Source organism: Streptomyces sp. PL-29 (genome assembly GCF_058344425.1).
Genome location: NZ_CP136996.1, coordinates 1525001 through 1750683, shown reverse-complemented (window position 1 = coordinate 1750683; position 225683 = coordinate 1525001). Strand labels below are relative to the sequence as shown.

The 225683-nt window shown below is 72.3% G+C and carries 206 protein-coding genes, 1 tRNA gene, 5 pseudogenes and 1 riboswitch (1 of these 213 cut by a window edge); of the genes and pseudogenes, 122 read left to right on the top strand and 90 right to left on the bottom strand.

Annotated features, from left to right (window positions below):
* Positions 1-27 precede the first annotated feature (27 nt).
* The 4 genes from gltB (at position 28) to R4Z63_RS07975 (ending at position 7408) form a co-directional block, all read left to right on the top strand.
* Positions 28-4578, top strand: a complete 4551-nt coding sequence (gltB, locus tag R4Z63_RS07990) for a glutamate synthase large subunit (protein ID WP_384451234.1) — start codon at positions 28-30, stop codon at positions 4576-4578.
* Complete coding sequence (locus R4Z63_RS07985) at positions 4571-6031, top strand: glutamate synthase subunit beta (protein WP_384451193.1); 1461 nt, start codon at positions 4571-4573, stop codon at positions 6029-6031. Before gltB ends, R4Z63_RS07985 begins: the two co-directional genes overlap by 8 nt.
* A 220-nt stretch (positions 6032-6251) precedes the next feature.
* Positions 6252-7088, top strand: coding sequence for a helix-turn-helix domain-containing protein (locus R4Z63_RS07980; RefSeq protein ID WP_384451196.1), 837 nt, complete (start codon positions 6252-6254; stop codon positions 7086-7088).
* A complete protein-coding gene (locus tag R4Z63_RS07975) occupies positions 7073-7408 on the top strand; it encodes a DUF397 domain-containing protein (RefSeq protein ID WP_384451199.1) in 336 nt (111 codons plus the stop codon). Before R4Z63_RS07980 ends, R4Z63_RS07975 begins: the two co-directional genes overlap by 16 nt.
* Here the strand turns inward: R4Z63_RS07975 and R4Z63_RS07970 are convergent.
* The 3 genes from R4Z63_RS07970 to R4Z63_RS07960 form a co-directional block, all read right to left on the bottom strand.
* Positions 7402-7869 carry an HIT family protein gene (locus R4Z63_RS07970; RefSeq protein WP_037926764.1) on the bottom strand — a complete coding sequence of 156 codons (468 nt, stop codon included), beginning with the start codon at positions 7867-7869 and terminating at the stop codon, positions 7402-7404. The two genes, R4Z63_RS07975 and R4Z63_RS07970, sit on opposite strands and share 7 nt — an antisense overlap.
* A 185-nt stretch (positions 7870-8054) precedes the next feature.
* Positions 8055-8618 (bottom strand): pyridoxamine 5'-phosphate oxidase family protein, encoded by a 564-nt coding sequence (locus R4Z63_RS07965; protein WP_384451203.1) that lies wholly within the window; start codon positions 8616-8618, stop codon positions 8055-8057.
* Between the two features lie 35 nt (positions 8619-8653).
* Entirely contained in the window at positions 8654-9382 is a 729-nt protein-coding gene (locus R4Z63_RS07960; protein ID WP_384451206.1) for a VWA domain-containing protein, read from the bottom strand.
* Between the two features lie 226 nt (positions 9383-9608).
* Between R4Z63_RS07960 and R4Z63_RS07955 the strand changes: the two genes are divergently transcribed.
* Positions 9609-10337: a class I SAM-dependent methyltransferase gene (locus R4Z63_RS07955; RefSeq protein ID WP_037926758.1), complete on the top strand. Its 729-nt coding sequence runs from the start codon at positions 9609-9611 to the stop codon at positions 10335-10337.
* On the opposite strand, the gene R4Z63_RS07950 is transcribed toward R4Z63_RS07955, so the two are convergent.
* Positions 10324-11316, bottom strand: a complete 993-nt coding sequence (locus R4Z63_RS07950; RefSeq protein ID WP_384451209.1) for an acyl-CoA dehydrogenase family protein — start codon at positions 11314-11316, stop codon at positions 10324-10326. The two genes, R4Z63_RS07955 and R4Z63_RS07950, sit on opposite strands and share 14 nt — an antisense overlap.
* Positions 11316-12461, bottom strand: coding sequence for an acyl-CoA dehydrogenase family protein (locus tag R4Z63_RS07945; RefSeq protein ID WP_384451212.1), 1146 nt, complete (start codon positions 12459-12461; stop codon positions 11316-11318). Before R4Z63_RS07945 ends, R4Z63_RS07950 begins: the two co-directional genes overlap by 1 nt.
* An 87-nt stretch (positions 12462-12548) precedes the next feature.
* Here R4Z63_RS07945 and R4Z63_RS07940 point away from each other — a divergent pair, with 87 nt between their 5' ends.
* The 5 genes from R4Z63_RS07940 (at position 12549) to R4Z63_RS07920 (ending at position 17559) form a co-directional block, all read left to right on the top strand.
* Positions 12549-13331 (top strand): SDR family oxidoreductase, encoded by a 783-nt coding sequence (locus R4Z63_RS07940; RefSeq protein WP_384451215.1) that lies wholly within the window; start codon positions 12549-12551, stop codon positions 13329-13331.
* A gap of 252 nt (positions 13332-13583) precedes the next feature.
* Positions 13584-14174, top strand: a complete 591-nt coding sequence (locus tag R4Z63_RS07935) for a TetR/AcrR family transcriptional regulator (RefSeq protein ID WP_037926744.1) — start codon at positions 13584-13586, stop codon at positions 14172-14174.
* A gap of 26 nt (positions 14175-14200) precedes the next feature.
* A complete protein-coding gene (locus R4Z63_RS07930) occupies positions 14201-15358 on the top strand; it encodes an acetyl-CoA C-acetyltransferase (protein WP_384451218.1) in 1158 nt (385 codons plus the stop codon).
* A gap of 216 nt (positions 15359-15574) precedes the next feature.
* Positions 15575-15778 carry a cold-shock protein gene (locus R4Z63_RS07925; RefSeq protein WP_030028954.1) on the top strand — a complete coding sequence of 68 codons (204 nt, stop codon included), beginning with the start codon at positions 15575-15577 and terminating at the stop codon, positions 15776-15778.
* 101 nt (positions 15779-15879) lie between these two features.
* The gene (locus R4Z63_RS07920) at positions 15880-17559 is read left to right on the top strand and encodes a DEAD/DEAH box helicase (protein WP_491522527.1); all 1680 of its coding nucleotides are present in this window, start codon (positions 15880-15882) and stop codon (positions 17557-17559) included.
* Positions 17560-17620: 61 nt separating this feature from the next.
* Here R4Z63_RS07920 and R4Z63_RS07915 read toward each other — a convergent pair whose 3' ends face one another.
* Genes R4Z63_RS07915 through R4Z63_RS07895 form a run of 5 tightly spaced genes read right to left on the bottom strand, consistent with a single transcriptional unit; the run spans position 17621 to position 22020 of the window.
* Complete coding sequence (locus R4Z63_RS07915; RefSeq protein WP_384456140.1) at positions 17621-18547, bottom strand: tyrosine-protein phosphatase; 927 nt, start codon at positions 18545-18547, stop codon at positions 17621-17623.
* A gap of 30 nt (positions 18548-18577) precedes the next feature.
* Positions 18578-19687 (bottom strand): NAD(P)H-dependent flavin oxidoreductase, encoded by a 1110-nt coding sequence (locus R4Z63_RS07910; protein ID WP_384456137.1) that lies wholly within the window; start codon positions 19685-19687, stop codon positions 18578-18580.
* A 4-nt stretch (positions 19688-19691) separates the two neighbouring features.
* A complete protein-coding gene (locus R4Z63_RS07905) occupies positions 19692-20426 on the bottom strand; it encodes a CoA-transferase subunit beta (protein ID WP_037926736.1) in 735 nt (244 codons plus the stop codon).
* Positions 20423-21274, bottom strand: coding sequence for a CoA transferase subunit A (locus R4Z63_RS07900; RefSeq protein WP_037926733.1), 852 nt, complete (start codon positions 21272-21274; stop codon positions 20423-20425). The genes R4Z63_RS07905 and R4Z63_RS07900 overlap by 4 nt, the downstream gene beginning before the upstream one ends.
* On the bottom strand, positions 21271-22020 hold the full coding sequence (locus tag R4Z63_RS07895; protein ID WP_037926730.1) for an enoyl-CoA hydratase family protein: 750 nt from the start codon (positions 22018-22020) through the stop codon (positions 21271-21273). The genes R4Z63_RS07900 and R4Z63_RS07895 overlap by 4 nt, the downstream gene beginning before the upstream one ends.
* Positions 22021-22076: 56 nt before the next feature.
* On the opposite strand from R4Z63_RS07895, the gene R4Z63_RS07890 reads away from it, so the two are divergent.
* Both R4Z63_RS07890 and R4Z63_RS07885 read left to right on the top strand, forming a co-directional pair.
* A complete protein-coding gene (locus R4Z63_RS07890) occupies positions 22077-22841 on the top strand; it encodes an SDR family oxidoreductase (protein ID WP_384456132.1) in 765 nt (254 codons plus the stop codon).
* Position 22842: 1 nt separating this feature from the next.
* Positions 22843-23760: an SDR family oxidoreductase gene (locus tag R4Z63_RS07885; RefSeq protein ID WP_037926724.1), complete on the top strand. Its 918-nt coding sequence runs from the start codon at positions 22843-22845 to the stop codon at positions 23758-23760.
* Between the two features lie 406 nt (positions 23761-24166).
* Here the strand turns inward: R4Z63_RS07885 and R4Z63_RS07880 are convergent, their stop codons facing one another.
* Both R4Z63_RS07880 and R4Z63_RS07875 read right to left on the bottom strand, forming a co-directional pair.
* The gene (locus R4Z63_RS07880) at positions 24167-24844 is read right to left on the bottom strand and encodes an HAD family acid phosphatase (RefSeq protein WP_384456129.1); all 678 of its coding nucleotides are present in this window, start codon (positions 24842-24844) and stop codon (positions 24167-24169) included.
* A gap of 152 nt (positions 24845-24996) precedes the next feature.
* Complete coding sequence (locus tag R4Z63_RS07875; RefSeq protein ID WP_384456126.1) at positions 24997-25893, bottom strand: hypothetical protein; 897 nt, start codon at positions 25891-25893, stop codon at positions 24997-24999.
* A 172-nt stretch (positions 25894-26065) separates the two neighbouring features.
* Between R4Z63_RS07875 and R4Z63_RS07870 the strand changes: the two genes are divergently transcribed.
* The 7 genes from R4Z63_RS07870 (at position 26066) to R4Z63_RS07840 (ending at position 34587) form a co-directional block, all read left to right on the top strand.
* Positions 26066-26818 (top strand): S1 family peptidase, encoded by a 753-nt coding sequence (locus R4Z63_RS07870; protein WP_236647798.1) that lies wholly within the window; start codon positions 26066-26068, stop codon positions 26816-26818.
* 160 nt (positions 26819-26978) lie between these two features.
* On the top strand, positions 26979-27398 hold the full coding sequence (locus R4Z63_RS07865; RefSeq protein WP_384456121.1) for a hypothetical protein: 420 nt from the start codon (positions 26979-26981) through the stop codon (positions 27396-27398).
* Positions 27399-27516: 118 nt separating this feature from the next.
* Positions 27517-27873 (top strand): chorismate mutase, encoded by a 357-nt coding sequence (locus tag R4Z63_RS07860; RefSeq protein ID WP_384456119.1) that lies wholly within the window; start codon positions 27517-27519, stop codon positions 27871-27873.
* A gap of 32 nt (positions 27874-27905) precedes the next feature.
* Positions 27906-30437: an aminopeptidase N gene (pepN, locus tag R4Z63_RS07855; protein WP_172671386.1), complete on the top strand. Its 2532-nt coding sequence runs from the start codon at positions 27906-27908 to the stop codon at positions 30435-30437.
* A gap of 44 nt (positions 30438-30481) precedes the next feature.
* Positions 30482-31356, top strand: a protein-coding gene (locus R4Z63_RS07850) for an IS5 family transposase (protein ID WP_386264951.1) whose coding sequence is annotated in 2 segments (ribosomal slippage) — positions 30482-30875 and positions 30875-31356 — 876 coding nt in all. Because the reading frame shifts where the segments join, the coding sequence is not laid out codon by codon here.
* 448 nt (positions 31357-31804) lie between these two features.
* On the top strand, positions 31805-33181 hold the full coding sequence (locus tag R4Z63_RS07845) for a pyridoxal phosphate-dependent decarboxylase family protein (RefSeq protein ID WP_384453635.1): 1377 nt from the start codon (positions 31805-31807) through the stop codon (positions 33179-33181).
* The gene (locus R4Z63_RS07840) at positions 33178-34587 is read left to right on the top strand and encodes a lysine N(6)-hydroxylase/L-ornithine N(5)-oxygenase family protein (protein WP_037926708.1); all 1410 of its coding nucleotides are present in this window, start codon (positions 33178-33180) and stop codon (positions 34585-34587) included. Before R4Z63_RS07845 ends, R4Z63_RS07840 begins: the two co-directional genes overlap by 4 nt.
* A gap of 252 nt (positions 34588-34839) precedes the next feature.
* Here the strand turns inward: R4Z63_RS07840 and R4Z63_RS07835 are convergent, their stop codons facing one another.
* Positions 34840-36648, bottom strand: coding sequence for a bifunctional metallophosphatase/5'-nucleotidase (locus R4Z63_RS07835; protein WP_384453631.1), 1809 nt, complete (start codon positions 36646-36648; stop codon positions 34840-34842).
* Between the two features lie 127 nt (positions 36649-36775).
* Here R4Z63_RS07835 and R4Z63_RS07830 point away from each other — a divergent pair, with 127 nt between their 5' ends.
* The 3 genes from R4Z63_RS07830 to R4Z63_RS07820 all read left to right on the top strand — a co-directional run bounded on the left by R4Z63_RS07830 (position 36776) and on the right by R4Z63_RS07820 (position 39835).
* Positions 36776-37480, top strand: a complete 705-nt coding sequence (locus tag R4Z63_RS07830) for an SIMPL domain-containing protein (RefSeq protein WP_037926703.1) — start codon at positions 36776-36778, stop codon at positions 37478-37480.
* Positions 37481-37626: 146 nt separating this feature from the next.
* On the top strand, positions 37627-39054 hold the full coding sequence (pyk, locus tag R4Z63_RS07825) for a pyruvate kinase (RefSeq protein WP_037926700.1): 1428 nt from the start codon (positions 37627-37629) through the stop codon (positions 39052-39054).
* Positions 39055-39256: 202 nt separating this feature from the next.
* Positions 39257-39835, top strand: coding sequence for a GNAT family N-acetyltransferase (locus tag R4Z63_RS07820; RefSeq protein ID WP_384453627.1), 579 nt, complete (start codon positions 39257-39259; stop codon positions 39833-39835).
* Between the two features lie 192 nt (positions 39836-40027).
* Here the strand turns inward: R4Z63_RS07820 and R4Z63_RS07815 are convergent.
* Positions 40028-40110, bottom strand: a tRNA-Leu gene (locus R4Z63_RS07815).
* A 92-nt stretch (positions 40111-40202) separates the two neighbouring features.
* On the opposite strand from R4Z63_RS07815, the gene R4Z63_RS07810 reads away from it, so the two are divergent.
* Entirely contained in the window at positions 40203-40859 is a 657-nt protein-coding gene (locus tag R4Z63_RS07810) for an ANTAR domain-containing response regulator (protein WP_037926694.1), read from the top strand.
* Positions 40860-40923: 64 nt separating this feature from the next.
* Here R4Z63_RS07810 and R4Z63_RS07805 read toward each other — a convergent pair whose 3' ends face one another.
* The 8 genes from R4Z63_RS07805 to R4Z63_RS07770 all read right to left on the bottom strand — a co-directional run bounded on the left by R4Z63_RS07805 (position 40924) and on the right by R4Z63_RS07770 (position 50680).
* Complete coding sequence (locus tag R4Z63_RS07805; RefSeq protein ID WP_037926691.1) at positions 40924-41640, bottom strand: ABC transporter ATP-binding protein; 717 nt, start codon at positions 41638-41640, stop codon at positions 40924-40926.
* Complete coding sequence (locus R4Z63_RS07800; protein WP_384453641.1) at positions 41637-42773, bottom strand: ABC transporter ATP-binding protein; 1137 nt, start codon at positions 42771-42773, stop codon at positions 41637-41639. The genes R4Z63_RS07805 and R4Z63_RS07800 overlap by 4 nt, the downstream gene beginning before the upstream one ends.
* A gap of 5 nt (positions 42774-42778) precedes the next feature.
* Positions 42779-44512 (bottom strand): branched-chain amino acid ABC transporter permease, encoded by a 1734-nt coding sequence (locus R4Z63_RS07795; protein ID WP_384453638.1) that lies wholly within the window; start codon positions 44510-44512, stop codon positions 42779-42781.
* A gap of 5 nt (positions 44513-44517) precedes the next feature.
* Positions 44518-45450 (bottom strand): branched-chain amino acid ABC transporter permease, encoded by a 933-nt coding sequence (locus tag R4Z63_RS07790; RefSeq protein WP_037926685.1) that lies wholly within the window; start codon positions 45448-45450, stop codon positions 44518-44520.
* A 108-nt stretch (positions 45451-45558) separates the two neighbouring features.
* On the bottom strand, positions 45559-46791 hold the full coding sequence (locus R4Z63_RS07785) for a branched-chain amino acid ABC transporter substrate-binding protein (RefSeq protein ID WP_037926683.1): 1233 nt from the start codon (positions 46789-46791) through the stop codon (positions 45559-45561).
* A gap of 540 nt (positions 46792-47331) precedes the next feature.
* Complete coding sequence (locus R4Z63_RS07780; RefSeq protein ID WP_384453622.1) at positions 47332-47733, bottom strand: hypothetical protein; 402 nt, start codon at positions 47731-47733, stop codon at positions 47332-47334.
* A gap of 130 nt (positions 47734-47863) precedes the next feature.
* Positions 47864-48355, bottom strand: coding sequence for a PaaI family thioesterase (locus R4Z63_RS07775; protein ID WP_037926677.1), 492 nt, complete (start codon positions 48353-48355; stop codon positions 47864-47866).
* A gap of 54 nt (positions 48356-48409) precedes the next feature.
* Positions 48410-50680, bottom strand: coding sequence for an FdhF/YdeP family oxidoreductase (locus R4Z63_RS07770; protein ID WP_384453618.1), 2271 nt, complete (start codon positions 50678-50680; stop codon positions 48410-48412).
* A 200-nt stretch (positions 50681-50880) separates the two neighbouring features.
* Between R4Z63_RS07770 and polA the strand changes: the two genes are divergently transcribed.
* Positions 50881-53604 (top strand): DNA polymerase I, encoded by a 2724-nt coding sequence (polA, locus tag R4Z63_RS07765; protein ID WP_384453615.1) that lies wholly within the window; start codon positions 50881-50883, stop codon positions 53602-53604.
* Positions 53605-53644: 40 nt separating this feature from the next.
* On the opposite strand, the gene R4Z63_RS07760 is transcribed toward polA, so the two are convergent.
* Together R4Z63_RS07760 and R4Z63_RS07755 are read right to left on the bottom strand one after the other, a co-directional pair.
* Positions 53645-54505 carry a DUF4184 family protein gene (locus R4Z63_RS07760; RefSeq protein ID WP_037926672.1) on the bottom strand — a complete coding sequence of 287 codons (861 nt, stop codon included), beginning with the start codon at positions 54503-54505 and terminating at the stop codon, positions 53645-53647.
* Between the two features lie 368 nt (positions 54506-54873).
* Positions 54874-55233, bottom strand: a complete 360-nt coding sequence (locus R4Z63_RS07755; RefSeq protein ID WP_491522648.1) for a hypothetical protein — start codon at positions 55231-55233, stop codon at positions 54874-54876.
* A 61-nt stretch (positions 55234-55294) separates the two neighbouring features.
* Here R4Z63_RS07755 and R4Z63_RS07750 point away from each other — a divergent pair.
* Positions 55295-55348 (top strand): annotated as a pseudogene (locus R4Z63_RS07750) (hypothetical protein); the annotation flags it as partial.
* 164 nt (positions 55349-55512) lie between these two features.
* Here R4Z63_RS07750 and R4Z63_RS07745 read toward each other — a convergent pair.
* Positions 55513-55809, bottom strand: a complete 297-nt coding sequence (locus R4Z63_RS07745; RefSeq protein WP_491522647.1) for a hypothetical protein — start codon at positions 55807-55809, stop codon at positions 55513-55515.
* Between the two features lie 344 nt (positions 55810-56153).
* Here R4Z63_RS07745 and R4Z63_RS07740 point away from each other — a divergent pair, with 344 nt between their 5' ends.
* Positions 56154-56294 carry an SPW_0924 family protein gene (locus R4Z63_RS07740; RefSeq protein WP_384453607.1) on the top strand — a complete coding sequence of 47 codons (141 nt, stop codon included), beginning with the start codon at positions 56154-56156 and terminating at the stop codon, positions 56292-56294.
* Positions 56295-56308: 14 nt separating this feature from the next.
* Positions 56309-57304, top strand: a complete 996-nt coding sequence (gene pgfA, locus R4Z63_RS07735) for a cell envelope lipid trafficking protein PgfA (RefSeq protein ID WP_384453605.1) — start codon at positions 56309-56311, stop codon at positions 57302-57304.
* Here pgfA and hrpB read toward each other — a convergent pair.
* Together hrpB and R4Z63_RS07725 are read right to left on the bottom strand one after the other, a co-directional pair.
* Positions 57294-59813 carry an ATP-dependent helicase HrpB gene (gene hrpB, locus R4Z63_RS07730; protein ID WP_384453602.1) on the bottom strand — a complete coding sequence of 840 codons (2520 nt, stop codon included), beginning with the start codon at positions 59811-59813 and terminating at the stop codon, positions 57294-57296. The two genes, pgfA and hrpB, sit on opposite strands and share 11 nt — an antisense overlap.
* 4 nt (positions 59814-59817) lie before the next feature.
* On the bottom strand, positions 59818-60666 hold the full coding sequence (locus tag R4Z63_RS07725) for a class I SAM-dependent methyltransferase (RefSeq protein WP_384453599.1): 849 nt from the start codon (positions 60664-60666) through the stop codon (positions 59818-59820).
* Between the two features lie 349 nt (positions 60667-61015).
* On the opposite strand from R4Z63_RS07725, the gene rpsA reads away from it, so the two are divergent.
* The 4 genes from rpsA to R4Z63_RS07705 all read left to right on the top strand — a co-directional run bounded on the left by rpsA (position 61016) and on the right by R4Z63_RS07705 (position 64837).
* Positions 61016-62524 carry a 30S ribosomal protein S1 gene (gene rpsA, locus R4Z63_RS07720; protein ID WP_030666059.1) on the top strand — a complete coding sequence of 503 codons (1509 nt, stop codon included), beginning with the start codon at positions 61016-61018 and terminating at the stop codon, positions 62522-62524.
* A gap of 220 nt (positions 62525-62744) precedes the next feature.
* Positions 62745-63683 (top strand): PAC2 family protein, encoded by a 939-nt coding sequence (locus tag R4Z63_RS07715; protein ID WP_037927521.1) that lies wholly within the window; start codon positions 62745-62747, stop codon positions 63681-63683.
* Between the two features lie 68 nt (positions 63684-63751).
* On the top strand, positions 63752-64375 hold the full coding sequence (coaE, locus tag R4Z63_RS07710) for a dephospho-CoA kinase (RefSeq protein ID WP_037926659.1): 624 nt from the start codon (positions 63752-63754) through the stop codon (positions 64373-64375).
* Between the two features lie 66 nt (positions 64376-64441).
* Entirely contained in the window at positions 64442-64837 is a 396-nt protein-coding gene (locus R4Z63_RS07705) for a tetratricopeptide repeat protein (protein WP_384453594.1), read from the top strand.
* Between the two features lie 87 nt (positions 64838-64924).
* On the opposite strand, the gene R4Z63_RS07700 is transcribed toward R4Z63_RS07705, so the two are convergent.
* On the bottom strand, positions 64925-65542 hold the full coding sequence (locus tag R4Z63_RS07700; protein ID WP_384453591.1) for a hypothetical protein: 618 nt from the start codon (positions 65540-65542) through the stop codon (positions 64925-64927).
* A 134-nt stretch (positions 65543-65676) separates the two neighbouring features.
* Here R4Z63_RS07700 and R4Z63_RS07695 point away from each other — a divergent pair, with 134 nt between their 5' ends.
* The 3 genes from R4Z63_RS07695 (at position 65677) to R4Z63_RS07685 (ending at position 71175) form a co-directional block, all read left to right on the top strand.
* A complete protein-coding gene (locus R4Z63_RS07695) occupies positions 65677-67038 on the top strand; it encodes a helix-turn-helix domain-containing protein (RefSeq protein ID WP_384453589.1) in 1362 nt (453 codons plus the stop codon).
* A gap of 97 nt (positions 67039-67135) precedes the next feature.
* Positions 67136-69976: an SCO1167/SCO6262 family helicase gene (locus R4Z63_RS07690; protein WP_384453586.1), complete on the top strand. Its 2841-nt coding sequence runs from the start codon at positions 67136-67138 to the stop codon at positions 69974-69976.
* Positions 69973-71175, top strand: a complete 1203-nt coding sequence (locus R4Z63_RS07685; protein WP_384453583.1) for an SWIM zinc finger family protein — start codon at positions 69973-69975, stop codon at positions 71173-71175. The genes R4Z63_RS07690 and R4Z63_RS07685 overlap by 4 nt, the downstream gene beginning before the upstream one ends.
* On the opposite strand, the gene R4Z63_RS07680 is transcribed toward R4Z63_RS07685, so the two are convergent.
* Complete coding sequence (locus tag R4Z63_RS07680) at positions 71156-71704, bottom strand: hypothetical protein (RefSeq protein ID WP_384453580.1); 549 nt, start codon at positions 71702-71704, stop codon at positions 71156-71158. The two genes, R4Z63_RS07685 and R4Z63_RS07680, sit on opposite strands and share 20 nt — an antisense overlap.
* Before the next feature lie 126 nt (positions 71705-71830).
* On the opposite strand from R4Z63_RS07680, the gene R4Z63_RS07675 reads away from it, so the two are divergent.
* Positions 71831-72517 carry a chaplin gene (locus R4Z63_RS07675; protein ID WP_037926641.1) on the top strand — a complete coding sequence of 229 codons (687 nt, stop codon included), beginning with the start codon at positions 71831-71833 and terminating at the stop codon, positions 72515-72517.
* On the opposite strand, the gene R4Z63_RS07670 is transcribed toward R4Z63_RS07675, so the two are convergent.
* Entirely contained in the window at positions 72510-73181 is a 672-nt protein-coding gene (locus R4Z63_RS07670) for a DUF2293 domain-containing protein (RefSeq protein WP_037926638.1), read from the bottom strand. The genes R4Z63_RS07675 and R4Z63_RS07670 overlap by 8 nt on opposite strands.
* 200 nt (positions 73182-73381) lie before the next feature.
* On the opposite strand from R4Z63_RS07670, the gene R4Z63_RS07665 reads away from it, so the two are divergent.
* Positions 73382-73729: a cupin domain-containing protein gene (locus R4Z63_RS07665; RefSeq protein ID WP_384453575.1), complete on the top strand. Its 348-nt coding sequence runs from the start codon at positions 73382-73384 to the stop codon at positions 73727-73729.
* A 27-nt stretch (positions 73730-73756) separates the two neighbouring features.
* On the opposite strand, the gene R4Z63_RS07660 is transcribed toward R4Z63_RS07665, so the two are convergent.
* The gene (locus tag R4Z63_RS07660; protein WP_384453572.1) at positions 73757-75211 is read right to left on the bottom strand and encodes a WGR domain-containing protein; all 1455 of its coding nucleotides are present in this window, start codon (positions 75209-75211) and stop codon (positions 73757-73759) included.
* Positions 75212-75304: 93 nt separating this feature from the next.
* Between R4Z63_RS07660 and R4Z63_RS07655 the strand changes: the two genes are divergently transcribed.
* Complete coding sequence (locus R4Z63_RS07655) at positions 75305-75952, top strand: nucleoside/nucleotide kinase family protein (protein ID WP_384453569.1); 648 nt, start codon at positions 75305-75307, stop codon at positions 75950-75952.
* A 118-nt stretch (positions 75953-76070) separates the two neighbouring features.
* Here the strand turns inward: R4Z63_RS07655 and R4Z63_RS07650 are convergent, their stop codons facing one another.
* Together R4Z63_RS07650 and R4Z63_RS07645 are read right to left on the bottom strand one after the other, a co-directional pair.
* Positions 76071-77024 carry a carbohydrate kinase family protein gene (locus tag R4Z63_RS07650; protein WP_491522526.1) on the bottom strand — a complete coding sequence of 318 codons (954 nt, stop codon included), beginning with the start codon at positions 77022-77024 and terminating at the stop codon, positions 76071-76073.
* A gap of 49 nt (positions 77025-77073) precedes the next feature.
* A complete protein-coding gene (locus R4Z63_RS07645) occupies positions 77074-78018 on the bottom strand; it encodes a pseudouridine-5'-phosphate glycosidase (protein ID WP_384454193.1) in 945 nt (314 codons plus the stop codon).
* Positions 78019-78479: 461 nt separating this feature from the next.
* Between R4Z63_RS07645 and R4Z63_RS07640 the strand changes: the two genes are divergently transcribed.
* Positions 78480-78854 (top strand): cupin domain-containing protein, encoded by a 375-nt coding sequence (locus R4Z63_RS07640; RefSeq protein WP_384454190.1) that lies wholly within the window; start codon positions 78480-78482, stop codon positions 78852-78854.
* Here the strand turns inward: R4Z63_RS07640 and R4Z63_RS07635 are convergent.
* The 3 genes from R4Z63_RS07635 to R4Z63_RS07625 all read right to left on the bottom strand — a co-directional run bounded on the left by R4Z63_RS07635 (position 78844) and on the right by R4Z63_RS07625 (position 81832).
* Positions 78844-80139 carry an MFS transporter gene (locus R4Z63_RS07635; protein ID WP_037927493.1) on the bottom strand — a complete coding sequence of 432 codons (1296 nt, stop codon included), beginning with the start codon at positions 80137-80139 and terminating at the stop codon, positions 78844-78846. The genes R4Z63_RS07640 and R4Z63_RS07635 overlap by 11 nt on opposite strands.
* Before the next feature lie 165 nt (positions 80140-80304).
* A complete protein-coding gene (locus R4Z63_RS07630; RefSeq protein WP_037926633.1) occupies positions 80305-80868 on the bottom strand; it encodes a methylated-DNA--[protein]-cysteine S-methyltransferase in 564 nt (187 codons plus the stop codon).
* A gap of 64 nt (positions 80869-80932) precedes the next feature.
* Positions 80933-81832, bottom strand: coding sequence for a glycerophosphodiester phosphodiesterase (locus R4Z63_RS07625; protein ID WP_384454186.1), 900 nt, complete (start codon positions 81830-81832; stop codon positions 80933-80935).
* Between the two features lie 235 nt (positions 81833-82067).
* Between R4Z63_RS07625 and uvrB the strand changes: the two genes are divergently transcribed.
* From uvrB to R4Z63_RS07605, 4 genes are all read left to right on the top strand, one after another.
* On the top strand, positions 82068-84233 hold the full coding sequence (uvrB, locus tag R4Z63_RS07620; protein WP_384454182.1) for an excinuclease ABC subunit UvrB: 2166 nt from the start codon (positions 82068-82070) through the stop codon (positions 84231-84233).
* 88 nt (positions 84234-84321) lie between these two features.
* Positions 84322-84900, top strand: coding sequence for a TerD family protein (locus R4Z63_RS07615; RefSeq protein ID WP_037926627.1), 579 nt, complete (start codon positions 84322-84324; stop codon positions 84898-84900).
* A 55-nt stretch (positions 84901-84955) separates the two neighbouring features.
* The gene (locus R4Z63_RS07610) at positions 84956-86917 is read left to right on the top strand and encodes a TerD family protein (protein WP_384454178.1); all 1962 of its coding nucleotides are present in this window, start codon (positions 84956-84958) and stop codon (positions 86915-86917) included.
* Positions 86918-87156: 239 nt separating this feature from the next.
* Positions 87157-88137 carry a TerC family protein gene (locus R4Z63_RS07605; RefSeq protein WP_037926621.1) on the top strand — a complete coding sequence of 327 codons (981 nt, stop codon included), beginning with the start codon at positions 87157-87159 and terminating at the stop codon, positions 88135-88137.
* Positions 88138-88149: 12 nt separating this feature from the next.
* On the opposite strand, the gene R4Z63_RS07600 is transcribed toward R4Z63_RS07605, so the two are convergent.
* The 3 genes from R4Z63_RS07600 to R4Z63_RS07590 all read right to left on the bottom strand — a co-directional run bounded on the left by R4Z63_RS07600 (position 88150) and on the right by R4Z63_RS07590 (position 91063).
* Positions 88150-89475, bottom strand: coding sequence for an MFS transporter (locus R4Z63_RS07600; protein ID WP_384454209.1), 1326 nt, complete (start codon positions 89473-89475; stop codon positions 88150-88152).
* 218 nt (positions 89476-89693) lie between these two features.
* Complete coding sequence (locus R4Z63_RS07595; protein ID WP_037926619.1) at positions 89694-90350, bottom strand: MBL fold metallo-hydrolase; 657 nt, start codon at positions 90348-90350, stop codon at positions 89694-89696.
* Between the two features lie 23 nt (positions 90351-90373).
* A complete protein-coding gene (locus tag R4Z63_RS07590) occupies positions 90374-91063 on the bottom strand; it encodes a maleylpyruvate isomerase family mycothiol-dependent enzyme (protein ID WP_037926616.1) in 690 nt (229 codons plus the stop codon).
* A gap of 185 nt (positions 91064-91248) precedes the next feature.
* Between R4Z63_RS07590 and uvrA the strand changes: the two genes are divergently transcribed.
* A complete protein-coding gene (gene uvrA / locus R4Z63_RS07585; protein ID WP_384454173.1) occupies positions 91249-94248 on the top strand; it encodes an excinuclease ABC subunit UvrA in 3000 nt (999 codons plus the stop codon).
* 209 nt (positions 94249-94457) lie between these two features.
* Here uvrA and R4Z63_RS07580 read toward each other — a convergent pair.
* Positions 94458-95553, bottom strand: a pseudogene (locus R4Z63_RS07580) (MerR family transcriptional regulator).
* A 402-nt stretch (positions 95554-95955) separates the two neighbouring features.
* On the bottom strand, positions 95956-96834 hold the full coding sequence (locus R4Z63_RS07575; protein WP_384454170.1) for a carbohydrate kinase family protein: 879 nt from the start codon (positions 96832-96834) through the stop codon (positions 95956-95958).
* A 125-nt stretch (positions 96835-96959) separates the two neighbouring features.
* On the opposite strand from R4Z63_RS07575, the gene R4Z63_RS07570 reads away from it, so the two are divergent.
* On the top strand, positions 96960-97391 hold the full coding sequence (locus tag R4Z63_RS07570) for a Rieske (2Fe-2S) protein (RefSeq protein WP_384454167.1): 432 nt from the start codon (positions 96960-96962) through the stop codon (positions 97389-97391).
* A gap of 34 nt (positions 97392-97425) precedes the next feature.
* Here the strand turns inward: R4Z63_RS07570 and R4Z63_RS07565 are convergent, their stop codons facing one another.
* Positions 97426-98364, bottom strand: a complete 939-nt coding sequence (locus R4Z63_RS07565; protein WP_384454164.1) for a hypothetical protein — start codon at positions 98362-98364, stop codon at positions 97426-97428.
* Between the two features lie 227 nt (positions 98365-98591).
* On the opposite strand from R4Z63_RS07565, the gene R4Z63_RS07560 reads away from it, so the two are divergent.
* The 13 genes from R4Z63_RS07560 to pgi all read left to right on the top strand — a co-directional run bounded on the left by R4Z63_RS07560 (position 98592) and on the right by pgi (position 114403).
* On the top strand, positions 98592-99200 hold the full coding sequence (locus R4Z63_RS07560) for a papain-like cysteine protease family protein (RefSeq protein ID WP_037930053.1): 609 nt from the start codon (positions 98592-98594) through the stop codon (positions 99198-99200).
* 5 nt (positions 99201-99205) lie between these two features.
* Positions 99206-99976 (top strand): hypothetical protein, encoded by a 771-nt coding sequence (locus R4Z63_RS07555; RefSeq protein ID WP_384827249.1) that lies wholly within the window; start codon positions 99206-99208, stop codon positions 99974-99976.
* Positions 99977-100195: 219 nt separating this feature from the next.
* Complete coding sequence (uvrC, locus tag R4Z63_RS07550; RefSeq protein ID WP_037930056.1) at positions 100196-102205, top strand: excinuclease ABC subunit UvrC; 2010 nt, start codon at positions 100196-100198, stop codon at positions 102203-102205.
* Positions 102202-103149, top strand: a complete 948-nt coding sequence (gene rapZ, locus R4Z63_RS07545; protein ID WP_384456069.1) for an RNase adapter RapZ — start codon at positions 102202-102204, stop codon at positions 103147-103149. Before uvrC ends, rapZ begins: the two co-directional genes overlap by 4 nt.
* Positions 103146-104201, top strand: coding sequence for a gluconeogenesis factor YvcK family protein (locus tag R4Z63_RS07540; protein WP_037930059.1), 1056 nt, complete (start codon positions 103146-103148; stop codon positions 104199-104201). The genes rapZ and R4Z63_RS07540 overlap by 4 nt, the downstream gene beginning before the upstream one ends.
* On the top strand, positions 104192-105187 hold the full coding sequence (gene whiA / locus R4Z63_RS07535) for a DNA-binding protein WhiA (protein WP_030009075.1): 996 nt from the start codon (positions 104192-104194) through the stop codon (positions 105185-105187). Before R4Z63_RS07540 ends, whiA begins: the two co-directional genes overlap by 10 nt.
* Positions 105188-105336: 149 nt before the next feature.
* Complete coding sequence (locus R4Z63_RS07530; RefSeq protein WP_384456064.1) at positions 105337-108312, top strand: M14 family metallopeptidase; 2976 nt, start codon at positions 105337-105339, stop codon at positions 108310-108312.
* A gap of 232 nt (positions 108313-108544) precedes the next feature.
* Positions 108545-109549, top strand: a complete 1005-nt coding sequence (gene gap, locus R4Z63_RS07525; RefSeq protein ID WP_037930065.1) for a type I glyceraldehyde-3-phosphate dehydrogenase — start codon at positions 108545-108547, stop codon at positions 109547-109549.
* A 127-nt stretch (positions 109550-109676) separates the two neighbouring features.
* Positions 109677-110888 carry a phosphoglycerate kinase gene (locus R4Z63_RS07520; RefSeq protein ID WP_384456061.1) on the top strand — a complete coding sequence of 404 codons (1212 nt, stop codon included), beginning with the start codon at positions 109677-109679 and terminating at the stop codon, positions 110886-110888.
* A 6-nt stretch (positions 110889-110894) separates the two neighbouring features.
* Positions 110895-111671, top strand: a complete 777-nt coding sequence (tpiA, locus tag R4Z63_RS07515; protein WP_037930071.1) for a triose-phosphate isomerase — start codon at positions 110895-110897, stop codon at positions 111669-111671.
* 127 nt (positions 111672-111798) lie between these two features.
* Positions 111799-112029: a preprotein translocase subunit SecG gene (gene secG / locus R4Z63_RS07510; protein ID WP_037930074.1), complete on the top strand. Its 231-nt coding sequence runs from the start codon at positions 111799-111801 to the stop codon at positions 112027-112029.
* Positions 112030-112210: 181 nt separating this feature from the next.
* Positions 112211-112546, top strand: coding sequence for an RNA polymerase-binding protein RbpA (locus R4Z63_RS07505; RefSeq protein ID WP_078557164.1), 336 nt, complete (start codon positions 112211-112213; stop codon positions 112544-112546).
* 150 nt (positions 112547-112696) lie between these two features.
* Positions 112697-114403, top strand: coding sequence for a glucose-6-phosphate isomerase (pgi, locus tag R4Z63_RS07500; protein ID WP_078557177.1), 1707 nt, complete (start codon positions 112697-112699; stop codon positions 114401-114403).
* 68 nt (positions 114404-114471) lie between these two features.
* Here the strand turns inward: pgi and pgl are convergent, their stop codons facing one another.
* The 5 genes from pgl to tkt all read right to left on the bottom strand — a co-directional run bounded on the left by pgl (position 114472) and on the right by tkt (position 121178).
* Positions 114472-115254, bottom strand: coding sequence for a 6-phosphogluconolactonase (pgl, locus tag R4Z63_RS07495; RefSeq protein WP_037930080.1), 783 nt, complete (start codon positions 115252-115254; stop codon positions 114472-114474).
* Between the two features lie 123 nt (positions 115255-115377).
* The gene (gene opcA / locus R4Z63_RS07490; protein WP_384454310.1) at positions 115378-116409 is read right to left on the bottom strand and encodes a glucose-6-phosphate dehydrogenase assembly protein OpcA; all 1032 of its coding nucleotides are present in this window, start codon (positions 116407-116409) and stop codon (positions 115378-115380) included.
* Positions 116406-117932: a glucose-6-phosphate dehydrogenase gene (gene zwf, locus R4Z63_RS07485; RefSeq protein ID WP_037930087.1), complete on the bottom strand. Its 1527-nt coding sequence runs from the start codon at positions 117930-117932 to the stop codon at positions 116406-116408. Before zwf ends, opcA begins: the two co-directional genes overlap by 4 nt.
* Before the next feature lie 5 nt (positions 117933-117937).
* Complete coding sequence (tal, locus tag R4Z63_RS07480) at positions 117938-119056, bottom strand: transaldolase (RefSeq protein WP_037930090.1); 1119 nt, start codon at positions 119054-119056, stop codon at positions 117938-117940.
* 34 nt (positions 119057-119090) lie between these two features.
* Positions 119091-121178: a transketolase gene (gene tkt, locus R4Z63_RS07475; RefSeq protein WP_384454305.1), complete on the bottom strand. Its 2088-nt coding sequence runs from the start codon at positions 121176-121178 to the stop codon at positions 119091-119093.
* Between the two features lie 324 nt (positions 121179-121502).
* On the opposite strand from tkt, the gene R4Z63_RS07470 reads away from it, so the two are divergent.
* The 3 genes from R4Z63_RS07470 (at position 121503) to R4Z63_RS07460 (ending at position 124063) form a co-directional block, all read left to right on the top strand.
* Positions 121503-122450 carry a heme o synthase gene (locus R4Z63_RS07470; RefSeq protein WP_078557166.1) on the top strand — a complete coding sequence of 316 codons (948 nt, stop codon included), beginning with the start codon at positions 121503-121505 and terminating at the stop codon, positions 122448-122450.
* A 24-nt stretch (positions 122451-122474) separates the two neighbouring features.
* Positions 122475-122834, top strand: a complete 360-nt coding sequence (locus R4Z63_RS07465; protein ID WP_236647869.1) for a hypothetical protein — start codon at positions 122475-122477, stop codon at positions 122832-122834.
* Between the two features lie 128 nt (positions 122835-122962).
* The gene (locus R4Z63_RS07460) at positions 122963-124063 is read left to right on the top strand and encodes an amidohydrolase family protein (protein WP_384454301.1); all 1101 of its coding nucleotides are present in this window, start codon (positions 122963-122965) and stop codon (positions 124061-124063) included.
* Between the two features lie 30 nt (positions 124064-124093).
* Here R4Z63_RS07460 and R4Z63_RS07455 read toward each other — a convergent pair whose 3' ends face one another.
* The 4 genes from R4Z63_RS07455 to R4Z63_RS07440 form a co-directional block, all read right to left on the bottom strand.
* Positions 124094-125053: a COX15/CtaA family protein gene (locus R4Z63_RS07455; RefSeq protein WP_052031355.1), complete on the bottom strand. Its 960-nt coding sequence runs from the start codon at positions 125051-125053 to the stop codon at positions 124094-124096.
* Positions 125054-125087: 34 nt separating this feature from the next.
* On the bottom strand, positions 125088-126221 hold the full coding sequence (locus R4Z63_RS07450; RefSeq protein WP_384454298.1) for a hypothetical protein: 1134 nt from the start codon (positions 126219-126221) through the stop codon (positions 125088-125090).
* Between the two features lie 68 nt (positions 126222-126289).
* Positions 126290-127057, bottom strand: a complete 768-nt coding sequence (locus tag R4Z63_RS07445) for an ABC transporter permease (protein ID WP_037930101.1) — start codon at positions 127055-127057, stop codon at positions 126290-126292.
* Positions 127054-127980: an ABC transporter ATP-binding protein gene (locus R4Z63_RS07440; RefSeq protein WP_037930104.1), complete on the bottom strand. Its 927-nt coding sequence runs from the start codon at positions 127978-127980 to the stop codon at positions 127054-127056. The genes R4Z63_RS07445 and R4Z63_RS07440 overlap by 4 nt, the downstream gene beginning before the upstream one ends.
* Positions 127981-128376: 396 nt before the next feature.
* On the opposite strand from R4Z63_RS07440, the gene R4Z63_RS07435 reads away from it, so the two are divergent.
* The 10 genes from R4Z63_RS07435 to R4Z63_RS07390 all read left to right on the top strand — a co-directional run bounded on the left by R4Z63_RS07435 (position 128377) and on the right by R4Z63_RS07390 (position 136054).
* The gene (locus R4Z63_RS07435; protein WP_384454293.1) at positions 128377-129138 is read left to right on the top strand and encodes a helix-turn-helix transcriptional regulator; all 762 of its coding nucleotides are present in this window, start codon (positions 128377-128379) and stop codon (positions 129136-129138) included.
* Positions 129135-130550, top strand: a complete 1416-nt coding sequence (sufB, locus tag R4Z63_RS07430; protein WP_037930110.1) for a Fe-S cluster assembly protein SufB — start codon at positions 129135-129137, stop codon at positions 130548-130550. The genes R4Z63_RS07435 and sufB overlap by 4 nt, the downstream gene beginning before the upstream one ends.
* A gap of 71 nt (positions 130551-130621) precedes the next feature.
* Positions 130622-131833 (top strand): Fe-S cluster assembly protein SufD, encoded by a 1212-nt coding sequence (gene sufD / locus R4Z63_RS07425; RefSeq protein WP_037930113.1) that lies wholly within the window; start codon positions 130622-130624, stop codon positions 131831-131833.
* Positions 131833-132150 carry a bifunctional 3-phenylpropionate/cinnamic acid dioxygenase ferredoxin subunit gene (locus tag R4Z63_RS07420; protein ID WP_030027083.1) on the top strand — a complete coding sequence of 106 codons (318 nt, stop codon included), beginning with the start codon at positions 131833-131835 and terminating at the stop codon, positions 132148-132150. The genes sufD and R4Z63_RS07420 overlap by 1 nt, the downstream gene beginning before the upstream one ends.
* Before the next feature lie 7 nt (positions 132151-132157).
* Positions 132158-132922, top strand: coding sequence for a Fe-S cluster assembly ATPase SufC (gene sufC, locus R4Z63_RS07415; RefSeq protein ID WP_030846240.1), 765 nt, complete (start codon positions 132158-132160; stop codon positions 132920-132922).
* Complete coding sequence (locus R4Z63_RS07410; RefSeq protein WP_030846237.1) at positions 132919-134175, top strand: cysteine desulfurase; 1257 nt, start codon at positions 132919-132921, stop codon at positions 134173-134175. The genes sufC and R4Z63_RS07410 overlap by 4 nt, the downstream gene beginning before the upstream one ends.
* 22 nt (positions 134176-134197) lie before the next feature.
* Entirely contained in the window at positions 134198-134659 is a 462-nt protein-coding gene (sufU, locus tag R4Z63_RS07405; RefSeq protein WP_030846233.1) for a Fe-S cluster assembly sulfur transfer protein SufU, read from the top strand.
* Positions 134656-135000, top strand: a complete 345-nt coding sequence (locus tag R4Z63_RS07400; protein WP_030027092.1) for a metal-sulfur cluster assembly factor — start codon at positions 134656-134658, stop codon at positions 134998-135000. The genes sufU and R4Z63_RS07400 overlap by 4 nt, the downstream gene beginning before the upstream one ends.
* A 188-nt stretch (positions 135001-135188) precedes the next feature.
* Positions 135189-135509 (top strand): DMT family transporter, encoded by a 321-nt coding sequence (locus R4Z63_RS07395; protein ID WP_037930119.1) that lies wholly within the window; start codon positions 135189-135191, stop codon positions 135507-135509.
* On the top strand, positions 135509-136054 hold the full coding sequence (locus tag R4Z63_RS07390) for a TetR/AcrR family transcriptional regulator (RefSeq protein ID WP_384454286.1): 546 nt from the start codon (positions 135509-135511) through the stop codon (positions 136052-136054). The genes R4Z63_RS07395 and R4Z63_RS07390 overlap by 1 nt, the downstream gene beginning before the upstream one ends.
* On the opposite strand, the gene R4Z63_RS07385 is transcribed toward R4Z63_RS07390, so the two are convergent.
* Positions 136051-136944, bottom strand: coding sequence for a winged helix-turn-helix transcriptional regulator (locus R4Z63_RS07385; RefSeq protein ID WP_037930125.1), 894 nt, complete (start codon positions 136942-136944; stop codon positions 136051-136053). The two genes, R4Z63_RS07390 and R4Z63_RS07385, sit on opposite strands and share 4 nt — an antisense overlap.
* A 95-nt stretch (positions 136945-137039) precedes the next feature.
* Between R4Z63_RS07385 and R4Z63_RS07380 the strand changes: the two genes are divergently transcribed.
* Positions 137040-138269 carry an MFS transporter gene (locus R4Z63_RS07380; RefSeq protein WP_384454313.1) on the top strand — a complete coding sequence of 410 codons (1230 nt, stop codon included), beginning with the start codon at positions 137040-137042 and terminating at the stop codon, positions 138267-138269.
* Between the two features lie 9 nt (positions 138270-138278).
* Positions 138279-139259 (top strand): 2,3,4,5-tetrahydropyridine-2,6-dicarboxylate N-succinyltransferase, encoded by a 981-nt coding sequence (dapD, locus tag R4Z63_RS07375; RefSeq protein ID WP_037930129.1) that lies wholly within the window; start codon positions 138279-138281, stop codon positions 139257-139259.
* Between the two features lie 135 nt (positions 139260-139394).
* Here dapD and R4Z63_RS07370 read toward each other — a convergent pair whose 3' ends face one another.
* The 3 genes from R4Z63_RS07370 to R4Z63_RS07360 all read right to left on the bottom strand — a co-directional run bounded on the left by R4Z63_RS07370 (position 139395) and on the right by R4Z63_RS07360 (position 142193).
* The gene (locus R4Z63_RS07370) at positions 139395-139649 is read right to left on the bottom strand and encodes a hypothetical protein (RefSeq protein ID WP_384454282.1); all 255 of its coding nucleotides are present in this window, start codon (positions 139647-139649) and stop codon (positions 139395-139397) included.
* Between the two features lie 151 nt (positions 139650-139800).
* Complete coding sequence (locus R4Z63_RS07365; protein WP_384454279.1) at positions 139801-140286, bottom strand: GNAT family N-acetyltransferase; 486 nt, start codon at positions 140284-140286, stop codon at positions 139801-139803.
* Between the two features lie 65 nt (positions 140287-140351).
* On the bottom strand, positions 140352-142193 hold the full coding sequence (locus R4Z63_RS07360) for a DUF8508 domain-containing protein (RefSeq protein WP_384454276.1): 1842 nt from the start codon (positions 142191-142193) through the stop codon (positions 140352-140354).
* 377 nt (positions 142194-142570) lie between these two features.
* Between R4Z63_RS07360 and R4Z63_RS07355 the strand changes: the two genes are divergently transcribed.
* On the top strand, positions 142571-144064 hold the full coding sequence (locus tag R4Z63_RS07355; RefSeq protein ID WP_384454273.1) for a hypothetical protein: 1494 nt from the start codon (positions 142571-142573) through the stop codon (positions 144062-144064).
* 260 nt (positions 144065-144324) lie between these two features.
* Positions 144325-145764, top strand: a complete 1440-nt coding sequence (locus tag R4Z63_RS07350; protein WP_037930144.1) for an alkaline phosphatase PhoX — start codon at positions 144325-144327, stop codon at positions 145762-145764.
* 25 nt (positions 145765-145789) lie between these two features.
* Here R4Z63_RS07350 and R4Z63_RS07345 read toward each other — a convergent pair whose 3' ends face one another.
* The 3 genes from R4Z63_RS07345 to R4Z63_RS07335 form a co-directional block, all read right to left on the bottom strand.
* Positions 145790-145966, bottom strand: a complete 177-nt coding sequence (locus R4Z63_RS07345) for a hypothetical protein (protein ID WP_172671433.1) — start codon at positions 145964-145966, stop codon at positions 145790-145792.
* A 102-nt stretch (positions 145967-146068) separates the two neighbouring features.
* Positions 146069-147304, bottom strand: a complete 1236-nt coding sequence (locus tag R4Z63_RS07340) for a TerD family protein (RefSeq protein WP_172671434.1) — start codon at positions 147302-147304, stop codon at positions 146069-146071.
* A 116-nt stretch (positions 147305-147420) separates the two neighbouring features.
* Positions 147421-148944, bottom strand: a complete 1524-nt coding sequence (locus R4Z63_RS07335) for an aldehyde dehydrogenase (NADP(+)) (protein WP_037930150.1) — start codon at positions 148942-148944, stop codon at positions 147421-147423.
* A 137-nt stretch (positions 148945-149081) separates the two neighbouring features.
* On the opposite strand from R4Z63_RS07335, the gene R4Z63_RS07330 reads away from it, so the two are divergent.
* The 10 genes from R4Z63_RS07330 to R4Z63_RS07285 all read left to right on the top strand — a co-directional run bounded on the left by R4Z63_RS07330 (position 149082) and on the right by R4Z63_RS07285 (position 159315).
* Positions 149082-149864 (top strand): IclR family transcriptional regulator, encoded by a 783-nt coding sequence (locus R4Z63_RS07330; protein WP_384454431.1) that lies wholly within the window; start codon positions 149082-149084, stop codon positions 149862-149864.
* Between the two features lie 227 nt (positions 149865-150091).
* Positions 150092-150991: a hypothetical protein gene (locus R4Z63_RS07325; RefSeq protein ID WP_384454429.1), complete on the top strand. Its 900-nt coding sequence runs from the start codon at positions 150092-150094 to the stop codon at positions 150989-150991.
* Positions 150991-152283 carry a sensor histidine kinase gene (locus tag R4Z63_RS07320; RefSeq protein ID WP_384454426.1) on the top strand — a complete coding sequence of 431 codons (1293 nt, stop codon included), beginning with the start codon at positions 150991-150993 and terminating at the stop codon, positions 152281-152283. The genes R4Z63_RS07325 and R4Z63_RS07320 overlap by 1 nt, the downstream gene beginning before the upstream one ends.
* 59 nt (positions 152284-152342) lie before the next feature.
* The gene (locus R4Z63_RS07315) at positions 152343-152963 is read left to right on the top strand and encodes a response regulator (RefSeq protein ID WP_236647872.1); all 621 of its coding nucleotides are present in this window, start codon (positions 152343-152345) and stop codon (positions 152961-152963) included.
* 62 nt (positions 152964-153025) lie between these two features.
* The gene (locus tag R4Z63_RS07310; protein ID WP_037930159.1) at positions 153026-154474 is read left to right on the top strand and encodes a peptidoglycan D,D-transpeptidase FtsI family protein; all 1449 of its coding nucleotides are present in this window, start codon (positions 153026-153028) and stop codon (positions 154472-154474) included.
* Between the two features lie 64 nt (positions 154475-154538).
* On the top strand, positions 154539-155015 hold the full coding sequence (locus R4Z63_RS07305; RefSeq protein ID WP_384454423.1) for a GNAT family N-acetyltransferase: 477 nt from the start codon (positions 154539-154541) through the stop codon (positions 155013-155015).
* 131 nt (positions 155016-155146) lie between these two features.
* Positions 155147-155851, top strand: coding sequence for a DsbA family oxidoreductase (locus tag R4Z63_RS07300; protein ID WP_384454420.1), 705 nt, complete (start codon positions 155147-155149; stop codon positions 155849-155851).
* 70 nt (positions 155852-155921) lie between these two features.
* Positions 155922-156983: an aminotransferase class V-fold PLP-dependent enzyme gene (locus R4Z63_RS07295; protein ID WP_384454417.1), complete on the top strand. Its 1062-nt coding sequence runs from the start codon at positions 155922-155924 to the stop codon at positions 156981-156983.
* Between the two features lie 30 nt (positions 156984-157013).
* Complete coding sequence (locus R4Z63_RS07290) at positions 157014-158117, top strand: amidohydrolase family protein (protein WP_384454414.1); 1104 nt, start codon at positions 157014-157016, stop codon at positions 158115-158117.
* A 223-nt stretch (positions 158118-158340) separates the two neighbouring features.
* Positions 158341-159315, top strand: coding sequence for an SCO1860 family LAETG-anchored protein (locus R4Z63_RS07285; RefSeq protein ID WP_384454411.1), 975 nt, complete (start codon positions 158341-158343; stop codon positions 159313-159315).
* A 333-nt stretch (positions 159316-159648) separates the two neighbouring features.
* Here R4Z63_RS07285 and cobC read toward each other — a convergent pair whose 3' ends face one another.
* On the bottom strand, positions 159649-161100 hold the full coding sequence (cobC, locus tag R4Z63_RS07280) for an Rv2231c family histidinol phosphate aminotransferase CobC (protein ID WP_370466707.1): 1452 nt from the start codon (positions 161098-161100) through the stop codon (positions 159649-159651).
* Positions 161101-161198: 98 nt separating this feature from the next.
* On the opposite strand from cobC, the gene R4Z63_RS07275 reads away from it, so the two are divergent.
* Positions 161199-161924, top strand: a complete 726-nt coding sequence (locus tag R4Z63_RS07275) for a ZIP family metal transporter (protein ID WP_384454408.1) — start codon at positions 161199-161201, stop codon at positions 161922-161924.
* 11 nt (positions 161925-161935) lie between these two features.
* Here the strand turns inward: R4Z63_RS07275 and R4Z63_RS07270 are convergent, their stop codons facing one another.
* The 7 genes and pseudogenes from R4Z63_RS07270 to R4Z63_RS07240 all read right to left on the bottom strand — a co-directional run bounded on the left by R4Z63_RS07270 (position 161936) and on the right by R4Z63_RS07240 (position 170608).
* Positions 161936-163387, bottom strand: a complete 1452-nt coding sequence (locus R4Z63_RS07270; protein ID WP_384454406.1) for a cobyrinic acid a,c-diamide synthase CobB — start codon at positions 163385-163387, stop codon at positions 161936-161938.
* A complete protein-coding gene (gene cobO, locus R4Z63_RS07265) occupies positions 163381-163980 on the bottom strand; it encodes a cob(I)yrinic acid a,c-diamide adenosyltransferase (protein ID WP_037930179.1) in 600 nt (199 codons plus the stop codon). The genes R4Z63_RS07270 and cobO overlap by 7 nt, the downstream gene beginning before the upstream one ends.
* A pseudogene (locus R4Z63_RS07260) lies at positions 163980-166118 on the bottom strand (putative cobaltochelatase). The gene cobO and the pseudogene R4Z63_RS07260 overlap by 1 nt, the downstream one beginning before the upstream one ends.
* 178 nt (positions 166119-166296) lie before the next feature.
* Entirely contained in the window at positions 166297-167817 is a 1521-nt protein-coding gene (locus R4Z63_RS07255; RefSeq protein ID WP_037930185.1) for a cobyric acid synthase, read from the bottom strand.
* Positions 167814-168770, bottom strand: a complete 957-nt coding sequence (locus R4Z63_RS07250) for a cobalamin biosynthesis protein (protein ID WP_037930188.1) — start codon at positions 168768-168770, stop codon at positions 167814-167816. The genes R4Z63_RS07255 and R4Z63_RS07250 overlap by 4 nt, the downstream gene beginning before the upstream one ends.
* Positions 168771-168828: 58 nt before the next feature.
* Positions 168829-168914: riboswitch (cobalamin riboswitch) on the bottom strand.
* Positions 168915-169087: 173 nt separating this feature from the next.
* Positions 169088-169309: a hypothetical protein gene (locus R4Z63_RS07245; protein ID WP_037930191.1), complete on the bottom strand. Its 222-nt coding sequence runs from the start codon at positions 169307-169309 to the stop codon at positions 169088-169090.
* Between the two features lie 30 nt (positions 169310-169339).
* Complete coding sequence (locus tag R4Z63_RS07240; protein ID WP_037930194.1) at positions 169340-170608, bottom strand: inorganic phosphate transporter; 1269 nt, start codon at positions 170606-170608, stop codon at positions 169340-169342.
* 309 nt (positions 170609-170917) lie between these two features.
* On the opposite strand from R4Z63_RS07240, the gene R4Z63_RS07235 reads away from it, so the two are divergent.
* The gene (locus R4Z63_RS07235) at positions 170918-172048 is read left to right on the top strand and encodes an alpha/beta hydrolase (protein ID WP_384454397.1); all 1131 of its coding nucleotides are present in this window, start codon (positions 170918-170920) and stop codon (positions 172046-172048) included.
* A 117-nt stretch (positions 172049-172165) separates the two neighbouring features.
* A complete protein-coding gene (locus R4Z63_RS07230; protein WP_370466570.1) occupies positions 172166-173590 on the top strand; it encodes a hypothetical protein in 1425 nt (474 codons plus the stop codon).
* A gap of 66 nt (positions 173591-173656) precedes the next feature.
* Here R4Z63_RS07230 and R4Z63_RS07225 read toward each other — a convergent pair whose 3' ends face one another.
* Positions 173657-174052 carry a VOC family protein gene (locus tag R4Z63_RS07225; RefSeq protein ID WP_037930279.1) on the bottom strand — a complete coding sequence of 132 codons (396 nt, stop codon included), beginning with the start codon at positions 174050-174052 and terminating at the stop codon, positions 173657-173659.
* A gap of 62 nt (positions 174053-174114) precedes the next feature.
* Positions 174115-175005 (bottom strand): KPN_02809 family neutral zinc metallopeptidase, encoded by an 891-nt coding sequence (gene ypfJ / locus R4Z63_RS07220; protein ID WP_384454392.1) that lies wholly within the window; start codon positions 175003-175005, stop codon positions 174115-174117.
* 230 nt (positions 175006-175235) lie between these two features.
* Between ypfJ and R4Z63_RS07215 the strand changes: the two genes are divergently transcribed.
* The 8 genes and pseudogenes from R4Z63_RS07215 (at position 175236) to amaP (ending at position 180675) form a co-directional block, all read left to right on the top strand.
* Positions 175236-176834 (top strand): ABC-F family ATP-binding cassette domain-containing protein, encoded by a 1599-nt coding sequence (locus R4Z63_RS07215; protein ID WP_037930202.1) that lies wholly within the window; start codon positions 175236-175238, stop codon positions 176832-176834.
* Between the two features lie 385 nt (positions 176835-177219).
* The gene (locus R4Z63_RS07210) at positions 177220-177441 is read left to right on the top strand and encodes a helix-turn-helix domain-containing protein (RefSeq protein WP_030010789.1); all 222 of its coding nucleotides are present in this window, start codon (positions 177220-177222) and stop codon (positions 177439-177441) included.
* Positions 177442-177601: 160 nt separating this feature from the next.
* Positions 177602-178381, top strand: coding sequence for an enoyl-CoA hydratase/isomerase family protein (locus tag R4Z63_RS07205; protein ID WP_037930205.1), 780 nt, complete (start codon positions 177602-177604; stop codon positions 178379-178381).
* A 129-nt stretch (positions 178382-178510) separates the two neighbouring features.
* Positions 178511-178938 (top strand): annotated as a pseudogene (locus R4Z63_RS07200) (Asp23/Gls24 family envelope stress response protein).
* A gap of 17 nt (positions 178939-178955) precedes the next feature.
* Positions 178956-179141: a hypothetical protein gene (locus R4Z63_RS07195; protein WP_030662934.1), complete on the top strand. Its 186-nt coding sequence runs from the start codon at positions 178956-178958 to the stop codon at positions 179139-179141.
* A 6-nt stretch (positions 179142-179147) separates the two neighbouring features.
* Positions 179148-179555 (top strand): Asp23/Gls24 family envelope stress response protein, encoded by a 408-nt coding sequence (locus tag R4Z63_RS07190; protein WP_384451726.1) that lies wholly within the window; start codon positions 179148-179150, stop codon positions 179553-179555.
* Positions 179552-180112, top strand: coding sequence for a DUF6286 domain-containing protein (locus tag R4Z63_RS07185; protein WP_052031358.1), 561 nt, complete (start codon positions 179552-179554; stop codon positions 180110-180112). Before R4Z63_RS07190 ends, R4Z63_RS07185 begins: the two co-directional genes overlap by 4 nt.
* Positions 180113-180117: 5 nt before the next feature.
* Positions 180118-180675: an alkaline shock response membrane anchor protein AmaP gene (amaP, locus tag R4Z63_RS07180; protein WP_384451721.1), complete on the top strand. Its 558-nt coding sequence runs from the start codon at positions 180118-180120 to the stop codon at positions 180673-180675.
* A 47-nt stretch (positions 180676-180722) separates the two neighbouring features.
* Here the strand turns inward: amaP and R4Z63_RS07175 are convergent, their stop codons facing one another.
* From R4Z63_RS07175 to R4Z63_RS07155, 5 genes are all read right to left on the bottom strand, one after another.
* Positions 180723-181478, bottom strand: coding sequence for an SDR family oxidoreductase (locus R4Z63_RS07175; RefSeq protein WP_384451718.1), 756 nt, complete (start codon positions 181476-181478; stop codon positions 180723-180725).
* 10 nt (positions 181479-181488) lie between these two features.
* On the bottom strand, positions 181489-182280 hold the full coding sequence (locus R4Z63_RS07170; protein WP_037930289.1) for an SURF1 family cytochrome oxidase biogenesis protein: 792 nt from the start codon (positions 182278-182280) through the stop codon (positions 181489-181491).
* An 80-nt stretch (positions 182281-182360) separates the two neighbouring features.
* The gene (locus R4Z63_RS07165) at positions 182361-182594 is read right to left on the bottom strand and encodes a hypothetical protein (RefSeq protein ID WP_075972011.1); all 234 of its coding nucleotides are present in this window, start codon (positions 182592-182594) and stop codon (positions 182361-182363) included.
* Between the two features lie 110 nt (positions 182595-182704).
* Positions 182705-183682 (bottom strand): DEDDh family exonuclease, encoded by a 978-nt coding sequence (locus tag R4Z63_RS07160; protein WP_384451735.1) that lies wholly within the window; start codon positions 183680-183682, stop codon positions 182705-182707.
* A 122-nt stretch (positions 183683-183804) separates the two neighbouring features.
* A complete protein-coding gene (locus tag R4Z63_RS07155) occupies positions 183805-184449 on the bottom strand; it encodes a TetR/AcrR family transcriptional regulator (protein WP_037930217.1) in 645 nt (214 codons plus the stop codon).
* Positions 184450-184564: 115 nt separating this feature from the next.
* Here R4Z63_RS07155 and R4Z63_RS07150 point away from each other — a divergent pair, with 115 nt between their 5' ends.
* The 7 genes from R4Z63_RS07150 (at position 184565) to R4Z63_RS07120 (ending at position 191761) form a co-directional block, all read left to right on the top strand.
* Positions 184565-185362: an acetoacetate decarboxylase family protein gene (locus tag R4Z63_RS07150; RefSeq protein ID WP_037930219.1), complete on the top strand. Its 798-nt coding sequence runs from the start codon at positions 184565-184567 to the stop codon at positions 185360-185362.
* Position 185363: 1 nt separating this feature from the next.
* Positions 185364-186248, top strand: coding sequence for an SDR family NAD(P)-dependent oxidoreductase (locus R4Z63_RS07145; protein ID WP_384451712.1), 885 nt, complete (start codon positions 185364-185366; stop codon positions 186246-186248).
* Positions 186249-186260: 12 nt separating this feature from the next.
* Positions 186261-187553, top strand: a complete 1293-nt coding sequence (locus tag R4Z63_RS07140) for an amidohydrolase family protein (RefSeq protein WP_384451709.1) — start codon at positions 186261-186263, stop codon at positions 187551-187553.
* Positions 187550-188773 carry an amidohydrolase family protein gene (locus R4Z63_RS07135; RefSeq protein WP_037930224.1) on the top strand — a complete coding sequence of 408 codons (1224 nt, stop codon included), beginning with the start codon at positions 187550-187552 and terminating at the stop codon, positions 188771-188773. The genes R4Z63_RS07140 and R4Z63_RS07135 overlap by 4 nt, the downstream gene beginning before the upstream one ends.
* 203 nt (positions 188774-188976) lie before the next feature.
* Positions 188977-189978 (top strand): sterol desaturase family protein, encoded by a 1002-nt coding sequence (locus R4Z63_RS07130; RefSeq protein ID WP_384451706.1) that lies wholly within the window; start codon positions 188977-188979, stop codon positions 189976-189978.
* The gene (locus tag R4Z63_RS07125; RefSeq protein ID WP_384451703.1) at positions 189975-190661 is read left to right on the top strand and encodes a lysoplasmalogenase; all 687 of its coding nucleotides are present in this window, start codon (positions 189975-189977) and stop codon (positions 190659-190661) included. The genes R4Z63_RS07130 and R4Z63_RS07125 overlap by 4 nt, the downstream gene beginning before the upstream one ends.
* 56 nt (positions 190662-190717) lie before the next feature.
* The gene (locus R4Z63_RS07120; RefSeq protein ID WP_384451701.1) at positions 190718-191761 is read left to right on the top strand and encodes a zinc-dependent alcohol dehydrogenase family protein; all 1044 of its coding nucleotides are present in this window, start codon (positions 190718-190720) and stop codon (positions 191759-191761) included.
* A gap of 117 nt (positions 191762-191878) precedes the next feature.
* On the opposite strand, the gene R4Z63_RS07115 is transcribed toward R4Z63_RS07120, so the two are convergent.
* Positions 191879-193423, bottom strand: a complete 1545-nt coding sequence (locus R4Z63_RS07115) for a S8 family serine peptidase (protein ID WP_037930625.1) — start codon at positions 193421-193423, stop codon at positions 191879-191881.
* A 257-nt stretch (positions 193424-193680) separates the two neighbouring features.
* Between R4Z63_RS07115 and R4Z63_RS07110 the strand changes: the two genes are divergently transcribed.
* The 3 genes from R4Z63_RS07110 to moaA all read left to right on the top strand — a co-directional run bounded on the left by R4Z63_RS07110 (position 193681) and on the right by moaA (position 196838).
* The gene (locus R4Z63_RS07110) at positions 193681-194046 is read left to right on the top strand and encodes a DUF485 domain-containing protein (RefSeq protein WP_037930627.1); all 366 of its coding nucleotides are present in this window, start codon (positions 193681-193683) and stop codon (positions 194044-194046) included.
* Positions 194043-195671, top strand: coding sequence for a monocarboxylic acid transporter (locus R4Z63_RS07105; RefSeq protein ID WP_037930631.1), 1629 nt, complete (start codon positions 194043-194045; stop codon positions 195669-195671). Before R4Z63_RS07110 ends, R4Z63_RS07105 begins: the two co-directional genes overlap by 4 nt.
* A 177-nt stretch (positions 195672-195848) precedes the next feature.
* Positions 195849-196838, top strand: a complete 990-nt coding sequence (gene moaA, locus R4Z63_RS07100; protein WP_037930634.1) for a GTP 3',8-cyclase MoaA — start codon at positions 195849-195851, stop codon at positions 196836-196838.
* Here moaA and R4Z63_RS07095 read toward each other — a convergent pair whose 3' ends face one another.
* Positions 196839-197090, bottom strand: coding sequence for a hypothetical protein (locus R4Z63_RS07095; RefSeq protein ID WP_037930637.1), 252 nt, complete (start codon positions 197088-197090; stop codon positions 196839-196841).
* A 136-nt stretch (positions 197091-197226) separates the two neighbouring features.
* Complete coding sequence (locus tag R4Z63_RS07090) at positions 197227-197505, bottom strand: DUF3099 domain-containing protein (RefSeq protein WP_052031394.1); 279 nt, start codon at positions 197503-197505, stop codon at positions 197227-197229.
* 240 nt (positions 197506-197745) lie between these two features.
* Between R4Z63_RS07090 and R4Z63_RS07085 the strand changes: the two genes are divergently transcribed.
* Positions 197746-198024: a GlsB/YeaQ/YmgE family stress response membrane protein gene (locus R4Z63_RS07085; protein ID WP_384451694.1), complete on the top strand. Its 279-nt coding sequence runs from the start codon at positions 197746-197748 to the stop codon at positions 198022-198024.
* Positions 198025-198114: 90 nt separating this feature from the next.
* Here R4Z63_RS07085 and tyrS read toward each other — a convergent pair whose 3' ends face one another.
* The 3 genes from tyrS to R4Z63_RS07070 form a co-directional block, all read right to left on the bottom strand.
* A complete protein-coding gene (tyrS, locus tag R4Z63_RS07080; protein WP_037930644.1) occupies positions 198115-199383 on the bottom strand; it encodes a tyrosine--tRNA ligase in 1269 nt (422 codons plus the stop codon).
* Positions 199384-199435: 52 nt separating this feature from the next.
* Positions 199436-200827: a metallopeptidase TldD-related protein gene (locus R4Z63_RS07075; RefSeq protein WP_384451691.1), complete on the bottom strand. Its 1392-nt coding sequence runs from the start codon at positions 200825-200827 to the stop codon at positions 199436-199438.
* 88 nt (positions 200828-200915) lie between these two features.
* Complete coding sequence (locus R4Z63_RS07070; protein ID WP_384451688.1) at positions 200916-202478, bottom strand: TldD/PmbA family protein; 1563 nt, start codon at positions 202476-202478, stop codon at positions 200916-200918.
* 145 nt (positions 202479-202623) lie between these two features.
* Between R4Z63_RS07070 and fabG the strand changes: the two genes are divergently transcribed.
* From fabG to R4Z63_RS07055, 3 genes are all read left to right on the top strand, one after another.
* On the top strand, positions 202624-203343 hold the full coding sequence (gene fabG / locus R4Z63_RS07065) for a 3-oxoacyl-[acyl-carrier-protein] reductase (RefSeq protein WP_031148971.1): 720 nt from the start codon (positions 202624-202626) through the stop codon (positions 203341-203343).
* Positions 203344-203348: 5 nt separating this feature from the next.
* The gene (gene fabI / locus R4Z63_RS07060; RefSeq protein WP_037930663.1) at positions 203349-204119 is read left to right on the top strand and encodes an enoyl-ACP reductase FabI; all 771 of its coding nucleotides are present in this window, start codon (positions 203349-203351) and stop codon (positions 204117-204119) included.
* 204 nt (positions 204120-204323) lie between these two features.
* Positions 204324-204755 carry a hypothetical protein gene (locus tag R4Z63_RS07055; protein WP_037930666.1) on the top strand — a complete coding sequence of 144 codons (432 nt, stop codon included), beginning with the start codon at positions 204324-204326 and terminating at the stop codon, positions 204753-204755.
* On the opposite strand, the gene R4Z63_RS07050 is transcribed toward R4Z63_RS07055, so the two are convergent.
* Positions 204736-205467 carry a FadR/GntR family transcriptional regulator gene (locus tag R4Z63_RS07050; protein ID WP_384455270.1) on the bottom strand — a complete coding sequence of 244 codons (732 nt, stop codon included), beginning with the start codon at positions 205465-205467 and terminating at the stop codon, positions 204736-204738. The two genes, R4Z63_RS07055 and R4Z63_RS07050, sit on opposite strands and share 20 nt — an antisense overlap.
* A gap of 107 nt (positions 205468-205574) precedes the next feature.
* Between R4Z63_RS07050 and R4Z63_RS07045 the strand changes: the two genes are divergently transcribed.
* The 4 genes from R4Z63_RS07045 to R4Z63_RS07030 all read left to right on the top strand — a co-directional run bounded on the left by R4Z63_RS07045 (position 205575) and on the right by R4Z63_RS07030 (position 207994).
* Positions 205575-206873 (top strand): CynX/NimT family MFS transporter, encoded by a 1299-nt coding sequence (locus tag R4Z63_RS07045; RefSeq protein WP_037930669.1) that lies wholly within the window; start codon positions 205575-205577, stop codon positions 206871-206873.
* A gap of 5 nt (positions 206874-206878) precedes the next feature.
* Positions 206879-206998 (top strand): SGM_5486 family transporter-associated protein, encoded by a 120-nt coding sequence (locus R4Z63_RS07040; RefSeq protein ID WP_257855467.1) that lies wholly within the window; start codon positions 206879-206881, stop codon positions 206996-206998.
* Positions 206999-207231: 233 nt separating this feature from the next.
* Positions 207232-207390 (top strand): hypothetical protein, encoded by a 159-nt coding sequence (locus R4Z63_RS07035; protein WP_370466577.1) that lies wholly within the window; start codon positions 207232-207234, stop codon positions 207388-207390.
* Positions 207391-207472: 82 nt separating this feature from the next.
* On the top strand, positions 207473-207994 hold the full coding sequence (locus tag R4Z63_RS07030; RefSeq protein WP_037930673.1) for a SixA phosphatase family protein: 522 nt from the start codon (positions 207473-207475) through the stop codon (positions 207992-207994).
* A gap of 92 nt (positions 207995-208086) precedes the next feature.
* Here the strand turns inward: R4Z63_RS07030 and serB are convergent, their stop codons facing one another.
* From serB to R4Z63_RS07015, 3 genes and pseudogenes are all read right to left on the bottom strand, one after another.
* Positions 208087-209286: a phosphoserine phosphatase SerB gene (gene serB / locus R4Z63_RS07025; RefSeq protein WP_037930676.1), complete on the bottom strand. Its 1200-nt coding sequence runs from the start codon at positions 209284-209286 to the stop codon at positions 208087-208089.
* Between the two features lie 80 nt (positions 209287-209366).
* A complete protein-coding gene (locus R4Z63_RS07020; RefSeq protein ID WP_491522525.1) occupies positions 209367-210467 on the bottom strand; it encodes a streptophobe family protein in 1101 nt (366 codons plus the stop codon).
* A 70-nt stretch (positions 210468-210537) separates the two neighbouring features.
* Positions 210538-210849 (bottom strand): annotated as a pseudogene (locus tag R4Z63_RS07015) (streptophobe family protein); the annotation flags it as partial.
* A 312-nt stretch (positions 210850-211161) separates the two neighbouring features.
* On the opposite strand from R4Z63_RS07015, the gene R4Z63_RS07010 reads away from it, so the two are divergent.
* Complete coding sequence (locus R4Z63_RS07010; RefSeq protein ID WP_491522524.1) at positions 211162-213681, top strand: ABC transporter ATP-binding protein/permease; 2520 nt, start codon at positions 211162-211164, stop codon at positions 213679-213681.
* A gap of 101 nt (positions 213682-213782) precedes the next feature.
* Here R4Z63_RS07010 and R4Z63_RS07005 read toward each other — a convergent pair whose 3' ends face one another.
* The 3 genes from R4Z63_RS07005 to R4Z63_RS06995 all read right to left on the bottom strand — a co-directional run bounded on the left by R4Z63_RS07005 (position 213783) and on the right by R4Z63_RS06995 (position 216654).
* On the bottom strand, positions 213783-214484 hold the full coding sequence (locus R4Z63_RS07005; RefSeq protein ID WP_037930688.1) for a transglycosylase SLT domain-containing protein: 702 nt from the start codon (positions 214482-214484) through the stop codon (positions 213783-213785).
* Between the two features lie 296 nt (positions 214485-214780).
* Positions 214781-215935, bottom strand: a complete 1155-nt coding sequence (locus R4Z63_RS07000) for an S-adenosylmethionine:tRNA ribosyltransferase-isomerase (protein WP_384455260.1) — start codon at positions 215933-215935, stop codon at positions 214781-214783.
* Positions 215932-216654 carry an SDR family NAD(P)-dependent oxidoreductase gene (locus R4Z63_RS06995; protein WP_384455257.1) on the bottom strand — a complete coding sequence of 241 codons (723 nt, stop codon included), beginning with the start codon at positions 216652-216654 and terminating at the stop codon, positions 215932-215934. The genes R4Z63_RS07000 and R4Z63_RS06995 overlap by 4 nt, the downstream gene beginning before the upstream one ends.
* A gap of 196 nt (positions 216655-216850) precedes the next feature.
* On the opposite strand from R4Z63_RS06995, the gene R4Z63_RS06990 reads away from it, so the two are divergent.
* The 3 genes from R4Z63_RS06990 (at position 216851) to R4Z63_RS06980 (ending at position 219066) form a co-directional block, all read left to right on the top strand.
* Entirely contained in the window at positions 216851-217999 is a 1149-nt protein-coding gene (locus R4Z63_RS06990; RefSeq protein WP_037930727.1) for a GAF domain-containing sensor histidine kinase, read from the top strand.
* Complete coding sequence (locus R4Z63_RS06985; RefSeq protein ID WP_384455254.1) at positions 217992-218660, top strand: response regulator; 669 nt, start codon at positions 217992-217994, stop codon at positions 218658-218660. The genes R4Z63_RS06990 and R4Z63_RS06985 overlap by 8 nt, the downstream gene beginning before the upstream one ends.
* A gap of 160 nt (positions 218661-218820) precedes the next feature.
* Positions 218821-219066, top strand: a complete 246-nt coding sequence (locus R4Z63_RS06980) for a chaplin (protein WP_037930731.1) — start codon at positions 218821-218823, stop codon at positions 219064-219066.
* Positions 219067-219188: 122 nt separating this feature from the next.
* Here the strand turns inward: R4Z63_RS06980 and R4Z63_RS06975 are convergent, their stop codons facing one another.
* Positions 219189-219971, bottom strand: coding sequence for an Rv1486c family protein (locus R4Z63_RS06975; protein WP_384455251.1), 783 nt, complete (start codon positions 219969-219971; stop codon positions 219189-219191).
* A gap of 133 nt (positions 219972-220104) precedes the next feature.
* Here R4Z63_RS06975 and R4Z63_RS06970 point away from each other — a divergent pair, with 133 nt between their 5' ends.
* The 4 genes from R4Z63_RS06970 (at position 220105) to R4Z63_RS06955 (ending at position 223361) form a co-directional block, all read left to right on the top strand.
* Positions 220105-220899: an ABC transporter ATP-binding protein gene (locus R4Z63_RS06970; RefSeq protein ID WP_037930696.1), complete on the top strand. Its 795-nt coding sequence runs from the start codon at positions 220105-220107 to the stop codon at positions 220897-220899.
* Between the two features lie 93 nt (positions 220900-220992).
* Complete coding sequence (locus R4Z63_RS06965; protein WP_037930736.1) at positions 220993-221421, top strand: NfeD family protein; 429 nt, start codon at positions 220993-220995, stop codon at positions 221419-221421.
* A gap of 84 nt (positions 221422-221505) precedes the next feature.
* Entirely contained in the window at positions 221506-222489 is a 984-nt protein-coding gene (locus tag R4Z63_RS06960) for an SPFH domain-containing protein (RefSeq protein ID WP_037930698.1), read from the top strand.
* 104 nt (positions 222490-222593) lie between these two features.
* Complete coding sequence (locus R4Z63_RS06955) at positions 222594-223361, top strand: sulfite exporter TauE/SafE family protein (RefSeq protein WP_384455247.1); 768 nt, start codon at positions 222594-222596, stop codon at positions 223359-223361.
* 37 nt (positions 223362-223398) lie between these two features.
* On the opposite strand, the gene R4Z63_RS06950 is transcribed toward R4Z63_RS06955, so the two are convergent.
* From R4Z63_RS06950 to R4Z63_RS06940, 3 genes are all read right to left on the bottom strand, one after another.
* Complete coding sequence (locus R4Z63_RS06950) at positions 223399-223902, bottom strand: HNH endonuclease (RefSeq protein ID WP_037930702.1); 504 nt, start codon at positions 223900-223902, stop codon at positions 223399-223401.
* 149 nt (positions 223903-224051) lie between these two features.
* Positions 224052-224588: a YbhB/YbcL family Raf kinase inhibitor-like protein gene (locus R4Z63_RS06945; protein WP_037930705.1), complete on the bottom strand. Its 537-nt coding sequence runs from the start codon at positions 224586-224588 to the stop codon at positions 224052-224054.
* A 110-nt stretch (positions 224589-224698) separates the two neighbouring features.
* Complete coding sequence (locus R4Z63_RS06940; protein ID WP_037930709.1) at positions 224699-225481, bottom strand: sporulation protein; 783 nt, start codon at positions 225479-225481, stop codon at positions 224699-224701.
* A gap of 108 nt (positions 225482-225589) precedes the next feature.
* Between R4Z63_RS06940 and R4Z63_RS06935 the strand changes: the two genes are divergently transcribed.
* On the top strand, positions 225590-225683 hold the 5' portion of the coding sequence (locus tag R4Z63_RS06935) for a DNA-3-methyladenine glycosylase (RefSeq protein ID WP_037930711.1). 548 nt of this gene lie beyond the right edge of the window; the window shows 94 of its 642 coding nt (coding positions 1-94); its start codon is at positions 225590-225592; its stop codon lies off the right edge, out of view.

The window sequence follows — 225683 nt, the reverse complement described above, 5'->3', positions numbered from 1 at the left end:
ACCGGCCTGAACACCGCCTGGTCGCCCATGGACGGTCGCCCCGCCCAGCAGGGCATGTACGACCCGCGCAACGAGAAGGACGCCTGCGGCGTCGGATTCGTGGCGAACCTCACCGGCGAGGCCACCCACACCCTCGTTGAGCAGGCCCTGACCGTTCTGCGGAACCTCGAGCACCGTGGCGCCACCGGCTCCGAGCCGGACTCCGGCGACGGCGCGGGAATCCTGTCCCAGGTGCCGGACGCCTTCCTCCGCGAGGTCGCCGGATTCGAGCTCCCCGAGGCCGGCGCGTACGCCGTCGGCATCGCCTTCCTGCCCGCCGACGGCACCGCACAGGCCGTCGCCGCGGAGCGGGTCGAGGCCATCGCCGCCGAGGAGAACCTCACGGTCCTCGGCTGGCGCGAGGTCCCGGTTACCCCCGACCTGCTCGGCAACGGCGCCCGCGCCACCATGCCGGCCTTCCGCCAGCTCTTCGTCTCCGGGGGCGGGGCGGCCGGCATCGAGCTGGACCGCAAGGCCTTCGTGCTGCGCAAGCGCGCCGAGCGCGAGGCCGGCGTGTACTTCCCGTCGCTCTCCGCCCGGACCATCGTCTACAAGGGCATGCTGACCACCGGCCAGCTGGAGCCCTTCTTCCCGGACCTCTCCGACCGCCGCTTCGCCTCGGCGCTCGCCCTGGTCCACTCCCGGTTCTCCACGAACACCTTCCCATCCTGGCCGCTCGCCCACCCGTACCGCTTCGTCGCGCACAACGGCGAGATCAACACGGTCAAGGGCAACCGGAACTGGATGAAGGCCCGTGAGTCCCAGCTCGCCTCGACCGCCTTCGGTGAGGGCGCGCTCGACCGCATCTTCCCGATCTGCACCCCGGACGCCTCCGACTCGGCCTCCTTCGACGAGGTCCTGGAGCTGCTCCACCTCGGCGGCCGGTCGCTGCCGCACAGCGTGCTGATGATGATCCCGGAGGCGTGGGAGAACCACACCTCCATGGACCCGGCCCGCCGCGCGTTCTACCAGTACCACTCCACGATGATGGAGCCCTGGGACGGCCCCGCCTGCGTCACCTTCACCGACGGCACCCAGGTCGGCGCGGTCCTCGACCGCAACGGCCTGCGCCCCGGACGCTACTGGGTCACCGACGACGGCCTCGTCGTCCTCGGCTCCGAGGTCGGTGTCCTCGACATCGACCCGGCCAAGGTCGTCCGCAAGGGCCGCCTGCAGCCCGGCAAGATGTTCCTCGTCGACACCGCCCGGAAGCGGATCGTCGAGGACGACGAGATCAAGGACGAGCTCGCCTCCGCCGCCCCGTACGCCGAATGGCTGGAGACCGGCGAGATCGAGCTGACCGACCTGCCCGAGCGCGAGCACATCGTGCACACGCACGCCTCGGTCACCCGCCGCCAGCAGACCTTCGGCTACACCGAGGAGGAGCTGCGCGTCATCCTCGCGCCGATGGCCCGTACCGGCGGCGAGCCGCTCGGCTCCATGGGCACGGACTCCCCGATCGCGGCGCTGTCCGAGCGCCCCCGGCTGCTCTTCGACTACTTCACCCAGCTGTTCGCGCAGGTCACCAACCCGCCGCTGGACGCCATCCGCGAAGAACTCGTCACCTCGCTGCTGTCCTCGATCGGCCCGCAGTCCAACCTGCTGGAGCCGACCGCGGCTTCCTGCCGCAGCGTCACCGTGCCCTTCCCGGTGATCGACAACGACGAGCTGGCCAAGCTCATCCACATCAACGCCGACGGCGACATGCCCGGGATGAAGGCCGCCACGCTCTCCGGCCTCTACCGGGTCTCCGGCGGCGGCGAGTCGCTCGCCGCCCGGATCGAGGAGATCCGCGCCGAGGCCGACGCGGCCATCGCGGGCGGCGCCCGCCTGATCGTCCTCTCGGACCGCCACTCGGACGCCGAGCACGCGCCGATCCCGTCGCTGCTGCTCACCGCCGCCGTGCACCACCACCTCATCGCCACCAAGCAGCGCACCCAGGTGGGGCTGCTGGTCGAGGCCGGTGACGTGCGCGAGGTCCACCACGTCGCGCTGCTCATCGGCTACGGCGCCGCCGCGGTCAACCCGTACCTCGCCATGGAGTCCGTCGAGGACCTGCTGCGCGCCGGTACCTTCCTGTCCGGCCTGGAGCCGGAGCAGGCCATCCGGAACCTGATCTACGCGCTCGGCAAGGGCGTCCTGAAGGTCATGTCCAAGATGGGCATCTCCACCGTCGCCTCCTACCGCGGCGCCCAGGTCTTCGAGGCCGTCGGCCTGGACGACGCGTTCGTCGAGACCTACTTCAACGGCACCGCCACCAAGATCGGCGGCGCCGGCCTGGACGTCATCGCCAAGGAGGTGGCCGCCCGCCACGCCAAGGCGTACCCGGTCTCCGGCGTCGCGGCCACGCACCGCGCCCTGGAGATCGGCGGCGAGTACCAGTGGCGCCGCGAGGGCGAGCCGCACCTGTTCGACCCGGAGACGGTCTTCCGCCTCCAGCACGCCACCCGCAACCGCCGGTACGACATCTTCCGGCAGTACACGGACCGTGTGAACGAGCAGTCCGAGCGCCTGATGACGCTGCGCGGCCTCTTCGGCTTCAAGACCGGACTGCCGGGGCGTACCCCGATCTCCCTCGACGAGGTCGAGCCGGTCTCCGAGATCGTCAAGCGCTTCTCCACCGGCGCCATGTCGTACGGCTCCATCTCCAAGGAGGCGCACGAGACCCTCGCCATCGCCATGAACCAGCTGGGCGCCAAGTCCAACACCGGTGAGGGCGGCGAGGACCCCGAGCGCCTGTACGACCCGGCGCGCCGCTCCTCCATCAAGCAGGTCGCCTCCGGCCGCTTCGGCGTGACGAGCGAGTACCTGGTCAACGCGGACGACATCCAGATCAAGATGGCGCAGGGTGCCAAGCCCGGCGAGGGCGGCCAGCTGCCCGGCCACAAGGTCTACCCGTGGGTCGCCAAGACCCGGCACTCCACCCCGGGCGTCGGCCTGATCTCCCCGCCGCCGCACCACGACATCTACTCCATCGAGGACCTGGCCCAGCTGATCCACGACCTCAAGAACGCCAACCCGGCCGCCCGCATCCACGTGAAGCTGGTCTCCGAGGTCGGCGTCGGCACGGTCGCGGCGGGCGTCTCCAAGGCCCACGCGGACGTCGTCCTGATCTCCGGCCACGACGGCGGAACGGGCGCTTCCCCGCTCACCTCGCTCAAGCACGCGGGCGGTCCCTGGGAGCTGGGTCTCGCCGAGACCCAGCAGACCCTGCTGCTCAACGGCCTGCGCGACCGCATCGTCGTCCAGACCGACGGCCAGCTCAAGACCGGCCGCGACGTGGTCATCGCCGCCCTGCTCGGCGCCGAGGAGTTCGGTTTCGCGACCGCGCCGCTCGTCGTCTCCGGCTGCGTCATGATGCGCGTCTGCCACCTGGACACCTGCCCGGTCGGCATCGCCACCCAGAACCCGGTCCTGCGCGACCGGTTCTCCGGCAAGCCCGAATTCGTCGTCAACTTCTTCGAGTTCATCGCGGAGGAGGTGCGCGAGCTGCTCGCCGAGCTGGGCTTCCGCACGATCGAGGAGGCCGTCGGCCACGCCGAGCTGCTGGACACCACCAAGGCCGTCTCGCACTGGAAGGCGCAGGGTCTCGACCTGGAGCCGCTCTTCTACGTGCCCGAGCTGCCCGAGGGCGCGGTCCGCCACGCCCTGATCGAGCAGGACCACGGTCTGGAGAAGGCCCTCGACAACGAGCTGATCGAGCTCGCGGCCGACGCGCTGAACGCCGAGACCGCCGAGGCGGCCCAGCCGGTCCGCGCCCAGGTCGCCATCCGGAACATCAACCGGACCGTCGGTACGATGCTCGGCCACCACGTCACCAAGCGGTTCGGCGGCGCGGGCCTGCCCGACAACACGATCGACCTGACCTTCACGGGCAGCGCCGGCCAGTCCTTCGGCGCCTTCGTCCCGAAGGGCGTCACCCTCCGCCTGGAGGGCGACGCCAACGACTACGTCGGCAAGGGCCTGTCCGGCGGCCGGATCGTGGTCCGCCCGGACCGCGGTGCCGACCACCTCGCCGAGTACTCCACCATCGCCGGCAACACCATCGGCTACGGAGCCACCGGCGGCGAGATGTTCCTGCGCGGCCGCACCGGCGAGCGCTTCTGCGTCCGCAACTCCGGTGCCCTGGTCGTCTCGGAGGGCGTGGGCGACCACGGCTGCGAGTACATGACCGGCGGCACGGCAGTCGTCCTGGGCGAGACGGGCCGCAACTTCGCGGCCGGCATGTCGGGCGGCGTCGCGTACGTCGTCGACCTCGACCCGCACAACGTCAACGTCGGCAACGCGGGCGCGGTCGAGGCCCTGTCCGACACCGACAAGCAGTGGCTGCACGATGTGGTGCGCCGCCACGAGGAGGAGACCGGCTCGACCGTGGCCGCGAAGCTCCTGGCTGACTGGTCCGCCGCGGCGGACCGCTTCAGCAAGATCATCCCGACCACGTACAAGGCAGTGCTCGCCGCCAAGGACGCCGCTGAGCTCGCCGGACTCTCGGAAACCGAGACCACGGAGAAGATGATGGAGGCGGCGACCCATGGCTGACCCGAAGGGCTTCCTCACCACCACGCGCGAGACCGCCTGCTCCCGTCCCGTCGCCGACCGGCTGAAGGACTGGAACGAGGTCTACGTCCCGGGCTCGCTGCTGCCGATCATCAGCAAGCAGGCCGGCCGCTGCATGGACTGCGGCATCCCGTTCTGCCACAACGGCTGCCCGCTCGGGAACCTGATCCCCGAGTGGAACGACTACGCCTACCGCGATGACTGGGCGGCGGCGTCGGAGCGGCTGCACGCGACGAACAACTTCCCGGAGTTCACCGGCCGCCTGTGCCCGGCCCCGTGCGAGTCGGCGTGCGTCCTCGGCATCAACCAGCCCGCCGTCACCATCAAGAACGTCGAAGTCTCGATCATCGACAAGGCGTGGGACAACGGAGACGTCACCCCGCAGGCCCCGGAGCGCCTGTCCGGCAAGACCGTTGCCGTGATCGGCTCCGGACCGGCCGGCCTGGCCGCCGCCCAGCAGCTGACCCGGGCCGGCCACACCGTGGTCGTCTACGAGCGTGCGGACCGCATCGGCGGCCTGCTCCGCTACGGCATCCCCGAGTTCAAGATGGAGAAGGTGCACATCAACCGCCGCATCGAGCAGATGCGCGCGGAGGGCACCAAGTTCCGCACCGGCATCGAGGTCGGCCGGGACATCACGGCGACCGACCTGCGCAAGCGGTTCGACGCGGTGGTCGTCGCCGCCGGCGCCACCGTCTCGCGCGACCTGCCGGTCCCGGGCCGCGACCTGGGGGGCATCCACTTCGCGATGGAGTACCTGCCGCTCGCGAACAAGGTCCAGGAGGGCGACTTCCTGGCCCCGCCCATCACGGCCGAGGGCAAGCACGTGGTCGTCATCGGCGGCGGCGACACCGGCGCGGACTGCGTGGGCACCGCCCACCGCCAGGGCGCGGCCTCGGTCACCCAGCTGGAGATCATGCCGAAGCCGGGCGAGGAGCGGAACGCCAACCAGCCGTGGCCGACCTTCCCGATGCTCTACAAGGTCACCTCGGCCCACGAGGAGGGCGGCGAGCGGGTCTACTCCGTCTCCACCACCCACTTCGAGGGCGACGAGGACGGCAACGTCCAGGCCCTGCACCTGGTCGAGGTCGAGTTCGTCGACGGCAAGCTCGTCCAGAAGCCCGGCACCGAGCGCGTCCTCCCCGCGCAGCTGGTGACCCTGGCGATGGGCTTCACGGGCACCGACCAGGCGAACGGCCTGGTCCAGCAGTTCGGTGTGGAGCTGGACGCCCGCGGCAACATCGACCGCGACGCCTCGTACGCGACCAACGTCGACGGCGTCTTCGTCGCCGGCGACGCGGGCCGCGGCCAGTCCCTCATCGTCTGGGCCATCGCGGAGGGCCGCTCGGCCGCCCGTGGCGTGGACCGCTACCTGACCGGCAGCAGCACCCTCCCGTACCCGGTCAAGCCGACGGACCGCTCGCTGACCGTGTAGGCACCGGCAAGCACCCCCGCCTCGCGAAGGGCGGGACCCCTCATACGGTCCGTACAACGGCGTACGGAACACCCGACGCAGCGCCCGCCACGTCCCCGACCAGGGGTGGCGGGCGCTGCGGCGTCGGGTGGTCGTATCCATGCGTTCCGCTGAACCGCCGGGGAGGCGAGGACTACGCTTTTCACGGAGCGAGGGCACTGCGGGAGCGGGGAGTTGGCTCATGGCCAAGCCGAATGACGAGGACGGGGCACAGACGCCGGAGGAGTTCGCCCGTGAGGAACTGCGGGGCAAGCGGGAGGCCGCGGGCTTGACCCAGGAGGGGCTGGGCGAGCGGATCTTCGCCACGGGGGCCTACGTCGGAATGATGGAGAGCGGGCGGCGCCGACTGCGCCCGGAGATCGCCAAGCTCATCGACAGAGAGCTGAACACAGGGGACTACTTCTTCCGCCTGGCCCGGGCCTTCAAGTCCAAGCACATCGAGTACTTCGCCGGCGTGGCCGAGCTGGAAGGGCTGGCGACGGCCACCTACGAGTACGCCTGCATGCTGGTTCCCGGACTGCTCCAGACGGACGACTACGCGCGGGCGGTCATCCGGGCAGCCAGCCCGACCGCGCTGTCAGAGCGCGTTGAAGCCCTGGTCGCGGCGCGCACCGAACGTGCTCGACTCCTCGTCGATCCGGAGACGCCCGAGATGTGGGTGGTTCTGCACGAGTCGGTGCTCCGGACGACCGTCGGAGGGCCTGCTGTGATGGCCGCACAGTTGCGGCACATCGCTTCGTACGTCCGGGCGCACCGGATCACCGCGCAGGTGGTGCCGTTCTCGGCCGGCGCCCATGGCGCCCTGAACTCGATGGTGCGCATCATCCAGTTCCCGGACGCGCCCGATGTCGCCTATACGGAGGGACCCCATGCGGGGCAACTGCTCGACTATCCGGCCCTGGTTCAGCGCTACTGGAGGTCATACGATCTTGCCAGGGCTGCTGCGTTGTCACCGGAGGTGTCCCTGACCCTGATCGAGTCGGTGGCGGAGGAGTACGCGACATGCGCGCAGACGTGAACGGCCTGTCCTGGCGCAAGTCCTCGTACAGCAACGGCGAAGGAGGCGACTGCGTCGAGGTGTCAGACGGCCTTCCCGGCCCGATCCGCGTCCGTGACAGCAAGCTGGCCGAGACCGGCCCGGTTCTCGCGTTCCCCGCCGCCTCATGGGCGTTGTTCGTCGCGGCCGTGCGGCTCCCGGTTCCTCTCCCGTTTCGCAGTGCAGGAGCGGGCGCGCGCTCCGTTCCGCCGGGCGGTGCGGAGCGGGGACCCGGCCGGGGCGGCCCGGTGCCGGTCGGGATTCCGGCAGGCGCCGGCGCGGAGGCACCGGTCGCCTACTGAGCGTCCGGGTATCCGTTCAGCCGGTCACGGAGGGAGAGGGCCATCCGGTCGGCCTGCCCGGTCGTCACCCGCTCGTGCTCCGGTCGCCGGAGCAGCTCGAAAACACCCGGCCCGCGATGCTCGGGCGGCAGATCCGCCGTGCGCGGAACGATGTGGAAGTGAACGTGCGCGAAGCCTTCGGCCTCGGCGAACTGGACGACGTAGGTCTTGGCGCAACCGGTCACGCTCCGCAGCGCCCGGGAGAGTCTGACCTGCCACACCCCCAGGGACGATGCCTCGGCGGCGGTGAGGTCGTGAACCGTGAGGACGTGGCGCCGCGGCAGCAGCACCAGCCAGCCGGGCAATGCGGTGTTGAAGGCGTGCGCCACCCGCCATTGCCGGTCGTGTGCCACGCACTCGCGTGGTGGAAGGTCGTCGAACACGGCCTCCTGGCTGCACGCGTAGCAGTGGGGAGTCGTCATGGACCGAGAGCCTACGCCCCGGGGGCGGTGCTCGTCCGGTCCGGCCGGCAGGTCCGGGGCCGCGCGGACCGGGAAGCGGACCCCTTCGGCTGCTTCACCACCTCCGGCCTCCGCACGGATCGCCCACCGGCCCGCCCGACCGCTACTGGTTCTGCGCCCGGCCGCTGCGCCGCCGCTCCGCCGGCCTACGCACCGGGGGCCGCGCCGCTCCGGGGCAGGCCCCCGCCTCCCGGCTCGTCCTCCGGCGCCGGGTCCTCGCGCGGTGGTTCGTCATCGGTTCCCCGGCGCTGGGTGCGCAGGCTGTGGTCCGGCAGCCAGGTCCGCACCACCAGGTCGTCGCCCTCGATGCCGATGTGGACGACCTCCGTGAGATCGGCGTAGAAGAGGTGGAAGGGGTGCGGGGTCTCCGTCTCCTCCGCGTACCGGTGGAGTTCGGGCGGGTCCACGAGCTCCACCGCGCGCCCGGAGATCCGTACGTCCCCGTCCGGCATGGTCTCGCCCTCGCCCGGATTGGTGTGCAGGGCGAAGCGCGGGTCGCGCTGGAGGTCTCTGGCCTTCATCGAGCCGGCCATCATCCCCAGCCACAGCTCGCCGCCCCGGATGTCGACGTTCAGGCCGGTCACCCGCGGGGAGCCGTCCTTGCGCAGGGTGGCCAGGACGTGGTGCGGGTACTGCGCGAAGCGGGCCTGGACGGCCGCCGCGAAGTCCGGTTCCGCCTTCTCGAAGACTGCCCAACTGGTATGCGTCATACGTCCATCAAAGCGCGGGCACCCGCGCACCCCGGTCAGGCGCGCACGATGCCCGCACCGCGTGCCGCCGCCAGCCAGGCCGGGAACTCCCCGACGAGGCGGTCGTACAGTTCGCCGTCCGGCACGGCGCGCGGGTCCGGGCCCGCGTGGAAGTAGCCGGCGTTGTCCACGGGCCGTCGGGCGGGCACGGGCAGCTCGTCCAGCCGGCGCAGGAAGTCGAACTGGGTGCTGCGGGTGTTGCCGAAGCCGACGAACTGCCAGAAGAGCGGCAGCCGGGCCGCCTTGCACAGGTACTTCTCGGCCAGGGGCTTGTTGATCGGCCCGCCGTCGGTCTGGAAGACGACGAGGGCGGGGGCCGTCGCACCGGAGTCGAGGTAGTGGTCGATCACCGCGTCCATCGCCGCGTGATAGGCCGTCTTGCCCATGTGGCCCAGGCGGGAGGCTATCTCGGTGACCCGGCCCTCGTGCCCGGCCAGGGAGATCTCCTCGACCGCGTCGACCTCGGTGGAGAAGAAGACCACCGGCACGCGGCCGTCGTCGTCCAGGTGCGCGGACAGCCCCAGCACGCGGTCGGCGAGGGCCTGCACGCTGCCGTCCTGGTAGTAGGGGCGCATCGACCCGGAGTAGTCCAGGACCAGGTAGACGGCGGCGCGTCCGCCCTCCAGGCCGTACTTGCGCAGGGACACCCCGGCCGTCTTGTAGAGCTTCACGAGGGCCGGAGCCGACTCCTCGACCTTGCGGAGGCTGATGGCGCTGCTCGTCATGGGGTGAGGGTATGCCGAACGCTCCGCGGCCGTGACTGCTCCGGCGGTCGACGCCGGTCGCCCCGTGCGGCCTCCGCTGATCCGACCCGTCCTCGTATGCGACGGCGCGGAGAGCGTCGGGTGCGGTCCTGCGCAACGGCCCGCGTCTGACAGGGGAGTCCGGTGCGATCCGGCCCTGACACCTCGATCCTGTTGCCCGGCCCATGTGATCGAAAACAATGGACGCATGACGACACGTGCCCGTTCCTTCGACGCCGCTGCCGCTTCCTACGCCGCCCACCGCCCCGGCTACCCGCCGGCCCTCTTCGACGCCGTCGAGGAGCTCGCCGGGCGCCCGCTCGCCGGGGCGCGCGTGGCCGACGTGGGCGCGGGCACCGGGATCGCCACCGCCGTGCTGCACGAGCGGGGCGCCGACGTCCTCGCAGTGGAGCCCGGGGACGGGATGGCCGCGCAGCTGCGCCGGGCGCATCCCGGGATCCCGGTCGTACGCGGGGACGGGGACCGGCTTCCGCTGGCCACCGCCGCGTTCGACCTCCTGACCTACGCCCAGGCCTGGCACTGGACCGACCCGGCCCGCTCCGTCCCCGAGGCCCGCCGCGTCCTGCGCCCCGGCGGCGCGCTCGCCCTCTGGTGGAACGACCCGGACCTCACCGTGCCCTGGATCGCCGAGCAGGAGGCCCGGCTGGCGGCGTTCTTCGGGGCGGCCGGCGGGCAGGGCTTCCGTACCCTGCCCCGCGGCTTCGGCGGGTTCACCTCCCGCACCGTGCGCTGGTCCCGGCGCATCCCGCTGGACGCACACCTCGCCAACCTGGCCAGCCACTCCGCCTTCCTGATGCTGGGCGAGGCCGGCACCCGCGACTACTTCGCGGCGGAACGGGAGCTGCTGGCCCCGCTCTTCCCCGACGGCACGGTCGAAGAGAACTACGTGGTCGGACTCCACGTCAGCCGGGTGTGACCGACCGCAGCACCTCCGCCCGGCACGCCGACGGCGTGCCCCAGGCGTCCCGCAGCGGGCGTGCCTTGCGCAGCCACAGCGACAGGTCCAGCTCCTCGGTGTAGCCGACCGCGCCGTGGAGCTGGAGGGCTGTCATGGCCGCCCGGTACGCCGCCTCTCCGCACCGCAGCTTCGCCGCCGCCACGTCGCCGGGGGCGAGCGACAGCGCCGCCGCCCACAGCAGCGGGCGGGCGAACTCCAGGGCCAGGAGGGTGTCGGCCAGCCGGTGCTTGACCGCCTGGAAGGAGCCGACCGGCACCCCGAACTGCGTGCGCTGCCGGACGTATCCGACCGTCCGCTCCAGCAGTGCCTCGCCCACGCCCAGGCACTGGGCCGCCGTCAGCAGCCGGGCCCAGCGCCCGGCCGCCCCGGCCGCGCGCGCCACAGCCGGCCCCGCGGCCAGGAGTGCGCCCCCGGCCGCCGTGGGGCGCGACAGCCGCCGCGCCGGGTCCGTCGACCGCAGGACTTCCCCCGGCGCGGGGGCGGCCAGCCGCAGCTCGCCGGCCGCCGACACGGTGAAGCAGTACGTGGCCGCGTCCGCGTCCAGGGCGTACGGCCCGCCGTCCGGCAGCGTCAGGGTGGCCCAGGCCTCACCCGCGACCAGGCCGGGCAGGAACCGCTCGGCGAGCTTTTCGTCCCCCAGTTCCGACAGCAGCACCGACGCGGCGGCGCTCTCCACCACCGGCCCCGGCATCCCGGCCCGGCCCAGCTCCACGAAGCCCAGCGACAGCTCCGCCGGGAGCAGGCCGGCCCCCTCGTAGGCCTCGGGGGCGGCCAGCGCGAACAGGCCCGTCGCCGCGAGCCGGGAGCGCAGCGCCAGCCCGGGCGCGTACGCGCCGTCCGCCCAGGCCCGTACCGCCGCCGGAACCCGGGCCGAGCCCAGCAGGGAGCGCAGGGTGCGGGCGAAGTCCGACTGCTCGTCGGTCGGCAGGAAGCGCATCAGCGGCGGCCCTTCGGCAGGCCGAGCAGCCGCTCGGCGATGATGTCGCGCTGGATCTCGTTGGTCCCGGCGTAGATCGGCCCGGCCAGCGAGAAGACCCACGGCTCGGCCCACTCCCCGTCCGCGAGCTCGGCGTCCGCACCCAGCAGGTCCAGTGCCGTCTCGTGCAGGGCGATGTCGTACTCCGACCAGAACACCTTGTTCAGGCTGGACTCGGCGCCGACGGCCCCGCCCGCGGCGAATCGGGAGGCGCCGGCCCAGGTGAACAGCTCGTAGGCGCGCGCCCCGACCACCGCGTCGGCCACCCGGTCGCGCAGCGCCGTGTCGGCCGGGTCCCCCTGCGCGCGCCACAGCGCGGCCAGCCGGTCCGCCGCCGCGAGGAACCGGCCGGGGGAGCGCAGGGTCAGCCCGCGTTCGCTGCCGGTGGTGGACATCGCGATCCGCCAGCCCTGCCCGGGCTCCCCGATCACGTCCTCGTCCGGGACGAAGACCTCGTCCAGGAAGAGTTCCGCGAAGGCCGGCTTGCCGTCGAGACGGCCGATCGGCCGCACCGTGACCCCCGGCGCCCGCAGGTCGAACATCAGGTACGTCAGCCCCTGGTGCGGTTTCGGGGTGTCCGGGTCGGTGCGGAAGATGCCGAAGGCCCGGTCCGCGAAGGCCGCCCGCGAGGACCAGGTTTTCTGCCCGGACAGCAGCCAGCCGCCCTCGGTGCGGACCGCACGCGACGTCAGCGAGGCCAGGTCGGAGCCCGACTCCGGCTCCGACCAGGCCTGCGCCCAGACCACCTCGCCGCTCGCCATCGGCGGCAGTACGCGGGCCCGCTGTTCGGCCGTCGCATGGTCGAAGAGCGTCGGCGCGAGGAGGCTGATGCCGTTCTGCGAGACCCGGCCCGGCGCGCCGACCGCCCAGTACTCCTCCTCGAAGACCAACCACTTCACCAGGTCGACGCCCCGGCCGCCGTACTTCTCGGGCCAGGACACCACCGCCCAGCGGTCCGCGTGCAGCCGGGCCTCCCACTCCCGGTGCGCGGCGAAGCCCTCCCGGGTCTCCAGCGAGGGCAGGGGGGAGGCGGGTACGTGGTCGGCCAGCCAGGCGCGTGCTTCGGCCCGGAAGGCCTCCACTCCGGCCGTCTGGGTCAGGTCCATCGGGTGCCCGCCTCCTCGAACGCCACACTTCCCTAACAAGTGTTTGGTAGGTTAACGTACGGCCATGAGCAGCGTCGAGGAGTTCGTATGAACGAGCCCCGGTACACCGCCGGCCACCACTTGCTGCACGGCCGCACCGCCGTCATCACCGCCGCCGCGGGTGCCGGCATCGGCGGGGCCACCGCCCGCCGCTTCCTGGAGGAGGGCGCCCGCATCGTCATCGGAGACGCCCACGTCCGCCGGCTCAAGGAGACCGAGGACGCGCTCACGGCCGAGTTCGGTGCCGGCCGCATCACCTCCCTGCCCTGCGACGTCACCGACGAGGACCAGGTCCGAGCCCTGTTCGCCCACGCCGAACAGGCTCACGGCCGCCTCGACATCGTCGTCAACAACGCCGGGCTCGGCGGCACCGCGGCCCTCGCCGACATGACCGACGAGCAGTGGAACCGCGTCCTCGACGTCACCCTGAACGGCACCTTCCGCTGCACCCGGGCCGCCCTGCGCTCCTTCAGGGCCACCGGCACGGGCGGAGTCGTCGTCAACAACGCCTCCGTCGTCGGCTGGCGCGCCCAGACGGGCCAGGCCCACTACGCCGCGGCCAAGGCCGGGGTCATGGCGCTCACCCGCTGCGCGGCCCTGGAGGCCGCGGAGTTCGGCGTACGCGTCAACGCGGTCGCCCCGAGCCTGGCCATGCACCCGCACCTGGTGAAGGTCACCAGCGGGGAACTCCTGGCCGAACTCACCGCCCGCGAGGCCTTCGGCCGCCACGCCGAGCCCTGGGAGGTCGCCAACGTCATCGTGTTCCTGGCCAGCGGCTACGCGTCGTACATGACGGGCGAGACCGTCTCCGTCAGCAGTCAGCGCGCCTAGGCCGGGTCCGATGGATCGGGGCGAACCGGCTCGCGGCCTCCGCCGCCGCGGGCCGCGGCACGGACGGGGGAGCCCCCGCGGGGGATCGGCGACCGGGGGCGGCGCGGCGCGACCCGGCGCCGGACGCCGCGAGCCCGCCCGGATCCACCGGACACGACCTGGCCCGACAATGGACGCGTGCCAACGAACCAGCCGGAAGCCACGCCCCGAGCCACGCCGCGAGCCAGGCCGGCGGCCAGGAAGAAGCAGCAGGTGACGCCCTCGCCCGAGCGGCGCCGCGAACTCCTCGACACCGCCGCCGAGGTCTTCGCCGCACAGGGCTACGACGCCACCACCGTCCGCAAGATCGCCGACGCCGCCGGGATGCTCGCCGGCAGCCTCTACTACCACTTCGATTCCAAGGAATCGATGCTCGACGAGATCCTCTCCGCCTTCCTGACCGAGCTGTGGGACGGGTACGACGCCGTCCTCGCCGCCGGACTCGGCCCCAGGGAGACCATCGAGGCCCTCGTCACCGAGTCCTTCCGCGAGATCGACCGGCACCGCGCCGCCGTCGCGATCTACCAGAAGGAAGCCCGCACCCTCTCCGCCCAGCCCCGGTTCCACTACCTGTCCGACTCACAGCAGAAGTTCGAGAAGGCCTGGCTGGGGACGCTGGAACGAGGAGTCGCCGCCCAGGTCTTCCGGGCCGACCTCGACATCCGCCTCACCTACCGCTTCGTGCGCGACACGGTGTGGGTGGCGGCGTCCTGGTACCGGCCGGGCGGACAGCACAGCCCCGAAGAGATCGCCCGCCAGTACCTGTCGATGGTCCTGGACGGGATCGCCCTGCGCCCCACCTGACCGGTCCGACCGTCTGAGGAGTCCCGATGCCCGAGGCCTACATAGTCGACGCCGTACGCACCCCCGTCGGGCGGCGCGGCGGGGGCCTGTCCGCCGTCCACCCGGCCGACCTCGGCGCGCACGTCCTCAGGGAGCTCGTCGGACGGTCCGGGGTGGACCCGGCCGCCGTGGAGGACGTGGTCTTCGGCTGCCTCGACACGGTCGGCCCGCAGGCCGGAGACATCGCACGCACCGCGTGGCTCGCCGCCGGCCTGCCCGAGGAGGTGCCCGGGGTCACCGTCGACCGCCAGTGCGGCTCCTCCCAGCAGGCGGTGCACTTCGCCGCTCAGGGCGTGCTCTCCGGCACCCAGGACCTCGTGGTCGCCGGCGGCACCCAGAACATGTCGATGATCCCGATCGCCTTCGCCTCCCGGCAGGCCGCCGAACCCCTCGGCCTCACGGAAGGCCCCTACGCCGGCTCGGAAGGCTGGCGCGCCCGGTACGGCGACGCCCCGGTCAACCAGTTCCACGGCGCGCAGCTGATCGCGCGGAAGTGGGGCATCTCGCGCTCCGACATGGAGGAGTACGCGCTCCGCTCCCACCGGCGGGCCGTGCGGGCCGTCGACGAGGGGCGCTTCGACCGCGAGATCGCACCCTACCGGGACGTGGCCGCGGACGAGGGGCCGCGCAGGGACACCACCCTGGAGAAGATGGCCGCCCTCAAGCCCGTCGTCGAGGGCGGGACCATCACCGCCGCGGTCTCCTCCCAGGTCTCCGACGGCGCCGCCGCCCTGCTGATCGCCTCCGGGCGGGCGCTGCACGAACACGGCCTGCGGCCGCGTGCCCGCATCCACCACCTCTCGGTGCGCGGCGAGGACCCCGTCCGCATGCTCTCCGCGCCCATCCCGGCGACGGCGTACGCGCTGAAGAAGACCGGCATGTCGCTGGCCGACATCGACCTGGTCGAGATCAACGAGGCGTTCGCCCCGGTGGTGCTGGCCTGGCTGAAGGAGACCGGGGCCGACCCGGAGCGCGTCAACGTCAACGGGGGTGCCATCGCCCTGGGCCACCCGCTGGGCGCGACCGGGGTCAGGCTGATGACCACCCTCCTGCACGAACTGGAGCGCACCGGCGGCCGGTTCGGCCTCCAGACCATGTGCGAGGGCGGCGGCCAGGCCAACGTGACGATCATCGAACGGCTGTAGCCGGCCGGCGGTCCACCGCCCCCGCCGACAGCGCGGGGGCACAGGTCACACCGGCCGGTCCGCACACCGGGGCGTACATGTGCTAAATTAAGCGGCGTTGCAGTTGTGGTACCCATGAACTCTATGTGCGCCTGACGGGAATGTTCCTCAGGCGCTTTTATTGTTTTTCCCGGAATCTCCGGATGGGGCCCTTGCCGCCTATTCAGGAGATTCAAAATGGCACTTGGCACCGTGAAGTGGTTCAACTCGGAAAAGGGCTTCGGCTTCATCGAGCAGGACGGCGGCGGCCCGGACGTCTTCGCCCACTACTCGAACATCGCCACCCAGGGCTTCCGTGAGCTCACCGAGGGCCAGCGCGTGTCCTTCGACGTGACGCAGGGCCAGAAGGGCCCCCAGGCGGAGAACATCATCCCCGCCTAATTCCTTCAGCATGCCGGGGTCCGCACCGCGAGGTGCGGGCCCCGGCTTGTCTGCTGTCTCGACCTGTGTTTCACCTGCCGGTTTCAGGAGGGCTTTCTCGCATGACCAGCTCCAGCTCCGCACGTCCCAGCCGCCGCCCCGCCCGGGGACGAGGAGCGGCCCAGGGGCGTCCGAAGGCTGGTGCGGGACGGCAGAAGTCCGCCCCGCCCGCACCCCGGCCCCAGGAATTCACCATGCCCGAGCCGACCGTCCCGGCACTGCCGCCGGTCGCCGCGTTCGAGGACATGGACATGCCCGAGGCGCTGCTGAAGACCCTCGCGGCCCAGGGCGTCACCGAGCCGTTCCCCATCCAGGCGGCGACCCTCCCGAACTCCCTCGCCGGCCGTGACCTACTCGGCCGCGGTCGCACCGGCTCCGGCAAGACCCTCGCCTTCGGCCTGGCGCTGCTGGCCCGTACCGCCGGCCGCCGCGCGGAGCCGAGGGCGCCGCTCGCGATGGTCCTCGTACCGACCCGCGAGCTCGCGCAGCAGGTGACCGACTCCCTGGCTCCGTACGCCACGGCCGTCAACCTGCGCATCGCCACCGTCGTCGGCGGCATGTCGATCAACCGGCAGGCGGGCGCCCTGCGCCGCGGCGCCGAGGTGCTCGTCGCCACCCCCGGCCGCCTGAAGGACCTCATCGACCGCGGCGACGCGGACCTGTCGCAGGTGTCGATCACGGTCCTCGACGAGGCCGACCAGATGACCGACATGGGCTTCATGCCGCAGGTCACCGCGCTGCTCAAGCAGGTCCGGCCCGAGGGCCAGACCATGCTCTTCTCGGCGACCCTCGACAAGAACATCGACAAGCTGGTCAAGATGTTCCTGAGCGACCCGGTCGGCCACTCCGTCGACCCCTCGGCCGGTGCGGTCACCACCATGGAGCACCACGTCCTGTACGTCATGGACGAGACCGACAAGAAGGCCGTGGCGACGCGCATAGCCGCTCGCGACGGCCGGGTGATCATGTTCGTGGACACCAAGCGCGGCGTGGACCGCATGGTCAAGAAGCTCCTGGCGGACGGTGTGCGCGCCTCCGGCCTGCACGGCGGCCGCTCGCAGCCGCAGCGCAACCGCACCCTGGACTGGTTCAAGACGGGCGAGGTCACCGCGCTGATCGCCACCAACGTGGCGGCCCGCGGCATCCACATCGACGACCTCGACCTGGTCGTCAACGTGGACCCGCCCACCGACCACAAGGACTACCTGCACCGCGGCGGCCGCACCGCGCGCGCCGGCGAGTCCGGCAGCGTGGTCACCCTGGTGCTGCCCGACCAGAAGCGGGACATGACCCGGCTCATGTCGGACGCCGGGATCACCCCGCGCACCGCGCAGATCAAGTCCTCCGACGAGGAGCTGGCCCGGCTGACCGGCGCCAAGGAGCCCTCGGGCATCCCGGTGGTGCTGGAGGTACCGCAGCAGCCCGCGCCGAAGGCGCGCAGCGGCTCCGGCTCCGGTTCCGGCTCGCGCCGCCGCTCGGGCGGCCCCCGCACCGGCACCGCTACCGGCGGCGCCCCGGCGGCCGCGGGCCGGGGCCGCCGCTCCGGCGGCGGGTCCGGGCAGGCCCCGGCCGCGTCCGGCTCGGGCCAGGGCCGTCGCGGCGGCCAGGGCGGCTCGGCCGGCGGCTCCGGCGAGCGCGGCCGACGCGGCGCGGCCGGCTCCGGCGCCGGAGCCGGAGCCGCGGCGGCCTCCGCGCGCAGCCGGGTCGGCACCGGCGGCCAGGGCCGCCGCCGCACCGGCTGATCCCCTCCCCGCTCCCTGCACCGACGGGCAGTGCTCCGCGCACTGCCCGTCGGCGCGTCCGCTACCGGACCAGCCTGCTCTGCAGCTGCGCCAGCGTCCGCAGGTCCAGGCCGAGGCCCTGCGTCAGGTAGCCGTAGAAGCTGCCGTAGTCGGCCTCCATCTGCGCCGTCGCCGAGTCCAGGTAGTCCTGGCGGACCTCCTGGAGCGGGATCAGCAGATCCGGGTTCTGCATGAGGCCCGACTGCTTGAGGCCCGCCCGCACTGATGCGTCGTAGGCGGCGCGGAAGGTGTTCGAGGCCAGGTAGTCGCGCTCGGCGGTGTCCTCGGGGACGGCGAGGGCGCGCAGCAGCACGTAACTCATCCAGCCCGTCCGGTCCTTGCCGGACGTGCAGTGGTACAGGACCGGGCCCTGCCGGCCGTCCGCGAGCTCCCGCAGCGTTGCGGCGAACTGCGCCCGGTTCCCGGCGTCCGTCACGAACGTGCGGTAGATGGCGCGCATGTAGGCCTCGGCGCGGCCGCCGCCGAGCATCTGCTCCTGGGTGACCGGGTCCCCGCTGCCGATGGCCCCGACGAGCGTCCCGTAGAGACCGAGGTCGCTGACCGGGCGGGCGGTGGCGGAGAGTCCGGCGGGCAGCCGGTCGGCGCCGTCGTACTGGACCTCCATGGGGATCCGGAAGTCGATGACCTTCGTGAGGCCGAGACCGGAGACGGTGGTGACGTCGGCGTCGGTCAGCTTGCCCAGTGCGTCGGAGCGGTAGACGAGCCCGTGGCGGACCTGGCCGCCGGTCCAGGTGCGGTGGCCGCCGAGGTCGCGGACGTTGACGGCGCCCTGGAGGGTGATCCGGGAGTACGTCTCGGCCCGCTGGTGGTGCCGGGCACCGGACGCGGCTGCGGGCGCCGCCGCCGCATACGCGGCGGACGGCAGGGCGGCGAGGGTGAGGGCGGCGACGGCTGCTGCGGCCGCTCTGCGGATTCTGACACGGCTCATGAAGGCGACTCCTGTGACGCAGAAGGGGGATCACCCTGGTGGTGGCAGGGCGTCGAGCGGGTGCGGTTCGTGCGGTTCGTGCGGTTCGTGCGGGCCGTGCAGACGGTCCAGCACGGAATGGGCCTCGGCCATGAGGCGCGTGACGAGCTCCGCACAGGACGGGAGATCGTCGATCACCCCCGCGACCTGGCCCGATGCCATGACCCCGAGGTCCGTTCGGCCCTCGACCATGGACGCCTTGAGGAGCATCGGAGTGTTCGCGGCGAGCAGCACCTGGCTCCAGGACAGGTCCTTGCCGTGCTTCATCGCCAGGCCGTCGCGGACCATCTGCGGCCAGCTCAGACCGGACTGCTCCCGCAGGGCCGCCGCGTGCCGGACCGCCCGCACCAGCGCCCGGGCACGGCCCGCCCGTTCCAGGGAGTCGACCAGCTCCGTGCGGAGCATGCGGTGCGGGAGCCCGTCGACGGCCCGGGTCACGGTGACGTCCCTGACGGTCGCCTTCAGGTACTCGGCCTTCACCGCGTCCGGGACGGTCGAGTCCGAGGTCAGCAGGAACCGCGTGCCCATCGCGATGCCCGCCGCCCCGTAGGCCAGGGCGGCGACCAGACCGCGGCCGTCGGCAAAGCCGCCCGCCGCGACCACCGGGATGTCCACGGCGTCCACGACCTGCGGCAGCAGCACCGTCGTGGCTACGTCCCCGGTGTGCCCGCCGCCCTCGCCGCCCTGCACGATCACCGCGTCGGCGCCCCAGGCGGCCACCTTCTCGGCATGCCTCCGGGCCCCGATCGAGGGGATGACGACCACCCCGGCGTCCTTCAGCCGCCCGATCAGCTCCTTGGAGGGCGCGAGCGCGAACGAGGCGACCTGCACCCCCTCGTCGACGATCAGCCGGACGCGCTCGGGTGCGTCCCCGGCGTCCGCGCGCAGGTTGACGCCGAAGGGGGTTCCCTCCGGTAGGCGGGACCTGACCTCGCGGATCGCCGACCGCAACTGCTCCGTGGTCATCGTGGCCGAGGCGAGGATGCCCAGGGCGCCGGCGCCCGCCGCGGCCGACACCAGCCGGGGGCCCGCAACCCAGCCCATGCCCGTCTGCACGATGGGGTGCTCCACCCCGACCAGCTTCGTGAACGCCGTTTCCACCGGATCAGCCCCGCACTTCCCGGTCGCGCAGACCCTTCGGATCGATCACCTCGCGGATCAGCCGCAGCTCGTCCCCGGCCGGCTCCCGGGTGTACGGGACCTCCTCGGGCAGTGCCAGCTCGAAGCCGGTCGCGGCCCGGACCTGCTCGACGGTGACCCCGGGGTGCAGGGAGGCCAGCCGCATCGTGCGGCCGGGGCCGGTGAAGTCGAAGACGCCCAGGTCGCTGACCACCCGGGGCAGCCGGTGGAACCGGGTCACCCCGGCCTCGACGGCCCGGTCGTGGCCGACCCCGCTGACCATGTCGACGCGCTCGACGAAAACCCGAGTGGAGTGCTTGGGGATCCAGTAACTCACCGGATTGTTCAGGGTGTTCACGGGTGCGCCGCGTACCCCGAGCAGCTGGCGGGACGGCCGCTCCCAGTCGCCGATGCAGGAGATGTTCTGGTTGCCGAACCGGTCGATCTGGCTCGCGCCCATCATCACGTGCCGCCGGCCGCCGGTGACCAGGGTCAGGTGGCGCCGGTACGGGAGCCAGCCCTCGGGCGTGCCGTCGAGCCCGACGAGCATGGCCTCGCCGTCCGTCAGCAGCAGGTCGGGGGAGAAGGTCCGCTTCGCCAGCCGGGCCCCGAAGGAGGGGATCAAGCCCATCGGGCTGGCGAGCACCTCGCCGTCACCCCGCCAGGCCTCGGCACACGCGATCACGCAGTACTCGGCGCGGGTGACGGTCGTCGTGGTCACTGCTGCTCCTCGTGCCAGGTCCGGACGGCCGACCGGTAGTCGTGCTCGGTCGCCCCGGACAGGAAGCGGGCCGAGAACTCGGTCCAGGGGGTGCTTGCGTAGAGCTTCTGGAAGGCCTCGTCGCGTCCGTAGTCGGGGGCGCAGGAGGTGAAGTGCGCACCGTTGGGGGCCTCGACCACCCCGGTGACGGAGTGCCGGCTGACGAGGAGGGACTGTGCCGGCCCGGCCTTGGCGAGCTCGGCGGTCTCCACGAGCTGCTCGCAGGAGACGTAGGCGGCTTCGGCGGCCTCGCAGAACAGGTCGTCGAAGTACGGATCCGGGCCCAGGTACTGTGCGTTGCCGAGGCGGTCGGCCCGGTTGAGGTGGACCAGGGCGGCGTCCATGCGCAGGGCGGGGACGGCGACGAGCTCCTCGCCGTCGGCGTAGGGCGAGGTCACCGTGCGCAGTTCCGGGTTGACCCGCATCACGTCGGAGCCGAGCCCCGCGCGGACCGGCAGGAAGGGCAGCCGGTTGGCCGCGGCGTGCAGGCCCCACATGAACATGGCCTCGTCGTACTCGGTGAGCACGAAGGCGGCCCGCTCGCGGGCGGCCCGGAAATGCGGCTCCAGGGCGATGGAGTCGAGGGTGGCGAAGGGGGCGACGAGCCGGCGGATCCGGCCCGCGGCCGCCAGCAGGCCGACGTCGGGGCCACCGTAGGCGACCACGGTCAGATCGGTGATCTCGGACCGGAGCAGAGCTCTGACCAGGGCCATGGGCTTGCGCCGGGACCCCCAGCCGCCGATCCCGAGGGTCATTCCGCTGCGCAGCTGCCCGACCACCTCTTCGACGGTCATGGACTTGTCGCTCATGCGCGCTCTTCCTTCCCGAAGGTGTCGCGGACCCGGTCGGCCACCCCGCTGAGGTTGGCCTCGAAGGTGAAGCCCTGTTCGAAGCGGTAGCTGCGGCGCACGTCCACGGGGTCGATGCCGTTGATGGCCGCCTTCGCCAGCCGGATCAGGCAGCCGTCCTTCCTCGCGATCTCGGCGGCCAGTTCCAGGGCGGCGCCGCGCAGCGCCCCGGGCGGGACCACCTTCCAGACCGAGCCGTGGGCGCGCAGTTCCTCGGCGGTGGCGGTGCGCGAGGTGTAGTAGAGGGCGCGCATCAGGTGCTGGGGGACCAGCCGGGCCAGGTGGGTGGCGGCGCCGAGCGCGCCCCGGTCGAGCTCGGGCAGACCGAAGACGGCGTCGTCGGAGGCGATGATCGCGTCGGCGTTGCCGACCAGGCCGATCCCGCCCCCCAGGCAGAAGCCGTGCACGGCCGCGACGACCGGCACCTCGCACTCGTAGACGGCGGCGAACGCCTCGTAGCAGCCGCGGTTGGCGCCGATCAGGGCCGCGTGGCCGGTGGCGCGCTGCAACTCCTTGATGTCGACGCCCGCGTTGAAGCCGCGGCCTTCGGCGGCGAGGACCACGCAGCGGACCTTGGGGTCGCGCCCCGCCGCCCGCAGGGCGTCGGCCAGGTCGTACCAGCCCCGTACGGGCAGTGCGTTGACGGGTGGGAAGTCGACCGTGACCAGTGCGACGCCCTTGTCCGGTCCGGAGGTGGAGACACCCATGAGAGGATCAGCTACCTTTCCACCAAACATTTGTTAGGCAGGGAAGGTAGCAGCCCATGGAGCTCGACGGGAGGGTTGTCGTCGTCACCGGCGGCACCAGGGGCGTCGGCGCCGGCATCGCCCGGTCGTTCCTCGCGGCCGGCGCGCAGGTGGTCGTCTGCGCCCGGCGTCCCCCCGGTGAACCGGTGGCGGCGGACGGCCGCGCGGCGTCCTTCGCCGCGCTCGACCTGCGCGACCCGGCCGCCGTACGGGACTTCTTCGCCACGGTCGCCCGCCGCTACGGGCGCCTGGACTGCCTGGTCAACAACGCGGGTGGGACCCCCTACCGGCTCCTCGGGGAGGGCGACGCCGAGCGCCACGCACGGGTCGTCGAGCTCAACCTCCTCGCCCCCATGACGGCCTCGCTGGCGGCACGCCCCTGGCTCGGGCGGGCCCGGGGCTCGGTGGTGATGATCGGCAGCGTCAGCGGGAGCCGCCCCTCACCGGGCACGGCGGCGTACGGGGCGGCCAAGGCGGGCCTGGAGAACCTCGCCCGGTCCATGGCCGTCGAGTGGGCGCCCGAGATACGGGTGAACTGCCTGGTCCTCGGCATGGTGCGGACCGAACGCGCGCACCTGCACTACGGGGACGAGGCCGGGATCGAAGCCGTCGGCGCGACCGTCCCGCTGGGGCGGCTCGCCGAACCGGCCGACGTGGGCGACGCGGCGGTCTTCCTCGCCTCCGACCGGGCGCGGTACGTGAGCGGAGCGAGCCTGCTGGTGCACGGCGGCGGGGAGCGCCCGGCGTTCCTGGATGCGGCAACTGTCAACAAGGAGAGCTGAGATGGCGGGACTGTGCGAGGGCCGGGTCGTGATCGTGACGGGTGCGGGACGGGGGCTGGGTCGGGCCCATGCGCTGGCCTTCGCCGCGGAAGGGGCGAAAGTCGTCGTCAACGACCTCGGCGTGGGGCTGGACGGGCTGCCCGGGCCGCACAGCCCGGCGGCCCAAGTGGTCCGCGAGATCGAGGAGCTCGGCGGCGAAGCCGTCGCGCACGGCGGGGACATCGCGACGCGGCAGGGCGCGGACTCCCTCGTGGAGGCAGCCCTCGACGCCTTCGGGAGCCTGGACACGCTCGTCAACAACGCCGGTTTCCTGCGGGACCGGATGCTGGTGAACCTGGACGAGGACGACTGGGATGCGGTCGTACGGGTCCACCTGAAGGGCCACTTCCTGCCGTTGCGGGCCGCCGCCGGGTGGTGGCGGGCGGAGGCGAAAGCCGGCCGCCCGGTGGCGGCCCGGGTGGTCAACACCTCCTCCGGGGCCGGGCTGCTGGGCTCCGTCGGCCAGGGCAATTACAGCGCCGCCAAGGCGGGCGTCCTCGGCCTGACCCTGGTCGCCGCCGCCGAGATGGGCCGGTACGGGATCCAGGTCAACGCGATCGCCCCGGCCGCCCGGACGCGCATGACCCAGCGGACCTTCGCACAGACCATGGCCGCCCCCGAGGACGGCGGCTTCGACGCGATGGCCCCCGAGAACGTGTCACCGCTCGTGGTCTGGCTGGGCGCGGACGCATCGGCCGGGGTGACCGGTCGGGTCTTCGAGACCGAGGGCGGACGGATCACGGTCATGGAGGGCTGGCGGCCGGGCCCCGCTGCCGACCGCGGAGCCCGGCGCACCCCCGCGGAGGCGGGCGAGACCGCCCTGAAGCTCCTCGCGCAGGCCCGGCCCCCGCTCCCGGCGTACGGCTCCGGCCGAGGGTAGGGCCTGCCCGCCCCGCCCGCCCCGCCCGCCCGGCGGCCGGCGCTACCGCGCGGACACCGCCCTGCCCATGTCCGCGGACGGCTTCTCCAGGCCCCGCATCTCCAGGGCCGAGTCCATTTCCGCCTGGAGGGGAGGCTCGGTCGCCTCGCCTCGCCTGCGGCGCGGGCGGCCTGGCGGGGGCCCGCCTGCGGAGGCCGGGAACGGAAGCGGGCCCGGCCCCCTGGCGAGGGGTCGGGCCCGAGTCTTCGTTGGTGCGTTGAGGTATGACTACCCGCTGGGCCCACCGGCTGAACCGCCGTCGGGCCATCATGTTGTGCGCGGGGGCCGCGCGGGGGCCGCACGGGGGTCCGCGCGCGGATCGGGCGCGCGGACCGCGTGCGGGGAACCGGGCGGTTCCGTCCGCGCGTCAGGAGAGCTTGCCGCCGTAGTCCGGCAGCTTGACGGTGCGCTCGGCGTGGCCGCCGACGAGGTCGGTGGGGCTGTTGCCGATGTTGGCGATGATCGTGTAGCCGCGCGCCTCGATCTCCGCGCGCTTGGCCGTCTTGTAGGTGCTGACCTCCTCGAAGAGGTCGGGCAGGTCGCGGACGTAGAGCCCCGACACGGGGTAGCCGACGGCCTTGAGGTTGTACTCGGTGAGGGAGTGGATGATGCCGGGGCGGGCCGTGACGAAGAAGACGGCCACGCCGCGCGCGTGGGCGTACTGGGTGAGTGCGCGGACCTTGGTGATCGCCGGCGTCGGGAAGGTCCAGAACCAGTGGAAGTCCGTCTCCAGCGAGGTGTTGTCGATGTCGAGGACGAGGGCCGGCTTTTCCCCGGCGGGCGCGTTCGCGATGCGCTGCTCGATGCCCGGCCGGGCCGCGTCGACGATGGCGGCCACCTCCCGCTGCCAGGCGGTGTAGTCGATGCCGAGGAGCACCGCGTTCCCGCCCGGCGCGGAGGCGTTCACCGATGCGGAGACGGGTGCGGGTGCGGCGGCGGGGGCCGCCTCGGCCGCCGTGGCCGGAACGAGCGTCAGGACGGCGGCCGCCGCGGCGAGGCCGGCGGCGGCGGTACGGGGCGTTCGAATGCGGCGGGACAGGGGCATGTGGGGTGCTCCTCGGTCACGAATTGACATGGACGTGACCAGAGTTGGCGAGAACCGCATCCGTGTCTACTGGCCGGTAGGAAACTTTTCGCGACCGATCGGTGAATGATCAAGCCAGGTCCGCCCGGACCGGCCCCCGGGGGTCGTCGGGACTACGTGTCGCACTCCAGCACCGTGCGGCACAGGCCGCACCGCGCCCGCAGCCGCCCGCGCACCGGCACTCGCACCCGCTGGGCGCACACCGGGCACGGGAAGCTGACGCGCAGTCCGGGGCCGGACCCCTCGCGCTCGAAGCGGTACGCCGACCCGCCGGCCGGGGCGCTCCCCGTGCGCCGTGCCATCGCGTACCGCCGCCGCGCCAGCGGGCCCGCGGCGGCGAGCGGTGCCCGGCGGTGGTCCCGGGCCGCCAGCGCGCTCCCGCGCACGTAGGCCTCGTACGCCTGGGGGCTGGTGAACCACGGGGACGGGTCTTCGCCCAGCAGCGCTGCGCGCTTGGCGAGCACGTAGCCGAACTCCTCCGGCGTCAGGTAGCCGAACCGCTGGTGGGTGAGCGCGTCCTCGCGGTAGGCGTCCAGGAGCAGCCAGCCCGCCCCCAGGTAGGCGGCGGCGGTGTCGGTGAGGATCTCGTTCTCCGCCGGATCGGGGAAGGCGAGTGCCAGCCGGTGCAGCAGCACGTGGGCGACCTCGTGCGACAGGGCGGCCGCCAGGTCCCGCCGGTGAGTGCGGAAGCGGTCGTTGACCTCGATGAAGTACTCCGGGCCCGCGGTCAGTTCCACGGTGGCCGCATCCTCCATCGGTCGGAAGGCGATCACCGTGCGGGCGTCGGGCAGCCGCAGCGCGCGCACCATCGCCGAGGCGATCCGCTGTGCCCCCAGGTGCAGGTCCTCGGAGGCGTCGAAGGCCGCGTCGGCGGGGGAGAAGCTGGTGGCGTAGGCGCGGATCCCGTCGGCCGACAGGTGCCGGTAGAGCGCGGTGATCGAAGCGCGCACGGTCGCCAGGTGCGGAAAACCGTGCTCGATGATCCCGCCCGGACCGCCGTTCTTCTCCATCGGGCCCTCCTTTACCGCAATCCCTGCCGCCCCGGGGGCGGTTGGCCGAAACTACGTTCTTGTTGGCCGCCGCTTTTCTGATGTGTCATGGACTCGTCATTCCCCGATGACACGCACGGCCCAACCCCCCACGAAAGGCAGTGTGTTGACTGTGTCCAGCCTTGTGCGATTCATGAAGCGCACCCTCGCCGTCGGGGCCGTGGCCCTCGCGGCCGTCAGCCTCCAGCCCGGCACCGCCAGCGCCGGCCCGGTACCCGTCGTGGGCGGCACCCGAGCCGCCCAGGGCGAGTTCCCCTTCATGGTGCGCCTCTCCATGGGCTGCGGCGGCGCCCTCTACACCCAGCAGATCGTCCTCACCGCCGCCCACTGCGTGAGCGGTTCCGGCAACAACACCTCCATCACCGCCACCGCCGGAGTCGTCGACCTCAAGAGCTCCAGCGCCATCAAGGTCAAGTCCACCAAGGTCCTGCGCGCCCCCGGCTACAACGGAACCGGCAAGGACTGGGCCCTGATCAAGCTCGCCAAGCCGGTCAACCTGCCCACCCTCAAGATCGCCGAGACCAAGGCCTACGACAACGGCACCTTCACCGTCGCCGGCTGGGGCGCCACCCGCGAGGGCGGCGGCCAGCAGCGCTACCTCATGAAGGCAACCGTGCCCTTCGTCTCCGACGCCGCCTGCAGCGCCGCCTACCGGGACCTCGTCCCCGGTGAGGAGATCTGCGCCGGCTACCTCGGCCAGGGCGGCGTCGACACCTGCCAGGGCGACTCCGGCGGCCCCATGTTCCGCCGCGACGACGCCGGAGCCTGGATCCAGGTCGGCATCGTCAGCTGGGGCATAGGCTGCGCCCGTCCCGACTACCCGGGCGTCTACACCGAGGTCTCCACCTTCGCCGCCCAGATCAAGAGCGCCGCGGCGACCCTGTAGCCCCCACGGGCCCCGCATCGCCCCGTCCTTCCGGCCCGGTGCGAACCGGTCGGGAGGACGGGGCGCACCCCCTTCCGGGCGGCGCACACCGGCCGTCGCGGTCGTCGCGGTCGTCGCGGACGACCGGCGGACGGCCGCAGCCGTCGGCCGGACCGCCCGCGTGAGCCGAGCCGGCCGGACACCGGAGCCCGCGCCGCCGACGACGGGAGGGCCGCCCTGGCGGCGGTCGCAGCATCGGCCCGGCGCCCCGCTGTCCGGCGCCCCGCTGTCCGGCGCCCCGCTGTCCGGCGCCCCGCTGTCCGGCGCCCCGCTGTCCGGCGACCGCGGGCCGGAGCGGGACGGCCGCCGCGTCACCCGGTGCCGCCCGTCCGGCAGCGGCCGGCCACGCATCGTCATCGTCGCCGCCTCCGCCCTCCACGCGTACGTCACGCGGCGCTCCACCGCGGAGCGCCCGGTCTCGCCCTCGAAGACGCGCGCCGGGCCGTCGCGGTTGAAGCCGTTCGGGCAGCAGCTGCCGGAGACCGTCCCGCCGCACCCGCCAGCACCCTGCGGCCACCGCGCGGGCCGTCCCGAGCCTTGAGCCGTCACCGCCGTCCGGCGCCTGCGGCCCGGCCCCTGCCCGACGCCGCCCCGGCCGCCGTCTCACAGGCCGACTACCCCCGCGACCTGCGGCCCCGCGCCACGTATTCTCGGGGACCATGAACACCAGCGACCTCGACAACGGCACGGGCGACCGCCGCGGCGGCACCGCCGACGGCATCGACGAGAGCGTCACCGCCGAACTCGCCCGCCTGCGGGACAGCATCGACAACATCGACGCGGCCGTGGTCCACATGCTCGCCGAACGCTTCAAGTGCACCCAGCAGGTCGGCCACCTCAAGGCCCGCCACCAGCTGCCCCCCGCCGACCCCGGCCGCGAGGCCAGCCAGATCGCCCGGCTCCGCCAGCTCGCCGAGAACGCCAAGCTCGACCCCGCCTTCGCCGAGAAACTCCTCAACTTCATCATCGCCGAGGTCATCCGCCACCACGAGACGATCGCCGCCGGCGAGGAATAGCCACTCGGGGTCCGGCCGCCCCCTGGGGCAGCATGGGCCCCATGTCCGCACTCACGCGCAACGAAGCGCAGCTCCGAGCCCAGCTCCTCGACGTCCACCACTACGCCGTCGCCCTCGACCTCACCGGCGGCGACGAGACCTTCGACTCCACCACCATCATCCGATTCACCGCCCGCACCGCCGGCGACACCTTCGTGGAGCTGAAACCGGACGCGCTGCTCTCGGCGGCCCTCGACGGCGAACCCCTCGACCCCGCCGCCCTCGACGACAACCGGCTGCCGCTCACCGGCCTCACCGAGGGCCCCCACGAGCTGCACCTCGACACCCGCATGCGCTACTCCCGCACCGGCGAGGGCCTGCACCGCTTCACCGACCCCGCCGACGGACAGACGTACGTCTACAGCCAGATGTTCCTCGACGACGTCCAGAGGGTCTTCCCGGCCTTCGACCAGCCCGACCTCAAGGCGGTCTTCGAGTTCACCGTCACCGCTCCCGCAGGTTGGACCGTCCTCGCCAACGGCATCACCACCCGCCTCGCCGACCGTCCCGCCACCGGCGAGCGGCCCGCGGCCGGCGTCTGGCAGTCCGCGCCCACACCCGTCATCTCCACCTACCTCGCCGCCGTCGCCGCCGGCCCTTGGCACAGCGTGACCACCCAGCACGCCGGACTGCCGTTCGGCATCCACTGCCGGCAGTCGCTCGCACCGCACATGGACGCCGACGCCGACGAGATCCTCTCCATCACGAAGGACTGCTTCGACCGCTACCAGGCCAAGTTCACCGAGCCCTACCCCTTCGACTCCTACGACCAGGCCTTCGTCCCCGAGTTCAACGCCGGCGCCATGGAGAACCCCGGACTCGTCACCTTCCGCGACGAGTTCATCTACCGCTCCGCCGTCACCGACACCGAACGCCAGTCCCGGGCCATGGTCATCGCCCACGAGATGGCCCACATGTGGTTCGGCGACCTCGTCACCCTGGCCTGGTTCGACGACATCTGGCTCAACGAGTCCTTCGCCGAGTACATGGGCTACCAGACCCTCACCGAAGCCACCCGCTTCACCGACACCTGGACCGACTTCGGCGTCACGCGCAAGCCCTGGGGCTACGACGCCGACCAGCGCCCTTCCACCCACCCCGTCGCCCCCGCCCCCGACGACGTCCCCGACACCGCCTCCGCCCTCCTCAACTTCGACGGCATCTCCTACGCCAAGGGCGCCTCCGCCTTGCGCCAGCTCGTCGCCTGGCTCGGTGAGAAGGACTTCCTGGCCGGCATCAACACCCACTTCGCCCGCCACAAGTTCGCCAACGCCTCCCTCGCCGACTTCATCGACTCCCTCGCCGCCCACACCGAACGCGACGTACGCGCCTGGGCCGACGCCTGGCTGCGCACCACCGGCATCGACACCCTCACCCCGCGCATCGAGGACCCCGAAGGCACCAACGGCTGGACCCTCACGGTGGACCGCGACGGCAGCCGCCCCCACCACATCGCCGTCGGTGTCTACGACCGCGACCCCGCCGACGGCCGCATCCTCGAACTGCGCGAACTGCTCGACCTCGACGTCCCTTCCGACGAGATCATCTCGGCCGGGGGCACCCGCCCCGCACTGCTCCTCCTCAACGACGCCGACCTCACCTACACCAAGGTCCGCCTCGACGAGACCTCCCTCGAAACGGTTCTGCGCGGCCTTTCCGGCATCCCCGAGGCCCTCACCCGCGCCGTGGTCTGGAACTGCCTGCGGGACATGGTCCGCGACGGCGAACTCGCCCCGCAGGACTTCCTGGCCGCGGCGGGCGCGCACCTGCCCGAGGAGCACGACCTCGCCATCGTCCAGGGCGTCCTCGCCTTCGCCCGTACCCAGATCGCCGACCGCTACGTCGCCCCCGAGGACCGGCGCGAGGCGCTGGCCACCCTCAGCACCATCGCCCGTGACCTGCTCCGCCGCACCGAGGACGGCTCCGAACCCGGCATGCGGCTCACCGCCGTACGCACCCTCGTGGACAGTGCCGCCCAGCCCGACACCATCGCCGCCTGGCTCGCCGACGACACGGTGCCCGGAGGCCCCGCCCTCGACCCCGAACTGCGCTGGCGCATCCTCACCCGGCTCGCCGTCCTCGGCGCCGTCGGCGAGAGCGAGATCGACGCCGCCGTCGCCGCCGACCCCAGCGCCACCGGCGAGGAAGGCGCCGCCCGCTGCCGCGCCGCCCTGCCCACCGCCGAGGCCAAGCAAGCCGCCTGGGACCGCCTCTTCCATGACGACAGCCTCTCCAACTACCTCTTCAGCGCCACCGCCCAGGGCTTCTGGCAGCCCGAACAGGCCGACCTCGTCGCGCAGTACGTGCCCCGCTACTACTCAGAGGCCGTCGCCCTCGGCGCCCGCCGCGGGCCCGCCATCGGCGAGGCCGCGGGCCGCTACGCCTTCCCGGCGCACGCCGTCGACGAGGCCAACCTCGCGGCCGGCCAGGACTGCCTCGCCGACCCCGACGTGATCCCCCTCCTGCGCCGCAAGCTCGTGGACCAGCTGGACGACCTGTCCCGCGCCCTCCGCGTCCGCCGCTAGGGTCTGTTGCGAAAGTGGATCTTGTTCGTTCATGATCACGTCTTGTGGGACGTGGAGATCTGACGAATGGCCAGTGGGCCCGGCTTGAGCCGTTGCTGCCGCAGGGCATCAAGCCGGGCCGGCCGCAGGTGTGGACGCGGCGGCAGCTGATAGACGGCATACGGTGGCGGACCCGCACCGGCGCCCCGTGGCGTGACGTGCCCGAGCGCTATGGCCCCTGGGATCGGGTCTACGACCTGTTCCGACGCTGGCAGCGGGACGGAACCTGGGCCGCGATCCTGACCCGGCTCCAGGCCGAGGCGGACGCGAAGGGCCTGATCACCTGGGAGGTCAACGTCGACTCCACCGTCTGCCGGGCCCACCAGCACGCCGCCGGGGCGGCGAAAAGGGGGATCTCCAAAAGGAGCCGCCCGGTGGTGTCTTCGTCGAGCCGGCCGACCACGGCCTCGGGCGGTCCCGGGGCGGCCTGACCAGTAAGATCCACCTCGCCGTCGAGCAAGGGCAGAAGCCCCTGTCTGTGGTGATCACGGCCGGGCAGCGGGGCGACTCTCCGCAGTTCGAGCCGGTCCTGGAAGCGATCCGGGTGCCCCGGCTCGGGCTCGGCAGGCCGCGCAAGCGGCCGGACCGAGTGCGGGCCGACAAGGCCTACGACTCCCACGCCAACCGCTCCTACCTGCGCAGACGCGGGATCAAGGCCACCATTCCAGTGCCCGCGGACCGCGTCCGCAACCGACAACAGCGCGGCTCACTCGGTGGGCGGCCGCCGAAGTTCGACAAGGACGACTACAAGCAGCGGCATGCGGTCGAGTGCGGGATCAACCGCCTCAAGCGACACCGTGCCGTCGCCACCAGGTACGACAAACTCGCCGTCCGCTACGAAGCGACCGTGCTGGTCGCAGCCATCAACGAATGGCTGTGACCAGCACTTTCACAACAGGCCCTAGGCCTGCGGGCCGCCCGGCAGAACGGGGGCGGGTCCGCACGACCCGCCCCCCCGCTCCCGACCCCGGCGGGGTCGCGCGTCCGGGGACGGGAGCGGGTGGGGTGCGGTCCGGGACGTAGAACGTGATGGGTTGGCGCAGCAGGAGCCCGTACCGGCAACTCGGCCCGGGGCGCCCTACACCCTGCAGTCCCGGACAGCACCCCACCGCCCCCAGCACCCCACCCTCCAGCACCACCCCCCCCGGCATCGGCCAAGCCGCCGGCAGGGCCCCGCCTGATTCGGACAAACCCCGGCGGTTACCCCATTCGGGTCTGATCGTTGTACCGGTCGGGTGCCCCTGCCGCACCCAGGCCAGCCCCCGGAGGTTCCGTTGACAGCGCCGCACGGCACCCGGCATTCCGGCCGGCCGGAAGACCCCGTTCCGGTGCCGTACGGCACCGCGCTCGCCGGCGGAGCCGCCGGCCCCCAGGCCCTGCGCCCCCTCCTCGACACCGTCCTCGACGCCCTCCGCAGCGGAGCGGCCGACCGCCGAGGCCCGCTCCCCGCCGGCGGCCCCGACGCCGTCACCGTCCACGTCCGCACCACGCTGGGTGCCGTACTGCCCGCCCACGGCACCGGCGACCACGAAGCCCTCCGCACCCTCGTCCACGCCCTCGCCGCCGGTGCGGCGGATCCCGCCCACCCGCTCTGCGCCGCCCACCTGCACTGTCCGCCGCTGGCCGTCGCCACCGCCGCGGACCTCGCCGCGAGCGCCCTCAACCCCTCCCTCGACTCCTGGGACCAGGCCCCCGCGGCCTCCGCGATCGAAGCCCTCCTCACCCGCACCCTCGCCGCCGAGTTCTACGACACCCCCCACCCCGACGCCCTCGTCACCACCGGCGGCACCGAGGCCAACCAACTCGCCCTGCTCCTCGCCCGCGAACGCCACGGCCCCCGCCTCACCGTCCTGCACGGCGCCAACGCCCACCACTCCGTCCCCCGCGCCGCCTGGCTGCTCGGCCTGCCCCCGGCCACCGAAATCCCCACGCCCTCCGGCGTCCTCGACCCGGCTCGCCTCGCCGACGCCCTCGCCGACGCCCCCGCACCCACCCTCGTCACCGCCACCGCCGGCACCACCGCCGCAGGCCTCATCGACCCGCTCCCCGCCATCGCCGACCTCTGCGAACACCACGGCGCCGACCTCCACATCGACGCCGCATACGGAGGTCTCCTCGCCCTCAGCCCCCGCCACCGCGACCGGCTCACCGGCCTCGGTCGCGCCCACTCGCTCACCGTCGACCTGCACAAACTCGGCTGGCAACCCGTCGCCGCGGGACTCCTGGCCGTCCCCGACACCGCGCTGCTGGCCCCCCTGGCCCACCAGGCCGACTACCTCAACGCCACCGACGACACCGAAGCGGGCCTCCCCGACCTCCTCGGCCGCTCCCTGCGCACCACCCGACGCCCCGACGCCATCAAGATCGCCGCCACCCTGCGCTCACTCGGCCGCGACGGCCTCGCCCGCCTCATCGACCGTACCTGCGACCTCGCACACGACCTCGCGCAGCGGCTCGACGCCCACCCCGGCTTCGAACTCCATGCCCCGCCCACCATCAGCACCGTCCTGTTCCGGCCCACCCACGCCACCGACGGCGAGCTCGCCACCCTGCGCCGCGCCCTCCTCCACCAAGGCCGCGCCGTCCTCGGCCGCACCCACGCCGACGGCCGCCTGTGGCTCAAAGCCACCCTGCTCAACCCGCACACCACGGCGGGAGACCTGGACACCCTCATCGCCCTCCTGGAAGGCAGCACCCACCGATGACCGCCCAGCTCGATGCACCCCACGACCTCGTCGGAATCGGCATCGGACCGTCCAACCTGTCCCTCGCCGCCCTCGCCCACGGCCTCACCCGACAGGGAGTGGGCGAACTCGCCACCGCCTTCTACGAGCAGCGCCGCGACTTCCGCTGGCACCCCGGGCTCCTCATCGACGGCACCACCCTCCAAGTTCCCTTCCTCGCCGACCTCGTCACCCTGGCCGATCCCACCAGCCCCTGGAGCTTCCTCAGCTACCTCCGGCACCGGGAACGGCTCTACCCCTTCTACTTCGCCGAGCAGTTCCACATCCACCGCGCCGAGTACGACGCCTACTGCCGCTGGGTCGCCGGCCGCGTCCCCGGCCTCCACTTCGGCCACCAGGTCGACGCCGTCCGCTGGAACCCCGAACGCGACGTCTTCGAAGTCGACTTCACCCAGCTCGGCCCCGCCGGCGAAGCCGAAGCCCTCGGCCGCACCCACACCCGAAACCTCGTCCTCGGCATCGGCACCGCCCCTCACGTCCCCGACCCCCTGCGCCCCCTCGTCGACGCCCCCACCGTCCCGGTCGTCCACTCCGCCGACTACCTCGACAACCGCCGCCGCATCCTCGGCGCCGAACACGTCACCGTCATCGGATCGGGCCAGTCCGGCGCCGAGGTCTTCCTCGACCTGCTCCGCGCCCGCCCCATCGGCCGCGAACGCCTGACCTGGCTCGCCCGCACCCCCTCCTTCGCCCCCATGGAGTACTCGAAACTCGGCCTCGAACACTTCACCCCCGACTACACCCGCTACTTCCACTCCCTCCCCGAACCGGTACGCGACCACCTCGTCCCCGCCCAGTGGCAGCTCCACAAGGGCATCGACACCGCCACCATCGCCGCCATCCACGAGGAGCTCTACCGGCGCACCCTCCACGGCGGCTGGCCCGACGTGGTCCTCACCCCCGCCGTCACCGTCCGTACCGCCGGGCGCGTCGCCACCACCAAGGTCGAACTCCATCTCGAACACACCGAACAGGGCGCCCGCTCCCGCCTCACCACCGACGCCGTCGTCCTCGCCACCGGCTACCGCGAACGCCCCCTCACCCGGCTCCTCGCGGGCCTCGACCCCTACCTGCGCAAGGACTCCTCCGGCCGCCCCCGCATCGACGACCGCTACCGGATGGTCCTCGACCCCTCTGTCACCGGCAGCATCTTCGTCCAGAACGGCGAACGCCACACCCACGGCGTCGGCGCCCCCGACCTCGGCCTCGCGGCCTGGCGCAGCGCGGCCATCCTCAACACCTTGACCGGCAAGGAGCCCTACCCCCAGCCCCCGCGCACCGCGTTCACCACCTTCGGCCTCGAACAGCGCGAACACACCCGCCCCCGCCCCGCGGGCGAACTCCTCCCGCTCGTCGACCACCCGTAGGGGGCGTCCGCCGGTCCGCCGGATCCGCGGATCCGCGGATCCGCCGGGCCCGGGCCCCGAACGGCCGGTCCGGGAACGCGCGGGGCCGGTGACCGCCGCCGCGGACACCGGCCCGTTCCGCACGCCCGCCGCGTCACGGGACCGTCCGAGCACGCCCGGCACGAGGACGGCCCTCCGCCCTGGGATCGCACCCACGCACCGGACACCGCGGGGCCCGCCCTCCGGGCGGACGGGCCACCGTCGCGCCACCCCCTAGAACACCGGCACGCCCGCCCGGGTCAGCCGCCAGTCCACCGAAACGAACTGCGCCGGGTCGATCGTCCCCTTCGCCTTCACCCACTGGATGATCGTGTTGCGGATCTCGTCCGAGTTCGACCACAGCTGCTTGGCCTGCGGCACGTGCGGGAAGTTGCCGCCGCCCGAAGCCCGGTAGTTGTTGACCGCCAGCACGAACTGCGCCGCCGGATCCACCGCCTTCCCCTGGAAGGACAGCCCCGAGATCCGCGAGCCCGCCGGCTGCGCGATGTCGATGTCGTACGCCAGGCCGTACACGGCGTCGTAGTTGTAGTCCGGAATGCCCTCGGCGTTCGTCAGCTTCGCCGGATCCACCGCCTCACCCGGCGCCGTCCGCACGAAGTACCGTGCCGAGTACTCCAGGTAGTCCTTCAGCTGCGCACCCGTCAGCAGCCGCGCCTCCATCGTGTTCTCGAACGGGTACAGGCCGGCCGCGTCCCTGATGGTCACCTGCCCGGCCGGGATGGCCGCCGTCCGCGAGAAGCACGATGCCTGCGACAGCACCGGCAGCGCCGCCCACTGCGAACCCGCCAGGGCCGACGTCACCGTCTCCGCCTGCACGTGGTTGATCAGGTCGATGATCGCCACGTCCTTGACCGGTCCCTCCGCCGACGACATGGCCTGGGTCGAGGTGCCGATCACCTGGTTCACGTACGCCACGACCTTGCGGTGCTCGTCCGACAGCAGCCGCGTGATCTTCGTGTCCTCGGTGACCGTGTTCGAGTTCAGCACCTTCGCCGCGACCTTCACCACCGACCAGCGGCCCTTCTCCCACACCAGCTCGAAGTCGAACAGCGTCAGCCGCTGGCCCCACTTCAACGGCTCCGACAGCACCACGTCCTTGCCGGTGGCCTCGTTCTTCACCCGGTACTCGGGGATCTCCGTGTGGGCGTGCCCCACCAGGATCGCGTCGATCCCCGGAACCTGCTGCGCCACGAGTGCCGCCGCGTTCTCGACGTACGGCAGCTGGTCACCATACGACGAGGTACCGCTCGACCCCGAGTGCGCCGACACGATCACCACGTCCGCCCCCATCGAGCGCAGCCGCGGCACGTACTTCGCCGCCTGCTCCTCCAGCCCGGGGAACGTCATCTTGCCCTGTACGTTCGCCTTGTCCCACAACGCGATGCCCGGGTTCGTCAGCCCCAGCACGGCCACCTTCACGTCCCGCCCGTGAGGAGTGCGCAGCCGGTGCATGCTGTACGGCGCGAAGGCCGGCTTCAGCGTCTTCGCGTCGAGCGCGTTCGCCCCCAGCAGCGGGAAGTCGCACTGCTCCTCGAACCTGCGCAACACCGGAATGCCGTAGTTGAACTCGTGGTTCCCCAGCGCCGCCGCGTCGTAGCCGATCGCGTTCATCGCCTGCGCCATCGGGTGCACCGGACCGCGCCGCGCCGTGATCGGATCGACCTTCGCGTAGTAGTACGACAGCTGTGTGCCCTGGATTGTGTCACCCGCGTCGATGAGCAGCGTGTTGCACCGCCCCTTCTCCGCCCGCACCTCGTTCACCAGGGTCGAGATCTTCGCCAGGCCGACGTCGTTGTGCGCCTTGTCGTCGAACTCCCTGTCGGTGAAGTAGTCCCAATTGAAGACGTTCCCGTGCAGGTCGGTGGTCCCCATCACGGTGAACGCGTACGTCCGCGGCCCCGGCCTCCTCGCGTCCGGCTGCGCGGCGGCGGCAGCGGCCGGGGTGCTCGTGGCCCCCGCCAGGGCCGCGGCCGCCCCCGTCGCGGCCGTGGTCCCTATGAAAGTCCTGCGGTCGAACGCCATGTCATCTCCCTTATGAGGCCTGGACAACGCGCGTAGATTCTGGCCCACCGGAAACAGGCCGCGACACCCCCGTCAGGTTTCGATCCGGTGACCACACCCGAACGGGCGACAGTGCGAGAGTGAATCCATGACCCAGGACGCATCGCACCAGCCCTACGGCACCCCCGAAGTACCCCGCGTCGCCGTCCGCGGCGAGGCCCGCCTCGAAGTCGACCCCGAGATCGCCCGCATCGGCATCACCGTCAGCGCCCGCGGCACCGACCGCCGCACCGCCCTGGAAGACCTGACCCGGCGCAACGGCGCCGTCCTCGACCTCGTCAAGAGCTACGGCGACAGCGTCGAGAAGCTCGAAACCGGCGCCCTCTCCATCACCCCCGAACTCACCCGTCACGGCCGCGCCGAACGCGTTCGCGCTTACCACGGGCGCGTCCACATCACCGCCGAGATCGGGGACTTCGCCGACCTCGGCGAACTCACCACCCGCCTCGCCGACCTGGAGCTCACTCAGGTCGACGGCCCCTGGTGGGCCCTGCGCCCCACCTCACCGGCCCACGGCGAAGCCCGCCGCCAGGCCGTGCTCGAAGCCGTCCAGCGCGCCCGGGAGTACGCCGAAGCCCTCGGCGCCCGCCTCGCCGCCCTCGTCGAACTCGCCGACCTCGGAGCCGAGAACGCAGCCCCCTTCGCACAGGCTCCGGGAGGTGCCGGTATGCGCACCATGGCCTTCAGCACCACCGAGGACTCCGGTCCTCCGCCGCTCGACCTCGAACCCCAGCGTCAGACCGTCTACGCCCAGGTGAACGCCCGCTTCACCATGACCCCGCCGCACCTCTGAGACACGCGCCGAAAGGGCCCCGGGGGGTGCTCATCGGAGCACCCCCTCGCACATTCAACAGTTGTCAACAACCTTTCGCTTAAAGGTTGTTGAGAGGACACCTGGAAGCGATGACCTACCCGTTGGTAGGGGAATAGGCTCGCCTTATGCGCCGAGCGAAAATCGTATGTACCCTGGGCCCCGCCACCGACTCGTACGACCAGATCAAAGCACTGGTCGAAGCCGGAATGGACATCGCCCGACTCAACCTCAGCCACGGCACCTACGCCGAGCACGAGGAGCGCTACCAGCGCGTGCGCAAGGCCTCCGACGAGACCGGCCGGAGCGTCGGCATCCTCGCCGACCTTCAAGGCCCGAAGATCCGCCTCGGCCGCTTCCGCGAAGGACCCGTACTCCTTGAACGCGGCGACGCGTTCACCATCACCGTCGAAGACCGCGAAGGCGACCGCCACACCTGCGGCACCACCTACCAGGGGCTCGCCGCGGACGTCACCACCGGCGAGCGCATCCTCGTCGACGACGGCCGCGTCACCCTCGAAGTCACCGCCGTCGAAGGCCCCCACGTCCACACGCGCGTCATCGAGGGGGGCATGGTCTCCGACCACAAGGGCCTCAACCTCCCCGGCGTCGCCGTCTCCGTCCCCGCCCTCTCCGACAAGGACATCGAAGACCTCCGCTGGGCCCTGCGCACCGGTGCCGACGTCATCGCCCTCTCCTTCGTCCGCAGCGGCCGCGACATCGACGACGTCCACCGCGTCATGGACGAGGAGGGCCGCCGCCTTCCCGTGATCGCCAAGATCGAAAAGCCCCAGGCGGTCGACAGCATCGACGACATCGTGGCCGCCTTCGACGGCATCATGGTCGCCCGCGGCGACCTCGGTGTCGAAATGCCCCTGGAGCAGGTCCCGATCGTCCAGAAGCGCGCCATCAAACTCGCCAAGCGCAACGCCAAGCCCGTCATCGTCGCGACCCAGATGCTCGACTCGATGATCGACAACTCTCGGCCCACCCGTGCCGAGGCCTCCGACGTCGCCAACGCCGTCATCGACGGCACCGACGCCGTCATGCTCTCCGGGGAGACAAGCGTCGGCAAATACCCCGTCGAGACCGTCCGCACCATGTCCCGCATCGTCGCGGCCGCCGAGGAGGACATCCTCACCAAGGGCCTCCCTCCCCTCACCGAACGCAACAAGCCGCGAACCCAGGGCGGAGCAGTCGCCCGCGCGGCCGCCGAAATGGGCGACTTCCTCGACGCAAAGTTCCTCGTCGCCTTCACCCAGAGCGGCGACACCGTCCGACGGCTCTCCCGCTACCGCTCACCCATCCCCCTCCTCGCCTTCACTCCCGACCCGGCCACCCGCTCCCAACTGAACCTCACCTGGGGCGTCGAAACCTTCCTCGGCCCCCACGTCGGCTCCACCGACGCCATGGTCGCGCAGGTCGAAGAGGAACTCCTGCGCATCGGCCGCTGCGTCACCGGCGACGTCGTCGTCATCACCGCCGGCTCGCCCCCCGGCGTCAGCGGCTCCACCAACCTCGTCCGCGTCCACCGCATCGGCGACGCCGTCCGCTGACCACCCACCGCTCGACACCCGTTACCGCGCGGCACACCCGCACCGCGCCGGACACCCCGGTGCGGTGCGGACCGCCACCCCGACCGCGGGGCCGCTCGGTACCAACGCCCGTCGCGACACAGGCCGTTCGTCCCCGGCCTGTGACCTGCAAACGGACGAAAAGGGCTGGCGACAGGTCCCGCGGCCGAGTAGGAAAGGCGCCATGCGCACCTCCCTACGCACCTTCGTCCGCACCACGCTCGACCTCGGCGACGCCGTACTCCACCCATGGGGCCGCGAGCCCGCGGGACCGGATCTCCTGGACGACCTCGTCGCCGCTGCGGCGGACCCCGCGATCGCCCTCTGGAACCCCCTCCCCACAGCCGACCACCAGGCCGCCCGCACCTGGCTCGAAGCCCGCGAGGACGGCTGGGACCGCGGCGCGGGCGCCGCCTTCGCCGCCCTGGACGCCACCGAAGGAGCCCTGCTCGGCGCCATAGGCCTCCGCTGGGTCGACCGGGCCGACGGCCTCGCCAGCATCGGCTACTGGCTCCTGCCGGACGCTCGCGGCCGCGGCCTCGCCGCCCGGGCCACCCGGGCCGTCACCACCTGGGGCTTCTACACCGCCGACGCCCGCCGGGTCGAGCTCGCCCACGCTGCCGGCAACGACGCCTCCTGCCGCGTGGCCCAGCGCTGCGGCTACCTCCCCGAAGGGGTCCTGCGCGAGTCCCACCTCTTCGGTGATGGCCGCCACCACGACGAACACCTCCACGCCCGCCTCGCCGGCGACCCCGAACCGTGATCAACCGGCTGTCCGCCGCCCCGTCCGCCCCCGGCCACCGCCCCGGAGCGGCGCTCACGTACCGGGCCGCCCCGGAGGCCGCGCCCGCGACCCGCACGGCCTTCCGGCCGGAACGGTGCGTGCACAGGGGTGGCTGTGAGCAACAAAAAGCGGACGTTCACACGAAAGGTGAACGTCCGCTTTTCGGACATGTACCGGGTGCGGGATTCGAACCCGCACGTCCTTTCGGACAGATGTGTTTGAGACATCAGCGTCTGCCATTCCGCCAACCCGGCTAGGTCGCTGGTCGGAGTGTACCGGGTGACCATCGTGCCTTGCAGCTAGGTAGGCTCATCCAAGCAGCAGAGCCAGGCAAAGAGGAGCCCCCGTGACCGCCGAGCACGAGTCGACGCCCACGCCCGACGCCGACCAGTCGCACGTTCCGCCGCTGACGACCCGGGTCGTCATCGCGGAGGACGAGGCGCTCATCCGTCTCGACCTCAAAGAAATGCTCGAAGAAGAGGGCTACTCCGTCGTCGGCGAGGCCGGCGACGGGCAGACGGCCGTCGAGCTCGCCCGCGAGCACCGGCCCGACCTGGTCATCCTCGACGTGAAGATGCCCGTCCTGGACGGTATCTCCGCGGCGGAGAAGATCGCGCAGGAGTCCATCGCCCCCGTCCTGATGCTGACGGCGTTCTCGCAGCGGGACCTCGTCGAGCGGGCCCGGGACGCCGGTGCCATGGCGTACCTCGTGAAGCCGTTCAGCAAGAGCGACGTGGTGCCGGCCATCGAGATGGCCGTGTCCCGGTTCGCCGAGCTGCGTGCGCTGGAGAAGGAGGTCGCGGACCTCTCCCAGCGGCTGGAGACCCGCAAGCTGGTCGACCGTGCGAAGAGCATCCTGCAGACGCAGTACGGGCTGACCGAGCCCGCTGCCTTCCGCTGGATCCAGAAGTCCTCCATGGACCGCCGGATGTCGATGCAGCAGGTCGCCGAGGTCGTCATCGAGGACGCCGAGGCGAAGAAGAAGGAGAGCGGCGGGAAGTAGCCCGCCCCGCCCGGACATGCGTGAGGCCCGCCTCCCCCGAGGGAGGCGGGCCTCACACGTCCGGTCAGTCCTCGCCGAGGTAGGCCTTGCGGACGTCCTCGTTGTGAAGGAGGTCCTGGCCGGTGCCGGAGAGGACGATCTTGCCGATCTCCATGACGTGCGCCTGGTCGGCGAGGGAGAGCGCCGCCTGGGCGTTCTGCTCGACGAGCAGGATCGTCATGCCCGAGGCCTTGAGCTCGGAGATGGTCGACATGATCTTCTGCATCATCAGCGGAGAGAGGCCCATGGAGGGCTCGTCCAGCATGAGGAGCTTCGGCTGGCACATGAGCGCACGGCCCATGGCGAGCATCTGCTGCTCACCGCCCGAGAGGGTGCCGGCGGCCTGCTTGCGGCGCTCTCCCAGGATGGGGAAGAGGTCGTAGGCGCGCTGGATGTCCTTCTCGATGCCGTCCTTGTCATTGCGCAGGAAGGCGCCGAGCTGGAGGTTCTCCTCGATCGTCAGACGCGGGAAGATGTGGCGGCCCTCGGGGGAGTGCGCCAGCTTCAGGGCGACGATCTTGTGGGCGGGGACACCGACGAGGGGCTGGCCGTCGAAGGTGACGCTGCCCGCGGTGGGCTTCAGGAGCCCGGAGAGGGTGCGCAGGGTGGTCGTCTTGCCGGCGCCGTTGGTGCCGACGAGGCAGACGATCTCGCCCTCGTTGACCTCGAAGGAGATTCCCTTGACGGCTTCGATCTTGCCGTAGGCGACCTTGAGGTCCTCGACCTTGAGCAGTGCGGTCACTTGGCCTCTCCTTCCGTGGTGCTGGTGGTGCTGGTGGTGCTGTCCGCGCCCGCGTCCGGGGCGGCGGGGGCTCCTCCGGTGTCCGAGTCGGCCGCAGGGGCCTCGTCGTCCGCGGCGTCCGCCTCGGCGTCGGCGTCGGCCGCGACCCGGGTCTCCGGCTCGGTGTCGGCCTCAGGCTCGGCCTCAGTCGTGGCCTCCGGCTCGGCGTCAGCCTCGGGTTCGGCGTCAGCCTCGGCCTCGGGCTGCTCGGCCGCCGCTTCGGCTGCGGCCTCCGAGGCGGCTCCCGCGTGGGACTCCGCAGCCTCGACCTCGGCGATCTCGGCCGCTCCCGGCTCGCCCTCGAAGGGGGTGCCGAGGTAGGCCGCGATGACGCGCTCGTCGCCCTGGACCTCGGAGGCGGTGCCTTCGATGAGCTTCTCGCCCTGGACGAGACAGGCGACGCGGTCGCACAGGTTGAAGATGAAGCGCATGTCGTGCTCGATCACGAGTACGGCGATGCCCATGTCCCGGATCGCGAAGATGAGCTCCTCGGCGGTGCGGGTCTCCTGCGGGTTCATGCCGGCGGTGGGCTCGTCCAGCAGGATGAGGCCGGGGTCGCTGGCGAGGGCCCGGGCGATCTCCAGCTTGCGCTGCTCGCCGTAGGGGAGGTTCTTCGCGAGGTGGTCGGCCTTGTGCTCCAGGCCGATGAACTCGAGGAGTTCCATGGCGCGTGCCTCGCTGGCGGCTTCGGCCTTCTTGAAGCCGGGGCCGCGCAGCAGGGCGGACCAGAGGCCTTCCTTCGTGCGGGTGTGGCGTCCGACGAGGACGTTCTCCATCACCGTCATGTTGTGGAAGAGCCGGATGTTCTGGAAGGTGCGGGCGATGCCGGCCTCGGTGACCCGGTGGGGCTTGGGCGGGAGGACCTTGCCCTTGTAGCTGACCGAGCCCTCGGTGGGCACGTACAGACCGGTGAGGCAGTTGAAGAAGGTGGTCTTGCCGGCGCCGTTGGGGCCGATGAGTCCGACGATCTCGCCCGCGTTGACCTGGAGGTCGACGCCCTTGACGGCGGTGAGGCCGCCGAAGCGCATGGTGACGCCCTTGGCTTCGAGAACCGTGGTCTTCGTCTTGGTGGTGGTGTCCGTGGTGGTCGTCATGGCGTTCACGCCCCCGCCTTGGCGGTGGCCAGGTCCTGGGGGGCCTGGTCAGCGGTGTCTTCGTGGAACTCGAGCTGCGCACGCTTGTTGGCGATGAGGCCTTCGGGGCGGAAGCGCATGAGCAGGATGAGGGCGATGCCGAAGGCGAGGAGCTGGTAGTCCTGGAGGAAGGCCAGCTTCGCCGGGATCAGGAAGAGGAGTGCGGCGCCGAGGATGGGGCCGCGGATGGTGCCCATGCCGCCGAGGATGACGGCGGCGAGGAGGAACGCGGAGTTCGGCGGGACGGGCCCGGCGAAGACGTAGTTCTCGGGGACGACCGTGGTGTTGACGTGCGCCTGGACGGTGCCGGCGAGGCCCGCGAGGGTGGCGCCGAGGGCGAAGGCGATGAGCTTGACCTTGAAGCCGTTGATGCCCATGGCTTCGGCGGCGGTCTCGTCCTCGCGGATGGCGACCCAGGCGCGGCCGATGCGGCTGTTGCCGGCGCGGGCGAAGACCACGACGACCAGGGCCATCACCAGCAGCATCAGGAAGTAGTAGTTGGCGTAGGCGCCGAGTTCGATGCCGGCGACGGTGTGGGACTCGCCGAAGTTCCACCCGAAGAGTTCCAGGTGGGGGACGTTCGGGATGCCGTTGGGACCGTTGGTGATGTCCGGGCCGGAGGTGCCGTCGAGGTTGCCCATGGCGATGCGGAAGATCTCTCCGAAGCCGAGGGTGACGATGGCGAGGTAGTCGCCGCGCAGGCGGAGGGTCGGCGCACCGATGACCACGCCGAACACGAGCGAGACGAGGGCGCCCACGATGACCGCCGCCCAGAAGGGGAGGTGGATGCCGAAGGCGGACGCGGTGCTGCCGGAGACCAGGGCCGCGGCGTAGGCGCCGACACCGAGGAAGGCGACGTATCCGAGGTCGAGGAGGCCGGCGAGGCCGACGACGATGTTGAGGCCGAGGGCGACGGTCGCGAAGATCAGGATGTTGACCGCGATCAGCGTGTAGGTGTCGCCGCTCTGCTGGATGAACGGGAAGGCGATGGCCGCGGCCGCGGTGCCGAGGAGGGTGACCTGGCGGTTCTTCGCGGTGAGGACCGAGAACCGGGCGAGGAGGCCCGACTTGTTCAGGGCGAGGGCCGCGAGGCCGACCGTGATCAGGTAGGCGACGAAGAGCTGCGGTTCCTTGTCATCGGTGTCGATGCCGAAGGTGATGACGAAGAGGCCGAGGGCGAAGACACCGGTGATGACGAGGATCTCGGCCCAGGAGGGGAGCTCCTTGCCGGGGGCGGCCTTGCGGCTGTCGTCGGGGAGCTTGTGCGCGGCGAGGGCCGGGACGAGCGAGCCGACGAGGGCGACGTAGGCGCCGGGTTCGAGGTTGATCACGCCGCCGAGGACGACGGTGATGGCGAGGACCGTGAACCAGGTGGCGGCCAGGTTGCCGAGAGCCAGGAACCAGATGGCCTTGCGGGAGCCGGCGGGGGTGAGCCAGGCGAAGCCCTTGACGCCGAGCGCGGAGAGCGCGTGGACGAGGGTGAGGGCCGCACCGGCGAGGGTGACGTACTGGAGGCCGGCGGGGCTGCCGTAGAAGGTGAGGTCGCCGGGGAATTCGTCGGTCCAGGTCCAGGCGAGGAAGGCGCTGAGGATGGTGAGGAGGCTGCCGCCGACGATCGCGTAGAGGAGCGCGGCCGGTGCGGGTGCCGCCTTCGCGGCCTGCGTCGGTGCCTGCGTCTGCGGGGTGGTGTTGGTGGTCATGGTTCTCACGCCCGATCCGTGACGCGCTGGCCGAGCAGGCCCTGGGGCCGCACGAGCAGGACGACGATGAGGAGTACGAAGGCCCAGACGTTGGACCAGGCTCCGCCGCCGAGCTGCTGCATGCCGGGGATCTCTTCGATGTAGGCGATCGAGAGGGCTTCGGCGAGTCCGAGGACGACACCGCCGACCATGGCTCCGTAGATGTTGCCGATGCCGCCGAGGACGGCCGCGGTGAAGGCCTTCAGACCGAGGATGAAGCCCATCTCGAAGTTGATCTGGCCCTTGTCGAGGCCGTAGGCGACGGCGGCGACGGCGGCGAACGCGGCACCGATGGCGAAGGCCATGACGATGATGCGGTCGGTGTTGATGCCCATCAGCTTCGCGGTGTCCGGGTCCTGCGCGGTGGCCTGCATGGCGCGGCCGCTGCGGCTCTTGCGGACGAAGACGCCGAGGGCGAGCATGCACAGCGGGGCGAGGATGAGGACGAAGAGGTCCGCACGCTGGATCGCGAGGCTGTCGGAGATCTTGAAGGACGGGCCGCTGAACTCGGGGAAGCTGACAGCCTTCTTGGCGTCCGGGTAGAACTGCCAGACGAGCTGCTGGAGCGCGATCGAGAGGCCGATTGCGGTGATGAGGGGTGCGAGCCGGGGGGCGCCGCGCAAGGGGCGGTAGGCGAAGCGCTCGGCTGCGCAGGCCACGGCGACGGAGCAGAGGGCGCCGCCGACGATCATGACTGGTATCGCGATCAGCAGGGTGGTGCCGGTCGGGAGGATGGTGTAGGCGGTGAGCGCGCCGAAGCCACCGATCATGAAGATCTCGCCGTGGGCGAAGTTGATGAGCTGGACGATGCCGTAGACCATGGTGTACCCGATGGCGATGAGGCCATAGAGAGCACCGAGGGCCAGGCCGTTGGCCAGCTGTTGCGGCAGTTCGTGCACCGCAGGGCCTCCGATGAGCGTGTCGGATATGACTCCGCGCGAGGGCACTGTTTGCGCCCTCGCGCGGCGTTGGTTCAGGTGTTGCGGGTCATGCCTGGTGCTGCGGGCTTACTGGTTGAAGGTGTCGCTCTTGACGTCGATCCACTTGCCGCCCTCGACCTTGTAGACCGTGAGCTGCTTGTTGGTGGTGTCGCCGTACTCGTCGAAGGCGACCTTGCCGGTCACGCCCTCGAAGGAGACCTTGCCGAGAGCCTCGACGACCTTGGCGCGGGCGTCGTCGGGGAGCTTGCCGCTGTTGGCGGCCACGACGGCCTTGACGGCCTGGATGACGGCCCAGCCGGCGTCGTAGGAGTAGCCACCGTAGGCGGCGTACGGGTCCTTGTAGCCCTCGGCCTTGTAGTCCTCGATGAACTTCTTGGCGGTGTCCAGCTTCTCGACCGGGTAGCCGATGGAGGTGGAGAGGTCGCCTTCGTTCGGCTCGCCGGAGGCGCTGATGAACGCCGGGTCCTGGATGCCGTCGCCGCCCATGAGCGGGACGTTGGCGCCGGTCTTCTTGATCTGGTCGGCGAGCAGGCCGCCCTCGGGGTACTGGCCGCCGAAGTAGACGGAGTCGGCGCCGGAGGACTTGACCTTGTCGGCGGTGGAGGAGAAGTCGGTCTCCTTCACGGTGACGTGGTCGGTGCCGACGACCTCGCCGCCGAGCTTCTTGAACTCGTCGGAGAAGATGGCGGCCAGACCGGCGCCGTAGGTCTGCTTGTCGTCGACGACGAAGACCTTCTTCTTGCCGGCGTCCTTGAAGAGGTACTGGGCGGCGAACTTGCCCTGGACCACGTCGGTGGCGGCGGTGCGGAAGTAGGTGTCGAAGGGGCGCTTGAACTCGCCCTTGCCCCAGTTGTCGCCCTGGCTGAGCGCGGGGTTGGTGTTGGCCGGGGAGACCTGCGCCAGCTTGGCGGAGGCGAAGACGCCCTGCATCTGCTGTGCGACGCCGGAGTTCAGGGGGCCGACGACGCCGAGGACCTCCTTGTTGCCGACGAGCTTGGTGGCGTTGGCCTGGCCGGAGGCCGGGACGGCCTGGTCGTCGAGGGCCTCGACCTTGAACTCGATGCCCGGGACCTCGTTGTTCTTGTTGGCCGTCTTGGCCGCGAGGTCGACGGAGTTCTTGATGCCCTGACCGAGAGCGGAGAGGGATCCGGTGAGCGGGGCGTCGACGCCGATGACGACGACGGTCTTCTTGCCGCCGCTGTTGTCCTTGGAGCCTCCGTCGCGCGATCCGCAAGCGGTGAGGGTCAGTGCTCCCGTGGTGATCACGGTGGTGAGGATGAGCAAAGAACGGTGTCGCACGATTCTTCCTTTCCCTGGCGCAGCCCTCTGTCGAGGTGCCGTTGGGTCGCCGGGCCGCACTGGAGAGGTCCACGGCCGTGCTGATTCGCGCCCTGCGGCGCGGTGACTGGCCGTGACTCTAGGGCCGAGGTGGCGAGCACCGGGAGGCGGGAAAGGAGGATGTGACGCTCTTGTTATGCCAAGGCCAAGAATGTGTGGCGGGAGTTTCAACAAACCGGACATTTAGGTGCCCCTGAGATCGTCCGCATCGTGAGAAATCGCAGTTCTTCTAAGGGGCTTGAGGGCTTCATGCTCCTGTCTTTGATCAAATTGAGCCGAATGTGGCTGCGCGTACCCGGGAGAATCCTCCGGGTGGTCATTCCCAGGGGAAAAGGCGGATTCGAGCCGTCCTGGGCATTACGTAGAGTGACGATCTCCGTGTTGCGCGGAAGCCGTGAATGATCTTGGCTTGTCGGCGGAAAGGCCTCTCACCTGCGATTCATTCGGGAGAGGGGATCTGCCCGGAAGGCGGACAGCATGCACGGAATGCGGTGACGGCGGTCACATCGGGGGGCGCCAGTTCTCCGAACTCTCCGTCGCGCCGCCCTGGGCGGCGCAGCGCCGTGCGACGAACCGGTCGATCAGCTCAAGTGCCTTGTCCTGTCCGGCAGTTCGCTCCTCCGCGCGCCCGGCGGCCACTGCGTCCTCGTGGATCGCGTACTGGGCGTTGGACAGCCCCTTCTGCTCCCAGTCGAGGCCGGACCACTGCGTGCCCAGCAGGGTTTCCTTCGCCCAGTAGGACACCAGGCTCGTGCACACCTGTACGGGGGAGGCGGGAGTGGGGGCGGAGCGGCTCACGGAGCCCGCCGCGGAGGGTGGTGCGGAGGATGAGCATCCGGCCAGGGCGAGCGCCGCGAGCAGGGTGTGGGCGGCGTACCGGGCCGTGCGTGGCATGGTCCCCATGGGGGGACGGTAGGCGGTGACCGCCGGTGAGACAACGGATGTCACCGCGAAGCGTGCGGATTGGCGGATTCCGGGCGGTTGCGGAGCCGGGGTGCCCACCCCGGCTCCGCTGCTCGGGGGCGCGGCCGGATCAGGCCTGTGCGTGGGCCTCGGCGCCGCCGGCGACCTGGTCGACCTCGCGCAGCAGGCAGGTCAGGCGGGCGGTGCAGATCCGCTTGTCCTGCTCGTCGGTGATGACGATCTCGAAGGTGGTGGTGGACCGGCCGCGGTGGACCGGGGTGGCAACGCCGGTCACGATGCCGCTGCGGGCGCCCCGGTGGTGGGTGCAGTTGAGGTCCACGCCGACGGCGATCTTGCTGATGCCGCCGTGCATCATGGCGCCGATCGAGCCGAGGGTCTCGGCCAGCACGGCGGAGGCCCCGCCGTGCAGCAGTCCGTAGGGCTGGGTGTTGCCCTTGACGGGCATGGTGCCGACGACGCGGTCGGCCGAGGCCTCCAGGATGCGGAGGTCCATGCGCTCACCGAGGTCTCCGGCCGAGAACAGCGCGGGCAGGTCGACCCCCAGGGCCGCGTACTCGTCGAGGACCTCCTGCGGGAACTTCACTGCGTGCTGCTCGCCCATGGCCAGGCTCCGTTCGTCAACGCTCGTTAACCATCAATTCCTGAGGTCGTTCTATCAGGCCGGTTCGAAGCGCACGACGACGGACTTGCTGGCCGGGGTATTGCTGGTGTCCGCGGTCGAGTCGAGCGGGACCAGCACGTTCGTCTCGGGGTAGTACGCCGCGGCGCAGCCCCGGGCGGTCGGGTAGTGCACGACGCGGAAGCCGGGCGCGCGCCGTTCCACGCCGTCCTGCCACTCGCTCACCAGGTCGGTGTACGAGCCGTCGGCCAGGCCCAGCTCCGCCGCGTCGGCGGGGTTGACCATGACGACGCGGCGGCCGCCGGTGATGCCGCGGTAGCGGTCGTCGAGGCCGTAGATGGTGGTGTTGTACTGGTCGTGGCTGCGCAGGGTCTGCAGCAGTAGCCGGCCCGGCGGGACCCGCGGGTACTCGACGGGCGCCGCGGTGAAGTTCGCCCTGCCCGTCCTGGTGGGGAAGCGACGCTCGTCGCGCGGGGCGTGCGGGAGGCGGAAGCCCTCGGGCCGGGCGGCGCGGGCGTTGAAGTCCTCGAAGCCGGGCACCACGCGGGCGATCCGGTCGCGGATGGCGCCGTAGTCGCGCTCGAACTCCTCCCACGGGGTGGCGGAGGCGGAGCCGAGGACGGCGCGGGCCATCCGGGCCACGATGGCCGGCTCGGAGAGCAGCTGCGGGGAGGCGGGGGCCAGGTTGCCGCGCGAGGCGTGGACCATGCCCATGGAGTCCTCCACGGTGACGAACTGCCTGCCGGAGGCCTGGACGTCCTTGTCGGTGCGGCCGAGGGTGGGCAGGATCAGCGCGCGCCGGCCGGTGACCGCATGGGAGCGGTTGAGCTTGGTGGAGACATGGACGGTCAGGGCGGTGCGGCGGATCGCGGCCTCGGTGACCTCGGTGTCGGGGGTGGCGCCGACGAAGTTGCCGCCCATGGCGAAGAGGACCTTGGCGGTGCCGTCGCGCATCGCCCGGATGGAGCGGACCACGTCGTAGCCGTGGCCGCGCGGCGAGGTGATGCCGAATTCCTTGTCGAGGGCGTCGAGGAAGACGGGTGCGGGCCGCTCGAAGACGCCCATGGTGCGGTCGCCCTGGACGTTGGAGTGGCCGCGGACGGGGCAGACGCCGGCGCCGGGGCGGCCGATGTCGCCGCGCAGCAGGAGGAGGTTGACGACCTCGCGGATGGTGGCGACGGCGTGCTTGTGCTGGGTGAGGCCCATCGCCCAGCAGACGATCGTGCGCTTCGAGGCCAGGACCATGGCCAGCGCGCGCTCGATCTGGGGCCGGGTCAGGCCGGTGGCCGCGAGGGTCTCGTCCCAGTCCGCTTCCTTCGCGGCGGCCACGAGGTCCTCGTAGCCGTGGGTGTGCTCGCGGATGAACGCCTCGTCGGTCGCCCCCTCGGTCTCGATGACGAGCTTGTTCAGGAGGCGGAAGAGGGCCTGGTCACCGCCGATGCGGATCTGCAGGAAGAGATCGTTGAGGGCCGTGCCCCTGAGCATGCCGAGGGGGGTCTGCGGGTTCTTGAACCGCTCCAGACCGGCCTCGGGCAGCGGGTTCACCGAGATGATCTTCGCGCCGGCGGCCTTGGCCCGTTCCAGTGCGGAGAGCATGCGCGGGTGGTTGGTGCCCGGGTTCTGCCCGGCGACGATGATCAGCTCGGCCTGGTGGAGGTCTTCGAGGGTGACGCTTCCCTTGCCGATCCCGATGGTCTCGGTCAGCGCCGAGCCCGAGGACTCGTGGCACATGTTGGAGCAGTCGGGCAGGTTGTTGGTGCCGAACTCGCGGGCGAAGAGCTGGAAGAGGAACGCGGCCTCGTTGCTGGTGCGGCCCGAGGTGTAGAAGAGGGCCTCGTCGGGGGAGCCGAGCGCGGTCAGCTCCTCGGCGATGACCTCGAAGGCGCGCTCCCAGCTGATCGCCTCGTAGCGGTCGCCGCCCTCGGGCAGGTACATCGGCTGGGTGATGCGGCCCTGCTGGCCCAGCCAGTAGCCGGAACGGCCGGCCAGGTCGCTCAGGGGGTGCGCGGCGAAGAAGGCGGGGGTGACCCGGCGCAGGGTGGCCTCCTCCGCGACGGCCTTGGCGCCGTTCTCGCAGAACTCGGCCGTGTGCCGCTTGTCGCCCTCGGGCCAGGCGCAGCCGGGGCAGTCGAAGCCGTCCTTCTGGTTGACCTTGAGGAGGGTGCGGGCGGTGCGGGCCAGGCCCATCTGCTGCTGCGCGATCCGCAGGGTGTGGCCGATCGCCGGAAGGCCGGCCGCCGCGTGCTTGGGCGGTGTGACCTGCGGTGCGTCCTGTACCGGATCACCTGTGGGCGGCTTGGTCGCCATCGCGCTCCCCTTCGAGCGTTCGTACGGGCGCAGCACGGGTGGCCGCGTGCTTCGATCCTTGCACGACCCACGGGTATCGGGGGAGGGCGGTCCGGTGTTCGCGGCGCCCGGGCCGGTGCGCCGGGGGCGTCCGCCGGGGCCGGTGCGCCCGGGGGGACGACGGGCCGGAATTGTCGGTGGGGGCGCCTAGGATCGGGGACGTGGCAGATTCAGCATCGAAGAAGACGGACCAGACGACCGCAGCGGACCGCCCCCGCCTGATGCTCATGGACGGGCACTCCCTGGCGTACCGGGCGTTCTTCGCGCTGCCCGCGGAGAACTTCACGACCGCGACGGGGCAGCCGACCAACGCCATCTACGGCTTCGCGTCGATGCTGGCGAACACGCTGCGCGACGAGGCGCCCACGCACTTCGCGGTGGCCTTCGACGTGTCCCGCAAGACGTGGCGCTCGACGGAGTTCCCCGAGTACAAGGCGAACCGCTCCAAGACACCGGACGAGTTCAAGGGCCAGGTCGAGCTGATCGGCGAGCTCCTCGACGCGATGAAGGTGCCGCGGTTCGCCGTCGAAGGCTTCGAGGCCGACGACGTCATCGCGACCCTGGCGACGCAGGCGGAGGCCCTCGGCTTCGAGGTGCTGATCGTCACCGGCGACCGGGACTCCTTCCAGCTCGTGTCCGAGCACACGACCGTGCTCTACCCGACCAAGGGCGTCTCGGAGCTGACCCGCTTCACGCCGGAGAAGGTCGAGGAGAAGTACGGGCTGACCCCGCAGCAGTACCCGGACTTCGCGGCGCTGCGCGGCGACCCGTCCGACAACCTCCCCGGCATCCCGGGCGTCGGCGAGAAGACCGCCGCCAAGTGGATCACCCAGTTCGGGTCGTTCGCGGAGCTCGTGGAGCGCGCCGAGGAGGTCAAGGGCAAGGCCGGGCAGAACTTCCGCGACCACCTGGAGGCCGTCAAGCTCAACCGGGTCCTGACCGAGATGGTCAAGGACGTGGAGCTGCCCAGCGGCGCCACCGACCTGGTCCGCCTGCCGTACGACCGGTCCGCGGTCACCGGTGTCCTGGACGTGCTGGAGATCCGCAACCCGTCGCTGCGCGAGCGGCTGCTGGCCGTGGACCCGGGCGCCGCCGAGCAGGAGGCCGCCCCGGCGCCCGCGGCCGGCGTCGAGCTCGACGCCTCCGTGCTGGGCACGGGCGAGCTCACGCCGTGGCTGGAGGCCCACGCGGGCGGGCCGCTGGGCCTCGCGACCGTCGACAGCTGGGCCCTGGGCCAGGGCAGCGTCGCCGAGATCGCGCTGGCCGCCGCCGGGGGACCCGCCGCCTGGTTCACACCGGCCGAGCTCGACGAGGCCGACGAGCGGGCCTTCGCGGCCTGGGCCGCCGACGCGGCCCGCCCCAAGGTCGTGCACAACGCCAAGGGTCTGATGCGGGTCTTCCCCGAGCACGGCTGGCGCCTCGCCGGCGTCACCATGGACACCGCGCTCGCCGCCTACCTGGTCAAGCCGGGCCGGCGCTCCTTCGCCCTGGACGCCCTGTCCACGGAGTACCTGCACCGCGAGCTGGCCCCCGCCGCGGCGGACGGGCAGCTGGCCTTCGGCGCCGACGAGACGGCCGAGGCCGAAGCGCTGATGGCACAGGCCCGCGCGGTCCTGGACCTCGGCGACGCCTTCTCCGGCAAGCTCACCGAGGTGGGCGCGGCGGAGCTGCTGCACGACATGGAGCTGCCGACCTCCGAGCTGCTCGCCCGGATGGAACGCGCCGGCATCGCCGCCGACCGCGACCACCTGGAGGCCATGGAGCAGCAGTTCGCGGGAGCCGTGCAGCAGGCGGTCAAGGAGGCGCACGCGGCGGTCGGCCACGAGTTCAACCTCGGCTCGCCCAAGCAGCTCCAGGAGGTCTTCTTCGGTGAGCTGGACCTGCCGAAGACGAAGAAGACCAAGACCGGCTACACCACGGACGCCGACGCACTGGCCTGGCTGGCCTCGCAGACCGACCACGAACTGCCGGTGATCATGCTCCGCCACCGGGAGCAGGCCAAGCTGCGCGTCACCGTCGAGGGCCTGGTCAAGACCATCGCCGCCGACGGCCGGGTGCACACCAGCTTCAGCCAGACCGTCGCCGCCACCGGCCGCCTGTCCTCCACCGACCCGAACCTGCAGAACGTGCCGGTGCGCACCGACGAGGGACGCGCCATCCGCCGCGGCTTCGTCGTCGGCGCGGGCTTCGAGTCGCTGATGACGGCCGACTACAGCCAGATCGAGCTGCGCGTGATGGCCCACCTCTCCGAGGACGAGGGCCTGATCGAGGCCTTCGCCTCCGGGGAGGACCTGCACACCACCGTCGCCTCCCAGGTCTTCGGCGTGGAGCGCGACCAGGTCGACGCCGAGATGCGCCGCAAGATCAAGGCCATGTCCTACGGCCTGGCCTACGGGCTCTCCGCCTTCGGCCTCTCCCAGCAGCTGGGCATCGAGCCCGCCGAGGCGCGCGGCCTGATGGAGACCTTCTTCGAGCGCTTCGGCGGGGTCCGGGACTACCTCCAGCGCGTCGTGGAAGAGGCACGGGCCACCGGGTACACGGCGACCGTCTTCGGCCGCCGCCGGTACCTGCCCGACCTCAACAGCGACAACCGTCAGCGCCGCGAGGCCGCCGAGCGGATGGCGCTCAACGCCCCCATCCAGGGCACCGCCGCCGACATCGTCAAGGTCGCGATGCTGCGCGTGGACAGGGCGATCACCGAAGCCGGCCTGCGTTCGCGCATGCTGCTCCAGGTCCACGACGAAATCGTGCTGGAGATCGCCCCCGGCGAGCGCGAGCAGGTGGAGGAGCTGGTGCGCCGCGAGATGGGCGCCGCCGTCGAGCTGCGCGCCCCGCTGGACGTGTCGGTGGGCGTCGGCGCCGACTGGGAGTCCGCCGCGCACTGATCCCTATGACGGCCCGCGCGCAGCGCCCGTCCCCGTCCGCTCAGCCGGCGGGGACGGGCGTTCGCGTCTCCTCGGTCGTGCCCCGCCGGTCGCGGTCGCGGCGCTGCCGCAGGCGTACGAGGATCCCGTAGACCAGCAGGGACACGCACAGGCCGCCACCCGCCCCGAAGCAGACGGTCGGCACGATGTCGAGGGGCGTACGGATCCGGTCGAAGAAGGTGAAGAAGCGGACCACGCGGAAGGCCACCCCGACCGCGACGCCCGCCCCGATCAGCGCCAGCGCGCCCCAGCGCTCCGCGCGGCCGAGGACCGGCACGGACGCGGGCGGCGGGGTGGCCGGCAGCCTGCGCAGCGCGGTCGCCGTGAACCACAGCAGCGCACTGGCCGCGATCGCCGATGTGCCGTACTGCAGGAAGGTGTAGGGCGGGAAACCGAAGGCGACGGGCTCGCCCAGCCAGGGCAGTGCGTTCGTCCCCCACCGGCCCGGGTGCGTGAAGCTGTCCCACAGCACGTGCGTGAGCGAACCGGTGACCGCCGACACGTAGAACCAGGCGGCCAGCGCGGGCAGTCGGCGGCGCGCACGCCATTCCTCACCCCGCAGGAAGGCGTGCACCCTGCCCTGCCGACGGCCCGGCAGGAGCGCCACGAGCGGCTCGCGCAGCAGCAGCCAGCATCCCGTGAGGAGCGCGGTGAGGACCGCGTCCAGCGTGAACACCCCGAGCAGCGAGTGCGTGAAGCTCCCGTACGCCATGAAGCCCTCGACGACCGCGTCGGAGAAGTAGAAGGCGTCCGGCGCGAAGGAGCCGAGGACCATCGCGGAGGCGACGAGGGGCCCCCGTGCACGCCCCGTCCGGCGGACGGCCGGAAGGACGGCGGCCGCATGGCTGAGAGTGAACGGCATGGCACCTCTTCGGGACGTTGCTGTGGTCGTTCCACACTTCGGGCCAATGCTCCCGAAGGGTGCCGACATTATGCGTGAGCTGCCGGAGGACGTGGGGATCCGGTGAAATCCGGCCCGTGGTGCGTGCCGGTTGCAGGGAGTTGACGTAGGGTCACGCGGACGTCGAGGGGGAGGGGTCCGGCCATGTCGTCCCGGATATTCGGCCGCAGGCCGCGCAAGGGAGCTGCGGCGGCGCTGGTCTGTGCGCTGACCGTTGCCGCGCTGACCGCCTCGAAGGGGCCCGCGGGCTCCGGTCCGCACGCGCCGCCGGCCGCCGGCGGGAGGACGGACGGGTCGCTCCCGGCCGGTGCGAGCGGCAGCGACTCGACCTACTTCACCGAACTGCCGCCGCTGGTCAGCCCGCAGCCGCCCGAGGTGCTGCTCCCGGAGGGGCTGCCGCAGGAAGCGGGCGCGGACCCGGCGGCGCGGCCCGAACCACCCTCCGCGCCGGTCGTGACCGGGCCGCCGGAAGGGGCGCGGGGGATACCGGCGAGCGTGCTCGTGGCGTACCAGCGGGCCGAGAGGACGGTCGGGCGGAGCGACCCCGGCTGCGGACTGCGCTGGCAACTCCTCGCGGCCATCGGGAAGGTGGAGTCCGGGCAGGCGCGCGGAGGCCGGGTGGACGCGGCCGGGACCACGCTGCGGCCGATCCTCGGACCGGTGCTCGACGGCAACGGCTTTGCGAACATCCCCGACACCGACGGCGGCGTCCACGACGGCGACGCGCGGTACGACCGGGCGGTCGGGCCGATGCAGTTCATCCCCTCGACGTGGGCGGTCTGGGGCCAGGACGCCGACGGCGACGGGCGCCGCAACCCGAACAACGTGCACGACGCGGCCCTCGCGGCGGCCCGCTACCTGTGCGCGGGCGACCGTGACCTGAGGGTGGGGGCCGACCTGGACCGGGCGGTGCTCTCCTACAACCACTCCACGCAGTACCTGCGGACGGTCCGGTCCTGGTTCACGTACTACCTCAACGGCACCCACGAGGTCCCGGACAGCGGAGGTACGGCCACGCCCGCGAAGCCCGCCCCGCCCGCGAAGCCGGACCCGAAGCCCACCCCGACCCCCGAGCCGACCCCGACGACCGACCCGGGCCCCACGCCCGCACCGACGCCGACGCCGACGCCGAGCCCGACGCCCACGCCGACGCCGACCCCCACGCCGACGCCGACCGTGCCCCCCACGCCGACCCCGACGCCGACCCCGACGCCGAGCCCGACCGTGCCCCCGACGCCGACCCCCACGCCGACGCCGACCCCCACGCCGACCGTGCCCCCCCACGCCGACCCCGACGCCGACGCCGACCCCCCACGCCGAGTCCGACCGTGCCCCCGTCCCACCGGCCCACCCCGGCCGCGACGGGCACCCGGACCCCCGCGCCCGCCGTCACGCCGGAGCCCGCCCGGACCCCCGCGTCGACGGAAACCCGGGCCCGGTAGCGGCGCCCCGCGGCTCGCCGTCGACGGTCGCCGCCCGCCACCTCGCGGGCGCGCGGTCCGGCGTGTCCGCCCGCCGCGGTGGACCGTCGACCTGACGGTTCTCATCTCGCCCCCGCGTTGCTACGGTGCCCCATCTCTGACACCTCATCAGATTCCGGAGTCCCGGCATGCGCGCACTCGTCGCCGCCGCCATCGGCCTCGCGGCCGCGCTGGCCCTCGTCCTCGCCGTCACGGCCTTCGGGGTGCCCGAAGGCGAGACCTCGCCCAAGCCGCTGCTCACCACCGCGCCCCCCGCGCCCGGAAAGTAGAGGAGGGCCCGGCCGTGCGACGCCGAGCGAGCCTTGTCCTGCTGGCCCTGGCCGTGTTCTGCGCAGCGCTCGCGCCGCTGCTGCGCTGGTACGCGTACCCGCGACTGGCGAAGATCCCGCCGAACCAGTACCAGGAGATGGTCCTGGAGGCGAGGGACGCCACCCTCCTCGACTACGCCGGCGGCATGCAGCCCAAGAAGGTCGACAAGGTCACGATCGTGCAGACCCTCAAGGGCAACGTGGAGGCCTCCAGGGAGATCGAGGCCGACACGGGCAAGGACGTCGTCGTCTGGGACACGCTGTCCCACATCATCGGCCCGGACGGAAACATGGTCTCCCAGATCCCCGAGCGCTACATCTTCGACGCGCACACCCAGGACCCGGTGCACGCCACCGGGGAGATGGTCGACGGCGATCCGGTCAGGCGCCAGGGCATCGAGTTCAAGTGGCCCTTCTTCACCGAACCGCGCGACTACCTCTATTTCGACGCCCAGACCCGCACCTCCTCGCCGATCCACTACGTCGGACCGCGCCGCTTCAAGGGCATGGACGTCTACTACTTCGAGCAGACCATCCCCTGGACCAAGGTGGCCATGCCGAAGAAGATGCCGATCGAGGGCATCGACCCGGCGACGATCGAGGCGGCCACCGGTACCACCCTCTGGTACACCGCCACGGTGCGCTTCTGGGTCGACCCGGTGACCGGGGCGCCCGTCAACGCCGAACAGGACATCCAGCAGGAGATGCGCGGCGGCATCGCCTCGGGCGGACCCGACGGCAGGCTCACCGCCTTCGCCGGGCACGTCACCCTGCGCGAGGACTACTCCGACCACACGGTCGACCTGGTCAAGGCGAACCGGGCGAAGGTCCTCGCCCTGCACACCTACGCCCCGGTCGGCCTGGCCGCCGGAGGCCTCGCCCTGCTCGGGCTGGCCCTGCTGCTGGAGGCCCGCGGCCGCCGCGTGCGGGACGCGCGCGCCCCGCAGGACGCGGACGGGGTCAGCGCCTGAGCCGGGCGTTGGTGTGGCGGGTGGGCTCAGCCGTGGCCGGGTCCTCCGGCCAGGGATGTTTGGGGTAGCGGCCGCGCAGCTCCGCACGGACGGCGCGGTAGCCGCCCTGCCAGAAGGAGGCCAGGTCGGAGGTGACGGCTGCCGGGCGCCCGGCCGGCGACAGCAGGTGGACGAGTACGGGCACCCCCGCCACCCGGGGAGTCTCCGCCAGCCCGAACAGCTCCTGGAGCTTCACCGCCAGTACGGGCTGCTCGGGCGCGTAGTCGACGCGGATCCGGGATCCGCTGGGCACCTCGATCCGCTCGGGCGCCAGTTCGTCCAGCCGGACCGCCTCGCCGGTGGCCCATGGCAGCAGCCGGTTCAGGGCCTGCCCGGCGTCGATCCGGGCCAGGTCCGCGCGCCGCCTGGCCCGGGACAGCTCGGGCTCCAGCCAGTCGTCGGCCCGCTCCAGCAGCGCGGCGGCGCCGGCCACGTCGGGCCACGGGGCGCCGAGCGTCCGGTGCAGGAAGCCGAGGCGGTCCCGCAGTGCCCGCGCGTCCTGCGACCAGCGCAGCAGGTCCAGCCCCTCCGTGCGCAGCCCGTCGAGCAGGGCGGCCCGCACGAGCGCCGGGGCGGGGGCGCGCAGGGGCCGCACGGCCAGTTCGATCGCCCCGAGCCGGTGCGCTTCGCGAGCGACCACGTCCCCGCCCTCCCAGCGCACCTCCTCGGCGTCGGTGCGCAGGTGTGCTGCGGCGGCCAGGGCGGTGTCCTCGTCGATGATCGCCGCCAGCCCGATCCGCGCCGAGGCGGAGTGCGCGGGTCGGTCCGCGACGGCGACCGCCAGCCAGGGCGCCTGCCGCAGCGACGACCCGTCGCCGAGCCCGGCCCCGGTCCCGGAGGCCATCAGGAAGGCCCCCTCGCCCCTGGCCTTCGCCACCCGCTCGGGGAACGCGAGGGCGGCGACGAGGCCGGCGGCGGCATCGTCCGGGACGTCGCGCCCGAGCGGGCTGCCGGGCGCGGTCCCGGCGGCGGGGTCCGCGGCACGCTCCAGGCGGCGGGCTTCCGCGCGCCAGCGGGCGGCGTAGGCATCGCCGCCCGCACGGGCCCGACGCAGGGCCGCGGCCAGGTCGTCCCCGTACTCGCGCGGCGGCTCCTCGCTCAGCAGTGCCACCAGCCCCGCCGCCCGGTGGGCGCCGAGCGCGGTGCTGCCGTCCAGCAGCGCCCGTGCCAGCCGCGGGTGCAGCCCGAGCCGGGCCATCCGCTGCCCGCGCGCGCTCGGCCGCCCGGCGGCGTCCACCGCCCCGACGGCCACGAGCACCTCCCGCGCCGCTGCCATCGCCCCGGCCGGCGGCGCGTCCAGCAGCGACAGCCCCGACGCGTCCGGGTCGCCCCAGCAGGCCGCTTGCAGGGCGAACTGCGCCAGGTCGGCGACGCGTATCTCCGGCGCAGGGAACGCCGGCAGCCGGCCGTCCTCCGCCTCCGTCCAGCAGCGGTACACCACGCCCGGCGCCTCACGCCCGGCCCGGCCCGCCCGCTGGCGCCCGGCCGCGCGGGAGGCCCGCACGGTCGCCAGCGCGCCCAGACCGCGGGCATGGTCCACCCGGGGTTCGCGGGCCAGCCCGGAATCGACCACCACGCGCACCCCGGGGACGGTCAGGCTCGACTCCGCCACCGCCGTCGCGAGGATCACCCGGCGGTGGTCCGAGGCCGTCAGCGCCGCGTCCTGCACGGTCGCCGGGGCCCGGCCGTGGACCTGGAGCACCTCGGCGTCCACGCCGCCCAGCAGGCCCGCCACCCGTGCGATCTCACCGACGCCGGGCAGGAAGCACAGCACGTCACCCGAACGCTCCGCCAGTGCCCGGCGCACCACCGAGGCCACGTGCGCCAGCTGCGCCGGGTCCACCCGCATCCCGTGCGGGGGCCGCACCGGCCGGGCCGGGGGAGCCCAGACGGTCTCCACCGGGTACGCCACCCCCGCGGCCTCGACCACCGGCGCGTCCCCGAGCAGCCGGGCCCAGCCGGCGGAGTCGGTCGTCGCGGAAGCCGCCACCAGATGCAACTCCGGCCGCAAGGTCTGCCGTACGTCGAGGAGGAACGCGGCGACCGTGTCCGCGTCCAGGTGCCGCTCGTGGCACTCGTCCAGGACGACCACGTCCACGCCGGCCAGTTCCTGGTCGCGCTGGAGCCGCTGGAGCAGCACTCCGGTGGTCACCACCTCCACGAGCGTGCCGGGGCCGGCCACGCGCTCGCCGCGGACCGTGAAGCCGACCGATTCGCCGGTCCGCTCGCCCAGCAGCCAGGCCATCCGGCGCGCCGCCGCCCGGGCGGCGATCCGCCGCGGCTCGGCCACCACCACCCGGCGCCGCGGCCCGCCGCCCACCAGGCCCGCGAGCACCAGCGGCACCAGCGTCGTCTTGCCCGTGCCCGGCGGCGCGCACAGCACCGCGGTGCCGTGCGCGCCGAGCGCGCGGACGAGTCCGGGCAGGGCCCCCCGTACGGGAAGGGCGTCGAGGGCGGCCTGGCGGATCAAGGCGTCAGGCCCTCTCGCAGACGAAGATCGCGGTGCCAGGGATCAGGTTGCCGCGCAGCGGGGACCAACCGCCCCACTCCTGGCCGTTCCACTCGGGCCACTCGGGCTCGACGAGGTCGAGGAGGCGGAAGCCGCCCGCCACCACGTCGCGGACGCGGTCGCCGACGGTGCGGTGGTGCTCCACATAGACCGCGCGGCCCCGCTCGTCCTGCTCGACGTAGGGGGTCCGGTCGAAGTAGGAGGCGGAGACGGTCAGGCCCTCGGGGCCGGGCTCGTCGGGGAAGGCCCAGCGGACGGGGTGGGTCACCGAGAAGACCCAGCGGCCCCCGGGGCGCAGGACGCGGTGGACCTCCCGCATAACGTTCACCGGGTCGGCGACGAAGGGCACGGCTCCGTAGGCGGAGCAGGCGAGGTCGAAGGAGCCGTCGCGGAAGGGGAGCCGACCGGCGTCGGCCTCGACCAGCGGGATGTCGTCGCCGATGCGCAGCGCGTGCTGGAGCTGGCGGTGGGAGAGGTCGAGGGCCACCGGGCGGGCGCCCTGGGCGGCCAGCCAGCGGGAGCACTGGGCGGCGCCGGCGCCGATCTCCAGTACGTCCTTGTCCTTGAGGGAGGCGGCGGGGCCCAGCAGGGCGGCGTCCGCCTCGTCGAGGCCCTCGGGCCCCCACACGAAGCGGTCGTCGCCGAGGAACGCGCCGTGCTCGCTCTGGTACTCGTCGGCGTTGCGGTCCCACCAGCCGCGGCTCGCGCGGCTGCTCTCCGCTTCCCCGGCGTCACGGCGCGTGGCCTCGGCGTCGTCCGCGGAGGCCGGATCGGCCGCGTACGCGTCTTCGAGGGTGTCGTCCTCTTGGTTCATGGGGCCCGCCGTCGTAGTCTGCGAATGTCTTGGGACGCGGCAGGGAGCGCCATCAGCGCGCGCCCGCCCGTGAATTGTGCCGGTTGTGCGGTGATCCGCCCGGGGTGTGGGCCTTCGCGCATTGACCCTGTCCGGCAGCCCCCGTATGCTACAAGTTGCGCTGCGAGCCTGTGCTCCTCAGACCTAGCAGGCTGCGCTTGCATCTGTTGATGTCCCCTCGGTTTTCGAGGCCTCCCGCCTGTGCGGATCGGGCTTCCGTGGCTGTCCGGCTTCTTCGGCAGATGCCGATAAGGGCTCCCGGCGTAGCAGTACCTACGACTTTCTGTCCGTAACCGGAGCCCTTTCCCACATGACGAGCAGCACCGAGACCACCTCTACCACTCCGCAGGTAGCGGTCAACGACATCGGTAACGAGGAAGCCTTCCTCGCCGCGATCGACGAGACGATCAAGTACTTCAACGACGGCGACATCGTCGACGGCGTCATCGTGAAGGTCGACCGGGACGAGGTCCTGCTCGACATCGGTTACAAGACGGAAGGCGTGATCCCGAGCCGCGAGCTCTCGATCAAGCACGACGTCGACCCGAACGAGGTCGTCAAGGTCGGCGACGAGATCGAGGCCCTGGTTCTCCAGAAGGAGGACAAGGAAGGCCGTCTGATCCTGTCCAAGAAGCGCGCTCAGTACGAGCGTGCCTGGGGCACGATCGAGAAGATCAAGGAAGAGGACGGCATCGTCACCGGTACCGTCATCGAGGTCGTCAAGGGTGGTCTCATCCTCGACATCGGCCTCCGCGGCTTCCTCCCGGCCTCCCTGGTCGAGATGCGCCGTGTCCGCGACCTCCAGCCCTACGTGGGCAAGGAGCTCGAGGCGAAGATCATCGAGCTGGACAAGAACCGCAACAACGTGGTCCTGTCCCGCCGCGCCTGGCTGGAGCAGACCCAGTCCGAGGTTCGCCAGACGTTCCTCACCACCCTGCAGAAGGGCCAGGTCCGCTCCGGCGTCGTGTCCTCGATCGTCAACTTCGGTGCCTTCGTGGACCTGGGTGGCGTCGACGGTCTCGTTCACGTCTCCGAGCTGTCCTGGAAGCACATCGACCACCCGTCCGAGGTTGTCGAGGTCGGCCAGGAAGTCACCGTCGAGGTCCTCGACGTCGACATGGACCGCGAGCGTGTCTCCCTGTCGCTGAAGGCGACGCAGGAGGACCCGTGGCAGCAGTTCGCCCGTACGCACCAGATCGGTCAGGTCGTCCCGGGTAAGGTCACCAAGCTGGTTCCGTTCGGTGCGTTCGTCCGCGTGGACGAGGGCATCGAGGGTCTGGTCCACATCTCCGAGCTGGCCGAGCGCCACGTGGAGATCCCGGAGCAGGTCGTCCAGGTCAACGACGAGATCTTCGTCAAGGTCATCGACATCGACCTGGAGCGTCGCCGGATCTCGCTGTCCCTGAAGCAGGCCAACGAGTCCTTCGGTGCCGACCCGGCGTCGGTCGAGTTCGACCCGACCCTGTACGGCATGGCCGCGTCCTACGACGACCAGGGCAACTACATCTACCCCGAGGGCTTCGACCCCGAGACCAACGACTGGCTCGAGGGCTACGAGAAGCAGCGCGAGGCCTGGGAGACCCAGTACGCCGAGGCGCAGGCTCGCTTCGAGCAGCACCAGGCGCAGGTCATCAAGAGCCGCGAGGCCGACGAGGCCGCTGCCGCCGAGGGCGCTGCCGCCCCGGCCGCCGGTGGCAACGCCGGTGCGGGCATCTCGGGTGGTTCCTACTCCTCGGAGTCGGACGAGACCTCCGGCGCCCTGGCGTCGGACGAGGCCCTGGCCGCGCTCCGCGAGAAGCTGGCCGGCGGCCAGAGCTGATCGCAGCGCGCATCGCACCCCGGTGTGAGCAGAGCTGACCCAGTACGACGGTGAGGCCCGTCCCCTTCGGGGGGCGGGCCTCACCGCGTTCCCGGCGGGATTCCTGCGGTGGCGGTGGCCCGTGTGATCCATTCCGTTCCTGTGAAGGGGCCCGGCCGGGGAATGGCCGCGCAGCCTCGGACGTTCTTGGCAGAGAACGAGACGAGGAGGAGTGGTGGCGGTGCTTGATCCACAGGGCTTGTACGAATGGGATGCCAAGGGTCTGGCGGTGGCCGACCTGGCGGTCGCCCAGGACTCGGCCGGGCTGGTCATGCTGTACCACTTCGAGGGGTACATCGACGCGGGAGAGGCCGGCGAGCAGATCGTCGACCGGCTCCTGGACACCCTGCCCCACCAGGTGGTCGCCCGCTTCGACGCGGACCGGCTCGTGGACTACCGGGCGCGCCGCCCGCTGCTGACCTTCCAGCGCGACCACTGGGCGGAGTTCGAGGAGCCGCGGCTGGAGGTCCGGCTGGTCCAGGACGCCACCGGGGCGCCGTTCCTGCTGCTGTCCGGCCCGGAGCCGGACGTGGAGTGGGAGCGCTTCGCCGTCGCCGTCCGGCAGATCGTCGAGCGTCTCGGGGTCCGTCTCTCGGTCAACTTCCACGGCATCCCGATGGGCGTCCCGCACACCCGGCCCGTCGGCATCACCCCGCACGGGAACCGGACCGACCTCATGCCCGGCCACCGCAGCCCCTTCGACGAGGCCCAGGTGCCCGGCAGTGCCGAATCGCTGGTGGAGTTCCGTCTGTCCCAGGCCGGGCACGATGTCCTCGGCGTCGCCGCACACGTGCCGCACTACGTGGCGCGCTCCCCGTACCCGGACGCCGCGCTGACGGTGCTGGAGGCCATCACGGCGGCGACCGGACTGGTGCTGCCGGCCGTGGCGCACGCCCTGCGGACCGAGGCACACCGTACGCAGACCGAGATCGACCGGCAGATCCGCGAGGGCGACGAGGAGCTGGTCGGCCTGGTGCAGGGGCTGGAGCACCAGTACGACGCCGCCGCCGGGGCCCAGACCCGGGGCAACATGATCGCCGAGCCGGCGGAGCTGCCGTCGGCGGACGAGATCGGCCGCGAGTTCGAGCGGTTCCTGGCGGAGCGCGAGGGCGAGGGCTGAACCCGCCGCCCCCGAGTCCTCCGCCCCGCGGCTCCCGCACGGCTGTACGGGGGCCTAAGCTGCGGGTCATGCTGAAAGTGGGCCTGACGGGCGGAATCGGTGCCGGCAAGAGCGAGGTCTCGCGGCTGCTGGCGGGGTACGGGGCGGTCGTCGTCGACGCCGATCGGATCGCGCGCGAGGTGGTGGAGCCCGGTACGCCCGGGCTCGCGGCGATCGTGGCGGCCTTCGGGCGGGAGGTGCTGACCCCCGAGGGCACGCTGGACCGGCCCGGGCTGGGATCCATCGTGTTCGCGGACGAGGACAAGCTCCGGACGCTCAACGCGATCGTGCACCCGCTGGTCGGCGCCCGGTCCGCCGAACTGGAAGCCGCCGCGGGCCCCGACGCCATCGTCGTCCACGACGTGCCGCTGCTCACCGAGAACGGCCTCGCACCCCTCTACGACCTGGTGGTCGTGGTGGACGCGGCCCCGTCGACGCAGCTGGCCCGGCTGACCGGGCTGCGCGCCATGGCCGAGGAGGAGGCCAGGGCCCGAATGGCCGCGCAGGCCACGCGCGAGGAGCGCCTCGCGGTGGCCACCCTCGTGATCGACAACGACGGGCCGCTGGACGCGCTGGAGCCGCAGGTGCGCAGGGTGTGGAAGGAGCTCACCGAGCGGGCCTCGGGCCGAGCCCCGGGCGCTGGGACTGCTTGACGTGTGCATGGAATAGCGGGCGGGGTGGGGGCGTTGAAGGCTCCGGCAGAGGGAAGGATCCATACCGTGTCCGAGACCGCGCGTCCCACACCGTCCAGCCCGGAAACACACGTCATCGACTTCCGGGCGGCCGAGCAGCTGCTCGCCGCACGCGACCCGCGCGGCGCGGTCAAGCTGCTCGACTCGGTCGTGGCCGCCCACCCGGAGAACACGGCGGCCCGCCTGCTGCGCGCCCGGGCCTTCTTCGCCGCCGCCCAACTGCGCCCGGCCGAGATGGAGTTCGAGCTCGTCCTGGAGCGCGAGCCGGACAACGCCTTCGCCCACTTCGCGCTGGCCCGCACGCACGAGCGAGCGGGGCGGCCCGAGCAGGCGCGCAAGCACTTCCGGCTGGCCGCGGCCCTCGACCCGCAGCCGGAATACCTGGCGGCGGCCCGCTTCGAGGAGCAGGCCGGACCGGCCTGATCCGGCCGAGCTGCCTGATCCGGCCGGTGCCGTGCGCAGGCCGTGGCGCCGCGCGGCCGGTCCGCCCGGTTCCGGATGCCCGCCGGGCTACGGGTTGAGCTTGTTCACAGCCGTGCCGGTCGTCTTCCTGAAGGCGGCGACCGGGGCCTGCGACAGGTCGCCCATCTGGCTCCACTTCACGACGGTCACGGTGGAACCGTCGCGTCCGATCCCATAGAGGTGCACGCCCGGCTCGGACTCCGGGATCGAGGTGTGGACCCCGTAGACGTGCGCGCCCTCCTCGACCGGGAGGGTCCCGTAGTCCTGCCAGGAGGCCGTGCCGCCCGGGGTCGTACGCAGCCAGTCGGCGGCGCAGGCGGCGACCCTGCGCTCCAGCCTGCCGGCGAGCTTGGCGGCCGCGGAGGGGGAGGCGGCGCGCACGGACACCTGGACGGCGCCGGTGTCGTACTCGGTGCCGAACTCCCGGTGCCAGCCGCCCGCCCGCGGCAGCACGCCGTCCAGGCAGAACGGAGCCGTCTCGGGCAGCCCCCTGGTGATCTCGCCGGCGTACCAGGGGGACGTCGGGTGCGGCGGCAGGTCGGTGCCGGCCAGGAAGCCGGGCGCGCCGGGGGCCGCGGCGGAGGTCGGGGCGGTGAGGACGAGGGTGGCGGCCGCCGCGACCAGTGCGGTGGCGAGGGCGGCGGCGGTGTCGGTACGTCGGAACATGTGGGCTCTCCCCGTGAAGGTGTCGGTGTGCCTGTCCAGGCTGTTCCCCGGCCGGGGCGCGGGGCCAGGGTTCGGGGCGAAACCGGGACACTGGAACGCCCGTACGCACTGTCACCTGGGGGAACACCTCATGCATGGAACGGAGCGATGGGACGGGGGACGGGGACACCGTGAGTGAGGCCGAGGACTTCGCGCGGCGGATGCGAGAACTGAAGGACCGCGGCGGGCTGAGTTACGGCGTGCTGGCGCGCAGGCTGCACACCAGTACGTCGACGCTGCACCGCTACTGCAACGGGGCGGCGCTGCCCGCGGAGTTCGCGGTGGTGGACCGCTTCGCGCGGGCCTGCGGGGCTTCGGCGGCGGAGGCGGTGGACCTGCACCGGGCGTGGCTCCTGGCGGACGCGCGGCGGCGCGCCGCGGCCGCGGCACCGGATCCGGAAACTGCACCCGCACCCGCACCCGCACCCGCACCCGCACCCGCACCCGCACCGGTACCCGCACCGGCACCGCATCCGGTGCCGGACGCCCCGCCGGAGCAGGCCGCGCCGGAGGGCCCGGACGTGGTGGTGGAGCCGCCGTTGCGGTCGTCCCGGCACCGGCGCAGGGCGGCCGTGGCCGCCGCCGCGGGGCTGGCGGCCGGTGCGGTGGCCGTGACGCTGCTGGCGCTGACCGGACCCGACACGGGGACACCGCGCACCGCACCCGGGCGGGGCCCGGTAGCCGGTACGGGCGGCCCTTCGGGATCCGCTCCGGCCGCGGCGTCCCCGTCGGAGGCGGGAGCGGCTCCGACGGGGCCGGCCACGGGACCTGCGCCGGGCCCGCCGCCGGGGGACCCGGACGCGACCCCGCCCTCCGCCTCGCCGCCGGGCCCCGGCCGGACGCAGGCGGCCCCCCTCCGGGCGGCGGTGCGCCCGCACGTGTGGGCCGCGGGCTGCGACCACGCCTACCTGGCCGAGCGGGGGCCCGCGGCGGTGCCCCCGCCGCCCGTGGAGGCGGACGCGCCGGCCTGGGCGTCGGCCCAGAGCGCCGTGCACGCCGGGAACCAGACCGTGGAGGTCACGCTGCACGGCACGGGCGGGGGAGCGGTGGTCCTGGACGGCCTGGAGGTTCGGGTGGCGGCCCGCCGCACACCGCCCGCATGGAACGTGTACCAGATGTCCCAGGGCTGCGGCGGCGGTCTCACCCCGGCCGTCTTCGCCGTCAACCTGGACGCGCCCCGCCCGCTGGCCCGGCCCGTCGCCGGTAACGACTCCGGCAAGCGACTGCCGGCCCCGGCGTTCCCGATGCGGGTCTCGGCCGCGGAACCGGCCGTCCTGCGGGTGGAGGCGGCCACCACGGGCTGCGACTGCGACTGGTCCCTGGACCTGAGGTGGTCCTCACCGGCCGGCTCGGGCACCCTGCGCATCGACGACGGCGGCCGTCCGTTGCGCACCAGCGCCGCCACCGGCCGGCCGGTCTACGGATACGCCCTGGAACAGGGGCGCTGGGCGCGCTGAATTCGCAGGTCAGAGGGCTTTGTCGGCGGTCGCGCCTAGACTCGTGGGGAAGGGTCCGGCAGGTCCCGGAGGACATCGAGGGGGAGAGGGGGACGGCATGACGGCGCAGACGCGGCCGATGCCGCAGGAATCCGCGCTGCTGCGCTGTGCAGCCGTCTTCCTGCCCGCCGCCGTCCCCCGGCAAGGGCGGGTCGCCTTCTGGTCGCCGGAGGGCGGCCCGCTGCCCGAGGCGGGCACACCGGACCGGCTCACCGTCGTACGACCGCACGGCAGCGCGGTCCGCAGCAGGACCGTGCCCGCGGTGGCCTTCGGAGTCGACGCCGCCCTGCCGCTGCTCGCGCGGGCCCCCCGCAACCCCGCCGCGCACCCCGCCACCCGGGCCTGGGGCACCGCCGCCACACAGGCCCTCACCCTGGCCGCGCGCGGCCGTCTCCTTCCCGGGCTCACCCCCGAGGGTGTCGACGCGTGGCGTGCCGGCCCGCTCGAAGCCGCCGACCTCGCCCACCTGAGGGCGGTCGCCGCCGCCCTGCCCCACGAGGGATACGCGACGCCGCTCGCCGGACGCCGCCCGCTCCAACTGCCCGAACCGGAAGCGCTGGTACGCGCCTTCCTCGATGCCGTCGCCGACAGCCTGCCCCGCACCCCGGCCGCGGCCGTCGCCGCCGGGCGGCCGTTCGCCGCCCGGGAACCGCAGCGGGTGCCCGGCCTGCGGGAGTGGGCCGCGCAGGTCGCGGCCGGGGCCGATGCCGGGGTCGGGCTCTCGCTCAGGCTGGACCTGTCCTCCTTCCGCGTCTTCGACGCGGCCGAGGGGGAGGAGACCCGCCGTGCCGGCGCCGCCGTCGTCCAGGTGCACAGCCTCGCCGACCCGACGCTGGTCACCGATGCCGGGCAGTTGTGGGCCGGGACGGCCGGCGTCGGCTTCGGACCCCGCGCCCGGATCGACGCCGTGCTCGCGCTGCGCCGGGCCGCGCGGGTCTGGCCGCCGCTGCTGAGGCTGCTGGACCAGGCCGTGCCCGACGCCCTGGCCCTGTCCGACCCGGAGCTGGAGGATCTGCTGGGGGTGGCCGCGGACCGCCTGGCGGCAGCCGGGGTCGTCGTCCACTGGCCGCGGGACCTGGCCCGTACGCTGTCCGCGACCGCCGTCGTACGGTCCACCGCGCCCGGGTCCGCCATCGACGGGACCGCCTTCTTCGACGCGGAACACCTCTTCGCCTTCTCCTGGGAACTGGCCCTGGGCGGTGACCGGCTGACCCCGGGCGAGATGGACGCGCTGGCGCAGGCCCACCGACCCGTCGTCCGGCTGCGGGACCAGTGGGTGCGGGTGGACCCGGAGCTGGTCCGCAAGGCGCGCCGCCGCGAACTGGGCCTGCTGGAACCGGTGGACGCGCTGGCCGCCGTCCTGTCGGGGACGGCCGAGGCCGACGGCGAGCAGGTCGAGGCGGTGCCCGTGGGCGCGCTGGCGGCCCTCCGGGAGCGGCTGACCGGGGAACCGGTCCTGCTCCCGCAGCCCCCTGCCCTCAGGGCCACCCTGCGCGACTACCAGGCACGCGGCCTGGCCTGGCTGGACCTGATGACCTCGCTGGGTCTCGGCGGCTGCCTCGCCGACGACATGGGCCTGGGCAAGACCGTCACCCTCATCGCACTCCATCTGCACCGGGACCGCCGCGAGCCCACGCTCGTGGTCTGCCCGGCCTCCCTCCTGGGCAACTGGCAGCGCGAGATCGGAAAGTTCGCACCCGGCACCCCCGTGCGCCGCTTCCACGGCGGCAGCCGCAGCACCGATGACCTGACGTCCTGCGAGGGCGGGTTCGTGCTCACCACCTACGGCACGATGCGCGCCAGCGCCGTCCAGCTCGCCGGACAGCGCTGGGGCATGGTCGTCGCCGACGAGGCACAGCACGTGAAGAACCCCCACTCGGCGACCGCCAAGGCATTGCGCACCATCCCCGCGCCGGCCCGGGTGGCGCTGACCGGCACCCCGGTGGAGAACAACCTCTCCGAGCTGTGGGCGCTGCTCGACTGGACCACACCGGGACTGCTGGGTCCGCTGACCGCCTTCCGGGCCCGGCACGCCCGCCCGGTGGAGCACCAGCAGGCCGAGGACGGCGGCAACGAGGCCGCGGTCGCCCGACTGTCCGCGCTCGTACGGCCGTTCCTGCTGCGGCGCAGAAAGTCCGACCCCGGTATCGCGCCCGAGCTGCCGCCGAAGACGGAGACCGACCACCCGGTGTCCCTCACCCGGGAGCAGGTCTCCCTCTACCGGGCTGCGGTGGACGAGGCGATGGCCGTGATCGAGTCCAGCGAGGGCATCGAGAGACGCGGCATGATCATGAAGTTGCTGGCCTCGCTCAAACAGATCTGCAACCACCCCGCGCAGTACCTGAAGGAGGAGCGGCCCCGGCTTCCGCACCGTTCCGGCAAGCTCGCCCTGCTGGACGAGCTGCTCGACACGATCGTCGCCGAGGGCGGATCGGTGCTGGTCTTCACGCAGTACGTGACGATGGCCCGGCTTATCGAACGGCACCTGTCGGCCCGCGGGATCGCCTCGCAGCTCCTGCACGGCGGCACCCCGGTCGCGCGCCGGGAGGAGCTCGTCGACCGCTTCCAGGCCGGTGAGGTCCCCGTCTTCCTGCTGTCCCTCAAGGCCGCCGGCACCGGCCTGAACCTCACCCGGGCCGGACACGTCGTCCACTTCGACCGCTGGTGGAACCCGGCCGTCGAGGAACAGGCCACCGACCGCGCCTACCGCATCGGTCAGACCAGGCCCGTACAGGTCCACCGCATCATCGCCGAGGGCACCGTCGAGGACCGCATCGCCGAGATGCTGGAGGCGAAGCGTGCCCTGGCCGACGCCGTCCTCGGCTCGGGCGAGGCGGCGCTCACCGAGCTGACCGACCGCGAGCTCGCCGACCTCGTCTCCCTGCGGAGGCCCACATGATCACCGCGCGGGACGACCGCCGCCGCACCTTCGAGACCGTGCCTGCCGGGGCGGAGGCGGTGAGCTGGTGGGGCCGCGCCTGGGTGTCCGCCCTGGAGGCGGCCTCCGGCGACCCGGCCCGCCTGGCCCGCGGTCGTGCGTACGCCGCCGCCGGGCGGGTCGACGCGGTGACCGTCACACCCGGCCGGATCGTCGCGTACGTCCGGGGTAGCAGACCCCGCCCGTACCGCACCGAGCTGACCCTGCCCGCCTTCGCGGACCCGGAGTGGAGCGGGCTGCTGGAGGAGGTGGCCGCCGACCCGGCGGCACTCGGCTCCCTCCTGGAGCGCGAGGTCCCGCAGACGCTGGCGGGAACCGTGCTGCCCGGGGCGGGCGAGCTCGTCCCGCACTGCTCCTGCCCGGACTTCGGGCGTCCGCCGTGCAAGCACGCCGCCGCCCTCTGCTACCGCGCGGCCCGTCTCCTCGACGCCGACCCCTTCGTCCTGCTGCTCCTGCGCGGCCGCGGCGAGCGGGAGCTCCTGGCGGACCTCACCCGCCGCAACGCCGCCCACGCGGCACGCGAACAGCCCGGTGCGGCAGCGGCCTTCCCCGGTGTCGCGGCCCGGGAGGCATGCGCCCGTGCGGTGCTGCCGCTGCCGATGCCGCTCAGCGCGCCCGCGGCGGTGGGTCTGCCACCCGCCTGCCCGGCCGACCCGGCGGCGCCGGACCCGCTGGCCCTCGACCAGCTCGCCTCCGACGCCGCCGCCCGCGCCCTCGCACTGCTCACCACCGGCGAGGACCCGGTCGCCGGGCTCTCCCTCTGGCAGGACGCCGTACGGCTGGCCTCCGCCGAGCCCACGTCGGGCCTGACCGGTACGGCCCGCACCCTCTACCGGGACCTGGCCCGCGCCACCGGGCGCACCACCACCGACCTCGCGCGGGCCGCGGCGGCCTGGCGCCAGGGCGGCCGCCCCGCCCTGGCCGCGCTCGAAGAGGCCTGGGATCCGCCGGCCGGCCCCTTCGACCGGGCCCGCCCGGCGCTCCTCGCCGCGGCGCAGGGCCCCTTCCGCCCCGAACGCAACCGCCTGACGGCCCGCACCCGCCAGCTGCGGCTCGGCCGAGACGCCCTTTGGTACGCCTACGAGTCCCGTCCGGGCGACGACGACTGGTGGCCCACGGGCCGGCCCTCCGCGGACCCGGTCAGCGCCCTGCTGGGCTGAGGCCCTCCGCCCAGCGGGTCAGCGCGGTGAAGTCGCGGTCCCGCAGGCCGTGGCGCGGGTGGACGCGCAGCAGCAGGGCCGGCGCCGGATGGTGGGCGGCGACCCATTCCCGGTCCCGCGGGGTGATCATGTCGTCGACCCAGGCGAAGGGGCGGCCCGCCGCCCAGTCCCTCAGATGCCGGGTCTTCCAGGAGAGGCCGTCGGGATCCTCGGCGAACAGTTCGGGCCATTCGACGACGGACAGGTCGCCGGGGAGCCCGATGTGTGGGGAGATCAGGGTGTTGGCCTGATGCGTCCAGGCCGTGGCCCAGGCGATCTCGAAGGGCAGGGCCAGCAGCCGGGCGCCGTGGGAGGGGTGGAGGCGGACCCGCGCCCCGCGTCGGGCCCTGCGGGTCTCCGGATCGCGGTAGGAGAGCCAGACGTCCGGCCACATGCGGTGGCTCCGGTACCCGCGCAGTCCGGCGGAGAGGGACCGGAAGGGGTTGAGCGGTCCGTCGACGTCGAGGAGGAGGAGCGGTCGTGCGGTCATGAAGTACCCAGTACCCCGTACACGATTGAGTGAAATGCCTACCGCTTCTATAACCCGTATGGGTTTGGGGGCGTTGTTTCCGGTGCGGGCGAGGCCCCGCAAATCCATCGGAAGGCAGGGAAAGTGATGCGTCACAGTCGTCGAAGTGGTCTGATCGCGGCGGTCGTTGCAGGTGGCGGCCTAGCCGTCGCGGGTGTGGGCGGACTCGCCCACGCCGACGCGGACGCCGATGGCAAGGCCGAGCGATCGCCGGGTCTGCTCTCCGGGAATCTCGTCCAGCTGCCCGTGGACCTGCCGGTGAACGTCTGCGGGAACACCGTGAACGTCGTCGGCGTGCTGAACCCCGCGGCCGGGAACCGCTGCGCCAACGCGTCGGGCGGTGGCGGGGCGGACGCGTCGCAGCAGGGCGGAGGGAACGGCGGGGGCGCGGTGGCAGAGGGGCGCGGAAAGGATTCTCCAGGCGTATTGTCAGGCAATGGCATTCAGTTGCCCGTCAACCTGCCGCTGAACGCCAGCGGCAACTCCGTCAACGTGGTCGGCATCGGCAACCCCGCGCACGGCAACACCTCCGTCAACGTCGAGAAGCCCACCGAAGGCAAGCCGGTCCAGCCGCCCGTCGTTGAGAAGCCGGTCACCCCGGTCACTCCGGTCACCCCCGCCGCACCCGTCGTCCCGGTCACCGAGGCGCAGCCCCCGCGGCCCGGTGAGGCGCTCGCCCACACCGGCGCCGACGGCGCCGGCTACCTGCTGCCCGCGGGCGGGGCCCTGCTCCTTGGCGGTGTCCTCCTCTACCGCCGGTTCCGGCTCAACTAGCGTTCCGCTGCTCGGGTATGGCGCGCCATCCGTCCAGGACGGCGTCGATCCGCGCGGCCAGCCGTGCGCGGGCCGCGAAGCGGGGGACACCCGCCATCAGCAGGGCGTCGTACTCGGTGTCGGTGTGTCGCACCGCCGCCCGCACCGCCACCGAGACCGCGGCTTCGTCCAGGGCCCGGCCCGCCGCGCTGCGGCCCACCCGGCCGCTCCCGCGCACCGAGGCATGGGTGGCGATCGCCACGGCCCGGTCGGCCGGGCAGCCGGGGAACAGCCGCACGATCTCGGCCGCGAAGGCCGCCGTGAACCGCACGTCCTGCGCCGCACGGCGCAGCCGGTCGCGCTCCCGTCGGCGCGCCCGCGCCTCGGAGTCCGCGAGGCATGCGCGTTCCGCGTCGGCCAGGGCGGCGTCCTCGACGAGGAGCCCGAGACGCTCGTACCGGCGGCGCCGCCGGTTGAAGCGCACCACGACGGCGCAGAGCGAACTCGCCTCGCGAGACCGCCGGGTGAGTGCTGCGTCCCCTCGCGGGAGGTAGACGAGATGCCCCAGATCCGCACAGTCCAGGCACCGGGGCACGCCAGCCTCGCGGACCAGGTGCCGGAGCGGACCCCGCCGGCACTCCGCGCAGTGGATCTGCTTCGCAGACTCGAAAACGACCAGGCTCATACGGGTGTGATACCGCCCTGAGCGTCTCGTATCACCTGGTGGGGACGGGAGGTTGAGGTTTGGCCGACTCTTCCGGGATCGGCCTGATCACTCCTACGGTGGTCACGGGACCGACGGCCGAACGGGCCCGGACCACGGAGGAGGAGCACATGGGAGCGCAGCGGACGACGACAGCGAGGCCGCCGGTGACCGGTTTCGGCATGAGCACCGGAAGAGCATGCGTCACGACGGTCCCGGCGGGCCACGAGATCGTCATTCCGCCCGGCGCCTGCACCGGCTGGCACTACCACCGGACCCGGCTCGAAGCAGTCGTCCTCGCGGGCACCCTCACCCGGGTCCTGCACGACCTCAGCGTCGAAGTGCACCGGCCCGGAACCGCCTTCGTGGAACCCGCGGGCATCGGTCACATACACCTGGGCCACAACCTCGGCACCGAGCCCGTCGTACTCCACGTGACCCCCCGGCTGCCCGAGGGGACCGCGTTCTCCATACCCACGCCGGCTCCCTCCGGTGCCACCCCGGAGGTTTGCCGGCAGCACCCCCGCTGACCCGTCGCCCGAGCGGGCCGGCCGAGCTCAGACCAGTCGGCGTATCTCCCCGCGCACCCGGTAGAAGCCGCCCGATGCCGCGTGCAGGCCGTCGACCACGTACCGGGCGCCGACCTCCCTGATGCCCCGCGGGAACTGCACGTTCCAGGACGACTCGAAGCCGCCCGACACCACCTGCACCCGTACCCGGCCGCCCTGCTGGACGCACTCCACGACCACGCCGCCCGCCGGGTCCGAGGCCACCGCGGCCATCGAGACCGTCGCCACCGCCGAGGCCGAAGCGGCCGGGGTGAACACCGGCAGCGCGGCTGCGGACTTGACGTCCACCGGTGCGGGCACCGCCCCCTGCTGGGCCGCCGCGATCGCCTGCTCGCTCGCGTCCACGCAGACCAGCGAGCCGTCCGTGGTGACGAGGTAGAGCCGTCCGTCCAGGTACTGCATCGACAGCGCCGACCCGCCGCCGGTTCCCAGCTTCCACAGCCGGCGCCCGTCCGCGTCGAAGCAGTAGACCGAGGAGGAAGAGTCGCCCGCGAAGACGTGGCGGCCGTCCGGCGAGGTCGCGCACGCGTACACCGCCGCGTCGCACCGGTAAGTGGCCTCCGTGGCCCCGGTGGCCTTCGACAGCCGCTGCACCGTGTTGCGGACCGTACCCGCGTACACCGAGTGCTCCTCCTGCCAGCCGAACAGGACTCCGCCGGGGGTGGCGCTGTGCCACACCTGCCCGGTGCCGTCGGCCGCGTAGGCCGTCACTCCGGCGCTATGCCCGTGGTAGACCGCCCGCTCGTCGGCCCGGACCATCCACGCACCGCTCCCCGAGGACTTCCGTGACCACTGGTGCTCGTCCTCGTGGTCGATGACGGTCAGACCGCCGTTCGCGTCGGACACGTTGAGCACGCCCTCGTGGATGTCCAGCCAGTAGATGTCCACGTCCGCCGCGATGGCGTAGGCACCGAAGGGGACCTTCGACGACAGGTCGTACACCGTGCCGTCGTCACAGCCCGCGTATATCCAGAACTCGTCCGCCACCAGGCACTTCACCCCGTCCGGCAGGGAATAGCGGGCCAGCACCTCACCGCCGTGGCTCAGCGTGTACACGTCTCCGGCCTGGTTGCCGACCCAGCAGCGGTCCTCGTCGACGTGGATCCCGAAGGCCGCGGAACCGGTACGGAAGCGCCACAGCACCGGGGCGACGGCACGCGCCGTCGACGGCGCCGAGGCCACCTGGCGGCGTGTCACCGCCCGGGCGGCGCGCTGACCCTGCACGGCCGGGGCGTATCCCTTGCGGACCTTCTCGCCGATCTTCCTGGCGGCAGCCGCCCGGGCCTTCTCGGCGGTCGGGAACGAGGAGCTCTGCAGCTGGCCGGACGCGCCGATGCGGCCGTAGCGCACCGAGACGGCCGTGCCGTCCACGGTCACCTCGTAGAACTTGTGCGCCCCGCCGCCGTCCTGCGACAGCTCCAGATACGTCGTCTCCCGAGCCATGACAGACCCCTCCCCGAAAGCCGGGCCACCAGCGCCTTGTTCCGCGGTGGTCCCTCGTGGGAAAAGCTAGGACCGACCACTGACAATGGGCCGGTGCAGTGGGAAGCGATCACATGGCAGCGGATGGCCGAGCGACTCGCCGGCCACCTCTGCGAACCCGCCGAAGGCCCCGGGCCGGACGGTCGACAGCGCGTGGGCATCGACGGCGCACCCGCGGCGGACACCGGCACCCTCGCCGGTCTGCTCGCGCAGGAGCTGAAACTGCGCGGGCGCCCGGTACTGGTCGTGCCGACCGGCGGTTTCCTGCGGCCGGCCTCCCTCCGCTTCGAGTTCGGCCGCCGGGACGTGGACGCGTACCTGGACGGCTGGTACGACACGGCCGCGCTCTGGCGGGAGGTGTTCGGACCGACCGATCCCGGGGGGACGGGACGGGTGCTGCCCGACCTGTGGGATCCGGTGACCGACCGGGCTACCCGCAGCCCCTACGTCGAGCTCCCCGCCGGCGGAGTGCTGCTGGTGCACGGGCCGCTGCTGCTGGGGCGGTGGTTCCCCTTCGACCTGAGCGTCCACGTACGCCTGTCGGCCGGGGCGCTCGCGCGGCGGACGGAGGAGTCCGAGCGGTGGACGGGGGAAGCGTTCGCCCGGTACGAGGCCGAGACGGATCCGGCTTCGGCCGCCGATGTGGTGGTCCGGGCCGACGATCCCAGGCATCCCGCCTGGACGGGGATCCGGGAGCGGTGACGCGGGGCTGCGGTGGTGCCGCTGCCGCTGGGCGAGCCCGCTGTCCGCCCCGACCCCCGGGCCCGGCCGGGCCCACGCCTGCGGGGCCGGGGTGCCGGACGCTGTCGGGGTCCCGGCCTCAGCCGTCGGGGCGGCTGCCGGAGCGGCGCCCGAAACGCCGGCGGAGGGAGGGCCGGGATCCGCCCCCGTCCGCGCTCGGGGCTTCCGCCGGGACGGGCTGCGGGCGGCCGCCCGGGCGGGTGATGGCCCGGGCGGCCGCGCGGCAGCCCGCGCGCGCAGCTTCCGGGGGGTCCGAGCCTTCCAGGCGGGCCGCCAGGAAGGCGCCGGTGAAGGCATCGCCGGCGCCCGTGGAGTCCACCACCTCCCCGCCCGGCTCCACGGCCGCCACCTCGGCCGTGATCCGGCCGCGCTCGGCCACCAGAGCCCCCGCCGGGCCCCGGGTCACCACCACCAGCGGCACCCGCCGGCTCAACGCCGTCGCAGCCCGGGCCACCCCGGCCGCCTCCGACAGCCCGGCCAGCAGACGGGCCTCGTGCTCGTTGGGCAGCAGCACCTCCGCGCCCGCCACGGCATCCAGGAAGCGCTGGGGGCCCAGTGCCGCCAGGAACCCGGCCGAGGCCGGGTCCACGCTCACCGGCACTCCGCGGGCCCGCGCCGCCCGCAGCGCGAGCGCGGCCAGCTCCCGGCTGCCGTCGGTGAAGAACAGGTATCCCGACAGGTGGAGGTGGGCCGCCCCGTCCAGCAGGGACGGGGTCCAGTCCGCCGGGCACAGCCGCAGCGAGGCCCCGCTGTCCGTGAGGAACGTCCGCTCGGCGTCCTCGCCGACGAGGGCCACCACCGTCCCGGTCGGCTCCTCCGGATCGATCACCAGCTGCGGCCGCACCCCCGCGTCCACCAGGGCCCGTTCGTGCCACCGTGCCGAGTCGGCGCCCACCCGCGCGAGGAGGCGTACCTCCGCGCTCCCCGTACGGGCCGCCCAACAGGCCGCGTTGGCCCCCGCGCCGCCCGGCAGGGTGCGGATCCGGGCCGCGGTGTCGGTGGCCGGAGCCAGTGGCTCCGGATGTATCGCCACCACATCCGTCACCACGTCCCCCGACCACGAGCAGCGCCCCCGGGGGCGGTCATGCCACGGCCGCCCAGGCCCGGGCGATCCGGGCACCGAGCCGCACGTTCCCGCGTACCGCCGCCAGGTTCGCCTCCAGCGAGGCTCCGCCCGTCGCCCGCACCAGAAACCCCAGCAGGAACGGCGTCACCGCCTGACCTGTGATCCCCTGCTCGCGGCAGGCGGCGAGGGCCTCGGCCAGGACCCGGTCGTGCAGCTCCGGGTCCAGCTGTTCACCGGCCGCCACCGGATTGGCCACCAGCAGCGCCGACTCCGTTCCTCCCAGTGCGTCCTGAGCGGCCATCACCGCCGCGACCTCCTCCGGCCGGTGCACGGTCCAGTCCACCGGCTCACCGGAGTCGGCCAGGTAGAACCCGGGGAACCGGTCCGTACCGAAACCGAGCACCCCCACTCCCAGCGTCTCCAGCCGCTGCAACGTCGCCGGCACGTCCAGGATCGACTTCACGCCCGCGCACACCACCGTGATCCGTGTCCGCGCCAGCAGGGACAGGTCCGCCGACTCGTCCTGTGTCTGAGCCCACTCGCGGTGCACGCCGCCCAGTCCGCCCGTCGCGAAGACCCGCAGTCCCGCCCCGGCCGCGAGGAAGGCCGTCGCGGACACCGTCGTCGCACCGGTCGCGCCCGTCGCCAGCGCGGGCGCCAGATCCCGATGACCGAGCTTGCGCACGCCGTCGCCGGCTGCGATCCGCTCCAGCAAGGTCTTGTCGAGGCCCGCGCGGGCCACCCCGTCCACGACCGCGATCGTCGCCGGAACCGCGCCCTCCGCGCGGACCAGTCCCTCCAGTTCGAGGGCCACCTCCAGGTTGCGGGGGCGGGGCAGGCCGTGGGCGATGATCGTCGACTCCAGGGCCACCACCGGCCTGCCCTGGGCGAGCGCGTCGCGTACCTCTTCCGACAGGACCGGTCCACCGGGCAGGGCCGCGGTTGCTCTGTGCTGTGACATGTCCCCATCCATGGCACGGGATCGGCGCCTCCAAACACACTCCTGCCACACCCGCCCCACGCTGTCCGAGGAGCGCTCCCCGCGGACGCGCGGCCCGACCACGGGCCCGCCGCCCCGCGGGCCCTGCTTTTCCCGGACGCCCCCGCGGCGTCGCGGTCCGCGCGGACGCCCCGCCGCCCCGCCTGTCGACCGCACCGGACGTCCGCCGCCCCGGCCGAAACCCAGCGGTTCCCGAAACCCAGCGGTTCCCGAGGCCCGGCGGACCACCACCTGCCGCCGGTCCGCCCGGGAGGAGGGCCCACGTGCACCGCCCGGAACGCGCCGGCGGGCACCGGCTTCCACCGGTCGTCCGCACCGCCGGGCGCCCCGGCCCCACTGGACAGGGTGACGCGTGGGCCGGTCCGTTCCTGGACGCTGTGGTCGGCGCGCCGGGCGGACGGGCCGCACTAGGCTGGCGCGCCATGAGCAGCAGTGATCACTCCGCCACCCCCGCCCCCGCGTCCTTCGCCGTCACCGTGGCGGACGTCGAGCTGGAGCCCGACGACCTCGACCCGGGCCAGATCGTCTCCGGCGATCCGGTCGTCACGGGCCGGGTCCTGTGGGAGTCCGCCGACGGCACGCAGGTACGCGGGATCTGGCAGATCACCCCCGGCGTGGTCACCGACGTCGAGGCGAACGAAATGTTCGTGGTGGTCGCCGGACGCGCCACCGTCGAGGTCGAGGGCGGCGCGACCCTGGAGCTCGGGCCCGGCTCGGCCTGCGTGCTGCGGGAGGGCGACAGGACCGTCTGGACCGTCCACGAGACGCTCCGCAAGGCTTACCACATCAGCTACTGACGTTCCCGGAATCCGAAGGATGGCGGCGCGCGGTGAACAGGGCGAGTGCCGCCATCGGCAGCAGCAGCGAGGCTCCGACGGCGTTCAGCCAGCCGTAGCCCGCCTGGGACATGATCACGCCGGCGGCGGCTCCGCCCACGCCCGCGGCCGTGTTCATCGTGAGGTCGCTCAGCCCCTGTACGGCGGCCCGCGCGGCCTGCGGCACCGAGTCGGTCAGCAGGGCCGAGCCGGACACCATCCCGGCGGACCAGCCGAGGCCCAGCAGGAAGAGACCGAGGGCGCTCCGTCCGTGGCTGGCGCCCGCCGTCCCCGCGAGCAGCGCGGCGACCGACAGCAGTCCCGCGGCGAGGCCGATCACGGTGAGCCGTCCGAGCCGGTCCGCGAGCCACCCCATGAGCGGGGAGAAGGCGAACATGCCCGCGATGTGACCGCTGATCACCAGCCCGACGAGCTCCAGCCCGGCTCCGTGGTGGCTCAGGTCCATCGGGGTCATGACCATGATCGAGACCATGGTGGTGTGGGACACGGCGACGGTGAGGAGGGCGAGGCGGGCCCGCGGCGAGGACCTCACGGCGGCGAGTCCGGCGCGGAGCGAGCGGCCTTCGCGGGACTGTTCTTCGGGAGAGGCGAGCGCCCGCGCGGTCAGCAGGGGGTCCGGGCGCAGGAGTACGGCGATCAGCGCTCCGGTTAGCAGGAAGACGGCGGCGGCCCACACGAAGGGGCCCGCCGTCTCGGGTATGGAGGTCCCGGCGAAGCTGCGGCTCGCCGGAGCGGACAGGTTGGGGCCGAGCACCGCCCCGAGGGTGGAGGCCCACACGACCACCGAGATGGCCCGGGCCCGGTGGTCCGGGGCGGCGAGGTCCGCGGCGGCGAAGCGGGCCTGGAGGTTGGCGGAGGAGGCGGCGCCGAAGGCGGCCATGCCGAGCAGCAGCAGCGGGAAGCTCTTGATCGTGGCGGCGAGGACGACGAGGCCCGCCCCGGCGGCACCGATCCCGTACGCCAGGACCAGCCCGGGCCGTCGGCCGCGCGCGGTCATCAGGGCGGCGAGCGGCAGGGAGACCAGGGCGGTGCCGATCACCGAGGCGGTCGACGCGAAGCCGGACAGCGCCTCGGTGCCGCTGACCTCGGTGGCCAGGACGGGGGCCAGGGCGATGCTGATGGGTACGCCGAGCCCGCCCAGCACCTGGCCGGCGATGAGCACCCGGGAGGTGCGCTTGCGGAGTCGTGCGAGGTCCGCGAGGGCGAGCGGCGGGGCGGTCCGGTCCGTGCCGGGAGCGGCGGTCACGCCCTGCACCGCCCTCGCGGGTGCGCGGCGCGGGACGCGGGGGACGCGGTGGGGCCGGGTGCGGCGGCAGCAGTAGTCACCGCCGCAGTGTGCCACCCCTTACCGTCCGGCGGAACCGGTCCGTCGTCGTGGTCGGGCCCGCAGGTCACGGGCGTCACACGGGGCTCAGAACAGCGGCTGCGGGAGCACCCCCTCCAGGGCGAGGAGCTGCCGCTTGGTCTCCAGCCCGCCGCCGAAGCCCCCGATGCCGCCGTCGTTCTCCAGCACCCGGTGGCAGGGCACCACCAGGGGCAGCGGGTTCGACCCCATGGCGTTGCCCACGGCCTGGGCGGCGCCGGGCTGTCCGACGCGGGCCGCCAGTTCCCCGTAGCCGACGACCGAGCCGTAGGGCACGGAACGGTCCAGCTCCTGGAGCACCTGGCGGTTGAAGCCGGAGCTGAGCCGCCAGTCCAGCGGAAGGTCGAAGCGCCGCAGCGAGCCGGCGAAGTACGCGGCCACCTGGCGCACCGGCGCGGCCAGCAGCACTTCCTCGCCCGGCGCCGGCCGCCGGGCGTCGGCGCCGAGCCGGGAGACGAGCGGGCCGATCATCCGGTCGAGCCGGTCCGGCCCGGCGTGGAACTCGACCCGGACCAGCCCCTCGGGCGTCGCGGCAAGGAGCAGGGGGCCGATGTCGCTGGCGACGACGGTCCATTCGAGGTGCGGCCCGCGGGGCCGCTCGGTGCTGTCCACGCGTCCACGGTACGGCTCTCCTCCGACGGACCGCCGCCCTCCCCGCCCTCCCCTCCCGCAGCCGTCAGAAGCCGCCGACCGCCTCCCGGACCACGTCCGGGGCATTGGTGATGATCCCGTCGACGCCCATCTCCCGCACCTTCCGCGCGGTCACGGCGTCGTCCACGATCCAGGTGTCCACCTCCATCGCCTTGCCGTGCGCCCCGAGCAGGCCGTGCACCGCCGCGACCCAGTCGGCCGAGATGGTGGTGTGCCACGGGTTGATCCGGTCCGTGAACTCCGCGTACCGCGGCAGGTCCGCCACCGCCGGAGTGCCCAGGAAGGCCGTCACCAGGTCGGGGCGCAGCCCGTGCACCATGCGGATGGAGTCGGCACTGAAGCTCTGCACCACCAGGCGCTTCGAGTGCCGCGCGTCGAGCCAGCCCGCCTCGCCGAGCACCCGCAGGGTCTGCTCCTCGATCCCCGGGTAGAGCTCCGGCTTCTTGATCTCCAGCAGCAGCCGCTGCCGATTGCGCTGCACCCGGTCGAGGTACTGCCGCAGCGTCGGCACGGAGGCGCCCGCGTACTCCTCGCCGAACCAGCTGCCCGCGTCGAGCTGGGCGATCTCGGCCGACGTGAAGTCCTTGACCCGCCAGGGCTTGCGGTCCGGGAAGAGCTGCTCGACGTCCGTGGTGCGGGCCAGGGTGTCGTCGTGGATCACCACCAGTTCGCCGTCCCTGGTGCGCTGCACGTCGTTCTCGACCCAGTCGAAGCCCAGCCGCATCGCCAGGTCGACCGCTTCGAGGGTGTTCTCCGGGGCGTACGCCGAGGCGCCCCGGTGCGCGTACACGACGGGACCGCCCAGTCCCAGCGGTCCGGGGGCGGATCCGGGGCCGGTGGCGGCGGACGACGCCGTCCCGCCCAGCAGGGTGAGGGCGAAGCCCAGGAATGCGGCGGCGGCCGCGGTGGCGGGTCGGACGTACATGTGCGTTCTCCTCGGGTCGTGAGCCCTGTTCCTGCGTCAGACGGGTGCGGAGCGGCAGACGTTGTGGCGATGCACTTCACCGCGATCATGGGGTTGAAGATCACCGAGCCGCCACCGAACTACGACAAACGGACCAGAACGGATGACGCGGACCGCCGGACCGCCGGGCCGCACCGAGCGCGTTGCGGCCGGGCGGGGAGGCGTGCGTGTCAGTGGAGGGTCGTACGGTGGACTCATGCGGCCCGTATCGAAGATCGAACGCACGGTGGCGCCTTTCGAGGTCGTCAGCCCCTACCAGCCCAGCGGCGACCAGCCGGCGGCCATCGCCGAGCTGGAGAAGCGCATCCGTGCAGGTGAGAAGGATGTCGTCCTGCTGGGTGCGACCGGCACCGGCAAGTCGGCGACCACCGCCTGGATGATCGAGAAGCTCCAGCGCCCCACCCTGGTCATGGCGCCGAACAAGACGCTGGCCGCCCAGTTGGCGAACGAGTTCCGCGAGCTGCTGCCGAACAACGCCGTCGAGTACTTCGTCTCGTACTACGACTACTACCAGCCCGAGGCCTACGTACCGCAGTCGGACACGTACATCGAGAAGGACTCCTCGATCAACGAGGAGGTGGAGCGGCTGCGCCACTCCGCCACCAATGCGCTGCTGACCAGGCGGGACGTGATCGTCGTCGCCTCCGTGTCCTGCATCTACGGCCTCGGTACCCCGCAGGAGTACGTCGACCGGATGGTCTCGCTCACGGTGGGCGAGGAGATCGACCGGGACCAGCTGCTGCGCCGCTTCGTCGACATCCAGTACACGCGCAACGACATGGCCTTCACCCGCGGCACCTTCCGAGTGCGCGGCGACACCATCGAGATCTTCCCGGTCTACGAGGAACTGGCCGTCCGCATCGAGATGTTCGGGGACGAGATCGAAGCGTTGTCCACCCTGCACCCGCTGACCGGCGAGGTCATCAGCGAGGACCGCGAGCTCTACGTCTTCCCCGCCAGCCACTACGTCGCCGGCCCGGAGCGCATGGAGAAGGCGATCGCCGGCATCGAGGCCGAGCTGGCCGAGCGCCTCGGAGAGCTGGAGAAGCAGGGCAAGATGCTGGAGGCGCAGCGCCTGCGCATGCGCACGACCTACGACCTGGAGATGATGCGCCAGATCGGCTCCTGCTCCGGCATCGAGAACTACTCGCTGCACATGGACGACCGCGAGCGGGGCTCCGCGCCCAACACCCTCATCGACTACTTCCCGGAGGACTTCCTCCTGGTCATCGACGAGTCGCACGTCACCGTCCCGCAGATCGGCGCCATGTACGAGGGCGACGCCTCCCGCAAGCGGACCCTGGTCGACCACGGCTTCCGGCTGCCGTCCGCGCTGGACAACCGTCCGCTGAAGTGGGAGGAGTTCCAGGAGCGCATCGGCCAGACCGTCTACCTGTCGGCGACCCCCGGCACGTACGAGCTATCGCGCGGCGACGGTTTCGTCGAGCAGATCATCCGTCCCACCGGCCTCATCGACCCCGAGGTCGTGGTCAAGCCCACCGAGGGCCAGATCGACGACCTGGTGCACGAGATCCGCAAGCGGGTGGAGAAGGACGAGCGGGTCCTGGTCACCACCCTCACCAAGAAGATGGCAGAGGACCTCACGGACTACTTCCTGGAGCTCGGCATCCAGGTCCGCTACCTGCACAGCGACGTCGACACGCTGCGCCGCATCGAGCTGCTGCGCGAGCTGCGCGCCGGCGAGTACGACGTCCTGGTCGGCATCAACCTGCTGCGCGAGGGCCTCGACCTGCCCGAGGTGTCCCTGGTGGCGATCCTCGACGCCGACAAGGAGGGCTTCCTGCGCTCGGGCACCTCCCTGATCCAGACCATCGGCCGCGCCGCGCGCAACGTGTCCGGCCAGGTCCACATGTACGCGGACAAGATCACGCCGGGTATGGAGAAGGCGATCGAGGAAACCAACCGGCGCCGCGAGAAGCAGATCGCCTACAACACGGCGAACGGGATCGACCCGCAGCCGCTCCGCAAGAAGATCAACGACATCGTCGCCACCATCGCCCGCGAGGAGCTGGACACCGAGCAGCTCCTCGGTACCGGATACCGGCAGGGCAAGGAGGGCCGGGGCGCCAAGGCGCCGGTTCCGGACCTGGGCGGTCTCGCGGCCCACGCACCGGCGGGCGCCAAGGGTGCCAAGAGTGCGAAACCGGCCAAGGGGGCCAAGGCGGCCGAGGTGCTCACCGACCGGCCGGCCGCCGAACTCGCCTCGCTCATCGAGCAGATGACCGAGCGCATGCGCGCGGCCGCCGCGGAGCTCCAGTTCGAGGTCGCGGCCCGGATCAGGGACGAGGTCGGCGAGCTGAAGAAGGAGCTCCGGCAGATGAAGGAAGCGGGCCTCGCCTGAGTCGGGGGCTGTCAGTAGGGTTGGGTCACAGCCGCAGGAACACGCTGCGCACCAGTCAACTGGGGCGGGCTACGGAGAGGGGACGCGCGTGACGGTCAACATGACCAAGGGTCAGGCCATCAGTCTGCAGAAGACGGACGGAGGGACGCTGACCGCGGTCCGGATGGGCCTGGGCTGGCAGGCTGCGAAGCGCCGCGGGCTGTTCGGCTCGCGGACGCGGGAGATCGACCTTGACGCGTCGGCGGTGCTCTTCGCCGACAAGCAGCCGGTCGACGTGGTCTTCTTCCGCCACCTGCAGAGCGACGACGGCTCCGTGCGCCACACCGGCGACAACCTCGTCGGCGGCGTCGGCCAGGGCGGCGACGACGAGGCGATCCTCGTCGACCTCCAGCGGGTGCCGGTCCACATCGACCAGATCGTCTTCACGGTGAACTCCTTCACCGGTCAGACGTTCCAGGAGGTGCAGAACGCCTTCTGCCGCATCGTCGACGAGACCAACGGCCAGGAACTGGCCCGCTACACCCTCGACGGCGGCGGCGCGTACACGGCGCAGATCATGGCGAAGGTGTCCCGCGCGGGCTCCGGCTGGCAGATGACGGCCCTGGGCACCCCGGCCAACGGCCGCACCTTCCAGGACCTGATGCCGGCGATCCTGCCGCACCTGTAGCAGGACCGGAAGCGGACGGGAAGAAGAGAACACGGCGCGGGGGAGGGGCTGCACGATGACGGCCGAACTGGTCCGGGGGCAGAACCACCCCGTGTCCCGGAGCCGGGTGGAGGTCAGGGTCTCGGCGGGTACGCCCGTCCTCGCCCTGGCCTCGCTCGCCGACGCACAGGGACGGCTCACCGGAACCGGGGCCCTGGCTCACCCGGGCGCCCGGTCCCTGCCCGGCGTGCACGCGCCGGCGGACCTCGCGGACCGGCACGCCTTCGCCGTGGACCTCGACGCCGTCGCGCCGGACGTCCACCGCGTCGGCGTGCTGCTCGTGCTGCCGCCCGGCGGCCCGGTCGGCTTCGGCGCCGTCCCGGCCCCCCACGTGGCCCTGGCGGCATCCGACGGCGGCACCGAGATCGCCGGCTACACCCTGACCGGGCTCGACGCCGAGACCGCGGTGATCGCCTTGGAGCTCTACCGGCGCCAGGGCGCATGGAAGGTCCGAGCCGTCGGCCAGGGCTACGCCGACGGCCTCGGCGCCCTGCTCGCCGACGGCGGACTGCCCGTGCCGGCCGCCCGGGAACTGGCCGCCACGGCGCTGAGCACCGCCGCCCCGGCCAAGGAGACCGACGCGACGCTCGCGACCATGCCCACCCTGGTCGGCGACCTGCGTGCCCCGCAGACCGCGCCGCGGACTCCCGGGCCCGCCCCGGAGCTGCCGGACCCAGTCCCGGACCCGGTTTCCGGGGTCCCGTACGCCGGTACGCCCGGTCCCGCGCCCGCCGGCGACGGCTCCCCGCCCACGATCAGCTACACCCACCCGCGCCGCCGCCGCACCAGCGGTGAGCCGCCCGAGCCGGCTCCGCGGGCCGCCGCCGCGGAGCCGGGGCAGCACCCGCAGCCGGTCGCCGGCGATGCCGCCGGGTGGTCCCTGGACGAACGGCTCTACAACCAGGTCTGGGGCATGTTCGAGGACCTGGCGCGCACGGTGGCCGCCTACCGCAGCGCCGTGGAGTTCGCCGACTCCCGCAGGGACCGCGAGCTCGACGACGCCCTCGCCGACCCGCGCCACCGCATCGGCGGCTCCGGCGACGCGGCCCGCGACGCCGCACGGGCCCGCCGCGAGGAACTGATCGCCCGGGCCCAGGCCGTCCTCGACCGCGACCTCGCCCAGCTCATCGCCGAGTCCGAGGTCGTCGAGCCCGCCCTGCCGGCCCCGTACGCCCGATGGGACAATCCCGTCTGGCACGGCCACCGCGTGCCGGAGGAGGCCCCCCTCGCCGTGCGCCTGGGCGACCTGCACCTGCCCGAGCGGCCCGGCCTGCGCATCCCCATGCTGGTACGGGTCCCGCTGGAGCGCGGGCTGTGGATCGACAACGGCCGTACCGGTTCCGAGGCGGCGATGGCCATGGACACCGACCGGCTGCGCCGCGCCGCTATGGACATGGCCGTCGCCCACGCGGTACGGCTGCTCGCGGTCCACCCCGCCGGCCGGTTCTCCGTCCACGTCATCGACGCGGCCGGGGCCGGCGCGGCCTCCCTGGAGCCCCTGGTGCGGGCCGGGGTGCTGGCCGCGCCGCCCACCACCGGGGCCGCGGCGGTGGGCAGGACGCTGGCCGAGCTCACGCGCCGGGTGGACCTGGTGCAGATGGCGCTGAAGGCCGGGGCCCCCGAGGACCTGCCACCGGACGTGGACACGGCCGAGCAGCTGCTCATCGTCCACGACTTCCCGCACGGCTTCGACGACCGGGCCGTCACCCAGCTCCGCTACCTGGCCGACGAGGGCGCGGCGGTCGGCGTGCACCTGCTGATGGTCGCCGACCGTGACGAGGCGTCCGCCTACGGGCCGCTGCTGGACCCGCTGTGGCGCTCCCTGATGCGGCTCTCGCCGGTACCGGACGACCACCTCGCCGACCCGTGGGTGCACCACGCCTGGACCTTCGAACCGAACCTTCCGCCGGAGGGCAGCCGAGTCCTCGACCAGGCACTGGACCGGGTGGCGGAGGCCCGGCGCACTACCCGCCCGTGACCATTCTTTGGCATTCCCTTTACCTTTTTGCCTTCCGGCGGGTAAGCTCGTCCGTGCGGAGGGGAGTATTCCTGCTTTCCTGCTACGGCGTACCCGTCAATACGGACCGTTGCGTTTGAATGAGCACGCGTCGGTCCCGGGGCGTCGGCCCACGGCCTCCAGGCCGCCCGGGCGGAAGAGACCTCCGGCAGCGATGACGCTGACGAAGTGCTGAGCCATCCGCCGGAGGCGTATTCACCATGGAAGTTTCCTGGGCCCTGTGGGTCGCGACCGTCCTCGGTCTGTCCCTCCTCATCGGTGCCGACTTCTTCATCGGCCGCAAACCCCACGACGTGTCGATCAAGGAAGCCGGCACCTGGACGGTCGTCTGGATCGTCCTCGCCGTGCTCTTCGGCCTCGGCCTGTGGTTCTTCGGCAACCCGCAGGCCTCCCAGGAGTTCTTCGCGGGCTTCATCACCGAGAAGTCCCTGAGCGTCGACAACCTGTTCGTCTTCGTCCTGATCATGGCGAAGTTCGCGGTGCCCTCCCACCTCCAGCAGCGCGTGCTGCTCATCGGCGTGCTGATCGCACTCGTCCTGCGCGCGGTCTTCATCGCCGCCGGCGCCGCGATCATCGCCAGCTTCAGCTGGGTCTTCTACATCTTCGGCGCGTTCCTGATCTACACCGCGTGGAAGCTGATCCAGGAGGCCCGCAAGGACGAGGGCGACGAGGAGTTCGAGGAGAACCGCCTCCTCAAGTCCGTCGAGAAGAAGTTCGGCGTGGCCGACCGCTACCACGGCACCAAGCTCTTCGTCGTCAACAACGGCAAGCGCGTCCTGACACCGCTGATGATCGTGATGCTCGCCATCGGCACCACCGACGTGCTGTTCGCGCTGGACTCGATCCCCGCCATCTTCGGCCTCACCCAGGACCCGTACATCGTCTTCACGGCCAACGCCTTCGCGCTGATGGGCCTGCGCCAGCTGTACTTCCTCATCGGCGGCCTGCTGGAGAAGCTGGTCCACCTCAGCTACGGTCTGTCGATCATCCTCGGCTTCATCGGCGTCAAGCTGGTGCTGCACGCCCTCCACGAGTCCGGCGTCCACGTCCCTGAGATCTCGATCCCGTTCTCCCTGGCCGTCATCTGCGGCGTCCTGATCATCACCACGATCACCAGCCTGATCGCCTCGAAGAAGCAGGCGGCGGCCGAGGCCGCCGACAGCGAGAGCGTCGGCGCCTGATCGCACCCGGGTTCACACGGGGGCGGCCGACGAGGCCGCCCCCGTGTCCACCGGCCTCTCCGCGGTGCCCGCACCCGACCGCTTCCCCACGAGCAGGGGGCTGGTCTCCGGGAGCAGTGCGAAGCATCCCAGGCTGACCAGGGCGATCCCGGTCAGGTAGGCCGCGACGCCCCACGGCGGACCGGAGCCGCCCGCCAGCGCCGTCGCCACGATCGGGGTCAGCGCCCCGCCCAGCACACCGCCCAGGTTGTAGCCGACGGCCGCGCCGGTGCAGCGGATCCGCGGGGCGTACAGCTCCGGCAGGTACGCGCCCACCACCGCGAACATCGTCACCATGCCGAGCAGCGCCACCGCGAAGCCCAGCGTCATCAGCAGCGGGTCGGCCGTCTGCAAGAGGGCCACCAGCGGGAACATCCACACGGCGCTGACGGCGCACCCGGCCAGGCACAGCGGCCGCCGTCCGTAGCGGTCGCCGAGCGCGGCCAGGAGCGGGGTCGCCAGACCCTTGGCCGTGACGGCCGCCATGATGCAGGCCAGCATCGTCGTGCGGCCCACCGAGAGGTGCTCTGCAGCGTAGGCGAGGGACCAGGTGGTGACCGCGTAGAAGACGGCGTAGCCCACGGCCAGGGCCCCGCCCGTCAGCAGGAGCAGCCGCCAGTGGCCCCGGACCACCTCGGAGAGCGGGGCGTCGGCCCGCCGCCCGGTGGCCGCGAGCGCGCGGAACTGCGGGGTCTCCTCCGTCGAGCGGCGCAGCCACAGCCCGGCCAGCGCCAGCAGCCCGGCCGCCCAGAACGGCACCCGCCATCCCCAGGAGGCGAACTGGGCGTCGGTCAGGGAGGCGGACAGTCCCAGCATCAGGCCGTTGGCCAGCAGGAACCCCACCGCCGGACCGATCTGCGGGAAGCTCGCCCACAGTCCGCGCCGGTGCTCCGGCGCGTGTTCTGCGGTCAGCAGCACCGCGCCGCCCCACTCCCCGCCGAGCCCCAGGCCCTGGAGGAAGCGCAGCAGGAGCAGTAGTACGGGCGCGGCGATGCCGATCGTCTCGTACGCCGGCACACAGCCGACGGCGACGGTGGCGAGGCCGGTGAGCAGCAGGGAGGCCAGCAGGACCGGGCGCCGTCCGTAGCGGTCGCCGATGTGCCCGAAGACGGCGGACCCCAGCGGGCGGGCGAGGAAGCCGACGCCGAAGGTGCCGAAGGCGGCGAGGGTCCCGGCGAGTGGTGAGAAGGAGGGGAAGAAGAGCGGGCCGAGCACGAGCGCGGCAGCCGTCCCGTACACGAAGAAGTCGTAGAACTCGATCGCGGTCCCGGCGAGGGCCGCGCAGGCGAGCCGCAGCATGCCGGGCCGGGCGGAGGCCTCGTCGGCGGCGGCCCCGGGGGCTTCGTCGGCGGCGGCCCCGGGGCCCGGGGCGGAGGCGGCAGGGGGCGGAGAGGGGTCCTGTTGCATGCCGCACCAGATACCGCCTCCCCGCCCGCAGGGACATGCGTTCGGCCGTCAACGACCGGAAGGAGTGCTCCGCGTGCCGAAGTTGACGCGTTGCGCTCCCCGGACGGTGCCTACCACCCGCGCTCGCGCCACTCCGCCAGGTGCGGACGCTCGGCGCCGAGCGTGGTGTCGTTGCCATGGCCCGGGTAGACCCAGGTCTCGTCGGGCAGCTGCTCGAAGAGCTTGTGCTGCACGTCGTCGAGGAGGTTTTTGAAGGCCTCCGGGTCGCCGTGGGTGTTGCCGACGCCGCCCGGGAAGAGGCAGTCGCCGGTGAACACGTGCGCGTGGCCGTGCGGGTCGTCGTAGACCAGGGCGATCGAGCCGGGGGTGTGCCCGACCAGGTGCCGCGCGGTCAGTTCGACCCGGCCCACCCGCACCGTGTCCCCGTCCGCGACCGGGACGTCGGTCGCGACCGGGATGCCCTCGGCGTCGAGGGCGCCCGCGTAGGTCCGCGCGCCGGTGGCCGCCACGACCTCTGCGAGCGCGCCCCAGTGGTCGCCGTGCCGGTGGGTGGTGACGACGGAGGCGATGCCGTCGTCGCCGATCAGGTTCAGCAGCGTCTGCGGTTCGGCCGCCGCGTCGATGAGCAGCTGCTCGTCGGTCGCCCGACAGCGCAGCAGGTAGGCGTTGTTGTTCATCGAACCCACGGCGACCTTGGAAATCATCAGGTCCGCGAGTTCGTGCACGTCGGCCGGACCGCCGACCTTGACCTCTCCGGTGTACGTCATGTGGTGATCCTAGAGGTGTCTTCCTACAACGGCGGGAGCTCGGGGAGGGGGCCTCCCGTGGTGGTCAGGGAGGCTCCCCGGTCGCCGCGGCCGGCGAGCCAGGCGAGCAGTGCGGCGGGGGTGCCGGAGACGGTCACGACAGGGTCCCCGGCGGAGCCGGTGCGCCAGGTGCGCCCGTCGGGGGCGGCCAGGGCCGTCGCGGGCACGTCCGGGCGCCCGGACCAGCGGTCGGCGAGGAAGGCGATCTCGCGGTCGGTGAACTCCTGCGGGAGGTCGGTGAGCTCGTAGCCGATGTTCAGGTCGACGTGGTGCAGGTCGACCTCGACCCAGCGGCGGAACGGCACGTTCGAGGCCAGGTCCGTGACGCCGTTGCGCAGCTCGACGGTGCGCGACCAGTCCTGGTCGTGCTCGGTGGCGGCGAGGAAGCGGGCCGCGGAATCACCGAGGTCCGCCAGGTGTTCTTCCAGGGGCCGGCCGGCGTCGCGTGCGATGTCCGCGTCGCGCGCCTCGCCGCTCTCGTACATCGGGCGGCCCTCGAAGACGTTCAGGAGGGCGTCGGCGTTGCGCGCGAGGTGGGCCAGGATGTGGCCGCGGGTCCAGCCGGGAAGGTGTGACTCCCCGGAGAGCCCGGCGTTGTCCAGTTTCGCGACCGCGGTCAGCAGTCGGTCCGTGGCTTCACGTACAGATCGCAGGTCGTGCACATGATCAGTCATGACGTCGAGCGTAGTGCTCGGAGCCCGTGGCCACACGATCGGGTGAAGAGGTCTGCGGAGTGCCGTAAATCGAATGTGCGTGCTATACGCTCGAAGTCCAGACTCCATCTCCACCGCAGAGGCGCCCCCCATACCCTGGGACGGGGGCCGTGCCCCCCGCTCTCTCAAGAAAGGTGCAGACCGGCGTGACCGACCGTCTCATCGTTCGTGGCGCTCGCGAGCACAACCTCAAGAACGTCTCGCTCGACCTGCCCCGCGATTCGCTCATCGTCTTCACCGGACTCTCCGGATCGGGCAAGTCCTCCCTGGCCTTCGACACGATCTTCGCCGAGGGTCAGCGCCGCTACGTCGAGTCGCTCTCGTCGTACGCCCGCCAGTTCCTCGGGCAGATGGACAAGCCCGACGTCGACTTCATCGAGGGCCTCTCCCCGGCCGTCTCGATCGACCAGAAGTCCACCTCGCGCAACCCGCGCTCGACCGTCGGCACCATCACCGAGGTCTACGACTACCTCCGCCTCCTCTTCGCCCGCATCGGCAAGCCGCACTGCCCCGAGTGCCGCCGGCCCATTGCGCGCCAGTCGCCCCAGGCGATCGTCGACAAGGTGCTTGCGCTCCCCGAGGGAAGCCGCTTCCAGGTGCTCTCGCCGCTGGTGCGCGAACGCAAGGGCGAGTTCGTGGACCTCTTCGCCGACCTCCAGACCAAGGGCTACAGCCGGGCGCGGGTGGACGGGGAGACCATCCAGCTCTCTGAGCCGCCGACGCTGAAGAAGCAGGAGAAGCACACGATCGAGGTGGTCATCGACCGCCTCACCGTCAAGGACAGCGCCAAGCGCCGCCTCACCGACAGCGTGGAGACGGCCCTCGGCCTCTCCGGTGGCATGGTGATCCTGGACTTCGTCGACCTCGCCGAGGACGACCCCGAGCGTGAACGGATGTATTCCGAGCACCTCTACTGCCCGTACGACGACCTGTCCTTCGAGGAGCTGGAGCCGCGCTCCTTCTCCTTCAACTCGCCCTTCGGCGCCTGCCCCGAGTGCACCGGCATCGGCACGCGGATGGAGGTGGACCCGGAGCTGATCGTCCCGGACGAGGACAAGTCCCTCGACGAGGGCGCGGTCTCCCCGTGGTCGCTCGGCCACACCAAGGACTACTTCCAGCGGCTGATCGGCGCGCTCGCCGCGGAGCTCGGCTTCCGTACGGACATCCCGTGGGCCGGGCTGCCGGTGCGGGCGAAGAAGGCCCTGCTGTACGGCCACCGGACCCAGATCGAGGTCCGCTACCGCAACCGCTACGGGCGCGAGCGGGCCTACACGACGGCCTTCGAGGGCGCCGTGCCGTTCGTGAAGCGGCGGCACGCGGAGTCGGAGAGCGACGCCAGCCGCGAGCGCTTCGAGGGCTACATGCGCGAGGTGCCCTGCCCGACCTGTGAGGGCACCCGCCTCAAGCCGATCGTGCTCGCGGTGACCGTGATGGAGAAGTCGATCGCCGAGGTCGCCGCCATGTCGATCAGCGAGTGCGCGGACTTCCTCGGGCGGATGCGCCTCGACGCCCGCGACAAGAAGATCGCCGAGCGGGTCCTGAAGGAGGTCAACGAGCGGCTCCGCTTCCTGGTGGACGTCGGTCTGGACTACCTCTCCCTCAACCGGGCGGCCGGCACCCTCTCGGGCGGCGAGGCCCAGCGCATCCGGCTCGCCACGCAGATCGGCTCCGGCCTCGTCGGTGTCCTCTACGTGTTGGACGAGCCGTCCATCGGCCTGCACCAGCGCGACAACCACCGGCTGATCGAGACGCTGGTGCGGCTGCGGGACATGGGCAACACCCTGATCGTCGTCGAGCACGACGAGGACACCATCAAGGTGGCCGACTGGGTCGTGGACATCGGCCCGGGTGCGGGCGAGCACGGCGGCAAGGTGGTCCACAGCGGTTCGCTCAAGGAACTGCTGAAGAACTCCGAGTCGATGACCGGGCAGTACCTCTCGGGGAAGAAGGCCATCGGGATCCCGGACGTCCGCCGGCCCGTGAACGGCGAGCGCAGGCTGACCGTCCACGGCGCCAAGGAGAACAACCTGCGGGACATCGACGTGTCCTTCCCGCTGGGCGTGCTCACGGCCGTCACCGGTGTCTCCGGCTCCGGGAAGTCGACCCTGGTCAACGACATCCTGTACACGCACCTGGCGCGGGAGCTGAACGGCGCCCGCTCGGTCCCGGGGCGGCACACCCGTGTGGACGGCGACGACCTCGTCGACAAGGTGGTCCACGTCGACCAGTCGCCCATCGGCCGGACGCCCCGGTCGAACCCGGCGACGTACACCGGCGTCTTCGACCACGTGCGCAAGCTCTTCGCCGAGACGATGGAGGCGAAGGTGCGCGGCTACCTGCCGGGCCGCTTCTCCTTCAACGTCAAGGGTGGCCGGTGCGAGAACTGCTCCGGCGACGGCACGATCAAGATCGAGATGAACTTCCTGCCGGACGTCTACGTCCCGTGCGAGGTCTGCCACGGCGACCGGTACAACCGGGAGACGCTGGAGGTCCACTACAAGGGCAAGTCCATCGCGGAAGTCCTCAACATGCCGATCGAGGAGGCGCTGGGCTTCTTCGAAGCCGTGCCCACGATCGCGCGCCACCTCAAGACGCTGAACGAGGTGGGTCTCGGCTATGTCCGCCTCGGCCAGTCCGCGCCGACGTTGTCAGGCGGCGAGGCGCAGCGCGTGAAGCTGGCCTCCGAGCTGCAGAAGCGCTCGACGGGCCGGACGGTGTACGTACTGGACGAGCCGACGACGGGCCTGCACTTCGAGGACATCTCGAAGCTGATCAAGGTGCTGTCAGGGCTCGTCGACAAGGGCAACTCGGTGATCGTCATCGAGCACAACCTGGACGTCATCAAGACCGCGGACTGGGTCATCGACATGGGCCCCGAAGGCGGTTACGGCGGAGGCATGGTGGTGGCCGAGGGCACGCCCGAGCAGGTGGCCTCGGTCGGCGCGAGCCACACGGGCAAGTTCCTGCGGGACATCCTGGGCGCCGACCGGGTCTCCGACGCGGCGGCACCCCCGGCACGGGCCGCGGCGAAGAAGACCCCCGTCAAGAAGGCGGCCCCGGCGAAGAAGGCGGCCGCGGCGAAGAAGGCGGCCCCCGCCAAGAAGACGGCGGCCAAAACCGCGGTGGCCCGGACCCGCAAGGCCTAGCCGGCAGCCCCGCCGGACTTCCCGCCGCCGCCCGGCCCGGCGGGAAGGGGCCGGCCCTCGTGCCGGGCCGCTACGGCCGTCTGCGGCTCCGCCTCCTGCGGGCCGTGCGGGCCCACCGGGAGGCGGGCCCGTGCGGAGCGGGCCGGGCCGTCCCGGATGCCGGACGCACCCCGGAGGAGTAGCCCGGGTCAGTCCGGACCGGTGCCCATTCAGGCTATGAGCAGGCGGAGGCCGAGGTCTGCCGTGTCGAGGTGGGCGAGGTCGCTGTTGCGCTCGGCCCATCGGCCGGAGTCGAGGTCGTCGCGGAGGCTTCGCACCGGCCGCTGCTCGGCGTCCGGCCCGACCCTCGTCCACACCGACATCGCAGGCGGACGTGCTCCTCCAGATGCGCCCTCGGTCTGCGCCAGTACGCCTCGAACAGGCCGTCAGCGCAGTCCCACGGGATAGGCACCGGCTCAGCGCGGGCGCCGATCGCGTCCGCCATCCCCGCAAGTGAGGGAAATTCCGCGAGGACGGCGGCGAACTCGGGCAGGTAGTCGCGGGTAAGCCAGAACCGGTCCTGCCATCCGGGCTCGTCGGTGTCGAAGGTCAGCACCACCACGCGGTGAGCCACGCGCCGCATCTCGCGCAGCCCCGCTATCGGGTCCCCCCATGGTGAACCGTGGAGACGGCCATCGCTACGTCGAAGGAGTTGTCCTCGAACGGCAGGCTCTCGGCGGCGGCTGCCACGCACGGGGCCGAGTCGGCCGGCCGCTGACGCCGCATGACCTCCGACGGCTCCACCGCGGTCACCTCGCGATCAGCCGGCTCGTAGGAGCCGGTGCCGGCCCCGACATTCAGTACCGTCCGCGCGTCCCCGAGCGCGTCCGAGATCTGCGCTGCGATCCGCGGCTCGGTACGCCGCGTCGCCGTGTATGCGCCGCCGATTGCGTCGTACAGCCGTGCACCGAGCATCCCCAGTTGCTCCTCCGGTGTCACCTTCAGCCCCCTCGCCCGTGCCTCAAGTTCCTTGTCGAGGGCCGCCACCATGGCGTCAGCACGATCACGCCGCTCCAGCAGCAGGCCACGCAGTCGGCGCAGGTGCGCTACCGCGTCGGTGGACGTGTCGCCGACCAGTTCCGCAACCTCCCGCAACCCGAAGCCCAGCCGCCGGTAGGCCAGCACTTCCCTCAACCGCTCGACGTCACCCGCCGAGTACGCCCGGTACCCACCGGCGGTCCGCGCCGACGGACGGACGAGCCCGATCGCGTCATAGTGATGCAGCGTGCGGACGCTCACGTCGGCCAGCTCGGCCACGCGCCCCACGGTCCAGTGATCTTCCACGGCGCCGACTATGCAGCCTGACGTCACGTGAGGGTCAAGAGCCGCACTCATGACCCGCAGGAGCCGACGCGGAGCCGTAGCCGTAGCCGCACGCCGCCTTGCCGTCAGAAACGGCCCTTTCCTGGAGCGAGATCGGAAACGGCCGCCAGGGGCGGCCGAGATGTCTGATCGATCTCCTCTACGCGCAACCCGTCAGCCGCATCGTTCGCCTCACCCTCGACGACGTCACCGACGACGAGACGGCCACGGCGCATACCCGACTCGTGAACATGTGGGCCTACCCGTCTCACACCCGGGGCCGCACACACCCGAGGCCGCGGCACCTCCGCGGTCAGGCCGGCCGGCGGGCCCGCGGCGCCGTCGCCCGGGGCGTCCGGGCCGCTGTCAGCCGAGTTCCGCCGCGTACGGGGGCTCCGCTCCCGGCCGGGTGCAGGTCAGGGCCGCCGCGTGAGCGGCATAGGCCAGGACGTCCGGCCAGTCCACCGGGGCGCCCGGATCCGCCGCCAGGCGGTGCAGCAGGGCGGCGTTGACGGTGTCGCCCGCCCCGATCGTGTCGGCCACCGCGACCGGGCGGGCCGCCGCCGAGTGCTCCGCGCCCTCCCGCGTCCAGACCGTCAGACCTGCCGCGCCGCGGGTCAGCACCACCGCCGAGGGCCCGGCCGCCAGCCAGTCCCCGACCCGTCCGCCCAGCCAGTCCGCGTCCTCCTGCGACAGCTTCAGGACTCCGGTGTGCGGCAGCAGCCGTTCGGCGAAGCGGGCCCGGTAGCCCGCCGGGTCCGCGATCAGCGCCGGCCGGACGTTGGGGTCCAGCAGGGTCAGCAGCCCCCGGCGCGACTCCCGGCGCAGCAGGGCCTCGTACGCGCTCGCGCCCGGCTCCAGGACCAGCGAGCAGGTGCCCAGCGCGAGGGCCCGGGCGCCCTCCGGGAGGGCCGGCGGCAGGGTGAACAGCCGGTCCGCGGTGCCCTCGACGTAGAACCCGTACGAGGCCGAGCCGTCCGGGGCCAGGGAGGGCACGGCGAGGGTGGTCGGCTCCGGCCCGCGCTGGACCAGCGACACATCCACCCCGGCCGCCCGCAGTCCGGCCAGCAGGCTCTCGCCGAACCCGTCCGTGGAGACCCGGGAGCAGAAGGCGGCCTCGGCACCGAGCCGGCCGAGGGCGCGCGCCGTGTTGTACGGCCCGCCGCCCGGTCGGGGCAGCAGCGCGCCCGGCGGCCCGGCCGCGGGCACCAGGTCGATGAGGGCTTCTCCGCCGACGACGATCACGCGGAGGAAGGTACTCCATGGGGCCGCGGTATCGTCGGGTGGGCCGGTGCCCGGCCGGGAGCCGCCCGTGCCCCGCCGCACCGCCCGCCGCACCGCCCCGCCCCCCCGCACCCCAGGAGAACCGCATGTCCGCGCCGATGCCCGCCGCCCGCCGTACCGTCCTCAAGGGTGCCGCCGCGCTCGCGGGGGTCGCGGGCGCCGGGGTGGCGCTCACGGCCTGCTCGACGGCGACCAACAGCGCCGGCACCACCCCCGCGACCCCCACCGCCCCCGTGGAACTGGGTGCCGCGGCCGACGTCCCGGTGGGCGGCGCGAAGCTCTACCGGGAGCGGAAGCTGATCGTCAGCTGCCCGGCGGAGGGCCGGTACAAGGCGTTCAGCGCCCAGTGCACGCACGCCGGCTGCGTCCTCGACACGATCGACGAAGGCGAGGGGAACTGCCCCTGCCACGGCAGCCGGTTCGACGTGGCGACGGGCAAGGTCCTGCGCGGCCCGGCCGACCGGCCGCTGCCGGAGGTGCCGGTCCGCGCCGAGAACGGCAGGCTCGTCGCGGGCTGATCGGCGCCGGCCGGCACCGACGGGATGGCGCGGGTCAGTCCCAGTCCCAGGCGATACCGAGGATCCCGCGCCGCACCGACTGCTCCACCAGGTGCACCGCCCGGTGCCGGCCGCTCGGCGTCAGGTCCGCCAGGCCGGTGCGCGGGGCCTCCGGTCCGGTGCGGGCGAACCGCCGGCAGCGCACCGGGAGGGCCGCCGCGTCGAAGCGGACCTGGAGCATGTACTGGCCGCCCGCGTAGCTGAAACCGCGCACGTACTCGCCGCTGCGCGGGCCCGTGCCGTCTTCGATGCGGTAGCCGAAGACGTGGGTGTCGCCGCGTCGCAGCCGGGCGTCGAAGAGCAGCTCGGCGACCACGACCCCGGCCTCCGGATGGCACCGCACCCGGCCCGTGCGGCAGTTCTCGTACGCCGTCACCCGCACCCGGGACGCGTCGCAGCCCGGGTCGCCGTGGTGTACGGCGAGGTAGCGGTCGACCCCGTCCCGGTGCGCCCGGACGATCTGCTGCGAATCGCGGCCCCGCAGCTCGCCCGCCGCTCCGATGTGGATCCGCTCGTGGTGGCCGAGCGAGTGCAGACCGCCGTCCGGCGGGAGGTCCAGCCCGTCGAGCAGTCGTTCCACCGTTCCGCCCCCGCTGAACAGGGTTCGGTAGGAGCGGCCGGCCGGTCGGGCGGCCGCTCCGGCGCCCGGCGCCGCGAGCAGCCCGAGGAGGGCGCCGTCGGGCAGCTCCAGGATCCGCTCAAGGGCGGTGAGGGCCCGCAGGGACTCTGGCCGGCGCGGCCTGCGGGCGCCCTGCTGCCAGTAGCTGAGGCTGGTCACGCCGACCGTGATGCCCTGGGCCGCCAAGTGGTGCCGCACCCGCTGGAGGGGCAGTCCGCGGGCGGCGAGGGCGGCGCGCAGGGCGAGGTGGAAGGGGCCGTCGCGCAGCAGCCGGTTCAGTTCCGCGGTGTTCGCCGGATCCGTGGAAGGCCGCATGGCCACTCCTCTGTGAACGTTCACACGCGCCGAGGTGGGGGTCACGGCGGCAGCGTCGGGGGACCAGGTGGAACGACAGCAACCGTTCACACCGCAGTCCCACCGTTCACACTGCAACGTCACCGCGTATTGAAGCGTGTTGACCAGATCGCGACAACTCCCCGATGCTCCTCCACAGCGTCCGGACGCGCTCCTCCACCCCCACTCCCCACCTCGGGAGGAACGCGATGCGCAACCGAAACCGGCGGCTTTCCCCGGCCGCCCTCCTCACCGCCGCTCTCACCGCCCTGCTCCTCGCCCTGCCCGCCGGCACCGCCACCGCCGCCGATGCCGAGGCCTCGCCCGTTCCCGCGCTGGCCCAAAAGCGCCTGAACATCACCATGCAGGCCCAGCAGAAGTCCAACTGGTGCTGGGCCGCGGGCGGCAACACCATCGCCACCTGGTTCGGCCGCAACCACAGCCAGAACCAGTTCTGCAACGCCGCCTTCAACCGCCGGCAGGGCACCGAGTGCCCCAACAGCCAGGCCACTCTCGGCAACGTCCAGACCGGGCTGCGCTGGGCGGGCATCAGCCCCGGCTCGTACGTGAACGGCTGGCTGCAGTACTCCACCGTGCAGACCGAGATCAATGCGGGCCGCCCGATCGAGACCCGCATCCAGTGGTCCAACGGCGGCGGCCACATGCACGTCGTCTACGGCTACGACACGTCGGGCAGCTGGGTCTACTGGGGCGACCCCTGGCCCTCCAGCAACCGCTACAACTGGGCCTCCCACGCCTGGTACGTCAACAACAACACCTTCTCCTGGACCCACTCCCTCTACCGGATCGGGGCGTGACCGCCATGACCCTGCGCGCTGCGGCCGGCGCCGCCGTCCTCGCCGCCACCGCCCTGCTCGGACTCGCCCCGCAGACCGCCGCCGCCCCCGTGCCCGGGCCCCTGCCGGCCACCGCCGGGGACGGGGCGGCCGCCGCGCGGGCGGCGGCCGCCCCCGACACCCTGGCCACGCTCGCCCGGTTCTTCGCCCGGGAGGGCAAGGTCTCGCCCGCCGCCGCGCAGCCCCGCATCGAGGGCGAGGCGGTACCGGTCAACCACCTCTCGCCGGACTTCGTCGCGGGCAGGCCGGGGGCGCCCGTCGCCCGCCTGGAGTTCCTCGCCAGCAGGGCGGTCTCCTCCGACGGGCAGCAGGCCGCCCTGTGGACGGCCCGGAGCGGGGCCGGCTGGCAGGTGGTGAACATCGCCAGCGGCGACGACGAATTCCGCTACGCCCGGCTGGGAGCCGCGAAACTGCCCGGCGGGACCGTGTTCCGGGAGCCGCAGATCGACGCCTGGTACGTGGCCGGCGACAGCCGGGTGCTGCCGCTGGACGAGGACGCCGTGCGCGCCGTGGGCGCCGGTGGCACCACGCTCGCCGCCTACCGGGCGCGGGTCGCCAGGGCGTACGGGGACAAGCTCCCCGGCTCCCCGTACGCCGACCGCGGCACGGCGGGCGGCTACGCCGAGAGCTCCGCGGCCGCCGGGCCCCCGGTCGCCGCCGTGACCGGCGCCGCCGGGGCGCTCGCCCTCGGCGGGGCCGGGGTGCTGATCCTGCGCCGCAGGCGCGCCGCGGCGTAGCCGCTCGCAGGCCCCGGCCCCCGCCGATGGGGCCGGGCCTCCCCGTCCGGCCGCGGCGCCGCGGCCGGACGCTCGGACGCCGTCTCGACCTGCGGCCCGGCTCGGCCCGGGCCAGGCCCCCCCGGGCCGCGCGAGCCCCGCGCGGCGGACCCCGCGGATCCGCGGACCGGCCCGAACTGCTGCGGTTCGTTGTCGGCGCGCGCCAGTAGGGTGGTCGGCATGGCCGACCCTTCCAGCTACCGCCCCCAGCCGGGGCAGATCCCCGACTCCCCGGGGGTCTACCGATTCCGCGACGAGCACCGCCGGGTGATCTACGTCGGGAAGGCCAAGAGCCTGCGCCAGCGCCTGGCCAACTACTTCCAGGACGTCGCCGGCCTGCACCCCCGTACCGCCACCATGGTGACCACGGCCGCCTCCGTGGAGTGGACCGTGGTCTCCACCGAGGTCGAGGCGCTCCAGCTGGAGTACTCCTGGATCAAGGAGTACGACCCCCGGTTCAACGTCAAGTACCGGGACGACAAGAGCTACCCCTCGCTCGCCGTCACCCTGAACGAGGAGTACCCCCGGGTCCAGGTCATGCGGGGACCCAAGAAGAAGGGCGTGCGCTACTTCGGCCCGTACGCCCACGCCTGGGCGATCCGCGAGACCGTCGACCTGATGCTGCGGGTCTTCCCGGTACGGACCTGCTCCGCCGGAGTGTTCAAGCGCTCCGCCCAGATCGGCCGGCCCTGCCTCCTCGGCTACATCGGCAAGTGCTCCGCGCCCTGCGTCGGCCGCGTCACCCCCGAGGAGCACCGCGAACTGGCCGAGGACTTCTGCGACTTCATGGCCGGCCGCACCGGCGCCTACCTCTCCCGGCTGGAGAAGGAGATGCGCATCGCGGCCGAGGACATGGAGTACGAGAAGGCCGCCCGGCTGCGCGACGACATCGGGGCGCTGCGCCGGGCCATGGAGAAGAACGCCGTGGTGCTCGCCGACGCCACCGACGCCGACCTGATCGCCGTCGCCGAGGACGAGCTCGAAGCCGCCGTGCAGATCTTCCACGTCCGCGGCGGCCGCGTCCGCGGCCAGCGCGGCTGGGTCACCGACAAGGTCGAGGCCGTCGACACCGCCGGACTGGTCGAGCACGCGCTCCAGCAGCTCTACGGTGAGGAGAAGGGCGAGTCCGTCCCGAAGGAGGTGCTGGTCCCCGCGCTCCCCGAGGACACATCCGCGCTGGCCCAGTGGCTCGCCGGGCGGCGGGGGTCCCAGGTCAGCCTGCGGATACCGCAGCGCGGTGACAAGAAGGCCCTCATGGAGACCGTCCACCGCAACGCGCAGCAGTCCCTCGCCCTGCACAAGACCAAGCGCGCCAGCGACCTCACCACCCGCTCCCGGGCGCTGGAGGAGATCGCCGAAGCTCTGGGGCTGGACGGCGCACCACTGCGCATCGAGTGCTTCGACATCTCCCACCTGCAGGGGGACGACGTCGTCGCGTCCATGGTCGTCTTCGAGGACGGCCTGGCCCGCAAGAGCGAGTACCGGCGCTTCCAGGTCAAGTCCTTCGAGGGCCAGGACGACGTCCGGTCCATGCACGAGGTGGTCTCGCGGCGCTTCCGCCGCTACCTCCTGGAGAAGTCGAAGACGGGGGAGTGGGACCCCCAGGACGGCGAGGACGTGCCGCCCGAGGACGACGGCAGGCCCAAGCGCTTCGCCTACCCGCCCCAGCTGGTCGTGGTCGACGGCGGGCAGCCGCAGGTCGCCGCGGCCCGGCGCGCCCTGGACGAGCTCGGCATCGACGACGTCGCCGTGTGCGGCCTCGCCAAGCGGCTGGAGGAGGTCTGGCTGCCCGGCGAGGACGACCCCGTCGTCCTGCCGCGCACCAGCGAGGGCCTCTACCTGCTCCAGCGGGTACGTGACGAAGCCCACCGCTTCGCCATCCAGTACCAGCGCAGCAAGCGCGGCAAGCGCCTGAAGTCGGGTCCCCTGGATGAGGTGCCGGGGCTGGGTGAGACCCGCAAGCAGGCTCTGGTGAAGCACTTCGGTTCGGTGAAGAAGCTGAGACAGGCGACAATCGACCAGATCTGCGAGGTCCCGGGCATAGGACGGAAGACGGCCGAGACGGTGGCCGCGGCCCTCGCCGGGGCGGCCCCCGCCGGTCCTGCGGTCAACACGGCCACAGGAGAGATCATTGAGGATGAGAACCCCGCGCCAGCGGGAGCATCGTCCGAACGGGGGACCGAGCAATGACCGAGCACGAGACCACGCACGACCGAGACGGAGCACAGGTGAGTACGGGCACGACCATGGAGCCCGGCGAGACCGCCGAGGCGGCCATCCCCGAGCTGGTGATCATCTCCGGCATGTCCGGGGCCGGCCGCAGCACGGCCGCCAAGTGTCTGGAGGACCTCGGCTGGTTCGTCGTCGACAACCTCCCACCGGCGCTGATCCCCACCATGGTGGAGCTCGGCGCCCGCTCCCAGGGCAACGTGGCCCGCATCGCGGTCGTCGTCGACGTCCGCGGCCGCCAGTTCTTCGACGCCCTCCGCGAGTCCCTCGCCGACCTCGACAGCAAGGGCGTCACCCGCCGCATCGTCTTCCTGGAGTCCTCCGACGACGCGCTGGTCCGCCGCTTCGAGTCGGTCCGCCGCCCGCACCCGCTCCAGGGCGACGGCCGCATCACCGACGGCATCGCCGCCGAGCGCGACCTGCTGCGCGAGCTGCGCGGCGACGCCGACCTGGTGATCGACACCTCCAGCCTGAACGTCCACGAGCTGCGCGCCAAGATGGACGCCCAGTTCGCCGGGGACGAGGAGCCCGAGCTGCGGGCCACCGTCATGTCCTTCGGCTACAAGTACGGCCTTCCCGTCGACGCCGACCTCGTCGTCGACTGCCGCTTCATCCCCAACCCGCACTGGGTCCCGGAGCTGCGCCCCTTCACCGGGCTCAACGAGGAGGTGTCGGGGTACGTCTTCGGCCAGCCCGGCGCCAAGGAGTTCCTCGACCGCTACACCGAGCTGCTCCAGCTCATCGCCACCGGCTACCGCCGCGAGGGCAAGCGGTACGTGACCATCGCGGTCGGGTGCACCGGCGGCAAGCACCGCAGCGTGGCCATGTCCGAGAAGCTCGCCGCCCGCCTCGCCTCCGAAGGGGTCGAGACCGTCGTCGTCCACAGGGACATGGGGCGCGAGTGACCGCACGGACCCCGCGGCTGAGCCGCCTGCGCCGCCTCACCCCGGGACGGGGAGAGGACGGCACGGGCCGCTCCGGCCGCCGGAGGGGCGCCACGCCCAAAGTGGTCGCGCTCGGTGGCGGCCAGGGCCTGTCGGCCTCCCTCGCCGCCCTGCGCCGGATCACCGGTGACCTCACCGCCGTGGTCACCGTCGCCGACGACGGCGGCTCCAGCGGACGGCTCCGGGAGGAGCTCGGCGTGCTGCCCCCCGGCGACCTGCGCAAGGCGCTGGCGGCGCTGTGCGGGGACGACGACTGGGGCCAGACCTGGTCCCGGGTCATCCAGCACCGCTTCCAGTCCGAGGGCGACCTGCACGGGCACGCCGTCGGCAATCTGCTGATCGTCGCCCTGTGGGAACAGCTCGGCGACCCCGTCCAGGCCCTCGACCTGGTGGGCCGGCTGCTGGGCGCGCAGGGCCGGGTGCTGCCGATGTCGGCGGTGCCGCTGGAGCTCCAGGCGCTGGTCAGGGGACACGATCCGGCCCGGCCCGAGGACGTCGACACCGTCCGCGGGCAGGCCACCGTGGCCCTGACCCCGGGCGAGGTGCTCTCCGTGCAGGTCGTGCCGAGTGCCCCGCCGGCCGTGCCGGAGGCCGTGGCGGCGGTGCTGGACGCCGACTGGGTCGTGCTGGGCCCGGGCTCGTGGTTCTCCTCCGTGATCCCGCACCTGCTGGTGCCGGAACTGCTGGACGCGCTCGTCGAGACCAAGGCCCGGCGGGTCCTGTCGCTGAACCTCGCACCGCAGCCCGGCGAAACAGAGGGCTTCTCTCCGCAGCGTCATTTGGAGGTTTTGGCCCGACACGCCCCTAAACTCGCCCTGGACGTGGTGCTGGCCGACGAGGCCGCCGTGCCCGACCGCGAGTCCCTTTCCGATGCCGCGAAACGGTTCGGTGCGGCGGTCGAGCTGGCGCCCGTGGCCAGGCAGGACGGCTCGCCGAAGCACGACCCGGAACTGCTGGCCGCCGCGTACGACCGTATTTTTCGGATGCATGGAAGGATCGGCCCATGGCGATGACGCCTGCGGTGAAGGACGAGATCTCCCGCCTGCCCGTCACCCGGACCTGCTGCAGGAAGGCGGAGGTCTCGGCGATCCTTCGGTTCGCGGGCGGGCTGCACCTGGTGAGCGGCCGCATCGTCATCGAGGCGGAGCTGGACACCGGGATCGCCGCCCGACGCCTGCGCAAGGACATCCTGGAGATCTTCGGCCATTCCTCGGACCTCGTGGTGATGGCGCCCGGCGGATTGCGCCGCGGCAGCCGCTACGTGGTCCGCGTCGTGGCCGGCGGTGACCAGCTGGCGCGCCAGACGGGACTCGTGGACGGCCGCGGGCGCCCCATCCGGGGTCTTCCCCCGCAGGTGGTCTCCGGGGCCACCTGTGACGCCGAGGCGGCGTGGCGCGGCGCCTTCCTGGCCCACGGCTCGCTCACCGAGCCGGGCCGGTCCTCCTCCCTGGAGGTCACCTGCCCCGGCCCGGAGGCCGCCCTGGCCCTGGTGGGCGCCGCCCGCAGGCTCTCCATCGCCGCGAAGGCACGCGAGGTGCGCGGAGTGGACCGGGTCGTCGTGCGCGACGGCGACGCCATCGGCGCGCTGCTGACCCGCCTCGGCGCGCACGAGTCGGTGCTGGCCTGGGAGGAGCGGCGGATGCGCCGCGAGGTGCGGGCCACCGCCAACCGCCTCGCCAACTTCGACGACGCCAACCTGCGCCGCTCGGCGCGGGCCGCCGTGGCCGCCGGAGCCCGCGTGCAGCGCGCGCTGGAGATCCTCGGCGAGGAGGTCCCCGAGCACCTCGCCGCGGCCGGCCGGCTGCGCATGGAGCACAAGCAGGCCTCCCTGGAGGAGCTCGGCGCGCTCGCCGACCCGCCGCTGACCAAGGACGCGGTCGCCGGCAGGATCCGGCGCCTGCTGGCGATGGCCGACAAGCGGGCCCAGGACCTGGGCATCCCGGGCACCGAGTCGAACCTCGACCTCAGCGAGGAGATGGCCGACAACATGGCCGGATAGACCCCGCCGGGCGGGACGCCCGCTGCTGCGGAAGGGGCTCGCGCGATCACTCGTGCGGGCCCTTCGCGGTATGCCCCATTGACATGAGCATGGGCGGTCTTGAGTCTGGCGTCCGAACCTTTCGTGGCAGCCGACGCCCAGGGGGGCACATGAGTCACCGCGCGAGAGTCGTCCTCGCCGCAAGCGCACTCGCCATCGGAACCACACTCGCCGCGTTGCCCGCGGCGGCCCAGGCCCAGCCCGGCGGCGCCGCCGCGTCCGCCGCCGACGCATCCGGCGCCGAGGAGGTGCGGGTCTACGACGCCGAGATCACCAGGGAACAGGTGCCGCTGGTCCTCGCCGCAGGCCAGGACGCCCACGAGCTCACCGAACGCGCCCCTGAATCCGGGACCTCCCGGGTCGAGCTCTTCCTCACCGGAGCCCAGGCCGGCGAGCTGGCAGCCCAGGGGATCGTGCTCGCCGAGCGCAAGCTGCCGGCCCGGGCCCGGGCCGGGGCCGGGACGGCCGGCGACGGCGTGTTCCGCCCGTACAGTGGCAGGGGCGGCCTCCAGGAGGAGATCCTGCGCACGGCCCGGGAGAACCCGGCGCTCACCAAGGTCGTCTCCATCGGCAAAACCGTCCAGGGCAAGGACATTCTCGCCCTCAAGGTCAGCAGGAACGCGAAGAGGACCAGGGACGGCTCGAAGCCCTCCGTGCTGTACATGTCCAACCAGCACGCCCGCGAGTGGATCACCCCCGAGATGACCCGGCGGCTGATGCACCACACCCTCGACAACTACGGCAAGGACCGGCGGATCACGAAGCTGGTGGACTCCACCGAGCTGTGGTTCCTGCTCAGCGCCAACCCCGACGGCTACGACTACACGCACGCCGCCGACGGCCGGCGGCTGTGGCGCAAGAACCTGCGCGACAACAACGGCGACGGAAAGATCACCACCGGCGACGGGGTCGACCTCAACCGCAACTTCGCCTACAAGTGGGGCTACGACAACGAGGGCTCCTCGCCCGACCGGGCCGGCGAGACCTACCGCGGCCCCAAGGCGTCTTCCGAGCCCGAGACCGTGGCCCTCGACGCCTTCGAGAAGCGCATCGGCTTCGACTACGCCGTCAACTACCACTCCGCCGCCGAGCTGATCCTCTACGGCGTGGGCTGGCAGGTGGCCACCCCCACGCCCGACGACGTGGCCTACAAGGCCCTCGCCGGGACCCCCGAGAACCCTGCGGTCCCCGGCTACTACCCGCAGGTGTCCTCGGAGCTCTACACGACCAACGGCGAGGCCGACGGCCACGGCGCCAACGTCAACGGCGTCATGATGTTCACCCCGGAGATGACCACCTGCCAGACCGCCTCGGCGAGCGACCCGAACGACCGGTGGGAGCCCGAGGACTGCGCCTCCGGCTTCAACTTCCCGGACGACGAGAAGCTCATCCAGGAGGAGTTCGCCAAGAACGTGCCCTTCGCCCTCGCGGTCGGCGAGAGCGCCGCGCACCCGGACCGCCCGGTGTCCTCCGTGGGCCTGAGCGCGCCCGACTTCACCCCGGACTCCTTCACCACCTCCTATGCGGCCCGCGGGCAGGACCAGGAGGTCGCGGTCACGGCCCGCAGGGCGCTCAAGGACAAGGAGCTCAACTACCGGATCAACGGCGGCCGCACCCGCGGCGAGGACCTCAAGGCATGGAAGGGCGGAGAGGTCTACGGCGGCGAGGACAACAACTGGTTCGACGAGTACCGGGCAGAGGTCGAGGGGGCCAGGCCCGGCGACCGGGTCGAGGTCTGGTTCACCGGCCGCGACCGCTCCGGCAGGCGGGTCTCCAGCGAGCACTTCACGTACACGGTGGCCGAGCGGCCTCGCGCGGACGTCCTGGTGATCGCGGAAGAGGGGGCCGCCGCCCGGCACGCAGGGAAGTACGTCGACGCGCTCCGTGCCAACGGCCGGTCCGCGGCGGTCTGGGACGTGGCCGTCCAGGGTGTCCCGCACCACCTCGGGGTCCTCTCCCACTTCGGTACGGCCGTGCACTACACCGGGGCCACGTCACCGGGCGGGGACACGCAGTTGGCGGTGCGCGACTTCCTCAACGAAGGCGGCAGGCTGATCGAGGCCGGCGAGCTGGCCGGGGGCAACGCCCAGGTCGGCCGCGCCGTGACCAACGACTTCAGCCAGTACTGGCTCGGGGCCTACGGCCGCACCAGCACCCCCGGCGCCACCGGCTTCGCAGGCGCCGGCGCCCTGCGGGACACCGGCGGCGGCCTCGGCGACGCCGCGGACAACCCGCTCAACGCCCCCGGCGCCTACACGGTGACCTCCGACACCCTGGCACCCGCGCAGTTCCCCCGGTTCAAGAGCGCGCAGGCGGGCCGGTACACCGGGATCACGAATCCGTACGCCCCCTACGCGGGCACCGGGATGGCTTCGGCGCTGCACACCGACAACGACTGGAAGCGGCTCGTCCGCACCATCGACCTGACCGGCGTCACCGCAGCCGACAGGCCGCAGTTGAAGCTCGCCCTCAACTGGAACACCGAGGGGGGCTACGACCACGCCGCGCTGGAGGCCCGCAGCGCCGGAGGCGACGACTGGACCATGCTGCCGGAGGCGGGCGGCCTGAGCAGCCCGGCCGTCCCCGAGGAGTGCGCGGCCGGATTCTTCATCAACGGCCACCCGTTCCTGCGCCACTACCTCACGCTGGACGGCCGCGGCTGCACCCCGCAGGGCACCAGCGGCCGGTGGAACACCTTCACCGGGTCCTCCGGCGGCTGGAAGCAGGTCTCCTTCGACCTGAGCGCCTACGCGGGCCGGTCCGTCGAGCTCTCGCTGTCCTACATCACCGACCCGGGCTCCGGCGGACGCGGCGTCTTCGCCGACGAGGTGCGCCTGTCGACCGGCGGCGGGGAGCAGGCGGCCGAGGGGTTCGAGACCTCCCTCGGCGCCTGGGCGGCCCAGGGCCCGCCCGCCGGGAGCCCCGACGTCGCGGGGGACTGGTCCCGTACGGGAGAGCTCTTCCGCTCCTATGCCTCGGTGACCACGCGTGACACCGTACTTCTGGGCTTCGGCCTGGAACACCTGCCCGCGGCGGCGGACCGCGCCCTACTCGTCGGTAAGGCGCTCCGCTCGCTCCACCGCTGATCAGCGCCACCCTCGGCGCTCACCCAGAGTGACCGGGACCAAGGTCCCCGGGGCCCGCGCCGGAGCGTCCGGAGCGGGCCCCGGAGGGGATACCCCCGCGAAGTGGGGGGAGTGTCAGGCCTCGACCGATGTCACCCAAAAGCTCACGGAGAGGTAGGGTCGTAAGCGGTCGGGGACATCCCATTTCAGCTCGCCGGCGCTCTCACCGGCGCACCAACGAGGAGATCGGTTCGTGACGATCCGCGTAGGCATCAACGGTTTTGGCCGCATTGGCCGTAACTACTTCCGGGCCCTCCTGGAGCAGGGAGCGGACATCGAGATCGTCGGTGTCAACGACCTGACGGACAACGCCACCCTGGTGCACCTTCTCAAGTACGACACCATTCTGGGCCGTCTCAAGGCCGAGGTGTCCCACACCGACGACACCATCACCGTCGGCGGCAACACCTTCAAGACGTTCGCCGAGCGCGACCCCGCGAACCTCCCCTGGGGCGAACTGGGCGCCGACATCGTCATCGAGTCGACCGGCATCTTCACGAAGAAGGCCGACGCCGCCAAGCACCTTGCGGCCGGCGCGAAGAAGGTCCTCATCTCGGCCCCGGCCAAGGACGAGGACATCACGATCGTGATGGGCGTCAACCAGGACAAGTACGACGCGGCCCAGCACCACGTCATCTCCAACGCGTCCTGCACCACGAACTGCGTGGCGCCGATGGCGAAGGTCCTGGACGAGAACTTCGGCATCGTCAAGGGCATGATGACGACGGTCCATGCGTACACGAACGACCAGCGCATCCTGGACTTCCCGCACTCGGACCTGCGCCGCGCCCGCGCCGCCGCCGAGAACATCATCCCGACCTCCACCGGTGCCGCCAAGGCCACCGCACTGGTGCTCCCGCAGCTCAAGGGCAAGCTGGACGGCATCGCCATGCGCGTCCCGGTCCCGACCGGCTCGGTCACCGACCTCGTGCTGGAGCTCGACCGCGAGGTCACCAAGGACGAGATCAACGCCGCCTTCCAGAAGGCCTCCGAGGGCCAGCTGAAGGGCATCCTCGACTACACCGAGGACGCGATCGTCTCCTCCGACATCGTGAACTGGCCGGCGTCCTGCACCTTCGACTCCTCCCTGACCATGGTCCAGGGCAAGCAGGTCAAGGTCGTCGGCTGGTACGACAACGAGTGGGGCTACTCCAACCGCCTCGTGGACCTGACGGTCTTCGTCGGCGGCCAGCTCTGAGTTTCCAGGGCTGACACCACGATGTGAAGCACAGGGTCCGGGCCGCGCGACGATGCGCAGTCCGGACCCTGTAGCTTGCCAGTCGTTCTTCGCCCCCGACACGGGCGCCCAAAGGAGTCAGAAACACATGAAGACGATCGACGAACTGCTCGCCGAAGGCGTCAAGGGCAAGCGGGTCTTCGTCCGAGCGGATCTCAACGTCCCGCTCGCCGAGGGCACCATCACCGACGACGGCCGTATCCGCGCCGTCCAGCCCACGATCGAGAAGCTCGCCGAGGCCGGTGCCCGCGTCATCGTGGCCTCGCACCTGGGCCGCCCCAAGGGCGCCCCGGACCCGGCCTTCTCGCTCGCGCCGGCCGCCGCGCGCCTCGGTGAACTGCTCGGCGCGGACGTCGCGTTCGCCACCGACACGGTGGGCTCCTCCGCCAAGGAGACCGTCGCCGCCCTCACCGACGGCAAGGTGGCCGTCGTCGAGAACCTCCGCTTCAACGCCGGCGAGACCTCCAAGGACGACGCCGAGCGCGGCGCCTTCGCGGACCAGCTGGCGGAGCTCGCCGACGTCTACGTCGGCGACGGCTTCGGCGCCGTCCACCGCAAGCACGCCTCGGTCTTCGACCTGCCCAAGCGGCTCCCGCACGCGGCCGGCCAGCTCATCGCCACCGAGGTCGGCGTCCTGAAGAAGCTGACGGACGAGGTCAAGCGCCCCTATGTCGTGGTCCTCGGCGGCGCCAAGGTCTCCGACAAGCTCGCCGTCATCGACGAGCTGCTCGGCAAGGCCGACCGCCTCCTGATCGGCGGCGGCATGGCCTACACCTTCCTCTACGCCAAGGGCTACGAGGTCGGTATCTCCCTGCTCCAGAAGGACCAGGTCGACAAGGTCAAGGAGTACATGACCCGGGCCGAATCCACCGGCGTCGAGATCGTCCTGCCGGTCGACGTCCTGGCCTCGACGGACTTCCCCGACCTCAAGGGCAAGACCCCGGCCGAGTACATCACCGTCGGCGCGGACGAGATCCCCGCCGACAGGGAGGGTCTGGACATCGGTCCCAAGACCCGCGAGCTGTACGCCTCGAAGATCGCCGACGCGGCGACCGTCTTCTGGAACGGTCCCTTGGGCGTCTTCGAGCACCCCGACTACGCCGGAGGCACCCGCGCGATCGCGCAGGCACTCGTCGACAGTGACGCGTTCACCGTCGTCGGCGGCGGCGACAGCGCCGCCGCGGTCCGCACGCTGGGCTTCGACGAGAACGCTTTCGGCCACATTTCCACCGGTGGCGGCGCCTCCCTCGAATACCTCGAGGGCAAGACGCTCCCCGGCCTCGCCGCCCTGGAGGGCTGAACCCGTATGACCACGCGCACCCCGCTCATGGCGGGCAACTGGAAGATGAACCTCAACCACTTGGAGGCCATCGCCCACGTCCAGAAGCTCGCCTTCGCGCTCGCCGACAAGGACTACGACGCCGTCGAGGTCGCGGTCCTGCCGCCCTTCGTCGACCTGCGCTCCGTCCAGACCCTGGTCGACGGCGACAAGCTGAAGATCAAGTACGGCGCGCAGGACATCTCCGCGCACGACTCCGGTGCCTACACCGGCGAGATCTCCGGCCCCATGCTGTCGAAGCTGAAGTGCACGTACGTGGCCGTCGGCCACAGCGAGCGCCGCCAGTACCACGGCGAGACCGACGAGATCTGCAACGCCAAGGTCAAGGCCGCCTTCAAGCACGGGATCACCCCGATCCTGTGCGTCGGGGAGGGCCTGGACGTCCGCAAGGCCGGCCAGCAGGTCGAGTACACGCTCGCCCAGCTCGACGGCGGCCTGAGCGGCGTCCCGGCCGAGCAGGTCGAGTCCATCGTGATCGCCTACGAGCCGGTCTGGGCCATCGGAACCGGGGAGGTCGCCACCCCCGCGGACGCCCAGGAGGTCTGCGGGGCGATCCGTGGCCGCCTCGCGGAGCTGTACTCGCAGGAGCTGGCCGACCAGGTCCGCATCCAGTACGGCGGCTCCGTGAAGTCCGGGAACATCGCGGCGATCATGGCCCAGCCCGACGTCGACGGTGCCCTGATCGGCGGCGCGGCGCTCGACGCGGACGAGTTCGTCAAGATCGTCCGCTTCCGCGACCAGTGAGTATGCGGTAGGGCCGATCCGTCGTACCCTTGCGGGGGCCGGGGCTGGACCGCCAGCCCCCGGCCCCCGCGCACATCTCGCAAAGCCGGAAGCCTGAGAAGCCAGAAAGTAGGAATCAGCCGTGATTATGGGGTTCTCGATCGCCCTGATCGTCTTCAGCGCCCTGCTGATGCTGCTCGTGCTGATGCACAAGGGCAAGGGCGGCGGCCTCTCCGACATGTTCGGCGGCGGCATGCAGTCGTCGGTCGGCGGCTCCTCCGTCGCGGAGCGGAACCTGGACCGCATGACCGTCGTGGTGGGTCTGCTCTGGTTCGCGTGCATCGTTGCGCTCGGCCTGGTGATGAAGTCGAGCAGCTGACCGTTCTCGCCATTCCGGCGGCCCGGTCGGCATCGCCCTGCCTATGATGAGGCTGGCGTCCACGGCGCGGAATCAGTAACTCCGCTCACTGGACGTGCGTTGGGCCTTACGTAGACTTGGGCGCTCCGCGGCGGGAATTCCACTCATACTCCGCGGCACCATCACGCAGGGAGTTACGACCGTGGCAAGTGGCAACGCGATCCGTGGTAGCCGGGTCGGAGCGGGGCCGATGGGCGAGGCGGAGCGCGGCGAGTCCGCGCCCCGCCTGCGCATCTCCTTCTGGTGCTCGAACGGGCACGAGACGCAGCCGAGCTTCGCCAGCGACGCGCAGGTGCCGGACACCTGGGACTGCCCGCGCTGCGGGTTCCCGGCCGGTCAGGACCGGGACGACCCGCCCGCGCCGCCGCGCACCGAACCGTACAAGACGCACCTGGCGTACGTGCGCGAACGCCGCTCGGACGCCGACGGCGAGGCGATCCTCGCCGAGGCGCTCGCCAAACTCCGGGGCGAGATCTGACACCGCCCGGTGACCAGGACGTGAGGCCCGGCCCCGCAGGAATCTCCCCTGCGGGGCCGGGCCTCTTTGCGTGCGTTGTGCCGCTTGTGATCCCTTAGGTTGGTGATCGGCGGGGCACGACAGGACGGAAGAAGTGGGTTGATGTCCGAGATGAACGCAAATCAGGCGGCCACGCGAAGCGCGTCGAGCGAGGGGGGCGGCGGACGCCGGGCGGCACGTACCAAGCTCAACCGGACGCCCGAGTGGCTGGCACTCGGCAAGCACCGGGAGGAGTTCGGGCAGACGCACCTGCGGCAGCTGTTCGAGGAGAATCCCGGCCGCGGCGCCGGCTACACCCTGCGGGTCGGGGACCTGCACATCGACTACTCCAAGCACCTCGTCACCGACGAGACGCTGGAGCTGCTGCGCGAGCTGGCGGCGGCGACGGGCGTGGCCGAGCTGCGCGAGGCCATGTTCCGCGGCGAGAAGATCAACACGACCGAGGACCGGGCGGTCCTGCACACCGCGCTGCGCGCACCGGCGGACGCCGTCGTCGAGGTGGACGGCGAGAACGTCGTCCCGGGCGTGCACGCGGTCCTCGACAAGATGGCGGCCTTCTCCGAGCAGATCAGGTCGGGGGCCTGGACCGGCTTCACCGGCAAGCCCATCAAGAACGTCGTCAACATCGGCATCGGCGGGTCCGACCTGGGCCCCGCGATGGCCTACGAGGCCCTGCGCGCCTTCGCCGACCGCGCCCTGACCGTGCGCTTCGTGTCCAACGTCGACGGTGCGGACCTGCACGAGGCCGTACGCGACCTGGACCCCGCCGAGACGCTGTTCATCATCGCCTCGAAGACCTTCACCACCATCGAGACCATCACCAACGCCACGTCCGCGCGCGGCTGGCTGCTCGCGGGACTGGGCGGCGACCAGGCCGCGGTGGCACGCCACTTCGTGGCGCTGTCGACCAACGCCGAGAAGGTCACCGAGTTCGGCATCGATCCGGCCAACATGTTCGGGTTCTGGGACTGGGTCGGCGGGCGCTACTCCTTCGACTCGGCCATCGGGCTCTCCCTGATGATCGCGATCGGTCCGGCCGCCTTCCGCGACCTGCTGGCCGGCTTCCGCCTGATGGACCAGCACTTCCGCACGGCGCCCGCCGAGGAGAACGCCCCCCTCCTGATGGGCCTGTTGGGGATCTGGTACGGCGCCTTCTTCGACGCGCAGTCGCACGCGGTGCTCCCCTACAGCCACTACCTCTCCCGCTTCACCGCGTACTTGCAGCAGCTGGACATGGAGTCCAACGGCAAGTCCGTCGACCGCGAGGGCGAACCGGTGGAGTGGCAGACCGGCCCCGTGGTCTGGGGCACGCCCGGCACCAACGGCCAGCACGCCTACTACCAGCTCATCCACCAGGGCACGAAGGTGATCCCCGCCGACTTCATCGGCTTCGCGAAGCCGGTGGCCGAGCTGGAAGCGGCCCCGGCGGCCCAGCACGACCTGCTGATGGCCAACTTCTTCGCGCAGACCCAGGCGCTGGCCTTCGGCAAGACGGCCGAGGAGGTCCGCGCGGAGGGGGCACCGGAATCGCTGGTCCCGCACAAGACCTTCCACGGCAACCACCCGACGACCACGATCCTGGCCACCGAGCTCACCCCCGGCGTGCTGGGCCAGCTGATCGCCCTGTACGAGCACAAGGTGTTCGTCCAGGGCGCGGTGTGGAACATCGACTCCTTCGACCAGTGGGGCGTCGAGCTCGGCAAGGTGCTCGCCAAGCGCGTCGAGCCCGCGCTGACCGACGGTGCGGACGTGCCCGGTCTGGACGCGTCGACGCAGGCCCTGGTCGCCACCTACCGCAAGCTGCGCGGACGCGGCTGACGCACATGCGTGAGGGGCCCGCTCTCCCCGGGGAGAGCGGGCCCCTCACGCATGTGCGTCAGCCGTCGTCAGGAGGAGGCCGGGGGATACATCCCGGACGGCAGCTTCGCCGCCGCCGCGCGGTCCAGGAGCCACAGGGTGCGCGAGCGCCCGTACGCCTCCGCGGCCGGTGCCTGCACGCCGCCGGCCCCGCCGAGGGCGATGGAGACCGCGCCGGCCTTGTCCTCGCCGGCCGCCAGCAGCCAGACCTCACGGGCCGCCCGGATGGCCGGGAGAGTCAGCGAGATCCGGGTGGGCGGGGGCTTGGGCGCGCCGTGCACGCCGACCACCGTGCGGCTGGTCTCCCGGGCCGCCGGGTGCTCGGGGAAGAGCGAGGCGACGTGCGTGTCCGGGCCCACGCCCAGCATCAGCACGTCGAAGCGGGGGACCGGGCCGTGATCCTCCGGACCGGCCGCGCGCGCCAGCTCGGCCGCGTACGAGGCGGCCGCCGCGTCCACGTCCGCGCCGTACGGGCCGTCCGAGGCGGGCATGGCGTGCACGCGGGCGGGATCGACCGGGACGGAGTCCAGGAGGGCCTCACGGGCCTGGGTGTGATTGCGCTCGGGGTCGTCGGCGGGCACGTACCGCTCGTCGCCCCACCACAGGTCGAGCCGGTGCCAGTCGACCGCGTCGCGGGCCGGGGCGGCGGCCAGTGCGGCGAGCAGGCCGTTGCCGTTGCGTCCGCCGGTCAGGACCACGGACGCGGTGCCGCGCGCCGCCTGGGCGTCCACGATCTTCGTGATGAGCCGGGCCGCGGTGGCCTGGGCCATCAGCTCCTTGTCCCGGTGGACGACGACCTGAGGAGTCGTCATACCCATGTGCTGCCGCCTTCTTGGTGGTGTGTGATACCGCTGCGCGGAGCCGCTCCCCGCTCCGCCTCCAGCCCCGGTTCGGGAAGGAGCGGGGCGGGGAACAGGCTCCGCGCAGCGGGTCGGCTACGTGGCCGGGGCCTTCTTCGACGGCTTGGAGGCCGGCTTCGAGGGCTCGGCCTTGGCCGGAGCGCCGGCCTCGGCCTCGGCGCGGGCCTGCGGCTCCGGCGCATTCGCCGCCAGCTGGGACACGCCGTACTTCAGCGACGCCTCGTACGTGTTGTCCGGGTCCAGCCGGCGCAGCTCCTCCGCCAGGAGCTCGGCCGTGTCGCGGCGCTTGAGCGCCACGTTCCGGTCGGGCTGGCCCGGCATGCACAGCGTGGCCAGTCCGCCGTCCGCCCGGTTGAGGACGATGTCGCCGTCCTTGGTGGCCAGGCGCACGGCCGTCAGCCCCGGACCCGCCGACAGCGTGCGGCGGACGGGCACCTGGAGCCGGTCCGCCAGCCACATGGCCAGCAGCTCGCAGCTCGGGTTGTCCGCCTCGCCCTCGACGGTCGCCGACACGACCGTCAGGGCCTGCTGGTCCAGCGCCGCGGCCAGCATCGACCGCCAGGGGGTGATCCGGGTCCAGGACAGATCCGTGTCCCCGGGGGCGTACGCACCGGCCCGGGCGCCGAGCGTCCCGACCGGATTCTCGCAGGAGTACGTGTCCGTGATGCGGCGCTGCCCGAGCGCACCCAGCGGATCGCCCGCCAGGTCCGTGGGGGCGCCGTCCGGCCACCAGACGACCACAGGCGCGTCCGGAAGGAGCAGCGGGAGAACCACCGACTGGGCGTGGTCGACCAGTTCGCCGTGAAGGCGCAGCACGACCGTCTCACCGCTGCCCGCGTCCGCTCCGACGCGGACTTCCGCGTCGAGCCGGGCGTCACGGCGGCTGCGGGGGGAGCGGCTGGCCCGCTTGATGACGACGACGATCCGCGAGGGGTGTTCGTGGGACGCGTCGTTCGCCGACTTGAGCGCGTCGTACGCGTTCTCCTCGTCGGTCACGATCACCAGCGTGAGGACCATGCCGACGGCCGGCGTGCCGATGTCCCGGCGTGCCTGCACCATCGCGGCATTGATCTTGCTGGAGTTGGTCTCCGTGAGGTCGATCTTCATGGCCGGCGCCAGCTCCGTCCGTCTCGTGCGAGCATCTCGTCCGCCTCGACCGGTCCCCAGGTGCCCGCCGGGTATTGCGCGGGCTTGCCGTGCTTGTCCCAGTACTCCTCGATCGGGTCGAGGATGTTCCAGGACAGCTCGACCTCCTGATGGCGCGGGAAGAGGTTCGCGTCGCCGAGGAGCACGTCGAGGATGAGCCGCTCGTACGCCTCGGGGCTCGACTCCGTGAAGGACTCGCCGTAGGCGAAGTCCATCGTGACGTCCCGGACCTCCATGGACGTGCCCGGCACCTTGGACCCGAAGCGCACCGTCACGCCCTCGTCCGGCTGGACCCGGATGACCAGGGCGTTCTGCCCCAGCTCCTCGGTCGCGCCCGACTCGAACGGCAGGTAGGGGGCCCGCTTGAAGACCACCGCGATCTCGGTCACCCGGCGGCCCAGGCGCTTGCCCGTCCGCAGGTAGAAGGGGACGCCCGCCCAGCGGCGGTTGTTGATCTCCAGGCGGATGGCCGCGTAGGTGTCGGTCTTCGACTTGGGGTCGATGCCGTCCTCTTCGAGGTACCCGACGACCTTCTCGCCGCCCTGCCAGGCCGCCGCGTACTGGCCGCGCACGGTGTGCTTGCCCAGGTCCTCCGGCAGCTGCACCGCCGTCAGCACCTTGAGCTTCTCCGCCACCAGCGCCTTGGGGTGGAAGGAGCCGGGCTCCTCCATCGCGGTCAGCGCGAGCAGCTGCAGCAGGTGGTTCTGGATGACGTCACGGGCCGCGCCGATGCCGTCGTAGTAGCCGGCCCGCCCGCCGATGCCGATGTCCTCGGCCATGGTGATCTGCACGTGGTCGACGTACGACCGGTTCCAGATCGGCTCGAACATCGTGTTGGCGAAGCGGAGCGCCAGGATGTTCTGGACGGTCTCCTTGCCGAGGTAGTGGTCGATCCGGAAGACCTCGTCACGGGGGAAGACCTCGTGGACGACCTTGTTCAGCTCCTCGGCGCTCTTCAGGTCGTGACCGAAGGGCTTCTCGATGACGGCACGCCGCCAGGAGCCCTCCTTCTGCGCCAGACCGTGGTCCTTGAGCTGCTGGACCACCTTGGGGAAGAACTTCGGCGGGACGGAGAGGTAGAAGGCGAAGTTGCCGCCCGTGCCCTGCGCCTTGTCGAGGTCGTCGATCGTCGCCTTCAGCGTCTCGAAGGCGGCGTCGTCGTCGAAGTCGCCCTGGACGAAGCGGCAGCCCTGCACCAGCTGCTGCCAGACCTCCTCGCGGAAGGGGGTGCGCGAGTGCTCCTTGACCGCCTCGTACACCTCCTGGGCGAAGTCCTCGTGTTCCCACTCCCTGCGGGCGAACCCGATGAGCGAGAAGCCCGGCGGGAGCAGGCCGCGGTTGGCCAGGTCGTAGACGGCAGGCATCAGCTTCTTGCGCGACAGGTCACCCGTAACGCCGAAAATGACCAGGCCGGACGGCCCCGCGATGCGCGGGAGCCGCCGGTCCTGTGCGTCACGAAGCGGGTTCGCTCCGTTTACAGACAAAGTGGTCAGGCCTCCGTGGGGGCGAGGCGCTGCAGCTCCGCCTCGGTCGACTTCAGCAGGTCGTTCCAGGACGCCTCGAACTTCTCGACGCCCTCGTCCTCAAGCAGCTGAACGACATCGTCGTACGAGATGCCCAGCTTCGCGACCGCATCGAGCTCGGCACGCGCCTGCTCGTAGCTGCCGCGCACGGTGTCACCCGTGATCTGCCCGTGGTCGGCGGTGGCCTCCAGGGTGGCCTCCGGCATGGTGTTCACCGTGTTCGGGGCGACGAGGTCGTCCACGTACAGGGTGTCCTTGTACGCCGGGTCCTTGACGCCCGTCGAGGCCCACAGCGCACGCTGCTTGTTGGCTCCGGCGCGCTCCAGGGCGGCCCAGCGGTCCGAGGAGAAGACCTCCTCGTAGGCCTGGTAGGCCAGACGGGCGTTGGCGAGGGCCGCCTTGCCCTTGAGGGACTTCGCCTCGTCGGTGCCGACGGCGTCGAGTCGCTTGTCGATCTCGGTGTCCACGCGGGACACGAAGAAGGAGGCGACCGAGTGGATCAGGGAGAGGTCCAGGCCTGCGGCCTTGGCCTTCTCCAGCCCCGCCAGGTACGCGTCCATGACCTCGCGGTAGCGCTCCAGCGAGAAGATCAGCGTGACGTTGACGCTGATGCCCTTGCCGATGACCTCGGTGATCGCCGGCAGGCCGGCCTTCGTGGCCGGGATCTTGATGAGCGTGTTCGGCCGGTCCACCAGCCAGGCCAGCTGCTTGGCCTCGGCGATCGTCGCCGCGGTGTCGTGGGCCAGTCGGGGGTCCACCTCGATCGACACGCGGCCGTCCTGGCCGTCCGTGCGGTCGTAGACCGGGCGCAGGATGTCGGCGGCGTCCCTGACGTCCGCCGTCGTGATCATGCGCAGCGCCTCGTCCACGGTGACCTTGCGGGTCGCGAGGTCGGTGAGCTGTCGCTCGTAGCCCTCGCCACCGCTGATCGCCTTCTGGAAGATCGCCGGGTTGGTGGTGACCCCGACCACGTGCGACTGGTCGATGAGCTCGGCCAGGTTGCCGGACGTGATGCGCTTGCGGGACAGGTCGTCCAGCCAGATCGCCACGCCTTCGTCGGAGAGGCGCTTGAGTGCGTCTGTCATGGGAATTGCATCTCCTACTGGTGTAGTACGCGCGTCAGCGCGCGGCGGCGGCGAGGGAGTCCCGGGCGGCGGCGACGACGGCCTCCGGCGTGAAACCGAACTCGCGGAAGAGGACCTTCGCGTCGGCCGAGGCGCCGAAGTGCTCCAGCGACACGATCCGGCCCGCGTCACCGACGTAGCGGTGCCAGGTCAGGCCGATGCCCGCCTCGACCGCGACCCGGGCCTTGACGGAGGGCGGCAGGACGCTGTCCTTGTACGCCTGGTCCTGCTCCTCGAACCACTCCACGGACGGCATCGAGACCACGCGGGTGGGGATGCCGGCGGCCTGGAGCTGCTCGCGGGCCTCGACGGCCACGTGCACCTCGGAGCCGGTGCCGATGAGGACGACCTGGGCGTCGCCGCCTTCCGCCTCGAAGCGCACGTAGCCGCCCTTGACGGTGTTCTCGTCGGCCTCGTACGTCGGCACGCCCTGACGGGTGAGGGCCAGACCGTGCGGGGTGCCCTTGCCGAACACCTTCGTGTGGCGCTTGAGGATCTCGCGCCAGGCGATCGCGGTCTCGTTGGCGTCGGCCGGGCGGACGATCGTCAGGCCCGGGATGGCGCGCAGCGAGGCCAGGTGCTCGACCGGCTGGTGGGTCGGGCCGTCCTCGCCGAGGCCGATGGAGTCGTGCGTCCACACGTAGGTCACCGGCAGGTGCATCAGGGCGGACAGGCGCACGGCGTTGCGCATGTAGTCGGAGAACACCAGGAAGGTGCCGCCGTAGATACGGGTGTGGCCGTGCAGCGCGATGCCGTTCATGGCGGCGGCCATGGCGTGCTCGCGGATGCCGAAGTGGATGGTGCGGCCGTACGGGTCGGCCTCCGGCAGCGGGTTGCCCACCGGAAGGAACGAGGAGTCCTTGTCGATGGTGGTGTTGTTGGAGCCGGCCAGGTCGGCCGAGCCGCCCCACAGCTCCGGGATGACCGCGCCGAGCGCCTGGAGCACCTTGCCGGAGGCGGCGCGGGTGGCGAGGGACGTGCCGGCCTCGAAGACGGGGAGCTGCTCCTCCCAGCCCGCGGGCAGTTCGTTCGCGTTGATCCGGTCGAAGGAGGCGGCGCGCTCCGGGTTGGCGGTGCGCCAGGCGGAGAAGTCCTTCCCCCAGGCGGCCTTGGCCTCGCGGCCCCGGTCCAGCGCCTTGCGGGTGTGGGCGATGACCTCGTCGGCGACCTCGAAGGTCTGCTCCGGGTCGAAGCCGAGCACGCGCTTGGTGGCCGCGACCTCGTCGTCGCCGAGTGCAGAGCCGTGGGCGGCCTCGGTGTTCTGGGCGTGCGGAGCGGGCCAGGCGATGATCGAGCGGGCCGCGATGAAGGACGGCCGGTCCGTGACGGCCTTGGCGGCCTGGAGCGCGGCGAACAGGGCCTTCGGGTCGAGGTCGCCGTTCTCCTGCTGCTCGACGCGCTGGACGTGCCAGCCGTAGGCCTCGTAGCGCTTCATGGTGTCCTCGGAGACGGCCGTCTCCGTGTCACCCTCGATGGAGATGTGGTTGTCGTCCCAGAGGAGGACGAGGTTGCCGAGCTTCTGGTGGCCGGCCAGCGCGGACGCCTCGTGGGAGATGCCCTCCTGGAGGCACCCGTCGCCCGCGATCGCGTAGACCATGTGGTCGAACGGGGAGGTGCCCGGGGCCGCCTGCGGGTCGAAGAGGCCGCGCTCGTAGCGGGCGGCCATGGCCATGCCCACCGCGTTGGCGACACCCTGCCCGAGGGGGCCGGTGGTGGTCTCGACGCCGGCCGTGTGGCCGTACTCCGGGTGGCCCGGGGTCTTGGAGCCCCAGGTGCGGAAGGACTTCAGGTCGTCCAGTTCGAGCCCGAACCCGCCCAGGTACAGCTGGGTGTAGAGGGTCAGGGACGAGTGCCCCGCGGAGAGCACGAAACGGTCGCGGCCCACCCACTCGGGGTCCGCCGGGTCGTGCCGCATCACCTTCTGGAAGAGGGTGTACGCGGCGGGCGCCAGGCTCATCGCCGTACCGGGGTGGCCGTTTCCGACCTTCTGGACCGCGTCGGCGGCCAGGATGCGGGCGGTGTCGACGGCCCGCTGGTCCAGTTCGGTCCACTCGAGCTCTGTGGTGGTCGGCTTGGTGCTCACCTGGGTCAGGGCTCCTCTCCACAAGTTCGTGTCCCGGTGACGAACGGTGCACCGGCGATTCCGAGCCTACCCCCGCAACGGCGTGCAGCTATTCGAGTGCAGGCGGTCCGTCATCGCGCCGCCCACCCGCGTTCACCCGGCCACGGGGGCGCGGCGGACGCCGTGCCCCGTATGTATGCACGGTCCGATCGGCCCAACACGAGGCGACCCCGGCGCGGGGCGACGGAAGCGCAACGTCTACAGTGGCGTGGTACGCGCAAGCCTTAACCGGGCCTTCATGGTGTGAAGGGCCCGAGTCGGAGCTTGCTGGATTCTCTCTCAGGGGTGTGCGTGACGGCCGTCGAATCCCGTCCAGCGGGGGTGCTCGGGACGAGCCCCGGTCACCGGCCGTTCGGGACCCGCGTCATGGCTTTCGTGGCATTGACCAAGCCGCGGATCATCGAACTTCTGCTGATCACCACAGTGCCGGTCATGTTCCTCGCGGAGCAGGGCGTGCCGTCGCTGTGGCTGGTCCTGGTGACCTGCGTCGGCGGTTACCTGTCCGCGGGCGGCGCCAACGCGCTGAACATGTACATCGACCGCGACATCGACGCGCTGATGGACCGGACCTCCCAGCGCCCGCTGGTGACCGGCATGGTCAGCCCGCGGGAGTGCCTGGTCTTCGGCATCACGCTCGGCGTGGTCTCCACCCTGTTCTTCGGCCTGCTCGTCAACTGGCTGTCGGCCGCGCTCTCCCTCGGCGCGCTCCTCTTCTACGTGGTCGTCTACACGATGCTGCTGAAGCGGCGCACGACCCAGAACATCGTCTGGGGCGGCATCGCGGGCTGCCTGCCGGTGCTCATCGGCTGGTCCGCGGTCCGCAACGAGGTCTCCTGGGCCGCCGTCATCCTCTTCCTCGTCATCTTCTTCTGGACGCCGCCGCACTACTGGCCGCTGTCGATGAAGGTGGCCGACGACTACGCGCGCGTCGGCGTGCCGATGCTCCCGGTCGTCGCCGGCAACAAGGTCGTCGCGCGCCAGATCGTCCTCTACAGCTGGGTCATGGTCGGCGTCTCGCTGCTGCTGACCCCGCTGGGGTACACCGGCTGGTTCTACACCTCGGTCGCGCTGCTGGCCGGCGGCTGGTGGCTGTGGGAGGCGCACGCGCTGCACGCGCGGGCCAAGGCGGGCGTGACGGGCGCGAAGCTCAAGGAGATGCGCCTGTTCCACTGGTCGATCACCTATGTGTCGCTGCTGTTCGTGGCGGTGGCCGTGGATCCCTTCCTCCGTTGATTACTCGCCGGTAGCATGGCTTCCATGGGAGACACCGCAGACACCGCGGCCGCCGCAGGCGCCGCGGACAAGAAGCAGGACCGTACGGCCGCGAAGCTGGCCCGGCAGATCGGCGCCTTCGCCAAGCAGCACGGCGGCGCCGAGGGCCAGCTCGCCCACATCGGCCAGGCCGGCACCCGCATCGTGCTCGTGGGCACGGACGGCGGCTGGGGCGACCTGGTGGCCCCGACCTTCGCGGTGGCGCAGCTGGCCGCTCAGAAGGCCGGGCTGACCCTCCACGACGAGTTCGACGGGGAGTTCGCCGCGCGCGTGCGGACGGGCCCGTACGAGTGGTCGCGGATGGCCGGCCTCCAGCTCGGCGGAACCCCGAACCCGGCGGCCTGACCGGCCCGGACCGGCATCCGGGGCGCCGGCGTGCGCCCTCGGTCAACAGCCCGAGCAACACCTCACACCCCGCTCACCCGTTAGGACGTGTGGAAGCGCCTTCCCCACGTCCGCAACGGGATGCCCGGATGATCGAAACGCCGCCCCTGGTGGACCAGTACTGCCACGGAGTCCTCCGTACGGAGCTGGGCCTGGGCACCTTCGAGGCCCAGCTGATCCGCTCGGCCGGCCCGCCCGCCGCCGGCACCACCTTCTTCGACACCCAGACCGGTTTCGCGGTCCGCCGCTGGTGCCCGCCGTTGCTGGGGCTGGAGCCGCACGCCGCCCCCGCCCGCTATCTGGCCCGGCGCCGCGAGCTGGGCCCGGCCGAGTCCGCGCGGCGGCTGCTGCGGGGGTCCGGGGTCGCCGCCTACCTGGTCGCCGCCGGCCCGGCCGAGGACCTCACCGCGCCCAAGGAGATGGCGCTCGCCGCCGACGCCGAGGCCTTCGAGACCGTACGGCTGGAGTCACTGGCCGAACAGGTCGCCGACACCTCCGGGACGGTGGCCGCCTTCCTCGCCAATCTGGCCGAGGCGATCCACCACGCTGCCTCGGGTGCCGCGGCCTTTGCCTGCTCCGCGACCCCGGCCCGTCCCGACGGCGCGCAGGGCACGGGCCTGGATTCCGATCCGCCCGGTCCGGGAGAGGTGCGCGGAGCGGCCGGACGCTGGCTGGCCGGGCGGCCGCGCGGGGGAGCCGTGGCGGACCCCGTACTCCTGCGGCACCTGCTCTGGAGCGCGGTGGCGTCCGGGCTGCCGCTCCAACTGCACACGGGCGCGGGGGATCCCGCGGTGCTGACCGGATTCGTACGGGCCACCGCGGGTTTCGGCACCCGGCTGGTGCTGCTCGGCGGATATCCGCACCACCGGCACACGGCGCGGCTCGCGGAGGCCTTCCCGCACGTCTACGCCGACGCCGGCGCGGGCCTGGGGCGGACCGGGGCGCGGGCCGCGGCGGTCCTGGCCGAGCTGCTGGAGCTCGCCCCGTTCGGGAAGGTGCTGTTCTCCAGCGGGGGGCGGCGGCTGCCCGAACTGCACGCGGTGGGCGCCCTGGTGTTCCGCGAGGCGCTGGCCCGGGTGCTGGGCGGCTGGGTCGCCGAGGGGTCCTGGTCCTGGCGGGACGCGGAGCGGGTGGCGGCCATGGTCGCGGCGGGCAACGCCCGCCGCGTCTATCGGCTGGACCAGCCGTGAGGACGGCCCGGAGCGGACGGCCGGGACGGCTCAGACGGTGGAGAGCCGGGCGTCCGCGGGAGCGGGTGTGCCCGCTTCGGTGGCCGGCCGTTCCCGCAGGCTCAGGGCCAGCCGGAGCACGGCGACCCACACCAGGCAGGAGCCCAGCATGTGCACGGCGACCAGGACCTCGGGCACGTCGGTGAAGTACTGCACGTAGCCGATGCCGCCCTGGGCGAGCAGGACGAGCAGCAGGTCGCGGGCGCGCGCCCGGGTGTCGGCGGGTGCGTCGACCACGCGCAGCACCAGCCACATCGCGACGGCCAGCGCGCAGACCAGCCAGGCGGCGATCGCGTGCACGTGCGCGGTGACCTCCCAGTCGAAGGGCATCCGCTTGATCTCGCTGCTGTCGCCGGCGTGCGGGCCGGAGCCGGTGACCACCGTGCCCGCGGCGATCAGCACGAGGGTGCTGGCGATCAGGGCCCACGACAGCTTGCCCACCGGGCCGGGGACGCGCGGGCGGGGGGCGGTGTCGCCCTCGCCGGCGCGCTGCCAGGTGAGGGTCGTCACCGCGATCAGCGTGGTGGCGAGGAGGAAGTGCCCGGCCACGCTGTAGGGGTTGAGGCCCGTCAGCACGGTGATGCCGCCGAGCACGGCGTTGCTCATCACGATGGCGAACTGGAGCCAGCCGAGCCTGGTCAGCGAGTGGCGCCAGGGCTCGGCCGAGCGCGCCGCGAGGATCACCCAGCCGACGGCGGCACAGAGCACGTACGTCAGCATCCGGTTGCCGAACTCGATGGCGCCGTGGAAGCCCTGCTCCTGCGTCACGATCAGGCTGTCGTCGGTGCACTTGGGCCAGGTGTCGCAGCCGAGACCGGATCCGGTCAGTCGCACCGCGCCGCCGGTGACGACGATGGCCACGCTCATGACGAGCGCGGCGAGCGCGGCCCGCCGGACGATCCGGGGTGACGGGGTCCAGCGGCTGGCGATGAATGCGAGGGGGTTCAACACGCCCCATATCGTAGGCGACCCCTTGTGCAAACTTTCACGAGGGGGTGGGGGGCGGTGCGTCGGGGGCGGAGAGCAGCCGGAACCTGGCCCCGGCGGGGTCGCCCTCCTCGTGCCACCAGAGCAGCACCCGCCAGTGCGCGGCGTCGCCCGGATGGTCCGGCGACAGCGTGAAGCCGCGTACCAGGGAGGATGCGACGTCCTGGGCCGTCCGGTTCCGCACCTCCGTGGCACCGCGCCAGGGGTGCGGGAGCGCGTGCCACAACCCGTCGGCGCCGCGGACGTCGAAGCGCCACACCGCGAGCCAGGGGGTGACCTCCAGCATCGTGCGCACCTGCTCGGCGCCGAGGTGCAGCCGGGATGCGATCTCGGGCTCCTCCACCGACCGGATGCGGGCGGCCACCACGGCCCGGGGCAGCAGCCGCTCGGGCAGCAGGCCCCGTGTGCGCAGGCCCACCAGCTCGTCGAAGGCCAGGTAGCGCAGGCGCAGCTCCAGCTGGCGGCCGATGTGGTCGAGGGCCTCTTCGGCGGCCTCGGCCTCCTCCGCGGCGGGATCGGCCAGGAGCAGCCGGCGGAAGTCGGCCTCCGCGTCCACGGCCCAGGCCACCGCGTCCTCGGTGAGGCCCAGCTCGGCGAGGCGGTCCCCGAGGAACACCTTGGCCTGGGCGAGGCCCTGCCGGTTGACCGGATCCCGCTGGTCCAGTCCGGCCCAGACCTCCACCGCGGTACGGGTGAGGTCCCGGGCGCGCTCGCCGGCGGCCCGCTCCATGGCGCTGGGGCCCTGGTCGGCGGCCGCGCCCAGCGGGTGCCGCGGCAGCCGGTCCGCGTCGCTCAGCGGCCAGGCCAGCCACACCCCGTGGTTGATCAGCCCGCGGGCGTACCAACGGGCGTACTCCGGGGTGTGCCGGGCGGCGCGTTCGGAACTGCGCAGACCCTCCTCGATGGTGGCGAGGGCGCCCGCGCGGTCCCCCGCGGCGAACCGCAGGGCCGCCCGGTCGGCGAGGCGCAGCCCCAGCAGCGCGGTGCACTCGGGGTCGTCGGTGAGCGCGCGCAGGGCCCCGATCAGCTCGTCGAGGAGCCCCTCCTGCTCCGCCGGCTCCGCCTGTGCGACCCCCGCCCGCACCCGCGCCCACCGCTCGTCCAGCCGAAGAACGGCCTCCCGCTGCACCATGTCCGCCCCCCGGCTTCATGTGTGGAGGCGCCCATCCTCGCGGCTGCGCCGCCGCGAGGGAAAGGGTTTCATTCCCAGCGGAAGAGGCGCGCGGCGGCGCCCAGACCGAGTACGGCCCAGGCCGTGAGCACGGCCGCGTCACCCCACGGCAGCGCCGCTCCCTGCTGGAGCACCTCGCGCAGACCGTTGGAGAGGGCCGAGATGGGCAGCAGCCCCAGGACGGACTGAACGGCGCCCGGGAACTTCTCCATCGGCACGATCACCCCGCCGCCGACCAGCAGCAGCAGGAACACCAGGTTGGCCGCGGCCAGGGTGGCTTCTGCCTTCAGGGTCCCGGCCATCAGCAGTCCGAGCCCCGAGAAGGCGGCGGTGCCCAGCAGGACCAGCGCGGCGACCGACAGCGGGTCCCCCTGCGGGGACCAGCCCAGCGCGAGGGCGATCGCCGTCAGCAGGGCGATCTGCAGCACCTCGGTGACCAGCACCGAGAGGGTCTTGGCGGCCATCAGAGCCCAGCGCGGCAGCGGGGAGGCCCCGAGCCGCTTGAGCACGCCGTAGCGGCGGTCGAAGCCGGTGGCGATGGCCTGGCCGGTGAACGCGGTGGACATCACGGCGAGGGCGAGGATGCCGGGGGCGAGGAAGTCCACCGATTCCCCGGCACCCGTGTCGACGATGTCGACGGCGGAGAACAGCACCAGGAGCAGCGCCGGAATGATCACGGTGAGCAGCAACTGCTCGCCGTTGCGCAGCAGCATCCGGGTCTCCAGCGCCGTCTGCGCGAGGATCATGCGGGACACGGGCGCGGCCCCCGGGCGGGGGGTGAACGTACCGGCGCTCATGCGCGCAGCTCCTTACCGGTCAGTTCCAGGAAGACGTCTTCGAGGGTGTGCCGCTCCACCGACAGGCTGTCGGGCATCACACCGTTCTGTGCGCACCAGGAGGCGACGGTGGCCAGCAGCTGCGGGTCCACCTCGCCGGTCACCCGGTAGACGCCCGGGGTGACCTCGGCCGCCTGGGTGCCGTCGGGCAGCGCCTTCAGCAGAGAGGGGAGGTCCAGGGCGGGGCGACCGGTGAAACGCAGGGTGTTCTCGGCGCCGCCGCGGCACAGCTGCTCGGGGCTGCCGTGGGCGATGACCCGGCCCGCGTCCACGATGGCGACCTCGTCCGCGAGCTGTTCGGCCTCGTCCATGTGGTGGGTGGTGAGGACGACGGTGACCCCGTCGGCGCGCAGCTCCCGTACGAGGTCCCAGGTGGCACGGCGGGCCTGCGGGTCCAGGCCGGCGGTGGGCTCGTCGAGGAAGACCAGCTCGGGGCGGCCCACGACGGCCATGGCCAGGGCCAGGCGCTGTTGCTGGCCGCCGGAGAGCCGCCGGTAGGGGGTGCGGCCGCAGCTGCCCAGGCCGAGGCGTTCCACCAGGACGTCGGGGTCGAGCGGGTGCGCGTACAGCTTGGCCATGTGGCGCAGCATCTCGACGGCGCGGGCCCCGGAGTAGACGCCTCCGGACTGGAGCATCACGCCGGTCCGCGGGCGCAGCGCCTCGGCCTGGGTCACCGGGTCCAGGCCGAGGACGCGGACGGTGCCGGCGTCGGGGCGGTGGTAGCCCTCGCAGGTCTCCACCGTGGTGGTCTTGCCCGCGCCGTTGGGACCGAGGACCGCGGTGACGGAGGCCCTGCGGACGGTGAGGTCCAGCCCGTCCACCGCGGTCTTGGCGCCGTACCGCTTCACCAGTCCGCGGATCTCCACGGCGGGGTCGTTGCTCATGGTGGGTGAGTCTACGGAGCTGCGGGCAGGGCCCCGGGTGCCGGGTGGCCGGGAGCCGGGCCCCCGGGTGCCGGAGCGGTGGGGTGCCGGACGCCCGGGATGCGCGGGCAGAGCTGGCGGACACGGCTTTTTCCAGCCCGGCGGACAGGCGCGGCCGATCCGGTTTCGGTGATCTTCTCCCCGTGCCGGCGGGCCGGACGCCCGGGCCGGCCGGGGGTGCGTGCGTGCTGGTGGGAGCCGCGCGGCGGCCCCGGAGCAACAACGGGAGCCATTCGGAATAATCTCTTCCGAATAACTCTCCGTAGATAAATAAGGTAACCCTTAGTGATGGAGGCCACCAGGCGTGGCGTCCGTCACGGCTTGTCCGAGCTCGGTTAATTACGCAACAATGGCGTTGTGAAATACGGCGAACGGCAGAACGAGGCCCCCCAGGGGGAGCTCACCACCGGGGAGCGGTCAACCCGCAACCGGGTGGCGCGCTCGATCCTGGACCACGGCCCGTCCACCGTCGCCGACCTCGCGCAGCGCCTCGGCCTCACCCAGGCCGCCGTCCGCCGCCACCTCGACACGCTCGTCGCCGACGACGTGGTCGAAGCCCGTGAGCGGCGTGTGTACGGAGCGCGGACCCGGGGTCGGCCCGCCAAGGTCTTCGCGCTCACCGACTGCGGCCGCGACGCCTTCGACCAGTCCTACGACACGCTCGCCGCGGACGCCCTGCGCTGGATCGCGCAGTCCGTCGGCGGCGGCGAGCAGGGCGAGGCGGCCGTCGCCGCCTTCGCCAAGGCCCGGATGGAAGCGCAGGCGCAGACCTACCGGGAGGCCGTCGAGGCGGCCGCCCCCGGGGGTCGCGCGGAGGCCCTTGCCAAGGCGTTGACGCAGGACGGGTACGCTGCTACGGCGAAGAGCGCTCCCGGTCCGCACAGCGGTGAACAGCTCTGCCAGCACCACTGCCCGGTCGCCCACGTGGCCGAGCAGTTCCCGCAGCTCTGCGAGGCGGAGACCGAGGTCTTCTCACGCCTGCTCGGGACGCACGTGCAGCGCCTCGCCACGATCGCCCATGGCGACGGAGTGTGCACGACGTTCATTCCGCGCAGCGCGGGCACCACACAGACCGACACATCAGTATCTGCAAGTACGGCCGGGAGGAACCCCGCATGACCACGGAGACCGCTCACCCTGAGCTCGATGGCCTGGGCACCTATGAATACGGCTGGGCCGACTCCGACGCGGCCGGTGCCGCCGCCAAGCGGGGTCTGTCCGAGGACGTCGTCCGCGACATCTCGGCGAAGAAGTCCGAGCCGGAGTGGATGCTGAACCTCCGCCTCAAGGGCCTGAGGCTGTTCGACAAGAAGCCCATGCCGATGTGGGGCTCCGACCTCTCGGGCATCGACTTCGACAACATCAAGTACTTCGTGCGCTCCACCGAGAAGCAGGCCGCTTCCTGGGAGGACCTGCCCGAGGACATCAAGAACACGTACGACAAGCTCGGCATCCCGGAGGCGGAGAAGCAGCGCCTCGTCGCCGGTGTCGCGGCCCAGTACGAGTCCGAGGTCGTCTACCACCAGATCCGTGAGGACCTGGAGGAGCAGGGCGTGATCTTCCTCGACACGGACACCGCGCTCAAGGAGCACCCGGAGCTCTTCCAGGAGTACTTCGGCACGGTCATCCCGGTCGGCGACAACAAGTTCGCGTCGCTGAACACCGCGGTGTGGTCCGGCGGCTCGTTCATCTACGTCCCCAAGGGTGTCCACGTGGACATCCCGCTCCAGGCCTACTTCCGCATCAACACGGAGAACATGGGCCAGTTCGAGCGGACGCTGATCATCGTCGACGAGGACGCCTACGTCCACTACGTCGAGGGCTGCACCGCCCCGATCTACTCCTCGGACTCCCTGCACAGCGCCGTCGTCGAGATCATCGTGAAGAAGGGCGGCCGCTGCCGCTACACGACGATCCAGAACTGGTCGAACAACGTCTACAACCTGGTCACCAAGCGCGCCGTGGCGTACGAGGGCGCGACCATGGAGTGGATCGACGGCAACATCGGTTCCAAGGTCACCATGAAGTACCCGGCCGTGTACCTGATGGGCGAGCACGCCAAGGGCGAGACCCTGTCCATCGCCTTCGCGGGCGAGGGACAGCACCAGGACGCCGGCTCCAAGATGGTCCACATGGCGCCGAACACCTCCTCGAACATCGTCTCCAAGTCGGTGGCCCGTGGCGGTGGCCGCACCTCCTACCGCGGTCTGGTCGAGATCGGCGAGGGCGCCGCCGGTTCCAAGTCCAATGTGCTGTGCGACGCGCTGCTCGTGGACACGATCTCCCGCTCGGACACGTACCCGTACGTCGACGTCCGCGAGGACGACGTGACGATGGGCCACGAGGCGACCGTCTCCAAGGTCTCCGACGACCAGCTCTTCTACCTCATGCAGCGCGGCCTCACCGAGTTCGAGGCCATGGCCATGATCGTGCGCGGCTTCGTCGAGCCGATCGCGAAGGAGCTGCCCATGGAGTACGCGCTGGAGCTCAACCGGCTGATCGAGCTGCAGATGGAGGGCTCGGTCGGCTGACCCACCGACCGCCCGAGCACCGCAGCACCTCGACGATTCTGTAGACGTAGGAAGAGAGCAAGACGACAGCCATGGCTGAGGCTCAGAACGCCCCCAAGAACCTGACGGTTCAGGGCGGTACCCCCGCGGCGGGCTCCACCACCGCCGGCGCGATCGCGGTGGCCGCCGAATCCACCGTCGCCACCCGGATGAGCGCGCCCCCGTCCTTCGACGTGGCCGACTTCCCGGTTCCGCACGGCCGTGAGGAGGAGTGGCGGTTCACCCCGCTCGCCCGCCTCCGGGGCCTGCACGACGGCACAGCGGTCGCGGACGGCACCATGAAGGCCCAGATCGACGCCCCCGAGGGCGTCATCGTCGAGTCCGTGGAGCGCGGCGACGAGCGGATCGGCAAGGCCGGCACCCCCGTCGACCGCGTCGCCGCACAGGCCTTCTCCTCCTTCGCCAAGGCCACGGTCGTCACCGTGCCGAAGGAGACCGTGCTCACCGAGCCGATCCGGGTCGCCCTGCACGGTGAGGGCGGCACGACCTTCGGCCACACCGTCTTCGACGTGAAGCCCTTCGCCGAGGCGATCATCGTGATCGACCACACCGGCGACGGCGTGCGCGCCGCCAACGTGGACCTCCTCGTCGGCGACGGCGCCAAGGTGACCTTCGTGTCCGTCCAGGACTGGGACGACACCGCCGTCCACACCTCGCAGCACAACGCCCTCATCGGCCGCGACGCGAGCTTCAAGTCCGTGGTTGTCACCTTCGGCGGCGACCTCGTCCGCCTGCACCCGCGCGTCACCTACGCCGGCCCCGGCGGCGAGGCCGAGATGCTCGGCTTGTACTTCACGGACGCGGGCCAGCACCAGGAGCACCGCCTCCTGGTCACGCACGACGCGCCGCACTGCACGTCGAACGTGGTCTACAAGGGCGCCCTGCAGGGGCAGGACGCCCACGCCGTCTGGATCGGCGACGTGCTCATCGAGAAGAGCGCCGAGGGCACCGATACGTACGAGATGAACCGCAACCTCGTCCTCACCGACGGCGCGCGGGTCGACTCCGTGCCGAACCTGGAGATCGAGACCGGCGAGATCGTCGGTGCCGGACACGCCTCCGCGACCGGCCGCTTCGACGACGAGCAGCTCTTCTACCTGCAGGCCCGTGGCATCCCGGCCGACGAGGCCCGCCGCCTGGTCGTCCGCGGCTTCTTCGCCGAGCTCGTCCAGCAGATCGGTGTCGACGACATCGAGGAGCGACTGATCTCCAAGATCGAGGCCGAGCTCCAGGGTTCCGTCTGATGAACTACGTCAAGGCCTGCGCGCTGAGCGAGCTGGAGGAGAACACCCCCAAGCGGGTGGAGCTCGACGGTACGCCGGTGTCCATCGTCTCCACCGACGGGGAGGTGTTCGCCATCAACGACATCTGCTCGCACGCGAACGTCTCGCTCTCGGAGGGCGAGGTCGAGGACTGCATGATCGAGTGCTGGCTGCACGGGTCGGCCTTCGACCTGCGCACCGGAAAGCCCTCCGGTCTGCCCGCGACGCGCCCCGTCCCCGTATACCCCGTAAAGATCGAAGGGGACGACGTGCTCGTCTCCCTCACCCAGGAGTCCTGAGGTATCCATGGCAACGCTTGAAATCCACGACCTGCACGTCTCCGTCGAGGCCGAGAACGGCGCCCGCGAGATCCTCAAGGGCGTCGACCTCACCGTCAAGCAGGGTGAGACGCACGCCATCATGGGTCCGAACGGCTCCGGCAAGTCCACGCTGGCGTACTCCCTCGCCGGGCACCCGAAGTACACGATCACCGGCGGCACGGTGACCCTCGACGGCGAGGACGTCCTGGAGATGTCCGTCGACGAGCGCGCCCGCGCCGGCGTCTTCCTCGCCATGCAGTACCCGGTCGAGGTCCCCGGCGTCTCGGTCTCCAACTTCCTGCGCACCTCCGCCACCGCCATCCGCGGCGAGGCGCCGAAGCTGCGCACCTGGGTGAAGGAGGTCAAGTCCGCGATGGAGCAGCTCCAGATGGACCCGGCCTTCGCCGAGCGCAACGTCAACGAGGGCTTCTCCGGCGGTGAGAAGAAGCGCCACGAGATCCTCCAGCTGGAGCTTCTGAAGCCGAAGATCGCGATCCTCGACGAGACCGACTCGGGCCTCGACGTCGACGCCCTGCGCATCGTCTCCGAGGGCGTCAACCGCGTCCGCGAGACCGGTGAGGTCGGCACCCTGCTGATCACCCACTACACGCGCATCCTGCGCTACATCAAGCCCGACTTCGTGCACGTGTTCGCGAACGGCCGCATCGCCGAGTCCGGTGGCGCCGAGCTCGCCGACCAGCTGGAGAACGAGGGCTACGACAAGTACGTGAAGGGTGGCGCGACCGCGTGACACAGCTGCCTGGCCTCCTCGACATCGAGGCGATCCGCAAGGACTTCCCCCTGCTGGATCGTGTGGTCCACGACGGGAAGAAGATCGTTTACCTGGACAACGCCGCGACCTCGCAGAAGCCGCGCCAGGTGCTCGACGCGCTGAACGAGTACTACGAGCAGCACAACGCGAACGTCCACCGCGGCGTGCACGTGCTCGCAGAGGAGGCCACGGCGCTGTACGAGGGCGCCCGCGACAAGGTCGCCGCCTTCATCAACGCGCCGAGCCGCGATGAGGTGATCTTCACCAAGAACGCCTCGGAGTCGCTCAACCTGGTCGCGAACATGCTCGGCTGGGCGGACGAGCCCTACCGGGTCGACCGCGAGACCGAGATTGCCATCACGGAGATGGAGCACCACTCCAACATCGTGCCGTGGCAGCTGCTCGCGCAGCGCACCGGCGCGAAGCTGAAGTGGTTCGGCCTCACCGACGACGGCCGGCTCGACCTGTCCGACATCGAAGAGGTCATCACGGAGAAGACGAAGATCGTCTCCTTCACGCTGGTCTCCAACATCATGGGCACGGTCAACCCGGTCGAGGCGATCGTCCGGCGCGCCCAGGACGTGGGCGCGCTGGTGCTGATCGACGCCTCCCAGGCTGCCCCGCACATGCCCCTGGACGTGCAGGCACTCGGTGCCGACTTCGTGGCCTTCACCGGTCACAAGATGTGCGGACCGACGGGCATCGGCGTCCTGTGGGGCCGCCAGGAGCTCCTGGAGGACCTGCCTCCGTTCCTCGGCGGCGGCGAGATGATCGAGACCGTGTCGATGCACGCCTCGACCTACGCCCCCGCGCCGCACAAGTTCGAGGCGGGCACGCCCCCGATTGCCCAGGCCGTCGGCCTCGGCGCGGCCGTGGACTACCTGACCTCGATCGGCATGGACAAGATCGCCGCGCACGAGCACGCGATCACCGAGTACGCGATCAAGCGCCTCGCAGAGGTGCCTGACCTGCGGATCATCGGCCCGACCACGGCCGAGGACCGCGGAGCCGCGATCTCCTTCGTGCTCGGCGACATCCACCCGCACGACGTCGGCCAGGTGCTGGACGAGCAGGGCATCGCGGTCCGCGTGGGACACCACTGCGCGCGTCCCGTCTGCCTGCGCTACGGAATTCCGGCGACGACGCGAGCGTCTTTCTACCTGTACTCCTCTCCGGCCGACGTCGACGCGCTGGTCGACGGGCTGGAGCACGTACGGAACTTCTTCGGCTGACGGACGAGGCGACGAGGACGCAGTGAAGCTGGATTCGATGTACCAGGAACTGATCCTGGACCACTACAAGCACCCGCACGGTCGTGGCCTGCGCGACGGCGACGCCGAGGTGCACCACGTCAACCCGACGTGCGGCGACGAGATCACGCTGCGCGTGAAGTACGACGGTGAGAAGCTGACGGATGTCAGCTACGAGGGCCAGGGCTGCTCCATCAGCCAGGCCAGTGCCTCCGTGCTGAACGAGCTGCTCGTGGGCAAGGAACTGGCCGAGGCGCAGAAGATCCAGGCCGTGTTCCTGGAGATGATGCAGTCCAAGGGCAAGATCGAGCCCGACGAGGCCATGGAGGAGGTGCTGGAGGACGCGGTCGCGTTCGTCGGCGTCTCCAAGTACCCGGCCCGTGTGAAGTGCGCCCTGCTGAGCTGGATGGCGTGGAAGGACGCGACCGCCCAGGCTCTGGGCGACGCGGAGAGGAAGACGGCATGACCGAGAACGCGACGCCCGAGGCGTCGACCAAGCCGGCCACCGAGGAGGAGGTCCGTGAGGCCCTCTACGACGTCGTCGACCCCGAGCTGGGCATCGACGTCGTCAACCTGGGCCTGATCTACGGCATCCACATCGACGACGCGAACATCGCCACCCTCGACATGACCCTGACCTCGGCGGCCTGCCCGCTGACGGACGTCATCGAGGACCAGGCGAAGTCCGCGACGGACGGCATCGTCAACGAACTCCGGATCAACTGGGTCTGGATGCCGCCGTGGGGCCCCGACAAGATCACGGACGATGGCCGCGAGCAGCTCCGCGCGCTCGGCTTCAACGTCTGAACCACCCCGCTCGCACAGGAGGTCCCCCGGCACGCCCGTGCCGGGGGACCTCGCTGCTTTCCGGGTCCCCGGCTGTGTCCCGGCTCGGAGGGCCGTGCTCCCGGAGGGCCGTCCTTGCGGCGGTCGGTCGGGGCGTGCGGCCGCCTTCGTGTGTACGGGTGTACGCATCGATGTGTACCTTTGTACGCATGCCCTATGTCCTGCTCGCCGCAGCCATCGCCGCCGAGGTCGCCGGCACCACCGCCATGAAGTACAGCGACGGCTTCACGAAGCTGTGGCCGTCGCTCGGCACCCTGCTGGGATACGCCATAGCCTTCACCCTGCTCGCGCAGACGCTGAAGTCCATGTCGGTCGGCACGGCCTACGCGATATGGGCCGGCGTCGGCACCGCCGCCATCGCCGCGATCGGCATGGTGTTCCTGGGGGAGGCGGCCACCGCGGCGAAGATCGCCGGGATTGCCCTCGTGATCGGAGGGGTGGTCCTGCTGAACCTGGGCGGGGCGCACTGATGCCGCGGGGCGGGCGCCGCTACGACCCGGACCGGCGGCAGCGGATCATCGACGCCGCGCTGCGGGTGGTGGGAGCCAAGGGCATCGCCGGGCTGAGCCACCGCAGTGCGGCAGCGGAGGCCGACGTGCCGCTGGGCTCGACGACGTACCACTTCAAGACGCTGGACGATCTGCTGGTCGCGGCGCTGCGGCAGACGAACGAGGGCTTCGCGCAGGCGGTCGCCGACTCGCCCGCGCTGACCGACCCCGAGGCGGACCTCGCCGGGGCGCTGGCCCGCCTCCTGGGGGAGTTCCTGGCGGCGGACCGGGGTCGGGTCGAGTTGGAGTACGAGCTCTACCTGGCGGCGCTGCGGCGCCCGGCCCTGCGGCCGGTGGCCGCCGAGTGGTGTGCAGCAGCGTCCGAGGCGTTGACCCCGCGGACCGACCCGGTCACGGCCCGGGCGCTGGTGGCCGTGATGGACGGCGTCATCCTGCAGGTCCTGTTGGCGGATGCCGAGTACGACGAGTCGTACGCCCGCGAGGTCCTGGCCCGGGTGTTGAGCTAGGTGTTCTGTCCAGGGAGGCCGGCGGCGCGGACGGCCGACAGGGCCGCCCGCACGCTCGCCTCGATGTCGCGGATCGGGTAGATCACCTCGCGCACCGTGCGGTCGCGGTCCACGACCAGGGTCAGCCGCTTGATCCGGCTCACTCCCGCCGCGCGGAACGTCGGCAGGCGCAGCGCGGCCGTCAGGCCCAGATCGGCGTCCGAGAGGAGCGGGAAGCGCAGTAGCTCGTGCTCCGCGAACTCCCGCTGTTCGTCGGGGCGCTGGGTCGAGACCCCGTGCACGGTGGCGCCGGCGGCCGTGAACTCGGCGAGCTGGTCGCGGTACGTGCAGGACTCGAAGGTGCACCCTTTGGCGCCCGGGATCCCGCCCCAGCCGGGTGGGTAGGACTCGGCCCGCGCGTAGGCGCCGGGGAAGAAGTACAGGACCGTGAACGCGGTGTCCGCCACCGGGTCGCTGAGCCCGCCGAATCGGTCCGGCAGCAGCAGCGGCGGCACGCGGGTGCCCCGCAGTGCGTGCACCCGTTCCGCCTCGTGCGATGCCTCGTCGGTCGTCGCCGTCATCTCTCCCTCTCCCAGGACCCAGGTGTCACCCCAGTCCTGGAGGGCCACCAGGACCGGCAGCAGCCCCCGCCCGCGCGGGGTCAGCCGGTACTCGTGCCGCACCGGACGTTCCTGGTACGGCTCCCGCGACAGCACCCCGGCCTCGACGAGCAGCTTCAGCCGCTCCGCGAGCACCTTGCGGGACACGCCCAGCTCGCGCTGGAGCTCGTCGAAGCGGTGCAGGCCGCGTGCCGCGTCGCGCACGATCAGCAGCGTCCACCAGTCGCCCACCACGTCGAGGGCCTGGGCGATGGCGCAGTCCGCGTCGCCGAGGTGTGTGCGCTGGGCCATGGGAGCTCCTTTGTCCGTTGACCCAAGGCTGTCATGCTGACATAGTCCGTTCCCAAAGGGAACTTACTGGTCTGAGGTGGGGGGACACGGGTGTGCTGCAGGGGTTCAAGGACATACCGAGGGTCGTGTGGCTGCTGGCCGCGGGGGTCTTCGTCAACGCCGTCGTCAGCTTCACCTTCGTCTTCGTCTTCCTCTACCTGACCGGCCCGCGGGGACTCGACGCCGCCCAGGCCGGCCTCGTCAGCGGCATCAGCGGGCTCGGTCTGGTCGCGGGAAACTTCAGCGGCGGCTGGTACGGGGACCGCTTCGGCCACCGCCGGGTGCTCCTCGCCGCCGCCACGCTCGGCGGACTGGCCCTCGCGGCCTTCCCGCTGCTGCCCACTCCGCTCCTCTTCCTGGCCATGCCGGTGGCCCAGTACGCCTCCGGCGTGATCCGGGCCGCCAACTCCGCACTCGTCGCGGTCGTCGTCCCGGAGGGGGGCCGCCGCCAGGCCTTCGCCCTCGTGCGCTGCGCGTCCAACGGCGGCTTCACCCTCGGGCCTCCGCTGGGCGCCCTGATCGCGACCGGACTCTCCTACGACTGGCTCTTCGTCGCCGACGGCGCCGGAACCCTGTTCTTCGCCCTGTGGACCGCCCGCGTCGTCCCGGCACGCGGCGCCGGGCGCCGGACCTCCGCGGCCCCGGACGGGGGTCGGGGCCGCGGACTCGTCGCCGAACTGCGCTCCCGGCCCGCGCTGCTGGTGCTGCTCGGCGCGATCCTGGTGACCGACGTCGTCTACCGCCAGCAGTACTCCACCTTCCCCGTCTTCCTCGCCGACCACGGCCTGGACCCGCGCGCCTTCGGCCTCGTGATCGCCCTCAACGGCGGGGTGATCCTCCTGTTGGAGCTGCCCGCCGCCGCGGCCCTGCGCGAGCGGCCGGCGCTGCCGGTGATCGCCGCCGGGCTGGTGCTGGTCGGCGCCGGGTACGCGGCACTGCTGCTCGGTGCGGGCGTCGCGAGCGCCGTGGCGATGATGGTCCTGCTGAGCCTCGGGGAGATCCTCTACAAGACGACCGCCACCGCGTACGTCGCCGACGAGTCGCCCGAGCACGCCGTCGGACGGTTCCAGAGCCTGTACGCGGGGATCTCGGTCAGCGGGGTCGTCATCGGCCCGCCGCTGGGCGGAGCGCTCTACTCGGCCGCGCCCGGGCTGCTGTGGCCGCTGTGCGCCGGGCTTGCGGGCGCGGCGGGCGCGGCGGTGCTGTACGCCTGGGCCCGTCCGCGGCGACACGAGGCCCGACCGGCACATGAGACCGGTTCGCAACCTCAGGCCGTCGCCGGTTAGGTTTCGGGCATGACTGCTACGCGTACCACCGGCGCCGTCGCCGCCGGACTTGCCACCATCACCGCCGACGGCACCGTCCTCGACACCTGGTTCCCCGCCCCCGAGCTGGTCGCCGAGCCCGGCCCGGCCGGCACCGAGCGCCTCACCGCCGAGCAGGCCGTGGAGCACCTCGGCGCCGCCGCGGCCAAGGCGATCCGTACGGACGCGGTCCGCGGCGTCGAGGTCGTAGCCGTCCGCACGGTGATCGCCTCCCTTGAGGACAAGCCGCTGGACGCGCACGACGCGTACCTGCGCCTGCACCTGCTCAGCCACCGCCTGGTCAAGCCGCACGGCCAGAACCTCGACGGCGTCTTCGGCCTGCTGACCAACGTCGCCTGGACCTCTCTGGGCCCGGTCGCCGTCGACCAGGTCGAGACCGTCCGCCTCAACGCCCGCGCCGAGGGCCTGCACCTCCAGGTCACCTCGATCGACAAGTTCCCGCGGATGACCGACTACGTCGCCCCCAAGGGCGTGCGCATCGCCGACGCCGACCGCGTCCGGCTCGGCGCGCACCTCGCCGAGGGCACCACCGTCATGCACGAGGGCTTCGTCAACTTCAACGCCGGTACCCTGGGCACCTCCATGGTCGAAGGCCGCATTTCCGCGGGCGTCGTCGTCGGCGACGGCTCCGACATCGGCGGCGGCGCCTCCACCATGGGCACCCTCTCGGGCGGCGGCAAGCAGATCATCTCGATCGGCGAGCGCACCCTGATCGGCGCCGAGGCGGGCATCGGCATCGCCCTCGGCAACGAGTGCGTGGTCGAGGCCGGCCTCTACGTCACCGCCGGCACCCGCGTCACCCTGCCGGACGGCCAGGTCGTCAAGGCCCTGGAGCTCTCCGGCGCCGACAACATCCTCTTCCGCCGCAACTCGGTGACCGGTGCCGTCGAGGCCCGCCCGTACAAGGCCAACTGGGGCGGCCTGAACGAGGTCCTGCACAGCCACAACTGATCACCGGCGGCCGTACCCGTCGCGCAGCGCCCTCCCCGAGCCGCCGTGGCCCGCCGGGAGGGCGCCTTGGCGTGGGCAGGGCCGGGCGGTGCGGCGCGCGGGGCGCGCGGGGTGCGGCCCGGGTGCCGCAGGCGCTCAGTGCAGGGGCATCCGGCGGATCAGGCCCGCGAAGGCCTGCTCCTCGGCCTCGGTCAGCTGGACCGACTCCATCGGGTGCGCGGCCGAGGTGCGCTGGGCCGGGATCATCGGCAGGGCCTCGGCCGCGGCGGGCTCCGGCCGGTGGATGCGGCTGTCCCACAGCGTGTGGCCCAGGCCGACCACCCAGACGAGCGCTGCCGCGAACAGGACGGCGAGACCGGTTTCCTGGGCGAGGGCGATCGAGGGGAACACCAGGATCCTCCAGGGATGCGGGCGGCGCGTGCGACGGGCCGGGACAAGATCGGGCGTGCAGACACTCAACACCACAACCGGTCGATTCGGTAGGGATGTGGCGAGCGTCACGCCAGGGTCGAAAGTCCCCATCTTGCCCGGGGCCCGCCCGTCACGGCCGTTCCAGTGGCAGCTTGAACCCCTCGTGGCTGCGCGCGAAGCCCAGCCGCTCGTAGAAGCGGTGGGCCGCCGTGCGCCGCTTGCTGCTGGTGAGCTGGACCAGGCCGCAGCCGCGCCCGCGGGCCCGCTCGACGGCCAGCCGCATCAGCTCCGCGCCCACCCCTTCGCCCCGCCGGTCCGCGCGGACCCGTACGGCCTCCACCAGGGCACGCTCCCGACCGCCCCGGCCCAGACCCGGTATGTACGTCAGCTGCAGGCAGCCGAGGATCACCTCGCCCCTCTCCGCATCCACAGCCGTATCCGCATCCCGGTCCGTGAGGACCGGCATCTCGTTGCGGGCGTCCGACTCGATCGCGGCGAAGGCCCGCTCGTGCTCCTCGCTGACCGCCGTCGCGGCCGGGTCGAGAACCCGGTCCTCGTCGGCGAGCAGGGCGAGTACGGCCGGAAGGTCACGGCGGGTGGCGACACGGAAGATCATGACGGGATTGTGGCAGGGGACCGGCCGGGACGGCGGCCGGGCCCCTGACCCTCCTGCCGTCCGGATTACGGGCGGAAGCGCAGCACCTGCGGGTCGTGGTCGCTGTTCTGGGCAGCGAACTCGGCGTTGATGTGCACGCTGTCGTACGTGAACTTCTTGATGGCCGGGCTGGTCAGGATCTGGTCCAGCACCTGCGCGTTGCCCTGGTAGACGTACGAGTAACGCTCCGACTTCGGCAGCGACTTGATGGCCGGGTACAGCGCCCCGCCGTCCGCCAGGGCCTCGGTGGTCGCGGAGAACTCGAAGTCGTTGATGTCGCCCAGGACGAGGACGTTGGCGTTCTTGTCCTCTGCCAGGATCTGCTTCACGAAGCCGTTCACGGCCTGCGCCTGGAGCAGCCGCTTGGTCTCCGAGGAACGCAGCGGCGGCTGGTGGTGCGAGGTCAGGCTCTCGTCGCCGCCCTTCGAACCGAAGTGGTTGGCGATCACGAAGACCGTCTTGCCGCGGAAGACGAACTCGCCGGCGAGCGGCTTGCGGCTGTCGGCCCACGCCGGGTTCGCCGGGTCGACGCGGCCGGGGGAGTGGGTCAGGTGGGTCTTGCCGTTCTCCTTGACCACGCCCGTCGCCGTCACCGCGTCGCCGGGGGCGCGCTCGGTGAAGGAGACCCGCGCCGGGTTGAAGAGGAACACCTGGCGGATGTTGCCGCCGGGCTCGCCGCCGTCCTTCTTGTCCTGGGGGTCGACGCTCCGCCACTGGTAGGACGGGCCGCCCGCCGCCGCGACGGCAGTGGTGAACTTCGTGAGCGTCTGCTCGGCCGAGACCGTGCCGTCGTTCTTGGCGCCGTTGTCGTCCTGGATCTCCTCCAGGGCGAGGATGTCGGGAGAGGACAGGTTCTCGACGACGGCCTTCGCCAGCGCGTCGAACTTCTCCTGCGGGTCCGTCGGGTCGAGGTTCTCGACGTTGTAGGTGGCCACCGCGAGCTCCTGCTGGGCCTGCGGCTTGGTCTTCTCGGGGGCGATGGGGCCCGCCTTGACGGTACCGAGGGTGCGGGCCACCAGCGTGTAGCCGCCGAACTTGTTGAAGTCCAGCGGGCCTTGCGTGGTCCCGGTCAGCTTGTCGCCCACGTTGGCCACGGGGAAGGGCTGCTCGGCGATCGGCGCGAGCTGCTGGATCTGCAGGCGCCCGGTGTTCTGGGATTCGTAGGAGCCGTAGATGGTGCCGCCGCGCCTGGCGGTGTTCTCCCAGCCCTTGACCGTGACCCAGAGCTCGGAGTACGGGTCGGTGGCGCCGACGACGCGCGAGGTGCCGATCTTGACGTTCATGCCCTCAAGGGACTCGTAGTAGTCCAGGGCGTAGCGCGAGGGCTCCAGCGTCAGGCCGTTGATGCTGCCGCCGGCGGCCGGATCGCCGGCCGGGGTGTACTCGGCGGGCACCGTGTACTCGTTGATCGCGGTGGCCTCGGGCAACACGTTGCCGGAGGAGACCACGGTGACCGTCGGCTTGGAGATCTGGGTCACCGACTGGTTGCCGGAGCTCACGCCGCCGGGGATGTACTCGCCGACCGTGCCGTCGACCTTCACCGCGTCGCCCACGGCGACGGTCGGGACGGAGCTGGTGAAGACGAAGATGCCCTCACTCGTCGCGTCGTTGTCGTCGGCGTCGGGGTCCTGGATCCAGAAACCGCGCGAGCCGTAGGTCCGCACGCCCGTCACGATGCCCTCGACGCCGGCCACCTGCTGGCCGTTGAGCGGGGATATCCGGGTGGTGCCCTGGATGTCGTGGATGCGGACCGGGTCGGCGGACGCCGCGCCCTCGGCCGCGTCGGCGGAGCCCGCGAGCAGGCCGGTGGCCAGCGCGGAGGCGACGAGGGCCGCGACGGCGGCGGAGCGGGGATGCGAGGAGCGCATGGTCAGGAAACTCCGGTGTGGGAGAAGGGCAGGAAGAGGCTGCGAACAGCGAAATCTGTGGGGGGTTGGTCAGCCCCCGAACGTCTACGCGCGTCAATTTCCTGTGTTGCCAGCAAAGTTGTCAAGCCCTCCAGGGGAGACGGCGGCCGACTGTGGGATGAACCAACGGCGATGGCCCGCCGGGCACGCCCGATATGCGTCTACGCTGGGTCGCCGTACGACGGCCACGGCTGTCATCTGCGCCACATCCGCCATGCCCGCCCTGCCCCGTCATGTCGGCCATGTCGCCGGTAATCGGGCGCGTATGACGGTCCGGCCGCCCGGCCGAACCGTCACGGCCTGCCCTTCACCACCGCGTCCGCGAGGAGACCGTTCCCATGTCCGCTGAGTCGCACCCCACACTGCCGCCGGTACGGCTGCACTCCGATGCGGAGCTGGCGCGCGACGCCCTCGGCGCCCCGCTGTTCGCGCGAGCCGTGCGACTGGCCCGCTGGGCAGGGCCCGCCACCCGTGTCGGTGCCGCCGGCGAACTGGCGGCCGACCAGCTTCCCGGAGCCGCCGCCCACCTCGGCCTCGACGCGGCTGACGAGGACTCGGCCGGGGACGCGAGCCAGGCCTGGCGGGTGGCTGTGGACACCGGCCTGGTGGACGTGACGGAGCCGGAGGAGGACGCGGACGGTGAAGGGGTCGCCGAGGGGGAGGCGGGCGAGGGCCCGTACGGCACGGCCGTGCCCGGCGAGGACCTGGCGCTGGTCACGGGCGGGGCGCCCGGCGACGTGCTCGACCTGTGGCGGGCGGCTCTGGAGGCGGTGCTCGCCGACGCCGCCGTGCCCGACCTGGAGGACCTGGTCGACGCGGTGGACACGGACGGGGGAATCGACTTCGACCGGCTGGACTGGAACCCGGGCCGCGAGGCGGACTTCCTCGACGAGGCCCTCGCCAACCTCTACCTGCTCACCGCCGCAGAGGGCGGCACCGCGGACCGGCCAATTCCGCTTCCGGTGTTGGCCGCGTCGATGGTCGCGCCCGACGGAATGGGCGAGCCGAGCGACGCCGTCCTGGAGCAGGTCTCGGACGCGATGATGCGCCTCGACGACCAGTTCCGGCAGCTGGCACCGATCGGACTGGTGGAATTCCGCCCCGTCGACGAGGAGCTGATGGCGCAGGTCGACGAGGACGGGCCGCTCGGCGAGCCGGAGGGGGACGAGGACGTCTCCCGCTACGGCATGGTCCGCCTGACGCCGCTCGGCCTTTACGGGATCCGCGCCCGGATGCTGGAGGCGGGAGTGGCGGCCCCCGCCCTCGGTGAACTGGCCGCGAAGGGAGCCGACGCACTCCTCGACGGCGTCGCCTCCTACCCCGAGCGCACGGCGCAGGCCGAGATCGAGCAGTGGATGGCGGACCGCGAGCCCGCCGCCGCGGTCGCCGAACTGCTGGCCGCCGCACGCGGGGACGACGAGGGCGGACCGCTGCGCCGGCTGCGCTGCCAGCAGGCCCTCGCGCTGGCCGGCCCGGAGGCCGAGCCGGTGGTCCGCTCGGTCCTGGACGAGGCGGAGCTCGGCGGTCTGGCCCGGGTCTGGCTGGCGGAGCACGGGGCGGCCGACGTACCGGCGCCCGCCCCGGAGATGGTGTTCTGGCTGACCGTCGACACGATTGCGGCGCAGCTCGCAGCGGACGGCGAGACCGAGGAGCTACCCCTTCTGATGGAGACCCTGACCGCACATCACACGGGCTTCTTCGACCGGGTGTGGCGCGTCGAGCACCCCTCGACCGTACGGGTCCTGGAGGCGATGGGCCGGCTACACCCGGACCCGAAGACCGCGAAGGAGGCCCGCAGGGCCGCGTTCAAGGCGCGCTCCCGCCGGCCCTGAGAGCTCGGATCGTGGCCGGTCCGGGGCTGGTCCGCGGCCGGTCCGGGGGCCGATCCGGGTCCGGTCGTGGCCGGGTCCGGGGGCCCCTCGCCGAGCGCTGGCGACAATGCGCCGTTCCTGGGCCGGAGCTGGCCATTCCGTCGACGGGCAAGGGGCCGGTATCTCTTCGTGGGTAATTCAGCCGCCGTTCACGTGCGGGCGGGAGCGTGTGCGCCGACGACCGCACGACAGGCGCACCACTCCCCACCCCTGGAGACCTGATGCCGCTCAGCCGCAGAGACTTCACCGCCCGTACCGTCATCGCCGGCGCGGGAGTCGCGCTCACCGGGACCGTCGGCGCCCTCGCCACCGCACCGGGCGCGCTCGCGGCCGAGGACGGCGCGCACCACGATCAGCACGGGCGGCCCTGTGAGCCCGGCTACGGCCCGCTGGTCCCCGACCCGGCCGGCATCCTCGCCCTCCCCGCAGGCTTCCGGTACCGCGTGATCACGCACAGCGGCGTCACCCGGCTGGAGTCCGGTGAGACCACCCCGTCCAACCACGACGGGACCGCGGCCTTCGAGGGCGGGCGGGGCGTCACCCTCCTCGTCAACAACCACGAGCTCAAGGGTCGGCGGGAGAACTGGGCCCGCCCCGTCCCGCTCGCCGAGGGCCTTGTCTACGACCCGGCCGCGGCAGGCGGATGCACCGTGGTCGAGGTCCGGCGCGGCGGCGAGGTCGCCGAGTGGGTCGGCATCGCCGGTACGTCGACCAACTGCGCGGGCGGCGCAACGCCTTGGGGCACCTGGCTGACCTGTGAGGAGAACTCGGACCTCGCCGGCAAGAACGGCATGACCAAGGACCACGGCTACGTCTTCGAGGTGGACCCGCACGACCGCCGCGCCAACCGCGATCCCCGGCCCGTCAAGGCCTTCGGCCGCTACGACCACGAGGCCGTGGTCATCGACCCGCGCCAGGGCCACGCCTACCTGACCGAGGACGCCTCCGGGCCCAACGGGCTGCTCTACCGCTGGACCCCGCCCTACGGCTTCCGGCACGGCCGCGGCAGGCTCCGTACGCTCGCCCCCGACGCCGGTGTGCTCCAGGCCGCCAAGTGCATCGACAGCTCGGGCCGGTTCGTCGACGACTTCTCGCGCGCCACGCGGATCGGCACCGTCTACGGCGTGGACTGGGTGGACGTGCCGGACCGCGACGCGCGCACGGTGCCGGTGCGGCGGCAGTTCGCCGACAACGTGGTGACTCGCGGACGCAAGCTGGAGGGCATGTGGTGGGCCGACGGAGGCGCGTACTTCGTCTCCTCCTACGCCCGTGAGGAGAGCCCGGGCGCCGCGCACGACGGCCAGGTCTGGTTCTACGACCCCAAGCGGCGCACGGTCCGGCTGACCGTCCTCATCGGGGTCAACGCCGACCCGGCCGCGGACGGCGGCTATGACGGCCCGGACAACATCACCGTGTCGCCGTACGGCGGGCTGGTCATCGCGGAGGACGGCTCGGGGCTGCAACACCTGTTCGGCGCCACCGAATCGGGCCGCACCTACCCGCTGGCGCGCAACGAGCTGAACATCGGCTCGGCCGAGGAGCCCGAGTACTCCGAGTTCACCGGGGTGTGCTTCTCACCCGACGGACGCACCCTGTACGCCAACATCCAGGAGCCCGGCATCATGCTGGCCATCACCGGGCCGTGGCGGCGCGCACACTGACGCTCCGCCCGGCCGGATCGCGGGCTCAGTGGGCCGGGGAGACCTCCATGCGGGAGGCCTCGGCCCACTCGGCGAGCAGGAACTCGTACGCCTCGGAGGGCCAGTCGCCGTCCACCCTGGTCTCCACGAGGTGCCGTATCGCCTCGTTCGCCTCGGCGGCGGACGGGCGGGCGGGCCCCGCGGGTGTGAGTGACTCGTGCATGCTTCCTAGGCTACGGGCGGGCACTGACAGCCACTGACGGACAACGCGTGGCATCCATCACCCGCGAACCCGTCCGGTGGCGGCCTGTGCCCGCCCACCTGCTCAGAGTGCCTGCGCGGCGGGCTTGACCATGCCGCGCACTGTGCGCGACTTCACAAACTCGCCCATGGCCGTCATTTCCCACTCGCCGGAGAACTGACGGATCAGCTTCGCCATCATCACGCCCGTCTGCGGCTCGGCGCCGGTGAGGTCGAAGCGCACCAGCTCCTCGCCGCTGGCCGCGTCGATCAGGCGGCAGTAGGCCTTGGCCACTTCGGTGAACTTCTGGCCGGAGAAGGAGTTGACCGTGAAGACCAGGCCGGTGGCGTCGGCGGGGAGCCGGCCGAGGTCCACGACGATGACCTCGTCGTCGCCCGCGCCCTCACCCGTGAGGTTGTCCCCCGAGTGCTTGATGGCGCCGTTCAGGATGGACAGCTTGCCGAAGTAGCAGCTGTCGATGTGGTTGCGCTGCGGGCCGTACGCGATGACGGACGCGTCGAGGTCGATGTCCCGGCCGCGGAAGGCGGGCTCCCAGCCCAGGCCCATCTTCACCTGGGAGAGCAGCGGTCGGCCGCCCTTGACCAGGGAGACGGTCTGGTTCTTCTGGAGGCTGACCCGGCCCTTGTCCAGGTTGATCTTCCCGGTGGCGGGCGGGGCGGCCGGGGGCGCGGGCGCCGGGGCGGGGGTGACCGGGGCGGGGGTGCCGACGCCGGCGGTGAGCCAGGGGGAGGGCTGGTGGCCGGCGGGCGGGGCGGGGGGCATCGCGGGTGCGGGCGGGGCGGCCGCCGGAGCCGGCTCCTCGTCCACGCTGACCCCGAAGTCGGTGGCGATGCCGGCCAGGCCGTTGGCGTACCCCTGGCCGACCGCGCGGACCTTCCAGGCACCGCCGCGCTGGTAGATCTCGACGACGACGAGCGCGGTCTCGGTGGCCAGCTGCGGCGGGGTGAACGAGGCGATCACCGTGCCGCCGTCGGCATTGCGCACGGTGGCGGTGGGCTCGATGCCCTGGAAGGTCTGCCCGGCGGCGTCGGGACTGGCCGTGACCACGATCCGCTCGATGCCCTGCGGCACCGCGGAGGTGTCGACGGTGACCGAGTCCGGTGCCGCGCCCCCACCGGACCGGTAGGTGACGCCGGGCCCGGAGGGCTGGTTGAAGAAGATGAAGTCGGCGTCGGAGCGCACCTTGCCGTCCGCCGTGAGGAGCAGGGCGGACACGTCGAGCCGCACCGGCGCAGCCACGTCGACCGTCACGCGGGCGGCGTTGAGCGGCAGATTGGATCCAGGGGTCATAGCGGTCATGCCGGGAGAACGAGCGGGGATGCTTTGCCGTTCCCTTACCTTGGCGATATTTCGCCGCCGGGCGCCGGGGCGGTCGCGCCGCGCCCCGGCGCCCGGCGGCGCGGCGGGTGCGCTGCTCAGCCGCCGGTCACCCGGCGCGGCAGGCCCAGCGGATTGGCCTCGCGGAGCTCGGCCGGAAGAAGAGCATCCGGGACGGACTGGTAGGCCACCGGCCGCAGCCAGCGCTCGATCGCCGTGCCGCCCACCGAGGTGGAATGCGAGGTCGCGGCCGGGTACGGCCCGCCGTGGTGCTGGGCCGGGGCCACCGCGACCCCGGTCGGCCAGCCGTTCACCACGATCCGCCCCGCCAGCCCCGTCACCTGCCCGATCAGTTCGGCGGCCGGGCCGGGGGCGCCCTCGGTTTCGGCGGCCGACAGCTGGAGGGTGGCGCTCAGGTTTCCGCCGAGGCGCTCCAGGACCGCGCTTGCCTCGGCCTGGCCGGCGTACCGGACGACGACGGTGACCGGGCCGAAGCACTCCTCGAGGAGGACGTCGTGCCGGTCGCCCGCGAGGAGCTCCTCCGCCCGTACCGTCAGATATCCCGCTCCCACGGTGTGCTCGCCGCCGGCCCCGGGGGTGACGGGGGCGTCGACGCCGGGCAGCGCGGCCCGCTCGCGCACCCCGGTGACGAAGTTCTCCCGCATCCGGTGGTCGAGCAGCACCCCGGGTTCGGTCTCGCCGAGGGCCTTGGTGAGCTCGCCGGTGATCCGGTCGCCGTCCGTGCCGTCGGGCACCAGGACCAGGCCGGGCTTCACGCAGAACTGGCCGACCCCGAGGGTGACTGAGCCCGCGAGCCCGGCGCCGATCTCCTCGGCGCGCTCGGCGGCGGCCGCCGGGGTGACCACGACGGGGTTGAGGGAGCCCAGTTCGCCGTGGAAGGGGATCGGTACGGGCCGGGCGGCGGCCGCGTCGAACAGGGCCCTGCCGCCCCGGATGGAACCGGTGAAGCCGGCGGCGGCGACCAGCGGGTGACGGATCAGCTCCAGGCCCGCGTCGAATCCGTGGACCACGCCCACCACTTCGGGCGGGAGCCCGTTCGCGACGGCCGCCCGGCGCAGCAGCGAGGCGCACAGCTCGGAGGTGGCGGGGTGGTCGGGGTGCGCCTTGACCACGACCGGGCAGCCGGCGGCCAGTGCGCTCGCAGTGTCGCCGCCGGGGACGGAGAAGGCGAGCGGGAAGTTGGAGGCGGCATAGACGGCCACCACGCCGAGCGGGACCTTGTAGCGGCGCAGGTCGGGGCGCGGCGGAGTGCGGGAGGGATCCGCGTGGTCGATCCGGATGTCGAGGTAGGTCCCCTCCTCGACGGCGTCGGCGAAGGCGCGCAGCTGGCCGGTGGTGCGGGACAGCTCGCCGGTCAGCCGACCCGGGCCGAGCGCGGTCTCGGCGTCGGCGGCCTCGATGACGTGGGCGGCGGCCTCGTCGAGCAGGGCGGCGGCGGTGCGCAGGAAGGCGGCGCGGGCGGCGGCGTCCGCGAGCGCGCCGCGGGCGGCGTGGGCGGCTCGCACGGCTTCGTCCACTTCGCGGGATGTGGCCTCCACCGCAACCTGCTCGCGCTGCTTCCCGGTGCGGGGGTCCACACTCCAAACTGGTGTCGCTGCCATGGCCCACTGCCTCCTGGATCGTTCAGTATTCTGAACGCGGTTCCGGTGGATGAATGATCACATCTGTTGGGGACTCTATTTCCGGGTCCTCCGCGTGACAAGGGGCGACCCGAGGCGACCAGAGGGGAAGCAGCTGCATGACGACGACCGAGTCGGGGATCCCCGCCCAGGCGGCACCGGTCAAATCGGCGGTCCGGACCGTCCTGCTGCTGGAGCACTTCGCGGCCAGCCCCGGCCTGCACAGCCTGGCCGACATCCAGAACGACCTCGCCCTGCCCAAGTCCAGCCTCTACATGCTGCTGCGCACCCTGGTGAACCTCGGCTGGGTGGAGACGGACGCGACGGGCACGCGGTACGGCATAGGGGTGCGGGCCCTGCTGGTCGGCAGTTCGTACATCGACGGCGACGAGGTCGTCGCCGCCGCCCGGCCCACCCTGGATCGGCTCTCCGACGACACGACAGAGACCATCCACCTGGCCCGGCTCGACGGGACGAGCGTGGTCTACCTCGCCACCCGCCAGTCCCAGCACTACCTGCGGCCCTTCACCCGGGTCGGGCGGCGGCTGCCCGTGCACTCGACGGCGCTCGGCAAGGCGCTGCTCGCCACGCACTCGGACGCGGAGGTGCGGGCGCTGCTGCCGCGGCGGCTGGAGGCGGTGACCGAGCACACCATCACCGACCGCGAGCAGCTCATCGAGGAGCTGGAGCTGGTACGCGAGCAGGGGTACGCGCTGGACCGGGAGGAGAACACGCTCGGGCTGCGGTGTTTCGGGGTGGCCGTGCCGTACCGGACGCCGGCCCGGGACGCGGTGAGCTGCTCGGTGCCGGTGGCTCGGCTGACGCCGGGGCACGAGCAGGTCATCAAGGCGGCGCTGTTCGAGGCGCGCGACCGGCTGTCGGTGGTGACGCGCCGCATGTGACGGCGTGCGGGCCGCGGGGTGGGCCGGGTGCGGGTGACGGTGCGTGCGCCGCTGCGCCGCCCGCCGCCTCCCCCGCGTGGGGGAGGCGGTTCCCCACTGAGGGGGAGGCGGCGGGCCGCCGCGCACGGGACTGTTGGGGCATGACCGCACGAGCCGTTCACACGAGGCAGGCACCAGAGTCCTCCGCACCTGTTCCCGCGACCGGGAGGAGGCGCATCGTCACGGCAGTGGCCCTGGTGGCCCTGGTGCCGTATCTGGCGCTCAAGGTCGCCTGGCTGTCCGGCAGCCGGATCGGGATACCGGACGGCAGCGCGCTGTTGCAGCCCGGTCCGTTCCTCACGGCGGCCAATGCCGTCACCCTGGCCATGGACGCGTGCGTGATCCCGCTCGTCCTGGTGCTCACCAGACCCTGGGGGCTCAGAACCCCCGGCTGGATGCTGACCCTTCCGGCGTTCGCCGCCACCGGCCTGCTGACCCCGATCCTCCTGGCTTTCCCGGGGCAGTTGCTCGTACGCGCCCTGGGCTTCGGATCCGGCCCCGAAGCGGCGGCCGCGCGGGAGCCCTTCCTGGACTCCTGGGTCTTCACCGTCGTGTACACGGGATTCACCGTCCAAGGACTCGCCCTGGCCGCGCTGTTCGTGCCCTATGCGCGCAAGCGTTGGGGCCGGCGGTGGCAGGGCGTGGTGGGAGAGCGGCTGCCGCGACTCACGGGGGTGGTGGCGGCAGCCGCGACCTCCGGTGCCCTGGCTCTGACGGCGCTGTTCCTCTACTGGGCCGCAGGCGGCACCGCAGGGCTGAGTGCCGAGCGGGCCGAGGCCCATACGGCGGAGAGCGCCGTCGTGTCCCTGGCCCACGCGATGTGCGCGCTCGCCGCAGGAGCGGGGGCGCTGCTCCTGGCCCGCGGCGGAGCCCTTCGGGCGCGGTGGCCGCTCGGGCTCGCCTGGGTCGGTGCCGCCGCGACCCTGGCGTGGGGGGTCTTCCCACTGGCCGTCTCATGGGGGCCGCAGGTTGACGGCGGTGAAGGCCCCTCCACCGCCGAGCAGTTGATCTACGCTGGCCAGATGGTCACGGGATCGCTCGCCACCGCCGTCCTCACCCGGTTCCTCATATCCCGACGCGAGCGGTGATGCGCGGCGGCCTGAGCCGGCTGCTGGGCGCGCCGGCCCGGCTGCGATGGGTGCACCAGATCCTCGGCGGAGCCCTGCTGATGCCCTACTTCCTCCTGGCCACCGTGGGGGTCGGTATGGCGGCCGACGGTGCCAACGCCCTGTCCTCCCTGCCGCTGTCCCTCGCGGCCTACGCCGCGGCTCTGCCCCTGGCCGCCGTCACGGGGGTGTACGGCCTGGTCCGGCCGCTGTCGGTGAGTGCTGTCCGGGCCATGTGCCAGGTGCCGGGGGAGCGGCTGGCCGAAGGGCCGGCGCGGTCCTGGGCCGCGCGGGGGCGCGCGTCCGCGTGGTGGACCCTGCACCTGGGGGTCGGGGCGCTCGTCAGCGGCATGACGCTGGCCGTGCCTCCCCTGGCGGTGGTGCTGCTCGTGCTGCCGTTCGTGAGCGGCCTGCGCGAAGCCCGTCTGGGGTTCGGGTGGTTCGGCACGGGCGTCGAGACGTACGCGGCTCCCCTTCTCGGGATCGGCCTGCTGGCCGCGCTCACCCTGTGCGCGGCCGCCGCCGGGGAGCTGCTGGCCAAGCTGGCACCCGTACTGCTCGGGCCCACGGCCGCGGACCGGCTCGCCGCGGCCGAGGACCGTGCCGCCGACCTGGCCGTGCGCAACCGGCTGGCCCGGGAGCTGCACGACGCCGTGGGGCACGCCCTCAGCGCCGTCACCCTCCAGGCGGCCGCCGCCCGGCGGATGCTGGAGCGCGACCCCGTCTTCGTACGGGAAGCGCTCGCCGCGATCGAGGACACCACCCGGCGGACGGTGGGGGAGTTGGACGCCGTCCTGGGCCTGCTGCGCGAAGGGGAACCGGCCGGACCGGAGGGGCCGCCGGGCCGCGCCCCCACCCTCGCCGCCGACCTGGACGGGCTGCTGGACCGCACTCGTGCCGCGGGCACCGGCGTCAGCGCGCACCAGGACCCCGGTCCCGCGGGGGACTGGGCGCGGCTCCCGGAGATCACCTCGCGCGAGGCCTACCGGATCGTGCAGGAAGGCCTCAGCAACGCACTGCGCCACGGGGCCGGCCCGGTGGACCTGCGGATCCTGGTCCGGGCCGGCCAGGACACCGAACGACGAGAACTGGAGATCACCATGACCAACCCGCCCGCCGCACCCGAGGGCAGGGAGCCCCGTACCGGCGGGGGCCGCGGGCTGCGCGGCTGCGCGGAGCGGGCCGCACTGCTCGGCGGCAGCATCGAGGCGGGCCCGTACCAGTCCCGGTGGCGGCTGCGCGCGGTCCTCCCGTTGGCCGGAGCGGACCGGTGACCGCGGCCGCCCCTGCGGGCCGGCCGCCCCTGCGCATCGTGCTGTGCGACGATGAGCGGATGGTCCGCACCGCCCTGCGGGTCATCCTTGAGGCCGAAGCCGATTTCGAGGTCGTCGGCGAGGCCGCCACCGGTGCCGAGGCCGTTCCGCTCGTGCGGTCACTCGCCCCCGACGTGGTGCTGATGGACGTGCGGATGCCCGAGATCGACGGAATCCGGGCCACCCAACAGATCCTCTCCACCATGCCCGAACCACCCAGGATCGTGGTCGTCACCACCTTCGAGAACGACGCCCACGTCTACGACGCGCTGCGTGCCGGAGCAGTCGGCTTCCTCCTCAAGCGGGCCGACCCCGACGAACTGATCGGGGCGGTCCGGCTCGTCGCCCGCGGGGACTCGCTGCTCTTCCCGGCCGCCGTACGGTCCCTCGCGGCCGCCCACGCGGCGGCTGCCGTCCCCGCCGCCGCTCCCTGGATCGCCACGCTGACCGGCCGGGAGGCCGACGTCCTGCGCCTGATGGCCACGGGGCTGTCCAACCACGAGATGAGCGAGCGCCTCGGAGTGGGGCCGCAGACGGTCAAGACCCACGTCGCGTCGGTGCTCACCAAGACCGGCTCCCGTGACCGCACCCAGGCGGTCATCGCGGCCTACGAAGGAGGATTCATCATGAGGAAAGCCTGAGAAGTCCGCCACAATCGGGGCAGAGCGGAACGCCCGAGGCCGCCGGGACGTCCTTTCGGGGGATGAACAAGACGATCAGGCGTGCGTCGGTCTTCTGTCTGCTCCTGGTGCTGGCCCTGCTGGTCCGCGTCACCTGGGTGCAGGCGTACCAAGGCCAGGCCCTCGCAGACGACAAGCACAACCGCAGGAACCTCATCGGGCAGTTCGAGAACCCGCTGGGCAACATCATCGTGGGCGGGGAGGCGATCACCGGCTCGGAGAAGACCGGGGGCAAGGACTTCGGCTACAAGCGGACCTATGTCGATGGCCCTCTGTACGCGCCCGTCACCGGCTACAGCTCCCAGGCCTTCGGCACCAGCATGCTGGAGGGCGTCTACAAGAACGTCCTCAACGGTTCCGACAGCCGGCTGAAGACCGTGATGGACACGCTCACCAACAAGCGGGCCGACCCGGGCAACGTCCTCACCACGATCGACAAGGACGTGCAGAAGGCCGCCTATGACGCGCTGCAGGGCAAGCAGGGCGCTGCCGCGGCCATCGACCCCGCCACCGGCGAGATCCTCGCCGTCGTGAACAACCCCTCCTTCGACCCCGGCAGCATCGCCGGCGCCAACGACCAGAAGGCCTGGGACGCGCTCTCCGCGGACAAGGGCAAGGCCATGGAGAACGTCGCGCTCCGCAAGCCGCAGGCGCCCGGCTCCACTTTCAAGCTCGTCACGCTCACCGCGGCGATCGAGAACGGCCTGGTCACCGACATCGACCGGCAGACCGGCATTCCCGACCCCTACACGATCCCCGGCACCCGCACCCTGCTGCCCAGCGAGGCGGGCTCCGCTGCCTGCAATAACGTCTCGGTGCGCACCGCCCTGCGGCTGTCCTGCAACAACGTGTTCGCCGAGCTCGCCTTCAAGCTCGGTCAGGACAAGATGCTCGCGACCGCCGAGAAGCTCGGCTTCAACGCGCAGATCGACACACCGGTCCGCACCAACCCACCGAGCAGGTATCCGACGCAGAAGATGTCGGTTGACCAGGTCGCGCAGACCGGAATCGGCCAGTTCGACGTCCAGGCCACCCCGCTGCAGATGGCGATGGTCACGGCCGCGATCGAGAACGGCGGCAAGCTCGTCGCCCCGCACATGGTCTCCGAGGTCACCGACGCCAACGGCAACGTGCTGGAAAGCTTCAAGGACCCGGAGTCCCGGCAGGTCATGAAGGAGCGGACGGCCTCGATGGTCCGGGACGCCATGCGCACGGTCGCCACCGAGGGCGGCGGCAAGCCAGCCCAGGTGCCCGGCGCCGAGGTGGGCGGCAAGACCGGCACCGCGCAGCGCGGCGTGAACAACAGCCTCGCGCCGCTGGCCTGGTTCACCTCGTACGGCAAGGCCGGTGGCAAGCAGATCGCGGTGGCCGTGGTGATCGAGAACTCCGACACCGACCGCTCCGAGATCGGCGGCGGCAAGCTGGCCGCGCCGATCGCGCAGAAGATGATGCAGGCCTGGCTGAAGAAGTAGGTGTGCGCTGGTGCGCGCCCGACGCGCCGGGAACCGAGGTGGTTCCCGGCGCGTATCTGTCTTCATGATCAGGAATGCGCTCCCCGCCGACCTCGACGCCATCGCCGCCCTCCACACCAGGGCCCGGGCCACCTACTACCAGGGCCACATACCTGAAGAGGCCTACGCGGGCGAGGCCGAGTTGGCCCGGACCCGTGAGGGCTGGACCCTGGCCGTCGCCCGCGACGCCGCCGAGGGCGGCGTGCTGTGCGCCGAGGAGGACGGCGAGCTCACCGGGGTCGCCGCCTTCCGCACGCAGGACGGCGAGGCCACGCTCACCCAGCTCCACGTCGACCCGGTCCGCTGGCGCCGGGGCACCGGGGCGGCCCTCCACGAAGCCTGCCTGCAGGTCTGGCGCCGCGCCGGGGTCCGCCGGGTGCGCCTGGAGGTCTACGAGCACAACCAGCGGGCCCAGGCCTTCTACGCCGCCCAGGGCTGGCTGCCCGATCCTGCCGCCACCCCGTCGGGCAGCCACCGCACCCTCTGGCTGGACGTCGCCTGAGGCCGAGGGGCCCGCCCACCGCTCGCCGCCCGCCGCGTGTCCGGGGAATGGGGCGCGAAGGCGGATGGTTCACACCACTGATGGTTGAACAACAAACCGTCCCCTCATCGACCCCGGAGAGAAGAAGGATCATGCGCGTCGAGATCTGGAGCGACATCGCCTGCCCCTGGTGCTACATCGGCAAGGCCCGTTTCGCCAGGGGGCTGGCCGGGTTCGCGCACCGCGACGAGGTGGAGGTCGTCTTCCGGTCCTTCGAGCTCGACCCGGGCAGCCCCAAGGGTGTGACCTCCCCCGTCGTGGAGATGCTCGCCGAGAAGTACGGCCGCACCCTCGACGAGGCGCGCAGCATGGAGGAGCACGTCGCCGCGAGCGCCCGCGCCGAGGGGTTGGCGTACCGGACCGAAGGGCGTGACCACGGCAACACCTTCGACATCCACCGGCTGCTGCACCTGGCCGGCGCCCGCGGCCGGCAGGAGGCGCTGCTCGACCTCGCCTACCGGGCCAACTTCGCCGAGGAGCGCTCCGTCTTCGACTCCGAGGTGCTGATCGGGCTCGCGGTCGAGGCCGACCTGGACGAGGCCGAGGTCCGCGCCGTCCTCGCGGACGGTTCCGCCTATGCCGCCGAGGTCCGCGCCGACGAGCGCGAGGCCGCCGAGCTGGGCGCGAACGCGGTGCCGTTCTTCGTCCTCGACCGCCGCTACGGGATCTCCGGAGGGCAGCCGGCCGAGGTGTTCACCCGGGCCCTTGAACAGGCGTGGGCCGGGCGTGAGGTGGAGGCGCCGGCGGAGGCCGCGGCCTGTGGGCCCGACGAGACGTGCGCGGTCCCACAGGTATAAGTAATGCTTGGAGTGGGTGCGCAAAACTCGGCAATGGACTTTGGTTCGCTCCTGGCGCAGAGTTGACGGCATGGATCTTTCGATCGCCGAAGCGACCCGTGCCGAGTTCGCCCACACCACCACCTACCTCAACTCCGCCGCCTGCGGCGTCGTCCCGCGTGCCGCCGTCGCGGCGGTGAAGGAACTGTCCGAGGCGGCGGGGGCCGGGATCCCCGCCGGATTCGGCGACTTCGACCGGGTCAACCGGGCCCGTGCCTCCTTCGCCCGCCTGGTCGGGGTGGACACCGACCGGGTGGCCGTCGGCTCGGCCGTCTCCACCCATGTCGGGCTCGTCGCGGCCTCGCTCCCCTCCGGCGCCGAAGTGCTCTGTCCGGAGGACGACTTCGCCTCTGTGATCAACCCGTTTGTCGTGCGGGACGACCTCAAGGTGCGTTTCGCGCCGCTGGAGTCGCTCGCCGAGGCCGTCGGCCCGGACACCGCGCTGGTCGCACTGAGCGCCGTACAGTCCGCGGACGGGCGCCGGGCCGACCTCGCGGCGGTGCGCGCGGCGTCGGCGGCGCACGGGGCCCGGATGCTCGTGGACGCGTCCCAGGCGGCGGGCTGGCTCCCCTTCGACGCCTCGCCGTACGACTACACGGTCACCGTCGGCTTCAAGTGGCTGCTCAGCGTCCGCGGAGCCTCCTTCCTGACCGTGTCGCGGGAGGCCCAGGACGCTCTGACGCCGCTGCATGCGGGTTGGGTGGCGGCGGAGTCGATGTGGGACGCCGTCTACGGCCCGATGCCGAAACCGGCCGACTCCGCGCGGCGGTTCGACGAGTCTCCGGCCTTCCTCGCCTACCATGCGGCGGAGGTCTCGCTGGCCCTGATCGAGCGGATCGGCATCGAGGCCGTGCACGCCCACGACACCGCCCTGGCCGCTCGCTACCGCGCCGGACTCGCGCACCTCGGCCACGAGCCCGTGCCGGGCGACGCCGCCATCGTCTCCGTCCCGGGCCTCGCCGGCCGGCAGCCCGTGCTGCAGGCGGCCGGCGTCCTCACCTCGGCCCGCGCGGGCCTGCTGCGGGCCTCGTTCCACCTGTACAACACGGAGGCCGACGTGGACCGGCTCCTGGACGTGCTCTCCGCCTCCTGACGCCGCGGGGGCCGCACGTACAGTGCCGCCATGAGCGATGTGAGCGATGTGAGCGACGTGCTGCACGTGAAGGGGCGGGTGCTGGTCGGGCCCGACGAGGTCCGCGACGAGCTCTGGGTGGTCGGCGGGCGCGTCTCCTACGAGCGCCCGCCCGGCGCCCGCGAGGTCACCACCGTGACCGGCTGGGTCCTGCCCGGCCTGGTCGACGCGCACTGCCACGTGGGGCTGGACGCCCACGGTCCGGTCGACGCCGCCACGGCCGAACGCCAGGCCCTCACCGACCGCGACGCGGGCACCCTCCTGATCCGCGACGCCGGATCGCCCTCCGACACCCGCTGGATCGACGACCGCGAGGACCTCCCGAAGATCATCCGGGCGGGCCGGCACATCGCGCGCACCCGCCGCTACATCCGCAACTACGCCCACGAAATCGAGCCGGCCGACCTCGTCGAGTACGTCGGCCGCGAGGCGCGGCGCGGCGACGGCTGGGTGAAGCTGGTCGGCGACTGGATCGACCGCGACGCCGGCGACCTGACGGCCTGCTGGCCGCGCGCCGAGGTCGAGGCGGCCATCGCCGAGGCGCACCGGCTGGGCGCCCGGGTCACCGCGCACTGCTTCGCCGAGGACTCGCTGCGCGACCTCGTCGAGGCGGGCATCGACTGCATCGAGCACGCCACCGGCCTCACCGAGGACACCATCCCGCTGTTCGCGGAACGCGGGGTCGCCATCGTCCCCACCCTCGTCAACATCGCGACCTTCCCCAAGCTGGCGGCGGGCGGCGACGCGAAGTTCCCGCGCTGGTCGGCGCACATGCGGCGGCTTCACGAGCGGCGCTACGACACCGTCCGGGCCGCCTATGACGCGGGCGTCCGGGTCTTCGTCGGTACCGACGCCGGCGGGTCGCTGCCGCACGGACTGGTCGCGGCGGAGGTCGCCGAACTGGTGAAGGCCGGGATTCCGGCACTGGACGCCCTCTCGGCGACGGCCTGGGCGGCCCGCGAGTGGCTCGGCAGGCCGGGGCTCACCGAGGGCGCACCGGCGGACCTGGTGGTCTACGACAGCGATCCGCGGGCCGACGTGGCCGTCCTGGCGCAGCCTCGACGGGTGGTCGTCGACGGCAGGGTCAGGGCCTGAACGCGGTGCCAGGAGCGGAGTCGTGGGGGTGCGGGGAGTAACGCGGTGAGCGGGGCCGCAAATCGAAACCCCGCACGGAAACCACCCTTTGGGGTGAAGTGACCTCAGGTAGCTGCCCCGTCACCCACATTGAGTAAGGATTCCCAGGGTCGAAGCCGTCGGCGCGTGCGATGTCCCCCATTGGCCGCGCGACGGCACCCAACTCCCCGGGGGTTCCACCACCTTGAACAGCAACACCTTCCGCATGCCCGCGGCCGTTCTGCTCGCCACGGGAGCGGTCGCTCTGCTCACCGCACCGCCCGCCTCCGCCACGGGAGGAACCCCCGCCGGCGGAGAGGGCAGGTCCGGCGCGGTCGTCCTGCGCACCGGACTGGACGTGGGCCTGCTCAACAAGACCGTCGACGTCCCGCTGAAGGCCACCCTCAACGAGGTCAGCGCCCCGGCGAAGGCGGAGAAGACGGCGCTGACCGTCACCCTGGACGGGGTCGAGGGGAACAAGCCGGTCAGCGTCCTGCGCGCGGACGTCGCCACCTCCAGGGCCACCGCGGACAAGAAGAAGGCGGAGGCCGAGGCGAACCTGGCCAAGGCCCGTGTGCACGTGCCCGGGCTGCCGCTGCTCTCGCTGATCGAGGTGGAGAAGGTCACGTCCAAGGCCGTCTGTGAAGCCGGGAGGAAGCCCGTGGCCAGCGCGAACGTCCTGGGCACGGTGACCGCGCTCGGCAAGAGGGTCACCCTGTCGGCGGGCGGCCCCACCAAGGTCGAAGTCCCGGGGGTCGGCATGGTCAGCCTGGAGCTGTCCGGCACCGAGACCACCTCCACCACGGCCGCCGCCGCCGCACTCCGGCTGAAGGTGGCCGTGAACCCGCTGAACCTGAACGTGGCGCAGGTGGACGGCGAGATCGTGCTGGCCGAGGCGCACTGCGAGTCCCCGAAGGGCGCGGCCACGACGACGAAGGAGCCCGAGCAGCCCGAGCAGCCCGACATCAAGACCCAGACCGGGACGAACACCGGTGGCACCACGGGAGGTTCGGGTACCACCGCCGGTTCCGGCGGCAGCGATTCGGGCGCCACCACCGATGCCAACCTGGCCGAGACCGGCGGCGGTTCGCTCACCCCCTACATCACGGGCGGCGCGCTGACCCTGCTGGCGCTCGGCGGCGGTGCGCTCTTCCTGACCCGCCGGAGCAGGACCCAGTAGAACTGCCGGGCGACCCCGGTCCGTGTCCCGGCCCGCCGCACGGCGCGGCCGGGGCCCGGGACCGCGCCACCCGGCGAGCACATCGGAGGGGAGTGCTCAACGGGTGGCGTGGGCCAGATCCTGCCCCCCGCGCCCCGCGCCGTCACGGCCTCGGTGACCTGCGGTCGATCCGCGCGTACGCGTCGCGCCCGGCGGCGGGAAGCGCCCCGTCGAGGGCCGCGCAGGAGGCGCAGAGGACGCGAACGGCGGCCCCGTGTCCGAGTACTGCGTGAGGCAGTCGGCCCGCATCACCTCCCAGCGGCCCGGACGGTCCGCCACCGGAGAAGCGGGAGGTCAGCGGGAGGTCAGGGCCAGGGCCCGGTCCAGGGCCTGCAGCAGGCGGCCCGTCGTCGCCCGGTCGCGCACCGCCAGCCGGAGCCAGGTCCGGTCCAGTCCGGGGAAGGTGTCCCCGCGCCGCACGGCGAAGCCCAGGGCCCGCAGCCGGGTGCGGACCTCCGCACCGTCCGCCAGCTGGATCAGAACGAACGGACCCTCCGCCACGCCCGCCACCTTCACCTCGTCGAACTCCGCGAGCCCGGCCAACAGATGGGCCCGGTCCACGGCGATCCGCCGTGCGGCCTCCTCCGCCTCGGTCAGCGCGGCCGGAGCCACGCAGGCCTCGGCCGCCACCAGAGCGGGCGTCGACACCGGCCAGAGCGGCTGCGCGGCCGCCAGCTTCGCGATCACCTCAGGCTCGGCCAGCACGTAACCGATCCGCAGCCCCGCCAGACCCCACGTCTTCGTCAGGCTCCGCAGCACGACCAGCCCCGGCAGGTCCGTCCGGCCCGCGAGGGCCTCACGCTCGCCCGGGACGGCGTCCATGAACGCCTCGTCCACCACCAGGACCCGGCCCGGACGGGCCAGTTGGGCCAGGGCCGCCGCTGGGTGCAGCACGGACGTCGGGTTGGTCGGATTGCCGACGACCACCAGGTCCGCGTCCTGCGGCACCGCTGCCGGATCGAGCCGGAACCCGTCCGAGGCCCGCAGCACCACCCGCTCGACCCGGTGGCCGGCATCCCGCAGGGCCGCCTCGGGCTCGGTGAACTGAGGATGCACCACGACCGGCCGCCGGGCGCCCAGGGCCCGCGCGATCAGCACGAAGGCCTCCGCGGCCCCCGCCGTCAGCAGCACCCGCTCGACCGGCAGCCCGTGCCGCGCCGCCACTGCCGCGCGGGCGGCCCGCCCGTCGGGGTACGCGGCGAGGTCCCCGAGGGAGGCGGCGATCCGCCGCTTGAGCCACTCCGGCGGCGTGTGCGCCCGTACGTTGACCGCGAGGTCCTCCAGCGCGGAGCCCGCGTCCGCCACCTCGGCGTCCCCGTGGTGGCGCAGGTCGTGCGCTTCGGCCGTGGCCACCGCGCAGGTCGCCGACAGCGAACGCCGCTTGGGTACGAGGAGTTCTCCGCCCGCGACGAGGGCGGCGGCCTCCGCCACCGAGGGGGTCCCGGTCGCGTCCCGCACCGCCTCCGAGGGGTGCGGGACGGTGACGGCGGCCAGGCGGGCCGCGGGATAACCCAGAACGGGCACGCCGAAACGTTCCGCCGCACCGGTGATCCCCGCCTCGGCCGCCTTCGAGTCCACGGTGGCCAGCGCCGTCACGGCCGCCTCGGCCAGCCCGGCGCCCCGCAGCGTCTCCTCGACCAGTGCGCAGACCTCCTCCACGGAGACCCCCGCACGGCCACCGACCCCGACCACCAGCCGCGTCGTGTACTCGCCCACCGCGGGGCCTCCCTCCGTCGTCACGGTCACCGGCACCTCACCGGACACCCGTCCATCGTCAACACCGCGACACCCGCCACCCGCGCGCGGACGTGCGCGCGGGCTGCGGAGTCTGTATTCAGGGGCACATGGCCGTGATCGTGGCGTTGGGCGCGTTCCTGATGACCCTGTTGGGCGGTTGGACGGCGCAGCGCGTCACCGACCGCCGCCACCTCGTGCTGGGCCTGGCCGGCGGACTGATGCTCGGTGTCGTCGGCCTCGACCTGCTCCCCGAAGCCCTGCACGCGGCCGGCCGGGAGGTCTTCGGTGTCCCGCTCGCCCTGCTGCTCTTCGTGGCCGGCTTCCTGGTCGCCCACGTCGTCGAACGCCTGCTGGCCGTGCGCCGGGCCGCGCACGGCGCCGACAACGGCGGGCGCGTCCCGCAGGTGGGGCTCACCGCGGCCGCCGCGATGGTCGGCCACAGCCTCGCCGACGGGGTGGCGCTGGGCGCGGCCTTCCAGGTCGGTGGCGGGATGGGGGTGGCCGTGGCACTCGCCGTGATCACCCACGACTTCGCCGACGGGTTCAACACCTACACCCTCACCAGCCTCTACGGGAACGACCGCCGCAAGGCCCTGATGATGCTCTTCGCGGACGCCGTCGCGCCCGTCGCGGGCGCCGCGTCCACACTGCTGTTCACCCTTCCGGAGGAACCCCTCGGCGCGTACCTCGGGTTCTTCGGAGGCCTCCTGCTGTACCTCGCGGCCGCCGAGATCCTGCCCGAGGCGCACCACAAGCACCCCGCCCTGTCCACGCTGATGTGCACGGTGGGCGGGGTGGCCGGGATCTGGCTCGTGGTGGGCATCGCGGAGTGAGCCGGCAGGGTTCACGGCCGTGCTGCCGCGGCTTCCCGCACGGTCGCGGTCCACGCGGCCGCGGCCCCGGCGAAACGGCGGGCCACGGACGGCTCCGCCGCCCAGTGCGTGTGCAGATAGCTGGCGTGCACACCGCCCCGCACGAAGCCCTCGACGCGGCGCTCCGGGTGCGTCAGCCCCCATGCGGGAGTCTCCCCGGCGCCCGGCTCGACGACCGTCCGGTGGAACTCGTGCCCGCGCAGCCGGGTACCGGCCGCCGCGAGCGAGCTGTCGGACACCGCCACCGCCTCGCGGTAGCCGAGGGTCAGCCGCTCCGACATCCGCGCGTCCGCGTCGAGCACCCCGCACATGGGCTTCCCGTCCAGCGACCGGGCCAGGTACAGCAGCCCGGCGCACTCGGCCGCCACCGGACCGCCGGCCGCGGCGAACGCGGAGACGGCCTCGCGCAGCGCCTGGTTGGCGGACAGCTCGGGCGCGTACACCTCGGGGAAGCCGCCGCCGATCACCAGGCCGCCGGTCCCCTCGGGCAGGGCCTCGTCCCGCAGCGGGTCGAAGGTGACGACCTCCGCGCCCGCCGCCCGCAGGAGCTCCGTGTGCTCGGCGTAGGAGAACGTGAACGCGGGCCCGCCGGCGACAGCGACGACGGGGCGGCGGTGCCGCCCGGCGTCGCTCCTGGGGCCCGGAGCGGTGTCCCCCCGGGCGGACACCGGTGCCGGCTCGGAAGGCCCCGCCGCCGACCACGGGGCGCAGGACAGCGGCGGGGCCGTCCGCGCCAGCGCCATCAGCGCGTCCAGGTCGCAGCCCGCTCGGACCTGCTCGGCGAGTGCGGCCACGGCGGCCAGCGCCTCGGCGCGCCGCTCGGCCACCGGCACCAACCCCAGGTGGCGCGAGGGCGTGGCCACCTGAGGAGCCCGCCTCAGGACGCCGAGCACCGGCATGCCCGCCTCCTCCAGGGCCTCCCGCAGCATCACCTCGTGGCGGTCGGAGCCGACCTTGTTGAGGATCACCCCGCCGAGGCGCACCTGCGGGTCGAAGGACGCGAAGCCGTGCACCAGCGCCGCCACCGACCGCGACTGCGAGGAGGCGTCGACCACCAGCACCACCGGCGCCCGCAGCAGCTTCGCCACCTGCGCCGTCGACGCCAGCTCGCCCCGGCCCGCGGCCCCGTCGTAGAGCCCCATCACGCCCTCGACCACGGCCAGGTCGCACCCGGCCGCCCCGTGCGCGAACAGCGGAGCGACCAGTTCCGGCCCGCACATGAAGGCGTCGAGGTTGCGTCCCGGCCGCCCGGTGGCCAGCGCGTGGTACCCGGGGTCGATGTAGTCGGGCCCGGCCTTGTGCGGGGACACGGCGAGGCCGCGCTCCGCGAAGGCCGCCATCAGGCCCGTGGCCACGGTGGTCTTGCCGCTGCCGGACGACGGCGCGGCGACGACCAGCCGGGGGATGTCGGACGGGATCACCACTCGATGCCCTTCTGGCCCTTCTGGCCGGCGTCCATCGGGTGCTTGACCTTCGTCATTTCGGTGACGAGGTCCGCGAACTCCACCAGCTTCTCCGGCGCGTTGCGGCCCGTGATCACCACGTGCTGGGCGCCGGGGCGGTTCCGCAGCACCTCGATGACCTCGTCGACGTCGATCCAGCCCCAGTGCATCGGGTACGCGAACTCGTCGAGCACGTACAGCTTGTGCGTCTCGGCGGCCAGATCCCGCTTGACCTGCTCCCAGCCCTCCTTGGCCGCCTGCTCGTTGTCGAGCTGCGCGTCCCGCTGCACCCAGGACCAGCCCTCGCCCATCTTGTGCCAGACGACGGTGCCGCCCTCGCCGGAGGCGCCGAGGACCTTCAGCGCGTTCTCCTCGCCGACCTTCCACTTCGCCGACTTCACGAACTGGAACACCCCGATCGGCCAGCCCTGGTTCCAGGCGCGCAGCGCCAGCCCGAAGGCCGCCGTGGACTTGCCCTTGCCGGGGCCGGTGTGGACGAAGACGAGCGGGCGGTTGCGGCGCTGGCGGGTGGTGAGCCCGTCGTCGGGAACGACGGACGGCTGTCCCTGCGGCATTACGCGGCCCTCCTGGTGGTGTTGGGGGAAGCGGGAGTTGTCACTGCGGTACGTACGTCCTTCACGAGCCCGGCCAACGAGTCGGCCCGCAGCCCGTCGAGGGTGACGGCCGGCCCGCCGAGTTCGGCGGCCAGCGCCCCCGGCCAGTCCCAGCCGGACCGGCCCCGACTCGCAGTCCACGACGACGGAGGCGACCCCGTCGGCGGCCAGCAGGCGGGCACTGCGCGCCGTCAGCTCGCGCGGGTCGCCGCCGGCGGAACCGGCCGAGGTGGCCCGCCCGTCGGTGACCACGACCAGCAGCGGCCTGCGGCTGGGATCCCGCAGCCGCTCGATCCGCAGCACCTCGTGGGCCTTCAGCAGTCCGGGCCCCAGCGGGGTCCGGCCGCCGGTGGGCAGCTTCTCCAGCCGGGCGCGGCCGCGTCCACCGAGGAGGTGGGCGGCAGCGCCAACTCCGCGGCGGCGCCGCGGAAGGTGACCAGGCCGACCTTGTCCCGGCGCTGGTAGGCGTCGAGCAGCAGCGACAGCACGGCGCCCTTGACCGCGCTCATCCGCTGCCGGGCGGCCATGGAACCGGAGGCGTCGACCACGAAGAGGACGAGGTTGCCCTCGCGGCCCTCGCGGGTGGCCTGCCGCAGGTCGTCCTTGCGGATCAGCAGGCCGCGCCCGGAACGGCCGCGCGCCTTCTGGTGCGGGGCGGCCGCGTGCACGGTGGCCGCCAGGTGCAGCTTCGTAAGCTGCCCGCGTGGGCGCTGGGCGCCGGTGGTCCGACCGTGGGCGGTTCGGGCGCGCGAACGCCGCCCGGCGGCGCCCTCCCCGAGCCCCGGGACGCTCAGCATCCTGGTCCGGAACGGCTCGGCAGCGCGTACGGCGGCCTGCTCGGGCCCGCCGGCCTCCCCGGCGGGAGGCTGCGGGGCGGCCTCCGGCGGAGCCGCGGGGGCCTCGGCGGGCTGCTGCGCCGGGGGCTGGGCGTCCTGGGGACCGCCGCCCTGCGGGGGAACTCCGCCACCGTCGGGGCCGCCGCCGTCGTCCGGGCCCTGCGGGTTCTCCGGGCCGCCGTCCGGGCCGGGTTCCGGGTCCGGGTCCGGCTCCGGCTCCGGCTCCGGATCCGGGTCGTCCTGGGGGTCCTCGTCGGGGAACTGGTCGAGGATCTCGTCCAGCCTGTCCTCGTCCAGGCCCGGTGCGTCGAAGGGGTTGCGGCGCCGCCGGTGGGGGAGGGCGAGCAGGGCGGCCTGCCGTACGTCCTCCTTGAGCACGGCCGTCCGCCCGGCCCAGGCCGCCAGTGCGGTCGCGGTCCTCGCCATCACGATGTCGGCCCGCATGCCGTCGACCTCGAAGCCGGCGCAGGTCGCGGCGATCTGCAGGAGCGCGTTGTCCCCCAGGCGGACCTGCGGCAGCAGTGCCCGCGCGGCGGTGACCCGGGCGCGGACCTGCTCCTCGTCCCCCGACCAGCGGGCGGCGAAGCCCGCGGGATCGTCCTCGTAGGCGAGCCGTCGGCGGACGACCTCCACCCGCTGGGCGGGCTCGCGGGAGGCGGCGACCTCCACGGTCAGTCCGAAGCGGTCGAGGAGCTGCGGCCGCAGCTCGCCCTCCTCCGGGTTCATGGTGCCGACGAGCAGGAACCGGGCCGCGTGCCGGACGGAGACACCCTCGCGCTCCACGTACGAGGCGCCCATCGCGGCGGCGTCCAGCAGCAGGTCGATCAGGTGGTCGTGGAGGAGGTTGACCTCGTCCACGTACAGGATCCCGCGGTGGGCGTCGGCGAGCAGGCCGGGCTCGAAGGCCTTCACGCCCTCGGCGAGGGCCCGCTCGATGTCGAGGGCGCCGACGAGTCGGTCCTCGGAGGCGCCGACGGGCAGCTCCACCATGCGGGCCGGGCGGGCGCCGCCGGGGCCGGTGCCGTGCGGGCCGTCGGGGCAGTCCGGGTCGGGTGCGACGGGCGCGCACGAGAACCGGCAGCCGGGCACGACGTCCACGGCCGGCAGCAGTGCCGACAGCGCGCGCACGGCGGTGGATTTGGCGGTCCCCTTTTCGCCGCGTACGAGCACACCGCCGACCGCCGGGCTCACGGCGTTCAGCAGGAGCGCCAGCCGCAGGTCGGTCTGGCCGACGACCGCGGTGAACGGGTAGGGCGTGCTCATGCGATGCCTTTCTCTGGGCGGATGTGTGTCTGCGTGCAGGTGCCGGCGCGGAGGTGCGGGGCGGCCGCGGGCCGTGGGCGGGCCGCAGCCGTGCGGGACCGTCCCCCGTAGGTCCTCCGTCCCTGCACCGGGGCTCCGTTGCGAACTCCGCTCCTCGGCAGCCGCGGGGCCCCGCCGGTCACGGGGCGCCCGGCGGGAGGAAGGGGAGGCCCGCCGGCGCGCCCGCTTCGATCAGGTCCAGCAGTGCACGGGTGTCGGCGTGCTCCTCGATCAGGTCGCCCAACAGGTCGAGCTGTTCCTCGCGCAGCGCGGCGAAGGAGGTGTCCGGGGCCGGTACGAACCGCCGTCCGGCGGCCGCCGCCACCTCGCGCAGGAACGCCCGGCGGAAGCCGTCCGACTCCAGCGAGCCGTGCCAGTGCGTGCCCCACACCGCCCCCACCCGGCATCCGTCCAGGAACGCTTCCCCACCCAGGACCTCGGCCACCCCGTGGTGGATCTCGTACCCGTCCACCGGCTCGCCGAGCGCGGTTCCGGTGGGCCGGGCCAGGGTCTTCTCGCGCTCGAAGCGGACGCGCACCGGAAGCAGCCCGAGGCCCTCCACCGAGCCGGCCTTCGACTCCACATCGTCCTCGATGCGCTCGCCCAGGGCCTGGAAACCGCCGCAGATGCCCAGCACCGGGCGGCCCTCGGCGGCCCGCCGGACCAGCGCGTCCGCCAGTCCGCGTGCACGCAGCCACGCCAAAGCCTTCACCGTGCCCCGGGTGCCCGGGACGACGACCAGGTCGGCGTCGGCCAGTTCCTCGGCGCGGTCCACGAAGCGCACCACGACCCCCGGCTCGGCGGCGAGCGCGTCGACGTCCGTGAAGTTCGACATCAGCGGCACCGCGCACACGGCGACCCGCAGCACGTCCTCGCCCACGGGCGGTGCCACCACGGACTCGCGGACCGCGCCCCGCAGCGAGACGCGCAGGCCGTCCTCCTCGTCGATGCCCAGCCCGTGCCGGAAGGGCAGCACACCGTAGGTCGCCCGGCCGGTCAGCCCGCGGAGCATCTCCATGCCCGGCTCCAGCAGCGACACATCGCCGCGGAACTTGTTGACCAGGTATCCGGCGATCAACGTCTGGTCCTCGGGGGAGAGCAGCGCCGTCGTCCCGAAGAAGGACGCGAAGACCCCGCCGCGGTCGATGTCGCCGACCACGACCACCGGGAAGCGCGCGGCCCGCGCGATGCCCATGTTCACGATGTCGGTCCGGCGCAGGTTGATCTCCGCCGGGCTGCCGGCCCCTTCGCAGATCACGGCGTCATACGTGCCCCGAAGCTGCTCCAGACAGTCCGTGACGATGCCGAGCAGCTGCTCCTGCCGCCCGCCGTGGTAGCCGCGGGCGCTCATCTCGCCCACCGGCTTCCCCAGCAGCACCACCTGGCTGCTGCGGTCGCTGCCGGGCTTGAGGAGCACCGGGTTCATCAGCGCGGTCGGCTCCACCCGGGCCGCCTGGGCCTGCATCGCCTGGGCGCGCCCGATCTCGGCGCCCTCCCGGGTGACGAAGGAGTTCAGCGACATGTTCTGCGCTTTGAAGGGCGCCACCTTCACGCCCTGCCGGGCCAGCCAGCGGCAGATGCCTGCCGTGACCACGCTCTTGCCCGCGTCGGACGTCGTACCGGCGACCAGCAGTCCGCCGCCGCGCTGCGCGCCGCTCATGCGCGTCCCCCTCGTACTCGTGCCGCCAGCGTCCGGGCGGCCACGCAGGCGCCCAGGGCCAGCCACGTCACCTGTCGCGACAGCCGTACCGCCCGTTCGATGTCCGCGACCTCCACCGGGCGCCCGGCCCCGCCGTTCAGGACGGCCCGGTGCTCGACCCGGCCGCCGTAGGCCAGGGTCCCGCCCAGTCTGACGCCGAGCGCCCCGGCGAAGGAGGCCTCGACGGGACCGGCGTTCGGGCTCGGGTGCGCGGCGGCGTCCGCGCGCCAGGCGCGCACGGCTCCGCGCCGGTCGGGGCCGGCCACCACGGCGGCCAGGGCGGTCAGCCGGGCGCCGGGCCAGCCGGCGAGGTCGTCGAGGCGGGCGGAGGCCCAGCCGTAGCGCAGGTGGCGGGGGGACTTGTGGCCGACCATCGCGTCCAGCGTGTTGACGGCGCGGAACGCCAGCAGTCCGGGGACTCCGGCGGCGGCGCCCCACACCAGGGCCCCGACCACGGCGTCGGAGGTGTTCTCGGCCACGGACTCCACCACGGCCCGGGCCAGCTGCTGCCCGTCCAGGGCCTGCGGGTCGCGGCCGCACAGGTGGGGCAGGCGCTCACGGGCCACTTCGATGTCCCCGGCGGCGAGCGCGCCCCCGATGGCACGGGCCTCACGGCCCAGCGAGGTGCCGCCCACGACGGCCCAGGTGGCGGCGGCGGTCAGGGCGATACGGGCGGCCGCGGGCCGGGAGCGCACGACGCGGGCGCCCAGCGCGCCGACGGCGGCCGCGCCCCCGGCGCACAGCAGGGTGTGCAGGACGCCCCGGCCGCGGTCGTCACGCCACAGGGAGCGCTCGACTGCGGCGGCGGCTCGTCCGAAGGCGGCCACGGGGTGCCCTCGGCGGGGATCACCGAGGATCCGGTCGCCGATCAGGCCCGCCGTGGCGCCGTACGCGAAGACGCGATCGGCACGCATGGTGGCAGGTATGTCCTCACTCAGGGTCCGCGCCCTGGTTCGACGTGTCCGGCGGCGAGAGTTCCTGGCTCCCGGGGCGCACGCGCGGCGTGCGCTCTCCGGTGACAGTGGCGGGACCGCGCCGGATTCGCACCGGACTTCCTCTCCATGCCGCCGTATTGGCTCGGGCAGTCCACCACGCACCCGGAAGGCCCGTCAACTCGCCGTTGACCTGCGGTGCGGCAGGGCGGGGAGCGGGGAAAGCCGGATTGGGGAAAGCCCCCTCCGGGACGAACCCGGAGGGGGCTTTCACGTCTGGCTCGCGCTGGCGCGGGGGATCAGACGACGATCAGGTAGATCCCGTACGTCACGGCCGCCGCGACGAGCGCGAAGCACAGGTACGCGCCGCTGCGGGCCAGGGTGGCGGTGCCGCCCTGTTCGGTGGCGGCCTCGTGCTTGGACAGGCCCACCAGGCCCAGGGTGAAGAGGGCCACGAGGGCGACGGTGGCGAAGAGGCTGACCCCGAAGACGGAGCCGAGCGCTTCCCAGTCGATCTTCATACTGCCGATTCCTCTGTGTCTCTGTCTCGGTCAGACCGTGGCGGCCGGAGCTGCCGGGGTCTGCGTCGTGGCCGGGATGGTGGCCTTGAGGTCGTCGTCCGCGACCGCGGCGGTGGTGCCGGCCGCGGCGACGGTGGGCGGGACGGTGACGGCGGCGATCGCCGTGGTGACGACGCCCGGCTCTTCTGCGTCCGCCTGCTCGACCTCGTTGACGTTGTGGTGGTCGACGACCTGGCGGCGCGAGATGAGCCAGATGGCCAGGCAGGAGCCGACCAGGAAGACGGTGACGGCGGCGACGCCGACGTCACCGGCGCGCATGACGAGCTCGGCACCGGCGGAGACCAGCGCGGCGGCCGGCAGGGTCAGGCCCCAGGCGACGAACATGCGGGTCGCGGTGGACCAGCGGACCACGCCGCCCTTGCGTCCCAGGCCCGCACCCATGACCGCACCGGAGCACGAGTGGGTGGTGGAGAGCGAGAAGCCCAGGTTCGAGGAGGCCAGGATGACGGATGCGGCCGAGGTCTGGGCGGCGAAGCCCTGCTGCGGCTGCAGGTCGGTCAGGCCCTTGCCCATGGTGCGGATGATGCGCCAGCCGCCCAGGTAGGTGCCGAGAGCGATGGCCAGGCCGGCGGAGACGATGACCCAGACCGGCGGGTTCGCGTCGGGCGTGAGTGCGCCGCCGGCGATGAGGGCCAGCGTGATGATGCCCATCGTCTTCTGCGCGTCGTTGGTGCCGTGCGCGAGGGAGACCAGACCGGCGGAGGCGATCTGACCGGCGCGGTACCCCTTGGCGGAGGTCTTCTCGCCGACCTTGTCGCCCAGCTTGTAGGTGAGCTTGGCGGCCAGGTACGCGGCGACGCCGGCGACCAGCGGCGCGGCGATCGCGGGGATGAGGACCTTGGTCACGACGACCCCGCCGTTGACCGCGCCCATGCCGGCGGAGGCGACCGCGGCACCGATCAGGCCGCCCATCAGGGCGTGGGAGGAACTGGACGGGAGTCCGACCAGCCAGGTGACGAGGTTCCAGAGGATCGCGCCGACCAGCGCGGCGAAGATCACCTCTGGCTGGATGCCTTCCTCGTTGACGAGGCCCTTGGAGATCGTCTTGGCGACCTCCACGGACATGAACGCGCCGACGAGGTTGAGCACGGCGGACATGGCCACCGCGGTCTTGGGCTTGAGGGCGCCGGTCGAGATGGTGGTGGCCATCGCGTTGGCCGTGTCGTGAAAACCGTTCGTGAAGTCGAACACGAGAGCGGTGATGATCACGATCCCGAGGAGAAGCGTTATGTGCTCCATTTACCCAGGCTTCTGTTTGGCGTCAGTGGCTCGGCGAACGTAGGCAACCTGGATGAACGGAAGGTGAACTGACTCCGGCGGAGCGGTGTACGGGCACAGGGCGCGATCGAGACATTCGTCCTGATTGTTGCGCTGATTTCAGCATTAATGCACGTCAAAGCCGGGTGAACGAACCCCTCCGCATGTCCCCGACGGCGCCCGCGGCCACCCCGGCCGCCCCCGGAATGAGACCCGGATCACTCTCCCCGCGTAGACCCGGAAGGTGTGCCTCCGGTGGCTCGCCGGACTCTGCGCGACCACACTGGAACGGTGCGTACCGTGACAGCGACGGCAGCGGCCGTCACGACGACCCTCCTCGGGGCGGGCGCGGCCGCCGTGGCGGCCGGCCGGTACGCCGCCGATGCCGCCCTGCGCCCCCGGCCCGGCGTACCGCTCCCCGGCGGACCACGGCTGAGCGTCCATTCCGCAGGCGACGGCAGGATCGCACTGACCCGCTCGCTGGCCTCCCTGCGCCCCGGCGTGTACGGCCTGGCCGCGCCCGGTGTGCACGCCGTCGTCGGCCCCGTGCTCCCGGACGCGGCCCACGACCCGGACACCGTCGTGCGCCGGCTCCTCTCCGTCACCCACGGCAGCCTGGACCCCGGCACCAGGGTCACCCTCACCCCCCAGGTGCACATCGGCGATCCGCGCACCGCACTCGGGCTCGACCACGCCGACGTGGACGTCCCCGGCGAGCTCGGCGCGCTGCCCGCCTGGTTCGTGCCCGCCGCCCGGGACACCTGGGTGATCACCGTGCACGGACTCGGCGCGGGCCGCGAGCACCCGATGGTCGTCATGCCCTTCCTGCACCGCCACCGGCTGCCCGTCCTGGACCTCGGCTATCGCGGCGACCTCGGCGCCCCCGAACCCCCCGACGGCCTCGGCCACCTCGGCGAGTCCGAGTGGCGGGACCTGGACGCTGCCATCCGCTACGCCCAGCGCTACGGCGCCCGCCGCGTGGTCCTGCACGGCTGGTCCACCGGCGCCACCATGGCCCTGCACGCCGTCGAGCGGTCGGCGCTCGCCGACCGGATCGCCGGACTCGTGCTGGACTCGCCCGTGCTCGACTGGCACACCACCCTGCGCGCGCTCGCCGCGGCGCGCCGCACCCCGGCTGCGCTGCTGCCGCTGGCGGTGCGGGCCGCCGAGGGCCGCGCGGGGCTGCGTGCCGACCGCCTCCCACCGGGCTCCGACCCCGCAGCGCTGAAGGTCCCCGTACTGATCTTCCACGGCCCGGACGACACGCTCGCCCCCTGGGACCCCTCCCGAAGGCTCGCCGCCGCCCGCCCCGACCTGATCACCCTGCACACGGTGCGCGAGGCCGGGCACGGCGCGATGTGGAACGCCGATCCGGCCGGCTACGAGGAAGCCCTGCGCCGCTTCCTCACTCCTCTGATGTGAAGGCCGTGTGACGGGCCGGGCCCTGCGGGCGGCTTGTCCCGGTCTGCACCCGGGGTAGTTGGTGGAAGGAGCCGCTTCCGTTTGGGCTTTCGGCCAGTGACGGGCGAGACTGCTTCCGTGACGTCCCGAAAGCCTGATGAGCAGTTGGCTCGCGACTCCAGACTCCGACTCGTCTCCCCGCGCTCCGTCGCCGCGGCACGCAAGGCGGTGACCGACCGCCGCACCCGCCCGGCCGCGCGCCCCCCGGCGGGTACCCCGGCCACCGCCGACCTCGCGAACCGGGCCCGGGCCTCACTCGCGGACGCCGTGCGCCTGACCCGCTGGGCGGAACGCAACCTCGGCGCGGTGGACGGCGGCCGGCCCGCCCCCACGGGAGCCCTGGCCGCCGCCGACGTCGAACGCGCCGCCGACGAGCTGGGCCTGACGCACGGCCAGATCCGGGTCGGCTGGGACCGCGCCCGCCTCGCCGGCCTGGTCGAGGTGCACGGCGGCCACGCCCGGCCCGGCTGGCGGCTGCGCGCCTGGGACCGCGACGACACCGCGGTGCTGCGCGGCTGGGTCGCGCTCTTCGACGCCTGGTCGCTCGTCCACCCGGCCCCCGCCGACATCGCCCCCGCGGCCGTCGCCGAGGTCGTCGAGGCCATGCCCCAACTGCTCTCCCTGCTCCAGCTGTCCGCCGGCCCGGTGACCGTCCCCGACCTGCTCGACCTGCTCGGACAGCGCGTCACCGAACTGCGCGACGAGCGCTGCGAGATCCCCTACGAGGCCGAGCCCGCGACGGCACTGACCTCCGCGGCCGGCTCCGCCGAAGCACGCCCCGTCCCGCTCGCCCGGCTGCTGCGCTGGGCGCTCGGCGGGCTCGCCGCCGTGGACGCCGTCACCCTCGGACCCGCCCGGGCCGCCCTCACCCCGCTCGGCAGCTGGGCCGTCTGGGTCAAACTGGAACAGATCTGCGTCGCGGCGCAGAGCCCGGCCGGGAACATCGAGCAGTCCGCCGCAGCCATGCTGCACGGCTGTGCGCGGCTCACTCCCGGACCGGCCCGCGCCGAATACCGGGCCTGGCTCGCCGCCCGCCCCGTCGGCCACGCCGTCGCCGAACTCCTCCAGGCCGCCCGCGGCGAGGACGCCCTGCTGCGCGGCCTGGCCTTCGAGGCGCTGCGCGTGGTCGGCGCCCCGGCGGAGCCCGAGGTGCGCGCCACCGTGCGCGAGCCCGCGCTGCGCCCGTACGCGCTGCTCTGGCTCGCCGAGCACGACGGCATCGACCCCGACGAGGCGCAGGACGTGCTCACCGCGGAGGAGTCGACCTGGCTCTGGGTCGACACCGCCGCAGCCATCGCCGACCACGGTGAGGCCGAGCTGCTGGCCCGCCACCTGGACTCGGCCGTCCGCACCACCGTCCCCCGGCTGCTGGACGAGGTCCGCGCGGTCGGCCACCCGCGCACGGTGCAGGTCCTGGTCGCGCTGGCCGCCGCCCATCCGGACCCGGCCCTGGCCAAGGCGGTCCGCCGGGCCGCCTTCCAGGTCCACACCGGCGGCGCCTGACTCCCGCGCTACGCGCGTACGCGCCGCGGGCCCGACCGGACCCGCGGCGCGTACCTCCCGCGGCCCTCAGGCCTGCGGCGCGTACGTACCGAAGCTCCAGATGTTGCCCTCGCCGTCCCGCGCCATGTAGTCGCGGGAGCCGTAGTCCTGGTCGGTGGGTCCCATCACGATCTCCACGCCGTGCTCGACCGCCCGCCGGTGGTGGGCGTCCACGTCGTCGACCACGACGTAGACCCCCGAGGGGCCGGCGCCCTCCATGGCCTTGTCGAAGGCCCCGCCGGTGCCCTTGCTGCCCAGCATCACCACACCGTTGCCGTAGGACAGCTCCGCGTGCACCACCGCGCCGTCGTCCCCTTCGTACACGGCGACCTGGCTGAAGCCGAAGGCCTCCGTCAGCAGCTTGATCGCCGCCTTGGCGTCGCGGTAGACCAGCGTGGGACAGATGGACGGAACGCCTGCCATGACGATCACTCCCTCTCGTGACGGTGACCCGCGTCACACAGCATGGCAGGCGCCGCCGACGGTCAGCGGAAGGTGTTGCACTGGGTCATGTCGCCGGTCCGGAAGCCCTGGTAGAACCACTGCTGGCGCTGTTCGGACGAGCCGTGCGTCCACGACTCCGGCGTCACCCGGCCCTGGAACATCTCCTGGATCCGGTCGTCGCCGACCGCGGCCGCCGCGTCCAGCCCGTCCCTGATGTCCCGGTCGGTCAGCGTGGTGATCAGGGGCCGCCCCGTGGACTCGTCCGGAGTCCGCGTCGCGTGGTGCGCCCACAAGCCCGCGTAGCAGTCCGCCTGCAGTTCGACCCTGACCGCGTTGCTGTCCGCGCCCTGCCGCCCGTCCTGGGCCCGCTGGAGCGTGCCGGTCAGGTTCTGGATGTGGTGCCCGTACTCATGGGCCACCACGTACGCCTGCGCGAAGGGGCCGCCGCTCGCGCCGAACTTCGTCCGCAGCTCCTCGAAGAAGCCCAGGTCCAAATAGACCTGCCGGTCCGCAGGACAGTAGAACGGGCCCACGGCCGAGGTCGCCGCCCCGCACGCGGTGCTCACCGTGCCGGTGAAGAAGACCGTCGACGCCGGGGCGTACCGGCCGTTGCGGCGCGTGAACTCCTGCCGCCAGAAGTCCTGGGTGCTGTTGACCACCGCCACGAGCCGGCAGTCCTCGCGCGCGTTCGCGTCCCGCCCCGTCCGGCACGCCTGCTGCACCTGGCTGACGGAGGACGCGGCCGGAGCGGGCTCCTCGTCCCCGGAGGACAGCCCCAGCTGCTCCGGTCCGACACCGAAGAGCAGAGCGACGACGAGCGCGACGAGGCCGACGAGCCCGCCGCCGATGGTGGCCCTCCCGCCCGGGACGCGACGTCCACGCAGATCCTTGACCTCGGACGTGTCCAGATCGGCGTCGTCGTCGAACTGCATCCCGCACCGTCCTCCATCCGTGAGGCGGGCGCGGCCGCGCGGCCGCCCCTGCGGCGAGTATCGATCCGTTCACCCCGGCCTGCGCCCCGGCTCGCCCGGCCGCCGCCCCGGAAACCAGTTGCACACCCCCGGTAGAATGCCTCTCATGGCAAATCTCCTCGCGGATTAGCGGCGTCGAAGCCTCGCGTCCTGCCCCCTTCCGCCGTCCCGACCCGCCCTGGAGTATTTCCGTGATCACCGCCACCGGCATCGAGCTGCGCGCCGGCGCCCGCGTCCTCATCGAGTCCGCCTCTTTCCGCATCGCCAAGGGCGACCGCATCGGCCTGGTGGGCCGCAACGGAGCCGGCAAGACCACCCTCACCAAGTGCCTCGCGGGAGAGGGCCAGCCCGCCGGCGGCACCATCACCCGTTCGGGCGAGGTGGGCTACCTCCCGCAGGACCCTCGGACCGGTGACCTCGACGTGCTGGCGCGCGACCGGATCCTGTCCGCCCGCGGTCTCGACGTCCTCATCAAGAAGATGCGGATGAACGAGGAGCGCATCGCCACCGGATCCGGCGCCACCCGCGAGAAGGCGCTCAAGCAGTACGAGCGCCAGGAGACCGAGTTCCTCACCAAGGGCGGCTACGCCGCCGAGTCCGAGGCCGCGACCATCTCGGCCGCCCTCAGCCTGCCGGACCGGGTCCTCGGCCAGCCCCTGCACACCCTCTCCGGCGGTCAGCGCCGACGCGTCGAGCTCGCCCGCATCCTCTTCTCGGACGCCGACACCCTGCTCCTCGACGAGCCGACCAACCACCTCGACGCCGACTCGATCGTCTGGCTGCGCGACTACCTGAAGAACTACCGCGGCGGCTTCGTCGTGATCTCCCACGACGTCGACCTCGTCGAGACCGTCGTGAACAAGGTGTTCTACCTCGACGCCAACCGGTCCGCGATCGATGTCTACAACATGGGCTGGAAGCTCTACCAGCAGCAGCGCGAGGCCGACGAGAAGCGCCGCAAGCGCGAGCGCCAGAACGCCGAGAAGAAGGCCGCGGCCCTGAACTCCCAGGCCGACAAGATGCGCGCCAAGGCCACCAAGACGGTCGCCGCGCAGAACATGGCCAAGCGGGCCGAGCGGCTGCTGTCCGGCCTGGAGGCCGTCCGCGTCTCCGACAAGGTCGCCAAGCTGCGCTTCCCGGACCCGGCGCCCTGCGGCAAGACCCCGCTGACCGCCGAGGGCCTGTCGAAGTCCTACGGTTCCCTGGAGATCTTCACCGACGTCGACCTGGCCATCGACAAGGGCTCCCGCGTGGTCATCCTCGGCCTCAACGGAGCCGGCAAGACCACCCTGCTGCGCCTGCTCGCGGGCGCCGAGCAGCCCGACACCGGCCAGGTCACGCCCGGCCACGGCCTCAAGCTCGGCTACTACGCCCAGGAGCACGAGACGCTGGACCCGGACCGCACGGTCCTGGAGAACATGCGCTCCTCCGCGCCCGACCTGGACCTGGTCGACGTGCGCAAGACACTCGGCTCCTTCCTGTTCTCCGGGGACGACGTCGACAAGCCCGCGGGCGTGCTCTCCGGCGGCGAGAAGACCCGTCTGGCCCTGGCCACGCTGGTCGTCTCCTCGGCGAACGTACTGCTGCTCGACGAGCCCACGAACAACCTCGACCCGGCCAGCCGCGAGGAGATCCTGGGCGCGCTGCGCACGTACAAGGGCGCGGTCATCCTCGTCACGCACGACGAGGGCGCCGTGGAGGCGCTGGAGCCGGAGCGCATCATCCTGCTCCCGGACGGTGTCGAGGACCTGTGGGGACCGGACTACCGGGACCTGGTGGCCCTCGCCTGACCCCCGCCCCGGACGTGCCGGGAGGCGCCGGGACGCCCTCCCGGCTCTGATCCAGTTCCTTATGGATCATTCGGCTCAGGGGTGATCCATCATCTGAGTGAGACGGTCTCGTACCGTTGCGCGTCGTACGACGGCCCCGGCCGCGCCCTCGCGGGGGTGTGACCGGGGTCTTCGCGCTTCCGCGCTCCGGCCCCTGACCTGGTGATTCCCGGGTCGGCGGGCGAAGTGTGACGGAAGTCATGCAACGGAAGAGTCGATTCCGGTCTGCTCGGGTGTCCACCGCGCGGGAAATGCCGCCGTACCGACCTTGCTGAATGGGTGGCCAGGAAGCCGGGGAGGGGTGATCATGAGAAGTCCAGAGCGCACTTCCCATGAGGAGGCACGGGTGGCCGAGACTCTGAAGAAGGGCAGCCGGGTTACCGGCGCCGCGCGCGACAAGCTCGCGGCAGACCTGAAGAAGAAGTACGACTCCGGTGCGAGTATCCGGGCGCTGGCCGAAGAGACCGGCCGGTCCTACGGATTCGTGCACCGGATGCTCAGTGAGTCCGGGGTCTCGCTGCGTGGCCGCGGTGGCGCGACACGTGGCAAGAAGGCTGCTACGGCCTGACCCCGGTCCATCGGATCCAGACGCTCCAACGGCTTCAAGGCTCACACATGAACCGACGTCCCCTTCGGTGACCCCCCGGTCGGCCCTCCGGTCGACTGGGTGGTTACTGTGCAGTCACTTAGGCCGGGCTTGCGGCCGACTGCACACCGGAGGCATACGGATGGCTCTGCTCGACAAGGACGGCGTACGACTCACCGTCGACGACACGGTCGCCACGGTGACACTGACCAATCCGGCCAAGCGAAACGCCCAATCCCCCGCGCTCTGGCGGGCTTTGGCCGAGGCGGGCAGGTCGTTGCCGGGTACTGTCCGGGTCGTCGTGCTGCGCGGCGAGGGCAAGTCCTTCTCCGCCGGGCTCGACCGGCAGGCGTTCACCCCCGAAGGCTTCGAGGGCGAGCCGTCCTTCCTCGACCTGGCGCGCGGTTCCGAGGAACTGCTCGACGCCACGATCTCCGAGTACCAGGAGGCGTTCACCTGGTGGAGGCGTAACGACATCATCTCCGTCGCCGCCGTGCAGGGGCACGCGATCGGCGCCGGCTTCCAGCTCGCGCTCGCGTGTGATCTGCGCGTGGTAGCCGACGACGTGCAGTTCGCCATGCGCGAGACGAGCCTGGGCCTGGTGCCCGACCTGGCCGGCACCCAGCCGCTGGCCTCCCTGGTCGGCTACGCCCGCGCGCTGGAGATCTGCGCGACGGGCCGCTTCGTGCACGCCGAAGAGGCGGAGCGCGTCGGCCTCGCCAACCTGGTGGTCCCGGCGGGCGAGCTCGACGCCGCCGTCCGCGACCTGAGCGCCGCCCTGCTGGCCCCGCCCCGGGACGCCGTGATCGAGACCAAGACCCTGCTGCGCGGGGCGCTGGCCCGCCCGTACGACGAGCAGCGCGCCGCTGAGCGCGCCGCCCAGGCGCGTCGCCTGCGGGACCTGGCGGGCCTCTCGGACTGACCCGTCGCGCGCCGCCCCCGGACCGGAAACCGCCCCGGGACGACGCCGACCGGCGTAGTCCCGGGGCGCCCGGGCGCCCGGGCGCCTACCGTGGAGCGGAGTGAGTCCGTACACGTGAAGGGACACGCGATGACCGAAAACGCATCAGGGGGCTCCCACAAGGCTCCCGGTGACCGGGGGCGCACGACCATCGCGGACGGGGTGGTCGAGAAGATCGCCGGACTGGCCGCCCGTGAAGTGGTCGGCGTGCACGCCCTGGGCAGCGGCCTCTCCCGCACCTTCGGCGCCGTCCGGGACCGGGTTCCCGGTGGCGGGAAGGCAGCGGTCAGCCGCGGGGTCAAGGCCGAGGTCGGCGAGGTCCAGACCGCCCTCGACCTGGAGATCGTCGTCGACTACGGCGTGTCGATCCGTGACGTGGCCCGGGCGGTCCGTGAGAACGTCGTCTCCGCGGTCGAGCGGATGACGGGCCTGGAGGTCGTCGAGGTCAACATCGCCGTGAGCGACGTCAAACTGCCCGAGACGAGCCCGACGAGGAGCCGGAGCCCCGACTCCAGTAGCCGAGAGGAGCCCGTACATGAGTATGGCGGTCGCCGGCATGTTGGCCGGCATGGCCCTGGGGTTCGCCGGCTATTTCGGTGGATTCGGCGCCTTCCTGCTGGTGGCGGCCCTCGGAGCCGTGGGCTTCGTCGCCGGCCGCTTCCTCGACGGGGACCTGGATCCCGGGGACCTGTTCCGCCGCCGCGACGACCGGCGCAGGTGAGGCGCGATGGACACCCCGCCGCAGGACGCGCCGCCGGGCCCCGCCGCGCCGCGGAGCACCGCACGGGCCACCCCGCACGCGGTGGCCGCCGCCGACCGCGGGGCCACCCGGATCGCCGACCGGGTCGTTGCCAAGATCGCCGCACAGGCCGCCCGGGAAGCGGTCGCCGCCGGCTCCGGCGCGCCCCCGCAGGCCACCGTCACCGTGCACCACGACATCGCCCGGGTCCGGATCAGCCTGGAGCTCGACTACCCCGGTGACCTCGCCGCCCAGTGCGCGGCCGTGCGCAGCCGGGTCACCCGCCGTGTCGAGGAGTGTGCGCAGATGTCCGTACCCGAGGTCGACATCGACATCGAGCGCCTGCACTCGGCGCACACCCGAACCGCCGCCGGGCGGGACCGGCGGCTGCGGTGACGGCCACCCGGTTCAGATCCGCCCGCCGCATCCCCGCCGCACTCGTCGCCCTGCTCGTGCTCGCGGTGGCGGGCCTCTTCCTGTACGACCTGGCCGCCGTACGGGCCGACCGGCCCGCCATGGCCTGGCGCCGCGAGCTCGCCCACCAGCTGGAGGTCCACACCCCGGCGGACCTGCCCGTACAGCTGGCCGGCGGGGCGCTGGCCCTGGTCGGGGCGGTACTCCTGCTGTTGGCCGTCACTCCCGGGGTCCGCAGGATCCTGCCCATGCTGGGCCCCGACCCGAGCGGGGACGCGGTAGCGGGCGCAGGCCCGCCCCTGCGCGCCGGCATCGGCCGGCGGGACGCGGCCCAGGTCCTGCGGGACCGGGCCATGGAAGTGCCGGGCGTGCGGTCGGCGCGGGTCCGGGTGGGCCGCTCCCGCGTCCGGGTGCGGGCCAGGTCGCACTTCCGCGAGCTGGACGAGGTACGGGCCGACCTCGACGCGGTACTGGCCGTCGGGATCGAAGAGCTGGGCCTGGTGCACCCGCCGCGGCGGCGCGTACGGGTCAGGAGGTGAGCGGGGTGCTCGGTACGGTGAACCGGATCCTGCTGGCGGTGGCCGGAGCCGTCCTGCTGGCGGCCGGGATCGTGCTGCTGACGGGGGTGCGCCCGCTGCGGGGCCGCACGGCGCCGCTGCTGAGCGCCGAGGACCGGCACCGGTACCTGCACGCCGAGGGCTGGGCCTGGTGGGTGCTGTGCGCGGTCCTCGCCCTGTGCCTGGTGCTGGCACTGTGGTGGCTGCTGTCGCAGCTGCGGCGATCGAGGCTGCGGGAGGTTGCCGTGGACACCGGGGACGGCGCCTTCGCCGTGCTGCGCGGGCGCGCCCTGTCCGACGCCGTCGCCGCGGAGGCCCGCGCCCTGGACGGGGTCGCCGGCTGCCGGGTCGTCCTGCGCGGGCGGCGCGGGGCGCCCGCCCTGCGGGTGGCGGTCGAGCTGGAGCCCCACGCGGTCCCCGCGGACGCCCTGGCGGGGCTGGCCGGACCGGTCCTCACCCACGCCCGGACCTCGGCGGGCTTGGCGGAACTGCCGGCGGAGGCCCGCTTCCGGGTGACGTCCCACCGGGCCCGGCGCGTCAGCTGAGGGTGCGCCGGGCCCGCTGTGCGACGGGCGGGGGTGGCGACGTGCGGTCAGAAGCCGTGCCGGGAGCCGCCGTCGACCGGGAGCATCACGCCCGTCAGGTACGAGGCGGCCGGCGACAGCAGGAACGCGGCCGTGCGGCCGAATTCCTGCGGGGAGCCGTAGCGGCGCAGCGGGATACGGGACTCGTTGCCCGCGCGGGAGGCGGCGGCGTCGCCCGACAGCGCGTCGAGCTCCCGCACCCGGTCGGTGTCGATGCGGGCCGGCAGGAGGCCGACGACGCGGATGCCGCGCGGACCGAGCTCCACCGAGAGGGACTTGGCGAAGCCGGCCAGACCGGGACGCAGGCCGTTGGAGATGGTCAGGCCGGGAATCGGCTCGTGGACCGAGCCCGACAGGACGAAGCCGATGACCCCGCCCTCGCCCAGCACCGCGGCGGACGCCCGGGCGAGGCGCACCGCACCGAGGAAGACCGATTCGAAGGCGTCCGACCACTGCTCGTCGGTGCTGTCGACGGCGAAGCCCGGCACGGGCCCGCCGACGCTGATGAGGATGCCGTCGAAACGGCCGAAGCGCTCGCGCGCGGTGGCGATGAGCCGCCCGGCCGCCGCCGGATCCGCGTTGTCCGCGGCCGCTCCCACGGCATTGGGGCCGAGTTCCGCGGCGGCTTCGGCCGTCCGCTTCTCGTCGCGACCCGTCACGAGGACCTTCGCGCCGTCGGCGACCAGTTCCCGGGCGGAGGCGAAGCCGAGGCCGCGCGTGGCCCCGGTGACGATGTAGACACGGTCTTTCAGTCCAAGATCCATGCCCGACACGCTACGCCGTCGCGGGCTCCTGTTCGGCGGCTTCGGCCCGGGCCGCGGCCTCCTCGCGATCGCGCCTCTCGCGCCGTACGAGGACCAGCCAGCCCACCGGTACCGCGGAGGCGAACAGCCACCACTGGACCGCGTAGGCCATGTGCGCGCCGATCGAGTCGTGGTCGGGGTCGGCGACGGTCTCGGGGCCGCCCTCCGCCGGAGCCGGATCGGTCAGCTCCAGGTACCCGCCGAGCACGGGCCGGCCCAGGGACTCGGCCTGCTGCTCGCTGTTGATGAGCATCACCTGCCGGTCGGGCAGGCCCTTGCGGTCCTTGATGCCGCTGCCGCCGCTCGTCTCGTCGGCCTTCAGCCGGCCGGTGACCGTGACCTCGCCCGCGGGCGCGGCCGGCACCGGTGGGTAGGCGCGCGGGTCGTCCCCGCCCGCCACCCAGCCGCGGTTGACCAGCACCACCCGGCCGTCGGCGAGGACGAGCGGGGTCAGGACGTGGAAGCCGACCCTGTCGTCGTTCGAGGTCCGCATCCGTACGACCACCTCGTGCGCGGAGTCGTACGTGCCGGTGGCGGTGACCGCGCGCCAGAAGTCGGCGCGGGGAACCTTGTGTCCGGGGGAGGTGACCTCCGCCACCGGGACCGGCTCCGCCCGCAGGTTCGCCTCGATCAGTTGGTTCTGTGCGACCCGGTGCACATGGCGGTGGTACTGCCAGAACCCGAGCTTGATCATCACGGGGATGAGGACGAGGGCGATGAGGGTGAGGCACACCCACTGCCGGGTCAGCACAAAGCGGTACACGCCCACGACGGTACCCCGGCGGACGGTGACCCCGGCGGCCGGGTGGCCTTCCGGGGTCGCGGCAGGAGGCGGAGCGGCGCTCAGACGTGGTCGACGATGCCCACCTTCCCTTCCGCACGGGCGCAGTGCCCTCCGCAGAACCACTGGCCCTCGACCTCGACGCCCTGTCCGATGATCTGGACCCGGCAGTGCTCGCAGATGGGCGCCATGCGGTGGATGGCGCAGGAGAAGCAGTCGAAGACGTGCACGGCGCCCTGCGCGTGCACCTCGAAGGACATGCCGTAATCGTTTCCGCAGACCTCACAACGTGCCATGCGCCGCATGGTGCGCACGGCGCAGCGGTGGAACAAGATCCACCCTGGTGAGTCGCCGCGCGGACACCCGGCCGGCCCAACAGGCCTCGGCCGGTCCGCTCACCGCCCGGTCATTCCCCGGCCGGGGCCACGTCCCGCAGCAGCTGCGTGAAGGCGGCCTCGTCGACCACCGGGGTGCCGAACGACTTCGCCTTGACCGTCTTCGAGGTCGCCGAGTCCGGGTCGTTCGTCACCAGGAGGCTGGTGAGCCGCGACACGCTCGTCGCGACGTGCAGGCCCGCCTCGACCGTCCGGTCCTCCAGCAGCTCCCGCTCCACCGAGGTGTCACCGGAGAAGGCGATCCGCATGCCCTGCTTCAGCGGCTTGCCGTCCTCGAACCGCCCCGGGTTGGGGTGCGGGCACGGCGGCCGCCTGCGCGAGGGCCGCCAGCTGCTTCCCCGGTAGGACGCCTGGTGGCCCACGCGGGGGGTGGCGGCCGAGTCCGACCACTCGGTCAGCGGCCGGCACTCCAGCAGGGGCAGCCGTACGCCGCCCCGCGCCGCGGCGTGCAGCGACGGACGGAAGGCCTCCGCCAGCACCCGGGCGTCGTCGAGGGCGTGGTGCGCGCGCTGCTGGACCACGCCGAAGTGCGCGGCGAGCGACTCCAGCTTGTGGTTGGGCAGCGGGAGGTCCAGCTCCTTCGACAGGGCGATGGTGCACAACCGCTGACGGACCGGCGCGGCAGCCTCGGCGCGTGCGTACTCCCGGGCGATCATCTGCCAGTCGAAGATGGCGTTGTGCGCCACCAGCACCCGGTCCGCGAGCCGGTCGGCGAGCTCCTCGGCGACATCCCGGAAGAGCGGCGCCCCGTCGAGCACGTCGCTCGTCAGACCGTGGATCCACACCGGCCCCGGGTCCCGCTGCGGGTTGACCAAGGTGTACCAGTGGTCCTCCACGTTGCCCTGGGCGTCGAGCCGGTAGACGGCCGCGGAGACTATCCGGTCGTCGCGAGCGAGCCCGGTGGTCTCCACGTCGACGACCGCGTACCCCTGTGGGTAGGCGGTCGGCCACGTCGTCTCTGCGGTCGTACGGTCGTCGAGCATGGTCACAGAGGATATCGGCACGGACCGACACCGCAGCCCCACCCTGGGTCAGCCCAGGGCCGAGACCAGGTCCGCGGCGGCCAGCTGTTCGAGCCCGCAGCCGTCAACGGGTCCCGGCGCAAACCGGCTCACGGACCGCTCCTGCGGTCCTGCGGCGGCGCCATCAGCAGGGCGGTCACCAGGGCCCGCACGGACAGCAGGAAGAGCCGCTCCGGATCCGCGGGCCGGGCCAGCGCGCGGGCCAGGGCGGGGTCGTGGGAGGCCGTGGCCGGGTCCCAGAGCTCGCTCTCGGCCGGGGACTGGGCGGGGGCGCGTTCACGGTTGCGCTCCACGAGCAGGAACCCGACGATCTGGAACTGCACGGCGCGCACCGCGTCGGCCGCCCGGGCGCCGTGCAGGCCCGCGGCGTGCACCTCGCGGACGAGGGCCTGCTGGGCGGGCAGGAACATCCGCTCCGTGAGGCCGCGTTCGTGGACCATCGCGATGAGGTGCGGGCGCTCGCGCAGTTCGCGGCGCAGGATCCGGGCCACCGAGACCATCCGCTCGGCCGGGGTGCGGCCGGCCGGGAGGATTGCGCCCATCTCCTGAACCGTCCGCTCCACGAGGGCGTCGAGCAGCGATTCGCGGTTGCCGACGTGCCAGTAGATCGACGTCACGGCGGTGCCCAGCTCGGCAGCGAGTCCCCGCATCGTGAGGGCGGCCGGACCGCGTCGTCGAACCAGGGACGCGGCGGCGTCGAGCACCTCGTCACGGGTCAGCGAGGATCTTGCCATGGCAGCCGTCCACCGATCTGTTGCCGCGTCAGTTCTGGTGTGCGCACGGGTCTTTACCCTTCATCGGCAGCGGTGTAACTGTGTTACAGAACCGAACCGAGAGGTGGTGCGAGAGATGGCACGCGTACGGTACGGAGCGCGCACCGAGGTCGAGATCGCCGCGTCGCGCGAGAAGAGTTCCCGGCTCCCCGACATCTGGTCCACCGGCGTGGTGGCCGTCTGGGAGACCGATCCCGACGTGGTCGCCGCGGTCCTGCCGCCGCCGCTCAAGCCGACCGGACAGGCCCTGGTGCGGGCGAACATCAGCAAGGTCGACCTGCCCGGCTACCCGCTCGGCGCCGGCTCGGTGGCCGTCGCCGCCCGGCACGACGGCGTGGAGGGCTGGTATCCCCTGGTCATGCCGATGACCCACGAGCGCGCCCTGACCGGCGGCCGCGAGGTCTTCGGCGAACCGAAGAAGCTGGGCGAGGTCACCGTCGAGCGGGACGGCCTCGTCGTGCGCGCGGCCCTCGCCCGGCACGGGATCGCCTTCGTCGAGGTGCGCGGCGCCGTGGACCGCCCGCTCCCACTGCCCGAGCCCACCCGGAAGACCGACTTCTACTTCAAGTTCCTTCCTTCCGTGGACGGTTCGGGCTTCGACGGGGACCCGGTCCTGGTGCACTGCGTGCGCAACGAGAAGGTCCGCAGGCTGGAGCACGTCACCGGTGACGTCGTCCTGCGCGAGTCGATGTTCGATCCGGTCGCCGACCTCCCGGTCCGCCGGATCGTGGAGATCACCATCGGCGAGAAGACCACCGACCAGAGGGGCCGGGTCGTCGAGCGGGTCAGTGCCCGGTCCCTGCTCCCGTACGTCCACCAGCGCTACGACGACCCCCTCCAGCTCCTCGACGGCCCGCCGGAAGGGAGCCTGTGAGATGCGGCTCGAACCGGGACAGACGGCCGTCGTCACCGGCGCGGCGAGCGGCATCGGCCTCGCCATGGCCCGCCGCTTCGCCGCCGAGGGGCTGCAGGTGGTCCTCGCCGACGTCGAGGAGGGCGCCCTGCGCAAGGCCGCCGGCGAACTCACCGCGGACGGTGCGCAGGTGCTCGCCCGGGCCGTCGACGTCGGCGACCGCGAGTCCGTGCTCGCCCTTGCCGACGCGGCCTACGACGCCTACGGCGCCGTCCACGTCCTGTGCAACAACGCGGGCGTCGGCTCCGGCGCGGAGGGCCGGATGTGGGAACACGAGCCCAACGACTGGAAGTGGGCCTTCTCCGTCAACGTGTGGGGCGTCTTCCACGGCATCCAGGCCTTCGTCCCCCGCATGATCGCCGGCGGCGCCCCCGGCCACGTCGTCAACACCTCCTCCGGTGACGGCGGCATCGCCCCGCTGCCCACCGCCTCCGTGTACGCCGTCACCAAGGCCGCCGTGGTCACCATGACCGAGTCCCTCTACGCGCACCTCAAGGCGGAAGGCGCGTCGGTCGGCGCCTCCGTGCTCTTCCCCGGCCCGCACATGCTGCGCACCGGACTGTGGGAGTCCCACCGCAACCGGCCCGAGCGGTACGCCAAGCAGCGCCCGCGCCGGACCCCGTACCGCAGCCTCGACCAGTACGAGGCCGCGATGAAGCAGGCCGGCCGCGAGGTGGACTTCACCCCGGTCGAGGAGGTCGCGGAGCACGTCGTCGACGGCATCCGAGCCGGCCGCTTCTGGATGCTGCCGCCGAGCGAGCACAGCGACCGGCAGATCCGCGCCCGGTCACAGTCGATGCTCGACCGCGCCGACCCCGCCTACCTGGAGAGCTTCATCCTCGACTGAGGAGCGACCGCAGTGAGTGACACACCGTACGAGGACCCGTACCTGATCATCTCCTCCGACTGCCACGCGGGCCTGCCCACCGAGCAGTACCGCCCCTATCTCGCCTCCCGTCACCACCGCCGGTTCGACGAGTTCCTCGGCCAGCGCGACGCCCGCCGCGCCGAGGCCACCCGGCTGGGCATCCGCAACGAGGCCTTCGCCGAGAAGTGGTTCCACGACCACGAGGAAGGGCTGCGGGGCGGCTGGGACACCGGTCAGCGGCTCAAGGAGCTCGACGGCGACGGCGTGGCCGGTGAGGTCGTCTTCCCCGACGCGGACGCCGTCGACAGCCAGACCGCGGCCCCCTTCGGAGTGGGCCTCGGGCTCTCCGGCGACCAGGACCCCGAGCTCGGCATGGCGGGCGCGCAGGCGCACAACCGCTGGCTGGCCGAGTTCGTCTCGCAGACCCCGGAACGCCATTGCGGTGTGGCCCTGCTGCCCGTCACGGGCGATCCGGACAAGGTCGTCGCCGAGGTGCACCGGGCCAAGGAGTCCGGGCTGGGCGCGCTGATGATCCCCGCCATGTGGGTGGACCAGGCGCCCTACCACGACCGCCGCTACGACCCCGTCTGGGCGGCGGCGGCCGAGACGCGGATGCCCATCGTCACCCATTCCGGGGCCTCGCCGCGCCACGAGTACGGCGACCACCTGGGCATCTTCGTCTCCGAGGTCACCTGGTGGCCGGCCCGCCCGCTCTGGTTCCTGCTCTGGTCGGGGGTGTTCGAGCGGCACCCGGGCCTGAGGTTCGGCGTCGCCGAGTCGGGCTGCTGGTGGCTGCCGAACCAGCTGTGGTTCATGGACCGGCTCTACCTCGGAGCGCACGGCGGCAAGAAGCTCTCGCCCTTCGAGGAGCTGAAGCGGCCGCCGAGCGAGTACCTGGACCGCCAGGTGTTCGTCTGCGCGACGAACACCAAGCGGCGGGAACTGGCCCAGCGCTACGAGATCGGCGTGGACAACATCCTGTGGGGTTCGGACTTCCCGCACCCCGAGGGCACCTGGCCGAACACCCGGACCTGGCTGAAGAACACCTTCCACGACATCCCCGTCGACGAGAGCCGCCGGATCCTCGGCCTCGCAGCGGCGGAGGTCTTCGGCTTCGACACCGCGAAGCTGGCCCCGCTCGCCCGCCGGATCGGCCCCACCCCGGCCGAGCTGGGCCAGTCCCCGGACCAGGCGGCGGTGACGGCCTCCTGGGCGCGCTCGCGCGAGGTGGGACGGCACTGGCTGACCGGCCACGACTTCCCGGTACTGGGGGTCGCGCAGTGACCGGCGGCGACCGCTACACGGTGATCTCGGCGGACTGCCACGCGGGCGCCGACCTCCTGGACTACAAGCCGTACCTGGAGAAGCGCCACCACGACGACTTCGACGCCTGGGCCGCCGGTTACGTGAACCCGTACGAGGACCTCCTCGCGGACACCGCGGACCGCAACTGGAACTCGGCGCGGCGCCTGGCGGAGCTGGAGGCCGACGGCATCGTCGCCGAGGTCGTCTTCCCCAACACCATCCCGCCGTTCTTCCCCAAGGCCTCCCTGATGGCGCAGCCGCCGACGGCCGCGGAGTACGCGATGCGCTGGGCCGGCCTGCAGGCCCACAACCGCTGGCTGGCGGACTTCTGCGCGGACGCCCCGGGCCGGCGGGCGGGCGTCGCGCAGATCCTCCTCAACGACGTGGACGCGGCGGTGCGGGAGGTCCGCCGCACGAAGGAGGCAGGCCTGACGGGGGGCATCCTGCTGCCCGGCGTACCGCCCGGTTCCACGGTCCCCGAGCTGTACTCGGAGGTCTACGACCCCCTCTGGGCGGTGTGCGACGAGCTGGACGTCCCGGTCAACCACCACGGCGGCTCGGCCTCGCCGCCGCTCGGCGACGAACCGGCGGCCCGGGCCGTCTTCATGGTGGAGACCACCTGGTTCTCGCACCGTGCCCTGTGGCACCTCGTCTTCGGCGGGGCGTTTCGACGTCATCCGGGCCTCAGACTGGTCCTGACCGAGCAGGGCTCCGGCTGGATCCCCGGCGTGCTGGAGATGCTGGACTACTACCACGGCCGCCTGGTCGCGGCCTCGGCCACGGCTGAGTCCAAGTTCGGGGCGGGCCTCGCCGAGGCGATGGGCAGGGGCCCGAGCGAGGTCTGGCGGGACAACTGCTTCGTGGGGGCCAGCTTCATGCGCCCCCACGAGGTGCCGCTGCGGGACCGGATCGGCCTCGACAAGATCATGTGGGGCAGCGACTACCCCCACGACGAGGGCACGACCCCCTTCTCCCGCGAAGGCCTCCGCATTGCCTACGCGGGCCTCCCGCGGGACGAGGTCGCCGCGATGGCCGGCGGCAACGCGGCCCGCGTGTACGGCTTCGACCTGACCCGGCTGGACGCCCTGGCCGCGCAGCACGGCCCCCTGGTCTCGGAGATCGCCGAACCCCTGGCGCACGTCCCGCCCGAGGCCACCAGCCCGGCCTTCGCCCGCGGCGGCTCGGTCCGGGTCTGGTAGCGCCCCGCGCGGCACGCCGGGGCGGCTCGCTTCCGACGGACGAGCCGCCCCGGCGGGCGACCGCCGCCGTCCCCGGCGCCGGTCGGGAGGACCCCCGTGCAGCACGCCGCGCCCCACCCCGGCCGAACCGACGGTAACCTCGATGGATACCGATCGGTAACAACCTCTAGCGGCAGCCCCGAAGGCGCCTCTATGGTGCGGACATGCCGAACCTGCCCGATGTCGTGCTGTGGTCCATACCCGCCTTCGTGCTGCTCACCGTCATCGAGCTGGTGAGCTACCGGCTCCATCCCGACGAGGACGCGGCCGGGTACGACACCAAGGACGCCGCCACCAGCATCGGCATGGGGCTCGGCAGCATCGGCTTCGACCTCCTGTGGAAGATCCCGGTGGTCGCGGTCTTCACCGCCGTCTACGAACTCACCCCGCTGCGGGTTCCGTTGCTCTGGTGGACCGTCCCGCTGATGCTGCTCGCCCAGGACTTCCTCTACTACTGGCAGCACCGCAGCCACCACGTCATCCGCATCCTGTGGGCCTGCCACGTGGTCCACCACAGCAGCCGGAAGTTCAACCTCACCACCGCGCTGCGGCAGCCCTGGACCAGTGCCACGACCTACTGGTTCTACCTGCCGATGGTGGCGGTCGGGGTGCACCCCGCCGTGATCCCCTTCTGCTACGGCATCAACCTGCTCTACCAGTTCTGGGTCCACACCGAGCGCATCGGGAAGCTGCCCCGGGCCTACGAGTACGTCTTCAACACCCCGTCGCACCACCGCGTCCACCACGCGTCCCAGGGCGGCTACCTGGACCGCAACTACGGCGGCATCCTGATCGTCTGGGACCGGATGTTCGGCTCCTGGGTGGGGGAGACCGAAAAGCCCGTCTACGGACTCACCAAGAACATCAACACCTACAACCCGCTGCGCGTGGCCACTCACGAGTACGCCGCCATCGCCCGGGACGTGCGCGCCGCCCGGACCTGGAGCGAGCGGGCCGGACGGGTGTTCCGCGGCCCCGGCTGGCAGCCCGCGGACTCGCCCGTCCCGGCTCCGGCGTCCGCGCCCGCCCCGGCCCCGGCGTCAGCCGTTCCGGCTCCGGCGTCCGCGCCCGCCCCGGCTCCGGCGTCCGCGCCCGCCCCGGCTCCGGCGTCCGCCGCCCCGGCATCCGCGCCCGCCCCGGCCGCCGTGCAGGAGACCACCGCGTGAGCACCGCTGAGTCCACCGGCCGCCCCGGCCCCTCCTGGGCCGCCGAGCGGGCGGTGCCCGGCAGGGAGCGGCTCGGCCGCGCCGCCCTCGTGTGCCTGGCCGTGGCCGCCGCCGCCGACCTCGGGTCGCTGCTCGCCGACTGGCACCTCGGGCACGTCATCGCCAAGCCGCTCCTGATGCCGCTGCTGGTGGTCCACGTGATCACGCGCGGCGCGCCCCGCCTGTTGGCCGCCGCCCTGCTCTTCGGCTGGGGCGGGGACCTGGCCCTGCTCTTCGACGCCGAGGCGGCCTTCCTGGTCGGCATGGGGTCCTTCGCCGTCGGGCACGTCTGCTACCTCGTCCTGTTCGGCAAGCGGCCCGCGAACCCCCTGCTCGGGGGCGCCTACGCGCTGGCCCTGCTGGGCACCGTCGCCCTGCTGTGGCCCGACCTGCCCGCTGACCTGCGCATCCCCGTGGCCGGCTACAGCCTGCTGCTGACCGCCATGGCCTTCCGCTCCAGCGCCCTCGGCCTGCGGGCCGGCATCGGCGGCGCGCTGTTCCTGCTGTCCGACACCCTCATCGCCACCGGTGTCGCCGAGTGGCCCCAGCTGCCCCGCCCCGACTTCTGGATCATGGCCACCTATCTGGCCGCCCAGTACCTGCTGGCCACCGGAGCGACCATGCGCGAAGCAGGCGTACGGTAGGACGGTTCCACAGTCGTACAAGACTGAACGATCTCGAACCGGAGGACTGCACCACCATGCGCGCCACCGTCATCCACGCCCCGCACGACATCCGCGTGGAGGAGGTGCCCGACGCTGCGATCCAGCGCCCCGAGGACGCCGTCGTCCGCGTCCTGCGTGCCTGCATCTGCGGCAGCGACCTGTGGGCCTACCGGGGCGAGGCCGCGCGCCGGCCCGGCCAGCGCATCGGCCACGAGTTCCTGGGCGTCGTGGAGGAGACCGGCCCGGCGGTGTCGGGCCTGCGCGCCGGCGACCTGGTCGTCGCGCCCTTCATGTGGTCGGACGGTACCTGCGAGTACTGCAAGGAGGGCCTCTACACCTCCTGCGACCACGGCGGGTTCTGGGGCTCGGTCGGCCACGACGGCGGTCAGGGCGAGGCCGTGCGCGTCCCGCACGCCGACGGCACGCTGGTGAAGCTGCCCGCCGAGGCCGCCTCCGACGACCACCTGCTCACCGGCCTGCTCGCCCTCTCCGACGTCATGGGCACCGGGCACCACGCCGCCCTGGGCGCGGGCGCGCGTCCGGGCGCCACGGTCGCCGTGGTCGGCGACGGCGCCGTCGGCCTGTGCGGCGTCCTCGCCGCCAGGCGCCTCGGCGCCGAGCGGATCATCGCCCTGGGCCGCCACACCGTCCGTACGGACATCGCCAGGCTGTTCGGAGCCACCGATGTCGTCGCCGAGCGCGGCGAGGCCGCCGAGGCGGCCGTGCGCGAGCTGACCGGCGGCCGTGGCGCGCACTGCGTCATCGAGGCGGTCGGCACCGAGCAGTCCATGCGCACCGCGGTGAACATCACCCGCGACGGCGGGGCGATCGGCTACGTCGGCGTCCCGCACGGCAGTGGCACCGGCCTCGACCTCGGCGTCATGTTCGACCGCAACATCACCCTGCGCGGTGGTGTGGCCCCGGTCCGCGCCTACATTCCGGAGCTGCTGGAGGACGTGCTGAGCGGGGCGATCGACCCGTCGCCCGTCTTCGACCGTGCCGTCCTTCTGGACGAGGTCCCGGACGGCTACCGCGCGATGGACGACCGCAGCGCGCTCAAGGTGCTGATCAAGCCCTGACGGTGCCCCGGGTGCGCGAGCCGTGATCCGCGGCCGGTACGGGCCCGGGCCCGCCGTCGGGCGCGGCCGGGCCGGGCGGAGTGGTCCCCGCCCGGCCCGGCCGTTCACCGCGCGGGACTACTTCACGGCCTTGAGGGCGTCCACGACGCCGTAGCCGTAGTAGCCGGTCTGGCCCCACTTGGCCTGGCAGGTGGTGGCGTTGACCAGGGTGCCCGTGGCGTCGTATATCTGCGCCGGGCAGGCCGCCTTGGCGGCCTGCGCCTTCAGCATCGTCCGGAGCTGCGACGGCGTCGCCGACGGGTGGGCGCTCTTGAGCAGCGCCGCGACGCCCGCGACGTGCGGGGCGGCCATCGAGGTGCCCTGCTTGTAGCCGTAGCCGCCGCCCGGGACGGTCGAGAGCACGCGCCCGTTGGCGTCCGGGGTGGCCGGGACCTGCCACTTGTCGCCGCCGGGGGCCGCGACGTCCACGACCCCGAGGCCGTAGCTGGAGTAGTACGAGCGCAGGCCCTTGTCGCCGGTCGCGGAGACGGTGACCACGCCCGGCAGCTGCGTGGGCAGGTCCAGGCAGACCTTCGGGTCGATGGTGCGGGTGACCGGGGTGGTGTCGTTCGGGCTGGTCGTGTCCTCCAGGGAGGCCGCCGCCAGGTCCTGGTTGGAGTTGCCGGCCGAGGCCACGTGCAGCGTGCCCTTGCGCTCGGCGTACCGGGTCGCCCGCCCGATGGCCTCCACCAGCGCCTTCTGGTCGTCGTCGGTCTTGCAGTTGAAGAGCCACGGGTCGACGTAGTAGCTGTTGTTGGTCACCTCGATCCCCTTCTCGGCGGCGAACATGAAGCCGCAGACGACCGCCTCGGTGTAGAAGAGGCTGGTCCCGGGCTCGCTCACCTTGATCGCGGCGATCTTCACGCCGGGCGCCACACCGCTGATGCCGATGCCGTTGCGCGGGGCGCCGATGGTGCCGGCCACGTGCGTGCCGTGGTCGCTGCCGTCCGGGTACGGGCGCCAGGCGCCCTCGGTGGTGTCCGCGACGCCGCCCACGCAGTTGGCGGACTGGCCCTTGGAGAAGTTCGGGGCGAGGTCGGGGTGGGTGTCGTCCACGCCCGTGTCGATGATGCCCACGGTGACGTTCCGGCTGCCATCGTTGATCTTGTGAGCCTCGTCGGCCTTGATCGCCCGCAGGTCCCACTGGTTGGGTTCGAGCGGTTCCTGCCCCTCCTGGGCCTGTGCCGCCGCCTTGGCGGCGTCCGCCTCGCTCAGCCGCTGGGTCGCGCCCTCCTCGGTGGTCTGCACGGCCGACATCGGGGCCGTCCGGGTGGCGCCGACGGACACGAACAGCCCACGCTGGGCGCGCAGCCGCTTGGCGAAGTCCGGGTTCTGGGAGTGTGCGACGACGACCCCGATCTCCTCATAGGCCGTCACCACCGTTCCACCGGCCCGCTCGACGGCCTTCTTCGCCGCCTTCACCGTGGCGTAGGCGTTCAGGTTCGCCACGTACGACAGTTCGGGGCCGGTGGCCGCGGCCCTCGAAGCCGTCGCCGTGTCCGCGGTGCCGGCCAGCGGGGCGGCGGCGGCCGACACCGAGGGCAGCAGGGCGAGCGAGGCGGTGAGCGCCAGGCCGACCGGTACGGCGAGGGCACGCCGGCGGACGGGTCCCAGATGAGCCATGGGTTCTCCAGATCATCTTGAAAAGCCGCCCGTACGCGGTCGCGTCGGGCGGGTCCATGACAAGTGAACCTAGTGCCGACGTTCCCCTTTCCGCCATCAGTTCGAGAAATCGGTCCCCGAAGAATCCAAGGGCGTTGAACCGTCCCGACACGCCGGCCGTGCCGTTGACAGAGGGGGCTCAGCGCCATCGATCCCCCCACACGGAGGTTGTTTTGTCCGTCGTCCCCACCGCACCCGCGTCACAAGGAGATCCCCCCGTGACCACCGAAGCAGCGCCGCCTCCGGGCAGCGCGGGAACGCCCCTGGCGGGCCCCACGGCAGATGAGTTCGTGAGCGTCCAGCAGAGCCCCGAGTTCGCCGAACTCCGCAGCTCCTACCGCTCCTTCGCCTTCCCGCTCACCGCGGCCTTCATCGCCTGGTACCTGCTCTACGTCCTGCTCTCCAACTACGCGGGCGGCTTCATGGGGACCAAGGTCTTCGGCAACATCAATGTCGCCCTGGTGCTCGGACTCGCACAGTTCGCGACGACCTTCCTCATCGCCTGGCTGTACGCGCGCCACGCCGCCGCCAGGCTCGACCCCCGGGCGGCGGCCATCAAGGCGCGGATGGAGGGCTCCGAATGAGTGGAACGCACCACCTGACGCCGCTCGCGGCAGGAGCCTCCGAACACCGCCCGCTCATCATCACCCTGTTCGGGCTGTTCGTCGTCGCCACCCTGATCATCACGGTCTGGGCCGGCCGCCAGACCAAGGACGCCGCGGACTTCTACGCGGGCGGCCGCCAGTTCACCGGCTTCCAGAACGGCCTCGCCATCTCCGGCGACTACATGTCCGCCGCGTCCTTCCTCGGCATCGCCGGCGCCATCGCCCTCTTCGGCTACGACGGCTTCCTGTACTCGATCGGCTTCCTCGTGGCCTGGCTGGTCGCCCTGCTGCTCGTCGCCGAGCCGCTGCGCAACTCCGGCCGCTACACCATGGGCGACGTCCTCGCGTACCGGATGCGCCAGCGGCCCGTCCGCACCGCCGCCGGGGCCTCCACCATCGTGGTCTCGATCTTCTACCTGCTCGCCCAGATGGCCGGCGCCGGCGTCCTGGTGTCCCTGCTCCTCGGCATCACCAGCGACGGGGGCAAGGTGGCGGTCGTGGCGCTGGTCGGCGTCCTGATGATCGTGTACGTGACCATCGGAGGGATGAAGGGCACCACCTGGGTCCAGATGGTCAAAGCGGTCCTGCTGATCGCGGGCGCCCTCCTGATCACCTTCCTGGTGCTCCTGAAGTTCCACTTCAACGTGTCCGACCTGCTCGGAAAGGCGGCCGAGAACAGCGGTCAGGGGGCCAAGTTCCTCGAACCGGGCCTCAAGTACGGCAAGGACGCGACCTCGAAGCTGGACTTCATCTCCCTCGGCCTCGCCCTCGTCCTGGGCACCGCCGGCCTCCCGCACATCCTGATCCGCTTCTACACCGTGCCCACCGCGAAGGCCGCCCGCAAGTCCGTCAACTGGGCCATCGGCATCATCGGCGCCTTCTACCTCATGACCATCGCCCTCGGCTTCGGTGCCGCGGCCCTGCTGGAGCGGGCCGACATCCTGGCCTCCAACAGGGCCGGCAACACCGCCGCGCCCCTGCTGGCCCAGGCCGTCGGCGGCGGTGCGGACTCCACCGGCGGGGCCGTCCTGCTCGCCGTGATCTCCGCGGTCGCCTTCGCCACCATCCTCGCCGTGGTCGCGGGGCTCACCCTCGCCTCCTCCTCGTCCTTCGCCCACGACCTGTACGTGAACGTGATCCGCAAGGGCAGGGCCACCGAGCAGGAGGAGGTGCGCGCCGCCCGCTGGTCCACCGTCGTCATCGGCGCGGTCGCCATCGGCCTGGGAGCCCTGGCCCGCGACCTGAACGTGGCCGGGCTCGTCGCACTCGCCTTCGCGGTCGCCGCCTCCGCCAACCTGCCGACGATCCTCTACAGCCTCTTTTGGAAGCGCTTCAACACCCAGGGGGCGCTCTGGTCCATCTACGGCGGACTCGTTTCGGCCGTCGGCCTGGTGCTGTTCTCCCCGGTCGTGTCCGGAAAGCCGACCTCGATGTTCAAGGACGCGGACTTCTTCTGGTTCCCGCTGGAGAACCCGGGCCTCATCTCCATCCCCCTCGGCTTCCTCCTGGGATGGCTGGGAACCGTCCTGACGAAGGAGAAGGCCGACCCGCAGAAGTTCGCCGAGCTGGAGGTGCGCTCCCTCACCGGAACGGGGGCGCACTGACATCGTCCGAACACCTGGCGTGGCCGTGTCGTAGGTCCCTACGACACGGCCGTGTCACGTCTCGTTCATTCGGGCATCACGGAACGACACATGCGTCCCGTAGTCTCGAAATAGAACGCGTGAAGTGGATCCGATGTCGCGCGTACGTCTACTTCCGGACAGGGGAGGGGGCCCACAGTGCTTCTCGACACCTATGGCCGCGTGGCCACTGACCTGCGCGTCTCGCTCACCGACCGGTGCAACCTGCGCTGCACCTACTGCATGCCCGAAGAGGGCCTGCAGTGGCTCGGCAAGTCCGATCTGCTCACCGACGACGAGATCGTCAGGCTGATCCGCATCGCCGTCACGCAGCTCGGCATCACCGAGGTCCGCTTCACCGGCGGCGAACCGCTGCTGAGACCCGGCCTGGTCGGGATCGTCGAACGGTGCGCGGCCCTGGAGCCCCGCCCCAAGATGTCGCTGACCACCAACGGCATCGGCCTGCGCCGCACCGCTCAGGCCCTGAAGACCGCCGGCCTGGACCGGGTGAACGTCTCCCTGGACACCCTGCGCCCCGAGGTGTTCAAGACCCTCACCCGCCGTGACCGGCACAAGGACGTCATCGAGGGCATGGCCGCGGCCCGCGAGGCCGGCCTCACTCCCGTCAAGGTCAACGCCGTGCTCATGCCGGGGCTCAACGACGACGAGGCCCCCGACCTGCTGGCCTGGGCCGTCGAGAACCAGTACGAGCTCCGCTTCATCGAGCAGATGCCCCTCGACGCCCAGCACGGCTGGAAGCGCGACGGCATGATCACCGCCGGGGACATCCTGGAGTCGCTGCGCACGCGCTTCACGCTCACCGAGGAGGGTGTGGACGAGCGCGGCTCCGCCCCGGCCGAGCGCTGGGTGGTCGACGGAGGCCCCGCCACCGTCGGTGTCATCGCCTCGGTCACCCGGCCGTTCTGCGGCGCGTGCGACCGTACCCGGCTCACGGCCGACGGCCAGATCCGTACGTGCCTGTTCGCCACCGAGGAATCGGACCTGCGCTCCGCCCTGCGCTCGGGCGCCCCGGACGAGGAGATCGCCCGGCTGTGGAAGGTGGCGATGTGGGGCAAGAAGGCCGGCTCCGGCCTCGACGACCCGACGTTCCTCCAGCCCGACCGCCCCATGTCCGCGATCGGCGGCTGATCAGCGCGGGCGCTCCGAGCCCTCCGGCTGCACCCACGCGTCGAGCCCGACGACGTCCTTGAGGAAACCGCGGACCCCCAGGAACTGGGAGAGGTGTTCGCGGTGCTCCTCGCATGCCAGCCACGTCTTGCGCCGCTCCGGCGTGTGCAGCGCCGGATTGTTCCACGCGAGGACCCAGACGGCCGCGTCACGGCAGCCCTTGGCCGAGCAGGTGGGGATTTCTTCGGGGGTGGGGGAGTCGGAGGAAGTCACGGCCCCACCCTAGAACGGAAGGGCGACGCCGAGCAGCCACGGGGGGAGCTGCCCGGCGTCGGTCCGTCGCTCCGACGGGGGATGCGGAGCGCGTGAGCAGTATGTCACGCAGGACCCGGTGCAGTGCACCGGAACTTCATGATTGATCTGAGCTTTTATTGAGGTTTCCCGCGTCCAGCGCCGGACGGACGGGAGCCGGGACGAAATGGGAGGGCAGCGACGGCGTCGACTCGCGGCCGGCGTTGGCGATGACCACGGCCACGTACGGCAGCAGCGCGCCCGCGACGAGCGTCACCACAGCCACCGGGCGCGATACGTTCCACAACAGCACGGTCGCGATGACCGACAGGGTCCGCACCGTCATCGAGATGACGTAGCGGCGCTGGCGGCCCCGCACGTCCTCGGCGAGCCCCATGCGCGCGCCGGTGATCCGGAAGACCTCGGCCCCGTTCCGCTTCTGTCGCTTGACCCGTTCCACGTCACTACCACCCGATCGCCGGCCGGGCGTTCCGCTGCCCGGACCCTCTCCACGGTACGCGGCCCCCGCCGCCGCGGGGACAGGGGGACCCCCAACGGTGCCGCCCGAAATGCGCGGTACGCCGGACGGGTCGAAACTGGGCCCACGTGCGCACACCGCGCCGGGAGGAGGCTGGACATGAGCTGGTTGTGGGCGATCATCGTCGGTTTCGTACTGGGGCTGATAGCCAGGGCCATCCTGCCGGGCAGACAGCACCAGCCACTGTGGCTGACCACGCTGATGGGCATCGTCGGCGGCATCCTCGGCAACGCCGTCGCCGTCTGGATCGGCGTCGCCGACACCCGGGGCATCGACTGGACCCGCCACCTCCTGCAGCTCGCGGGAGCGGTCCTCTTCGTCTTCCTCGGCGAAATGGCCTACAAGGCGATGCGCGGCAGCAGTCGGCAGACGACTTAGGGGTGCGGCACACGCCGGAGGGGCCGGCCGGACCACGAGTCCGAACCGGCCCCTCCGCCGTGTGCCGTGCGGGTCCGCCTCCCGCGCCGGTCAGGCGCCGGTGACCTCGACCGCCGCCAGGTTCTTCTTGCCGCGGCGCAGCACCAGCCAGCGCCCGTGCAGCAGGTCCTCCTTGGCGGGGACCGCGTCCTCGGCGGTGACCTTCACGTTGTTCACGTAGGCGCCGCCCTCCTTCACGGTCCGGCGGCCGGCCGACTTGCTCGCGACCAGGCCCGTCTGTGCGAAGAGGTCCACTACCGGGGCCGGCTCCGCCACCTCGGCGTGCGGCAGCTCGGACAGGGCCGCGGCCAGCGTGGCCTCGTCCAGCTCGGCCAGATCGCCCTGACCGAACAGTGCCCGCGACGCGGCGATCACGGCGGCGCACTGGTCGGCGCCGTGCACCAGCGTGGTCAGCTCCTCCGCCAGCGCCCGCTGGGCGGCGCGTGCCTGCGGCCGCTCGGCGGTCTGCGCCTCCAGTTCCTCCAGCTCCTCGCGGGACCTGAAGGAAAGGATCCGCATATAGGTGGAAATGTCCCGGTCGTCCACGTTCAGCCAGAACTGGTAGAACGCGTACGGTGTGGTCATCTCCGGGTCCAGCCAGACGGCCCCACCCTCGGTCTTGCCGAACTTCGTGCCGTCCGCCTTGACCATCAGCGGGGTCGCCATCGCGTGGACGTGTGCGTCCGGCTCGACCCGGTGGATCAGGTCCAGGCCGGCCGTCAGGTTGCCCCACTGGTCCGAGCCGCCCTGCTGCAGGGTGCAGCCGTGACGCCGGTACAGCTCCAGGAAGTCCATGCCCTGGAGCAGCTGGTAGCTGAACTCCGTGTAGCTGATGCCCTGGTCCGACTCCAGCCGCTTGGCGACTGAGTCCTTCGTCAGCATCTTGTTGACGCGGAAGTGCTTGCCGATGTCCCGCAGGAACTCGATGGCGGACATGCCCGCCGTCCAGTCCAGGTTGTTGACCAGGACCGCGGCGTTCTCGCCCTCGAAGGACAGGAACGGCTCGATCTGCGAGCGCAGCCGGGTCACCCACTCCGCGATGACCGCGGGGTCGTTCAGGGTGCGCTCGGCGGTCGGACGGGGGTCACCGATCTGACCGGTGGCCCCGCCGACCAGCGCGAGCGGCCGGTTGCCCGCCAGCTGCAGCCGCCGCATCGTGAGCACCTGCACCAGGTGGCCGACGTGCAGTGAGGCGGCGGTCGGGTCGTAGCCGCAATAGAACGTGACCGGACCGTCCGCGAAGGCCTTGCGCAGCGCTTCTTCGTCGGTGGACTGGGCGAAGAGCCCGCGCCACTTCAGTTCGTCGACGATGTCCGTCACGGTCTCTCGACTCCTTACGTTCTGTGGAAATGCCGTGCTCAGTCTAGGTGGGTCAGACGCCCTTACTCACCGAACTCATGTTGAAGTCCGGGATGCGGACAGCCGGCATCGCGGCCCGTGTGAACCAGTCGCTCCACTCGCGCGGCAGGGTCTTCTCCGTCCGGCCCGCCTCCGAGGCCCGCGACAGCAGGTCCACCGGGGATTCGTTGAACCGGAAGTTGTTCACCTCGCCCACGACCTGCCCGTCCTCCACCAGATAGACGCCGTCCCGGGTGAGGCCCGTGAGCAGCAGGGTGGCCGGGTCCACCTCGCGGATGTACCACAGGCAGGTCAGCAGCAGGCCCCGCCGGGTGTCCGCGACCATCTCGTCCAGGGTCTTGTCACCGCCGCCGTCCAGGATCAGGTTCCCGAAGCCGGGGGAGACGGGCAGGCCGGTCAGGCCGGCCGTGTGCCGGGTGGTCGAGAGTCGGGCCAGCTCGCCGTCCCGGATCCACTCGGTCGCCGGGACCGGTAGGCCGTTGTCGAAGGCCGAGACGTCGTCGCCGGAGCTGTGGGCAATGACGAAGGGCGCGGACTCCAGGCCCGGCGCGTTCGGGTCGCTGCGCAGCGTCAGCGGCAGGTCGGTCAGCTTCTCGCCGAGCCGGGTGCCGCCGCCGGGCTTGGAGAAGACCGTGCGGCCCTCCACCGCGTCCCGGGCGGACGCCGACCACATCTGGTAGATCAGCAGGTCCGCCACGGCCGTCGGCGGCAGCAGCGTCTCGTACCGTCCGGCCGGCAGGTCGATCCTCCGCTCCGCCCAGCCCAGCCGTACGGCGAGCTCCGCGTCCAGCGCGGTGGGGTCCACGTCCTTGAAGTCCCGGGTGGAGCGGCCCGCCCAGGCCGAGCGCAGGCGGTCCGGGGACTTCGCGTTGAGCTCCAGGGTGCCGTTGGGCTGGTCGTGGCGCAGCCGCAGGCCGGTCGAGGTGCCGACGTAGGTGGAGACCAGCTCGTGGTTGGCGAAGCCGTACAGTTCCCGGCCGCCCGCCCGGGCCCGGGCGAAGGCCTCTCCCAGGGCCGGGGCGAAGTCCGCGAACACGGCGGAGGTGGTTTCGGCCGGGCCGTCGGTGAAGTCCGGCGAGGCCGGGGCCCCGGTGACCAGCGGCTGGGCGTCCTCGGCGGGACCCGCTCCCCGCGCGGCCGCCTCGGCGGCCCGCACCAGCGGCTCCAGGTCCTCCGCGGTGACGGCGGAGCGCGACACGACCCCCGAGGCAGTGCCCTCCTTGCCGTCGACGGTCGCGATGACGGTCAGGGTCCGCCCGCGGGTGACGCCGTTGGTCGTCAGGGCGTTGCCGGCCCAGCGCAGGTTGGCGCTCGACTCCTCGTCGGCGATGACGACGCACCCGTCGGCGGTGGACAGCTCCAGGGCCCGCTCGACGATCTCGTGCGGCTTGGTCGATCGGCTCATCGGCCGTCCTCCTGCGTGGTGTTCAGACTGTGCTGTCCCGGGGGGCGACCCCCGGACCCCCGGCGGATCCCGTGGTGATCGTGCGTGCTCATCGGCCGGCCTCCTGCGTGGTGTTCAGGATGTTCACGTCGCGGAACAGCGCGGACGGGCAGCCGTGCGAGACCGCCGCGACCTGGCCCGGCTGGGCCTTGCCGCAGTTGAAGGCGCCGCCCAGGACATAGGTCTGCGGGCCCCCGACCTTCTCCATCGAGCCCCAGAAGTCGGTGGTGGTGGCCTGGTAGGCCACGTCCCGCAGCTGCCCGGCCAGCCTGCCGTTCTCGATCCGGAAGAACCGCTGCCCGGTGAACTGGAAGTTGTAGCGCTGCATGTCGATCGACCAGGAGCGGTCGCCGACCACGTAGATCCCGCGTTCCACGCCGCCGATGAGGTCCTCGGTCGACAGTCCGCCGGGGTCCGGCTGGAGGGACACGTTCGCCATCCGCTGGACGGGCACGTGCCCGGGAGAGTCGGCGAAGGCGCAGCCGTTGGAACGTCCGAGGCCGGTCAGCCTCGCGATCCGCCGGTCGAGCTGGTAGCCGACCAGGGTGCCGTCCTTGACCAGGTCCCAGCTCTGCGCCTGGACGCCCTCATCGTCGAAGCCGACGGTGGCCAGCCCGTGCTCAGCGGTGCGGTCGCCCGTCACGTTCATGATCGGAGAGCCGTACCTGAGCTTGCCGAGCTGGTCGAAGGTGGCGAAGGAGGTGCCCGCGTACGCCGCCTCGTAGCCCAGCGCCCGGTCGAGCTCGGTGGCGTGGCCGATCGACTCGTGGATGGTGAGCCACAGGTTGGACGGATCGACCACCAGGTCGTAACGCCCGGCCTGCACGCTCGGTGCCCGCATCTTCTCGGCGAGCAGGCCGGGGATCTCCTCCAGCTCGGCGTTCCAGTCCCAGCCGGTGCCCGTCAGGTACTCCCAGCCGCGGCCGGCGGGTGGGGCGATGGTGCGCATCGAGTCGAACTCGCCCGTCGTGCCGTTCACCGCGACCGCCGTGAGCTGCGGGTGGATCCGGACCCGCTGCTGCGTGGTCGTGGTGCCCGCGGTGTCGGCATAGAACTTGTTCTCGTGTACGGCGAGCAGCGACGCGTCCACGTGCGCCACGCCGTCGGCCGCCAGAAGACGGGAGCTCCAGTCGGCGAGCAGCGCGGCCTTCTCCGCGTCCGGCACCTCGAAGGGGTTCACCTCGTAGGCGGAGATCCACGTCTGGTCCGCGTGCACCGGCTCCTCGGCGAGCTCCACGCGCTCGTCCGAACCGGCGGCCCTGAGCACCTGCGCGGACAGCTTCGCCATGGCCACGGCCTGGGAGGCCACCCTGGCGGCGCCGTCCATGGTCAGGTCCACGCCGGAGGCGAAGCCCCAGCTGCCGGCGTGTACGACCCGGACCGCGTAGCCGAGGTCGGTGGTGTCGGACCCACCGGAAGGCTTGGCGTCACGCAGCCGCCACGAGGCGCTGCGGATCCGCTCCAGCCGGAAGTCGGCATGGTCGGCACCCAGCGCGCGGGCCCGGGCGAGCGCCGCGTCGGCGAGCGCCCGCAGGGGCAGCGCGGTGAAGGCCGCGTCGATGGAATGGGGCACGGAAGTCCTCCCGGGGTCGGGGACGGTCGCCCCGATCATGTCGCGATCGGGGTGCTTGTGCCTACATCTTTCTGTAGGGACTCGACAGAGCCCGCTGCGCGGCCCTGTCGGGGGTCGATTCCCCGGACGAGCGACGCGACCTATAGGTTTTCGGTATTCAGACCGCTAGCGAAAGGGTGATCCGTTGAGCCGCTCGGTTCTCGTCACCGGAGGAAACCGGGGCATCGGCCTCGCCATCGCCCGAGCCTTCGCGGAGGCCGGCGACAAGGTCGCGATCACGTACCGGTCGGGTGAGCCGCCGCAGGCGCTCACCGAGCTCGGTGTCCTGGCGGTGCGCTGCGACATCACCGACTCCGAGCAGGTGGAGCAGGCCTACAAGCAGATCGAGGACGCGCACGGCGCGGTCGAGGTGCTCGTGGCCAACGCCGGCATCACCAAGGACACGCTGCTGATGCGGATGTCCGAGGAGGACTTCGCCTCCGTGGTCGACACCAACCTCACCGGCACGTTCCGGGTGGTCAAGCGCGCGAACCGCGGCATGCTCCGCGCCAAGAAGGGCCGGGTCGTCCTGATCTCCTCGGTGGTCGGGCTCCTCGGCTCGGCGGGGCAGGCGAACTACGCCGCCTCCAAGGCCGCGCTGGTCGGCTTCGCCCGCTCGCTCGCCCGCGAGCTGGGCTCCCGCAACATCACCTTCAACGTCGTCGCGCCCGGGTTCGTGGACACCGACATGACGAAGGTGCTCACCGACGAGCAGCGTGCGGGGATCGTGGCGCAGGTGCCGCTGGCCCGCTACGCGCAGCCCGAGGAGATCGCGGCAGCCGTCCGCTTCCTGGCGTCCGACGACGCCGCGTACATCACCGGAGCCGTCATTCCCGTTGACGGCGGATTGGGCATGGGTCACTGATCACCATGAGCGGAATTCTCGAGGGCAAGCGCATCCTCATCACGGGTGTGCTGATGGAGTCCTCCATCGCCTTCCACACGGCCAGGCTGGCGCAGGAGCAGGGCGCCGAGGTCATCCTCACCGCGTGGCCCCGCCCCTCGCTGACGGAGCGCATCGCGAAGAAGCTGCCCAAGCCGGTCAAGGTGATCGAGCTCGACGTCACCAACGATGAGCACCTGGCCCGCCTGGAGGGACTCGTCCGCGACGAGCTCGGCGGCCTCGACGGCGTCGTGCACTCCATCGGCTTCGCGCCGCAGGACGCGCTCGGCGGCAACTTCCTGAACACGCCGTTCGAGTCGGTCGCCACCGCCATGCATGTCTCGGCGTTCTCTCTGAAGTCGCTGACCATGGCCTGCAAGCCGCTCTTCCCGGCGGAGGGCGGGGCCGTCGTCGGCCTCACCTTCGACGCGCAGTTCGCCTGGCCGCAGTACGACTGGATGGGCCCGGCCAAGGCCGCCCTGGAGGCCACCAGCCGGTACCTCGCCCGCGACCTGGGCAAGGAGAACATCCGCTGCAACCTGGTCTCGGCCGGTCCGATCGGCTCCATGGCCGCGAAGTCCATTCCGGGATTCGGCGAGCTGGCCGAGGTCTGGAACACCCGCTCCATGCTGGAGTGGGACATGAGCGACCCGGAGCCGACCGGCCGCGGCGTCGTCGCCCTGCTGTCGGACTGGTTCCCGAAGACCACGGGTGAGATCGTCCACGTGGACGGCGGCGTCCACGCGATGGGTGCCTGACCCCGGGCCGCAACCGAGCATCCGTGCGGCGGCGGCCGCGCTTCCCCCCGAGGGAGGCGCGGCCGCCGCCGTTCTCGCGTCCGCCGACCGCCTTCGCTCGCATGTTCAGCGGCCGACCGGATCTTTCCGAGTCGAAAACCAGGACAGATGCCTGCAAACTGACCAAGTCGGGATCTTCCCGGCTTCGGCGGGGAGGAGGCAGGGGTGCGCACCAGGCCGAGCCGAGCAGTATCGATACTGGTCACATCAGTGATCGTGACCGGACTCCTGATCCCGGCCGTGGCCGCTCAGTCCTCCGGAGACGAGGCGGCTCCGGGCGCCGAGGCGGCGACGCCCGCCGCCGTCGACCTCGCCGACATCCCCGCCGAGCCCCCCGCGCAGCCTTCGCGGCCCGCCGCCCGCGAACTCTTCGGCGCCGACTGCGCCACCTCCATCGAGGGCTCCCTGGTGACCGCGCACTGCCACAACGCCTATCCGGAGACCGACCTGGTGAGCCTGCACGTCGAGTGCGACCGCTGGTGGGACCTGGACGGCGACGGCGCGGCCGTGGCCGTGGGCCCGGCCGCCCGGGCCGAACTCACCGGCCGCTGCTGGAAGGAGGTCCGCGCGGCCTGGGTCAGCCACCGGCGGCCGTGACCGGACCCCCCTGGGCGTCCCCCGGCCCCTCGGTCCGCCCGGCCTCCTTGCCGAGGCAGACGAACGGATAGCCCGCGGCCTCCGAAGCCGCCGCGTCCCCGTCCCCGCGCCGGATCGCCTCGATCAGTCGGGTGTGGTCGAGATGGGCTGCGGGGTCCAGCACGGCGCCCACGTCGGCCCGCAGCCAGTCGGCGACCAGCTCGCCGAGGTCCGCGTACAGCTCGATCAGCACGTCGTTGTGCGAGGCCGTCACCACCGCCATGTGCAGACTCACGTCCGCCGCCACGAAGAGCTCCGCGTTCCCGCCCGCCCAGGCCTCCTCGCGGCGCGCCAGCAGGGCGTCCAGCTGGAGCAGGTCCCGTTCCGTGCGGCGCTCCGCGGCCAGCCGGGCCGCTGAGGACTCCAGCGTGGAGCGGAGCTCGGCGATGTGCCTCGGCTCGGCCCCGGCGAAGCGGCGGTGCATGACGCCGGCCAGCTCGCTGGTCGCGATGACGTACGTACCCGAGCCCTGCCGGATGTCGAGCAGGCCGTTGTGCGCCAGCGCGCGCACGGCCTCGCGCACGGTGTTGCGGGCGACGCCCATCAGCTCCACGAGCTCCGGCTCGGTGGGGATGCGCGAGCCGACCGGCCACTCGCCGGAGGTGATCTGGTTGCGCAACTGGGCGATCACCTGATCGACGAGCGCGGAGCGCCGGGGCGAGGTCAGCGGCATGGGTTCCTCTCACGTGCGGCCGGGGTCGCGGCCGCTGCTGCGGTGCGGGTGCAAGTGTGGCTGACGCCGCTGGACAACCAATCATCCCATGATTCTATGATGGGTGAATGTCCGACGAAGAGACCAAGACGCTCCACCGGCCCGCCGCGGCAGCCGCCGCCGTCGCCACCCCGCACGCGCCGGCCCCGCCGGCCTGGCTCGGCCCCGTGCTCATCGTCGGAATCGTGCTGGCCGCCCTCAACCTGCGCCCCGCCATCACCAGCCTCGGCGCCCTCTTCGAGGAGACCCGGGCCGGTCTGGGCATGAGCGGCACCGTCGCGGGCCTGATCACCTCCGTCCCGGCCCTGTGCTTCGCGGTCTTCGGTGTCACCGCGCCCCGGCTCTCCCGCCGCTTCGGCCCGGTCGCCGTCGTCTGCGCGGGCATGGCCGCCGTCGCCGCCGGGCTGCTGATCCGCCCCTTCGCGGCCGGCGCCGCCGGGTTCCTGGCCGCCAGCGCCCTGTCCCTGGCCGGCATCGCCCTCACCAACGTCCTGCTCCCGGTGATCGTCAAGCGCTACTTCCCGGACCGGGTCGGCACCATGACCGGCCTCTACTCCATGGCCCTGGCCGCCGGTACCTCGCTCGCCGCCGCCGCGACCGTCCCGCTGACCGAGGCCCTCGGCGGCAGCTGGCGCACCGGCCTGCTGATGTGGGCCTCCCTCGCCGTGGTCGCCGTACTGCTGTGGCTGCCCATCGCGCGCGCCGCCGCTCGTGCCGACCGGCCCCGGGACGCCGCCGGCTCCGGCGCGAATGCCGCCGCAGGGAGCGACGCGGGCCCGCGGGTCGTCCGTAGCCGCACCGCCTGGGCCCTGGCCTGCTACTTCGGTCTCCAGGCCACGGGCGCCTACATCACCATGGGCTGGCTCCCGCAGATCTTCCGCGACGCCGGGGTCTCCGCCTCCACCGCCGGCGTCCTGCTCGCCGTCACCATGGTCATGGGCGTACCGCTCGCCTTCGTCATCCCCGGCCTGGCCGGCCGCATGAGGAACCAGGGCGCCATCGCGGCAACCCTCGGCGTCTTCGGCCTCGTCGGCTACCTCGGCCTCTTCTCGGCCCCCGCCGCCGGAGCCTGGGCATGGGCCCTCCTGCTCGGCGTCTCCAACTGCGCCTTCCCCCTCGTCATCACCATGATCGGACTGCGCGCCAAGTCCCCGGCGGGCGTGGTCAGGCTCTCCGCCTTCGCGCAGAGCACCGGCTACCTCATCTCCATCCCCGGCCCGCTCGTCATCGGCGCCCTCTACCAGCACAGCGGAGGCTGGGACCTGCCGCTCGCCCTGATGGCCGGCCTGCTCGTACCGCAGATCGCCCTCGGCGTCCTCGCGGGCAGGGACCGCACGATCGAGGACGAATGCGGCATGCGAGACTGAACCGCATGTCACCCGTACTCGAACCGAACCCGGAGGGCGGCCGCAGGAAGCTCGGCCTCGTCCTCGGCGCCATGCTCGTCGTCTCCGTGATCATCTCCGTGATCGCGACGATCGCCTCGCCGTGACGAACGCGACCCCGGCCGCGGCCGCTGGCGTGGGTAGGGACATCCCCACCCACCCCTAGGGGGTCAGGCTCAGGGTGAAGTGGGGTGTGCCCCGGATGGGAACCGCCGTCCCGGATCCGTAGATTCGCAGGCAGCGAGCCAGTCCGGTCCACACACCCACGGAGGCGGCCATGTCGGCCCCCACGCACACACGGTCCCTTGCCCCCGCCCGCCGGACGCGCACGACCACCGCTGTGAGCACCCGGCTGCACTGGTGGGCGCCGGCGCTGCCCGCACTCGCCTTCGGCCTCCTGCTGCTGCTCCTCACGGGATCCGGTGAGGCCCACGCGGCCACCGGCGGGGTCTCCGGCCTCGTCCAGCTCGTCGAACAGCTCCTGCGCGCCGTCGTCTGACCTCGCGAGCGCCCCCACCACCTGGGACGAGCCCCCTCAACACCCTGCGCTCCACGGCCCGTTTCATGCGAAGCTGGGAGCCATGAGCGCAGACACACCCCGCAGGATCGCCCTCCTCCGGCATGCCAAGGCCGACTGGCCCGATGTGTCCGACCACGACCGTCCGCTGGCGGAACGGGGCCGCAAGGACGCGCCGGCCGTCGGTCTGAAGCTCGCCGAGACCGGCATCGTCTTCGACCTGGCCCTCTGCTCGACCGCGGCCCGCACCCGCGAGACCTGGAAGCTCGCCGTCCAGGAGATGCCGCACCGGCCGAAGACCCACTACGAGGAGCGGATCTACGACGCCTCGCCGGGCGAGCTCATCGCCCTGCTGAACGAGACCTCCGACGAGGTCTCCGACCTCCTCGTCATCGGCCACAACCCCGGCATGCACGCCCTCGCCGACGCCCTCGCCGGGCGCGCGGAGGGCGACACCCTGGCGCGGATGACCCGTACGGGGTTCCCGACCGCTGCGCTCGCCGTCGTCTCCTTCACCGGATCGTGGAAGTCCCTGGAGCACGGGGTGGGCACCCTGCTGGACTACTGGACCCCCAAGGGGCACTGACCGGCACGGCACGCGAGCGGGCCCCGGCAGCCGCACCGGCCGCCGGGGCCCTCACGTTCGGGGACCGGGGTGCCTCGCGCACCCGTGACGGGTCAGGCCAGGTCGGCGGCCTCGATCTCCTCGCGGGTGATCCCGAGCAGATACAGCACCGCGTCGAGGAAGGGCACGTTCACCGCGGTGTGCGCGGCCTCGCGGACCACCGGCTTGGCGTTGAAGGCCACGCCGAGCCCGGCCGCGTTCAGCATGTCCAGGTCGTTGGCGCCGTCGCCGATGGCCACCGTCTGGGACAGCGGTACGTCGGCCTCCGCGGCGAAGCGGCGCAGCAGCCGGGCCTTGCCCGCCCGGTCCACGATCTCCCCGGTGACCTTGCCCGTCAGCTTCCCGTCGACGATCTCCAGGGTGTTGGCGGAGGCGAAGTCCAGCCCCAGCCGCTCCCGCAGGTCGTCCGTCACCTGGGTGAAGCCGCCCGAGACCACGCCCACCTGGTAGCCGAGCCGCTTGAGCGTGCGGATCAGGGTCCGAGCGCCCGGCGTCAGCTGCACCTCGGCGCGGACCTTGTCGACGACGGACGCGTCCAGGCCCGCCAGCAGCGCCACCCGGGCGTGCAGCGACTGCTCGAAGTCCAGCTCCCCGCGCATGGCCCGCTCGGTGACCTCGGCGACCTCGGCCTCGCACCCGGCGTGGGCGGCGAAGAGCTCGATGACCTCGTCCTGGATGAGCGTGGAGTCCACGTCCATGACGACCAGCCGCTGCGCCCGGCGGTGCAGACCGGCCGAGACCACGGCGATGTCCACGCCGATGTGCGAGGCGGCCGTGGCCAGTGCGGTGCGCAGCGGCTCCGTCTCCACCCCGGAGACGGCGAACTCCACCGCGGTCACGGGGTACTTGGCGAGGCGGAAGATACGGTCGATGTTGCCGCCGGCCCCGGTGATTTCCGCGGCGATGGCGGCCGTGGACTCGGCGGTGAGCGGATGTCCGAGCACGGTGACGTGGGACCGGCCGCTGCCGCGCGGCCGGTTGTCGCCGGTGCCGGACAGGATCTCGGCCTGCAGCTTGTGCGATTCGGCCCAGCTGTGGACGGTGGCCCGCAGGTCGCCCTCGGTGCCGCCGACGGGCTTGGTGACGAGGGCGCACAGGACGATGCGGCCACGGGTGACGACCTGCTCGATGTCGACGACGTCGACGGAGTAGGCGGCGAGGGTGTCGAACAGCCCGGCGGTGATCCCGGGACGGTCCTTGCCGAAGATCTTGACGAGGAGGGTGGGGACGTCGGAGGTCTGCGATGCGCTCATGGTGCCCTCACCGTATCTTCCCGGCCCCCACGACAGGACCCCCGTCCCATTTCCTGAACGTGCCGCGTCCTGCCCGGCCGTCAGCGCGGCGGGGCCGGCGGCATCGGCGGCTTCGGCGGCGGCGGGGCGCCCGGCGGGGGCGGAGGGGTGAACGGCGGCCGCTGCGGGGGCGGGGTGCGGCGGGGCGGGCGAGGGGGGATGCCGGTGACCGTCACGTCCCAGGAGGCGTCCGGGTCCAGGTACGGCACCGCCCACCCCGGCGACGCACCCGGCACCTCACGCGCACCCCGCGCGCCCGTCCCGCCAGGACCCGTCCCGTACGGGGCCGTGGGCGCGCCGGGATCCACCGGGGCCGGCCCCCCGGTACCGCCCGCGGCCCGGACCTCCGCCGGCCGCCTCCGGCCCGCCAGCACCGCACCGGCCGCACCGGCCGCGGCACCCCACACCGAGCCCAGCAGCAGGGCGTAGGGGACGTCCCCCCGCAGCTCCACCCCGGCGTCCACCAGGTCCACGCCCAGCACCGCCAGCGAGGCGTCCGCCGACAGCCGCGTCAGCCGCACCAGCACCACCAGGGTCACCCCGGTCACCGCGCCCAGCCGCACCGCGCACCCCGCGACGCCGCGTCCGGGTGTCCGTACGGCCGCCAGCACACCCGCGGCGAGCAGCAGCAGCGAGACGCCCACGACCAGCAGCCAGGCCCGCCCGTCGTACTCCGCGAGCCGGGCCACCGTCACGGGCTCCCGTGCCGAGGCCGACAGGAGGTCGTCCAGCGGATCGGGCAGCAGCCGTGCCGAACTGCCCGTGGCCACGCCGCGCAGCGGTACCGACAGCCCCAGCAGCACCCCCAGCCAGCTCCCGTTCGGTGCGCCCAGCAGCGCTGCGCCCAGCACCCGCCGGGGGTGCTCGTCGCCCGCCGCCGCCCACACCGCGGCGGCCAGCCCCGCCGCCACCGCGACCAGCAGCACCGTCACCACCGCCGAGGCGGCGGGACGCAGTCGGGCCAGCGCGGCGGGTCCGCGCCGCGAGACCAGCAGCGCCACCGCCAGCACCGCGAGCGCCCACAGGCCCGCGCCCAGCAGTGTCGGCCCGGTCGCCACGGAGAAGCCCACCCGGGTCCGTGCCTCGATCAGGTCGCCGACGCGGTCCGGGAGGAGCCCGCCGATGTCCCCGACCCCTGGCACCTCGATCCGCACCGGGGGGGCTCGGCGGTGACACACCGTCGAGGGTGATCACGTCGTGCCCGGCCCATGCCAGCCCGCCCGCCGTCGCGACGAGCAGCGCCGTGAACGCCACGACCCTGGCCGCCGTCCCGCCCGGACCCTCCCCGGCCCGCAGCGACCGCAGGAACACCCCGGCCAGCACCAGGGCGCCGGCCAGTGACACGCCCAAGGGCATGACGTCCAGGGAGGTTTCGGCCCCCGCCCCAGCAACTCCGAACACCGAGACGTCACCCGAGGGGTCCACGGTTCCACCGACGGCGAGAACCACCACCGCGGCCGTCATCGGCCCGAGCGAACCCCCGGCGGCGTCCGCACCCAGCAGGCGCAGACCCAGGCCGGCCACCCCCGCCCATCACGATCAGGGACCAGCCCACAGCGGCCACGGCGGACAGGACCACGTCTCCCCAGCGGATGCGGTGCATGCGGTGAACCCCCGATGCCTGCCGAGCCGTACGCGGCGGGACACCCCTGGCGAGAAGTCCCGTATCTCACTCTCCGGGTGACTTTCGCCCCCGTCAACGGGCAGACGTAGACGCCCGGGCCAGGCCCGGATTCCACATACGGCTGTGGGCCTGAAATAGTTCCCCCGGATGTTCGCCATCCCTAGACTCCCTGACGTCGTGGGGGAATCTCGGGGGACTTAAGTGGGGCTGGAGTGCCGGAACTCGTACTGGAATTGAATGGCAGGACCTGGACGCTCGATCCGTCCAGGTCGTACTCGCTGGGGCGGGACCCCCAGGGAGACGTGGTGATCGACGATGCGCGGGTGTCGTGGCGGCATGCCACCATCGCCTGGAACGGCCAGGGTTGGGGGCTCGAAGACCACGGCAGCACCAACGGCACCTACGTGCAGGGGGCGCGGGTCCAGCAGACCGCGCTGGTTCCCGGCACGCCGGTCCACCTGGGCAACGCCACCGACGGCCCGCGGCTGAATCTGAGCGCCGCCGCCGCGCCGCAGCCGGCCGTGGCGCAGCAGCAGGCCCAGCAGACTCCGGCCCAGGCCTACGCCCAGCCGCAGGCAGCCGGCTACCAGGCTCCCCAGCAGCCCCAGCAGGCCTGGAACCAGCCGCCGCAGCAGCCGCAGGCCCACGTGCCGCACCAGCAGGGCGACGGCGCCGCGTCCCTCCCGGCGCAGGGCGGAGCACCGCAGTACGGCGGCGACCGCAGCCCGACGACCTTCCACCAGCTCGCGCTGGGACACGTGATGCGGATCGGCCGTGCGCTGGAGAACGACCTGGTGGTCTCCGACCTCCAGGTCTCCCGCCACCACGCCGAGTTCCACTCGATGCCCGGCGGCCGTTTCGAGATCCGCGACCTCGGCAGCCACAACGGCACCTACGTCAACGGCCAGGCGCTGCCGAAGTCCGGCACCGCGCTGCTGGGCCCGAACGACATCGTCGGCGTCGGCCACTCGACGTTCCGCATCGTCGGCGACCGCCTCGAGGAGTTCGTCGACACCGGTGAGGTCTCCTTCTCGGCCCGCCACCTCACGGTCACGGTCGACGGCGGCAAGCAGATCCTCAAGGACGTCACCTTCGGCGTCCCGGAGAAGTCGCTGATCGGCGTCATCGGCCCCTCCGGCTCCGGCAAGTCCACCCTGCTCAAGGCGCTGACCGGCTACCGGCCCGCCGACCAGGGCGACGTCCTGTACGACAACCGCAACCTGTACAAGCAGTTCGCCGAGCTCCGCCAGCGCATCGGCCTGGTCCCGCAGGACGACATCCTGCACAAGGAGCTGAAGGTCAGCACCGCGCTCAAGTACGCGGCCAAGCTCCGCTTCCCCGGCGACACCGCCGAGGCCGAGCGTGCCGCCCGCATCGACGAGGTGCTGCGCGAGCTCAAGCTGGACATCCACAAGGACAAGAAGATCACCGCGCTCTCCGGTGGTCAGCGCAAGCGCGTCTCCGTCGCCCTGGAACTGCTCACCAAGCCCTCGCTGATCTTCCTGGACGAGCCGACCTCCGGCCTCGACCCGGGCATGGACCGCGACGTCATGCAGCTGTTGCGCGGCCTCGCCAACGACGGCCGCACGGTCCTCGTCGTCACGCACTCCGTCGCCGAGCTGTCGCTCTGCGACAAGCTGCTGGTCATGGCCCCGGGCGGGTCCGTCGCCTACTTCGGCCCGCCGGACGAGGCACTGAACTTCTTCGGCTACGGCACGTGGGCGGACGTCTTCTCCGCCTTCGAGAACTACCGGGACTACGACTGGGCCGGCCGCTGGAAGGGCTCGCAGCACTACCAGCTCTACGCCGCCGAGCTCGACGCGGTCGCCCCGCAGCCGGTCGTCATGCCGTCGGCCCAGCAGATGCGCCCGGCCAAGCCGCAGGGCTGGGGCGCGCAGCTGTGGACGCTGATCCGCCGCTACGTCTCGGTGATCGCGTCGGACAAGGGCTTCATGGGCCTGATGCTGATCCTGCCGGCCGTCCTGGGCGTGGTCTCCACGGTCATCCCGGCGACCTTCGGCCTGGCACCGCCGACCCCGCCGTCGCGCTTCAACGGCGACGCGGGCACGATCATGCTGATCCTCGCGGTCGGCATGTGCTTCTCCGGCGCCGCGAACTCGGTCCGTGAGCTGATCAAGGAACGCGTCATCTACGAACGCGAGCGCGCGACCGGCCTGTCCAGGTCGGCGTACCTCATGTCGAAGGTGATCGTCCTCGGCTTCATCACGGCCATCCAGGGCGTGATCATCTGCGTGATCGGCTTCACCCCGCGCGACCTGCCCGCCGAGGGCCTGCTGATGCCGCCGGCCGTTGAGCTGTGCCTGTCGGTCATCGCGCTCGGCTTCACCTCGATGATGGTCGGCCTGGTGATCTCCTCGCTGGTGAAGACCGCCGAGAAGACCATGCCGCTGCTGGTCATGTTCGCGATCGTCCAGGTCGTCTTCACCGGCATCCTCTTCCAGGTCTACGACTCCCCGGGGTTGGAGCAGGTCGCCTGGCTGATGCCCTCCCGTTGGGCCATCGCCGCCGCCGGCACCACCCTGAACCTCGGCCAGCTCATGCCGCCGTGGGACCGAGACAACCCGACCAACACCGATCCGCTCTGGGACGCCACGGTCGGCCAGTGGAGCCTGAACATCATCATCCTGCTGGCCATCGGCATCGCGTGCGGGTTCCTGGTGCAGCGCCTGCTGCGCCGCCACGAGCCCGAGGTCATGCGCGCGGGCAAGTAGCCGCGGACGCCCGCGACACGCGCACACGCCGCAGGGCGGCACCCGGATCCCGGGTGCCGCCCTGCGGCGCATGTGTGAGTGGGGCGAGGACCGCCGCAGGCTTAGTAGGCGCTGTTGACGTTGTCCATCGAGCCGTAGCGGTCGGCCGCGTAGTTGCAGGCGGCGACGATGTTGGCGACCGGGTCGTACTGGTCGAACTTGGTGCCCTTGACGTGGTACGCCTTGAAGGTCGGGTAGATGACCTGGAGCAGGCCCTTGCTGGGGATGCCGTTCTTGGCGTTGATGTCCCAGTTGTTGATGGCCATCGGGTTGCCGCTGGACTCGCGCATGATGTTGCGGTGAATGCCCGCGTAGGTGCCCGGAATGCCCTCGCGCTTCATGATGAAGAGCGCTTCCTTGATCCAGCCGTCCAGGTTGTTCGCGAACACCGGGGTGCGCGCGGCGGAGCGGCTCGCAGCCGCCTTCTGCTCGCGGGCCTTCTTCGCGGCGGCCTCCGCCTTGGCCTTGGCGTCGGCGTCGGCCTTCGCCTTCGCCTCGGCCTTCGCCTTGGCGGCGGCGGCCTTCGCGTTGGCGTCGGCGATGACGTGCTGCGCGGAGAGGTGCCCGTACAGCGCCTTGGTCTGCGTGCCGTTCACGGCCTGGGCCCAGGCGACGGGGGCGGCCGAGATGGTCTCGGCCTCGGCGGCGTCGGCGGGGACGAGGGAGAAGGCGACGGCGGCGGCGCTCAGGGTGGCGACACCGGCGATGGACAGCTTGTGTGCCTTCGTCAGACGACTGTGACCGGGGGTGCGGGAAGCAGACATGGCGGGGCAACCTCTTCGAATAGCGGGGGCCGCAGGAAGGCGCCCTGCGGATCCGGGATCCGCGGCGCCTGGCGACGGGAGCAATTCTTAGCGGCGGCAAAATCCTGTGGCAAAGGTGTGACGTACGATCCTGCTTAGTGGATCAGGGCCGGGCGTCGAGGGGGGTGTTCCGGCCTCGACGCGGGCCCTGACCGCACTGATGGGACCTGCACTCTTCCACTAGGGAGCTTCGTAAGTGATGTGGGTCCTATGCCGGGGCTCACACCGTCCTTACGCCGTTCTCACCATGCGTTGCTTCAGCAATGCTTTCCGTGACGGTTGTCATCCTTCAGGAGGAGATGGAGGTCGCCGAACTCATGCCAGAGGCAGCGCCGGGCCAGCGCCTGCGCATACCCCAGCCGTACGGCGGCACGCCCCGCCACCGCCTCCAGCATCAGGAGGTGGGAGGCCTCCGGCTCGTGCAGCCCGGTCAGCAGGCCGTCCACCGCCCGCACCCCGCGCTCCGGTGTCACCACCAGATCGGTCCACCCGCCCGCCGCGCGGATCACCCCGCGCGCGTCCGCCGCCGACTCCAGCGCCCGCACCGCGGTGGTCCCCACCGCGATCACCCGCCCGCCCCCCGCCCGCGCGGCGTTCACCAGCGCCGCCGTCGCGGCCGGCACCGCGTACCGCTCCGGGTAGGGCGGCTCGTGCGCCTCTTGGGAAGCCACCCCCGTGTGCAGGGTCAGCGGGGCGAACCGCACCCCCCGGCCCGCCAGCTGAGCCACCAGTTCCGCGGTGAAGGGCCGGCCGGCGCTCGGCATCTCGGCCGAGCCCGAGCCGTCCGCCGCCGGTACCGCGAACACCGTCTGGTACGCGGACAGCGGCTGGTCCCGCTCCGTGTAGGCGTACCGGATCGGCCGCCCGTGATCGCGCAGCAGCTCCGCGATCCCGCCCGGACCCGGCCCCGGCCGCGCCCACCACAGCCGGTCCGCGCCCGCGCCGAGGGGTTCCTCCAGGCCCAGGTGGCGGCCGTCCGGCAGCTCCGCCACCGCGCCGGCCGGTCCGCCGGGGCGGGGCCGGGTCGTCCCGCCGCCCGCCGGGCTGCGCAGCTCCACCGCCCAGCGGCCGTCGTCCCCCTGCGTCGAGAAGTGCACCACTACGGTCTCCCCGGCCAGCCGTGCGTCCACGGCGGCCGGGAGGGTGGTCGAGGTGTTCACCACCAGCACGTCGCCGGCCCGCAGTAGGTGCGGCAGCTCCCGGAAGGCGTGCAGCGAGACATCGGTGCTGCCGCGTGACACCAGCAGTCGCACCGCGTCCCGGCCCAGCCCCGGCCCCCGCTGCTCGGCGGGAACCCGGGCCAGCAGTTCGCGAGGAATGTCCTTTATATACAGTCCCGCATTCGGCCCCTCGCCCCCCACCACCGCCCGACCGCGCCTTCCGGCCCGGATCCCGCCACCCCTCCCGCTCATCGCGGCGCCCCGCCGTCCGCCGCGGCCCCGGCCAGCCCCTCCGCCGTGTACCGCCCGCTCGGCAGGTTCCGCTCCAGCAGTCGCAGCAGCACCGGAGCCACCTCCTCCGGTGCCGGCAGCGCCGCCAGGTCCTCCTCCGGCTCGGCCGCCGCCATCATCCGGGTCCGCATGGAACCCGGATCCGCCCACCACACCCGCAGCTCCGGCTCCTCCACCGCCAGCACGGCCGACAGCTGGTCCACCGCGGCCTTGGTCGCCCCGTACGCACCCCACGTGGCGTACGGGACGACCGCGGCGTCCGAGCTGATGTTCAGCACGGCCCCCGCCGCCGAGGCCCGCAACAGCGACAGCCCCTCCTGGACCAGCCCCAGCGGCCCCAGCACATTGACCTCGAACGCCTCGCGCAGCCCGGCCGGCGGATGCACCGCCAGCGGCACCAGCGGCTCGGCCCCGAGCACCCCCGCGTTGTTCACCAGCAGGTCCAGCCCGCCCAGCCGCCGCGCGGCCGCCACCAGCGCCGCCCGGTGCGCCCCCGAGGACACGTCCCCGGCCACCGCCACGACCCGCACCCCACCGGACCGCCCCAGCCCGGCCACGGTCTCCTCCAGCGCCGCCGCGCCCCGCGCACCCAGTACCAGGTCCCAGCCCCGCGCCGCCAGCTCCCCGGCCAGCGCCCGGCCGAGCCCCCTGGACGCCCCCGTCACGATCGCCACCGACATCGACAGCACCCTCACCTTCGTCCCGACCAGCAGATGCCCTCACCGTAGGAAGGGGCGGCCCCCCGCCGCGTCGGCCGCCGGCCCCACCTCTACAGGTCCCTTGGACCTACGCCCTGCGACCCGCCCCAGGTCCCTCCCACCGTCCGATCCCGCAGGTCACGGCCGCCGGTACGGTGAGGCCATGACCGCAAGCCCCCTGTCGCGCGGACCCCGCGGCGGCCTGGCCGCCGTGAGTACGGCGCTGCTCGCCATGAGCCGCCGCCTGGAGGTCCGCGACGTCCTGCGCACGATCGTGGTGTCGGCCCGCGAGCTGCTCGACGCCGAGTACGCGGCCCTGGGCGTCCCGGACGACCACGGCGGCTTCGCCCAGTTCGTCGTCGACGGCATCAGCGCCGAACAGTGGCGGCGGATCGGCCCGCTGCCCCGGCAGCATGGCGTCCTGGCCGCGATGCTCCACCAGAACGGCCCCGAGCGGCTCGCCGACGTGCGTAAGGACCCCCGCTTCGGTGGCTGGCCCTCCGCCCACCCCGAGATGTCCGACTTCCTGGGCATGCCCGTCCGGGACGGCGACGAGACCCTCGGAGCGATCTTCCTCGCGAACAAGAGGAGCGCCCCCGACGGCGCCGACCGCGTCTTCACCGACGAGGACCAGGACCTTCTCTCCCTGCTCGCCCAGCACGCGGCGATCGCCCTCACCAACGCCCGGCTCTACGAACGCAGCCGCGAACTCACCATCGCCGAGGAGCGCTCCCGCCTCGCGCACGAGCTGCACGACGCCGTCAGCCAGAAGCTCTTCTCCCTGCGCCTCACCGCCCAGGCCGCCGCGACCCTCGTCGACCGCGACCCGGCCCGCGCCAAGGACGAACTCCACCAGGTGGCCGCCCTCGCCGCGGAGGCCGCCGACGAACTGCGCGCCGCCGTGACCGAGCTGCGCCCGGCCGCCCTGGACGAGGACGGCCTGGTGGCCACCCTGCGCACCCACGTCCAGGTACTCGACCGCGCGCACACCGCGCACGTCACCTTCGCCTGCGAGGGCGTACGGGCCCTCCCCGCGGCCCAGGAGGACGCGATGCTCCGTGTCGCCCAGGAAGCCCTGCACAACGCCCTGCGCCACTCGGGCGGCGACCGCGTCGAGGTCACCCTGGCCCGCACGCCCACCGGGGGAGCGGTCCTCAGCATCACCGACTCCGGCGAGGGCTTCGACCCCCGGGCGGTCCGCCGGGCGGGCCGCCATCTGGGCCTGGTCTCCATGCGGGACCGCGCGAGCGGCGTCGGAGGCCGCCTCGCCGTGCACTCGGAGCCCGGTCAGGGCACCACGATCGAGATGGAGGTCCCCGGTGGCTGACAGCACCGCCCGCGGTGGCAGCCGCATCCGCATCCGCGTCCTGCTCGTGGACGACCACCAGGTGGTCCGGCGGGGCCTGCGCACCTTCCTGGAGGTCCAGGAGGACATCGAGGTCGTCGGGGAAGCCTCCGACGGCGACGAGGGCATCACCCGCGCCGAGGAGCTGCGGCCCGACGTGATCCTCATGGACGTCAAGATGCCGGGCACGGACGGCATCGGGGCCCTGCGCCGGCTCCGCGAGCTGGCGAACCCCGCACGGGTGCTGATCGTCACCAGTTTCACGGAGCAGCGGACCGCGGTCCCCGCCCTGCGCGCCGGCGCGGCCGGTTACGTCTACAAGGACATCGACCCGGACGCCCTGGCCGGCGCCATCCGCTCCGTCCACGCCGGCCACGTCCTGCTCCAGCCGGAGGTGGCGCAGGCCCTGATCGCCCAGGACGACCGCAGCCCCCAGGCGGGTCGGTCCGGCTCGCTGACCGACCGCGAGCGCGAGGTCCTCGGCCTCATCGCGGACGGCCGCTCCAACCGTGAGATCGCCCGCGCCCTGGTGCTGTCGGAGAAGACGGTCAAGACGCACGTCTCGAACATCCTGATGAAGCTGGACCTTTCCGATCGGACCCAGGCAGCGTTGTGGGCGGTCAGGCACGGAATCACCGAGTAGACCGCCCGAATCGGACCGATTGCTTACGGGCTGAGAATCAGCTGAGATTCATACGGTCGGGTGTATGTAGCCCACATGGCGTATCCCCGGGTTCGGGGTGGCCGTTCTCCATGGCGTGCCGCGACGGCCGGTCGCGGCGGACGTACTGGAGGACGAGAACGTGAAGAACTTCAAGAAGGCCGCAGCCGTCACCATGATCGCGGGCGGCCTCCTCGCCGCCGGCGCCGGTGTCTCCTCGGCGCACAGCGGTGCGTCAGCGGAGGGCGAGGCCCTGAACTCGCCCGGCGTGGCCTCCGGGAACCTGATCCAGGCCCCGGTGCACGTCCCCGTCAACGTCGTGGGCAACACGGTCAACGTGATCGGCCTGCTCAACGGCGCGTGGGGCAACAGCGGCGTCAACGCCTGACCCCACCCCCGACCCGCGGCCCCGCTTCCCCCCTCTCCCCGGAAGCGGGGCCGCGGGCCGATCCCCGCACAACCCGGGCGCGGCCCCGCCCCAGCGAAGGCACCGCACCACAAGCCTGCTGCTCAGCCTCGTTCGCGCGCCTCGACGGCCGCGTTGTAGGCGGCCACCAGCGCCCGCCGGGCGACCCGCTCCACCGGCCGCAGCGCCTCCGCCCGCGCAGCCATCTCCGAGGCGGCCACCGCACCCCCGTGCCCGCTCTCGTGCGCCAGCGACACCATCAGATCCACCCGCTGTGCCAGCGCCAGCACCCGCACCGCCCGGGGCGGATACCCCGGCGCCAGCGCGTCCTGCCCGGCCTCCGCCCGCGCCCGGTACGCCGACAGCGCCGCCTCCGCCACCGGCCCCGACCCCGCCACGTCCAGCCGGGTCAGCACCGTGGTCGCCTCGCGCAGCGCCTCCGCCAGCTCCCGCTCCGCCTCGCCGAGCGTCGGCACGTCCGCCGGCGGCGCCTCCCGGACCGGCAGGCAGTGCCAGGTCACCGACACGTGCACGTCCCCGGCCGGACCGGCCTCGGCCACCTCCGGCACCAGCCCCACCGCCGCCCCCACCGCGACGACGGCCTCCTCGGCCTCCAGCGCCCGCGCGTTGAACTCCGGCGGCCCGCTCAGCCCCAGCGGGTGCCCCGGTGCCGGCAGCGCCACCCGCAGCCCCCTGACCCCCAGCGCACGGAGCCGGCCGAGCGCCAGCGTGAGCCCCACCGGCCCCGGCTCGCCCGGCAGACCCTCCACCCGGTGCACGGCGTCCTCGCCCACGATCGACATCGCGGCCTCGTCGGGCGAGACCAGACCGGCCAGCAGCGCGTTCCCCCAGGCGGCCAGCCGCCCTGAACGTGGTTCGAAAAGCATCCCCCCACTTTACGGATCGCCACCCGCACCGGGCCCCGGCCCCGGACCCCTCCCCGAGTGGCGTAGGTTTTCCCCTGGGGCTGCGTCTACCGGCGCACAGTGAACCGTGACTGCAAGGGGTGACAACACGCTCATGAGCGATGTTCTGGAGCTGGTGGACGTATCCGTGGTCCGCGAGGGCCGGGCTCTGGTGGACCAGGTCTCCTGGTCGGTGAAGGAGGGCGAGCGCTGGGTGATCCTCGGCCCCAACGGCGCCGGCAAGACCACACTGCTGAACCTCGCCTCCAGCTACCTCTTCCCCACCAAGGGCTCCGCCACCATCCTCGGCAGCACCCTCGGCAAGGTCGACGTCTTCGAGCTGCGCCCCCGCATCGGCATGGCCGGCATCGCGATGGCCGACAAGCTCCCGAAGCGCCAGACCGTCCTGCAGACCGTCCTCACCGCCGCCTACGGCATGACGGCGACCTGGCAGGAGGAGTACGAGGCGGTCGACGAGCAGCGCGCCCGCGCCTTCCTGGACCGGCTCGGCATGACCGAGTACCTCGACCGGAAGTTCGGCACCCTCTCCGAGGGCGAGCGTAAGCGCACCCTGATCGCCCGCGCGCTGATGACCGACCCCGAGCTCCTGCTCCTCGACGAGCCCGCCGCGGGCCTCGACCTCGGCGGCCGCGAGGACCTCGTACGCCGCCTCGGCCGCCTCGCACGCGACCCGCTCGCCCCCTCCATGATCATGGTGACGCACCACGTCGAGGAGATCGCCCCCGGCTTCACCCACGTCCTGATGATCCGCCAGGGCAAGGTCGTCACCGCCGGTCCCATCGACCTCGAACTGACCTCGCGCAACCTCTCGCTCTGCTTCGGCCTCCCCCTGGTCGTCGAGCGCAACGGCGCCGACCGCTGGACCGCGCAGGGCCTGCCCCTCGGCTGACCGCCCCTGGTACGCGGACCGCGGGCGGTCATCCTCCGGGTACCGCCGCCCGCACCCTGTCCCGAGCCCGTCCGGCCGACCTACCATGACCACGTGGACATCGACGCGTGGGTGTGGTGGCTCATCGGCGCGGTCGGACTGGGCATCCCCCTAGTCCTGACCGCCATGCCGGAATTCGGCATGTTCGCCGTTGGAGCGGTGGCGGCAGCCGTCACGGCGGCTCTCGGCGGAGGGGTGGTCGCCCAGGTCCTGGTGTTCGCGGTCGTGTCGGTCGCGCTCCTCGCCGTCGTCCGGCCCATCGCCCAGCGGCACCGCGACCAGCGCCCCCAACACCGCAGCGGCATCGACGCGTTGAGGGGCAGAACCGCCGTCGTCCTCGAACGGGTCGACGGCAGCGGCGGCCGCATCAAACTCGCCGGCGAGATCTGGTCCGCCCGCGCCCTCGACGCGGACACCAGCTTCGAACCGGGCCGGACCGTCGACGTGGTGGAGATCGACGGCGCGACCGCCGTCGTGATGTGAGAAGCAGCCTGCTCGCGGCCCCCAGGTCTGCGAGACTCCGATCAACGGGGCAGCACAGACAGCCGGAAGGGCACGGGGAACCGCATGCAACCGATCATCATCGTCCTGATCATTCTGGTGGTTCTGGTCTTCATCGCACTGGTCAAGACGATCCAGGTGATCCCGCAGGCCAGCGCCGCCATCGTCGAGCGGTTCGGCCGCTACACCCGCACCCTCAACGCGGGCCTCAACATCGTCGTCCCGTTCATCGACTCGATCCGCAACCGGATCGACCTGCGTGAACAGGTCGTCCCGTTCCCGCCGCAACCCGTCATCACCCAGGACAACCTCGTCGTCAACATCGACACCGTCATCTACTACCAGGTGACCGACGCCCGGGCGGCGACGTACGAAGTGGCCAGCTACATCCAGGCCATCGAGCAGCTCACCGTCACCACCCTGCGCAACATCATCGGCGGCATGGACCTGGAGCGGACCCTCACCTCCCGCGAGGAGATCAACGCCGCCCTGCGCGGAGTCCTCGACGAAGCCACCGGCAAGTGGGGCATCCGCGTGAACCGCGTCGAGCTCAAGGCCATCGAGCCGCCGACCTCCATCCAGGACTCGATGGAGAAGCAGATGCGCGCCGACCGCGACAAGCGCGCCGCGATCCTCCAGGCCGAGGGTGTCCGGCAGTCCGAGATCCTGCGCGCCGAGGGTGAGAAGCAGTCCTCCATCCTGCGTGCCGAGGGTGAGGCGAAGGCCGCCGCGCTCAAGGCCGAGGGCGAAGCACAGGCCATCCGTACGGTCTTCGAGTCCATCCACGCCGGCGACGCCGACCAGAAGCTTCTCGCCTACCAGTATCTGCAGATGCTCCCGAAGATCGCCGAAGGTGACGCCAACAAGCTCTGGATCGTGCCCAGCGAGATCGGCGACGCGCTCAAGGGCCTCTCCGGCGCCATGGGCAACTTCGGCCCTCTGGGCGGCGGTTCGGGCTTCAACCCGAAGAGCCCCGGCAAGGACGGCGGCATCCCGGCAGCCCGGGACAAGGACGGCGCCGAGCGCCGCGAGCAGCCCCCGATCGACTGACCCCGGCGACCGGCCGCGCACGCCCCCTGAGGCATGATCAGTGAGGCCCCTCGACCTTCATGGCGGGGAGGCGACTCACTCATGCAAAGGGGATGGCACCGTCCATGTCCATCTGGGAATCACTCGCGGTCCTCGCCGCCGGCATCGGCGCGGGAACGATCAACACCATCGTCGGCTCCGGCACCCTCATCACCTTCCCGGTGCTGCTGGCCACCGGCCTGCCGCCGGTCACCGCCAACGTGTCCAACACCCTGGGTCTGGTGCCCGGTTCCATCAGTGGGGCCGTCGGCTACCGCAAGGAGCTCCGGGGGCAGCGCGCCCGCGTCCTGCGGCTCGGCTCGGTCTCGGCCGTCGGAGGGCTCGCGGGCGCGGCCCTGCTCCTGGCCCTGCCGTCCGACTCGTTCGACACGATCGTGCCCGTCCTCATCGGACTCGCACTCGTCCTCGTCATCCTCCAGCCCCGGCTCGCCGCCGCCCTGCGCCGGCGCCAGGAAGCCGGAGGCGATACGGCCCACCCCGACGGCGGCCCGCTCCTGCTCGGCGGCATGCTCTTCTCCAGCGCCTACGGCGGCTATTTCGGCGCGGCCCAGGGCGTGCTGTACCTGGGGCTGATGGGCTTGCTGCTCCATGACGACCTGCAACGCATCAACGCCGTCAAGAACGTCGTCGCCGCCCTCGTCAACGGCATCGCGGCCGTCTTCTTCCTCTTCGTCGCCGAGTTCGACTGGACCGCCGTGCTCATCATCGCCATCGGCTCGACGATCGGCGGCCAGATCGGCGCCAAGGTCGGCCGCCGCCTCCCGCCGAACGTGCTGCGCGGGGTCATCGTGACGGTCGGCCTCCTCGCGATCGTCCAGCTGCTGGTCCGCTGAGCAGCGGAGAAGAAATACGCCACTCAGCGGACGGGGTCTAGGCGGAACGCTCCAGCCACTCCGGAAGCGCCTCCTGCCCGGCGACCCCGAGCGCGAGGAGCATGGCGTCCGCCGGAGACGGCACGAAGGGCTTCCGGAGGAGCGGCATCCCCGCCTCCTCCGGAGTCCTGGCCGCTTTGCGGTGGTTGTCCTCGGCACAGGAGGCCACCGTGTTCAGCCAGGTGTCCCCACCACCCTGCGCCCGCGGCAGTACGTGGTCCACCGTGGTCGCACGCTTGCCGCAGTACGCGCACCGGTGCTGGTCTCGGACCAACACCCCCCGCCGCGACCAGGGAGCATGTCTTCGGAAGGGCACCCTGACATACCTGCAGAGCCTGATCACCCGGGGCATCGGGAGATCCATGGTGGCGGCGCGGACCCGCAGTTCGGGGTGCGACTGTTCGACGACGGCCTTGTCCTGGAGCACCAGGACGACAGCTCGGTTCAACGTCACCGTCGACAGCGGCTCGAAGCTCGCATTCAGCACCAGCGTGTCCCGCATCTCGCCCACCTCCCGTGTGCAGGCCCGCGACCACCACGGCGGCAAGGCCCGCAACCACTCTGGCCGCGTGCGCCACGCGGGACAACGCAATAAAAATGCCCGGTCCCGGGCTTCTTTAGACCAGGACCGGGCAAACGCCGGGCGAACGATCAGCGCGCGGCGGGCGCCTCGTACTCGGCGACGAGCTGTGCCCGCCCCAGAGCGTGGAACCGCAGGTGGAACCCGACGACCGCGGGCGAGGAGTCCGCGTCCGGGCCCAGCTGCTCCCGGTCCACCGCGTACACGGTGAACACGTAGCGGTGCCGCTCGCCGCGCGGCGGGGCCGCACCGCCGAAGTCCCGCGTCCCGTAGTCGTTCCGGGCGTGCACGGCGCCTTCCGGCAGACCGGGGAAGTCCCCGGTTCCCGCACCGGCCGGAAGCTCCGTCACGGAGGCGGGCAGGTCGAAGAGGACCCAGTGCCAGAACCCGCTGCCCGTCGGCGCGTCCGGGTCGAAGCAGGTCACGGCGAAGCTCTTCGTCCCCTCGGGGAAGCCCTCCCAGCGCAGCTGCGGCGAGACGTTCTTCCCCGTCAGAACCTGGGCGGCATGCAGGTCCGCGCCGTGGGAGACGTCATCGCTCGTCACGGTGAACCCGTGCACCTCGGGGTGGAAATCGTGGGGGAGCGGCGGCCTGTCACGGTCGGTCACGTCGAAACCTCCTGGTTGGAATGGCTAACCGCGGTCAGGGTGAGCCTAGGCCGACGGGGAGGGGCTCCGGACGCCCCCGAAGTCCGGAGCCCCTCCCCGCCACGCACGGATCAGAACCAGTTGCGCTGCGAGCCCACGGAGGCGATCCACTGGTTCAGGTACGCGGCCCAGTCCGTGCCCTCGTACGACTGCAGACCCACCTGGAAGCACCGGTAGGTGTCACTGCCCTCGCTGAACAGCCCCGGCTTCTTGTCCATCTCCAGGACGACGTCCATCTCCCGGCCGTCCGAGACGAAGGTGAGCTCCACCTGGTTCAGACCGCGGTACTGCGACGGCGGCAGGAACTCGATCTCCTGGTAGAAGGGCAGCGTCTGCCGCGTTCCACGGATGTGCCCCCGCTCCATGTCCGCGCTGCGGAAGGTGAAGCCGAGCTGGCGGAAGGCGTCCAGGATCGCCTGCTGGGCCGGCACCGGGTGCACGTTGATCGCGTCCAGGTCGCTCGCGTCCACCGCGCGCGCGATCTCCAGCTCGGTGCTGACCCCGATGTTCATGCCGTGCAGGTGCTGGCCCGCGAAGTGGGTGATCGGCGTCTCCCAGGGGATCTCCAGCGCGAAGGGCACCACGTGCAGCGCGCCGGCCTGCACCTGGAAGGCACCGCCGAGGCGCTGCTTGGTGAAGACGATGTTCTGCTTGTACTCCTGGTCCCCGCTCTCGACCTCGACCCGCGCCTGCAGCCCGACGGACAGCCCCTCGATCTGCTGCTCCACGGATCCGCCCTGGAGCCGCACCTCACCCTGGACGATCCCGCCCGGAACCACGTTCGGCTCGGTGATGATCGTGTCCACCGAAGCACCACCAGCACCCAGGCTGGCGAACAGCTTCTTGAAGCCCATGCTCAAACTCCCCTTGAACGATCTGGCGACTACACCGCGACTACCCGGTACAAACGCGGAACCTCGCGCCCCGGTTGCAGTCGGGCGCGGTCCACTACGCTCGACCGGATGAGCGCGCGTCCCGACCGTACGCCCCTTAGCCGGCCCTTCTTCGACCGGCCGGTCCTCACCGTGGCCCCCGACCTCCTCGGCCGGATCCTCG

What these genes read in the sequence shown, in the direction of transcription:
- gltB (WP_384451234.1), top strand. Translation starts at nt 28, where the DNA reads ATGGACGGTCGCCCCGCCCAGCAGGGCATGTACGACCCGCGCAACGAG.
- R4Z63_RS07985 (WP_384451193.1), top strand. Translation starts at nt 4,571, where the DNA reads ATGGCTGACCCGAAGGGCTTCCTCACCACCACGCGCGAGACCGCCTGC.
- R4Z63_RS07980 (WP_384451196.1), top strand. Translation starts at nt 6,252, where the DNA reads ATGGCCAAGCCGAATGACGAGGACGGGGCACAGACGCCGGAGGAGTTC.
- R4Z63_RS07975 (WP_384451199.1), top strand. Translation starts at nt 7,073, where the DNA reads ATGCGCGCAGACGTGAACGGCCTGTCCTGGCGCAAGTCCTCGTACAGC.
- R4Z63_RS07970 (WP_037926764.1), bottom strand. Translation starts at nt 7,869, where the DNA reads ATGACGACTCCCCACTGCTACGCGTGCAGCCAGGAGGCCGTGTTCGAC.
- R4Z63_RS07965 (WP_384451203.1), bottom strand. Translation starts at nt 8,618, where the DNA reads ATGACGCATACCAGTTGGGCAGTCTTCGAGAAGGCGGAACCGGACTTC.
- R4Z63_RS07960 (WP_384451206.1), bottom strand. Translation starts at nt 9,382, where the DNA reads ATGACGAGCAGCGCCATCAGCCTCCGCAAGGTCGAGGAGTCGGCTCCG.
- R4Z63_RS07955 (WP_037926758.1), top strand. Translation starts at nt 9,609, where the DNA reads ATGACGACACGTGCCCGTTCCTTCGACGCCGCTGCCGCTTCCTACGCC.
- R4Z63_RS07950 (WP_384451209.1), bottom strand. Translation starts at nt 11,316, where the DNA reads ATGCGCTTCCTGCCGACCGACGAGCAGTCGGACTTCGCCCGCACCCTG.
- R4Z63_RS07945 (WP_384451212.1), bottom strand. Translation starts at nt 12,461, where the DNA reads ATGGACCTGACCCAGACGGCCGGAGTGGAGGCCTTCCGGGCCGAAGCA.
- R4Z63_RS07940 (WP_384451215.1), top strand. Translation starts at nt 12,549, where the DNA reads ATGAACGAGCCCCGGTACACCGCCGGCCACCACTTGCTGCACGGCCGC.
- R4Z63_RS07930 (WP_384451218.1), top strand. Translation starts at nt 14,201, where the DNA reads ATGCCCGAGGCCTACATAGTCGACGCCGTACGCACCCCCGTCGGGCGG.
- R4Z63_RS07925 (WP_030028954.1), top strand. Translation starts at nt 15,575, where the DNA reads ATGGCACTTGGCACCGTGAAGTGGTTCAACTCGGAAAAGGGCTTCGGC.
- R4Z63_RS07920 (WP_491522527.1), top strand. Translation starts at nt 15,880, where the DNA reads ATGACCAGCTCCAGCTCCGCACGTCCCAGCCGCCGCCCCGCCCGGGGA.
- R4Z63_RS07915 (WP_384456140.1), bottom strand. Translation starts at nt 18,547, where the DNA reads ATGAGCCGTGTCAGAATCCGCAGAGCGGCCGCAGCAGCCGTCGCCGCC.
- R4Z63_RS07900 (WP_037926733.1), bottom strand. Translation starts at nt 21,274, where the DNA reads ATGAGCGACAAGTCCATGACCGTCGAAGAGGTGGTCGGGCAGCTGCGC.
- R4Z63_RS07895 (WP_037926730.1), bottom strand. Translation starts at nt 22,020, where the DNA reads ATGGGTGTCTCCACCTCCGGACCGGACAAGGGCGTCGCACTGGTCACG.
- R4Z63_RS07890 (WP_384456132.1), top strand. Translation starts at nt 22,077, where the DNA reads ATGGAGCTCGACGGGAGGGTTGTCGTCGTCACCGGCGGCACCAGGGGC.
- R4Z63_RS07885 (WP_037926724.1), top strand. Translation starts at nt 22,843, where the DNA reads ATGGCGGGACTGTGCGAGGGCCGGGTCGTGATCGTGACGGGTGCGGGA.
- R4Z63_RS07880 (WP_384456129.1), bottom strand. Translation starts at nt 24,844, where the DNA reads ATGCCCCTGTCCCGCCGCATTCGAACGCCCCGTACCGCCGCCGCCGGC.
- R4Z63_RS07875 (WP_384456126.1), bottom strand. Translation starts at nt 25,893, where the DNA reads ATGGAGAAGAACGGCGGTCCGGGCGGGATCATCGAGCACGGTTTTCCG.
- R4Z63_RS07870 (WP_236647798.1), top strand. Translation starts at nt 26,066, where the DNA reads ATGAAGCGCACCCTCGCCGTCGGGGCCGTGGCCCTCGCGGCCGTCAGC.
- R4Z63_RS07860 (WP_384456119.1), top strand. Translation starts at nt 27,517, where the DNA reads ATGAACACCAGCGACCTCGACAACGGCACGGGCGACCGCCGCGGCGGC.
- pepN (WP_172671386.1), top strand. Translation starts at nt 27,906, where the DNA reads ATGGGCCCCATGTCCGCACTCACGCGCAACGAAGCGCAGCTCCGAGCC.
- R4Z63_RS07840 (WP_037926708.1), top strand. Translation starts at nt 33,178, where the DNA reads ATGACCGCCCAGCTCGATGCACCCCACGACCTCGTCGGAATCGGCATC.
- R4Z63_RS07835 (WP_384453631.1), bottom strand. Translation starts at nt 36,648, where the DNA reads ATGGCGTTCGACCGCAGGACTTTCATAGGGACCACGGCCGCGACGGGG.
- R4Z63_RS07830 (WP_037926703.1), top strand. Translation starts at nt 36,776, where the DNA reads ATGACCCAGGACGCATCGCACCAGCCCTACGGCACCCCCGAAGTACCC.
- pyk (WP_037926700.1), top strand. Translation starts at nt 37,627, where the DNA reads ATGCGCCGAGCGAAAATCGTATGTACCCTGGGCCCCGCCACCGACTCG.
- R4Z63_RS07820 (WP_384453627.1), top strand. Translation starts at nt 39,257, where the DNA reads ATGCGCACCTCCCTACGCACCTTCGTCCGCACCACGCTCGACCTCGGC.
- R4Z63_RS07800 (WP_384453641.1), bottom strand. Translation starts at nt 42,773, where the DNA reads ATGACGACCACCACGGACACCACCACCAAGACGAAGACCACGGTTCTC.
- R4Z63_RS07795 (WP_384453638.1), bottom strand. Translation starts at nt 44,512, where the DNA reads ATGACCACCAACACCACCCCGCAGACGCAGGCACCGACGCAGGCCGCG.
- R4Z63_RS07780 (WP_384453622.1), bottom strand. Translation starts at nt 47,733, where the DNA reads ATGGGGACCATGCCACGCACGGCCCGGTACGCCGCCCACACCCTGCTC.
- R4Z63_RS07775 (WP_037926677.1), bottom strand. Translation starts at nt 48,355, where the DNA reads ATGGGCGAGCAGCACGCAGTGAAGTTCCCGCAGGAGGTCCTCGACGAG.
- R4Z63_RS07770 (WP_384453618.1), bottom strand. Translation starts at nt 50,680, where the DNA reads ATGGCGACCAAGCCGCCCACAGGTGATCCGGTACAGGACGCACCGCAG.
- R4Z63_RS07760 (WP_037926672.1), bottom strand. Translation starts at nt 54,505, where the DNA reads ATGCCGTTCACTCTCAGCCATGCGGCCGCCGTCCTTCCGGCCGTCCGC.
- R4Z63_RS07755 (WP_491522648.1), bottom strand. Translation starts at nt 55,233, where the DNA reads ATGTTCGCAAAGCCGTTGCCGTCGAGCACCGGTCCGAGGATCGGCCGC.
- R4Z63_RS07740 (WP_384453607.1), top strand. Translation starts at nt 56,154, where the DNA reads ATGCGCGCACTCGTCGCCGCCGCCATCGGCCTCGCGGCCGCGCTGGCC.
- R4Z63_RS07725 (WP_384453599.1), bottom strand. Translation starts at nt 60,666, where the DNA reads ATGAACCAAGAGGACGACACCCTCGAAGACGCGTACGCGGCCGATCCG.
- rpsA (WP_030666059.1), top strand. Translation starts at nt 61,016, where the DNA reads ATGACGAGCAGCACCGAGACCACCTCTACCACTCCGCAGGTAGCGGTC.
- coaE (WP_037926659.1), top strand. Translation starts at nt 63,752, where the DNA reads ATGCTGAAAGTGGGCCTGACGGGCGGAATCGGTGCCGGCAAGAGCGAG.
- R4Z63_RS07700 (WP_384453591.1), bottom strand. Translation starts at nt 65,542, where the DNA reads ATGTTCCGACGTACCGACACCGCCGCCGCCCTCGCCACCGCACTGGTC.
- R4Z63_RS07695 (WP_384453589.1), top strand. Translation starts at nt 65,677, where the DNA reads ATGGAACGGAGCGATGGGACGGGGGACGGGGACACCGTGAGTGAGGCC.
- R4Z63_RS07690 (WP_384453586.1), top strand. Translation starts at nt 67,136, where the DNA reads ATGACGGCGCAGACGCGGCCGATGCCGCAGGAATCCGCGCTGCTGCGC.
- R4Z63_RS07685 (WP_384453583.1), top strand. Translation starts at nt 69,973, where the DNA reads ATGATCACCGCGCGGGACGACCGCCGCCGCACCTTCGAGACCGTGCCT.
- R4Z63_RS07680 (WP_384453580.1), bottom strand. Translation starts at nt 71,704, where the DNA reads ATGACCGCACGACCGCTCCTCCTCCTCGACGTCGACGGACCGCTCAAC.
- R4Z63_RS07675 (WP_037926641.1), top strand. Translation starts at nt 71,831, where the DNA reads ATGCGTCACAGTCGTCGAAGTGGTCTGATCGCGGCGGTCGTTGCAGGT.
- R4Z63_RS07670 (WP_037926638.1), bottom strand. Translation starts at nt 73,181, where the DNA reads ATGAGCCTGGTCGTTTTCGAGTCTGCGAAGCAGATCCACTGCGCGGAG.
- R4Z63_RS07665 (WP_384453575.1), top strand. Translation starts at nt 73,382, where the DNA reads ATGAGCACCGGAAGAGCATGCGTCACGACGGTCCCGGCGGGCCACGAG.
- R4Z63_RS07660 (WP_384453572.1), bottom strand. Translation starts at nt 75,211, where the DNA reads ATGGCTCGGGAGACGACGTATCTGGAGCTGTCGCAGGACGGCGGCGGG.
- R4Z63_RS07645 (WP_384454193.1), bottom strand. Translation starts at nt 78,018, where the DNA reads ATGTCACAGCACAGAGCAACCGCGGCCCTGCCCGGTGGACCGGTCCTG.
- R4Z63_RS07640 (WP_384454190.1), top strand. Translation starts at nt 78,480, where the DNA reads ATGAGCAGCAGTGATCACTCCGCCACCCCCGCCCCCGCGTCCTTCGCC.
- R4Z63_RS07625 (WP_384454186.1), bottom strand. Translation starts at nt 81,832, where the DNA reads ATGTACGTCCGACCCGCCACCGCGGCCGCCGCCGCATTCCTGGGCTTC.
- uvrB (WP_384454182.1), top strand. Translation starts at nt 82,068, where the DNA reads ATGCGGCCCGTATCGAAGATCGAACGCACGGTGGCGCCTTTCGAGGTC.
- R4Z63_RS07610 (WP_384454178.1), top strand. Translation starts at nt 84,956, where the DNA reads ATGACGGCCGAACTGGTCCGGGGGCAGAACCACCCCGTGTCCCGGAGC.
- R4Z63_RS07605 (WP_037926621.1), top strand. Translation starts at nt 87,157, where the DNA reads ATGGAAGTTTCCTGGGCCCTGTGGGTCGCGACCGTCCTCGGTCTGTCC.
- R4Z63_RS07600 (WP_384454209.1), bottom strand. Translation starts at nt 89,475, where the DNA reads ATGCTGCGGCTCGCCTGCGCGGCCCTCGCCGGGACCGCGATCGAGTTC.
- R4Z63_RS07595 (WP_037926619.1), bottom strand. Translation starts at nt 90,350, where the DNA reads ATGACGTACACCGGAGAGGTCAAGGTCGGCGGTCCGGCCGACGTGCAC.
- R4Z63_RS07590 (WP_037926616.1), bottom strand. Translation starts at nt 91,063, where the DNA reads ATGACTGATCATGTGCACGACCTGCGATCTGTACGTGAAGCCACGGAC.
- R4Z63_RS07570 (WP_384454167.1), top strand. Translation starts at nt 96,960, where the DNA reads ATGTCCGCGCCGATGCCCGCCGCCCGCCGTACCGTCCTCAAGGGTGCC.
- R4Z63_RS07565 (WP_384454164.1), bottom strand. Translation starts at nt 98,364, where the DNA reads ATGCGGCCTTCCACGGATCCGGCGAACACCGCGGAACTGAACCGGCTG.
- R4Z63_RS07560 (WP_037930053.1), top strand. Translation starts at nt 98,592, where the DNA reads ATGCGCAACCGAAACCGGCGGCTTTCCCCGGCCGCCCTCCTCACCGCC.
- R4Z63_RS07555 (WP_384827249.1), top strand. Translation starts at nt 99,206, where the DNA reads ATGACCCTGCGCGCTGCGGCCGGCGCCGCCGTCCTCGCCGCCACCGCC.
- uvrC (WP_037930056.1), top strand. Translation starts at nt 100,196, where the DNA reads ATGGCCGACCCTTCCAGCTACCGCCCCCAGCCGGGGCAGATCCCCGAC.
- rapZ (WP_384456069.1), top strand. Translation starts at nt 102,202, where the DNA reads ATGACCGAGCACGAGACCACGCACGACCGAGACGGAGCACAGGTGAGT.
- whiA (WP_030009075.1), top strand. Translation starts at nt 104,192, where the DNA reads ATGGCGATGACGCCTGCGGTGAAGGACGAGATCTCCCGCCTGCCCGTC.
- R4Z63_RS07530 (WP_384456064.1), top strand. Translation starts at nt 105,337, where the DNA reads ATGAGTCACCGCGCGAGAGTCGTCCTCGCCGCAAGCGCACTCGCCATC.
- R4Z63_RS07520 (WP_384456061.1), top strand. Translation starts at nt 109,677, where the DNA reads ATGAAGACGATCGACGAACTGCTCGCCGAAGGCGTCAAGGGCAAGCGG.
- tpiA (WP_037930071.1), top strand. Translation starts at nt 110,895, where the DNA reads ATGACCACGCGCACCCCGCTCATGGCGGGCAACTGGAAGATGAACCTC.
- secG (WP_037930074.1), top strand. Translation starts at nt 111,799, where the DNA reads ATGGGGTTCTCGATCGCCCTGATCGTCTTCAGCGCCCTGCTGATGCTG.
- pgi (WP_078557177.1), top strand. Translation starts at nt 112,697, where the DNA reads ATGAACGCAAATCAGGCGGCCACGCGAAGCGCGTCGAGCGAGGGGGGC.
- pgl (WP_037930080.1), bottom strand. Translation starts at nt 115,254, where the DNA reads ATGACGACTCCTCAGGTCGTCGTCCACCGGGACAAGGAGCTGATGGCC.
- opcA (WP_384454310.1), bottom strand. Translation starts at nt 116,409, where the DNA reads ATGAAGATCGACCTCACGGAGACCAACTCCAGCAAGATCAATGCCGCG.
- tal (WP_037930090.1), bottom strand. Translation starts at nt 119,056, where the DNA reads ATGACAGACGCACTCAAGCGCCTCTCCGACGAAGGCGTGGCGATCTGG.
- R4Z63_RS07465 (WP_236647869.1), top strand. Translation starts at nt 122,475, where the DNA reads ATGGGAGACACCGCAGACACCGCGGCCGCCGCAGGCGCCGCGGACAAG.
- R4Z63_RS07460 (WP_384454301.1), top strand. Translation starts at nt 122,963, where the DNA reads ATGATCGAAACGCCGCCCCTGGTGGACCAGTACTGCCACGGAGTCCTC.
- R4Z63_RS07450 (WP_384454298.1), bottom strand. Translation starts at nt 126,221, where the DNA reads ATGGTGCAGCGGGAGGCCGTTCTTCGGCTGGACGAGCGGTGGGCGCGG.
- R4Z63_RS07445 (WP_037930101.1), bottom strand. Translation starts at nt 127,057, where the DNA reads ATGAGCGCCGGTACGTTCACCCCCCGCCCGGGGGCCGCGCCCGTGTCC.
- R4Z63_RS07440 (WP_037930104.1), bottom strand. Translation starts at nt 127,980, where the DNA reads ATGAGCAACGACCCCGCCGTGGAGATCCGCGGACTGGTGAAGCGGTAC.
- sufB (WP_037930110.1), top strand. Translation starts at nt 129,135, where the DNA reads ATGACCACGGAGACCGCTCACCCTGAGCTCGATGGCCTGGGCACCTAT.
- sufD (WP_037930113.1), top strand. Translation starts at nt 130,622, where the DNA reads ATGGCTGAGGCTCAGAACGCCCCCAAGAACCTGACGGTTCAGGGCGGT.
- R4Z63_RS07420 (WP_030027083.1), top strand. Translation starts at nt 131,833, where the DNA reads ATGAACTACGTCAAGGCCTGCGCGCTGAGCGAGCTGGAGGAGAACACC.
- sufC (WP_030846240.1), top strand. Translation starts at nt 132,158, where the DNA reads ATGGCAACGCTTGAAATCCACGACCTGCACGTCTCCGTCGAGGCCGAG.
- R4Z63_RS07400 (WP_030027092.1), top strand. Translation starts at nt 134,656, where the DNA reads ATGACCGAGAACGCGACGCCCGAGGCGTCGACCAAGCCGGCCACCGAG.
- R4Z63_RS07395 (WP_037930119.1), top strand. Translation starts at nt 135,189, where the DNA reads ATGCCCTATGTCCTGCTCGCCGCAGCCATCGCCGCCGAGGTCGCCGGC.
- R4Z63_RS07390 (WP_384454286.1), top strand. Translation starts at nt 135,509, where the DNA reads ATGCCGCGGGGCGGGCGCCGCTACGACCCGGACCGGCGGCAGCGGATC.
- R4Z63_RS07385 (WP_037930125.1), bottom strand. Translation starts at nt 136,944, where the DNA reads ATGGCCCAGCGCACACACCTCGGCGACGCGGACTGCGCCATCGCCCAG.
- dapD (WP_037930129.1), top strand. Translation starts at nt 138,279, where the DNA reads ATGACTGCTACGCGTACCACCGGCGCCGTCGCCGCCGGACTTGCCACC.
- R4Z63_RS07365 (WP_384454279.1), bottom strand. Translation starts at nt 140,286, where the DNA reads ATGATCTTCCGTGTCGCCACCCGCCGTGACCTTCCGGCCGTACTCGCC.
- R4Z63_RS07360 (WP_384454276.1), bottom strand. Translation starts at nt 142,193, where the DNA reads ATGCGCTCCTCGCATCCCCGCTCCGCCGCCGTCGCGGCCCTCGTCGCC.
- R4Z63_RS07355 (WP_384454273.1), top strand. Translation starts at nt 142,571, where the DNA reads ATGTCCGCTGAGTCGCACCCCACACTGCCGCCGGTACGGCTGCACTCC.
- R4Z63_RS07350 (WP_037930144.1), top strand. Translation starts at nt 144,325, where the DNA reads ATGCCGCTCAGCCGCAGAGACTTCACCGCCCGTACCGTCATCGCCGGC.
- R4Z63_RS07345 (WP_172671433.1), bottom strand. Translation starts at nt 145,966, where the DNA reads ATGCACGAGTCACTCACACCCGCGGGGCCCGCCCGCCCGTCCGCCGCC.
- R4Z63_RS07340 (WP_172671434.1), bottom strand. Translation starts at nt 147,304, where the DNA reads ATGACCGCTATGACCCCTGGATCCAATCTGCCGCTCAACGCCGCCCGC.
- R4Z63_RS07335 (WP_037930150.1), bottom strand. Translation starts at nt 148,944, where the DNA reads ATGGCAGCGACACCAGTTTGGAGTGTGGACCCCCGCACCGGGAAGCAG.
- R4Z63_RS07330 (WP_384454431.1), top strand. Translation starts at nt 149,082, where the DNA reads ATGACGACGACCGAGTCGGGGATCCCCGCCCAGGCGGCACCGGTCAAA.
- R4Z63_RS07320 (WP_384454426.1), top strand. Translation starts at nt 150,991, where the DNA reads ATGCGCGGCGGCCTGAGCCGGCTGCTGGGCGCGCCGGCCCGGCTGCGA.
- R4Z63_RS07315 (WP_236647872.1), top strand. Translation starts at nt 152,343, where the DNA reads ATGGTCCGCACCGCCCTGCGGGTCATCCTTGAGGCCGAAGCCGATTTC.
- R4Z63_RS07310 (WP_037930159.1), top strand. Translation starts at nt 153,026, where the DNA reads ATGAACAAGACGATCAGGCGTGCGTCGGTCTTCTGTCTGCTCCTGGTG.
- R4Z63_RS07305 (WP_384454423.1), top strand. Translation starts at nt 154,539, where the DNA reads ATGATCAGGAATGCGCTCCCCGCCGACCTCGACGCCATCGCCGCCCTC.
- R4Z63_RS07300 (WP_384454420.1), top strand. Translation starts at nt 155,147, where the DNA reads ATGCGCGTCGAGATCTGGAGCGACATCGCCTGCCCCTGGTGCTACATC.
- R4Z63_RS07295 (WP_384454417.1), top strand. Translation starts at nt 155,922, where the DNA reads ATGGATCTTTCGATCGCCGAAGCGACCCGTGCCGAGTTCGCCCACACC.
- R4Z63_RS07290 (WP_384454414.1), top strand. Translation starts at nt 157,014, where the DNA reads ATGAGCGATGTGAGCGATGTGAGCGACGTGCTGCACGTGAAGGGGCGG.
- R4Z63_RS07275 (WP_384454408.1), top strand. Translation starts at nt 161,199, where the DNA reads ATGGCCGTGATCGTGGCGTTGGGCGCGTTCCTGATGACCCTGTTGGGC.
- cobO (WP_037930179.1), bottom strand. Translation starts at nt 163,980, where the DNA reads ATGCCGCAGGGACAGCCGTCCGTCGTTCCCGACGACGGGCTCACCACC.
- R4Z63_RS07255 (WP_037930185.1), bottom strand. Translation starts at nt 167,817, where the DNA reads ATGAGCGGCGCGCAGCGCGGCGGCGGACTGCTGGTCGCCGGTACGACG.
- R4Z63_RS07250 (WP_037930188.1), bottom strand. Translation starts at nt 168,770, where the DNA reads ATGCGTGCCGATCGCGTCTTCGCGTACGGCGCCACGGCGGGCCTGATC.
- R4Z63_RS07245 (WP_037930191.1), bottom strand. Translation starts at nt 169,309, where the DNA reads ATGAAGATCGACTGGGAAGCGCTCGGCTCCGTCTTCGGGGTCAGCCTC.
- R4Z63_RS07240 (WP_037930194.1), bottom strand. Translation starts at nt 170,608, where the DNA reads ATGGAGCACATAACGCTTCTCCTCGGGATCGTGATCATCACCGCTCTC.
- R4Z63_RS07225 (WP_037930279.1), bottom strand. Translation starts at nt 174,052, where the DNA reads ATGGCAGGCGTTCCGTCCATCTGTCCCACGCTGGTCTACCGCGACGCC.
- ypfJ (WP_384454392.1), bottom strand. Translation starts at nt 175,005, where the DNA reads ATGCAGTTCGACGACGACGCCGATCTGGACACGTCCGAGGTCAAGGAT.
- R4Z63_RS07205 (WP_037930205.1), top strand. Translation starts at nt 177,602, where the DNA reads ATGGCTCTGCTCGACAAGGACGGCGTACGACTCACCGTCGACGACACG.
- R4Z63_RS07195 (WP_030662934.1), top strand. Translation starts at nt 178,956, where the DNA reads ATGAGTATGGCGGTCGCCGGCATGTTGGCCGGCATGGCCCTGGGGTTC.
- R4Z63_RS07190 (WP_384451726.1), top strand. Translation starts at nt 179,148, where the DNA reads ATGGACACCCCGCCGCAGGACGCGCCGCCGGGCCCCGCCGCGCCGCGG.
- R4Z63_RS07175 (WP_384451718.1), bottom strand. Translation starts at nt 181,478, where the DNA reads ATGGATCTTGGACTGAAAGACCGTGTCTACATCGTCACCGGGGCCACG.
- R4Z63_RS07165 (WP_075972011.1), bottom strand. Translation starts at nt 182,594, where the DNA reads ATGGCACGTTGTGAGGTCTGCGGAAACGATTACGGCATGTCCTTCGAG.
- R4Z63_RS07155 (WP_037930217.1), bottom strand. Translation starts at nt 184,449, where the DNA reads ATGGCAAGATCCTCGCTGACCCGTGACGAGGTGCTCGACGCCGCCGCG.
- R4Z63_RS07150 (WP_037930219.1), top strand. Translation starts at nt 184,565, where the DNA reads ATGGCACGCGTACGGTACGGAGCGCGCACCGAGGTCGAGATCGCCGCG.
- R4Z63_RS07145 (WP_384451712.1), top strand. Translation starts at nt 185,364, where the DNA reads ATGCGGCTCGAACCGGGACAGACGGCCGTCGTCACCGGCGCGGCGAGC.
- R4Z63_RS07130 (WP_384451706.1), top strand. Translation starts at nt 188,977, where the DNA reads ATGCCGAACCTGCCCGATGTCGTGCTGTGGTCCATACCCGCCTTCGTG.
- R4Z63_RS07120 (WP_384451701.1), top strand. Translation starts at nt 190,718, where the DNA reads ATGCGCGCCACCGTCATCCACGCCCCGCACGACATCCGCGTGGAGGAG.
- R4Z63_RS07115 (WP_037930625.1), bottom strand. Translation starts at nt 193,423, where the DNA reads ATGGCTCATCTGGGACCCGTCCGCCGGCGTGCCCTCGCCGTACCGGTC.
- R4Z63_RS07105 (WP_037930631.1), top strand. Translation starts at nt 194,043, where the DNA reads ATGAGTGGAACGCACCACCTGACGCCGCTCGCGGCAGGAGCCTCCGAA.
- R4Z63_RS07090 (WP_052031394.1), bottom strand. Translation starts at nt 197,505, where the DNA reads ATGGGGCTCGCCGAGGACGTGCGGGGCCGCCAGCGCCGCTACGTCATC.
- R4Z63_RS07085 (WP_384451694.1), top strand. Translation starts at nt 197,746, where the DNA reads ATGAGCTGGTTGTGGGCGATCATCGTCGGTTTCGTACTGGGGCTGATA.
- R4Z63_RS07075 (WP_384451691.1), bottom strand. Translation starts at nt 200,827, where the DNA reads ATGAGCCGATCGACCAAGCCGCACGAGATCGTCGAGCGGGCCCTGGAG.
- R4Z63_RS07070 (WP_384451688.1), bottom strand. Translation starts at nt 202,478, where the DNA reads ATGATCGGGGCGACCGTCCCCGACCCCGGGAGGACTTCCGTGCCCCAT.
- fabI (WP_037930663.1), top strand. Translation starts at nt 203,349, where the DNA reads ATGAGCGGAATTCTCGAGGGCAAGCGCATCCTCATCACGGGTGTGCTG.
- R4Z63_RS07050 (WP_384455270.1), bottom strand. Translation starts at nt 205,467, where the DNA reads ATGCCGCTGACCTCGCCCCGGCGCTCCGCGCTCGTCGATCAGGTGATC.
- R4Z63_RS07045 (WP_037930669.1), top strand. Translation starts at nt 205,575, where the DNA reads ATGTCCGACGAAGAGACCAAGACGCTCCACCGGCCCGCCGCGGCAGCC.
- R4Z63_RS07040 (WP_257855467.1), top strand. Translation starts at nt 206,879, where the DNA reads ATGTCACCCGTACTCGAACCGAACCCGGAGGGCGGCCGCAGGAAGCTC.
- R4Z63_RS07030 (WP_037930673.1), top strand. Translation starts at nt 207,473, where the DNA reads ATGAGCGCAGACACACCCCGCAGGATCGCCCTCCTCCGGCATGCCAAG.
- serB (WP_037930676.1), bottom strand. Translation starts at nt 209,286, where the DNA reads ATGAGCGCATCGCAGACCTCCGACGTCCCCACCCTCCTCGTCAAGATC.
- R4Z63_RS07005 (WP_037930688.1), bottom strand. Translation starts at nt 214,484, where the DNA reads ATGTCTGCTTCCCGCACCCCCGGTCACAGTCGTCTGACGAAGGCACAC.
- R4Z63_RS07000 (WP_384455260.1), bottom strand. Translation starts at nt 215,935, where the DNA reads ATGAGCGGGAGGGGTGGCGGGATCCGGGCCGGAAGGCGCGGTCGGGCG.
- R4Z63_RS06995 (WP_384455257.1), bottom strand. Translation starts at nt 216,654, where the DNA reads ATGTCGGTGGCGATCGTGACGGGGGCGTCCAGGGGGCTCGGCCGGGCG.
- R4Z63_RS06975 (WP_384455251.1), bottom strand. Translation starts at nt 219,971, where the DNA reads ATGCTTTTCGAACCACGTTCAGGGCGGCTGGCCGCCTGGGGGAACGCG.
- R4Z63_RS06970 (WP_037930696.1), top strand. Translation starts at nt 220,105, where the DNA reads ATGAGCGATGTTCTGGAGCTGGTGGACGTATCCGTGGTCCGCGAGGGC.
- R4Z63_RS06960 (WP_037930698.1), top strand. Translation starts at nt 221,506, where the DNA reads ATGCAACCGATCATCATCGTCCTGATCATTCTGGTGGTTCTGGTCTTC.
- R4Z63_RS06955 (WP_384455247.1), top strand. Translation starts at nt 222,594, where the DNA reads ATGTCCATCTGGGAATCACTCGCGGTCCTCGCCGCCGGCATCGGCGCG.
- R4Z63_RS06950 (WP_037930702.1), bottom strand. Translation starts at nt 223,902, where the DNA reads ATGCGGGACACGCTGGTGCTGAATGCGAGCTTCGAGCCGCTGTCGACG.
- R4Z63_RS06940 (WP_037930709.1), bottom strand. Translation starts at nt 225,481, where the DNA reads ATGGGCTTCAAGAAGCTGTTCGCCAGCCTGGGTGCTGGTGGTGCTTCG.